This is a genomic window from Bradyrhizobium sp. USDA 4474, assembly GCF_054057515.1.
In genome coordinates, this window is sequence record NZ_JBSRZJ010000002.1 from 55,614 (window position 1) to 284,430 (window position 228,817).

Consider the following 228,817-nt stretch of genomic DNA (forward strand, 5'->3'; position numbering starts at 1 on the left):
GAGGACGAACAGACCAGGTTTAGTTGCCGATGTCGCCTTGCCACAGGCGCTCATTGGCAGGGATGGAACGCCAATTCTTCATCATGGTGATGGAGCGATCGTCGGCAAGATCGATCCAGGGAATCCCGAACTTGTCGAGGATGTCCTTGGATCCCTCGAAGGTGACGGATTCCCCGATCACCACGAGCTTGACCTTGAACAAAGCGAGCGCGCCGGCACACATCGAGCATGGCGACAGCGTGGTGTACATGACGGTGTCATGGAACGAGATCGCGCCGGCTTCGCGCAGGCAGCTCATCTCGCCATGAAGGATCGGATTGTTTTCCTGCACGCGATTGTTGTGACCGCGCGCGATGACCTTGTTGTCGCGCGTCAACACGGCGCCGATCGGCAGGCCGCCCTGCGCGATCGAGGCCTCCGCTTCGCGGATCGCTTCCAGCATCAAATCGTAATGGTGGGCTGCGACTGCCACGGTCAGTGTCCCTTGCCCCGCGGCGTCGTGGTGCCGGTGTCAGTGGGACGCTCGATCTCCGCCTGGAACATGTCGAGGATTCGGCCGAGCGCATCCTGTTCGGTGTAATCGCTCTCGCGCGCATAGGCGCGTGCGGCGTGGCGGGCGAGATCGACGAGCAGGAGGCCCCACATGTCGGGCTCCTCGAAGGCGCGCTGAAACGCCATCGACAGCCCGCCGTCCAGCACGAACACGCGCAGGATCTCGACCGCATCGTCGCGGGCGATGACGTCGGGCGGCAATGGCTGCTCCTTCGGGCCCGCCATGGCCTACCTGTAGCAGACGGCTTTGGCGGCCTCGACCACTTCCGCTGCCGAAGGCAGCGCGAGCTTCTCCAGGTTCGCGGCATAAGGCATCGGCACGTCCTTGCCGGAGACGCGTGCGACCGGCGCATCCAGATAGTCGAAAGCGTTCTCCATGATGCGCGCGGCGATCTCGGCGCCGACGCCGCTCTGGGCCCAGCCCTCTTCCACCGTGACGGCACGCCCCGTTTTCTTGACCGAGTTGACAATGGTCTCCGTGTCCATCGGACGCAGCGTGCGCAGATCGATCACCTCGGCCTCGATGCCATCCTTGGCGAGTTCGTCGGCAGCCTTCAGCGCGTAGCTCATGCCGTTCGACCACGAGATGATGGAGACATGGCTGCCGGAGCGCACGATGCGCGCCTTGCCGATCGGGATCACGAAATCGTCGAGCTTCGGGACCTCGCCGGTGTGGCCGTAGAGCATCTCGTTCTCGAGGAAGATCACCGGATTGGGATCGCGGATCGCGGCCTTGAGCAGGCCCTTGTAGTCGGCAGCCGAGTACGGCGCGATGACCTTGAGCCCCGGGACGTTCGAATACCAGGCCGAGTAGTCCTGGCTGTGCTGGGCGGCGACGCGCGCGGCCGCGCCGTTGGGGCCGCGGAACACGATCGAGCAGCCCATCTGGCCGCCGGACATGTAGAGCGTCTTGGCCGCGGAGTTGATGATCTGGTCGATCGCCTGCATGGCGAAGTTGAAGGTCATGAACTCGACCACCGGCTTGAGGCCGGTCATCGCCGCGCCGACGCCGACGCCGGCAAAGCCGTGCTCGGTGATCGGGGTGTCGATGACGCGCCTCGCACCGAACTCCTGGAGCAACCCTTGCGTCACCTTGTAGGCGCCCTGATATTCGGCCACCTCTTCGCCCATCACGAAGACATCAGGGTCGCGGCGCATCTCTTCGGCCATGGCGTCGCGGAGCGCTTCGCGGATGGTCTGCGTGATCATCTCGGTGCCGGCGGGCACTTCCGGATCGGGCTCGGCGACGGCCTGCGGCGCGGGTGCGGCCTTGGGCGCAGGCGCTTCAGCCTTGGCGGCGGCGGGCGGCGCCGACTCGGCAGCCTTCGCAGCCGGTGCGGGCGCCTTGGCAAGATCGGCCGCGCTTTCGCCGTCGGCCAGGATCGTCGCGATCGGCGTGTTCACGGCAACGTCGGCGGTGCCCTCGGGGATCAGGATCTTGCCGAGCGTGCCCTCGTCGGTCGCCTCGACCTCCATGGTGGCCTTGTCGGTCTCGATCTCGGCGATGACGTCGCCGGATTTGATCGTCTCACCCTCTTTTTTAAGCCATTTGGCGAGGTTGCCCTTTTCCATCGTGGGCGACAACGCGGGCATCAGCACTTGAATTGGCATATCGACTCCAAGGAAAGCTTGCGCGCGTTTAGCGGTAAACGTCGGTCCAGAGCTCGGCGGCATCCGGCTCGGGATCATGCTGGGCAAAGTCAGCGGAGGCATTGACGATGTCACGCACCTCGGCGTCGATCGCCTTGAGATCGGCCTCGCTGACCTTGGCGGCGAGCAGACGGTTGCGCACCTGCTCGATCGGATCCTGGTCGTGACGGATTTTCTCGACCTCCTCGCGCGTACGGTATTTGGCCGGGTCGGACATCGAGTGGCCGCGGTAGCGATAGGTCTGCATCTCCAGGATGAAGGGGCCTTTGCCGGCGCGACACCAGGCCGCCGCCTCATCGCCCGCAGCCTTGACCGCACGGACGTCCATACCGTCCACCTGCTTGCCCGGAATGTTGAAGGACACACCGCGCTTGGAGAAATCCTGCTGCGCCGAGGCGCGCGACACCGAGGTGCCCATGGCGTAGCGGTTGTTCTCGATGACGTAGATCACCGGCAGCTTCCAGAGCTCCGCCATGTTGAAGCTCTCATAGACCTGGCCCTGGTTTGCCGCGCCGTCGCCGAAATAGGTGACGCTGACATTGCCGTTGCTGCGATAATTGTTGGCGAAAGCGAGACCGGTGCCGAGTGAGACCTGCGCACCGACGATGCCATGGCCGCCGTAGAAGTGCTTCTCCTTGCTGAACATGTGCATGGAGCCGCCCTTGCCCCTGGAATAGCCGCCGCGCCGTCCCGTGAGCTCGGCCATCACACCATTGGCTTCCATGCCGGTGGCGAGCATGTGACCGTGATCGCGATAGCCGGTGATGACCTGATCGCCCTCTTTCAGGGCCATCTGCATACCAACTACCACGGCCTCCTGGCCAATATAGAGATGGCAGAAGCCGCCGATCGCACCCATGCCGTAAAGCTGGCCGGCCTTCTCCTCGAAGCGCCTGATGAGGAGCATGTCGCGGAGCGCCTTCAACTCCTGCTCCCTGGTGAATTCCGGAGGCGAACCGCCGTTGGTCTTGTCGTGCTCAGCGCTTGCGGCGGCTTTCTTGGGTGCGGCCATGGGAATTCCGGGTCAGAGAAATCTAGGTCCTCTCTAACCCAACTCAATCGCGTGTGAAAGCACCGCAGCGGCATGGCGCGACTTTCATTATGCCGCACTGCAATGTGGCCGAAATTTTGCAAGACAATTGGTGCCGATCAGGCAACATTTGCTCAGGGCCGAAGGAAGCTCTGCATGCAGATGAGGCAACGAGATCGGACACGCATATCTCGGGGCGCCGTGCCCCGCGCGATGTCCGATTCGTATTGCCGGATTTACCAGCCCAACTCGCGCTGATACGCCGCGCGGGCGGCAACGCCAGTGGGCGTGAAATCAGTGAAGACGCCGTCGACACCGAGACGGAAGAATCTGAGATATTCCAGGGCCGGATCGGCGTGATAATCGGCCGCCAGATATTTCTTCTCGTTTCGGAACGTGAAGACATGCACGAACAGGCCGAGCTTGTGCGCGTCGGCGATCAGGCTGGTTGCCTCCTGCGTCGAAGCGTCCGGCGTCGATCCCCTATAGGGCGTGCCGTCGGCATTGGTATCCTTCCACGGCGCGACCTTGAGCGGAACGATATAGGCCTTCCACGGGCCGATGCCGTCGGCATAGGTCTTGATCTCGGCAAGCCCCTCGGGCGTCAGCATCGCATCGTAAAGGCGCGCGTCGCCTGAAACCGTCCAGTCGAACGGACGCGAATTGGTGATGTTGTCGAGCAGCACCTTGCCGGTTTTGAAATCGATGCCGTTACCGTCGATGAGCTGGACCTGCCGGGTCTGAAGACCATGGCTGCGCATATACTTCAGGCTGCCGGGCTCGAAGCTCTGGACCAGGATCGGAGCATCCTTGCTGTTGAGGCCGTTATCCCCAATGATCTTGATCAGCGCATCCTCGAGCGGATGGCTGCCCGGTGCGCCGCAGCCGTTTGCGATGGCCTGGGCATTATTCCAGGTCGGGTTCTTGGTTTCCGGATAGACCAGGATGGAGCGCCCGGTCTCCTTGCTCCTGGCCTTCGCGATGTCCAGAATGTCCTGGAAGCTGATCACGGGGAATTTGCCGTTGAAGACCTTGGGCCGCTCGTTGGCGGCATCATAAGTGGTACCGCCGATCCATTGCTTCAGCTCGGCCATGGTGAAGTCGGTGATCGACCAGTCGTCGGTGTGATCTTCGCCATCGACGATCAATGACTTCAGCACCGATTTGGGATCAGCGGGATCGGTGAGATCGACGAGGTAGTCGGCCGGTGTGCCTGTAGCCGCAGGCGCCTTGACACGCACACCGGGGACCGTGCGCTTGCGCGCCGCGACCGCCGGATTGGTCTTCGCCACTTCGGCAATGTTGGTGTTATCGCTCAGCCATGGATTGTGGCGCGCAACCAGGACGCAATCCTTGGTGAGGTGCAAATCCTCCTCGAGCGCGTCGGTCCCGAGCGCGGCTGCGAGGTCATACGACGGCTCGGTTTCTTCCGGCACCAGGCCGGGCACGCCACGATGACCGAGGATCAGCGGTGCCTTGCCATCGACGGTCAGGAAGGGTTTTGCACCTGAAGGCGCCGCCTGCGCCAAGGCCATCGACGGCAAAAGCAAGGCCAGCGCCACAGCGCCGAGGCGCGCTCCGACATGGATCTTCCGCTGCAAGGGATTGTTCGTCATGGCCGCGTCTCCGTCTGTGCCTGGCATCGCGTCGTCGCGATCGGGGCTGTCGTCTTGTCGCATTTCTCTAACAGACGGATGACGGCGGCCCATTCGACACAAGCAATGCACAAAGCGAATGCGCCGACCTTCGTCGCGCCGTCGTGACGTTGGTGTCGCAGCGCTCAGTTCTGCGGGATCATCCGAACGAGATCATGCGGATTGACGTAGTCGAGCTGGAACCGGGCCCGCTCGTCCAGCATGTCGGGGTCGATCTTTTCCGTGCGCAACAGCGAGACGCGCTGCTCGTTGCGGGCGCGCTCGCGCTTGAGCTGGGCAAGCTCGCTGGTCAACGCGATGATCTCCTGGTCGAGTTCCTGGCGGGCATTGAGGCCGTATTTGCCGGTATAGGCGTTGACGCCGAAATAGCCGACGATCGCGGCCGCCATCGCGTAGAGGGCGAGACCGGTCAGGATCGATTTGAGGCGCGCGCGGGAGACCATTTTGGCAAGATGGGCCAGCTTGGTTAAGGCAGTGCTAATTTGCCCCTGCCCGCGCCGCCAATCGTCATGCCCGGGGGCTTGTCGGGCATGACGCAGGCTCGAGCGGCCTCAGCCGTGGTGTTTGGCCACGTGCGCCGCAAAAGCGTCGACGTACGCCTGGAGCACGCCCTTCAGCGAATCCTTGGTCAGGTTGCCTTCGGCGTCAAAGGCGTCGCCGACCGCGTTCAGGTAGGTCTCGGGCTGCTGCATGATCGGGCCGGCGATCCCAGGCAGGATGTTCTGGAGCGTCTTGGCGGCGCTGACGCCACCGAGCGGGCCCGGCGAGTTGGAGACGATGCCGACCGGCTTGCCGTTGAATGAGCTCTTGCCATAGGGGCGCGAGGCGACATCGATGGCATTCTTCAGCACACCCGGGATGGCGCGGTTGTATTCCGGCGTGACGAAGATGACGCCGTCGGACTTCTGGAGCTTTTCGCGGAAGGCCAGCCAGTCGGCGGGCGGCGCGCCCTCGAGGTCCTGGTTGAAGAACGAGATGCCGGCGGGAGTGACGACCTCGAGCTTGAGTGAATCAGGCGCAAGCTTTGCGAGCGCGTTGGCGATCTTCAGCGAGAAGCTGTCCTTGCGCAGGCTGCCGGCGATCACGACGATGTTGTAGGCCATCAGATTATCCTTGGTTTTCCTTGAACCCTCGAGGGGGAAGTGCCGCGCGGCACTTAAGCGATCCGCACCATTGGATGCAAGTGCATGAACCGCTCCGATTTGGAAACGCTGCGTTTCGCGAAAGCAGATCGTCGGCCAACACAATGGGCCGCCACGCGGCGGCCCTCTCACTGCAAACGGATGAGGGCTTTCTTGTCAGCCCGAAGCGACCGCGAACGATGTGTGGCCGGCCGTATGGCCGGGCGTCCACCTGCGGCTGCAGATCACGACGATTTATTTGGATTGATGAGAAATTTCTCGCCGGTGGCACGTTTGGCGTACACTGCGATGTTGGCGGGATCGAGCGCCTCCTGAAGCGACACCACCTTGGTGTAGTGGCTGGCAAATGTCGTCTTCAGTTCGCTCACGACGCGCTGGCGCAGCCGCCCGATGTCGGCGGGTCCGATCTTCTGCAGGAACGGAGTGAGCAGCCAGCCGCCGACACCCCAGGCCATGCCGAAGCCGCGCGGCAGTTCGATGGGGTGCGTATCGAGCGCGCCATAGACATAGACCTGCTTGTGCACGCTGGAGCCGTAACGGCTGTATTCCTTCGCGGTCTTGTTGATCGCGACTTCCATGCAGTTGAGGATGTCGCCGGCGAGCTTGCCGCCGCCGATGGCATCGAAGGCGATGGTGGCGCCGGTCTCGACCAAGGCATTGGTGAGATCGTCGAGGAAATCAGGCTTGCTGGAATCGACGACATGCTTCGCGCCGATCCTCTTCAGGATCTCCGCCTGCTCCTGGCTGCGCACGATGTTCACGAGCCCGATGCCGTCCTTGATGCAGATCTTGTTCAGCATCTGGCCGAGATTGGACGCGGCCGCGGTGTGCACGAGCGCCTTGTGGCCTTCGCGCCGCATCGTCTCGGTCATGCCGAGCGCGGTGAGCGGGTTGACGAACCAGGACGCGCCCTCCGCCGCCGTCGTGCCCTCGGGCAGCGGCTGGCAGTCCCGCGCCTTCAGGGTGCGGTACTGCGCGTACATGGCGCCGCCGATCATCGCGACCGTCTTGCCCATCAGCGCCTTCGCGGCATCCGACGCGCCGGTCTTGATGACGACGCCCGCGCCCTCATTGCCGACGGGCAAGGACTGATCGATCCGCGCCCCCATGGCGCGCATCGCACCGTCAGGCACCTTCGCGGTGATGATGGGCGCCTCCTTGGTGCCCGAGGCCTTGGCCGTGCTCATGTCGGCCGCGCCGACGAGCAGGCCGAGGTCGGACGGGTTGATCGGGGCCGCCTCGATGCGGACGACGACCTCGTCGTCGGCAGGCTCGGGGGTCGACACGTCGACCAGCGAGATCTCGAGCTCTCCGCTCGTCTTGATCAGCGAACGCAGTTGCAGTCCGGTCTTGCCGTCGCTCATGTCGACCCTCCCCTGTCCTGGTTGAAGCGCTGGCTTATGCCAGCGCCTTCAGTGCCGCCTTGCCCCCATAGAGCGCCTGCTTGCCGAGCTGCTGCTCGATGCGGAGGAGCTGGTTGTATTTGGCGGTGCGATCCGAGCGCGCAAGGGAGCCGGTCTTGATCTGACCGCAGTTCGTGGCGACCGCGAGGTCGGCGATGGTGGAATCCTCGGTCTCGCCCGAGCGATGTGACATGACCGAGGTGTAGCCGGCCTTGTGCGCCATTTCGACGGCGGCGAGCGTCTCGGTCAGCGTGCCGATCTGGTTGACTTTGATCAGGATCGAATTGGCGCGGCCGGCCTTGATGCCCTCGGCGAGGCGCTTGACGTTGGTGACGAAGAGATCGTCGCCGACCAGCTGACACTTGTTGCCGATGAGGTCGGTGAGCTCCTTCCAGCCGTCCATGTCGTCTTCCGACATGCCGTCTTCGATGGTCGCGATCGGATAGCGGCCGACGAGATCGGCGAGGTATTTGGCCTGCTCGGAGATCGAGCGGGTCTTGCCCTCGCCTTCATAGACGTACTTGCCGCCCTTGAAGAACTCGGTCGAGGCGCAATCGAGACCGAGCACGATGTCGCTGCCCGCCTTGAAGCCGGCCTTGCCGATCGCGTTCATGACGAACTCCAGCGCGGCGTCCGCCGAGGGCAGGTTCGGCGCGAAGCCGCCTTCGTCGCCGACATTGGTATTGTGGCCGGCCTTCTTCAGCTCGGACTTCAGCGTGTGGAAGACCTCCGCGCCATAGCGCAGGCCCTCGGCGAAGGACGAGGCGCCCACCGGCAGGATCATGAACTCCTGGAAGTCGATCGGGTTGTCGGCATGCACGCCGCCGTTGATGATGTTCATCATCGGCACCGGCAGCAGCCGCGCCGAGGTGCCGCCGACGTAACGGTAGAGCGGCATGTCGAGCGAGTTCGCGGCCGCCTTGGCGCAGGCGAGCGAGACACCGAGGATGGCGTTGGCGCCCAGCCGGCTCTTGTTCGGCGTGCCGTCGAGGTCGATCATGACCTGGTCGATCTGGGCCTGCTGCTCGACGTCGAGACCGCTCAGCGCCTCTGATATCTCGCCATTGACGGCGCCGACCGCCTTGGTGACGCCCTTGCCGAGATAGCGGGCCTTGTCGCCGTCGCGCAGCTCGACCGCCTCATGGGCACCGGTCGAGGCGCCTGACGGCACGGCAGCGCGGCCGAGCGCGCCATCTTCCAACACGACGTCGACCTCGACGGTGGGATTGCCGCGGCTATCGAGGATTTCGCGTCCGATGATATCGATGATGGCGGTCATGAGGGCCTCTTTTCGGGGAACAAAGGGGGCAGTTCGCGGCTGCTTCTACCGCAATGCATTGAAGCGGAAAAGGCCGGGTGACGGCCGCGCCATGATTGGCTAAGAGGGCCGCATGTCGAAAAAGCCCAGCAAGTCGAACACCTCACCCAACCTGCAACTCGGCCGTGCCGTGGAATGGCCTGATGCGCCTGAGAAGGCCAAGCTCGACCGCGTGCCGAATCCGCAAGCCGGGACCGACTATCTCGTCCGCTTCACCGTGCCGGAATTCACCTCGCTCTGCCCGGTCACGGGACAACCCGATTTCGCCCATCTGATGATCGACTATGCGCCCGGCCAGTGGCTGCTGGAGTCGAAATCGCTGAAGCTCTACATTGCGAGCTTCCGTAATCACGGCGCCTTCCACGAGGATTGCACCGTCATGATCGGCAAGCGCATCGCGAGCGAGATCAAGCCGAAATTCTTGCGGATCGGCGGCTATTGGTATCCGCGCGGCGGCATTCCGATCGACGTGTTCTGGCAGACCGGAAGCGTGCCCAAGGGCCTCTGGGTGCCGGAGCAAGGCGTTGCGCCCTACCGTGGCCGGGGCTAGCTGGAGATCCATGACGATGACAACGACATCTGGGAAAGTCCGTGGACTCGCGCTCGGCGTTCTCGGACTTCTGTGGCTTGCCGGCCCGTCCAACGCGGCCGAAATCCGCGTGATGATCTCGGGCGGATTCACGGCCGCCTATCAGGCGCTCGTGCCGGAATTCGAAAAAGCCACGGGCAACAAGGTCCTGACCGCCTACGGACCATCGATGGGCACCACCACCAATGCGATCCCGGTCCGGCTCGAGCGCGGCGAACCCGCCGACGTTCTGATCATGGTGGGCTATGCGCTGGCCGATCTCGCGAGCAAGGGCAAGGTCGTTGCCGGCAGTCAGGTCGACCTGACGCGCTCGCCCATCGGCGTCGCCGTGAAATCGGGAGCGCCGAAGCCGGACATCAGTTCGGTGGATGCCGTCAAGACCGCGTTGCTGGCGGCAAAGACGATCGCCTATTCCGACAGCGCCAGCGGCGTCTACATCTCGACCGAGATGTTTGGCAAGCTCGGCATCGCCGAAGCCATGAAAGACAAGGCGCGCAAGATCCCGGCAACGCCGGTCGGCGAAATCGTCGCGCGCGGCGAAGCCGAGCTCGGCTTCCAGCAGATCAGCGAATTGAAGCCCGTGAAGGGGATCGACATCGTCGGTCCGCTGCCGAAGGAGTTGCAGCAGATCACGATCTTCTCGGCCGGGATCGCGACCGTCGCCAAAGAGCAAGAAGCCGGTCGCGCTCTGATCAAGTTCCTGGCCTCACCCGCGGCGCGCGACGCGATCATCGCCAGTGGAATGGAGCCGATCGTGGCTGACGGAACGAAATAATCGGGTTTGACGGCGGCTAGGGCACGACCAACACCGGCACGCTACCGTTCACGAGAACCTCGGATGTCTGGCTTCCCAAAAACAGCTTCCTGAGGCCCCGACGCCCATGAGAGGCCATGACGATCAAGTCGCAGCGTCTGGACTTGGCCGTTTCGACAATCGCCGTGGCCGGATGCGAATTCGGAACATGCAAGAGTTCGACCGAGATCCCGATCTGCTCGGCCATGGCACGTGCCTGCTCGAGCACCTTGCCTGCCCGCTCCCGGCAAGCGGCGTCAAAACGATCAATCTCGTCCCGTGAAGGAACCCATCCAGAGTCAAATCCGCCGCCATAATCGATCGGCAGCGCTTCAGTCACGGTGACGATGGTCGCTTTGGCATTCAAGGCTTTTGCCAGGGCAATTCCATGCTCGACGCCTTTCCTGGCGACCTCCGAGCCATCGGTGCTCATGAGAATGTTGCCGTACATTCGGTGGCCCCTTCGCTTGCCCCCGCATGCCCCCCGCAAGTGACCCCAACGACTATGATCCGATCCTCGCCCCCGGTCTATTCGCTTTTATTTCAATCTCGATATCATCCTAAGCCACCTCGCGCACCCTGGTGATGAAGCTGTCCACCTCGCCGGTCAGCGAGGCCGACTGGCTCGACAGATCGGCGGCCGCTTTCAGCACGCCGGAGGCCGCGCGGCCGGTTTCGTTGGCCGCCGACGAGACGGTCGCGATATTGCGCGTCACGGTCGAGGTCGCTTCCGCCGTGTGCTGCACCGTGTCGGCGATCTCGGCCGTTGCCTTGTTCTGTTCCTCGATGGCGGCGGCGATGACGCGGTTAATGCTCGATACCTCCTCGATGGTCTTGACGATGCCGTCGATGGCGGAGACCGCCTTCTGCGTCGCGGCCTGGATCTCCGTGATCTGGGCGCTGATCTCTTCGGTTGCCTTCGCCGTCTGCGACGCCAGGTTCTTCACCTCGCTCGCCACGACCGCAAAGCCGCGCCCGGATTCGCCGGCGCGCGCGGCCTCGATCGTCGCGTTCAATGCCAGCAGATTGGTCTGGCCCGCGATCGAGGTGATGAGGCCTATGACCTCACCGATGCGGTCAGCGCCGTCGGCGAGCGCGCGCATGGTGCTGTCGGTCTCCTTCACCGTGACAACGGCATGCTCGGTGGCGCGGCTTGCCTGCTCGACCTGGCGGTTGATCTCGCGGATCGAGGCATTGAGCTCCTCGGCCGCGGCGGCCACCGTCTGCACGCCGCCGCCGACCTGATCGGCCAGTGTCGAGGCCGAACCGGCCTGGGCCTGGGCTTCCGCCGCCGTCCCCGACATCGAGCGCGCCGTCGTCTCCAGCTCGCCTGACGCGCTCGACAGCGTCTGCACCATCTGGCCGATCCGGCTTTCGAACTGCCGCACCAGCCCTGAGAGCGCGCTGGCGCGCTTCTCCTTGTCGGCGCGTTCGGCCGCCTGATCGCCGGAGAGACGTTCGGCCTTGATCATGGCGTCCTTGAACACCTGCAAGGCCACGGCCATGCGGCCGATCTCGTCGTTGCGGTCGAGGCCCGGCACGTCGCTGACGAAATCATGATCGGCAAAGCGGGTCATGACGCCGGTGATCGCGGTCAGCGGCCGGGTGACGCGGTTGCGCATCAGGACCAGGCCGCCGATCATCAGCGCCAGCGAGGCCGGCACCAAGAGGCCGAACAGGATCAGGCTGGAGCGGGCCTGGGCAACGCCCTCCTCCGCGCGCGAAATCATGTCGGCCAACGCGGACTGCGTCACACCGACGAGCTTGTCAGCGCCTTCGAGCTGACGATTGCGGTAGTCGAGACCGGTGATGCCGGCCGGCTCGCCCTTCAGCAGATGAGCCGCAACCGAGTTACGCACGTCGTAGAGCTCGCCGGACATCTCAGGCTCGGCGTCGCGGATCGCCTGCAACAGCGCGGGCGAGGCGGCATTCACGCTCAGAGCTCGCACGATGCTCCAGGTCGCCTGCGAGCGTCCGCGCAGGTCGGCGAAATCGATGCCATCGGTCGCGGTCCAGGGTTTGTTGGCCAGAATCGTGCTGAACTGCGAGAGAATGATCTGGCCGGCGGTCGCACGCGTCAGCCAGGCCGACTGCTTGACCAGCAGCAGGCGGTCGACCACCGGGTCGATCAAGGTCATGCTGTTGTCCAGATGCGCGGTCACCTCGCCGATCGCATCCATATAAGCGTCGGACGCCTTGGCCCAAGCGGGCGCCAGGGCCGCGTCGCGCGCCGCCTTCTCCTGGCGTAGCGCTGCCGTGGAGCGTGACCGCAGTCCATCCACCTCCTGCCAGGTGCCACGCAGCCTCTGCACGCGCTCGGCGAGGCCGGGCAGATCGAGCTGCTCTAGGGTCTGGAGCGCCTGCGCATAGTTCTTGATGGCGGCCGCGCGCATGTCGGCGATGGAAGTGAGCGTGTTCTCGGGGGTCGGCGCCGCGGCCGCCAGATTGCTCAACGTATCTCCGCGCTCGAGCCGGAAGACCACCAGCGCATTGGTCATGTCGCGGCTCGCCATCGCGAGCGACACGATGCGGTTGCTGTCGGCATAGCGGCTGACCGCGTGCATCACGCTGTAGGCGCAAATGAGAACGAGGACGATACCGAGAGAGCCGACCACTGCCCCGAGAATACGGGCGACCGAGCGTTGCTTTTGCATCTGGCGATCCGATGGAATGACGCCGCAACCGACGGCTTGTCGGCAATCTACGGAGCCAACCGTGAGATTTGATTTAAGATCGAAAGGATTTGGCTACCGTCCCCCTACGGGAAAATACGGAGATCGGTAGTTTCCATCAGGCCAGTGCGTCCGACGGTGCCCGCGGCCTGAGCATCCGGGCGCAAACCAGCCCCAGCACCATCATGATCCCGGCGCTTGCAAACAACGTCGGCACCTTGCCGCCGTGCTGGAGCCCGAGCCCATAGGCAATCGGGCCGACCGTCTGCCCCATGAAGAAAAAGAAAGAGTGCAGCGACATCGCGGTCGCCCGCGCCCCGATCGACAGCTCGCTGGCAAACACCTGCAAGCAGCCATGGATCATGTAGAAGCCCCACCCCATCGCCAGCATGCTGGCGAATTGCAGCTTCCACTGCGGACCGAAGGCGAGCACGCCAAGCTGCAAGGCGACGAGCCCCGCGCCTGCGATCATCATGCCCTTGACGCCGAGCCAGGGCAGGAAGCGCGAGACGGTGAACGTGTAGAACAGTCCGCCGACCGCAAATCCGGCGATGACGATGCCGGCGATCGACGGCGACTTTTCGCCGAGATCGAACAGCAGCGCCGCGATGAACGGAAACAGGCCGAACACGCAGCAGCCTTCGACGAACACTGCCGAGTAACAATAGCGCGTATTGGGATTGGCGAAGATGGTGCGATAGCCCTGCCGCAAGGCCCTCAGATCGGTCTTCGGCGCCGCGGCCAGCGCGGCACCGCGAAAGCCCGCCGCCACTGCAATCGCCGCGATCAGGCCGAGCGCACCAAGCATCATCAGCACTCCGCGCCAGCCGATCAGTTCGCCGATGATTCCGGAAGCGGTCGCGCCTAACAGATTGCCGGTCATCGAGCCCGCCAGCGTACGGCCGATGGCGACCTGCCGCTTGGCGGGAGCAACGAGGTCGGCGGTTAGACCAAGAGCAACCGGGAACACGCCACCCGAGGCGATGCCGGCCAGGATGCGGCTTGCGAACAGGCCCGAGAACGTGGTCGCGACGGCGCCGAGAATGGAGGCGACACCGAGCAGGGCCAGGCACAGTGTCATCAACCGCGCCTTGCCGAACATGTCGGCGGCCGCGCCGATCACGGGCTGGACCAGCGCGTAGATCAAGGCATAGCCGGCCGCGATGCTCGCAGCCGTCGTGATGCTGATCGAAAAATCCTCGGCGACGTGCGGCAGGATGGGATCGAGCGCGCGCGTGGACAAGGCCGCCGAGAAGCTTGCCAGTGCGATGATGTTGATCGCGGGCGGAAATTTCTGGCCGGACGACAGCCCAGTCGCAGGCTGGGACATCAGTGCGTTGCGCTTTTCGTCACCGCGTCGAACGCCATCAACGTGCGGATCAGCCCTTCGAACTCGCGCAGCGGCACCATGTTGGGACCGTCCGAAGGCGCGCGATCGGGATCGGGATGGGTCTCGACGAACACGCCGGCGACACCGACCGCGACGGCCGCGCGCGCCAGCACCGGCACGAATTCGCGCTCGCCGCCGGAGGAGGCGCCCTTCCCGCCCGGTTGCTGCACCGAATGGGTGGCGTCGAAGATCACGGGCGCGCCGGTCGTGCGCGCCATGATTGGCAACGCGCGCATGTCGGAGACCAGCGTGTTGTAGCCGAAGGAGGCGCCGCGCTCGGTGACGAGGACGTTGGGATTGTTGGCGCCGGTGATCTTGCTCACGACGTTCGTCATGTCCCAGGGCGCGAGGAACTGCCCCTTCTTGACGTTGATGACCTTGCCGGTCGCGGCCGCGGCGAGCAGCAGATCGGTCTGCCGGCACAGGAAGGCCGGGATCTGCAGGACGTCGACGGCTTCCGCCGCACCGGCGCATTGCGCGGCATCGTGCACATCGGTCAGCACCGGCAGGCCCAAGGAGGAGCGGATCTCGGCGAAGATCGGCAGCGACTGCGCAAGGCCCAGCCCGCGCGCAGCCGACGCGCTGGTGCGGTTGGCCTTGTCGAACGAGGTCTTGTAGACGAGGCCGATCTTCAGACGCGTTGCGATCTCCTTCAGCGCGGAGGCGACCTCCAGCGCATGCTGACGACTTTCGAGCTGGCAGGGTCCTGCAATGATCGAGATCGGCAGATCATTGCCGAATTTGACCGTGCCGACGCTGACCACCGGTGCCGCGGAAGATGAAGAGCTCAAGGCCAAGTCCCTCGTTTCGCGGCGACCATAGCGGTGATGAGAGGCCGATCAACCCCATTCGTCACAGGCTATCAGAATATCAGGGTTGCGCGGCGGCTCCCGCGGCAACCCCCGACCTGCCAGCCGCTACTTGACGGACGAGAAAGCAGTCGGCGCCAGGATCTGGCTGAGGATGTTGGCAACGATCTGGCCGTCCGCTTCGGACTTGGCGCGTGCCTCGAGCCATTCCGGATCAGTCATGAACGCGCCCCACTTCTGCTCGCGCTCGGCCAGCGACTCCCAGGCCAGAAAGTAGGTCAGCTCCTGGTTGGATTCGCCGACCAGCGTGGTGAAGAACCCGGCCTGCTTGATGCCAAGCCTCTCCCAGATTTTCAGTGTCGCCGTCTCGAACCGCCTCAGCAGTGCCGGCAGTCGGCCGGGCACGCAGCGATAGACGCGCATTTCGTAGATCATTGTTGTTTTCCTCCCGAACGGGTGCGGCGGTTATAACGTGCGGCCCCGAGGTTGTCTTGAGGCCCGCTCGACCGCCCCGGCGGCGTTCCGCGCATGGCTGGTTTTGTTCCCGCAATGCTGCCGCAATGATGGGGCGCTAGAATGGCTCAGTTGCGGTTCAGGTGCCTGTTACATGCGGATATTGCTCGTCGAGGATGAGATGGAGATGGCCGCAGCGCTTTCGTCCGCGTTGAGGCGCTACGACATGGTGGTGGATCACGTCCCCACGCTCGCGGACGCCGAGGAAGCGATTTCCGCCGACGTCCATGCCGCCGTCCTGCTCGACCGTCAGCTTCCGGACGGCGACGGCCTGAAGCTGATCCCGAAGCTGCGGGCGCGTGCCGGCGGCGTGCCGATCATCGTCCTGACCGCGCGCGGCGAGCTGGCCGACCGCGTCGCCGGGCTCGACAGCGGCGCCGACGACTATCTCGCCAAGCCGTTCGCGGTCGAGGAGTTATTGGCGCGGCTTCGTGCCGTGCTGCGGCGGCCTGCGGGCCTGTCCCCGGACATCATCCGCGCCGGCCGCATCGCATTCGACCTCAGTCATCGCGAGGCCAGCATCGACGGCCAGCCGTTCGAGCTGCCGCGCCGCGAGCTGCTGGTGCTCGAAGCTCTGATCCGCCGGATGGGCCGCACGGTGCTGCGCTCGGCGCTGGAAGAGGCCGTCTACAATTTCGATGACGAAATCCAGTCGAACGCGTTGGACACCCATGTCTCGCGCCTGCGGCGCAAGCTCGCTGAGGCCGATGCCGGCGTGGAGATTCACGGCATTCGCGGCGTCGGCTATCTCCTGAAGAAGCTTTCATGAGCCGGCATGACGATCCCTATTGCCTGCGCTCGCGACTGAGCTGGCGCCTCCTCGCGCTTCAGGCCGCCTTGCTTCTGGCGCTGGTTGGCGTGGTCGTCGGTGCGCTCTGCGCCTCGGGCTTCGTGCTCGCCGAGCGCGACGAGGACCGCGTGATCGATGTCGTACAGCGCGCGCTCACACGGGACGCCGAAGGCGATCTGACCCTGCGGTCGACGTCCGAACTGAAAGAGTTGCGCGCCGAGACACCCGATCTCTGGTTCCTGGTGCGCGACCGGCACGGACCTTCGCTCACCGAAGGCGCCGTGCCGGCCGAATTCGCGGCGATCGGCGGCGGCCTCGACCAGATCAGCCAGGCGCGGCTCGGCTGGCAAATGTTGGAGGATGATCCGCGCAAGCCTGCCGCGCGGCTGAAGCGCGTCGACACCGACGCCGGGAATGTGCAGATCATCACCGCGACGCAGGGCCGGATGACCGGCGCCAAGGCGCTCTTGATGACTTCCCTGGCGTTTCTCGGCATCGCCCTGCCCGGCCTTCTGGTGATGGGCACCGCGACCTTCGTCGCGACGCCGATGATCGTGCAACGCGCCTTCAGGGGGCTCGACACGACCGCCGAACAGGCGCGGCGCATCGACATCCATCAGCGCGGCGCGCGGTTGTCGGTGGAGCGCATTCCGCTGGAGGTCGTGCCGCTGGTCACCGCAATCAACGATGCGCTGGCGCGGCTCGATCAGGGCTATATCAGGCACGAGCGCTTTGTCGCCGATGCCGCGCACGAATTGCGCACGCCGATCGCGATTCTCAACACGCGGCTGGAATCCTTGCCCTCCGGTCCGGACAAGACCCGGCTCTTGGAGGACGCCGCCCGGCTGGCGACGCTCGCCGAGCAACTGCTCGACATCCAGCGGCTCGATCGTTCCGGCAACCCCTTCACGCGTGTCGATCTCGTCGCGATCGCGCAAAGCGCGGCCGCCGACCTCGCACCCCTGGCCATTGCCGCAGGTTACGACCTGGCGCTCGATGCACCCGCGATGCCGGTCGAGACGATGGGCGACGCCGCCGCGCTGGAGCGCGCGCTGACCAATCTCGTGCAGAACGCGATCCAGCACGGCCCCCGCCGCGGCACAATCGGGATTCGCGTCAGCAATCCTGCCTGCATCGAAGTCATCGACGAAGGCGACGCCATTCCGCCCGATCAACGCGAGCAGATTTTCGAGCCGTTCTATCGGCTGTCGCCGCTCGATCGCGGCGCCGGCCTTGGTCTCAACATGGTGCGCGAAATCGTGCTCCTGCACGGCGGACAGGTCTCGGTCACCGACGGCGCGGACGGTGGCACCTGCTTCAGAATGACGCTGCGGCCAACCCCGAACAGTTGATTCGAATCTGCAATCTCTGCGCGCAGCGCAATGCTGTCGCAATCCACCGCCGCGACAGTGCCTCCGCGTCACCTCTGATCCCCGAGGTGCAATCGAAATGCCGGAGTGCGCATGCCCAACGATTTTCTCTCCTTCTTCCTGTCCTGGATGTCTTCACCGCGCCAGGTCGGCGCCATCGCACCATCGGGGGCGGCGCTCGCCGATCTCATCACCCGCGAGATCACCGAAAAGACCGGCCCGATCCTCGAGCTCGGTCCCGGCACCGGCGCATTTACTTACATGCTGTTGAAACGCGGCGTCAGGCCACAGGATCTCACGCTGATCGAATACGGCTCGGACTTCATGAAGCTCCTGCAAATAAGGTTTCCCGGCGCGCGGGTGCTGTGGATGGATGCGGCACGGCTGGCGACGGAGCGGCTCTATGTCGGTGCGCCAGTCGGCGCGGTCGTGAGCGGACTGCCGCTGCTCAACATGTCGACGCGCAAGGTCGTCTCGATCCTGGGTGGCGCATTCAGCTATGTCCGCCCCGGCGGCGCGTTCTACCAATTCACCTACGGCGTGAGCTGCCCGATTCCGCGGCCGGTGCTCGACCGTCTCGGCCTGCGCGCAACGCTGGTCGACCGGGCCTTCCTGAACGTGCCGCCGGCCGCCGTGTACAAGCTGACGCGCCGGCCGCAAATGACGCTGATCGCGGGATCGGTTGCGCCGGAGCACTCGACGCGAGCGCCTTTAGAGCCGTTGCACATCGAGCCCGACTACGCCCTTACGCCACAAGGTAGAGCGGCAGTGGGCTGCAGCCAAGTAGCGCCGCGATTGAATCGCAACTGCCCCGGTGACGCTCAAATCGTATATACGAAAAATGGCTGATTTCCATCCTGCCAAAAATAAGGCCAATATGCAAAGCACGGATCCCGGCCGCTGTTCTTGATACTGTTGCGGGCTCCATCTTTCGTGTCAGCCGCCGCTGACGCCCACGAGCGGCGACGCGGCCGCAGCGATCAAGGGAGGCAGAAACAATGACCTATTTTGATCTCGGACCGTACAGCCGCACAATCACCACGTCGTCGCCGGATGCGCAGCTCTGGTTCGACCGAGGGCTCAACTGGGTATTCGGATTCAACCACGCTGAAGCGATCAAGTGTTTTCGCAAAGCGCTCGCCCACGACGCAAGCTGTGCGATGGCGCATTGGGGCATCGGCTACGCCGCGGGCCCCAACTACAACCTGCCCTGGGTTCGCTATGACGCGCAGGGCCGCCAACTGGCGCTCGCGGCATCTTACGATGCGACGCAGGACGCCCTCGCGCATGCGGGCAACGCAAGTCCGGTCGAGCATGCGCTGATCCGGGCCTTGTCTGCGCGCTATCCGCAGCGTGAGGCAATCGAGGACATGGCGCCATGGGATAAGGCCTTCACGCAGGAGATGCGCAAGGTCTTCGCCACATACTCCGATGACCTCGACGTCCGAGCCATTCTTGCCGAAGCGATCATGAACGAGACGCCATGGCTGATGTGGGACCTGGCGTCCGGAAAACCCACCACCGGAGCCGGCACCGAAGAATGCAGGGCGGTTCTGGAACAGGCTTTCGACAGGATGCCGGCCGCCTGGGATCACCCGGGGCTGCTGCATCTCTACGTTCATCTCATGGAGATGTCGCCTTTCCCGCAACGGGCGATGCGAGCCGGCGACCGGCTTCGCGCGATCATGCCCGACAGCGGACATCTGATCCACATGCCGACACATCTCGATGTGCTGTGCGGGCAGTACAATGACGTTCTGCTCTACAACCAAAAAGCGCTCGCGACCGACCGAAGGTTCCTCGCTTATTCGGACGATCCAGGTGTCTACCTGATCTACGTCATTCACAACTTTCACTTCGCAATCTACGGCGCGATGTTCCTGGGCCAATACGCTCCCGCCATCGCCGCGGCCGAGGAACTCATTGCGACCGTGCCCGATCAGGTGCTGCGCATTCAATCGCCGCCCATGGCGGACTTCCTGGAAGGCTACCTGACGATGAAGCAGCACGTTCTCGTGCGCTTCGGCAAATGGAACGACATCATTGCCCAAGCGCTGCCCGAGGATCGCGGGCTGTACTGCTCGGTGAGCGCCATGATCCACTATGCCAAGGCGGTGGCTCACTCGGCGCTTGGCCATCTCACTGAGGCCGAAACTGAAAAGGCGCTGTTCGGACAGGCGAAGGCGCGCGTCCCGGAGAGCCGGCTCGTTCACAACAACAAGGTCGTCAACCTGCTCGGCGTGGCCGAAGCCATGCTGAATGGCGAGCTCGAATATCGCAAAGGCAACTACGACACGGCGTTTGCCGAGCTGCGCAGATCGGTCGCGCTGAGCGACGCCCTGCCCTATGACGAGCCCTGGGGATGGATGCAGCCACCGCGTCACGCGCTCGGTGCGCTGCTTCTGGAGCAGGGACGCATCGGGGAAGCCGAAGCCGTGTACCGTTCCGATCTCGGCCTCGACGGAAAGTTAAGCCGGGCCTGTCAACATCCCGACAATCTGTGGTCGCTTCACGGATTGCACGAATGCCTTGTGCGGCGGGGCGACAGGGCCGAGACGCCGCTGATCAAGCAGCGGCTTGATCTCGCTCAGGCGAGGGCGGAGGTCCCGATCAAGGCGTCCTGCTTCTGTCGCAGGATGGACATCGCCGCGGCGTAGGCCGCGCAAGCCGGGATCACGCCCTACACCAGCCGGCTCTGCACCATCGCCGCCTGGATGAACGAGGCGAACAGCGGGTGCGGCTCGAACGGCCGCGACTTCAGCTCGGGGTGGAACTGGACGCCGATGAACCAGGGGTGATCCTCGTACTCGACGATCTCGGGCAGCACGCCGTCGGGCGAGAGGCCGGAGAATTTCAGGCCGTGCTGCTCGAGGCGATCCTTGTAGGCGGTGTTGACCTCGTAGCGGTGACGGTGGCGCTCCGAAATCTCGGTGGCGCCGCCATAGACCTGCGAGACGCGGCTGCCGCGGTTGAGCGCGGCGGGATAGGCGCCAAGGCGCATCGTGCCGCCGAGATCGCCGGCCTGCGAGCGCTTCTCGAGCTCGTTGCCGCGCAGCCATTCCGTCATCAGGCCGACGAGCGGCTCCTTGGTCGGGCCGAACTCGGTGGAGTTGGCATCCTCGATGCCGACGAGGTTTCGCGCCGCCTCGATCACCGCCATCTGCATGCCGAAGCAGATGCCGAAATACGGCACGTCGCGCTCGCGCGCGAACTGAGCCGCCTTGATCTTGCCCTCCGCACCACGCTGGCCGAAGCCGCCGGGCACCAGGATGCCGTTGACGTGCTCGAGGAACGGCGCCGGATCTTCCTTCTCGAAGATCTCGCTCTCGATCCAGTCGAGATTGACCTTCACCTTGTTGGCGATACCGCCATGCGAGAGGGCCTCGATCAGCGACTTGTAGGCATCCTTCATGCCCGTGTACTTGCCGACGATGGCGATGGTGACATCACCTTCGGGATTACGGATACGCTCGTTGATCTCTTGCCAGCTCTGGAGCACCGGCGGAATCCGCGAACCGATGCCGAAGGCCGCGAGCACTTCGTCGTCCAGCCCGGCCGCATGATAGGCTTCGGGCACCGCGTAGATGCTGTCGGCGTCGCGCGCCTCGATCACGGCGCTTTCGCGCACGTTGCAGAACAGGCCGAGCTTGCGCCGCTCTTCCTTCGGAATCTCGCGATCGGTCCGGCAGAGCAGGATGTCCGGCTGGATACCGATCGAGCGCAACTCCTTCACCGAATGCTGCGTCGGCTTGGTCTTCAACTCTCCGGCGCTGGGAATGTAGGGCAGCAGCGTGAGGTGAATGTAGATGGCGTGATCGCGCGGCAGCTCGTTCTTGAGCTGGCGGATCGCCTCGAAGAACGGCAGGCCCTCGATGTCGCCGACCGTGCCGCCGATCTCGACCAGGACGAAGTCGTAGTCATCATTGCCTGACAGCACGAAGTCCTTGATGGCGTTCGTGACGTGCGGCACCACCTGGATGGTCGCGCCAAGATAATCGCCGCGGCGCTCCTTCGAGATGATGTCCTGGTAGATGCGTCCCGTCGTGATGTTGTCCTGCTTGGTCGCGGGACGTCCGGTGAAACGTTCGTAGTGACCGAGATCGAGATCGGTCTCCGCGCCGTCATCGGTCACGAACACTTCGCCGTGCTGATACGGCGACATCGTTCCGGGATCGAGGTTGAGATAGGGGTCGAGCTTGCGGAGGCGGACCTTGTAGCCCCGGGCCTGCAGCAGGGCACCGAGCGCCGCTGAAGCCAGACCCTTGCCGAGCGAAGAAACCACGCCGCCGGTGATGAAGATGTACCGCGCCATGGGACCTAACCTCTAATCCCTCGAATCCGATTCGCCAAAGCGATTCGTATTCCGCCCCAAAGAATCTGCGGGCCTGTGGGTGAGCCAAAACTAAGTGTGGTAACAGAGCCTTGATGGGGGTTGTTGATGCAGGACGGTAGCCATCGTCCTGCATGGCCCCCCTGCTTTATTGCGAGCGAGGCACCTGCGGGCCGCTCGGCGCTGCCGGGGCCTGCTGCTCATCCGCCTTCTTCAGCGTATCGAGAATACCGCCCGAGGTCGGCGCGGTGATCGGGTTGACGCCGGCCGGCTGGGTCTGCGACGCCGGCTGGCCAATGATCGAGGTCGGCGCGCGGTTGTAACCGGCATACCAGGACAGGAAGAGGCTGGTCAGGAAAAAGCCGGCTGCGAGGACCGCCGTGGTGCGCGACAGCAGATTCGCCGTGCCGCGGCTCGACATGAAGCCGGCGCCGCCGCCCATGCCGAGGCCGCCGCCTTCCGACTTCTGGAGCAGCACGGCGCCGATCATGACGGCAACGATCATGAGATGGATGACGACGACAACAGTCTGCATGGTATCCTTCCGTCACAAGCCGACGGCGCCGGTGCCGGCAGCCGATCGCGCTTCGCGGGTTTTCCTGAAGTTGCGCGGTGTTACACGATCGGAAGAGGCATTGCCACCCCCGATCGGCCATGGCCCCCGCTTTACGCGGGGCAGTCTCTACTTAGGACAGCCTTGCGCGATCGCAAGGAAATCGGCCGCTTTCAGGCTGGCGCCGCCGACCAGCGCGCCATTGACGTTGTTCACCGCCATCAGCTCGGCCGCGTTCGAAGGCTTGACCGAGCCGCCGTAAAGGATCCGCATCCTGGCCCCATCTGCCTTGAACCTGGAGGTCAGGAGTTCCCGGATAAAGCCATGAATCTGCTCGACATCGGCGGAAGTGGGGGTCAGCCCCGTCCCGATGGCCCAGACCGGTTCATAGGCCACGACCAGGTTAGCGGCCGTGGAGCCATCCGGCAGCGAGCCAGCGAGTTGGCTGCGCACGATTTCGAGGGTCTGGCCGGCATCGCGCTGGGCCTGCGTCTCGCCGATGCAGACGATCGCGGCCGCGCCGGCCCGCCAGGCGGCCTCGGCCTTCTGCCGGATCAGTCCATCGCCCTCGCCATGGTCGGCGCGGCGCTCGGAATGGCCGACGATGATGGCGGTTGCGCCCGCGTCAACAAGCATTTCAGCCGCGATATCGCCAGTATGGGCGCCGGAGGCCTTGGCATGGCAATCCTGGGCCCCGACGGCGACGGCCGTGCCGCGCGCCTTGTCGGCAAAGGCCGCGATCAGGGTTGCCGGCGGGCAGACCAGCAGATCGGCCTTGCCAGCCACCTCTGCCGCCCCATTGAGCATGGCATCGAATTCGGCGGCCTGGGCCTTCAGGCCGTTCATTTTCCAGTTGCCGGCGATCAGCGGTCGGATGGCATTGGTCATGTCATTTTCCAGCAGAATGAGGTTTCTGCATGCGCTAGCAGAGCTATCGCGGCAGTTCCAGATTCTTGTTTTGACGCGTTTTCCTGACGCGAACCGGTCCCCACTTCGCTTGAAAACGCTTTCGGGCCTTTTAACCGCAGCTTGGAGCGGTCTGAGGCGAGGTTGCGGGGCGAAAGCCGCCACTTTATGATGGCATATCAATTTGGTGACGCGCTTTTGCGGAATCTGCATTAAGACGCGCTCCCGTTCCCCTCCTGCCAAACAAGTTGGACCAAATGCTTCGAGGAATGCGCAAGGCCTCATCAAACTGGGTCGGCAAGACCATTATGGCCGTCGTGATGGGCGTGTTGATTATCAGCTTCGGCATTTGGGGCATTGCGGACATTTTCCGGGGCTTCGGACAGTCCACGGTGGCCAAGGTCGGGCACACCGAGATTTCGCTCAACGAGTTCCGCCAGATCTACACCGACCGCCTCCAGCAGATCGGCCGCCAGTTCGGCCGCCCGCTGACGCCCGACCAGGCGCGCGCGTTCGGCCTTGACCGCCAGGTGCTGCAGCAAACGATTGCGGAAGCCGCTCTCGACGAAAACGCCCGCCGGCTCGGGCTCGGCGAGTCCGACGAGCAGATCCGCCAGCTCATCATGAATGATCCGAACTTCAAGGGCGTCGACGGCAAGTTCGATGCGAACCGCTTCCAGGGCTTGATCCGCAATTTCGGCTACACCGAGCAGCGTTACGTCGCCGAGCAGCGGAAGGTGGCGCTGCGCCGGCAGATTACCGGCACGATCGGCGCCGGTCTCGAGGCGCCGAAAACCATGCTTGACGTGGCAACCCGCTTCCAGAACGAGCAGCGCTCGATCGAGTTCGTCAGGCTCGACACGGCGCAGGCCGGCACCATCGAGGCGCCCTCGCCCGAGGCGCTCGCCGCCTATTTCGCGGATCACAAGGTCCAGTTCCGGGCGCCCGAATACCGCAAGATCGTGTTCGCCGTGATCTCGCCGGAGGAGATCGCCAAGTGGAGCGACGTCTCCGATGACGACGCGAAGAAGCTGTTCGATCAGCGCAAGGAGCAGCTCTCCACTCCGGAGAAGCGGCAGATCCAGCAGATCGTGTTCCCGAACGCGGCGGAGGCACAGGCCGCGCGCGAGCGCCTCGTCGGCGGGCTGTCTTTCGAAGATCTCGGCAAGGAGCGCGGGCTTAGTCCCTCCGATGTCGACCTCGGGCTCGTGACCAAGTCCTCACTCGAACCCGCTGTCGGCAATGTCGCCTTCGCGCTTCCTGTTGGCGAAATCAGCCAACCGATCCAGGGGCCCATCGGGGTCTCGATCGTCAAGGTCAACAAGATCGAGCCGGGCGTCGAGGCCGACTACGCCAAATTTGCCGGCGAGCTGAAGCGCCAGATCGCCACCGAGCGCGCGCGCACCAAGGTCGGCGAGCTCCGCGACAAGATGGAGGACGAACGCGGTGCCGGCACCAGCGTCGCCGATGCCGCAAAGAAGCTCGGGCTCACCGCCGTGACCATCGATGCCGTCGACCGCTCCGGCCGCGCACCGAACGGGCAGCCGGTCGCCGAGATCCCGCAGGGCCTCGACGTGGTCTCGCAAGCCTTCAACAGCGACGTCGGGGTCGACAACGACCCGATCTCCTACAAGGGCGGCTATGTCTGGTACGACGTGCTCGCCATCACGCCGTCGCGCGACCGCAGTCTCGACGAGGTCCGCGATCAGGTCGAGGCGCGATGGCGCCAGGACCAGATCGCGGCCAAGCTCAAGATCAAGGCGACCGAAATGGTGCAGAAGCTCGAACAGGGCGGCAAGCTCGCCGACGAGGCGGCTGCGATCAACGCCAAGGTCGAGACCGCCAGCGGCTTCAAGCGCAACGATCAGCCCGCCGGCGTGCCCGCAAGCATCGTGGCCGCCGCCTTCCGCACCGCCAAGGACGGCGTCGGACAGGCGCCCGTGACCGGCGGCACCGAGGTCATCGTCTATCGCGTCACCGACATCGTCGATCCCCCGATCGATATCGCCTCCGACGAGGTCAAGAAGCTGAAGGAGAGCATCGACAAGTCGCTGACCGACGAGCAGGTTGCCTCCTACGTCAACAAGCTTGAAGCAGACATCGGGATTAGCATTAATCAGGCCGCCTTCGCGCAAGTGACCGGCGCGAACCAGCAGTGAGTTGAAGCACGCGATGGACGACCTGAAATCGATTATTGGAAAAGTGGCGACCGGCGCCAGCCTGTCGCGCGACGAGGCCGCTTCCGCTTTCGACGCCGTGATGTCCGGCGAGGCCACGCCCTCGCAGATGGGCGGCCTGCTGATGGCGCTCAGGGTCCGCGGCGAGACCGTGGACGAGATCACCGGCGCGGTCACGGCGATGCGCTCGAAGATGCTCACGGTCGACGCGCCCGCGGAGGCTGTCGACATCGTCGGCACCGGCGGCGACGGCTCCGGTTCGGTCAATGTCTCGACCTGTGCCGCCTTCATCGTTTCTGGAACCGGGCTGCCCGTCGCCAAGCACGGCAACCGCGCGCTGTCGTCGCGCTCGGGCGCCGCGGACGTGCTGACTTCGCTCGGCGTGAAGATCGACCTCAAGCCCGAGCAGGTCGGACGCTGCGTAAGCGAGTGCGGCATCGGCTTCATGTTCGCCCCCGCTCATCATCCCGCCATGAAGAACGTCGGCCCGACCCGGGTCGAGCTCGCCACCCGCACGATCTTCAACCTGCTCGGACCGCTCTCCAACCCGGCCGGCGTGAAGCGGCAGATGGTCGGCGTGTTCTCCAGGCAATGGGTGCAGCCGCTGGCGCAGGTGCTGAAGAATCTGGGCTCAGAATCCGCCTGGGTCGTGCACGGCTCCGATGGGCTGGACGAGATCACCCTCACCGGCCCGACCTTCGTCTCCGCGCTCCACAATGGCGAGATCACCAGTTTCGAGGTTTCGCCCGAAGACGCCGGCCTGCCGCGCTGCGAGCCCGGCGCTCTCAGGGGCGGTGACGCGGATGCCAACGCGATCGCACTGCAAAGCGTCCTCGACGGCAAGCCAAGCCCTTATCGCGACGTCGCGCTCCTCAATGCCGGCGCCGCGCTCATCGTCGCCGGCCGCGCGAGGGACCTCAAGGAGGGTGTCGCGCTCGGCGCGAAATCGCTCGACAGCGGCGCGGCGAGCGCGCGGCTGAAGCATCTGATCGCGGTCTCGAACAGCTGAGCCTGTCATGTCCGATATCCTGACCAAGATCGAAGCCTACAAGCGCGAGGAGATCGCGGCGGCCAAGCGTGCCCAGCCGCTCTCGGCCGTCGAAGCGCAGGCCAAGGCGCAGGGAGCCGCGCGTGGCTTCGCACGTGCCATCAGGACCAAGCATGCCAACGGCGACTACGCGCTGATTGCCGAGGTGAAGAAGGCCTCGCCGTCCAAGGGGCTGATCCGCGAAGATTTCGATCCGCCCGATCTGGCCAGGGCCTATGAGGCAGGCGGAGCGGCTTGCCTGTCGGTGCTGACCGACACGCCCTCGTTCCAGGGCCATCTCGACTTCATGGTCGCGGCGCGCGCAGCGACCTCGCTGCCGGTGCTGCGCAAAGACTTCCTGTTCGACACCTATCAGGTCGCCGAGGCGCGCGCGCACGGCGCCGATTGCATTCTCATCATCATGGCCGCGCTCGATGACGCCACCGCCAAGGACCTCGAAGACGCCGCGATTGCCCATGGCATGGACGTGCTGATCGAGATTCACGATCGCGCCGAGCTAGAGCGCGCGCTCAAGCTGCGCTCGCCGATGATCGGGGTCAACAACCGCAATCTGCGCACCTTCGAGACCACGCTGGCGACCAGCGAGACGCTGGCGCCGCTGATCCCGAAGGACCGCTTGATGGTGGGCGAGAGCGGCATCTTCACGCCGGCGGACCTTGCCCGGCTCGAGCGCGTCGGCATGTCGACCTTCCTGGTCGGCGAGAGCCTGATGCGGCAGGCCGATGTCACGGCGGCAACACGCACCCTGCTTGCGCGCGAGACCAAGGCCCGCGCCACGGGCACGCGCTGACATGGCGCGCAAGGACATCGCGCGCAAGGACATGGCGCGCAAAGCTGCGAAGACCAACCCATCGAAAACGGCGGGCCCTGCCCTGACCCATATCGGCGCCTCCGGCGAGGCCCGGATGGTCGACGTCTCGGACAAGGCTGCAACCGAGCGGCTCGCCGTCGCCGAAGGCCGCGTCGTCATGGCGAAAGCGACCCTCGACCTGATCAGATCAGGCAATGCCAAGAAGGGCGATGTGCTCGGCACCGCGCGCATCGCCGGCATCATGGCGGCGAAGCGGACATCGGAGCTGATTCCGCTCTGTCATCCGCTGGCACTGTCGAAGGTCACGGTCGAGATTGAACCCGACGCAAAGCTGCCGGGCTGCGTGGTGCGCGCCAGCGTCAAGGTGACTGGCCAGACCGGTGTCGAGATGGAAGCGCTGACGGCGGTTTCGGTCGCCTGCCTCACCATCTACGACATGATCAAGGCGGTCGAGCGCGGCGTGCGCATCGAGGGCATCCATCTCGTCGAGAAGCTGGGCGGCAAGTCGGGCCACTACCGCGCCTGATCTCGTGATCATTCGGCGACGTGCGGATCCTGTCCTGCGCCGTTGCGAACCTCGCTTGCAGAACGCGCGGCATCGAGCGGGGCCAACACGTTAGATGGTTAAGCGCTGGTTGACGTCGCAGTCACCGGCAAGAACTGACCGGATGGCGACCGTCTCCGGCAATACTCTGCCACGCATCTTGGCCCGCCCATCGATCGGATTTGTGAGTCGCGGTTCATGTCGCATTAACCGCGCTTGCTAACGTCGCCTCCACATCGATCCCGTAAACCGACGGATGTTACGTGGATCATGAGCTGATCTTGGCGTGTGCACGGCAACGATCGATGTGATGACCAAATACGGCAGCCGCCTTCTCGACCAGGCCTTCGTGCGCGGTGGACCCATCCGCTGGCTCGTGGTGGGCGGCACACTGCTGATCGCGGCGATCGCCCTCGGCGCGATCCTGATGGCACAGAATTTCCGCGAACGCGCGCTGCGCAACTCCGGCCGCGAGCTCGAAAACACCGCGCTGCTGCTCGCTCACCATTTCGATCAGCAATTCCAGGATTTCGCAGTCATCCAGCGGGATTTCGTCGATCACGTCCGCGCCACCGGTATCGCCGGGGCAGAGGACTATCGAAAGCGCCTCTCCGGCGAGGACGTTCACCGGATGCTGCGTTCAAAAATCGAGGCCTTGCCCTACATGGGCGCCGTCAACGTCATCGATGCCGACGGCAACTTGATCAATTCGTCGATGGCGTGGCCGGTCCCGAGCGTGAACGTTGCCGATCGCGCCTATTTTCGGACCTTCAAATACACTCCCTCCTCGCCCGACGTCCTCATCGCGCCGCTTTACAGCCGGGTCTCCGGCCAATGGACGATCCTGATCGTGCGCAAGATCGTTGGACCCGACGGCGAATTCATGGGCCTCATCGCGCGCGGCATCGAACCGGCCAATTTCGAGAAGTTCTTCGAGACCGTCGTGCTCGGCGAGGGCGCGACGATCTCGATGCTGCATCGGGACGGCACCTTGCTGGCCCGCTACCCGCATTCGAGCGAAATGCTGGGACGTAATTTCAGGAACGGCTCGTTCGAGCAGCAGAGGATCTTCGCGCTCGACCATTTTGCCGGCCGCGTCGCGAGTCCTGTCGACGGCGAAGACCGGCTGGTTTCGTCGCGCGCGCTGCCCCATTTCCCGATCCTGGTGATGGCGACGACCACGCGCGCCGCGGCGCTCGCCGACTGGCGCGAGCAGATCGGCATCCTGATCTCGGTCGCCGCCGCCTCTGTGCTCGCAATTGCCGGCGTGCTGGTCGCGATCGTGCGCAAGTTGCTGTGGCAGCATCGCCTGTCCCGGGAGCGGCTGACGCTGGAGAAGCAGCGCCTCGACCGCGCCGTCAATAACATGACCCAGGGCCTGCTGCTGTTCGACGCTTCGCGGCGGCTCGTGGTCTGCAACCAGCGCTATATCGAGATGTACGGGTTGTCGCCCGCAATCGTCAAACCCGGCTGCAGCTTTCTCGACGTCATCATGCATCGGAAGGCTACCGGCTCGTTGACCGGCGATGTGGACCAGTATGTCGCACGCGTGCTGCGCGACGTCCACGTGCGCAATTCCATGGTGGTCGAGACCAGCGATGGTCGATCGATCCAGGTCCTCAACGAGCCTCTCGACGATGGCGGCTGGGTCGCGACCCATGAGGACATCACGGAGCGGCGCCGTACCGAGGAGCGCATCACCCACCTCGCCCACTACGACGCGCTGACCGACTTGCCGAACCGCGCCATGTTCCACGAACATCTTCGCGGCGAACTGGCGACCATCGTTCACGGTGAACAACTCGCCGTGCACTACATCGACATCGACGAATTCAAGGGCGTCAACGACGCGCTCGGCCATCTCGTCGGCGACGAGCTGTTGAAGTCCGTGGCGCAGAGCCTGCGCGCCTGCGCCGGCCCGAGCGATTTCGTGGCGCGGCTCGGCGGCGACGAATTTGCGATTGTGCAAATCGCCGTCACCTCGCAGGACCAGGTCAGCGAGCTCGTCGCACGGGTCTTCGCCGCGATCCGCACGCCGTTCGACTGCATGGGCCATCACCTCACCACCGATGCCAGCATCGGCATTGCGTTGGCGCCGGACCACGGCACGGCGCTGGACCAGATCCTGAAGAACGCGGATATGGCGATGTATGCAGCCAAAACCGCCGGGCGCCGCACCTACCGCTTCTTCGAACCTGAGATGGATGCCAAGGTGCGGGAGCGCCGCCAGCTCGAGATCGACCTGCGCCACGCCATTGCCCAAAGGGGGCTCGAAGGCGGCCTGGAGGTCTACTACCAGCCCTGCCTCAGCCTCAAGGACGACAGTATCGCCGGCTGCGAAGCCCTGGTGCGCTGGCGCCATCCCGAGCGCGGCATGGTTTCGCCTGCCGAGTTCATCCCGATCGCGGAAGACACCGGACTGATCAACGAGATCGGCGAATGGGTGCTGGCGACCGCCTGCCGCGACGCCGCCACCTGGCCCGACGACATCCGCCTCGCCGTCAACGTCTCGCCGGTGCAGTTCAAGAACGACACGCTGGCGCTGAAGATCATGGCGGCGCTGGCCGCGTCCAATCTGGCGGCCACCCGGCTCGAGCTCGAGATCACCGAGGCCGTGCTGATCCGCGACGACGACACCGCGCTTGCGATCCTGCATCAGCTCCGCGCCATCGGCATCCGCATCGCGCTCGACGATTTCGGTACCGGCTATTCGTCACTGAGCTATCTCCACCGCTTCCCGTTCGACAAGATCAAGATCGATCGCTGCTTCGTCAGCGACATCGCAGGTCCTGACGGCTCCGCCAGCATCGTGCAGGCCGTGGTCAATCTCGCCAGCGCCCGCCGCATGGCGACCACGGCCGAAGGCGTCGAGACCGAGGAGCAGCGGCGGCTGTTGCGCACGCTCGGCTGCACCGAGATGCAGGGCTATTTGTTCAGCGCCGCCAAACCGGCCGACAAGATCGTGGAGCTGTTTGCGCTGCATCGCAGCCGTCTCGCCCAGCGCCACGGCAATGGAGCGCGCCGCCGCGAAGCCAGCTAGGGCTTCGCAAGAGACGACCGCGCTCGCCAAACGAATTTGCCCGGAAGCGGTGATCCACTCCCGGGCGATATCGAAGGTCAAGATGACCGCTGGAAACTAGTTCGGCACCGTCGTCTTCGGCGCGGGCTTTGCGGCTGCCGCATTCACGGTGACGCCGTGCAGGAAGTCGAAGGCCGCGTGCAGTGCCTTGTCGTCCTTCTCTTCCGGTGGGACATAGGACTGCGATCCGGTCTGCTCCTTGCCGTCGGCGGCCTGCAGATGGCCGCGCATCTGGGACTCCGCGATGGTGTCGACGCGGCCCTTCAGCTCCGGCGGCACGTCCTGGAGGATCTCGATGTCGGGCGCGATGCCCTGGGCCTGGATCGAGCGGCCGGACGGCGTGTAATAGCGCGCCGTGGTCAGTGCCAGCGCACCGTTGCCGGCACCGAGCGGAATGATGGTCTGCACCGAGCCCTTGCCGAACGAGCGCGTGCCGATCAGCGTCGCGCGCTTGTGGTCATGCAGCGCGCCGGACACGATCTCCGAGGCCGAAGCAGAGCCGCCGTTGATCAGGACCACCAGCGGCTTGCCTTTGGTGAGGTCGCCGCCTTGCGCCGTGAAACGCTGGGTCTCTTCCGGATTGCGGCCGCGGGTCGAAACGACCTCGCCGCGCTGCAAGAACGCGCTCGACACCGATACCGCCTGGTCGAGCAGGCCGCCCGGGTTGTTGCGCAGGTCCATCACATAGCCGACAAGCTTGTGCTGCGGCACGTCCCTGGAAATCGACGCAATCGCTTTCTTCAGGCCGTCGGTGGTCTGCTCGTTGAACGAGGTGACGCGGATGTAGCCGATGTCGCCGTTCTCGACGTGGAAGCGCACCGGGCGCACATGGATGATCTCGCGCTTGATTGCGACGTCGAGCGGCGCGTCGGCGCCCTTGCGCACGATGGTGAGCTTGGTCTGGGTGTCGACGGGACCCTTCATCCGGTTGACGGCCTGCTCGAGCGTCATACCCTGCACGTTTTCGCCGTCGATCTTGCTGATGAGGTCGCCGGACATGATGCCGGCCTTGGACGCCGGCGTGTCGTCGATCGGCGAGACGACCTTGACGAGGCCCTCCTCCATGGTCACCTCGATGCCGAGGCCACCGAACTCACCGGAGGTGGTCTCCTGCATCTCGGTCCAGGCCTTGGCGTTCATGTAGCGCGAATGCGGATCGAGCGAGGTCACCATGCCCGTGATCGCACCTTCGATCAGCTTGGCATTGTCGGGCTTCTCGACATAGCTCGCCTTCACCCGCTCAAAGACCTCCCCGAACAGGTTGAGCTGGGAATAGGCGTCATCCGTGCCCGCGCCGACCGCCGCCCGTGCCGCCCACAGTCCGCCCTGCGGACCGGATACGAGGAGGGTCAGGCATGCGCCGGTGAGCGCGCCCAGGGGGAACAGCAGGGTTTTCCGCATGGAATGGGTGGCCTTTTCGCTTAGCGGTTCTTTTGAGGCTTGGCAGCCGCCATCCAAATGGCGATCCAGCCCGGTTCTCACAATATCATTCTGGTTTCTTCAAGGCCGGCCTGCCACGCCGGCGGGCACGCGATGAAAATCCCTTCGCCTGGACCTAAACATTTGGCAACGTTCGGAGACCAGCCCTCCCGGACAGCGGGAATCGGTCGGCCGACGACGCTTCGCAGCTATGCGAGTTTAGGATGGTTTTGGAAGGCCGAACGGGATAGGCGATGGCGTAAGACTTCAAATTCTCGGGAGGACAACAATGAACGACGCGCCCCGGCCGGAACGGAATGTCGAACTCGGCGCCAGTAACGAGCCATTCCAGAACCTGCACGAATTCATCCGGAAGGCGCGCTCCAACCTCAACCAGAACGCCTGGGACTACATCGTCGGTGCGGCCGAGACCGAGACCACCATGCGTCGCAACCGCATGGCGCTGGACGAGATCGCTTTTCGCCCCCGAGTGCTGCGCGACGTGCGCAAGGTCGATGGCTCCGTCGAGCAGTTCGGCCGCAACATGCGCCTGCCTGTCGTGCTCGCGCCTGTCGGCGCGCTGGAAATCTTCGATCCGCTTGGAGCCGCCAGCGTTGCCCGCGCCGCCGGCAGATTCGGCGCCGCCCATATGCTGAGCTCGGTTTCCGAACCCGGCCTCGAAAAGACCGCCGAAGCCGCCCCCGACGCGTTGCGCATGTACCAGCTCTATGTTCGCGGCGATGACGCGTTCGTGGCCGATGTCGTCAGCCGCGCCGAGAAGGCCAGATATGCCGCCTTCTGCCTGACCGTCGACACCGCCCATTACAGCCGTCGCGAGCGTGACATCGCCAAGCGCTACGTTCGCGAGAGCCGTCTGCGCGCTACCGGAGGCGACTACCAGAAGGGCCTGGAATGGCGGACCGTGAAAATGGTCAAGGACAAGTTCCGGATACCGTTGATCCTCAAGGGCATCGCCACTGCCGAGGACGCGCAGATCGCGGTCGATCACGGCGTCGAGTGGATCTACGTCTCCAACCATGGCGGCCGTCAGCTCGATCACGGCCGCGGTGCCATGCATGTGCTGCCCGAGATCGTCGAAGCGGTGAAGGGCCGCGCCAAGATCATGGTCGATGGCGGCATCTGCCGCGGCACCGACATCGTCAAGGCGATCGCGGCGGGCGCAGACCTCGTCGGCATCGGCCGGCTGCAATGCTGGGCACTGGCTGCGGCGGGCGAGACCGGCGTGGCGCGGATGCTCGAGCTGCTCGAGGACGAGGTGCTGCGCTGCCTCGGTCTCCTGGGCGCCACCTCCTTCGCCGAGGTCGACAAATCCTGTCTGCACCCGGCCACCGCAACCAACGCGCCGAGCGTGTTCAGCGCATTCCCGCTGTTCGACCACGAACCCTACCGATACTGATGGAAAGGACGCAAGTGACCTCGCTCTCGCCTGGTAGCGCCGATGCGCTTCTGTTCGATCTCGGACGCGTCGTGCTCGACATCGATTTCTCCAAGGCGATCACCTGCTGGGCGCGACATGCCGACTGCGAGCCGGAAGCCATCGTCGCGCGCTATATGCGCGACAGCGAGGCCTACCGGCTGCACGAGGTCGGCAAGATCAGCGACGAGGACTATTTTGCCTCGCTGCGCGCATCGCTCGGCATCGGCATCTCGGATGCGCAGTTCCTCGAAGGATGGAACGCGATCTTCGCCGGCGAGATGCCTGATATTGCGGAGCTGCTGCCGCGTGCGGCGAAGCAGATGCCGGTCTATGCCTTCTCCAACACCAACCGCCCCCATGTGGACTTTTTTTCGAAGGAATATGCCGACCTGCTCGGGCATTTCCGCGAGCTCTACCTGTCCTCGAGCATCGGGCTGCGCAAACCCGATGCGGAGGCCTTCGACCATGTCGTCGCCGCGATGGGGGTGCCCGCGAACCGCATCGTGTTCTTCGATGATCTCGCCGAGAACGTCGAAGGTGCACGGGCGCGCGGCCTGACCGCGGTGCATGTGACCTCGCCGACCGACGTCGGAAATGCCCTGAAGGCGCTGGGGATCTGACTTGGCAACCCGGCTCTGATTCCGGAGGCAATTTCACTGGAACTCGGGAACCAAAACCCTTTGTGCATTTTTGTACAGAGTTCCGGGAACGGAATCCCCGGCTCCGGACTCTATAGTCCGTTGGGAATTCTACATCGGACTTATCATCGTGTTGGGCAAAACCTACCTCACCAAGCAGGCCTCCCTGCTGATGAAATACGCCAGGACCACCTCGAATTCTGAGCTCTCCGCAAAACTGATCAGCAAGGCCGCCGACCTGAAGGCCCAGGCCGATCCAATGCCCGACAAGAATCCCAAAGCGCCTGATGTCAGTCCGAGCGAGCCGCCGGGGACCTGACCGATGCTGGCCACGGCTCTTGTCTTTGCCTTGGCCGTCGTTGTGCCGGTATGCGTCGCTCTCCTGATCATGCCGCGGCTGAACCGCCAGCTTCGTCCCACGGCTCCAGGGGTGGGATAAATCATCTTGTGCGGCTGCTTTGCCTGGACGCTCCCGCTCGGCTAGAACTCTCGCGGCTGATTTGCCCGAATGGGCGTAGCTGGAGTTTTCACCGTGGCCCTCATGCCGGTATCCGATGCGCTTGCTGCCGTGCTCGCGGGAGCGGAGCCGCTGGCCGAGGAAACAGTTGCGCTCGATCGGGCCTTTCATCGCGTGCTTGCGCGCGATGTCGCGGCGCGGCGGACGCAGCCGCCTGAGGCGATGTCGGCGATGGATGGCTATGCCGTGCGTGCGGCCGATGCGGCCAAGGTCGACACACGGCTCACGGTGATCGGCGAAGTCGCGGCCGGCCGGCCGTTTGCTGGAAGGGTCGGCGCCGGCGAAGCCGTGCGGATCTTCACCGGTGGCGTCGTTCCCGATAACGCGGATGCCGTGGTGATCCAGGAGGACACCGTCGCCGACGGCGAGTGCATCACGATCAAGGAAGCCGCCATCACCGGACGACACATCCGCCCGGCCGGCATCGACTTCCGCGAGGGCGACGTGCTCCTGCGCAGCGGCACGCGGCTCACGGAGCGCGACCTCGCACTCGCCGCCGGGATGAACCATCCGCAACTCGCGGTCCGCCGCCGGCCGACGGTCGCAATCCTCGCCACCGGCGATGAGCTGGTGATGCCGGGCTCGACGCCCGGCCACGGCCAGATCGTCTATTCCAATGGCTATGCCCTTCATGCTCTGGCTCGCAGCGAAGGTGCCGACACGATCGATCTCGGGGTCGCGGCCGATACGCTTGCCGCCACCACATCGGGCATCCGCCGCGCGCGCGAGAGCGGCGCCGACATCCTGATCACGACCGGCGGTGCCTCGGTGGGCGACCACGATCTGGTGCAACAGGCACTGAGGGACGAAGGTATCTCGATGGCGTTCTGGAAGATCGCGATGCGACCGGGCAAGCCCATGATGAACGGGCAACTGGGATCGATGCGCGTGATCGGCCTGCCCGGCAATCCCGTATCATCCTACGTTTGCGCTTTCCTGTTTCTGGTCCCGCTGATTCGCGCGCTGTCGGGGCGTTCGGTGGTTCATCATCGCCGCGAGCGCGCCGTGCTCGGCCGCGATGTCGGCGCCAACGATCAGCGCGAAGATTATCTGCGCGCGCGGCTGGCAGAGCGTGACGACGGCACGCTGGTCGCCGTTCCCGTCGATCATCAGGACTCCTCGTTGCTTTCGAATCTGGCTGCGGCACAGGCACTTCTCGTGCGCGCACCGTTCGCGCCGAAGGCCGAAGCAGGCACCGCTTGCGAGGTGCTGCGGCTGCCCGTCTGACCGCTTCGTTCGCGTGCGTTCCGCGAACTTCGTCGCGTTCACGGTAAATTAAGCAGTTGCGGAACATGTATCGAACATATAGTGTCCGTTCATGATTTGTTTCGAGCATGTAGCGGCTTATGGCTGAATTCAGCGTCTCGGAATTGAATGACATCACCAGGGGGATTTTGGTCGAGATGTTAACGCGCAAACAATACGAGCTCCTGCGGTTCATCAGCGAGCGGCTGAAGGAAAGCGGCGTGCCGCCCTCCTTCGACGAGATGAAGGACGCGCTCGATCTGCGCTCGAAATCGGGCATCCACCGCCTGATCACTGCGCTCGAGGAGCGCGGCTTCATCCGCCGTCTGCCCAACCGCGCCCGCGCGATCGAGGTGATCAAGCTGCCCGAGCTCCAGGCCGCCGCCGGCAGTCGCCGCGGCTTCACCCCGAGCGTCATCGAGGGCAACCTCGGCAAGGTGCGCATGACGTCGAGCCCGCCGGCGGATGAGGGCGAGCGTCCCGTCGCGGTGCCCGTCATGGGCCGGATCGCGGCCGGTACGCCGATCGAAGCCTTGCAGACCCGCAGCCACACTATCAGCGTTCCGCCCGACATGCTCGGCGCGGGCGAGCACTATGCGCTCGAAGTGCGCGGCGATTCCATGGTGGACGCCGGCATCCTCGACGGCGACATGGCCCTCATCCAGCGCAACGAGAGCTGCGACACTGGCGACATCGTCGTCGCCCTGATCGACGACGAGGAAGCCACCTTGAAGCGCTTCCGTCGCCGCGGCGCCTCGATCGCGCTCGAGCCAGCGAATGCCGCCTATGAGGTCCGCATCCTGCCCCCCAACCGGGTCAAGATCCAGGGCAAGCTGATCGGTCTCTATCGCAAGTACTGAGCGCCACGTTCTCGCGCGATCGGTGACTGCGATCAACGATTGGAGCGGACGATTGTCCGCTCCGGCTGGATAGACTTTCTGGTTCTGCACAGATTATCCCGCCACCTCTCCAGCCCTACATCCCCGGCATGCCGCAACGAAGCACACTCGCTTCGATGGGCCTCCAGGGAGACTGAGGAGAGAATGATGGGCAAGATCATCCTGAGCACCGTCACGATGACGCTGATCACAGCGTCCGGATCGCACGCCTTTGCTGCGCATGCGCAGCATCGCCTCGGCAAGGTGCCGCAGGCGACGAGCGCGCAGATCCGCGATGCCCGCAACGCCATCGAGCAACAGGCGCAGCCCGGCTGGCAATATTCCGGCTGGTCCGCGCCGGCCGGACGCTGAGCGCGAAGCCTCCCAAATGCACGGAGGCAAGCTTTGTTCCCAGCCGTTCGGGAAAGATAATGTGATTGCGGCTCGCGGATCGGAGCCGCAGATTTGCCTACAACCAAGCAGAGTCTTGCAGGCTTCAACTCTGATAGAGGCCGGCGCCTCCAGGACAGAGGCGCGGGTTGCTATCCCCGATGAGGAGCACCCGATGTGTGACTATAGCTTGCATGCCGTCGCGACGCGTCCCGCAGAAGTCGGCGAGACGATCGTCACGACAACGTTCCGCGGCACCTCGACGCGCGGCTTCGCCTCTGAAGCCGACATGTCGGTCGCGGTCTGCCTGCTTCCGGGAACGGAGCTCGCCTTCGCCGACAACGTCCGCTACGACAACAGGTGGATCTGGACCCGCACCATCAATTCCCGCGTAGGCAAGTTCGGCAAGGTTGATCCGCACATTCCCGATCGCCATCACGACGCGATCGAATTCCCCGATGGCAAATACGTGCTGGTGACGCAGCTCGTCGAAGGCCAGCGCGCAACCGTGCTGCAACTGCCCGTGACCCAGCCGCTCGGCGAGCGCGAGCACAAGCCGCAAGTGGCCGCCGACAGTCGCACGACGCCGCCACGCCTGCCGATCGGCTGAAGCGTCGATTCTAGTCCTCGGCCTGAAGGTCGGCCTCCGACGGCGTTGCGTCTTTGGTCCGCGGAGCTGCCGACCGTGGCTTGAGGGTTTGGCCGAAATCTGCATCGCCGGGCGCCACCGGCGACCAGGAGCGGTTTGCGCCCCTCGCTCTCACCGGCTGAACCGCAAAACCGTCACCGCGCTGTGTCAGCGCAAGCGCGCCCTGGCTCGCCAGACGCGGCCGATCGATCACCATTGCAGCGCAATCGGGCGGCGCAGGCCTCGCCGTCACCACCAGCGCTGCGCGGCTGCAATCGTCGGCCAGCGCGTCGATGCGCAGCGCCAGCGCAATCATGCGGCCGTCGGCAAGCGGCGTCACGCAGCCGGCATCGTCGCACGACACGCCGTCGCCGAGCGAAGCGCTGGCGGCATCGCGCGGGTCGGCGTCCGCCGCGAGCCACTCCTTGAGAAGGAAATTGTCCTTCTTCGTCCTGATCAGATGCAGCTGCCCATCCTTGCCGCGCACCGCGACGTTCTGGCCGTCGGCGGCAATGAGAATGTCGGGTTGCCGCACCGACAAGGCCCAGATCGTTGCGACCGCAAGCACGATCGCACCCGACCAGCGCAGCGGCGTGCGCAACAGCCCCATCAGGACAAGCCCCAGGCTCGCCGTCACCAGCGGCGCGGTGCCGAAGGCGCCGACATGGCCGATAGCCCCTGGCAATGCCGCCACCCAGCGGGTGACCACAATCATCCAGTCGATGCCGATCCCCATCAGCCACCAGAACACGCCGTCCAGCCCGAACGGAGCCGCGAGCAGTCCCAACAGCCCGGCCGGCATCACCAGCGCCGAGACGACGGGCATCGCACCGAGATTGGCGAGCACGCCGTAGGGCGTGACGCGGTGAAAATGGAAGGCGGCATAGGGCGTGGTCGCAAGCCCCGCGATCATGGAAGCCATGAACAGCATCGCGATCTCGCGGCCGCCCCACAGCGCAATCCGCGCCGTCGTCGAATGATCGGGCGAGGCAAGCAGGTTCGGCATCCCGATCTGCACCATTGCCACCAGCCCGAGCGTCGCCGCAAACGACATTTGGAAGCTCGGATGCACCAGCGCTTCCGGCGCAACCGCGAGCACGATCAGCGCCGCCACCGCCAGCGTGCGGAACGTGATCGCGCGACGGTCGACGATCACGGCAATCAGCACCACCGCGGTCATGAAGAACGATCGCTGGGTTGCGACCTCCGCGCCCGAGAGCAGCAGATAGAATGCGGAGGCCACCAGCGCCGCGGCCGCCGACCATTTCTTGATTGCGAATCCGGCCGCCAGCCCGGGGATCAGCGCCAACAGCGCGCGGACCGCGAAGAAGACGACTCCAGCGACGACCGCCATGTGGTAGCCGGAGATCGACAGCACGTGGCCAAGCCCCGAGACGAACATCGCATCGTTGACGGGCGTGGTGATCGCATCGCGGCGGCCGGTCAAAAGCGCGGTCGCGATTGCGCGGTTGTCGCCGTCGAGCACGGCGCGGATCCGCGCGTCGATCGCATCGCGCAGGCCCTGCATGAGCGCAGCATAGCGCAACTGCAATCCGCCTGACACCGGCGGCGTCACCGTCGTGATCGCCCCCATCGCGAAACCGGACGCGCCGATGCCCTGGAAGAACATGTCGCGCGAGAAATCGTAGCTGCCCGGCCGCAACGGCGACAGCGGCGGCATCAACCGGGCCTTCAACTGCACGAAGCTGCCGACATCGGGCGCCGTCCCCTTGCGCACGGAGAGGCGGACGCGCTCGAGCTTGACGTCGCCGCGCTGCGCCTCCATCGCGGTGACGCGCAGCACGAACCGGTCGGTGCGTTCGCGAATGTCGCGGGTCTCGACGAAGCCCGACAGCGACACGGAATAAAGCGGCTTTGCGAGCACGGCGTGGGCGATGCTTGCTGTCCTCCACGTCGCCGCAGCAAGACCGGCCGCAACCGCCGCGATCATGATCGCGGGTGCAAACCACCGGCTCCGCCGCAACAGAACCGCGCCAAGCGTCGACGCGCCCGCCGTCGCGACCGTCACCCAGAGCACCGGCTCATGGTCGGCGGCGAAGTACAGCGCGATGCCGCAGCCGAAGGCGATGGGGACCCATGGGAACAGTCGTCCAGCGCCGGCCTCGGCCTTCGCCCAATCACCCAGCTTTCCGGCGATCGACGACCAGACGCCGAAGCCTGCCGGCACAAAGCCGCCGGCCGACGCTGTTCGGCCGCTGCCGGGCCAGGTCCCGGCCATACCTTGCGAGGCACGTTGTGGCCGGCCCGGCTCCGCCATCCCTCAGCAACCCTGCGCTACGCTACTGCACGGAAGCTACCGGAACGTGCGGCGGCACGGATAGCGGCACAAATCGGGAACGAAGAGGCTTCCGCCCTACTTTTCCTCTTCCATCGTCACGGCGACATCGGCCTTGGCGGACAGCCGAACCTTGTTGCCCTCGACATCGGCAACCAGGCCCTTGTCGATGAAATGGTGGTGGCCCTTGTGGCTGCCCTCGCCGCTGTCCTTTTTGGTCAGCTTGATGCGATTGCCTTCGACCTTGTCGACCGTGCCGATATGGACACCGTCGGCGCCGATGACTTCCATATGCTCAGCGATGTTCTGCATGGTGGGATGCTCCTGTGGATCCACCTCAACCCGGCGCCCGCGCATTCGTTTCCAGCGCCGGAATGACGATGCCGTGCGCGGCGCGCCTGTCAGATCAACGGCGCCTTCGCCGAGGCGTGGTGATTGACGATCTTCCAGTCGCCGTCTTCGCGAATGATGACCCAGCTCATCTTGACGACGAGGTCAGGCCGTTCGCCCGCCAGGTCGAACGTGATGGTCGCGCCCATGTTGATCGTATCGGGCCCTGCCTGCGCCGCCTGCACCTCGGAGAACGCCGCGCTCGGCCTGCGCCAGCGCGGCAGGCCGTTGAAGTAATCGGCCACGCCATTCCTGCCCCGATAGAGCTTCGGGTTGGAGCCGAAGAAGAATGCGTTCTTTGAATAAAGCGACGACAGCGCAACCGCATCGAGGGTCGCGAAGCCGGCGCACCATTTCGCGATGATCGCGGAAACGGCGGCGTCGGCTGCACTGCACATCTTGCGTCCCTCAGCCCTTTGCCTCAGCCATTTGCCTCAGCCCTTGCCGACTTCCTTGGCGAACGTATCGCGCAAGCCAATGGTGCGTGAGAACACCGGCTTGCCGGGCGTGGAGTCCTTGTCGCGCACGAAATAGCCCTGGCGCTCGAACTGCATCGGTTCGATCGAATTGCTTTCCGCGACCGATGCCTCGATCCGGGCGTCGGAGAGGATCTCCAGCGATTGCGGGTTGAGGTCAGCGGCGAAGTTCGAGGCATCCGGGCTCGGGTTGGCGAAGAGCTGGTTGTAGATGCGGATCTCCGCAGGGACAGACGTTGCGGCCGGCAGCCAGTGCATGGTCGCCTTGACCTTGCGGCCGTCAGGCGCGTTGCCGCCCTTGGTCGCGGGATCGTAGGTGCAGCGCAGCTCCACCACCTCGCCCTTGTCGTTCTTGATCACGCCGGTGCACTTGACGAAATAGGCATAGCGCAGCCGCACCTCGTTGCCCGGCGACAAGCGGAAGAACTTCTTCGGCGGGTTCTCCATGAAGTCGTCCTGCTCGATATAGAGCTCGCGGCCGAACGTGATCTTGCGCGTGCCGGCGCTGGGATCGTCCGGGTGGTTGATCGCCTCGAGTTCCTCGCTCTGCCCTTCCGGATAGTTCTCGATGACGACCTTCAGCGGCCGCAGCACGCCCATGCGGCGCTGCGCGGTGCGGTTCAGCTCCTCGCGGATGCAGAATTCCAGCATGCCGACGTCGACCACGCTGTTGGCCTTGGCCACACCGATGCGCTTGACGAATTCACGCAACGCCGCCGGCGGCACGCCGCGGCGGCGCATGCCCGCGATGGTCGGCATCCGCGGATCGTCCCAGCCCGCGACATGGCCGTCGCGGACAAGCTGGGTCAGCACCCGCTTCGACAGCAGCGTGTAGGTCAGATTGAGCCGCGCCATTTCGTACTGATGCGGCCTGGACGGCACCGGCAATCTCTCAATGAACCAGTCATAGAGCGGCCGGTGGTCCTCGAACTCCAGGGTGCAGATCGAGTGCGTGATGCCCTCGATCGCATCCGACTGGCCGTGCGCGTAGTCGTAGCTCGGATAGATGTGCCATTTGGTGCCGGTGCGCGGATGGTGCGCATGCAGGATGCGGTAGAGCACGGGGTCGCGCAGGTTGATGTTGCCGGCGGACATGTCGATCTTGGCCCGGAGCACGCGCGCGCCGTTCGGGAATTCGCCCGCCTTCATGCGACGGAACAGGTCGAGGTTCTCCTCCACGCCGCGGTCGCGAAACGGCGAGTTCTTGCCGGGTTCGGTCAGCGTGCCGCGCGACAGCCGGATCTCTTCCTGGGACTGATCGTCGACATAGGCGAGCCCGTCGCGGATCAGCTGCTCCGCCCATTCGTACAGGCGGTCGAAATAATCAGAGGCATAGAACAGGTTCTTGCCCCAGTCGTAGCCCAGCCAGTGCACGTCGGCCTGGATGGAATCGATATATTCCTGCTCTTCCTTGACCGGATTGGTGTCGTCGAAGCGCAGATGACAGCGGCCTGGAAATTCCTGGGCGATGCCGAAATTGAGGGCGATCGACTTGGCGTGGCCGATATGCAGGTAGCCATTCGGCTCCGGCGGGAACCGGGTCACGATCTCCTTGTACTTGGCCTGATCGAGGTCGGCCTGGATGATGTCACGAATGAAATCGCGCCCAATCTCAGTCGTCACCGGTTCTGTGCTCATCCTGCAATCCTGTCGGGAAGTCAGCGGCCCTTCTGCCAAATTCGCGTGGCTGAGCCAAGGCCTCAGGGGATCCGCCGTTGGGCTTTAGTTATGCTCCGGTCCTGATATATACCACCGCTTCAATGCATAGGCCCTGCCAAGAATGACCGATTCCGTCGTCACGCGCTTTGCGCCCTCTCCAACCGGCTTCCTCCATATCGGAGGCGCTCGCACGGCGCTGTTCAACTGGCTCTATGCGAAGAAGCACGGCGGCAAGATGCTGCTCCGGATCGAGGATACCGACCGGGAGCGCTCTACCGAGGCCGCGATCGGCGCGATCCTGGACGGGCTGAAATGGCTGGAGCTCGGCTGGGATGGCGACGTCATCTATCAGTTCAGCCGCGCCGCCCGTCACCGCGAGGTGGCCGAGCAGCTGCTCGCCGACGGCAAGGCCTACCGCTGCTACGCCACTGCCGAGGAGCTCACCGCCATGCGCGAGAAGGCGCGCAGCGAGGGCCGCACTCGCCTCTATGACGGCATGTGGCGCGACCGCGATCCGGCAACCGCCCCTGTTGACGTCAAGCCGACCATCCGCCTCCGGGCGCCGCAGACCGGCGAGACCGTGATCGAGGATCAGGTCCAGGGCCGCGTGGTCTGGCAGAACGAGAACCTCGATGACCTCGTCCTGCTGCGCGGCGATGGCAACCCGACCTACATGCTCGCGGTGGTCGTGGACGACCACGACATGGGCGTCACCCACGTCATCCGCGGCGACGACCATCTGATCAACGCCGCCCGCCAGAAGCAGATCTATGACGCAATGGGCTGGGCACTGCCGAACATGTCGCATATCCCGCTCATCCACGGTCCTGACGGCTCGAAGCTGTCCAAGCGCCACGGCGCGCTCGGCGTCGATGCCTACCGCGCCATGGGTTACCTTCCGGCCGCGCTGCGCAACTATCTCGTTCGGCTCGGCTGGAGCCATGGCGACCAGGAGATCTTCTCGACGGAGGAGATGATCGCGGCCTTCGATCTCGCCAGCGTCGGCCGCGCCGCCGCCCGCTTCGACTTCGCCAAGCTGGAAAACCTCAACGGCCATTATATCCGCCACTCCGACGATCAATCACTCGTGAAGATGTTCGAGGACGTGCTCGATCACGTCGTGCCCGCCCGCACCGAGATCAAGGCCAAGTTGAACGACACCACGCGCGCCCAGCTGCTGAAGGCCATGCCGGCCCTGAAGGAGCGCGCCAAGACGCTGATCGAGCTGATCGATGCCGCCTATTTCATCTTCGCCGACCGGCCGCTGCAGCTCGATCCCAAAGCGGCGGCCCTGCTGACGCCCGAGAACCGCAAGCTGCTCGGGCAGCTTCATTCCGCGCTGGAGAATGTGGAGACGTGGAGCGGCACCAGCACGGAAGCTGCGCTGCGCGCTTTTGCCGAGGAAAATAGTCTCAAGCTCGGCGCAGTCGCCCAGCCCTTGCGGGCGGCACTGACCGGCCGCACCACGTCGCCTGGCATATTTGAGGTTTTGGACGTGCTGGGACGCCAGGAAAGCCTGGGCCGGCTCGAGGATCAGTCCAAAGCCCCGACTACGACGTAAGTAGGCCATGGCTGCCATGATCTTGCAGCGCACACAGCAATAATATACCCATCTTCCCGTACATTCTGGAACATCCGGCCTGCCCCATCTTCGCCTGGGGCCTCCGGGACTGGCCCGTTTCACCACACATCGGGGACCTCTGATGGACGCAAAACCAAGCAACAAGACCGCCACGCTGACGGTCGGAAACAAGAATTACGATCTTCCGATCTATAGCGGCAGCGTCGGACCTGATGTCGTCGATATCGGCAAGCTGTACGGCCAGTCCGGCCTGTTCACCTACGATCCGGGCTTCACCTCGACCGCGAGCTGCCAGTCCAAGATCACCTATATCGACGGTGACGCGGGCGTTCTGGAATATCGCGGCTACCCGATCGAACAACTCGCCGAAAACGGCGACTTCCTCGAGACCTGCTATCTCCTGCTGTTCGGGGAGCTGCCGACCGCCGAGCAGAAGAAGGACTTCGACTATCGCGTCATCCATCACACGATGGTGCACGAGCAGATGGCCCGCTTCTTCCAGGGCTTCCGGCGCGATGCTCATCCGATGGCCGTTATGGTGGCCTCCGTCGGCGCGCTCGCCGCCTTCTACCACGACAGCACCGACATCAATGATCCCAACCAGCGCATGATCGCTTCCATGCGCATGATCGCGAAGATCCCCACGCTGGCCGCGATGGCCTACAAATACACGGTCGGCCAGCCCTTCGTGTATCCGAAGAACTCGCTCAGTTTTGCCGAGAACTTCCTCAACATGTGCTTCGCCGTGCCGTGCGAGGAGTACAAGATCAACCCGGTGCTCGCCGATGCGCTGGACAAGATCTTCATCCTGCATGCCGACCACGAGCAGAACGCCTCGACCTCGACGGTGCGTATCGCCGGCTCCTCCGGCGCCAACCCGTTCGCCTGCATCGCCGCCGGCATCGCCTGCCTCTGGGGCCCGGCGCATGGCGGCGCCAACGAAGCTGCGCTGGCGATGCTCGCCGAGATCGGCACCGTGGACAAGATCCCCGAGTTCATCGCCAAGGTGAAGGACAAGAACTCCGAAGTCCGCCTGATGGGCTTCGGTCACCGCGTCTACAAGAATTACGACCCGCGCGCCAAGATCATGCAGAAGATGTGTCACGCCGTGCTCAAGGAGACCGGCCATGGCGACGATCCGATGCTTAAGGTGGCGCTCGAGCTCGAGAAGATCGCGCTCAGCGATCAGTACTTCATCGACCGCAAGCTCTACCCGAACGTCGACTTCTATTCGGGCATCACGCTGAAGGCGATGGGCTTCCCGGTCTCGATGTTCACCGTCCTGTTCGCGGTCGCCCGCACCGTCGGCTGGATCAGCCAGTGGAGCGAGATGATCGAGGACCCGCAGCAGAAGATCGGCCGTCCGCGCCAGCTCTACACCGGCGTCACCAAGCGCGACTACGTTGCGATGAAGGATCGCAAGTAAGTTTGGACTCAAGTCCCGATGCAGCGGCGCCATCGCAAGATGGCGCCGTTTTTGTTTGGGCACGCACTTGACAGTGGAAGCGCTCCGCGCGCAAATTCTTACACTAAGTAAGAATGACGACAGGGATGGAAATGCCGGAGCAGCCGAGAAGTCGGCGGCAGACGCGCGCTGCCATTTTAACGCATTTGCTTCAGTCCGGCGGTTCGTTCCGGCCGCCGCTGGCGAAGGCCGCACGCCTGTCCGAAGCGAGCCTGTCGCGCATCCTGTTTGACCTGAAGGCCGAAGGCCTGATCGAGGAAGTGCGTCGCCCTGCCCCCTATGTCGGCGGCCCGACGGGTCTGGTGTCGCTCGATCGCACGGTGGCGCTCGCGGCCCTCGAGCTCACCGAACGCTGGCTCAGCGTCGGGGTTGGCGACCTGTCAGGCAGGCTGCAGTACAGCGAGCGTGTGCCGCTGCCGAACAAGCCCACCGCCGAATCCGTCGGCCGGGTCTATCGCGAGGCGTTGACCTTGCTGCGCGACTGGACGCGACGGCACCGCATCGAACTCGCACAGATCGGCGTCACCGTTCCCGGCCTTGGCCGGCTCAGTGAGTTCGGCAACCCCATCATTCCCTGCGACATCGAACAGATCGGCGGCATGTTCGACGAATTGTTCGCAGGCGTGCCTGTCACCTTCACCAATTCGGTGGTGGCGCACGCCACCTTTCATCGTTATCGCACGGAAAATTATCCGTTCGGCGATGCGCATCTGTTCGTCTTCGTCGGTCAGGGCGTCGCGGGCGCCTGGGGTGGATGATCCGATCGAGGACGACGCGCTCGATCCGATCGAGCTCGGCCACATGGTCTTCGGAACCGATGGACCGCTTTGCCGCTGCGGACATCACGGCTGCGTCGAAGCCTACACGTCGCTGCCGGCGCTGGCCGAGCTGCTCGGCCTGACTGAAGCCGAACTGCTCGCGCTCGGCAACGACTGGATGACCGAGATTCCACTTTCGCCGCGCGTGCGCCAGGAGCTGCGCCGAAGGCTGTTCCGGCTGGGGCTTGCGATCGGCAACACGCTCAACGTCAAACCCTGTCGCGGCGTCGCGATCAGCGGATGGCCCTCTCTGCTCGACGAGGACGATCGCAAGGCCGTGGTCGACGGGATCGATGCCTGCCTGCTCGGCGGCCGGAAACTGGCGCAGGTTTCGCTCGCCTTCGTCCCGCCCTCGAACGGCAACGATCCGCAGGCAGCGCTCGCCTTCGCCGCCTTCTGCCTCGCGAGATCTGGCGGCATGCCGAGCGCATCGACGGAGGCTGCCTGACATGACCTGAGCCGCGTGCGGCTCGCGCACGCCAAGACCAGCGCAAAAAGGCGCAAAAACCTCACACCCGGGAGAAACTGCCATGCCGATCACAACAACAAGGCGTCGTCTGCTCGCTGGATCCGCTGCCGCCCTCGCGCTGCCGGCCTTTGCCCGCGCACAAGGCGCGGTCAAGCCTCGCCTCACCGCAATCTCGCAATGGTCCGCAGGCAGCGACGGTGCTGCGATCACGGCGCTCGGCAAGAAATTCGAGGAAAAAGGCGGCATTTGGCAGCACTCGCCGGTCCCCGGTTTCACCACGGACATGATGAACAAGCTGCGTGCGCAGATCATCGCCGGCGATCCACCGGCCTGCTCGCAGCTCAAGGGCCCCGAGATCGCCGCCTGGTCGAAGATTGCTCCGACCGTCGATCTTGACGCCGTGGTCGCGGCTGCCGGCTACGAGAAGGTCGTCGCGCCGGATCTTGCCAAACTGCACAAGCCGGCAGGCAAATGGATCGCGCTGCCGTTGCAGATCTACAGCACCAACATGCTGTTTCTCTCCAAGCGCGGGATGGACAAGGCCAAGGCCGACAAGGTCCCCGTCACCTGGGCTGACTTCAACGACCTCGCCGAGAAAATGAAATCGGCCGGAATGACCTACCCCATCGCCAACGGCGGTACCCGCGCCGACGATGGGCAGAAATTCGAGGCGTCACTGGCCGGCATCAGCCCGACCGCATACCGCGCCGCCTGCATGAATCTCGACAAGAAGGCGCTGGAGGGCCCTGAGATGAAGGCGGCGTTCGCGCAGACGCGCAAGATCTCCGACTGGTGTGACCCCAACGTCGGGGTCCAACCCTATGCCAACAATTTGAAGCGCTTCGTCGACGGCGACATGGGCATGCTGATCATGGGCGGCTGGGCGCAGGGCGTGTTGAAAAACGCCGGCTTCAAGTTCGACGACTACGTCATCACCCCCGGCCCCAGCGACAACGGCAAGCCCGTCTTCCTCTTGAATGCCGATGCCTTCATCTTCTGGCAACGCAAGGAGGCCGATCTCCAGGCCGGGCAGATGTTGATGGCACAGCTCGTGATGGATCCGGCCATCCAGACCATGTATTCGCAGATCACGGGATCGATCCCCGTGCGCACCGATGTCGACCTGTCCGGCGAAGGCTGGTCGGATGGTCAACGGACAACCGCGGCCGCACTGAAGAATGCCATGGGCAACAACCAGGCCGTCCTGAGTCTCGCGCACAACATGGCCCAGGAAAACGGCCTGACCGCCGCGATGATCGACGTCATCACCGAATATGTGAAGAACAAGACGATCAAGCCGGACGAGGCCGTCAGCCGCCTCGCCGATGCCGTCGAGGGCGCACGTTGAGCGACGCCGTCTCGACAGCAACACGGCCGGGCCGGCCGGCGACCTCCGAGATGGTGCGCTGGCTGCCCGAATTTCTGATGATCTGGGTGCCGCTGCTGTTATCGGCAGCGCACCTCATCTCGTTTTCGATCTGGACCATCTGGATTTCGTTCACGCCCTCCACCCTTGTTCCCGTTACGGGCTGGGTCGGTCTGCGCAACTACAATTCGGTCCTGGCGTCGCGAAACTGGCAGATCGCCTTCGACAATCTGCTGCTGTTCGGCATCGCTTTCGTGCTGCTCAGTTTGACGACCGGCCTCCTGCTCGCGATCCTGCTCGATCAGCGCATTCGCGGCGAGAACGTGCTGCGGACCATCTTCCTGTATCCGCTGGCCGTGTCCTTCGTCGTGACAGGCACGGTATGGAGCTGGCTGCTCAATCCCGGCATCGGCATCGAGAAGCTTGCCCATGATCTCGGCTGGAGCTCCTTCCACTTTGACTGGCTGGTCAACCGCGACATGGCGATCTGGACCATTGTCATCGCGGCGGTCTGGCAATCCTCGGGCTTTGCCATGGCCCTCTTCCTGGCCGGCCTCCGCTCCGTCGATTCCGATATCATCAAGGCGGCACAGATCGACGGTGCCGGGCCTGTCAGAACCTATTGGCGCGTCATTCTGCCGACGCTTTGGCCGATCACCGTCACGGTCATTGTGGTCCAGCTGCAGTTTGCGATCTCGGCCTTCGACCTCGTGCGCGCACTCACCAATGGCGGACCGGGAATCGCGACCCAGCTGCCGGCCCTCGTCGTCTACGATTTGATGTTCCAACGCAGCCAGCTCGGCCGCGGTGCGGCAGCGGCGGTGCTGATGTTGCTCATCCTTCTTGCAGTGCTGCTGCCCTATGCGGCGTGGCGCTACCTCCGGCAACGGCGGGCTGCCCATGCGTGACCGAAGCTTCGCCCCAAGCCGGGCTCTGATCTATCTCGTCGTGACCTTGTTCGCGGCCGCCTATCTCGCGCCGCTGGTCGTCGTCGTCCTGAACTCGCTGCGGACCAACGAGGAGATTGCGCAGAGCTCGATGATTGGCTGGCCGCAACACTGGGCCTTTGGCAATTATGCCATGGCCTGGAGCGGCTTTTGCGTCGCAGAGACCTGCGCCGGCATCCGGCCGTACATGTTGAACTCGGCGCTCATAACGATCCCGGCGACGATCTTCTCGACCCTGCTCGGTGCTGTCGCCGGCTACGCGGTGTCGCTCTGGCGTTTTCGCGGCGATGCCTGGATCTACGGCATCGTCACCCTCGGCCTCTTCCTGCCCCAGCAGATGCGCCTGTTGCCCTGGACCATCGTGTTACGGGACATCGGGCTCATCAACACACTGTCGGGTCTCGTGCTGATCCACACGATCCAGGGGCTCTCCTTCACGGTGCTGTTCTGTCGAAACTATTATGTGGCGATCCCGCACGAGTTGATCAGGGCCGCACGCATCGATGGCGCCGGCTTCTTCCGCATCTTCTGGCGTATCATCCTGCCGCTCTCGGCACCCATCCTGATCGTCACCGTGATCTGGCAGTTCACCCATATCTGGAACGAATTCCTCTATGGCGTGACCTTCACGACCGGCCAACAGCAACCTGTGACGGCCGCGCTCATCGCACTGTCTACCCCAGTCGCAGATATCCCCAAGCAAGGTGTGCAGAGCGCCGCGGTGATCATCGCAGCCCTGCCGACTTTGCTGATCTATCTCTTCGGCGGCAGGTATTTCGTACGCGGCCTCACTGCCGGGGCCGTGAAATGATGGATGTGTCATGGCAGCACTGAGCATTCGCGCCCTGTCCAAGCGCTACGCCAATCTCGAGGTGCTCAAAGGCATCGACCTCGACATCGAGAGCGGCGAATTCACCGTGCTGGTCGGACCGTCCGGCTGCGGAAAATCCACGCTGCTCAACATCGTCGCCGGGCTCGATAACGCGAGCGACGGCACGATCGAGATTGGCGGGCGCGTGGTCAATGATGTCCCGCCCAAGGACCGCGATATCGCCATGGTGTTCCAGTCCTATGCGCTCTATCCGTCAATGACGGTGCGCCAGAACATCACTTTCGGCATGGAATGCCGAGGGGTCGCCAAGGCGGAGCAGGAAAAGGCGCTGGCGAGCGTGGCGAAGCTGCTCCAGATCGAACCGCTACTTGGCCGCAAGCCGTCGCAACTGTCCGGCGGCCAGCGCCAGCGCGTCGCGATGGGTCGCGCGCTGGTGCGAGATCCCCTGCTCTTCCTGTTCGACGAGCCGCTCTCCAACCTGGATGCCAAGTTGCGCGTCGAGATGCGCATGGAGATCAAGCGGCTGCACCAGCGCATCGGCGCCACCATCATCTATGTCACCCACGACCAGATCGAGGCAATGACGATGGCGACACGCATCGCCGTGATGCATCGCGGCGTGGTGCAGCAATTCGCCGATCCCGATACCGTGTACCGCTATCCGGCCAATCTGTTCGTCGCGCGTTTCATGGGCTCCCCGCCGATGAACACGATGCCGGCCCGGCTCGAGGCAGATAGCGGCGGGCCGGTGGTGGTGATCGGCGCCGGTCGGCCGGACGAGGTCCGTCTCCGCCTGCAAGGCTACGACGCGGCGCTGTCCTATGTCGGCCGCGAGGTGGTGCTCGGAATCAGGCCGGAATGCATCGCCGAAGGCGACCGGGTGTTCTCCGGCGCCGCCGGCGCGCCCGTCGTCCTCACCGCGCCGGTCGAGATGATCGAACCTACTGGTGCCGAGACCATCGTCCTGCTGCGGCTCGGCGGCGAGCCCGCGCAGGCGCGCATCTCGCCGGACATCCGCCCGACGCCGGGCGCTACGGCTTCCTTTGCGCTGGACACCCGCCGCATTTGCCTGTTCGACCCAGAGACGGAGCGACTGATCGCATGACCAAGACGAACTATGCCGACCTCGCGGAGCGCGTGGTGGTGATCACCGGAGGCGCCAGCGGCATTGGCGCTGCCTTCGTGCGCGCTTTCGCCGGCCAGGGTTCCCGCGTCGCCTTCCTCGACATCGACGCGCAGGCAGGCGAAGCATTGGCGCAGGAGGTGGCAAAGGATTCCGGTACGGCACCGCTGTTCGTGCCGTGCGACCTCATGGACATCGAAGCCTTGCGCGAGGCGTTGACGAAAGTCCACGCATCGCTCGGCGATGCCGCGATCCTCGTCAACAACGCCGCCAATGACCAGCGCCAGGTGTTGGCGGACGTGACACCGGCGGACTTCGACTGGATGATCGGCGTCAACCTCAAGCACGTGTTCTTTGCAGCACAGGCCGTGGTGCCGCAGATGCAGGCGCGCGGCGGCGGTTCGATCATCAACATGTCGTCGATCGCGTGGATGCGCGGTGCACCGGCGCTGCCGGTCTACGCGGCCGCCAAGGCGGCAATCGTCGGCTTCACCAATTCGCTCGGACGCCGCTTCGGCGCCGACCGCATCCGCGTCAACGCGATCGCGCCGGGGATGGTGATCACCGAGCGGCAGCGGAAGCTGTGGTATCCGGACGAGCGGCAGATCGTCGAGATGCGCGCACGCCAGGCCATTCCCGATGCGGTGACGCCAGAGGACATCGCAGACATGGCGCTGTACCTCGCCTCCGACGCGAGCCGACGCATCACGTGTCAATGTTTCCGGGTCGACGGCGGCCTCGCCTAGCGCCCTTTCCGCATCGTCGCGAGCACGATGTCGGCGGCGAGCACGCTCGGCGATTTGTTGCCCGTCGACATGATGGTGTCGAGTTGCGCGAACGCCTCGACCTGCTGCCTGCGCAACGGCGTATCCGTCAGCACCTCGGACAACGCGGCTGCGAGCTTCTCCGGCGTGCAGTCTTCCTGCAAATATTCGGGGATCACGTCCTTGCCGATCACGAGGTTGGCGAGGATCACCGACGAGACCTGGATTGCGCGGCGCAGGATGAAGGCCTCCATGGCGCCGACGCGATAGGCCGTCACCATTGGAATGCCTGACAGCGCGAGCTCCAGCGTCACGGTGCCTGACTTCGCCAGCGCGGCGCGCGCGATCCGGAATGCAGCACGCTTCTCGGTTTCGCCGACCGCGATCTGCGGCTTGACCGGCCAGTTCGCCACACCCTCGCGGATCGTGGCTTCGAGATGCGGCATGGTCGGCAACATCAATTCGAACGCAACGCCCGCGGCCTGCAGCCGGCCGAGTGCCCCGCCGAACACGTCGAGATGATGCCGGATCTCGCTGCGACGGCTGCCGGGCAGCACCAAAAGAACCGGCGGCTCGCTGTCACGGCGGCGCCGCTCCTCGGCGTCGGGCCGCAGCGACGGCAATTGCTCGATCAGGGGATGGCCGACATAGCTGCACGGCGGCCCCTTCAGCTTGCGGTACTCCTCCGGCTCGAACGGCAGCAGACCGAGCACGTGATCGACATAGCCGAGCATCGTGCGCGCCCGACCCGGCCGCCAGGCCCAGACTGAGGGCGAGACGTAATCGATCACAGGGATCGACGGGTTCTTTGCGCGCACGCGACGGGCAACACGATGGGTGAAGTCGGGACTGTCGATGATGACGAGGGCGTCGGGTGCGGCGTCCGTCACGGCATCCGTGGTCTCGCGGATCAGCCGCAGGATTTTCGGCAGCTGCTGCACGACCGCGGCGAGGCCGACGATCGAGAGCTCCTCGATGGGAAACAGCGTCTGGAGCCCTTCGCGCGCCATGGTGTGGCCGCCGACGCCTTCGAACTGGATTCCGTCGCCGAGGCGCTGACGCAGCACTTTCATCAGCGCCGAGCCGAGCCGGTCGCCGGATTCCTCCGTCGCGATGAGAAAGATCTTCCTGATGGGATCACGCGTCTGCATCACGCGGGCAGCCCGACGACGAAGAGATATTTGGCGTCGGCAAGCCCGATCATCGCCTGCGGCTCGGCGGCGATGGTGTTGCCGGCAATGACGGCGACACCGGCAAGGCCGGCCTTGGCGACCCCCTCGATCGTGCGCGGACCGATCGTCGGCAGATCGAAGCGCAGATCCTGCCCGCTCTTCGGCGCCTTCACCAGCACGCCGCGCCCCGCAGCCGCGCGGATGCGGCCCTCCTCGCGGAGCCGCGCCACGCGCACCAGCAGCGCATCGGTGCCCTCGATGTCCTCGACCGCCACCACATGGCCATCGATCACGACGGCGGCCTGGCCGATGTCGAACGGCCCAAGGGCGGTCAGCACCGCGCGCCCGCGTTCGATGTCGGCCTTGACGTTATCGGCCGGCCAGGCGCGCGTGATGCAGCCCTCGGGCATCAAGAGGTCGGGCGCAACGTCCTTGATGCCGACCATGCGAAAACCGTCCTGCTCGAGGATCCGCCCGACACCGGACAGCAGGTGATCGTCGCCGCCGCGGAAGGCGCGGATGACGTTGCCGAGCAATCGCAGCGTCTTGATGTCGAAGCGGATCTCGGAGAGCGAGGGGCGCACCAGCGTACCGATGAAGATCAGGTCGCGGCAGCCCTCCTCGCGGAACAACCGCATGGCGCGGCCGAGCTGGCCGACCGAAATCCAGCGGTGACGAAATTTCTCGACCTGCCTCGGGTCACAGGCGCCACGCAGGGGAAACAGGACCGGCGTGATGCCACGCGCGGCGAGCGACTCGGCGACTGCGAATGGCATGGCGCCACCGCCCGCGACCACGCCGACCGGTGAAGAAGTCTGTGAAGCCGCCGATTTCATGTCCGCGGCCATGCCGGCATCACTTCGCGATGGCCGGAAGGCAGAGCGGGCGCTTGCCCTTGCCGATGAAGCCGAGGATCTCGGCGATCGCGGGATCATCGCTCCCAAGGGGCAGCACCGCCTCCAGGCGCTCGGCGAACGTGCCGGAGCCATGGAAGAGCTTTTGATAGAATGCGCGCACCGCCGCAAGCCGCTGCCTGGTGAACTTGCGCCGCTTCATGCCGATGAGATTGAGGCTCTCCAGCACCGCGTATTGTCCATTGGCGAGCCCGTACGGGATGACGTCATCGCGCACGCCCGAGAGGCCGCCGACCATCACATAGGAGCCGATTCGCGTGAACTGGTGTACTGCCGACAGCCCGCCGATATAAACGCTGTCGCCGATCTCGCAATGGCCGCCGAGCGTTGCCGATGTCGCGAAGATGGCGTTGTCGCCGACGATGCAGTCATGGCCGACATGGCTGTTGTTCATGAAGTAGCCGTGATTGCCGACGCGCGTCTTGCCGCCGCCCTTGACGGTGCCGACATTCATCGTCGCGCCTTCACGGATGATGTTGCCGGAACCGATCTCGAGTGTGGTCGGTTCGCCCCTGTAGCTGAGATCCTGCGGCGCGCCGCCGAGCACGGCGAACGGCGAGATCACGCAGGCATCGCCAACCGTGGTATGGCCGATGATTGTGACCTGTCCGATCAGCTTGCAATTGGCCCCGATCCGGACGTTGCGGCCGATGATGCAGAAGGGCCCGATCTCGGTGCCTTCGCCGATCACGGCGCCGTCTTCCACCCGCGCGGTGGGGTCGATCTTACTCATCAAGAAGGTCTGGCTATGTGTTGAAGTTACTCGGCTTTCCGGTGGTTAGCGCGACTGCGCCCGATCTGTCCAGTGGAAGCGAATGGGTGAGTGGCGAATGGCGAGCCGCGCAGGGAGGAAAGACATAGTCTCGTCGTCGCTACTCACTATTGGCTGCGCACCACTCCCCCCTCAGTCGGTCAGCATCGCCCCGACATCGGCCTCGGCGACGACCTGGCCGTTGACCTTGGCGTCACCGTGAAACCACCACATCGTCTTGCGGCGGCCGAGCGAGCGCATGTGATACTCGATGGTGTCGCCCGGCAGTACCGGCTTGCGGAACTTGCACTTGTCGATGGTGAGGAAATACACCGCCCGCGGCTTCTCGGTGCCCTCGACCGATTTGATGCCGATCACGCCGGCGGTCTGCGCCATCGCCTCGATCATCATCACGCCCGGATAGACCGGACGCTCGGGGAAATGCCCTTGGAAGGCCGGCTCGTTGAACGTGACGTTCTTGATGCCGATGCCGCTGTAATCGGCGCGGATGTTGATCACCCGGTCGATCAGCAGCATCGGAAAGCGATGCGGCAGGGTCTGGAGGATCGCATTGATGTCCACCAGCTCGAATTTTACAGGTGATTCCGCCGTCATTCCCGCCCCTCGTCCTTCGGATCGGCCTTGCTGTCGCGTACCAGGCGCTCCACCGCGATAATTTCCTTGAACCATTGTTTGGTCGGCTTGGCAAAAAAGCCGCCCCAACGTCCGTTCGGCGGGATGTCGTCCTTGACGCCGCTCATGGCGGTGACCTGGGCCCCGTCGCCGATCTTGAGGTGATTGTTGATGCCGACCTTGGCACCCAACGCCACGTTGTCGCCGATCGTCAGACTGCCCGCGAGCCCGATCTGGGCTGCCAGCAGGCAATTCCGGCCGATCGTCACATTGTGGCCGATCTGGACCTGATTGTCGATTTTGGTGCCCTCCCCGATCACGGTGTCACGCAGGGAGCCGCGGTCGATGGTGGTCCCGGCGCCGACTTCGACATTGTTCTGGATCAGCACACGGCCGGTCTGGGGCACTTTCAGATGACCCTCCGGGCCGAAGAAGATGAAGCCGTAGCCGTCCTGACCGATCGAGCAGCCGGGGTGGATCAGCACGTTGTTGCCGATGAGCGCACACTGGATCGCGGTGCGGGCACCGACGTTGCAGTCCCGGCCGATCTTGACGCCCGGACCAAGGACCACGCCCGCGCCGATCACGGTGCCGCTGCCGATCTCGACATCAGGACCGATGACCGTCAATGGCTCGACGATGACATCGTCCTCCAGCCGCGCCGACGGATCGATGATCGCCGATGGCGCGATGCCGTCAATGCCGGACCAGGATTGCGGCCTCAGCGCATCGCCGTGCCATTGCCGGGCGATCCCGACAAAGGCGCGAAACGGCTGCGCCGCCCGCAGCACCGCGACATGCGCCGGCACCTGGCCCTCGAAGCGGGGGCTGACCAGGCAGGCGCCTGCCTTGGTCGCCTTGAGCTCGTCGGCATATTTGAGGTTGTCGAAGAATGCCAGATGCATCGGGCCTGCCCCGTCGAGCGAAGCAAGGCCCGTGATCACATGGCCACCCCTGGAGGGATCGACCAGTTGCGCCTTGGTCAGCGCGGCAATGTCAGCCAGCGTTGAAGCCGGCGGCTTTTTGAAGAAGGTCGGCTGCGCCATTCCACCCCGCCGCGGTCCGGCTCCGGCATGAAGCGGTCAGGCCGCATCATGCCTCATCTCACGGATTGAGCACGATCTTTCTGGCCGCCGGCCCCAGGGAATTCGAGGACGGAATTCCCAAATGGCCGGCTCATGCCCTGCTGATCGAACTAGAACGAGGTGCCGCCGCCGAACCGGAATTCCTGCGTGTGGTCATATTTGCCCTTGGTGAGCGGCACTGCGTAGTCGAAGCGCAGCGGACCGAACGGCGAGGCCCAGATCAGGCCGACACCAACCGATGACCGGACGACCTTGCTGTCGTCGTAGACCAGACCGGTACAGGTCCCCGTGCTGTTCGGATTGATGGTCGATCCCACGCAATTCGAGTTCCTGGTCGTCGTGTTTTCGCCGGTCAGCGACCACGTCGTCGGCCCCTGGTAGTCGTATAGACCGCCGGCGTCGGCGTAGACCGCACCCTTCAGACCCACTTCCTTCGGCAGGAACCAGAACGGCATCTGCACTTCGAGCGAGGCGCCCCAGTACTTCGTGCCGCCAAGCGCATCCTGGGTGCCGTAGGGGTTGAGGTCGCGCGGGCCGATGCCGTTCGGCGCGAAGCCGCGGACGAGGTTCGGACCCATCTGGAAGTGATCCAGCATGCGCAGATCGTTGTTGCCGATCTTGTTCAGGATACCGCCCTGGAGATGGACGACGCCGACGAGGTCGGACACCAGCGACTGGTAGTACTTCGCATCGGCCGCGGTCTTCAGGTAGGAGACGTCGCCGCCGACGCCGGCGAAGTCCTGCCGGAAGTCGATGAGCAGACCGTCGCTGGGGTTCTTGTTGTTGTCGAGCGTGTTGTAGGTCAGCGTGTAGCCCAGCGCCGAGGTCAGCGTCTTGCCGTTCGCAAGCTCCTTGCGGACCGGCAGAGAGGCCTCGCCGTTGGCGTAGCAACCGAGATTGTTTGACAATGCCGGATCGACGCCGGTCGTCGCGTTGATAAAGGCCGGGCTCGGGTTGAATCCCGGCCCAACGACGTTGTTACAATCCGCCAGGTTGGACGGCAGCGTGATTTCCTGCCGGTAGATCGAATAGCGCAACTGGAGCGACAGATCCTCACGCAAGGAGAAGCCGAGGCGCGGCGAGAAGCCGAGGGTCTTGGTGCCGTAGGAAATGAAGCTGTTGGCCAGCTGCTGGCGCTGATAAACGTCGAGGCCCAGCGCGACGCGATAGTCGAGCAGATACGGCTCGACGAACGACAGCGAATAGCCGCGCGCGTATTGGCCGTAGGTGACCGACGCCTTGGCGAACAGGCCGCGTCCGAGCAGGTTGCGCTCGGATACCGAGACTTCGGCCAGCGCACCGTCGGTCGTGGAGTAACCGCCCGAGATCGAGAAGTCGCCGGTCGATTTTTCTTCGAGATCGACGATCAGGACCACGCGATCGCTGGAAGAGCCCGGCTCCGTCGTGATCTTCACGCTCTTGAAGTAGTCGAGGTTCTTCAGGCGGCGCTCGGCGCGGTCGACCAGCGCACGGTTGTAGGCATCGCCCTCGGAGATGTCGAACTCGCGGCGGATCACGTAGTCCCGGGTACGGGTGTTGCCGCGGATATTGATGCGCTCGATATAGGTGCGCGGACCCTCGTCGACGTTGAACACGACGGAGACGGTGTGCGCATCGAAATTGCGGTCGCCGCCCGGACGCACCACCGCAAAGGCGTAGCCGCGGCGCGAAGCCTCGATCTGCATATCCTCGACCGACTTCTCGACCGATTCGACGTTGTAGACCGAGCCGACGCTGACGCGCGAGAAGTAGCGCAGCGAGCTTGGGTCGAAGTTCGGGATGCTGGTGCGGAAATCGACGTTGCCGACGCGGTACTGCTGCCCTTCCTCGATCTTGAAGGTGACGTTGAAGCCCTTCTTCTCCGGATCGTATTCGGTCAGCGCGGCCACGACCTGAACGTCGGCGAAGCCGTTCTTCAGGTAGAAGCGGCGAATCAGGTCGCGGTCAGCCTCGACGCGGTCAGGGTCGTAGACGTCGCCGCTGCCCAGGAAGCTCAGCAGATTGGTTTCGTGGGTCTTGATGATGTCCCGCAAGCGGTAGGACGAGAATGAATTGTTGCCGATAAACTCGATCGATTTGACCGAGGTCTTGGCGCCTTCGTTGATCGTGAAGACGAGATCAACGCGGTTATTCGGCTGTTCGATGATCTCCGGCGTGACGGTGACGTCGTAGCGGCCGGAGTGACGATAGATTTCAGCGATTCGGAGCGTGTCCGACTGCACCATGGCGCGGGAGAACGTGCCGCGGGCCTTGGATTGCACTTCGGCGGTGAGCTGCTCGTCCTTGATCTTCTTGTTGCCCTCGAAAGCGACGCGCCCTATCACCGGGTTTTCCACGACGGAGACGATGATCTGGCCGCCTGCGCCGCGGTTGATCCTCACGTCCTGGAACAGGCCGGTCTCGATCAGTGCCTTGAGGCCGTCATCGATGGCGCCTTGATCGAGGCGGCCGCCCGGGCCAGGCTTGAAATAGGAGCGGATCGTCTCCAGTTCGACGCGGCGATTTCCTTCGACGGAAATCGACTGCACTGTCTGGGCGAGCGCAGGCGAAGACACCAAAACAGCCCCAACCGGGGCAACCACCGGCGCGCCGAACATGATCAGGGTTGCGAGCAAGCCCCCCCGGAGTCGCAGTCCAAACTTCATTGCGCAACGCGCCCTTATCAGTACCAGACCCAACCCCAACGCCGGTCTGGGAGATTCCCCAAGTTCAAGCCGCTTGTAGCCAATTTCACCGACGCCGCAAACGGCAGAACGCGCCGCAATTTCAATTTCATACCAAGACGTTGCCCAACAGCAACGCCACAAAAAAGCCCTTATCAGGAACCCGGCAATCGCAGGATGTCGTTGTAGGCTGAGAACACCATCAGCATCAGCACCAGCGCGAGTCCGATTCGGAACCCGATCTCCTGCGTCCGCTCGGACAGCGGACGACCGCGGACCACTTCCGCCGAGTAGAACATAAGGTGCCCGCCATCGAGCAGTGGAATCGGGAACAGGTTCAACAGGCCGATCGAGACCGACAGGACGGCGCAGAGGTTGATGAGGAACTGCAACCCGGCATTGGCCGCCTGCCCAGACATTTTTGCGATGCCGATGACACCGCTGACCTCGCTGGGATTGCCGGCGCCCGTGAACAGCGAGCCCAGGAACTTGAAGGTGCTGGTGATGATGAACCAGACCTGCTCAACCCCGATCTTGAGCGCCTCGCCGATGCCGACCGGCGTCGTCGAAACCTCACCTGGCTGGGACTTGTGCTCGACCCCAAGCACTCCGACCTGGTGACGATTGCCGAACGGATCCTTGCGCTCGAGCAGCGCCGGCGTGGCGGTCAGCGACACGACCCCGCCGTCGCGCTTCACCTGGAAGACCAGCGGCGAACCCGCGCTCGTCGCGACGATCCGCTGCATGTCCGCAAAACTCTCGATCGGCTTGCCGTCAATCTGGACGACGACGTCGCCGACCTTGAAGCCCGCGGCGGCTGCCGCACCGTCAGCGACGACGCCGTCCACGCGCGCGATGGTGCTCGGCTTGCCGTAATACAGGGCCATGCCTGCGAAAATCAGGGCGCCCAGAATGAAATTGGCGACCGGGCCGGCGGCAACGATAGCTGCGCGTGGGCCGACCTTCTTGTGGTGGAAGCTGCCGGCGCGCTCCTCCGCCGACATGGCCTCAAGCGTCGCGGCCGACGGGGTGGACGCCTCGCTCTCGTCACCGAAGAACTTCACGTAGCCGCCGAGCGGGATCGCCGAGATCTTCCAGCGGGTACCGTGGCGGTCGTTGAAGCCGAACAGTTCGGGCCCGAAGCCGAGCGAGAACGTCAAAACGCGAACGCCGGCCCAACGCGCGACCAGAAAATGGCCGAGCTCGTGGAAGAACACGACGATGGTCAGGACGAAGAGGAAGGGAACGACGTAGCCGAGGAGCCCATGGCTCAAGGTGTTGAAACTATGGACAAAAAAGTCGATCATCGAATTCCCTCGTCCAGCGCCGCAAGGCCCTGGCCCCAACTGTCTAGGATGCCTTTAAGGCAATTTGAGGCAATAGGGCGGCAGCTTTATTTCGCGCAACATGGTCAACGGATATTGCATCATCCGCTGAGGTCATGGGCCCTTGGTTCCCGCCGCGGACCCAGTCCTCCAGCGTCGCCTCGACCAGCCTGGCAATGGCGCCAAACCGGATCTTGCCGGCGATGAAGGCCGCCACCGCGACCTCGTTGGCGGCGTTGTAGACGGTGGTCGCCCCCTTCCCGGTCCGCAGCGAATCAAAGGCCAGCCGAAGCCCGGGGAACCGCTCGAAGTCAGGCGCCTCGAAGGTCAGCTGGCCGATCTTGGCCAGATCGAGCTTGGCCGCTGGTCCCTTGATCCGGTCGGGCCAGCCCAGGCAATGGGCGATCGGCGTGCGCATGTCGGGCGAGCCCAGCTGGGCCATCACCGAGCGGTCGGAGAACTCGACCATGCCGTGGATGATCGACTGCGGATGCACCAGAACGTCGATCTCATCGGGCGCCAGCGCGAACAGATAGGACGCCTCGATCACCTCGAGGCCCTTGTTCATCATCGAGGCGGAATCGATCGTGATCTTCTGGCCCATGCTCCAGTTGGGATGCTTCAGGGCCTGCTCGAGCGTGGCCTGCTCGATGTCTGCAGGCTTCCAGGTGCGGAACGGACCGCCCGACGCCGTGATGATGACGCGGACCAGCTCGTCACGATTGCCCGATGCCAGCGCCTGAAACAGCGCGTTGTGCTCGGAATCCGCCGGGAGGATGCAGGCGCCAGCTTTCGCCGCGCGCTGCATGAAGAAATCGCCGGCACAGACCAGACACTCCTTGTTGGCGAGCGCGACATGCGCGCCGCGATCGACGGCGGCCAAGGCCGGCTTCAGTCCGGCAGCACCGCTGACCGCGGCCATCACCCAATCGGCAGGACGCGCGCCGGCCTCGATGACAGCGCTTTCGCCCGCGCCGCATTCGGTGGCTGTGCCCGCAAGTGCGGCCTTGAGGTCGGCAAGCCTGGAGCCATCTGCGATCGCGACGAAGCGTGCGGAAAACTCTTTCGCGAGCTTGGCCAGCGCCTCGACATTGCTGTTCGCCGTCAAGGCCTCGACGCGATAGCGCTCGGGCGAAGCGCGCAGCAGATCCATCGTGCTGTCGCCGATCGAGCCGGTGGCACCGAGGACCGTGACGCTGCGAATATCGGTCGCAGCAAGCTTGTTATTACGCAAAGGGACTGCGCTCATATCCTCACCAAACCATAAGACCGCTTCCGGCGCTATGCACACCGTGGCGGAGAAAGCCGATAATCCATGCCACCAGGATGGCGGCGACAAAGCCGTCCAGGCGATCCAGAAGCCCGCCATGACCGGGTATTAAGTGACTGGAATCCTTGACGCCGAACCGCCTTTTCACCGCGGATTCGAACAGATCGCCGGCCTGCGACACCACCGACAGGACGGCGCTCACCAGCAGCAGGGGAATCGCCTTGCCGATGCCGAATCCGGCAAATCCAGATGCGACCGCAAGGCTCGCCACAAAGCCGCCGAACGCACCGGCCCAGGTCTTCTTCGGGCTGACGCGCGGCCACAGCTTCGGCCCGCCGATGCCGCGGCCAGCGAAATAGCCGCCGATATCGGTCGCCCACACCACCAGCAGCACGAACATCAGCGCGGCGAAACCGTTGACAAGATCCTTGCGCAAAAGGATCGAGGCCAGCAGCGCCGCCGCCGCATAGGCAAAGCCCGTCGCAGCCCACATGAACTTGCCACGCGCGATCAGCGTGATGATCGCGCCGCCGACGCAACCAACGACGACAGCGGTCTTGAGCGCGCCGGCGGCAACGCACAAACCCATCATCGCGATGACGAGCGTCCCTGCCCCGGTCAGCGCGGTCGAACCTGCGCCCACCACCATCAGCCATTCCGCGAACAGGCCGATCGATATCAGCGTGACGAGCAGCGCCCACAGCCAGCCGCCGGCATAAGCCAGCGCGATCGTCACCGGCGCCAGCACCAGTCCGGCGAGGACTCGCATCACCAGATTGCTCGGAGCGGGCTTCGTGCCCGCAGGTGCGGCGTCGGATTCGCTCACGAGGCGGATTTCGCGACCAGGCCGCCGAAACGACGTTCGCGCCTGGCAAATTCGGCGATCGCGCTTTCGAGCGCCGCCTTGTCGAAATCAGGCCAGTGGACCGGCACGAACACGAGCTCGCTATAGGCGGCCTGCCACATCAGGAAATTGGACAGGCGCTGCTCGCCGCTGGTGCGGATGATGAGGTCGGGGTCGGGAATGTCGGGCGCGTCGAGATGGGCCCCGACGGTCTCGGCGTCGATCGTATCGGCATCCCGCTTGCCGTCGGCGACCTCGCGCGCGAGCTTCTGCGCCGCTTTCGCGATCTCCTGCCGCGAGCCGTAATTGAACGCGACGACGAGCGTGAGACGCGTGTTGTCGCGCGTCAGCTCCTCGGCTTCGTTCAGCAGCGCGCAGATGTCGCCATCGAGCCCGTCGCGTTCGCCAATGATTCGCACCTTGACCCCATCGCGGTGCAGGCTTGCGAGATCATTGCGGATGAAGCGGCGTAGCAGACCGAAGAGATCGCCGATCTCGCTGGCCGGGCGCGACCAGTTTTCCGAGCTGAAGGAGAAGATGGTGAGATAGCGGATGCCGAGCTCGTGCGAGGCACGCACGACGCGGCGCAGCGCCTCGACACCACGGCGATGCCCCTCCGCCCGCGGCAGACCGCGCGCGGCCGCCCAACGCCCGTTGCCATCCATGATGATGGCGACATGCGCAGGCGCGTCGGACCGATCGGGTCCTTCAGTTGCGGGCGCGGCGGCGTTGGGCATCGAAAAGCGGCCTTAGACGGTGAGGATTTCTTTTTCCTTGGCGGCCAGCAGCTGGTCGATCTCGGTGATGGTGCCGTCGGTCGCCTTCTGCACCTCGTCGGCGTGACGCTTCTGATCGTCCTCCGACATCTCGTGATTCTTCTCGAGCTTCTTCAGCACGTCGAGACCGTCGCGGCGGACGTGACGCGCAGCAACCTTGGCGGCCTCCGCGTATTTATGCGCGACCTTGACCAGCTCCTTGCGGCGCTCCTCGTTGAGCTCGGGAATGCGCAGGCGCAGCACCTGGCCTTCGGTCGCAGGCGACAGGCCGAGATTGGAATCGACGATTGCCTTTTCCACCGGCTTCACCATCGTCTTGTCCCAGACCTGCACCGAGATCAGGCGCGGCTCGGGCACGCTGACGGTCGCGAGCTGATTGAGCGGCATGTGACTGCCGTAAGCCTCGACCTGCACCGGATCGAGCATCGAGGCCGACGCTCGGCCCGTCCGCAAACCGCCAAGCTCGTGCTTGAGCGCGGCGACAGCGCCCTGCATGCGGCGCTTCACTTCGTTGAGGTCGAAACTACCCGTGGCCATCACGTCTCTCCTTTAATAACCCGGCGACCTCACCGCACCCCTTGCTCGGGGCGCGCCAGATGAGCGGTCAGCCGGCGACGACAGTCCCGTTGCCGGCGCCGCGCAGAATCGCGCCGATCGACCCGGGCTCCGCGATCGAAAACACGATGATAGGCAGTGACGTCTCGCGGGCAAGGGCGAAGGCGGTCGCATCCATCACCTTATAGCCGCCCTCGATCGCCTGCGAATGGGTCAGCCGGTCGAACCGCGTCGCGGACGGATCCTTCTTCGGATCGGCGGAGTAGACGCCGTCGACATTGGTTGCCTTCAGCACCGCCTCGGCGCCGATCTCGGCCGCGCGCAGCACGGCGGTCGTATCGGTGGTGAAGAACGGATTGCCGGTTCCACCGCCGAGCAGCAGGATCCGGCCGTCGGCCAGGTATTTGTGCGCCGCGGCGCGGGTGAACAGCTCGGAAATCTCGGGCATGACGAAGGCCGACAGCGCCCTCGCCGGTGTTCCCTTGCGCTCGATCGTGGCTTCGAGCGCGAGGCAGTTCATCATGGTGGCAAGCATGCCCATGGTGTCGCCAGTCGGGCGCGACACGCCGCGCGAGGAGACCTCGACGCCGCGAAAGATGTTGCCGCCGCCGATCACGACCGCAACCTCGCATCCCAGCTGGCGGGCCGCGATCAGATCGTCAGCAACCCGGTCCATGGTCGGCTGATCGATGCCGAAGCCCTGCTGTCCCGCGAGATACTCGCCGGACAGCTTGATCACGACGCGACGATAGACCGGATCAGTCATGAGCACTTTCCTCGTCCGGGCGCCGCTTCCGGCGACCCGCCGGAAGGAGGTGTTCCAGCGCTTACTTCTTGCCGCTGGCCGCTGCGACCTCGGCCGCGAAGTCCGATTCCTGCTTCTCGATGCCCTCGCCGAGAGCATAGCGCACGAAGCCCGCGATCTTCACGGCGCCGCCGACCTTGCCTTCGGCTTCCTTCACCGCCTGCGCCACCGACTTGCCGGTATCGTGGATGAAGGCCTGCTCGAGCAGGCAGACTTCCTTGTAGTAGGTCTTCAGGCCGGACTCGACGATCTTCTCGATCACGTTCTCCGGCTTGCCCTGCTGGCGATATTTGTCGGCCAGCACGTCCTTCTCGCGCTTCACGACGGCCGGATCGAGACCGGAGGGATCGAGCGCGAGCGGGTTGGCGGCGGCGACATGCATGGCGATCTGGCGGCCGAGCGCTGCGAGCTCGTCGGCCTTACCGGGCGATTCCAGAGCGACGATCACGCCCATCTTGCCGGCGCCGTCGACGACCGCACCGTGGACGTAGCTCGACACCACGCCCTGGCTCACTTCGAGGGAAGCTGCGCGGCGCAGCGTCATGTTCTCGCCGATGGTGGCGATCGCGTCGTTGATCGCAGCTTCCACCGTGACGTCGCCGACCTTGGCGGCCTTGATCTTCTCGACGTCGGCGCCGGCGTCGAAAGCGACCTGGGCGACCATCTTGACCAGACCCTGGAACTGGCCGTTGCGCGCCACGAAGTCGGTCTCGGAGTTGACCTCGACCACGACACCCTTGTTGCCCCTGGTGAGCGCGCCGATGAGGCCCTCGGCCGCGACGCGGCCCGACTTCTTGGCGGCCTTCGACAGGCCCTTCTTGCGCAGCCAGTCCTGAGCCGCTTCCATGTTGCCGTCGTTTTCGGTCAGCGCGGCCTTGCAGTCCATCATGCCTGCGCCGGTGGACTCGCGCAGATCCTTGACCATCGCAGCTGTGATCGTTGCCATTCTGGAAAATCCTTCTTGCCTGCCGGTTCGCCGCGGCGTGGCTCCAATTGCCCCGCCGCGGTCCATCTCAGGAATTCGCGTCAACTGAATGAAATGGTGGCCGGACTTGCCCGGCCAACCCATCGCCCGTTTTGACTATTCCGCTTCCGCGGTCAGCGCCTTGGCCTTGGCCACCCAGGCGTCCGCACGGCTCGGCAGACCGACTTCTTCGCCGATCTTGTGTGCGGTGTCGTGATCGAGCTCGGCGAGCTGCCAGTAGTGGAAGATGCCGAGGTCGTTGAACTTCTTCTCGATCGCGCCCGACACGCCCGGGAGCTTCTTGAGGTCGTCGGCGGTGCCGCGCGGACCCGCAAGGCCCTGGAAACCGGCGGTCGAGGGCAGATCTTCGGCCATCGGACGAGCCGACGCACCGATGTCGATGCCCGAATCGCCCTGGGCGCGCGAGATGCCGTCGATCGCCGCACGCGCGACCAGATCGCAATAGAGCGAGATCGCGCGACCGGCGTCGTCATTGCCCGGCACCACATAGGTGATGCCCTTCGGATCGGAATTGGTGTCGACGATCGCAGCCACCGGGATGTTGAGCCGCTGGGCTTCCTGGATCGCGATGTCTTCCTTGTTGGTGTCGATCACGAAGATCAGGTCGGGAAGACCGCCCATATCCTTGATGCCGCCCAGCGAGCGATCGAGCTTGTCGCGCTCGCGCTGGAGCGTCAGACGCTCCTTCTTGGTGTAGGAATTGGCTTCGCCACCGGCCAGCACCTCGTCGAGGTGACGCAGGCGCTTGATCGAGGCCGAGATCGTCTTCCAGTTGGTCAGCGTGCCGCCGAGCCAGCGCGAATTGACGAAATATTGCGCGCAGCGCTTGGCCGCGTCGGCGACGCCGTCCTGCGCCTGGCGCTTGGTGCCGACGAACAGGATGCGGCCGCCCTTGGCCACCGTGTCGCTGACGGCCTGGAGCGCCGCGTGCAGCATCGGCACGGTCTGGGCGAGGTCGACGATGTGGATGTTGTTGCGAGCGCCGAAAATGAACGGAGCCATTTTCGGATTCCAGCGGTGAGACTGGTGACCAAAATGCACGCCAGCTTCGAGGAGCTGACGCATGGTGAAATCGGGTAGTGCCATCGTTCTAATTCTCCGGTTGGTTCCTCCGGAAGCGTGTGAGCAAAACGGAGCGTTGTCGCCCCGGCTGCCACCGGACGGCCTTGTGAGCCATGCTTCCGTGTGAGATGGCGCGCTATATAGCGCCATTTCGGCCAGAAGCAAGGAAATAAGGGCCTTTCGGGGCGTTTACTGCCCGCGAAAGGCCCATTCCCGGATTTCCGTCCTGCCCGCTAGCATTTGGGCTGGTTCGGAGCGCACTTTTTCGGGGCCGGAGCCGCGGGGCGCGGCGGCGGCGGGGCCGGATGCGGCGGCGGAGCTACAGCCATCCGGGGCGGCGGCGGAGGTGCCGGCCGGGCTACGGGGGGCGGCGGCGCGGGCCGAGCGGCTGCAACCGGCGGGCGCGGCGGCGGAGGCGGTGCGGCCACCCGCGGCGGCGGGGCTGCCACCCGCGGCGGAGGCGGAGGAGTCGGCCTTGCGAGCGCCTGCGGGTGCGGCGCTGGCGGCGGCGGCCTTGTGACCTGCGCGGGCGATGGTGTTGCAGGCCGCTGCCCCTGCGGCTTGATCTGCTCGCGCGCGGTGACCGGCGGCGAAGGCTGCGTCGGCTTCCCGTTGGTCACATTGGTCGTGGTCACGCCCGGCTTGCCCGCCGGGGTCAGCTTGGTCTCGCCGGGCTTCACCGGCGCATTGGCCGTATTGCCGGGATTGACCGTATTGGCATGCTCCTGGACGTTCGGCCGCGCTCCTCCGCTAGGCGGCGCATTTGAAGGCGGCGTCTGCGGCGTGAGCTTGGCGTTGGCGGGCTGCGAGTTGCTACCCGGTTTGGCGGTTGCGCCAGAGCCGCCGATGGGGTTCGTCGTCGATGAAGACGTGCCCGTGGCCGCCGTTCCCGTCTGCGGCGCGCCCTTGATGGCGGGCGCGGTCTGGCCGGGCACGGGCAAGGAGTGGCCGGCCGGCTGACCGGCCTTGGTATCCGCCGTGCTCGGCGCGGTCGCCGTCAGCGGATTGGCCTTGCCTCCGGCCGTGGGAGCGGTTGCGTTGCCGGTCGCCGGAGCGCCGGGGGCACCCGCCTTCGTCGTGGCATTGCCGGTGCCGGGCGCGCCCGCCGGACTTCCCGCAGCAGCGTTGCCGGTCTGCGTCGTGACTTGGCTCCTTGTCTTGAAGGCTGCCCCGCCCGCCTTCGTCGTCGGATCGACCGCAACAGTCTTGGGGAGCGGAGCCTTATTTTCCTGAATCAAGGTTGCCTTTTGAACCACGGTCGGCGGCACAGCCGTCATTGCCCCGAGAGGCTTTCCCGATGCCGCCACCGTCGTGGTGATGGCTGGATCGCCTGCTGCCGTTGCCGCTGCCGGTGCCGCGGGCTGGTTGATCACGGTGTTGATGACCGTGGTATTATGAATGTTGTTGACGATGATGTTGTTCGGCGGCGGCGCGACATAGGCCGGCGGGTTGTAGAACGCCGGGATCGGCACGAACACCGGCTGCGGCAGCACGAACAGGCCGACCACGGGCAGCGGGGGCGGCAGCACGACGAAATCCTCCGGCGGCGGCGGGCAGAAATAGACCGGCGGCGGTGGAGGCGGTGCAAAACCGAAATCGGGATCGCTGAAATACAACACGGGACGGTCCACATAGACCACCTCGGCCGGCGGCGGCGGCGGCACGTCATAGTCCATCATCGCGAAACTCGGCGGCGGCTCGAGCGGCGCGGTCAGGATCGCGAGCCGGCGCCGTGCATCACCCGCATGCGGCCCGCGCGGATAGCGGCGCAGGTACGACCAGTAGGCGTCCGGTGTATCGGCGCGATAGCTTCGCCGCCAGGTGATCGCCTCGCGGCGCGCCGCCACGATGGCCATGACGCGCTTCGCCATGGGGTCGCCGGGATAGGCTGCGAGAAAATCCTCATAGGCCGGCAGCGTGTCGCGCTCGAGCGCGGCCGCATAGGCGTCCTGGGCGCCGAGATCGCGGATCGGCTTGTTGCGGATCGCAGCGACCTGGTCGGGCGCGGCCTGCGGCGGCGGGGCGTCGGGCGCGCGATCGAAGAAGCTGAACGGCGCGGAGATCTTCTGGTCGTCCCAAGGTACTTGCGCGCCCTTGGAGTTCTCATTGACGCGCAGGCGGACGCGGTCGAACACCTCCGGCAGCGACAGCCCGCCGGTGCGGATCATCTCCGCCAGCGACTGCGCATAGATGCCGTATGGTCCCGGCTCCTCGGGTGCCACCGTGCCCGGCGCCGCATTGAAGGCGATCAGCATGTTCGGATCGGGCTCGACCAGCGCCAGCCCGCTGGCGATCGGCTGCTGGCCGCCTTCCACGAAGGGCTGCGCGCGCGCGGCATCGAGCACGATGATGTTGGCCTTGAGCGGAATCGCGGCCAGCTGGCGGGCATAGTCGCTGATGCGCAGCGCCTCGGTCGGAATGTCGGTGTCGCGCGTGATGTTGGAATCAACAGGGATGAAATAGTTCTCACCGGCCAGCTGCACGCCATAGCCGGACAGATAGACCATCGCGACGGTGCCGGGCCCCGAGGCCTGTGCCTTCTGGATGAAGTCGTGAAGACTCTTGCGCAGCGTGTCGCCGTCGAGATCGCGGGCGCCCACCACGTCGAAGCCGGCCGCTTGCAGCGTCTGCGCGATCAGCCCTGCATCGTTGGCGGTGGTCGCCAGCGGCGACTTCGAATAGGCGCCGTTGCCGACGACCAGCGCGATCCGCTTTTCCTGCTGTTGCGCGCGCGCCGGACCAAGCGCGCCGGCAACGAGGAGGATCGGCAGAAGGAAGCAGATGAAGACCTTGTTGTATGTCCCGCGCATGGCTCGCTTGCCCGTTATTGTTGTCGAGATATCACCACGCATGAGACGCGCGACCGGCTGAACGGCGCTTGAACGAAAGGCTCGGATTGAGGCGGCGGCATGGCGCAGCTCCACGTGCGGCGGCTCGTGTCAGCTCCTGGTAAGCATCGACGTCGGCTCGAGCTTCAGGCCTGCGCAATCGGCTCCACTGTTCCCGTCCTCAGCCGGTAGACGCCGCCTGATATCTTCAGCTTGCCCTGCTCGACCGCCGCGTTGAGGATCGGCGCAGCCGATTTCAGCCTTGCGACATTGTCGATCACGTTCTGCCGGATCGCCTTGTCGAGCACCTGCCCGCCCTGCTGCATCGCGGCCTTGGCGGCCGGCGCGATCGCATCGACCAGCGAGGGAATGTGTCCCGGCGGCGGCTTGTCGTCCTTGATCGCCTTCAGCGTCGCATCGACCGCGCCGCAAGCATCATGGCCCAGCACGAGGATCAGCGGCGTGCTGAGCACGGCGACGGCGTATTCCATGCTGGCGATCGTCTCGGCGCCGGCAAAATTGCCCGCGACGCGGCAAACGAAGAGATCGCCGCGGCCGGTGTCGAAGGCATATTCCGGCGCGATGCGCGAGTCGGCGCAGCTCAGCACCGCCGCGAACGGATTCTGCCCGCCCGCCAGCGCCTCGCGCTCATGCCTGAAATCATGGCGCCTCGTTACGCCCTCGACATAGCGCGCGTTGCCCTCCATCAGTCGCTTCAACGCCGCGTCGGGCGACAGCACGTTCTGCGGTTTCGGCGGCGCCTTGTTGTCCTTGGCGAAGGCGCGGCCGGCGAAGGCCATACTCAGCGCCGAGGCGGCCAACAGCATCGCGGACCGACGTGACGGGCCCACCTGGTTGAAGCGATCTTGAGAGCATCGGTCGCACATTGTCGGCTCCTCCGCCGTTGCAGAGACATCAGCGCAGACCCGTTGTTTTACATCCGAACATCATTGCCCGGAGCCATGCTAGCCGGAAACATCGTCCGGTTGCAACGGCACGATCGCACCGACCGCGCCGCGTTCGCGACGAAACGCCTAGATCTGCTGCACGTCCACCACGCCGGCCACCGCCTTGATGGCGCCGGCGATCTGCGGCGAGACCTTGAAGCGGCCGGGCAGCCTCATCTCGACCTCGGTCTCGAGGTCGAGCATCATCACCAGCGTGACCTCGCCGTCGCCGTTGGAGCGCGGCGCGATGGCGGGACTGCCGATCTTCGGCGCCGCGCCATTCGCGCCCGCAGCTTCCGGTCCGGCCAAACGCTTGGCGATCGAATCGAGCGGCTTGGTATCGCGCAGGAAGATGCGCAGGCCCTTTTGCGTCTTGGCTGCAGCATCATCCAGCGGCTCGGCATGCAGCACGCGGGCGCGGACGTCTTCACCCTGCAATTCGGCGCCGAGCTGGAGCAGCACGGCGGCGCCCGGCTCGAGCACGTCGCGATATTGCGCCAGGCCCTCGGAGAACAGCACGGCCTCAAAGTGGCCCGTGGGATCAGACAGCCCCATGATACCCATCTTGTTGCCGGTCTTGGTGCGGCGCTCCATGCGCGACACCACTGTGGCCGCGACCTTGCCGGCGGTGGCGCCGGTCTTCACCGCGCGCGAAAACTCGGCCCAGCTCTGCACGCGCAGCCGCTTCAGCACGGTGGCGTAATCATCGAGCGGATGGCCCGACAGGAAGAAGCCGACGGCGTCGTATTCGCGACGAAGCTTTTCGGCCGGCAGCCACGGCTCGATCTGCGGCAGCATGATGGTCGGCGCATCCGCCGACATGCCGAACATGTCGTTCTGGCCGATGGTCTCGGCCTGATGCGCGCGCTGGCAGGCAGCCAGAATCGAGTCCGCGCCGGCGAATACGCGGGCGCGGTTCGGCTCCAGCGTGTCGAACGCCCCGGCGGCCGCAAGACTTTCGATGATGCGCTTGTTGATCGCACGCGGATTGACGCGCGCGGCGAAGTCGGCGAGCGAGGTGAACAGCCCCCGCTTGGTCCGCTCCTCGATGATCTGCTCGATCGCCTGGATGCCGACGCCCTTCAGCGCGGCCAGCGCGTAATAGATGACCTTGTCGCCGACCTCGAAGGTCGCGCCGGAACGATTGATGTTCGGCGGCTCGACCTTGATGCCGAGGCGCTGCGCCTCGGAGCGGAATTCCGAAAGCTTGTCCGTGTTGTTGAGGTCGAGCGTCATCGAGGCTGCGATGAACTCCACCGGATAATGCGCCTTCATGTAGGCGGTGTGGTAGGACACCAGCGCGTAAGCCGCCGCGTGGCTCTTGTTGAAGCCGTAGTCGGCGAACTTGGCGAGCAGTTCGAAGATGGTCTCGGCCTGCCCTTTCGGCACGCCGTTCTTCACCGCACCCGCAACGAAGATGTCGCGCTGCTTGTCCATCTCGGCGCGGATCTTCTTGCCCATGGCGCGGCGCAGCAGGTCGGCGTCGCCGAGCGAATAGCCCGACATCACCTGCGCGATCTGCATCACCTGTTCCTGGTAGATGATGACGCCGAAGGTCTCCTTGAGGATCGGCTCGAGCACCGGGTGGAGATATTCCGGCTCCTCATCGCCATGCTTGCGCGCGCAATAGGTCGGAATGTTCGCCATCGGGCCCGGGCGATACAGCGCCACCAGCGCGATGATGTCCTCGAAACGGTCGGGACGCATGTCGACCAGCGCGCGCCGCATGCCCTGGCTTTCAACCTGGAACACGCCGACCACCTCGCCGCGCGCCAGCATCTGGTAGCTCTCGGCATCGTCGATCGGCAGCGTCGCGAGATCGACATGGATGTTGCGCGGCTTGAGCAGCTTCACCGCGACGTCGAGCACGGTCAGCGTCTTCAGGCCGAGGAAGTCGAACTTCACGAGACCGGCCGGCTCCACCCATTTCATGTTGAACTGGGTCACCGGCATGTCCGACTTCGGATCGCGGTACATCGGCACGAGTTCGCTCAAGGGGCGATCGCCGATCACGATACCGGCTGCGTGGGTCGAGGCGTGACGCGTCAGGCCTTCGAGGCGCTGCGCGATGTCGAAGGCGCGCGCCACCACGGGATCTTCGTCGCGGAACGCCTGAAGTTTCGGTTCGCTCTCGATTGCGGCCGCCAACGTCACGGGAGCCGCCGGATTCTGCGGCACGAGCTTCGTCAGCTTGTCGACCTGCCCATAAGGCATTTGCAGCACGCGGCCGACGTCGCGCAGCACGCCGCGCGCCTGCAGCGTACCGAAGGTGATGATCTGCGCAACCTGGTCGCGGCCATAGCGCTCCTGGACGTACTTGATCACCTCGCCACGGCGGTCCTGGCAGAAGTCGATGTCGAAGTCCGGCATCGAGACGCGTTCCGGATTGAGAAAGCGCTCGAACAGCAGGCCGAACTTGATCGGATCGAGGTCGGTGATGGTCAGCGCCCACGCCACCAGCGAGCCTGCGCCGGAACCGCGGCCCGGCCCGACCGGGATGCCCTGCGACTTCGCCCATTTGATGAAGTCGGACACGATCAGGAAGTAGCCCGCGTACTTCATGCGCATGATGACGTCGAGTTCGAACGCCAGGCGCTTGCTGTAGTCCTCCTCCGTCGTGCCCTGCGACAGGCCGTGCACGCGCAGACGATTGGCGAGCCCCTCCTCCGCCTGCCGCTTCAATTCGGCCGCCTCGACCGCGGCGGCGTCCGTGCTCGCAGCGGCACCAACCGTGAAGAACGGCAGGATCGGCTTGCGCGTCATCGGGCGGAATGAGCAGCGCTCGGCGATCTCCACGGTGGAGGCCAGAGCCTCCGGAATGTCGGCAAACAGCACCGCCATCTCGGCGCGCGTCTTGAAGCGGTGATCGGGCGTGAGCTGCTCGCGCTCGGTCTCCGCGATCAGCCGGCCGCCCGCGATGCAAAGCAGCGCATCATGCGCCTCGTAATCGTCGGTCGTCGCGAAATACGGCTCGTTGGTCGCGACCAGCGGCAGACCTTTCGAATAGGCGATATCGATCAGCCCGCTCTCGACCCGCCGTTCCTTGTCGATGTTGTGCCGTTGCAGTTCGACATACAGGCGATCGCCGAACAGGCCGGCGAGACGTTCACAGCGCGCCGCCGCGATTTCGGCCTGCCCCGCAGCCAGCGCGAGCGAGATCGGCCCCTCGGGGCCGCCGGTCAGCGCGATCAGGCCTTCGGTCTCGCCGTCGAACCAATCAAACTTGATGAACGGGGCGTGGCTGTCAGGCGATTCGAGGAAGGCGCGCGAATTCAGCCGCATCAGGCTGCGATAGCCGCGCTCTTGCGCGGCCAGCAGCACCACGCGCGAAGGCGGCAGTGCGTTGCGCGCGTTCGGTTCCTGGTCGCCGAAATCGATCGCGAGCTCCAGGCCGACGATCGGCTGGATGCCGTACCCCGCCATCTTGTCGGAGAATTCGAGCGCCCCGAACAGATTATCCGTGTCGGTCAGCGCCAGCGCTGGCTGGTGATCCTTCTTGGCGAGTTCACCGAGCTTGGCGATCTTGATCGAGCCCTTGAGCAGCGAATAGGCCGAGTGAACGTGAAGGTGGACAAATCCGGCGCTCGGCATGGTCGCGTGATGGCCTCTTGTGAGATCTGGGAACGGTCGCCAGCGTCAGGAGCGTGATGTACCCGCCGGCCGACTCGCCTCCCAATCGTGGGGGCTTGCCCCGCCAGAGTCCACGCCAGAGCCGCCGATCGGCCGTCTCATCCCGCTTTTCCCCAAGGGCCATGTGAGGGAGTTCCCCGACCACCGGTTTGCAAAACCGCTGCTCCAGCGTGGCGGCATCAGAGCTGCGGTATGACCTGGGCCCAGATCGCGATCATTCCGACAAACAGCGCGATCGACGTCAGTGCAGCGGCTTCTTCCACGAAAATCCTGAACATGGCTTGCTCCATCACCAGAACGTATGAAGAACATTGTTCTCATTTTGTTCTTTGGAGTCAAGCCGTCTCGGTCGCGCCCCAATGGAATGGTTAACTCGCTGAATTTACGCAATAAAAAAGCCCCGGCGCAAGGCCGGGGCTTTCGACATCAGCTTCTTGCGAAGCGATCAGTCTCAGTCGGTTGCTCAGTACCTGGCGATCGCCGGGCCGCCGAACTTGTAGTTCAGGCGGACGAGGCCCATGTCGACGTCCTGACGGATGTGATCGGTCTGAATGCCGGCGAAGGTGACGTCCTTGTCCGACAGGAAGATGTGATTGTACTCGACACCAACCGACCAGTTCGGAGCGAAGCCGACCTCGAGGCCTGCACCGACGGTGCCGCCCCAACGGGTGTCGCTGACGGAAGCAGCGGTCACGCCGCCGAAGCGGAGTTCATTCTTGGTGCCAACAACAGCCGCACCACCCTTGGCGTAGAGCAGGACGTTGTTCCAGGCGTAGCCGATCTGACCGGTGATCAGGCCGAACGAATCGATCTTGGAGCGATCGGTGAAGCCGGTGAGCCCGCTGACATTGTCGCCGGAGAAGTCGGCCCAGTTGCCCTGGCCTTCCACACCGAACACCCACTGCGCCGACTGCACGCGGTAGCCAACCTGGCCACCGACGGTGCCGCCCGTGGCGTTGTGGGAACCTTCGCCGCCAACCAGCGGAGCGCGCTGATCCCAGGTCGTGTGAGCCGAAGCGCCGCCGCCGTTGATACCGATGTAGAAGCCGCTCCAGTCATAGACCGTGGCGATCATCGCGGGCGCCTTGGTGTAAGGCCGCGCAGCGAGGTCAGCAGCCAGCGCCGGTGCAGTCGCGGTGATCGCGACAAGGCTCACAGCTGCGAGCAACAAATTCTTGTTCATTTGATTCCCGTTCCAAGTTTCGTCGTTAGGCCCCCGGGCCGTGGCGACGTCATAACAGCGATCGACGGAATTGCTGTAACCTGACCGCAACAGTTCGCTCCAAAGGGCCGGGCTTCATTAACGAAGGTTTAGCGGCGCAGCCGCGGAACCCTGTGAAACAAGCCTCTTCAGCAGTTCCAACCTCATCCGCGCGACGTGCACTGCGTGCACGCCTAACAGCGTCGCGCGCACGATTCTGTGATGGGGAAAGTCTTGGTTTCCACTCCCCATTGTCGCCACATTTTCGCTCTTCTTCGCCACATTCGCGTTCACCTCGAACGTGACCACGCGACGCGCGCAGCTTTCTGCACGATTGCACTCTCGCCGCTCGCTGCGCGTCGAGGAGCAAAGCGCATGGCGTGCCGCCCCTCTTATTGCCAGGGCGGAGTGCGCAACGATGACGCGATCTCGACGGCGCCCTCCTCGCCGCGCTGCGCCAGACCATCGCAGAGCAGCAGCTCCGTTTCGCTCAGCGTCAGGTGCGGTTCGCATGCCGAGCGCCAGCTATCCCAAGCCGAGGTCTCGCGCTTGGCGAGCGCGAGCAGATCACGCACCAGGTTGACGCGCACAAAAAACAAGCCTGCCGTCGTTCCGTGACCCAGCTGCTCCGGATCGATCGCGCCGGTTCGGCATCGTTGCCACGCTTCGATACCGGTGATGAACGCCGAGCGTGGCACGTCGGTCGGCTCAAAATCGAATTTCAGAAAGGTGCGATGGGGCTCGTCGAGTTCGGCATCGACCAGGACCCAGCGTTGCTCGGCTTTCGCCCAGTACTCGCACACCCAATGATCATGATAGGCATGCCCGGTGAAGTACCTGCCGAAACCGCAGCGGACGCGGGCTGGCACACGGTGATGCCGCAAAACCGCGCATAGCATCAATGAAAAGTCCCGGCACGTTGCCAAAGCTCTCAACTCGCCTGGCCGCGCGATCGTCAACGGTCGCGGGTCGATCGCCAGCAACTGATCCAGACGATCGGACACAGGCAGCGTGGTACGGCTTTGACCGATGAACGCAGCGGGGTTGAAGCCCTGCCTCTCGATCCACGCCTCGTGGACGAGCAGGCCGTGCAACATGCGACACAACGCCGGGATATCCGGCGGCAGGCCGCTGATCACAGTCGCATGAGCGCCCGGATCGGTCAGCGCGCTGTGGCCGGTGTAATAGTCGGGAGACGTTTCACTCATTCAGGACCTGTCCAGCCAGGGTCAGCTGTTCATATCGGTTCTCGCTTAGTCCGCCGCCGCGATCTTCGCGCGGAAAGCCTCCTGTCCCTCCACGATCTTGTCGATCAGTGCATCGAGCGCCCAGAAGCGTTCTCTGATATCGAAATCGACCGCCCGGGTCTCGATGCGGGCAAAGGTGCCGAGACGCTGGTGATAGAGTTTTGCAAGTTTCGGATAACCCATGGGCTCCGCCATCGCAGCGAGCGCCAGGTAAACCGAAAGCTCGTTCGCGAGCACCGGATGCTTGTGGTGTTGCGTCAGCAGCCATTTGTAGAGATCAGGGTGGAAGTTCGTGAACACGCCGGTGAACCCGGGAGCCCCCGACTTCATCGCGTCAAAGGCGATCGCGGCATTGGCGTTGACGATCGTGAGCGGGGAGCCGTTCGCCAGCTTGACCCGGCGCTGCACGGTCGGCAGGTCGCACGAGACGTCCTTGAGAATGGCAAAGCGGCCGCTGTCGGCGCAAAAGGCCAGCTCGTCGTCGGAGAGAAGCCGGCGGAACGGAGCCGGGCATTCATAAAGGCCGAGCGTGATGTCCTTGGGCAGCCGGTCGAGCAGCCAGCTCAGATTGTCGGTGAAGTCCGTCTTTGCCGGATCGTGCGAGGCCAGACGGTTCGTCACCAGCACCAAGCCGTCGACATCGGTCTTCGCGATCGACGAGAGCTCCGTGAGCTGGTCTTCCCTGGACTCGCTGATATGGCCAGAGGCGATGACCGGAAGCCGGCCGGCCGCGGTCTTGGCCACGAACCGCGCCAGCGCGACGCGCTCCTCCAGTGTCAAGAACTGCATCTCGCTCGACTGCGCGACCGCGAACAGCGCGTCGGCACCGTTAGCGATGTACCATTCGATCAGCCGTTCGAGGCCGGAATAGTCGATCGTGTTCGCTTCGGTGAATGGCGTCAGCATCACGGGAATGATGCCCTTGAGAGCGATGGTCACAGGCGAGCTCCAAATGGCGAATCTGGCAGCGGCTGCGCTGCCGGTTCGCGAGTATAGATCAAACGGTCAGTGGGGTCCGCAGCGGCAACGCAGCGCCGCTGCGGACGCCAGTTATTCGCCGACGATTTTCAACCTACTCCGAAAGCTGGTCGTTTCGCAAAGAGGTTACGGCCTGCAAGCCTGCGCTTCGCGTTCAGGCCGGAGGCGAGATCGCCTGCAAGACATCCCTGAACACGCCGAACTGCACTTTGGCAGCTTCAGGGCTATAGTCCTGATAATATCCCGCGGTCACCGCGACCACGAGGTCGAGCTCCGGGACGATGCGGATCGACTGGCCACCTCTGCCCTGCGCGGCAATCGATTGGACGACCCGCCCATTGAGCCGGGAGCTCCGCAGCCACCACAAATATCCATAGGACTGACCGTCGGTCGCCCTCAGCTTCATTGTGGTCGACGCCTCGATCCATGCCCTGGACACGATTTGCCGATCGTTCCAGCGACCGCCCTGAAGGACGAGCTGGCCGATCTTCGCCATGTCGCGCGGCCGCAGGCGCAATCCGCCTCCGGCATCGCTGTCTCCTTTGAACCTGCTCCACTCGAATTCGGTGATGCCTAGGGGATCGAACAGCACGCGACGCGCGAATTCATCGAGCGGACGGCCGGTGGCTTTGCGGACGATCGCGGAGACCAGCGCAAGTGCGCCGGTGTTGTAGAAGAACTCCTGGCCGGCCAGTGCGGTCACGGGAAGGCCGAGGACGTAGCGACAGGCATCCGGCGCCATGTGCATGCGCACCTCGTCGTTGTCGTCGCCCGTCGCCGGAGTTGCCTCCACCCATTTCAGACCCATCGACATCGTGAGCAAATGTGAGAGCAGGATGCGATCCCTGTCCGGGGACCGCAGGTCGGACAATTCGGGGAAGAAGCTGAAGACCGGCTCCTCGATGCTGCGAATGAGCCCCTGGTCGAGCGCGATCCCGACGACCAGCGACGCCACGCTCTTTGAGCACGATTTCAGATTATGCAGCGTATCGGCATCAAAGCTGACATCAGTGACGCGGACGCCGAAGAAGCGACTGGGGACCTCATCGGCCCCCCTGAAGTACCGCTCGAACAGCAATCTGCCACGCCGAGCGACCAGCACGGCATGGATGTTGGCGCCCGAGCGTTCGAGCCGACCGGCGATCCTGCACAGCGCGGCCTGATCGACATCGTCGTCTTCACTGGCAGAGGGAACAGACCAGCCGTCGTCACGCTTGGCGGGAGCCGGACAATTGGCCTCGGCAAAGACCGGCACCGCCGCGATCGGCGTCAGGGCTGCCCCGCCGAGCAGCGACATGAATCGCCGACGCTTCATCCCGTCCTCTTGACCTTGTCTTTGATGGCCGTGTCGGCGCGTCATTCCCTGAGAGGGAGCACTTATGCGGCAGGTTGTGCCATCAATCTGCCTCAACTGCAATGGGCTGACCCGCCATCAAGCGCTGCACAGGGCGGCTCTCGCTGTCGCCAACCTTCCACGGGGAACTCCGAGATCGAAATAAGCTTGGTTGGGAGCGCGATGACCCGTCGCGCCGTTTCGTCCCTCCTGCGTCGTCATTCGTCACGGCCCTCTCATCTTCGTCCCATTGCCCCCTCCGTTCATCCCTCCCGGCTCGCTTTCCGGCGCAGATTCGCGGAGACATCCGTCGAGCACCGCCTGGAGAACCGGAATGAACCGTCGCGACTTTCTAGCCACGGCCCTCGCACTTGCCGCAGCCCCGGCACTCGGCAACCAGCCGACGGGCATAGCCGCTGCCAGCCGCCCGCGGCCGGGACAGGCTGGCTGGCCTTCCGATGCGGACTGGTCGGCGCTGAATCAAGCCACCGCGGGACGCCTCACCCGTGTGACCCCTCCGAACCTCGCCCCGGCTGAAGCAAAACAGCTCCTGGCCAATCCGTTCTACATCGGTGATCAACCCGGTCTGACGGAAAGTTCCGGCTGGTTCGAGGCCTGGCGCTCCGAGCCCAGCGCCTACATGGTCGCGGCCGAGAGCGCGGCAGACGTCGTCGCGGCCGTGCGCTTCGCCAAAGCGCACAATTTGCGCCTGGTCGTGAAGGGCCGCGGCCACAGCTATCTCGGCGGCTCCTCTGCGCCGGATTCGCTTTTGTTATGGACCCGCAAAATGGACGCCATCACCGTTCACGACGGTTTCGTTCCGCAAGGCTCAAGCTCCAAGCCGATTCCGGCTATCACGACGGGCGCGGGCTGCATGTGGCTCCGCGCCTACCAGGCGGCCGCCGGCGCCGGGCGCTACGTTCAAGGTGGCGGCTGCACCACCGTGGGTGTCGCTGGGCTGGTGCAGGGCGGCGGGTTCGGGAACTTTTCCAAGGGATTTGGAACGGCGGCGGCGAGCCTGCTCGAGGCCGAGATCGTGACAGCCGACGGCGAAATTCGTGTGGTCAATGAAACGCGCGAGCCGGAGCTGTTTTGGGCGCTCAAGGGCGGAGGCGGCGGCACTTTCGGGGTCACCACACGGCTGACGCTCGCAACGCATCCGCTCCCCACATCCGTCGGTGCGGTCAACGCCACGCTGCGCGCCCGCTCCGACGAAGCCTACCGCAAGCTGCTGGCCCGCTTCGCCGCGTTTTGCGCGACGAGCCTGTGCAATCCCCACTGGGGCGAACAGGTCCGGGCGTATCCCGACAACCGCCTCGACATTCGCATGGTCTTCCAAGGCCTGACTACGGACGAAGCGCGGGCAAATTTCAAGCCCCTGCTCGATTTTGTTGCAGCCAATCCTGACGATTACGCCGGCAAGGAATCGCTTGAAGTCGTGGGCGTGCCTGCCCGCTATTTCTGGAACGGTTGGCTTTATCGCCTGTTCGCCCGCTCCGCGGCCAATTTCGATGAACGTTCTGGAGCGCCATGGACCGATTATTGGTGGAAGGGCGATGGCGAGCAGGTCGGCGCCTTCTGGCACGCGTACACATCGGCCTGGTTGCCGAGCTCGCTCCTTGATCAGCAGAACCGCAACCTCCTCGTCGATGCGTTATTCGCCGCAAGCCGCCACTGGGCGGTCGGGCTGCATTTCAACAAGGGCTTGTTCGGCGCATCGCCTGATGTGATCGCAAAAGCAGGAAACACGGCGACGCATCCGGACGCATTCGAGGCCTTCGCTCTTGCGATCATCGCAGCCTCCGGCCCCACCATCTTCGGTGGTCTTGCTACGCCCGATCCTGTTCTCGCCAAAGCGCATCGAGACCGCGTGAACGCCGCGATGGAGGCGCTGCGCGCGGCGGCGCCGAACAGCGGCGCGTATGTCAACGAGTGCGATTATTTTCAGTCGGACTGGCAGAATGCGTTGTGGGGCCCGAACTATCGACGGCTCCTCGACGTCAAACGACGCTACGATCCGGATGGACTGTTCTTTGTGCATCATGGTGTCGGCAGCGAAGGCTGGAGCGCGGACGGATTTGCCCGCCTGCCCTCGTAGCGAACCCAAATCTCTTCAGGGACGGCACGCCTACACCGGCGTGTAGATCACGAGCTTCAGCGCGGGATCGTCGTTGGCCTGAAAGCTGGTGTGCTCGAAATGCAGCACGCCCTTGGTGGGATGCGTCATGGTCTTGCGGCCCGACAAGGTGCCGTGCACCTCGTGCGCACCCCACCATTTGACAAATTCGGGGCTACCTTCGCGCAGGCGCGTCAGCAATTCAGCAAAGGCGGGATCGCCGGCCCAGACGTCGTGGGTGGCGCGAAACATCGCGACCATCCGCTTGGCCACCTCAGCCCAGCCCGCGCCATAGGATTTCCGGGTCTTCTTGTTGGTCATCATCAAGAGCAGGGTGTTGCGATCCTCTTCCGGCAGCCGCCCGAACGCGAAGATCTCTTCGGCGGCTGCGTTCCACGCCAGCACGTCCCAGCGCCGGCCGGTGATGTAGGCCGGGTGCGGCAGGCTTTCGACCAGGCGCCGAATGGCCGGCGGCACCACCTCGCGGGTGAAGGGGCCCCTCGCGCCGTCCCGCGCGAGATCCCTGAGATGCGCGTGCTCGGTCTTGCTGAGCCGCAGCGCGCGCGCCAGCGCATCGACTGTCGTGACCGACGGGCTGACGGTGCGGCCCTGCTCGAGACGGATGTACCAGTCGACCCCGATGCCCGCGAGCTGCGCGACCTCCTCGCGGCGGAGCCCTGCGGTACGCCGCCGCTGGCCCGCGGGTAGGCCCACTGACTTCGGCGACAGCTTTTCACGACGGGAGCGCAGGAAATCGCCGAATTCGACGCGGCGTGGGTCGGCCATGGACGGACTCGCGTGAAGGAGGGTCGGACAATACTAGGATAATACCAGGCCTTCCTGCCGCGCAACAGCCCTCGCATAATCCCTGCACCTCACAATGAGGTACGAACGAAGGTCAACATCATGAAGGCTGCCGTACTCAAATCTTTCGGATCCCCGCTTGATATCGAGGACGTCCCCGACCCCGTGCTCGGTACCGGCGAGGTGATCGTCGAAATCGTCGCGACCCGTGTGCTGTCCTACTCCAAGGAAGTGTTCAGCGGCGAGCGCAAATACGCGCTGGATCTGCCCGCCATTCCAGGAGCCGGCGGGGTCGGACGCGTGCGCGCGATCGGCCCGGACGCAACCAAATTGTCCGTCGGCGACTGGGTCGTCTGCGATCCGACGGTCCGCTCGCGCGACGACGCGATCGCTCCCGACATTCATCTGCAGGGCGTCAGCGCGCGCGGCGAAGGCGGCATGCGGTTGCAGAAATATTTTCACGACGGTTCCTTCGCCGAGCGGATGAGGGTGCCGACCGAGAACGTGACGCGGCTCGGCGAGGTCAGCGAGGAAAAGGCCGCGCAATGGTGTGCGCTTGGAACCTTGCTGGTGCCCTATGGTGGTTTCCTTGCCGCCAGGCTGCAGCCCGGCGAGACTGTGCTGGTGAGCGGCGCGACCGGCAATTTCGGCAGCGCTGCCGTGGCGGTGGCGCTCGCGATGGGAGCGGCTTGCGTCGTTGCGCCGGGCCGCAACGAGAAGATGCTCGGCGAGCTCGTGCGTCGCCATGGCGCGCGTGTCAGGCCGGTGAAGCTGACGGGCAACGAGAACGACGACCGCGAGCTGATGAAGCGCGCCGCACCCGGCCCGATCGATTGCGCGTTCGACATCATGCCGCCCTCCGTCTCGACGACGGTGGTCCGCGCCGCGATCATGACGGTGCGGCCCAATGGCCGTGTCGTGCTGATGGGCGGCGTCAACATGCAGGGCGGCCCCGGCCTGGAGCTGCCCTACAACTGGATCATGCGCGAGTGCATCACGATTCACGGCGTCTGGATGTATCCGCCTGAAGCCGCGGTTCGCCTGATCGCGCTGGTCCGCGCCGGCCTCTTGCGCCTCGATCACTTCGAGACGACGGCATTCGATCTCGACCATGCCAACGAGGCCGTGGACCATGCGGCCGCCAATGCGGGCGCGTTCAACATGACGGTGATCCGGCCGTAATTGTCGCAGCAGCTGCGGCGATGCGTCGCCGCAGCTGCTATGCCTGCGCTGTCAGATGGCTGGGAGACGTCACCCCCGATGCAGCCAGCCGCGGCCGTCTACTGTGCATGGGGTTGTTTTCGCGGTTTGTTATTCGAGCTCGACCACCTGGCCGTTGGAAAGCGACACCCGCCGATCCATGCGGCCGGCGAGTTCCATGTTGTGGGTCGCGATGAGCATCGAGACCTTGGTCGCCTTGACCAGCTGCATCAGGGCCTGGAACACGTGGTCGGCGGTGTGCGGATCGAGATTGCCGGTCGGCTCGTCCGCGAGCAGCACGCGGGGCGCATTGGCCACGGCACGCGCGATCGCGACGCGCTGCTGCTCGCCCCCCGACAGCTCTGCGGGACGATGGGTGATGCGGTCGCCGAGGCCGAGATAGCCCAGGATCTCCTTGGCGCGCTTGACGCTCTCGGACTTCTTCAGGCCGCGGATCATCTGCGGCAACATGACGTTCTCGAGCGCCGAGAATTCCGGCAGCAGCCGGTGCGACTGGTAGACGAAGCCGATATCGCTGCGGCGAAGCTGGGTGCGCTCGATGTCGGGCAGTTGCGAGGTCGGCGCGCCGTTGACATAGACCTCGCCGGAATCGGGGGCCTCGAGCAGGCCCGCGATGTGCAGCAGCGTCGACTTGCCCGACCCCGAGGGCGCAACCAGCGCCACGGACTGTCCCGCCCACAGCGCGAGCTTGGCGTTGTCCAGGATCGTCAGCGCCGCCTCGCCCTGCAAGTACTGCCGTTTTATCTCGTGGAGATAAATGACCGGTACATCCTCAGCCCCCTGCTGCTGCTCCATCAGCCCCTCACTCGTACCGCAGCGCTTCGACAGGATCGAGGCGCGCGGCGCGCCAGGACGGGTACAGCGTCGCCAGGAACGACAGCGTCAGCGCCATGATGACGACGGCCGTGGTCTCGCCGACGTCGATCTCGGCGGGCAGCTTCGACAGGAAGTAGAGCTCGGGCGAGAACAACTCCGTGCTGGTCAGCCAGGACAGGAATTGCCTGATCGATTCGATGTTGAGGCAGATCACGAGGCCGACGAAGAAACCGACCAGCGTGCCGACCACGCCGATCGAGGCGCCCGTGATCAGGAAGATCCGCATGATCGATCCTTGCGAGGCGCCCATCGTCCTGAGGATCGCGATGTCGCTGCCCTTGTCCTTCACCAGCATGATCAGGCCGGAGACGATGTTGAGCGCCGCGACCAGTACGATCATGGTCAGGATCAGAAACATGACATTGCGCTCGACCTGGAGCGCGTTGAAGAAGGTCGAGTTGCGCTGACGCCAGTCGACCAGGAACACCGGCCGGCCCGCCGCCTCCGTCACGGCCTTACGGAAGGAGTCGATCTTGTCCGGATTGGTGGTGAACACCTCGATCGAGGTGACGTCGTTGCTGCGATTGAAATAGGCCTGGGCCTCGGCGAGCGGCATGAACACGAAGCCGAGATCATACTCGGACATGCCGATCTCGAACACGGCGACGATCTTGTAGGGCTTTATGCGCGGCGTCGTGCCCATCGGCGTCACCGCGCCCTTCGGCGCCACCAGCGTGATGCTGTCGCCGGCATGCAGCGACAATTGGTCGGCGAGCCGCCGGCCGATCGCGACGCCCTGCCCGTCGTCAAAGCCCTCGAGCGAGCCCTGCTTGATGTTCTTGGCAATCGAGGTGAGATTGTTGAGGTCGTCAGAACGGATGCCGCGCACCAGCACACCCGAGGCGTTCCAGGGCGATGACGCCAGCGCCTGGCCATCGACCACGGGCGCAGCGAGCCGGATGCCCTGCACCTGGCTGATGCGCTCGGCGACGTCCTTCCAGTCGGTCAGCGGCGATTCCAGCGGCTGGACCAGGATATGGCCGTTCAGCCCCAGGATCTTGTCGAGCAACTCCTTGCGGAAGCCGTTCATCACGGCCATCACGATGATCAGCGTGGCGACGCCGAGCATGATGCCGAGGAAGGAGAACCCGGCGATGACCGAGATGAATCCCTCCTTCCGCCGAGCCCGCAGGTAGCGGGCCGACAACATCCACTCGAACGGTGCGAAAGGCGCAGTTTGGACGGCTTCTGTCATGGTTTCATCCATCGCTCGATAATCCCATGATTCGGGGTCAATTGTGGCCGGATTGGCGGCCGCGATCTCGGGCGATGAACAATATTCAGCCGACCAGACTTATCAGCCCACAAGTCTTGCGACCGCGTCCGCTGGCGACATGGTCTCGCGGGAGCCGTCGCTGCGCTTCTTGATCTCGATCTTGCCCTCGGCGAGCCCCTTCGGCCCGATCATGATCTGCCAGGGGATGCCGATCAGGTCGGCGGCGGCGAATTTCGCCCCTGCACGTTGGTCGGTGTCGTCATAGAGCACGTCGACGCCCTTGGCGGTGAGCTCGGCGTAGAGCTTCTCGGAGGCGCCATCGACGGCGGCATCGCCCTGCTTGAGGTTGAGGATCGAGACGCGGAACGGCGCCACCGCCTCCGGCCATTTGATGCCGGCATCGTCATGGCAGGCCTCGATGATGGCGCCGAGCAGGCGCGAGACGCCGACGCCGTAGGAACCGCCATGGATCGGCACGTCGACGCCATCAGGGCCGGTCACCAGGGCCTTCATCGCGTCGGAATACTTCGTGCCGAAATAGAAGATCTGGCCGACCTCGATGCCGCGGGTATTCACGCGCTTCTCTGCCGGCACTTCCTGCTCGAACCGGGCGGCGTCATGAACATCTTCGGTCGCGGCATAGAGCGAGGTCCATTGCTTGATGATCGGCGTCAGGTCGCTGTCATAGTCGACGTCCTCGCCCGGCACCGGCAGGTCCAGCACGTCGCGATTGATGAAAACGCCGGATTCGCCGGTCTCAGCCAGCACGATGAACTCGTGGCTGAGATCGCCGCCGATCGGGCCGGTCTCGGCGCGCATCGGGATCGCCTTCAGGCCCATCCGCGCAAAGGTGCGCAGGTATGCGACGAACATCTTGTTGTAGGCGACGCGCGCGGCGGCCTCGTTGAGGTCGAAGGAATAGGCATCCTTCATCAGGAACTCGCGGCCGCGCATCACGCCGAAACGCGGACGCTGCTCGTCGCGGAATTTCCATTGGATATGATAGAGATTCAGCGGCAGGTTCTTGTAGGACTTCACGTAGGCGCGGAAGATCTCGGTGATCATTTCCTCGTTGGTCGGCCCGTACAGGAGCTCGCGCTTGTGGCGGTCGGCGATGCGTAGCATCTCCGGGCCGTACGCGTCATAGCGGCCGCTCTCGCGCCAGAGGTCGGCGAGCTGGAGCGTCGGCATCAACAGTTCCAGCGCACCGGACCGGTCCTGCTCTTCGCGCACGATCTGCTCGATCTTCTTCAGCACGCGGAACCCGAGCGGCAGCCAGGCGTAGATGCCGGCCGCCTCCTGCCGGATCATGCCGGCACGCAGCATCAGCCGATGCGAGACGATCTCCGCCTCTTTCGGATTTTCCTTCAAAATGGGCAGAAAGAACCGCGACAACCGCATGGTAATACTCTGGGAATCAGTGGTGGCCTGCAGTGAAACCGGATTGGGAGCGAAAAGACAAGGCCGGGAATGAGGAAAAGCCGCTAACGCGGCGGAATTCCTGTCATTTTTACCTCGACTTCAGGTTGGACCTGGTCCGTGTCGAAGCTAGGGCGTTGCGATCTCGAGTTCGTCCTCGAGCGTGACCTTCTCGAAATCGGTAATGAGCGCGTCGATCCGCACATGCCAGCGCCCGGCGAACGGCAGCTCGACCTTGTGCACATGCCAATAGCCGTCAGGCCCGAGCTCGGCGTCGCGTTCCATCGGCTCGATGCCGCGCTCGGGCAGGCTCAGCGTCAGCGTCGCCTCCTTGGCGTTCAGAGGCGTCGCCTCGCTGGTCATGAGCTGGAGCACGAAATCGTCCACGCCGGCCTTGCCCGGCGACACCAGCACCTGGAACATCGCGTTGTCGGTGTGGATGTGGATCGCCAGCGGTGTCTCAGGCACGATGGTCCGTGGCGGCGGCGTGAAGCGCCAGCCGGCGACGACCGCGAAAATGCCGAGCGCGGTCCCGCACTCAAGCAGGATCGATCGCTTCAGCGCCGGCGCGGCCACCTGATCCTTTGCTAACGCGGGAGTCAACCGAAAGCGATTGATGGCTGCAAGGGCCAGAAGGAATAGGACCAGCGCCAGCTTCACCGAGAGAATAAGGCCATAGCTCGTGTCGACCAGCGCAGCCGGCTTCTCGAGCTGGATCATCGCAAGCATGAGGCCACTCAGCGCCAGACCCGCGACCACCGGCATGGCGATGCGCGAGAATCGGTTGAGGAGCGGCAGCACTGCCGCCGTCGGCTTCGACAGCAGCGCTGCAACCGGCGCCAGCGCGCCAATCCAGAAGGCTACGGCGAGGCCATGGACGAAGACCGCCGGCCGCGTCAGCACCTCGGGCGACGCCGTTGCGGCGTGCCCGGTCATGGCGAGCGACATGCCCACACCGACGAAGGCGATGACCGCGAGCGTACGCGCGTACCAAGCCCGGCCCAGCGCCATTTGCGCAAGCAGCATCGCCGCGATCGCGACGAGCAAAGCGGGACCGGCACTGGTCGCAAATGCAATTTTCCAGGGGGCCACAGTCACAAGCGCCGCCAGCGGCAGACCAAGGAGATCAAGACCCACCAGACCAAGTGAGACAATGGCACTCGAGAGACCAACAACGAGCCCCACGCGTGGCACGCCCATACCCATCATCGACCACGCAATCCAGCGCCCAAAGAACACGCCGCCCACGCCGACGAACAGCCCCAGATAGAGGCCGACCCGCGACAACCAGATCAGCGCGTTCAATCCACCATCCACATTTGCCGAAGGCTGCGTCCCCGTCGGCATGCCGATCGAGAAGATCACCGATCCGGCGACGGGATGACCGTCCTGCGAGACGACCCGATAGCTCACCACCGCGGTGCCCTTCGGCAAGTCCGGCGGCATCGCAACCGAAATGCTCTCGCCTGACGTCGTGACGCGCGCAGCATCGCGCACCCTGCCCGCGCCATCGATCAACTGGATCGCGCCCGGCGTCACCGCTTCGTTAAAGCGCAATTCCACCGCCTTCGGCGCGCTCGCCAGCATGCTGCCGCTCGCCGGCTCGACCGAAATCAGCGCCGCATGGGCCAATGCGCCGGTCGAGGTGCCAACAAGAAACAGCAGCGTCGCAACTGCAGCGAGAAAGCGCATTACGGCTTGGGCAGCAATTTTACGCCAGGCGCCGGCGACTTGTCCTCGCGCGAATGCGCTGCCCCTTCCACCGGGATTTCGATCCAGCGGCTGACACCCTTCTCGCATTCCTGCACCACAGGGAAGTACAGCGTGGTGTTCGGCTTCAGGCTGTCAGTGAGAAAGCTACTGACGACAAATTCATCATAATTGCGGTCCGGCAGATTGCCGCCGGACCAAACCACTTCCTTAACGCCCGAAGTCAGCTTGTTGCCGTGATAGTCGTAGGCACTGGCATACTGCCCCTCGACGATATCGACGTTCCAACCGGCCTTCGGCATCGGCTTCACCGCGATCACACCTTCCGGGATTTGCACACGGATCTTGATCGTCGGCGAGCCGGAACAGCCGTGCGGCACGGCGAAGACGGCCTTGTAGGACGCGCCGACCGTGGCCTGCTTGCCTTCCAGATAAACGTGGGCCGCCGCAGGCGATGCGACGAGTGCACCGACCAGGATTAGCAAGGGTGTCTTCGACATGCTCGATCTCCCGGAGGTTAGATCACATCAGTCACATTTTCATTCCCGAATGGTCCGGCATTTTCTTCATCATCGTGCCCCCGCCGCTGGGCGCCTGGGCGCCGAGGCCCTTGACGTCGAGCGACACCGCGACCTTGCCAGCCTTCTCGAACTCGAGCGTTACAGGCACTTTCTCGCCCTCTTTGAACGGCCCCTTCAGATCCTGAAGCATCAGATGGTTGCCGCCGGGCGCGAGCTTCACGGTCTTGCCCGGCTCGATAACGAGGCCCTTGTCCAGCGGACGCATCTTCATCACGCCATTGTCCATTGTCATCTCGTGGATCTCGGCCTTGCCGGCGATCTCTGCCGACACGGCGACGAGCTTGTCGGGCGCGGTGCCCTTGTTCTCGATGGTGAGGAACCCGCCGGCGACCTTGGCGCCGGCAGGCGTCGCCCGACTCCAGGCCTGGGAGATGACGAGATCGCCCGCCTTGACCTCGTCGGCTCGGACGGGGGCTGCGATCACAACGGCCGAGAACGCCGCGAGCGCGAAGAGAGTTGAGAGCTTGTTCATGTCGATTGCCTTTCTTGTCGCAGCCGAGAGCCCGACTCCAGTCAGAACGTGTACTTGCCGGCAAGAACAAAAGTTCGTCCCGAGAATGGATGGAACAGGAAATACTGCTCGTTGAAGAGATTATCGATGCCGAAGTCGAACGCGAAATTCTTCGTCGCGTTGTAGTGGATCTTCAAGTCCACGACGAAAAAATTATCGAAAGCGCCGTAGACGTGCGGGATGATATCCGAGTTGTCCAACGTCGAATATTGCTTGCCGCTGTAGCGCGCGGCGACGGTATAGGCCCAGCCATCATTCGGCCGGTAGGTGACGCCGAACTTGGCGCGCCAGTCTGGCACGAAGGGCACGCGCTTGCCAACGACGCTGGTCGGGCCTTTCCAGTTCGGATCGGAGATGATCCTGGAATCGACGTAAGTGAGGCTGCCGAAGATCTGCAGGCCGCTCACCAGCAAATTGTCCTTGTCGGCCGACAATTCCACGCCCTGCATGCGGATCGCAGCAACGTTGCTGACGGCGGTCTGCACCGATTGCGTTCCGGTTGCATCCGTCACGGTAGTCGATTGTGAGATCAATGCATTGTTGGTCCGCTCGCCGAACATCGTGAGCCGCACGCGGCCATCGGCCCAGCGCCGTTCAAGATTGAGTTCGCTGGTGAAGTCCTGCTCCGGTGACAGCAGCGGATTGGCGAGATAGGTGATGCCGCCCACGCTGATGTTCTGGTAGAGCTCAGTCACCGTCGGATAGCGGTACGCCTCGCCGAAATTGGCGGTGATGTTCCAGTCTTTGTTGGGATCGATCGACAGCGATGCCTTTGGCGAGAAATTGGTCGAGGACAACTCTGGCTGTCCCGTCGGCACGGCCGATGTGATGACGCCGGCGCTGGTCGGCGTGGTGTTGAGATTGAAGCCCTCGACTGCCTGCCAACTCTCCAGCCGCCCGCCTAGCGTCAACTTGACGATCGGCGTGATCTTCCAGGCGTCCTGCCCCCAGAGAGCTTCGGTCCGAGTCTCGCCGACACCGGTCGAATAGAGCTGGCCATTGCCGGTTAAGGGTGCATTGAACCAGAGCGTCGAAGCATAGACCGGATTTTCAAGCCGGTAGCGGTCGCCATGTATGCCGAAGCTGATCTCATGCGGACCATCCATGCCATCTGGGCGCCAGATGCCCTTAGCGTCCGTATTTTGCCAATTGGTGCCGTCCATTCGCGTCACCTTGCCGTTCAACGAATAGCCAAGGCCGGGCGATGGCACGACCGTAAATGGGTTGCTCAGATCGTCCTGGAGATAGTTGTAGCTTGAGGCCGCAAGGTCGAAGTCGAACACGCCCTTGGTGTCGCTCTTGAGCGAGACGGCATTGCTCACATGGAGCTGATCCCAATTGTACTTGCTGCTTGCAAAGCTGCTGATGCCGCCGAACGTCGGCAGGCCGGTTGCAATTGACTTGAGATAGGTCTGCGGGTCAGAGGTCTGATGATTGTTCCAGATGCCCAGCGAATAGGTTGCCTGCACCAGCGGCGTGATGTCGTAAGCAAGTCGCAGATTGCCGGAAGTCTGTTGCGAATGCGCCAGCACGCCGGTGCCCACCACGTTGGCGACGCCCCCGTTCTTGTTGAGGGCGGCAAAGCCACCGCTCGTACCGGCCGGGAACGAGGGGGTGGTGGTATAGGTCAGCGGCTGCTGATAGCTCTCGAGATAGTTGGCGCTGACGAGCCAGGAAAGCTTACCCTTGCGATTGCCCGCGGCGGCGCTGGTCTGGCTGGTTATGTAGGTATCCTTTGTGCCGTATTGATTCCACGGCATCACCGAGACGGTTTCCTTTGCGACCGCAAACGGTTTGTCCGGCATCCTGGATGTGATCAGCAGGACGCCGCCGATCGAATTGCCGGGATAGGCGGCCGCAAAGGGACCGTTGAGGAAATCCACCCGCCCGATCGCCTCGGGCGAGATCAAATTCCATTTTGGCGAGGCGCCGGAATTGTTGTTGCCGATCAGGGCCGAGATCAACAGATCGTCATAGTAGATCAACGAGCGCGCACTCGAATTCAAGCCCCAGCTTCGTGTCGCGAGCACGGCCTGATTGTCGCCGTCGTTGCGCTTCCGCACGAACAGGCTCGGCATGTATTTGACGGCGTCCTCGGGGTCCTTGAGGTTGATGGTTTCGTCGGCCTCCTGCGCCGTGATGCTGAAGGATCGTTGCGGCAGCCGGTAGCGCGCCACGGCCGCCGGCTGATCAAGCGAGGCGCGCCCGCCGCGCGTGACCTGCGCCTCGGCTGCGACAACCGACGCTGGCCGCTCAACCGCCGGCTTTGCCTGATTTGTCCTGGCGGCTGCCGCATGCACCGCGTGCTTGCCCGGCTTGGGCTTCACCGTCGCTGGCGCATCGACGGTCACCGCGGGCAGCTCTTTTGAGCTGCTCTGGGCGAAAGCGCCGCTCGACGAGGCAAGCAGCGCGGCCTGAACGGCAACGACGCTCACGCCGCAGCGGGCATGGCGAGGTAACATGGAGCATTCCTGACGCCGGCTTTATTTCCGGCCATTCGACAGCATCAATCGCCAGCGGATCAACCGAGGCGATCACGAGAGGTCGTCAGGAGAAATGGGGAGGTCCCCGCGCCTGGGCGCTTGAATTCTTGTGGGTGGCGGGAGCAGAGGCGTCCGCTTCACGCCACACTACGCGCTCGGCGTGGCGGAAGGGAGCGGGAAGCGCAGCATGCGGTGGCGAATCGAAGGACGCGGTGGCCTGCGCAAGACAACAGATCGCGCAGATCCCGGAATGCGAGGCCGGCGAACCGCCTTGATCGTTCGGAGCGCCCTGCTCACTAATACTGTGGCAAATGACACCGGCAGGCAGCTGATCGGCAACGGTCCGACCGGCCGCCCAGCAGGCGGCAATCGGCGCCAGGACCTGCATCGCGAGCGCGAGCAGGACGAGGGGTAGGAATTTCTGCAGCCGCGCGCGCATCCACCGAACCAGTCATTCGTCTACTAACTAATCACCGCACCAGCTCCGAGTCGAGATGACTTCATCGGCCGTGTTGGGCTGGCGCAAACTTCTCGAAAAATGAGTTCGGCCGCCTCCGACCGGGATCGGCCCTCAATATCTGAGCAAGCCCGCCACCCGGAAGATCAAAAAATTCATATATTTGTCATAGACTTAAGAGGAAGGCAGCGCGATCGTTTCGCCAATTGCTCGAATTTTGAACATTCGTTGCCGAAAATGATGACAAGTGAGAAAAGTTGATCTAGCATCCCTTTCGCTCAGGCTTGACCGTGAGGTCGACGTCTGGTGGTCCAAGTCTCGGGAGGAGCCCCTGGCGCGCAAAATGCAGCGTCGCCCCGCCAATCAAGATCAAATCTTAGAATCGGGGATAATAGGGTCGACACAATTTTTGAGCGGGGCTAGGGCCCCGCTCTTTTTTTATCTGCGTGGCTCATGCGCGCATGAACGCTTTCTCCAGTCCGATCGAAAACAGATCGAACTGGCGGCGTAGCCTGCGCGGACCCGCACTCTCGTCTACCGACAGCTCTTCAACGAGCGTCCCGAAGCTCGGGCGATACGCTACGCGATCTGCTTGGCGATGAATGGTCGATCGCGCAGGCACGTACGCGCTGCTCCTCCAGATCCTGCGTGCTGGCATCGCAGCGTAGCGCTTTGCGCTGCACCAACGCGATCACGATCTCGTCCTTGATTGCACGTTGAGTGGCATCAACTCTTGTGAGACACTTCGCGCATCGGTCGCGCAATCAATGACGCGCCGACGACAAAATTTATGGGAGCGAGCGATGTCCGGGACGAAAGATTTCTCGAAGACGAGGCGCGATCTTCTTCAGGCGGCTGCGACCGCCGGCGCCGCAACTGCCATCCTCGGCAGCATGGGCATAAACCCAGCACTTGCAGCTGAAGTCGGACGATCAGACAAGCCGCTGAAGGCGGCATTCTCCAACGCGGGCCTGCAGGCGACCTGGTGTGCGCAAGGCAAGCAGGCCGCGGAATTCTGGGGCAAGCTGTTCAATGTCGAGGTCACTTGGTTCGACGGACAACTCGACGCCGTGAAGCAGCGCGCAGCGATCGACAACATGGCCTCGCAGAAATGGGATTTCGTCGCGATCCAGGCCTTCGGCATCGGCACCCTTACCCAGCCCGTGCAGAAGATGATCGACGCCGGTACGCCGGTCATCGACATGGACACGCTGATTGCGCCGCTCGACCAGATCAACGTCCACTCCTTCCTCGCCCCCGACAACGAGTTCATGGGCGCTTCGGTGACCCAGGCGCTTTGCAATGCAATGGGCGGCAAGGGCAAGATCATCATGACCCAAGGCGCCCTCGGTCACACCGGCGCGCAGGGACGTGCCAAGGGCTTCGAGTCGGTCGTCAAGCAATTCCCAGGGATCGAGGTGCTCGACACGCAGCCGGCCGACTGGGACGTCTCCAAGACCGCACGCCTCTGGGAAACCTATTTGACCAAGTACCCGCAGATCGACGCGGCGTTCTTCCACAATGACGACATGGCGCTTGCCGCCGCCAACATCATGAAGGCGCACAACCGCACCAACATCCTCATTGGCGGTGTCGATGCGATGCCGCCGGCGATCCAGGCGGTGAGCGAAGGCCGGATGTTCGCAACCGTGCGCAATCCGTCCTGCCGCATCCATGGCGGCGCGATCATCGCAGGCGTCGCGGCCGTGGTCGGCGGCGAGAAGAGCGGCCAGGGCATCCCCAAGAACGTCGTCACCGACGGCCCTGTCGTGACCAAGGCCAATGCCGCCGGCATGCAGTGGATGGAAGATCACTTCCTGATCTGAAATCCTCCATGCCTGACGGTCGTCAGCCCATCCTGGAACTCCAGGGCATCACGAAGAGCTTCGGCGGCGTCGAAGCGCTTCGTGGTGTCGACTTCGCGCTTCTCCCTGGCGAGATCCATGGTCTCGTGGGAGAGAACGGCGCGGGAAAAAGCACGCTGATGAAGATCATCGCCGGCGTGCACACCGAGTTCTCCGGCCGCTTCCTGATCGACGGGGCCGAGACCCATTTCCGCTCGGCGCGCGATGCGCATGCGGCCGGCATCGCCATGGTGCATCAGGAGCTCTCGGTCGCGCCTGACCTGACGGTCGCGGAGAACGTGTTCCTCGGCAATCAGCCGACCAACGCCCTTGGCCTCGTGCAATGGCGACGGATGGCGCGTGAGGCGGGCGAGCAGCTCTCTCGCTTTGGCATCGACGTCGATCCGATGTCGCGGCTCGGCGATCTGCCGATCGGACTGCAGCAGCTGATCGAGATCGCACGCGTGCTGTTCTCCGGCGCGCGAATCGTCATCCTGGACGAGCCCACCTCCGCCCTCTCCCCGCCCGAGGTCGAGCGCCTGTTTGCGACGCTGCGACGCCTGCGCGAGCAAGGCACGGCCATCGTCTTCATCTCGCATTTCATCGAGGACATCCTGCGTGTCTCCGACACCGTCACGGTTTTCCGCAACGGACGGAAGGTCACGGAGACCGCGAGCGCCGCCACCACCAAGGGCGCCCTGATCGAGGCCATGATCGGTCGCGGCGGCGAGGCGCTCGAGCACAGCTATAGCGACGACCTGATGCTGCCGCGCCCTAGCGACAGCCTGGTCGTGCTGAAGGTGGAGCAGCTGTCGCTGACGCGCAGCCTCCAGGACGTCTCCTTCGAGGCCCGCGCGGGCGAAGTGCTCGGCATCTACGGCTTCATGGGGTGCGGCCAGCAGGAGCTGTCGCGCATCCTGTTCGGCAAGCTGAAGCCCGACGCGGGCACGCTGATCGTCGAGGGCAAGCCGAAGACCTTCGCCAGCACGGCGGCGGCGCGGCGCGCCGGCGTGGCGCTGGTGCCGGAAAGCCGGCGCGCCATGCTGTTTCACCAGGAGCCGGTCTTCAAGAACATCTCGATCAGCATTCTCGATCGGATCTCCTCGCTGCTGCTCAAGCCGGCGCAGGAGCGCGAGATCGCGAAGCGTCAGGTCGAGCAGTTGCAGATCCGCCCCCCCGTGGTCGGCCTCGATCTCGGCATGCTCTCGGGCGGCAACCAGCAGAAGGTTGCGCTGGCGAAATGGCTGACCTACCCGCCCAAGCTGCTGGTGCTGTGCGAGCCGACCCGGGGCATGGATGTCGGCGCCAAGAACGACGTCATCAACATCGTCCGCGACCTCCGCGCCAGGGGGCTCGCCATCATCGTGCTGTCGACCGAGCCGGAAACGGTGCTGTCGCTGGCCGACCGCATCCTCGTGCTCAAACGCGGAGCGGTGGTGCGGGAATTCAAGAACGAGCCGGTCAGCAAGGACCGCCTGCTGGAAGCGGCGTGACGGAGATGCACAATGGCGAGCAGTGAGACGGCAGCAGCGACAGGTCAGCGCGCCAAGGGCGTCGCGCCCTTCCTGCGCTCGCAGATGCGCAACATCGCGCCGTTCCTGACCCTGATCTTCCTCTCCGCCTTCTTCGCCTTCGCCAGCCCCTCCTTTGCGACGATCGACAATCTCGGCAACATCCTGACGCAGGTGTCGGTGACAGGCGTCATCGCCGTCGGCCTCACCTTCGTGATCCTCTGCGCCGAGATCGACCTCTCGATCGCCAGCATCGCCAACGTCACCGGGATCGCGGTCGCCTATTTCACGCTGCAGGAATCCTACGTCAACATTCCCAACGTCCCGCTGCCGGGCGCCGCCGCGATCCTGCTCGCCGTCTTGCTCTGCGCGGCTCTCGGCCTCGTCAACGCGCTGGGGCTGACCGTGATCGGCATCCCCTCCTTCATCATGACGCTGGCGATGATGCAGATCGCGGCGGGCATCTCGGCGCTCCTGGTGCGCGGGCAGATCGCCTACAAGGTGCCGAGCCTGATCTCGACGCTCGGCTCCGGCTCGATCGGCGGCATCCCCTGGATCGTCATCGTCGCGGCCATCATGCTGCTCGCCGGCCACCTGGTGCTGACCTACACGCGCTTCGGCCGCTACGTCTACATGGTCGGGGGAAACCGCGAGGCTGCCGAATATTCCGGCCTCAACGTCAAGCTCATCCTCGGTGCGGTCATGGTGATCTCGGCGGTGTGCTCCGGCATCGGCGGCATGCTGGGCGTTGCCCATTTCGGCAGCGCGCAGCAGAACGAGTTCGACACCTACCTGCTCGACTCCATCGCCGCCGTCGTCGTCGGCGGCACCAGCCTGTTCGGCGGCCGCGGCGGCATCGGCAACACCATCGTCGGGCTTTTCGTCCTCGGTGTCCTCAATAACGGCCTCGACCACGTCAACATCGACAGCTTCCTGAAGATCCTGATCCGCGGCGTGATCCTGCTGGCGGCGCTGATCATCAACGTCTACGCCCAGCGGCTGAGGGAACAAGCAGCGGAGTAGAAAGCCGCAAATCCAAAGCCGCGAAAACAACCCCATGCACAGTACAATTCATTGCGGAGTTTGACGCGGGGGGGCTTGCGCCGTTTCCGAAATCAAGTTTGACACGTCGGGCAAAACAGGAGCATGATGTCATCATGCCATCATGCCATCATGCCATCATGTCATCATGCCATCATGTCATCATGCCATCATGTCATCATGCCATCATGCCATCGTGCCGCAGCCGGAGATCGCGGGCGGCGCAAAGCCTCCCGGCATAGAACCAGGCGCAACATGGCGCCTGACCTACGAAGCGCTGCGACCGCAGCCCAAGCTTTGCACCACTTTGACAGGACGGAAGCTCACCAATTCGACGCGGTCGAGAACGCCCGTAATCGGCTCCCACAATGACAGGAGAACTTTGAGAGCCGGACCCGGGTCCGGCAAGACGCCGGACAACGTCACGTGAGGTACCCAGAATCCCGGTCTATAATGCGCATCAACCTTCAGATCAGGAAGAGCAGCTTGTATGGCCTGATGCCGGGCAAGCAACTCGGCCGTCACAACAGGCACCGCCCATAAAGCAGCGCCGCCTCCTGGAAAAGCGCCGAGTCCGCTCAGGCGAACAGGAAGGCTCTCCCAATCGCGGCAGGTGTTTTCAACCGCCGCGCGTAGTCCGTTGAGGGGCGTTTCGTCGGGGTAGATCGCCAGGGTGATATGCGGAGCGTAGCCAAGCTGGTCGCGATCGGAGTCGATCCCGTCGGCCGCAAGCTTGCGCCACATCGCTTCGATCGGGACAGAACTGTCGGGATCAAAGCAGAGGGTAATCGCAACCGGCATGGGTGTGATACTAACATCGCCAGCTCGCGCCCAGCAACTCGCTCGGTGCTCGCCCGGCGCCGGTATTTGCAACGACGATGCCGTTGCGTCGGGGGTGGACGGGTTAGCATACCGATCCCTGCATCAGCTCGGCGTGAACTGGCTGAGGTCGTGAATGCCCATCTGCTGCTCCAGCTGGGCGACGCGGGCCGCCATCTTCTCGAAGCCGTCATCTCCGAACAGTTGATGCTCTTTCTTTTCGAAATCCTCGGCCATCGCGTCGTACTCGTTCGGCGAGACCACGTCTTTGAGCTTCGGAAAAAGATCGGTGTCCTCGCGGGCCGCATGTGGCCGGTACATCGTGATGAAGGATTGCATCGCACTGACCAGCTGCTTGCGGTCGTCGGCATTGCTCCGGCCTGATGGCGCGAGCTTCAGGATAGTTTCCGTGACCTTCCGGCCCGCGTCGTGCTGGCGCAGCAGGGTGTTCACCAGATCGGTCATCTGGCCGGCTTTCCTGAAACGCGGAAAGACGTGCTCCTCCTCCGATTTTTCGTGATAGTTGTTGATGAAATCTCGGATGATGCCGGCGGATTGCGTGATCAGGCCGGGGTCGAAGTCCTCGTTCGACGAAAACTTTCGGATGCCGGCTTCGTAGAGCAATAGCACGCGATCGAGCACGCCATGCTCCCGCATCAGGTCTTCGGGCGGGGTGACCTCCTCCTCCTGCTTCTCCGCAGCCTTCTGCTTGCCGCCACCCTTCCGCCCGGCAAAAGCGGGCCTCGTGAGAACGGCCGGAGCCGCGACCGCGGCCAGCGCTCCCAGGTGCAAGAGCAGACGGCGCTTGCCTGGCACAAACGACGTTCATCGTAGCTCTCCCTGGATGCGCTCAACCATGCGGACCGCGTCGCCGAATCGATCAGCGCCAGGCCTTTTCGTTCTTCTGCTCGTAATCCCTGAAAGCCTTCTCGAGGCCACCCAAAACCTCGGCTGAGGTCTCGAACATCGCCTTCAGCTGCGGTTCGTCGACCTTCTGGATGTCCTCGCGCAGATGATTCCTGATATCCTGCAGCGCCTTCTGCATCTTGTGGGTATGGTGTCGGGGATCGCGGTCTACCGCACTTGCCATGGCCAGTCTCCTATGCCGCCAAGTTGGCTCCGCCAGACTTGGAATAAGGTCTGTCGCGACGGCGCATCAACGGATGGGTGGAGACGTCGTTCCAATCACTTCGACGAGACCGCATGAAGTTCAGGGATTTGCCGACCGGGTTGAATATCGTTGACCGAAGCCCGATAAACGCGTTCCGGAATCGGGTCGAACGTCCGTGAGCAACCTCCATCCGCCAACCGACATCTCCCTCAGCCAACGGTCGCCCGCCGGCTCGCCGCTGGAGGTTCTGCGCATCTTCCTGAAACTCGGGCTCACCTGTTTCGGCGGCCCGATCGCGCATATCGGTTATTTTCGTGACGAGTTCGTCGTGCGGCGGAAATGGATCGACGAGCACGCCTATGCCGATCTGGTCGGGCTGTGCCAGTTCCTGCCGGGTCCCGCCAGCAGTCAGGTCGGCTTCTCGATCGGCCTGATGCGCGCCGGCTATCCCGGCGCGCTTGCCGCGTGGGCCGGGTTTACCTTGCCGTCGGCCGCCATTCTCGTGCTGTTCGCCTACGGCGCGGGCGCGCTGGGCGGACCTGTCGGCGCCGGCCTGCTGCACGGATTGAAGCTCACGGCGGTCGCCATCGTGGCGCAGGCCGTCTGGGGCATGGCGCGCAACCTCTGCCCCGATCGCGAGCGCGCGTCGATCGCCGTCGTGGCAGCGCTCATCATCCTGTTCAGCACGGCATCGATCGCCCAGATCGGCGCGATCATCCTCGGTGGGCTCGCCGGCCTCTGGCTGTGCCGCAGCGATGCGCCGGTGCCGTCAGGGCATGTCGAGATGCCGGTCTCACGCACGGCGGGGCTGATCACCCTCGGGGCCTTCTTTGTCCTGCTGGCAGGCCTCCCCTTGCTGCACGTGCTGACCGGCTCAACGGGTGTTGCCCTGTTCGAGGCCTTCTACAGGTCCGGCGCCCTCGTGTTCGGCGGCGGCCACGTTGTGCTCCCGCTGCTCCGCGAAGCCTTCGTCGCCCCGGGCTGGCTGACCGACGATGCCTTCCTCGCCGGTTACGGCGCGGCGCAGGCGGTGCCCGGCCCACTCTTCACTTTTGCGGCCTACCTCGGCACGGTCGTCGCTCCGCAGCCGCATGGCGTGGCCGGGGCAGCGCTCGGGCTTGTCGGCATCTTCCTGCCGGGAATCCTGATCCTGCTCGGCGCGCTGCCTTTCTGGGACTCGTTTCGGAAGCGTGCCGGCGCCCAGGCCATGATGCGCGGCGTCAACGCCGCGGTGGTCGGCGTGCTCGGTGCTGCGCTTTACAATCCGGTCTGGACCACCACCGTGCACTCGCCGCAGGATTTCGGCATCGCGCTTGTCGGCTTCGTCCTGCTGATCGCATGGCGCGCGCCTCCGCTGGTGGTGGTTGCGTTCAGCGCGGCTGCGGGAACGGCGATGGCGCTGGTTTGAGGTTGGGGCCGGTCTACGGACAAGCGGCTATTCCATCGGCGAGCTTCGTGGTTCTGCTGGCGCCGCTTGGCATCGCTGCCGTCCACGTACCCAACCGATCTGCATCATCACAGGGATAGCAAAATCAGGCTCAGCAGTCGCAAAACCTACGATCACCGAACCTGAGCGCCAAGCGGACACATGAGCATGCGGCAGCAGTGCTAGAGTGGCGCTATATGGCAGAACCACGCAATTGCGTAAGCCCTTCTTCGATCGCGGCTGTGGCGGGTCATGTTCGCGCGGATCGGGATCATACGAGCGCCGGACCGGGGAGCGAGTCGGAAGGCAAATCAGACCCGGCAGTCGCAACACCCCTACGACCACCGGGCCTGAGCGCCAGCCATTACGATTACGGTATCAAAACAGCGGCAGTGTCACTGATATGCGGGCGCCGTTCCGTTCGTTTTCCGACCCTAGCCGATCCGGAAGACTACCTGTTCCAGTAGCGGAACGCTCGCGTTCGCAACATGTTCGGTGATTGCGCCGTCAAAGGCCCGGGATCCAAGCCGGGCGGCCATGTCTGCGGGGATCAAGAGCGGCCGTCGGAGCGAGCAGGCTCCCGTGTCCGCCGTCGAAAGCCGACAGGACGATGGGATCAGCGTGGTTCGGCCAAGGGCACACAATCGGACTCATCCGCATGGCTAGTCGATAATCTCATCGGCGCGCGCAACCAATGTGAACGGCGGCTCCAACCCCAGAGCTTTGGCAGTCTTCAGGTTTAGGATGAACTCCACCCGTGTCGAGAGTTGCACGGCGAGATTGGCCGGTATCTCGCCCTTGAGTATTCGCCCGGCGTAGATGCCCGCATGATAATAGGAATCGCTGATGTCGCCGCCATAGCTCATTGCGCCGCCAGCCAACACAAAGTCGCGATACTGATAGATAGCCGGAAGCTTGTATTCGAGAGACCTCGCACCGAGTGCAGCGGCGCGGCTCGTAAACAGCGGGTCGGTGCCGATGACCATTCCAGCGACAGCACCGGCAACGTTTCTGAAGGTCTCGTTGATCTCCTCATCGGTGCTCGCGTGAAACATCATCAGCCCAATGCCCAAAGCTCCGGCCGCCGTTTTTACTCCGCTCTCAACCGCCGGTGTCAGGGGATTAGCCGGATTCGTTAGCAGCCCAAGCGAATGCCTGTCCGGCAAAAGTTCATGCAACAGTTCCAAACGTTTCGGCGCCGTATCGACGTTGATGTGGGCCGCGCCCGTGACATTACCGCCCGGGCTGTTGAGGCTGGTCACCAATCCGGTCCTGACGGGGTCGCCGCCGATCGCAAATACGACGGGAATGGTTGCGGTCGCCGACTTTGCGGCCAGCGCCGACGGCGTCGCAGCCGCCAAAATCAGGTTAACTCGTCGCTCAGTTAACTTGGCCGCAAGCGCAGGCAGCCGATCATAGTGGTCGTCTGCCCACGCGTACTCGAAGCCGACATTCTGTCCTTCGAAATAGCCCGTTTCGCTCAACCCTTTTCGAAAGGCCGCTATCATCGGACCATAGTCTCGAGCTGTTGAGCTTCCGAGGATGCCGATAACGGGGGGCGACTGCTGTGTCCGTGCGTCCATCTGCCACAATGTGGCGCCGCTCGATACCAATAGCCCAACGAACTCCCGCCGCCGCATGTATCCACCTTTGAGGACCACGCCAATGGCTGGCCAGACTAGCACCATGCGGGGGCTCGTGGGAGCAATAAGGAACCCTTTGCGTTCCAACCGCAATGCCGGCCAAGCCAAAGCGCATGCGTCGCCGCCAGAAGCCAAAGCAATGAAAGAAAATCAGGTCTAGCAGACGAGCTGTTTGCTACCCCCTTTGGACGCGAACACGCGCGATGCTACCTCACGATCATTTTGCTGATCGTTGGCGGATTGTCTTAACCGTCACCGGCCTATCATTCGCGGTTTGAACCATCGGTGTGTTCGAGTGCGCCCATGAACCGAATGATTCTCGGCTTTGCAGTCCTCGCGATCGGCGCTCTTTCGATCGTGACCTCCATTGTCAAAAAGCAGGTCTTTGCGGAGTCGCACCGTCGAAGCCGGCAAAACATCCTTTATTACACGCTGAGCCGGACCGATAATCCCATCATCGTTCTCGGTGACAGCATTGTCGAAGCGTCGACCCTGCCGCGCGAGCTCTGCGGACATGCGATCATCAACGCCGGCCTCGAGGGCGCCTCGACGACAAGCGATTTGGGCGGCTGGCTGATGGATGTGCTCGACGGCAAGCCCGCGGCCGCTATCGTGATCGCGCTGGGGATCAACGACGCGTTGGGGGCGGCACGGGACCTGCAGCAGTTCGAGGCCAACTACAGCTCGCTCGTAGCCACGCTTTCGAAGGCTACGGCCCATGTGATCGCGCTGGGAATTACGCCACTCGATGCCTCACCTCGTCTCTCCGCCGAGACGCAAACGAAAGCGGCGCCGCTCATCGATAGCTACAATGCCGCTCTGCCGGCACTCGCCGTCCGCCGCGGCGCGACCTTTGCTGCCTTGCCCCCGCTGCCGACGCCGCACACGATTGACGGAGTACACCTGAACGCCGCCGGGTATCAGCTTTGGAATAAGGCCGTTGTGAAGGGAGCATCGGTCTCATGCGACTCGAAATGAAACCAGCGGCTGCCGCAATTGGATCAAACAAGCTTACGGAATTGGAGCTGTTACGCTTTTCGTTTAGGCGGGCGCCAGTTCCCATCTATGTCAACGCCCTCTTCTGCGCCCGCCGGCGCGAGCTGTTCCAAACGGCGATGGTCGGACGCGCCGTCAGTCTTTCACGAGAGCGCCAGAGCTGCTCGGCAGTCGAGCCAGCGACCTGGATGGTTCGATGCGTCAGAACGGATACGCCGCCAATTCTTTCCAATGCTGCCCCGACATCTCGATCCGTCTGCTCGTAAATTCCGTAACGAGCGCGGAAAATTCAGTTGACGACCTGATCGCCAGAAGCCTCAGACCGAATTCGAAAGCAAATCGCACGTTGGCCTGGCTTATCTCAAGAAGCTTGGCTTGATACCCCGGCAGGTTTGAAATCGCTGAAGCGGCGGCTTTCGTTGGAGCGCGATCCCTCATCTTCTGACTGATGTCATCTGGTAAGGCATCCACCGATGCCTCGATGATGGGAGCTTCGCCTTTCGGATCGTCATGAAGCCTGCGAGGCGGTTCAGCCGATACTTTCGCAGAGCGGAGAACATTCTCTTTCGGGCTTTTAACACTGGCCTGCTTGTTCCGTTGAGCCCGCGCGGCGGTTTTCGGATTGGGCACGTGCTTCGACGCCGTCGTCTTCTTGCGTTTGCTCATCTGACGCTCCAAAACACGGGTGAGGCGACCACGATGGTCATTTCGGACGAGACAACCGGCTTTGTGAGGCGGCGTTCCAATCCACGGATGGCAGGAGTCCGTATGAACCGAGATCAAACAAGCCTGCAGTACTCGGAGCGCACCTTCGAAAGCGACCTCCCCTGCCGCGATTGATGGTTCATAGCGCTGGAGCCAAGGGCTCCGACGTCGAAGCTCATCTTTTTGTAGCTACTTTCGTCGACGTCGGTTCCGCTTGATGGCTGGACGTGAGCTCAGCTTGCTCAATCTATTCGCATTCGCTGCCACGCGCCGCCTATATCGTCGAACTATGTCTTCGCTCGAAGCGCCAGCCATGAGGTCCGCGGCGGACCCGATTGCTTCCGCTACCTTTTCACGGACCATTAGCCTGGCTTCCCGGCGTGCGCGTTTTCCGCCAGCCATCAGCTTCAACATTCGCAGCCCAATGACCTCGTTGGCCTCAAGGGCCAGCATCATCCAGGACTGGAGCAGCCTATGTTTTCCAGCTCGCCGCAATATGGTTGCTCCTCTGGTCCTCTCCTTTAGCGCCGGCATTCACCTCGCCGTTCGCGAAGTCGCATCGCGAGTTGGTCGGCTCGCCGGAAGAGCGGATCGTCATCCATCTGCCCACAAGAGTGCGTTGCTGCACTTGGTTCCTATTCACTTCGGGAATCAAGCCGACTGTGCTGTCGGCATTGGGGCAACATGCGAAAGAACTCAGAGCGAGCAAATCCAATCCGCTTAGCAGCAAGGCGCGGCCTTCGCCAGACGGCATCCTTGGCCAGCCTGCCGATCTGCATGCAGATCACTGAGGCAGCGCCACCCCGTCTATCTGCATGACACCAAGCTGGTCGAACAACTCGATCCGTTGACCATTCATCACCGGAATGTAGCAGCGACGACTGGCGCCCGAGTTCAGGATACAGAGCTTATCCTCCGCGACCGTCCATGTCCCGGCTGCAGGTCCAAGAAACTCTTTCCAGTGCGGATAGGTCATCCGGCCGTCGGGCTCGAATCGCATTGTGAACGGACCATCCCTGAGCTTGGGACCGAAGCTGATCGTCTTGCCCTGCAATCTTGCAGCCAGGGTCTCTCCTGTCGGTCGTTCGCCGATCGCTGCCGTGAGCGAGGCATCGGGCCCCGGATCATAGCCCTCGGCCTTCAGGATCAGCCAGAAGAGCCTGGCAAAACTGCGCATGGAAGGTTCGGTGTAGGGCGTGTCGTGGTCGACACGATGCACCACGACGAGGTCGAGTGCGGGCACGACCAAGGCGTATTGGCCGCCTTGACCTTGGGCCCAAAAGCTGCCCTCGGGCAAAGTCACCGTCGGCGCAACGGCACCGCCCAAAAAACCGGTCCACCAGAGATAGCCATAGCCCGGCCCGAACGCCGCTCTCGAATAGGCACGCGTGCTCTCTTCCACCCACTCCCGCGGCACGATCTGGTGTCCGGCCCAATTGCCCCTGTGCAGATAGAGAAGTGCAAAACGCGCCAGGTCCCGTGCGCTCATGCGGATCTCATAGGCGGGGTGGATCGACGCTTCGCCGCGGACGTAGCTGCCGTCCTGTGGCCGGTAGTCCTGCATGCCGATTGGCTTTGCGATCTTCCGGTCGAGCGCCTGGAAGATGCCGGTGCCGGTTGCGTGCTCGTAGATCGTGCCGAGCGCGTTGAAATCCCAATTGTTGTAATACCAGAAGGTGCCGTGCGGGTGGCTGCCGCGCGGCGGTCGCATCTTCGCCATGTCCGGCGTCTCATAGAGCGCCGCGTGGTAGACCCCGGAACGCGCTTCGAGGAGTTCGCGCACCGTCGCGCCCTTCTCACTCCCGGTCAGGCCAGGCGGGTTATCGTCGATGCCGAGTTCGCCAAGCGTGCTGTCGAGGTTGATCAGGTGATCCGACACGGCGATGCCGATCAGGGCGCTGAGCAGGCTCTTGCGAACTGAAGCGACTTCCATTGGCTTCGTCGTGTTGCCCCACTCGGCCACCACCTTTCCGTGCTGAACGATTACAACCGCGCTCGAGCGAATCCGATCCGAAAAGGATCGCGCTTGCGCCAATACGGATTCCGACCAGCCCAATTCTGCAGGAGTGAGGCGCTCCCACTCCGCTGCCGGGAAGCCATCTTCAGCCGTGGCAGGCCCGAACCGAACCAAAGCGCCGAGCATCACGACGGCGAAAACAATCTGGCGAATATGCATTGGATTCCCACCCGCTGCGAGCTTGACCTGATCGCTGCCACAATACTCATCAACGGAGCTACACAACGCCTGATGAAATATCTTCTTCGGATTCCACTTAACGCATTCCCGCAGCGACGCAACCGGCGCGATGTCCGCAACGAATGTCGAAGCCGGCGTTGGCCGGCCAGCTTCGCACAATTTCATTTCATGGAGATCTTGCGCTGAAATCTAGCGCACGCCGTAGCGTGCGAACTGCTCGACGACGTCCGGCCTTGCGAGCTTCGCGGCTGCGACGTCGGCGTCACCGGATGCGGACTTGCCGCGCCTGATCTTCGCGAGCCCGCGGCCGTACAGCGCGAGGGCGAGCTTCGGATCGATGCGCAGGGCCGCGTCGTAGTCGGCGATCGCGGCCTCCAGGCGCCCTGACCTCAGATAGGCCAGCGCGCGAGAATCGTAGGTCGCCGCCGTGTGGGCGCCGCCTGCGAGGGCCCTGTCGCATGCGGTCACCGCGGCTTGAGGATCACCCGTGCTCGCCCGGATCCAGCAAAGTCCGCTCCAGGCTCCCTCCAGGTCGGCGTTCAGACGCACCGCCTCGGCGTAGTCGCGCTCCGCGCGCCCCGGGTCGTCCTTCTTCAGCCAGGCCTCAGCGCGGTTGGCGAGCGCCCTGGCGTAGTCCGGCCGCAGGCCGATGGCCCGGTCGAGGTCCTCGATCGCGGCGTCGTAGTCGCCCCTTCTAAGTCTGGCCGCGCCGCGGTTGTTGAGGGACCTGGCGGAGCGCGGGTCGATGGCGACGGCGCTCTCGAAGTCGGCGATGGCGCGGTCGTAGTCGGCCTTCTCGACATAGGCGCTGCCGCGGTTGTCGTAGGCCGTGGCCAGCGAGGCCGATCCGCCGCGGCCGGCCTCAATGAAGGCCGAGCAGGCCTCGATCCTGGTCTGCGGCGCAGCGGCGCTGTTGCACAGCTCAACGTTCCGGAACTGCGACTCGTTCGGCTTCTGCGCCGCGGCCGGCGTCAGCGCCAGGATCAGGAAGGACGCGGTCGCAAGGCGCGCGCTCAGCATCCCCGGCAGACGCCTGTGCCGCGGTCGGCCCTGCGCTCCCAGCCCAGGGCCGGCGGGACCGCCGCACGCCGCTTCGGCACGCCGCTCTTGTCGAGCACGCGCTCCTTGCCCTCCTCGATGAGCGTGGAGAACCTGACGCTGCCGTCGTCAGCGATCTCGATATGCGGCGTGGTGCCTCGGATTCCCATGGTCGCCACGGGGGTATCGACCTTCATGTCGCCGTTCTTGGCCACGGCGCCGGCGACGAAGGTGGCGGTCCCCCTGGTCAGGTTGAAGAGGCTCGCGTTCGATTTCGCATCAGGGTCGTAGACGAATTCGTTCAGCTCCATGCTGGCGTTGCTGGACAGGTTGAACGAGCTGCCGTCGGCGAAATTAATGCCGAGCTTGCCGTCGGCCCCGGTCTTGACCACGTCGCCCCGGTAGACGGGATCGCCGACCTTCGCGCCAGCCTTGTCGTCGGAGAGGACGACCTGCGCGACCGTCGCGGAGACATGTTCGACCGTCACCTTGCCGGTTGCGGTCACGATCTTGCCGATCGGCTTGAGGTCGGTGGATCTGTTCTGCGCCAGCACGGATTGAGACCCCGCGAGGGCGATCCACAGGCCCGCGAGTCCCGCCATCGTCCGCCGTCCGTTCATGCATCCGCTCCCCTTGCGAGAGAGCCCCATCGAATGATGGCAGAGCTCCGGACGGCGGACCAGCGCAGTCCCTCGGAGTACCCCTTAATAGTCACGATGGGCTTGGCCTTCGGTGCGATTGACGTTGCCTAAATGGGGTATTCCCGGGCGCGGTATCGGGGGCGAATGCCGCGGCGTCGAAACGATCAAGACGACAACATGCGAGGCCTCGGAATGTTGCCCGCTCGGATCTTTGACGATCTCCGCCGCCGGCCCGACCGGCACACGGCTCCGCCCGCTGGCCGATCTGGCGTCGCCGTGCTGACCGGCGGCGTGTCGTTCGTCGCACTGATCCTGTCGGGGCTGAAGGAGGTCTGGGGCGCCGACCCCGATCTCGCGCTGTTCGAACGCGGCGACATCACCTACAAGGACTTCGCGCACGGCTCCTTCGAGCTCGTCACGAAGGAGGCCGTGCCACGCCACATCATCGTCGACGACCCCGGGCAGACGGTTGTGCTCGAAAGACACGGGTCGTCGGTCGGCCTCACCCAGGTTGCCAACACCGCCTCGCGGATGGAGGATCTGCAGAGCCAGCAGCAGGATGTGCTCGCGAACTATTCGAAGGAGCATGGGCCGCCCGGATCCAGCACGCCGCCGGGCGAGACGGGCGATCAGTCGCCGCAGCCGATCAATCTGATCGGGCCGGACGGCCCGACGTTGCAGCACGCGCTGCCCCCGCTCGTGATCCCGGCGAGCTTCGTTCCGGACGCACCGCTCATCCATTCGCCGCCGACGCTGACGCTCGGCGCGGGGGTGGTGGAGGTGGACACCTTCAGATTCGACGAGTTCTCCGCGAGCAGCGGCAGCTTCTCGGCCACGAGCTTCAGCTCCGGTTCCGCGCCGACCTTCGGCATCGCCGGCGGGATCACCGGTCCTTTCACGATTGCCGGCGCGAGCTTCGACGTCGAGAAACCCGGCTCCTTCGGCGTGCTCTACGTGAACAGCCATACCGGCGCTTACACCTACGTTCCGAACGACGGCGCCATCAACGCGCTGAAGGCACCGACCACCGACAACTTCACCATCACGGCCTCCGACGGCTTCGCATCCGCGGACCAGACCTTCAGCATCCACATCAACGGCGCGGACGACGCGTCCGTGATCGCCGGCGCCACAGCCGGATCGGTCGCTGCGGTCCCGACGACTTTCGCCGCGGCCTTCGCCGGTCACGATGCCCCGGCCGCGCCGACCGCGAGCGGTACGCTGACCGACACCGACGTCGACGATCCCGCCAACACGTTCACGGCGGTGAGCACGCCGCACGCCAGCGACCACGGCTACGGCACCTTCACCATGACGACCGACGGACACTGGACCTACACGCTGGACGACGCGAATCCGGCGGTGCTGGCGCTGAGGGCTTGCGACACGGCGACCGATACCTTCACCGTGACCACGATCGGCGGAACGCCGCAGACGATCACGGTGACGATCCAGGGCGCCGACGACCCGTCCGTCGTATCCGGAGACACGCATGGTTGCGTGGTCGAGGCCGGCGGAGTCGACAATTCGGAACACGGCGTCCCGGTCGCGGTCGGCGTGCTGACGGCCGTTGACGTCGATGGACCTCCGGATGACTTCAAAGCAGTACCGTGTCCCGAAAGGAGCGATCACGGCTACGGCAGTTTCACGATGACGGACGACGGCCACTGGACCTACGCGCTCGACAATGGCAATTGCGCGGTCCAGGCGCTCAACGTCGGCGACAGTCTTACCGACAGCTTCACGGTGAAGACCGCGGACGGGACCGCGCAATTGGTGACGGTCACGATCGAGGGCAGCAATGACGCCGCGACGATCTGCGGCCAGGCGTGCGGACACGTGATCGAGCCGAGCAACCCCTGTGCCCCGCCGCCGAGCGCCTCCGGCACCCTGACCGACAAAGACGTGGACAATCCGAACGACACCTTCACGGCGACGGCGTGCCCGCAGGCCAGCGAGCACGGCTACGGCAGTTTCACCATGACCGCCGGAGGCGTCTGGACCTATACGCTCGATCCGGCCAATCCGGCGGTCGAGGCCCTGCGATCCTGCGACACGTTGATCGACTGCTTCACAGTGACGACCATCGACGGCACGCCCAAGGTCGTGACGGTGGCGATCCAGGGCGCCGACGATCCGCACGACCAGTCCTTTCATTTCAAGGAGGACGCAGCCCCGCTCGCTCCAGCGAGCGCAGCCGCCGCGGCGGCGCCGGACCCGGTCCCGCCGGCCGTCCAGGCGGAGCCGCCCGCGCCGCATCCGACCGAACCCGGGTCGGACGTCTGGCATCTCGCCGGACAATTCGACGGCGCCGTCCACGGCGGCCTGCCTCTCCTGGCGCCGCATCACGAGTTTATCGTCTGAGAGGCCGGTTTGCCTCGGTGACCGTTTTGACTCCGCCCAAAGGTGGCCCAGGGGGCGCACCCACGAGTAAGCACCGTTGGCCTCTCAGCGAAACAGCCGCGGACATGCGGAGTAACCCTTTCGCCGTCTGGAATCAGACTCACGCGCTGATACCATTTTGCAATAGCTTGACCTTGGGACCCGCCTCCGTCGGGCATGAATGGATAGCGAAAGGGACCGCGGAGGAGCTTCGCCCCGTATCGCCTTGTCGGACCGCCCGTCCATTTGAGAGAGATCGATGGGGTAAATGAAAAGTTGTTTGGTCGCACTCTGATCGCCAGCACGTTCGCGGGCTGCACCGCGATTGCCGTGGGGCTTGCCGAAGCCCGCGACGACGGCCGGTATGCGAACTCGCTGCTGAAATCGTGGTTCGACAGCCTGCACAGCAAGCGCGGCGAGCAATGCTGTGCCGACGTGGACGGCATTGCAATCTCTGACGTGGATTGGGACACCACGGGCGGCCACTATCGCGTCCGCATCAGCGGCGAATGGGTCGATGTACCCGACGAGGCCGTCATCACCGAGCCGAACCGCGCCGGGCGCACCATGGTGTGGCCGTTTTACCTTGACGGCCATCCAATCGTACGCTGCTTCATGCCCGGAAGCATGACCTGAAATTCGCGGTCCCGACCATAACTTTGCTCAAGCGCGCCTTGCGTCAAGGGCATGCCTTCTCGTCGCTTGCCGCTTGGTCTAGGGACCGGCGCCTTGGGTCGAGGTCAAAGCCGGCTCCCTCGTCACCTCCTCACTCCGCCAGCACCTCACCGCATGCCCATCAGGCCGCGTCTCCAGCACCGGCCCCGGCTCTTGGCGACACACCTCCTGCGCGTAGCGGCAGCGCGGGCTGAAGGCGCAACCGTTCGGCGGATTGAGCGGGTTGGGCAGATCGCCGCCCGTGGTCGCGAGCGGCGCATGACGCAGCGGATCGGGGATCGCTGCGATCAGCGCTTGCGTATAGGGGTGCGCGGGCCGCTCGAAAATCTCGCGCCAGTCGCCGTTCTCGACGATACGGCCGAGATACATCACGGCGACGCGGTCACTCATGTGCTCGACGACGCCGAGGTCGTGGCTGATCATGATGTAGGAGAGACCGAGCGTGTCCTTCAATTCCAGCAGGAGGTTGATGATCTGGGCACGGATCGACACGTCGAGCGCCGAAACAGGCTCGTCGCAGATGACGATCTTGGGATTGAGGATCAACGCGCGCGCGATGCCGATGCGCTGGCGCTGGCCGCCGGAGAATTCATGGGGATAGCGGTCGGCCTGCTCGGGCCGAAGGCCGACATGCTTCAGCATGGTCGCGACGCGGTCCTCGATCTCGCTTCTGGCGGTCACGCCATGCACGCGCAGGGGATCCTCCAGCGTGCGACGAACGGTCTGACGCGGGTTGAGCGAGGCGTAGGGATCCTGGAACACGATCTGGACAGCGCGAGCCAGCGACTTGCGATCGCGTGAAGGTCTTGATGTCACCACCTGCCCGTCCAGCACGATGCGACCGCGCGTCGGCGCCAGCAGGCCGAGGATCGACAACGCCACCGTCGACTTGCCGGAACCGGACTCGCCGACGAGGCCGAGGCACTCGCCGCGTTTCAGCGCGAGATCGACACCATCCACGGCACGGAGCAGCCGCCGCTGGCGGCCCAGAATGCCTCCTCCAACAGGAAAATGAACCGCGAGATCCTCGACGCTGAGAAGGAGATCGTCGGCCAACCTCGCTCCACCCAAACTGTTTTGTGGCTCATGCATGGTGATGACACCTCACCAAGCCGCCAGCGTCCAGAAAATCCGGCGTCGGCGCGACGGTCCTGCAAATGTCCGTCGCATGGGCGCAGCGCGGGTTGAACCTGCAACCATCAGGGAAACTGGCGATCGCGGGGACCACGCCCGCGATCTCCTTGAGCCTGCTGCGGCCGAGGGCCGCGCGGCTGCCGAGCCGCGGCAGCGAGTCGACCAGACCTTGCGTATAGGGATGTGACGGTGTGCGAAAAATATCGCCCGAGCCGCGCTCCTCGACGATGCGGCCGGCATACATCACGGCGACGCGGCGGCAGACATTGGCGACCAGGCCGAGATCGTGGCTGATCATCAGGATCGCGGTGCCGCGCTCGGCGCAGAGATTGCGCATCAACTCGATGATCTCGGCTTGCACGGTGACGTCGAGCGCCGTCGTCGGTTCGTCGGCGATCAGGAGATCCGGGCCGCAGGCCAGCGCGATGGCGATCATCACGCGCTGACGCATGCCGCCGGAGAGCTGGTGCGGGTAGTCGTTCACGCGCCGCTCCGGCGCGGGAACGCGGACGCTCGCGAGTGCCTCGACCGCGAGCTGGTTGGCCTCGCGCCAGCTCTTGCCCTTGTGCAGCACGAACATTTCCGCGATCTGCCGTCCGACCGGCGAGACCGGATTGAGCGCCGTCATCGGCTCCTGGAAGATCATGGCGATGCGGTTGCCGCGCAGATCGCGCTGGGCGGCTGCGGACAGATGCTGGATCTCGCGTCCGTCAAAGCGGATGACGCCGCCGCCGATCGACAGCGGCTGTCGCAACAGGCCAATCATCGCAAGCGCGGTGATGCTCTTGCCGCAGCCGGATTCGCCGACCAGGCCGAACGTCTCGCCCCGATCGATGCGGAAGGAAATGCCCTCGGCCGCCGCAACGCGCCGCGATCCGTCGTCGAGATCGATGCGGAGGTCCTCGACTTCGATGAGCGGCGTGCTGGTCATGTCCGCCGGCTCCGCGATTGCGGATCGAGAATGTCGCGCAGGCCGTCTCCGAGCAGGTTGAGGCCGAGCACCGTCAGGAAGATGGCAAGGCCCGGAAATACCGAGAGCCATGGCGCCGTGGTGATCTGGTCGCGCGCATCCGACAGCATGCTGCCCCAGCTCGGAAACGGCGGACGGACGCCGAGGCCGAGGAACGACAAGGCGGCCTCGGAGAGGACCGCGCTGCCCATGCCGAGCGTGCCGATGACGACGATCGGGCCGAGCATGTTCGGCAACAGCTGCGTGACCATGATGCGCAGATCACCATAGCCGAGCACGGTGGCGGCCTGCACGTAGCCCTGACTCCGCAGCGACAGCGCCGAGGCACGCGCGATGCGGCAGGTGAAGGACCAGTTGGTGAGCCCGAGCGCGATCAGGAGGCTGGTGAGTCCCGGGCCGAGCACCGCCATGATCGCGAGCGCGAAGATCAGCGAGGGGATCGCGAGCATGACGTTGGTCAGGGCGTTGACGACATCGTCCCACCAGCCGCCCCAATAGCCGGCGCTCAGTCCCAAGGCGACGCCGATGACGCTGTTGATGAGCTGCGAGACGATGCCCACCGTCAGCGAGACGCGCGCGCCGTAGACGACGCGCGAGAAGATGTCGCGACCCTGGTCGTCGGTGCCGAACCACCAGGTCCAGCCCGGCGGCTCCTCCGCGTTCATGAGATTGGCGTCGAGGACGGGATCGGTGTGCGCCAGCCATGGCGCGAGCACACCGACGAGAATCGCGAGCGCGAACAACGTGCCGCCGATGATGAGATTGGCGCGGAGCTTCATGCGTATCTGATCCTGGGATCGATCACCCCGTAGAGCAGATCGATCAGCAGATTGATCGCGAGAAAGGCCAGGACCACCACGAGAATGGAGCCCTGGACGGCCGGAATGTCGCGCTGCAGGACGCTGTCCACAAGCAGCGAGCCGATGCCCGGCCAGGAGAACAGTTTCTCAACCACGACGGCCTGCCCCATCAACCCGCCGAACTGGAGGCCGACCGTGGTGAGAATGATGACGAGCGCGTTGCGCATGACGTGCCACTTCACCACGCGGGTCTCGCTCATGCCCTTGGAGCGCGCGGTGCGGACGAAATCGGCGGTCATGATCTCGAGCACGGCCGCGCGCGTCGTCCGGGCAAACAGCGCCATTGGCGAAACGCCGAGCGTCACGGCCGGCAGCAGCAAGTATTGGAGGCCGCCATCACCGTAGCCGAAACTCGGCAGCCAGCCGAGCTTCAACGCGAACGCATACATCAGCACCAGCCCGAGCCAGAATTTCGCAATGGACAGGCCCGAGACCGCGACGACCATCGCAAGCGTGTCGACAATTCCGCCGGGCCGTAATGCGGCGATGAAGCCGAGTGGCACGCCGAGCAGGACGGAAAACGCCATCGCCGTGACGATCAGCTCCAGCGTCGGCCAGGCTCGTTTGGCGAGCATGCTCGTCACGGGCTCCCGGGTCCGGAACGACGTCCCGAAGTCACCCACCGCGAGTTTGGCGATGTAATTGCCGAAGCGCGTGTAAACAGGATCGTTCAGGCCGAGCTGCTGCTTCAGGCGCAGCTCGACCTGGGGATCGACGTCGTCGCTCATGCTGGAGGCGATGGTGCCGGGCACCACGCTGAACAGCACGAAGACCAGCAGCACGACGGCGAGCACGGTCGGAATGGTTTGCAGGAGACGACGGACCAGGAAGGAGAGCATCGGCACTTTCTTCCCTCTCCCCATCGCTCACGGCGATCGAGGAAGCACGAGAACGCGTATCACTTCGCCGGCGAGGTCTCGTCGACCCAGAGGTCCTCGACGTTCTGATGGGTCATCTCCGTCGCATTGAGCTGAACACCGTGGAGCCAGGGCTGTACGGCCATGACGGCCTTGTTGTAGTTGAAGAACCAGACCGGCGCCTCGTCATACAGCAGAGCGTTGGCCTGCTTCAGCAGCTCGGTTCGCCTGGCGTCGTCGTCGGCCTGCCCTGCCTCATCCATAATCTTGTCGAACTCGGCGTTCTTGAAATTCATGTAGTTGCAGGCCGAGGGCGGCGTCGACGAGTGGAAGCATTTCAGCGCAGCCTGGGGGTCCGGGCCGGTCTGCTGGGAATAGATGAAGGCCTGGTAGTCACCGGTACGAACCACCTCAGCCAGCACCGCGACCTCGACCTGCTTGACCTTGGCCCTGATGCCGACCTTGTCCAGCATCGGGATGACGGCCGAGACGATCGGCAGGCCCCAGCTTTCATTCTGGCTCGTGGTCCATTCGAATTCGAAGCCGGAGGGATAACCGGCCTCGGCGAGCAGCTGCTTCGCCTTGGCGGGATCATACGGGTACGGCTTCATGGTCTTGTCGTAGGCGGACGAGGTCAGCGGCAGCCAGCTCGTGGCGCGATAGGCCTTGCCCTTGACCAGCTTGTTGATGATCAAATCAGAGTCGATCGCATAGTTGATCGCCTGCCGGACGCGCTTGTCGGCGAATGGCCGAACGCGGGATTCATCCCCATGTAACGCGTGAAGACCTCGGCGACTTCGGCGAGGGTGCCCTTGAGGTTGGGGTCGGCCTGATAGGCGACATATTGCGCCGGGCCGAGCACGGAGGTGTCGATCTCCTTGTTGCGGAATGCGACGTCGCGCGCCGCTGCCTCGCCCATGACCGACACGATGACCTTGTCGGCATAGGGCTTGCCAGGCTTGTAGAACTTGTCCCAGCGCTCCAGCACGATGCGCGAGCCCGGCACGTGCTCGACGAACTTGAACGGCCCGAGCCCGATCGGATGCTGGATGAAGCTGTCCTTGACGGCCTCGTCGGCGGGATAGATCGAGGTCAGCGCGGTGAAGAAGTAGAAGCCGGGATCCACCTTCTCGGTCAGCTTCATCTCGAGGGTGAAATCGTCGATCTTCTTCAGGCCCGAGATCTCCTTGGCCTGGCCCTTCTCGACTGCCGCGGCGCCCTCGGTGATGCGGACGTAGCGTGCGCCGGGATAGGCCTTGGTGCCGTCCATGATGCGGTTATAGGACCAGATGATGTCGTCGGCCGACATCTTGCGGCCGTTGTGGAAATAGGCGTCGTCGCGCAGCTTGAAGGTGTGAACGAGGCCTCCGCCCGAGACGACGTCCTCCTTGGCGAGTTCCAGCACCGGCTTTCCCAGCCCGGAATCCCAGATGTAAAGCGAGCGATGCAGGGCCTTGGCGTAGATCTCGTCCTGGGAACGCTGCGTGGTGTGAATGTCGAGGCTGGTGAAACTCGAGCCGTAAGGCGCGGTCATGCGGATGGTTCCGCCCTTGCGCGGCGTCTGGGCCTCCGCTGATCCGCCAAGCGCCAGCGCCAGCCCCGCGACGATCGCAATCATCCTGAACATCATGTGGTCCCCCAACAATGCAGGCACTCCCATCAGGGATTTGATCATTCACAGCCCATTGAATGCAAGCTTCGTTTTGCGGCCGACGGTTCCGAAATCCGCCGCGTCGTCGACCCTGCCCGCTGCCTCGCGTCAGCCTGACAGCTCCGGCTGCCAGTCCCGCAATTTCCGAGCGGCGCCAGTGACGTCGGCGATGGTCCGGAACGCAGCCGCCTCGACCATCATCGCGCGCGCGAGCCTGATGGCACGCGCCTCGCTCACCGCGCGCGTCTGCGGGTCTTCGATCAGCTCGAAATCGATGTTGTGGGCGAGACCGAAGATACGCCGGATGGTTTTTGCGGCGGCGAAGCCGACCGTGTCGGTGAAGAGGCGCTGGATGTAGGCTTGGCGCTCGGCCTCGAGGCGCATGGCGCCCTTCTCGCCTGCAAAGAGTGAGACCGGATAGGCATCGCCCGTCGCGTTGGCGCGCCAGAGATCGAGAAATTTTCGCGAAAACTCGTTCCAGACTTTCTCGACGGTCTCCAGCACCCAGCTCTCGAAGGCCTGCCGCTCGCCGGGCGTACGCTCATGGCCGGCGGAGGCGAAATAGGCCATCAGCAGATTGGCCAGCACAGCGCCGACGTCGAAACCCATCGGGCCGTAGAAGGCGAATTCGGGGTCGATCACCCGCGTCTCCGACGCCGTCACCATGATCGAGCCGGTGTGAAGATCGCCATGCAGCAACGCCTCCGGGCTCGCCATGAATTTCAACTTCAGCCTGCTAATCGCGACATGCAGCTCCATGTCCTCGCGCAAGGCCGCGGCGAGCGAGTCGAGATAGGGCGCGGTCCAGCGGTTCTGCTCGGCAATCCGGTAGGGATCGGTGAAGATCAGATCCTCGGTGATCTTGCACAAGGCGTGATTGCCGGCGAAGGCCGCTATGGCTTGCTTCTTTTCGGCAGCTGGGAGTGCGAGGTCGGAGGTGAAGAACAGCGTCCGCGCCATGAAGGTGGTGATGTCGTCGACGAAGCGCGGATAGCAGGTCCCGGCGACCAGCCCCTTGCGCATGATGATGTGAGGCTCGAGCAGCTCCATCACGGTGAGCGCCAGCCTCTCGTTGTGATGCAGCAAGGCCGGCACGAGGCCGGGCGCGAGCTGGGCCTGCCGGCACAGCGAAAGATATTCGTAATGGGCCCGCGACAGTGGCAGCGGCCAGCTCTCGCCGACGAGGCGGACATAGGGCAGCGCCTGTTTCACGGCGATGCCGCCGTGCGCGCCCTTCGCGATGAAGACGAGGTTCAGATTGCCGTCGCCGACCTCCGTGACGCCCCAGGAGGCCGGCGTGCCGCCGAGCAGCGCCGCGATGTCAGGCAGGCCCGCGAGGTAGTCCCGCAAGGCGGCCTCCTGAAGAATCCGATAATCCCCCGCCTGGCTTCCGGTCATGATCCCATCCCATAGGTTTGGGCCGGATCGTTACTCCCGCTCCAGGAAGCTCGAGCCGATCTCGGCCTTTCTTTTGATGGGATCGTAATCACAATAGACGTTGTCCGCCACCAGCGTGTAGCTGGCGCTGACGGTGTATTTATCAAGCTTGACCGAGTTCAGGCCGATCACCGAGGTGCTCTTGCCGCCGTTCCATTTGAACGGCGTCGAGCTCTTGGCCTGCTCGCAGGCCATCACCGCGTCGTTGAAAACGGAGCCCTCGACGAACGCTTTCAGCGTTCGCACCTGCACAGCCATCTTCCACTGGACATAACCGATGCCGCCAAGCCCGGCGATCACAAGCACCAGCAGCGCAACGACGATCCGTTGAAAAGTCATTTATCCCCCCGAAGCAATGAAACAGGTACAAAATTCTAGGCGAGTGGTGAGACCAGGCAAGGCCCGTTCGGGAGGCGTTCTCACTCTGGGCTGCGGCCCCTCACTTTGCCTGGACGATACTTCGCATCGCCAGGATCAATCCGACCTCTCGTCCCCGGGGAGAGGTGAACTAAAACGGCATTCCCATCAATTTCGTCAGCCGATCGAGCGAGAGATAGCCGGCGTGATAGGCGCTGACTCCAAGGCCATAGATGATCGCCGAGATGATCGTGGTCCAGATCAGCTTGCCCTTCATGCCTGTCAGAACAGGGGCGCCGGGGTCCGTGCCCGGGGCGCCGCCGCCGTCCTCGTGCTGGCTGCGGACGCCGAACGGCAGCGTCAGGAACAACGCGAGCCACCAGATGACAAAGTAGATCGCGAGCGCGGTTGAGATCTGCGCAGCCATGTCCGCTCCTACGCCTGCTCGATTTCGACCAGCGCGCCGGAAAAGTCCTTCGGGTGCAGGAACAGCACCGGCTTGCCATGCGCGCCGATCTTCGGCACGCCGTCGCCGAGCACCCGCGCTCCCTCCTTCACCAGCGTGTCGCGCGAAGCGATGATGTCGACGACCTCGTAGCAGATGTGATGGATCCCGCCGTCGGCATTGCGCTCGAGAAATTTTGCGATCGGCGAGGCCTCGCCGAGCGGCTCGATGAACTCGATCTTGGTGTTGGGGAGCGTCGCGAACACGGTGGTGACGCCGTGCTCGGGCAGCGGCACGGCTTCCGAAATCTGCGCCCCGAACGCCGCGCCGTAGATCCTGGCGGACTTGACGGCATCCCTGGTCGCGATCGCGACGTGGTTGAGGCGACCCAGCATGTTTCTCTCCCCGTTACACCGTCAGGACGTGGACCAGACAGGGGGGCTTTTTGCCCCAATGTTCGTTGATGACCGCCCGGACGGCGCGTCGCACCGATTCAGCCAGCGCATCCGGATCCCTGCGCCGCGCCCTCGGCAGGCCTTCGATGGTGGACATCACGGCATCGAAGACGATGTCGTCAAACGCCTCGCCCGCCCGGTTCTTCTCGGGAATGCCGACCAGATCGACCTCGGGCTCGTCGGCCAGCTCGCCCTGCGCGGTCATGGCCACGGCGACGAAGGCACAGCCGGAGAATGCCATGCGGCGGCGCTCGACCACCGCGCGGGATTTGGCGTCCTCGAGGATGTTGCCGTCCTTGTAGAGCCGGCCCGACGGCACCTCGCCGACCACGCCGGGATCGCCGGGGCCGAGCTTGACGAGGTCGCCGTTGCGAATGACCAGGACACGCGGCACACCGGCGGCGCGCGCGAGCTTGGCGTGCTCGCTCAGGTGCAGGGCTTCGCCGTGAACGGGGATCAGCAGCTGCGGCTTCACCCAGGAGATCATGTCGCGCAGCTCGTCGCGGCGCGGATGGCCTGACACGTGCACCAGATGATCGCGGTCGGTGAGGACCTCGACGCCCTGCAGCACGAGATTGTTGATGATCGAGCCGACCGCCTTCTCGTTGCCGGGAATCGTGCGCGAGGAGAAGATCACGCTGTCGCCGCGGTTGAGCGTGATTTCGGGATGGTCGTCATTGGCGATGCGCGCCAGCGCCGCGCGGGACTCGCCCTGGCTGCCGGTGCACAGCGCCAGCACCTTGTCCTGCGGCAGATGGCCGTAGACCTCGGGCGAGCGGAAGTTCTGGACGCCGTCGAGGTAGCCGGTCTCGCGCGCGACCTGCACCACGCGCTCCATGGCGCGGCCGACCACGACGACCTCGCGGTCGGCCGCCTTCGCTGCGTCGGCGACGGCCTTGATGCGCGCGACGTTGGAGGCGAAGGTCGTGACCGCGACGCGGCCTTTTGCAGCCTTCACCAGATCGATGATGGTGCGGGCGACCTCGGCTTCCGAGGGCGAGCGGCCGTCGCGGACGGCGTTGGTGGAATCGCCGATCAAGGCGAGCACCCCCTCCTCGCCGAGCTCGCGCAGACGCTTCTCGTCGGTCGGACGGCCGAGCGTCGGCGTCGGATCGATCTTCCAGTCGCCGGTGTGCAGCACCACTCCGGCCTCGGTGTGGATCGCCAGTGCATGCGCTTCCGGAATCGAATGCGCGACCGGAATGAACTCGACATTGAACGGGCCAACATCGATGCGGCCGCCAGAGGGGACGACGGTGACGGGGATGTTGGGGGCATTGCGCTCGGCGGCGCATTTGGCCTCGAACAGCGCCGCGCTGAATGGCGTCGCGTAGATCGGACATTTCAACCGTGGCCAGAGGTCGATGATGGCGCCGAAATGATCCTCATGGGCGTGGGTCAACACCAGCCCCATCAGGTTCTTGCGTTCCTTCTCCAGGAAGCTGATGTCGGGCATGATCAGGTCGATGCCGGGCAGATGCTCCTCGTCGCCGAAGGAGACGCCGAGATCGACCGCCAACCACGAACGCTGCTGGCGATTGCCGAGGCCATAGATCGACAAATTCATGCCGATCTCGCCGACACCGCCGAGCGGCGCAAATACCAGTTCGTCGGGCCTCGCCATCACGCAGCTCCTACCGAACGGACCGGGCCGAAGAACACCTCGCCCGCGGTCACAGGCACAAGCTGCCCTTCCACTGTGCGGACAATCAGGCAGCCGGTGTCGTCGATCGTGTCAAAAATGCCTTCCAGCACCATCGTTTCCGTGTGGATCGCGACCGGCTCACCTAGGCCGGCGGCGCGCTCCAGCCAGAGCTTGCGGATCTCGGCAAAGCCACGGCCGTTGTCCCAGATGCCGCGGAATTCGACCCAGGCGTCCGACAGCGCCGAGAACAACTCCTCCGCACTGATCTGGACCCCGAGGGCTGCGAGCGACACCGCCGGCGTGGGCGTGCCCTCGGGCGCCGCCACGATGTTGGTGCCGATGCCTGTAACGATGGCCAGGCGATCGCCGACCGCCTCGGCTTCCAGGCCGATGCCGACCAGCTTCTTGCCGTTGGCCAGGACGTCATTCGGCCATTTCAGGGCGTAGCGCGGTCTATCAGGGCCGAGCCGGAGCACGGCCTCGAGGCTGACTTTCTCCAGCGCCGCCTCTTCGGCCAGCCCAGCGGCGAAACCGATCGTGGCGGCCAGTGCAGGCGCGACGTCGAGGACTTCGAGAACGCTGGACGCCAGATTGCCCTTCGGAGCGATCCAGGGGCGCTGACGGCGGCCGCGGCCGGCCGTCTGCTCTGATGTGACGAACCACATCGGGCCGGGCTCGCCGGCCCGGGCCGCTTCGATGGCGTCGGCATTGGTCGAGCCGGTCCGCTCCATCGCAGCGAGCTTGTAGCCCGCCGCGACCGCGCGAGGACCGAGCGCGAACCCCATCCTAGAACAGCGACTTGGCGGCGGCGGAGGCGACGCTCACCACCGGCCCCGCGAACAATGCGAACAGGATGTTGAACAGGCCCGCGACCGCCAGCACCGTCTTGACCTCGACCCTGACGGGATCGACCTGGCCGGCCGGCTCGTCGAAATACATCGTCTTGACGATGGCGAGATAGTAGTAGGCGCCCACGACGCTGGAGAGCACGCCGATCACCGCGAGGGTGAACAGGTTCGCCTTGATGGCGGCAACGAACACGTACCATTTGGCGAAGAAGCCGGCGAGCGGCGGAATGCCGGCGAGCGAGAACAGCAGCATCGCAAACATGAAGGCCAGCAGCGGATTGGTGCGCGACAGACCTGCGAAGTCGCTGATCTGTTCGACAGCCTGGCCGTTGCGCTTCATCGCGAGGATGATCGAGAACGAGCCGAGCGTCATCGCGACATAGATCACGATGTACATCAGCACGCCCTGCGCACCCTCGACCGTGCCGGAGGCAAGGCCGACCAGGGCAAAGCCCATATGGCCGATCGAGGAATACGCCATCAGGCGCTTGATGTTGCTCTGGCCGATCGCGGCGAACGAGCCCAGCGCCATCGAGGCGATCGCCACGAACACCAGGATCTGCTGCCATTGCGAGACGATGCCGGGGAATGCGGTCAGCGTGACGCGGGTGAACACTGCCAGCGCGGCGACCTTCGGCGCCGAGGCGAAGAAGGCGGTGACCGGTGTCGGCGCGCCCTCGTACACGTCAGGCGTCCACATGTGGAACGGCACGGCCGAGACCTTGAAGCAGAGGCCGGCGAGCAGGAACACCAGGCCGAACACGAGGCCGGTATTCGAGATGGTCGCGGCCGCGGCGATGCCGGCGAAGCTGACCGTGCCGGTGAAGCCATACACCAGCGACGAGCCGTAGAGCAGCATGCCCGAAGACAGCGCGCCCAGCACGAAATATTTCAAGCCCGCCTCGGTCGATTTCGCGTTGTCGCGGTTCGAGGCCGCCACGACGTAGAGCGCGAGCGACATCAATTCGAGGCCGAGATAGAGCGAGATCAAATCGCCGGCCGAGATCAGCACCATCATGCCGAGCGTCGAGAGCAGCACCAGGATCGCGTACTCGAAGATGCGCCGCGACGGATCGGCCAGGAATTCGGTCGACAGGATCAGCGTCACCGCCGAACCGATCAGCGCCAGCATCTTCATGAAGCGGGCAAAATCATCGACGATGAAGCTGCCGCCGAAGGTGACCTGCTTGCCTGACGGCAGCATGTATTCGAGCGCGCCGACCACGATGAGCAGCAGCACCGCGAGCGCGGTGACCCCGCTGGTGGTGCCCTGCCCGCGATAAGCGCCGAGCATCAGAAGCGCCATGGCGCCGACCGCGAGCACGAGCTCGGGCAGCACCGGCGCCAGTTGATAACCTGCAGTCGTAAAGCTCATGGCGATATCCTGACCTGCCCGATCACTGGAGCAGTGCGGCGGCCTTCACGGCCGTCACAGCGGTGTTGTAGTTGGTGACGAGTTGCTGGACCGAGGCGGCCGACATGTCGAGCACCGGCTTCGGATAGACGCCGAACAGGATCGTCAGCGCGATCAGCGGAAACAGCGTCACGCACTCACGCAGCGTGAGATCCTTCATGCTCATCAGCGTCGGCTTGACCAGCGCTCCGAACACGACCTTGCGGTAGAGCCAGAGCGCGTAGCCGGCCGAGAGGATGACGCCAAAGGTCGCGAAGAACGCGGTCGGGATCGAGACCTTGAAGGTACCGAGCAACGTCATGAATTCGCCGACGAAGCCTGACGTGCCGGGCAGACCGACATTGGCCATGGTGAAGACCATGAAGGTCAGCGCGTAGAGCGGCATGCGGTTGACGAGGCCGCCATAGGCCGCGATCTCGCGGGTGTGCAGGCGGTCGTAGACGACGCCGACGCAGAGGAACAGCGCGCCCGAGACGATGCCGTGCGAGATCATCTGGAACACCCCGCCGGCGACGCCCTGCATGGTGCCGGCGAAGATGCCCATGGTGACAAATCCCATGTGAGCAACCGACGAGTATGCGATCAGCTTCTTCATGTCCTCCTGCATCAGCGCCACCAGCGAGGTGTAGATGATGGCAATCGCGGACATGGTGAAGATCAGCGGCGCGAAGTCGTGCGAGGCCAGCGGGAACATCGGCAACGAGAAGCGCAGGAAGCCGTAGCCGCCCATCTTCAAGAGGATTGCGGCGAGGACCACGGAGCCTGCCGTCGGCGCCTCGACGTGTGCGTCGGGAAGCCAGGTGTGCACCGGCCACATCGGCATCTTCACCGCGAACGAGGCGAAGAAGGCCAGCCAGGCCCAGGTCTGCAGCGACCGCGGCACGGCGGTGTGCATCAGGGTCGGGATGTCCGTGGTGCCGCCGTTCCAGTACAGCGCCATGATGGCGAGCAGCATCAGAACCGAGCCGAGCAGCGTGTAGAGGAAGAACTTGAACGATGCGTAGACCCGGCGCGGGCCGCCCCAGACACCGATGATCAGGAACATCGGGATCAGGCCGCCCTCGAAGAACAAGTAGAACAGCACGAGATCGAGCGCCGAGAAGGTGCCGATCATCAGCGTTTCCAGGATCAGGAACGCCATCATGTATTCGCGGACGCGGTTCGAAATCGCCTTCCAGCTCGCGATGATGCAGAACGGCATGATCGCGGTGGTCAGGATCACCAGCGGCAGCGAGATGCCGTCGACGCCCATGTGGTAAGTGATGCCGGTGGCGAGCCAGCTCGCCTTCTCGACGAACTGGAAGTCGGCATTCGAAGGGTCGAAGCGCATGACCAGGAGCACCGACACCGCGAAGGTGATCAGCGTGGTCCACAGCGCGATCCAGCGCGAATTGCGCTTGGCCGCCTCGTCATCGCCGCGGCTCAGGTAAACGATCAGCGCGCCGACCAGCGGCAGGAACGTGGTGACCGAAAGGATGGGCCAGGTTGTCATTTACTGGCCTCCAAAGCCGAACATGAACCAGGTGATCAGGCCGGCGGCGCCGATCAGCATGGCGAATGCGTAGTGATAGAGATACCCGGTCTGGATCTTGACGACGTTGCGGGTGACATCCAGCACGCGGGCCGAAATGCCGTCGGGCCCGAAGCCGTCGATGATGAAGCCGTCGCCCTTCTTCCAGAGCTGGTAGCCGATCCACTTCGCCGGACGGACGAAGATATAATCGTAGAGCTCGTCGAAGTACCATTTGTTGAGCAGGAACTTGTAGAGCATCGGCTGCGTGTTCGCGAGCTCAACCGGGAGGTAGGGCTTGCGGATGTAGAAGGTGTAGGAGACCAGGAAGCCGCCGACCATCATCAGGAAGGGCAGCCAGCCCAGCAGATGCGGCATGTTCTCCATATCCTCGAGGATGTGCGGGTTCATCTTCACGGACTCGCGGAAGAATTCCTCCACGCCGTGAGGACTGACGAAGATCTCCTTGAACGGGAAGCCGGCAAGGACCGAGCCGACGGCCAGCACGCCGATCGGGATCAGCATCCAGATCGGGCTCTCATGCGCGGCCTCGTAGTGCTCCTGGTCGTGGGGCTCGCCGAAGAAGGTCTTGAACACCAGACGCCAGGAATAGAACGAGGTCAGGCCGGCCGCCACGACCGTCAGCAGATAGGCATAGGTCGAGAACGGATTGTGCGAGGCGTAGGCCGCCTCGATGATGGCGTCCTTGGAGAAGTAGCCGGCGAACAGCGGGAAGCCGGTCAGCGCCAGCGTGCCGACGGTCATCACCGCGAAGGTGTACGGGATCTTCTTCCAGAGACCACCCATGTTGCGGATGTCCTGCTCGTGGTGCATCGCGTAGATCACCGAGCCGGAACCCAAGAACAGCAGCGCCTTGAAGAAGGCGTGCGTGAACAGGTGGAACATGCCGACTGAATAGGCCCCTGCGCCCATCGCCACGAACATGTAGCCGAGCTGCGAACAGGTCGAATACGCCACGATGCGCTTGATGTCGTTCTGGACCAGACCGATGGTCGCCGCGAAGAACGCGGTGGTCGCACCGAAGAACATCACGACGGCCTGGGCATTCGGGGCGAGCTCGAACAGCGGCGACAGCCGCGCCACCATGAACACGCCCGCGGTGACCATGGTCGCCGCGTGGATCAGCGCCGACACCGGGGTCGGGCCTTCCATCGCGTCCGGCAGCCAGGTGTGCAGCAGGAACTGCGCCGACTTGCCCATCGCGCCCATGAACAGCAGGAGGCAGGTCAGGGTCAGCGCATCGGCATGCCAGCCGAGGAAATCGATGGTCTTGCCGGTCAGGCCGGGCGCGGCATGGAAGATCGTCTCGAAATCGGTCGAGTTCGTCAGCATGAAGATCGAAAAGATGCCGAGCGCGAAACCGAAATCGCCGACGCGGTTGACCACGAAGGCCTTGATGGCGGCGGCGTTCGCCGACGGCTTCTGGTACCAGAAGCCGATCAGGAGATAGCTCGCCAGACCCACGCCTTCCCAACCGAAGAACAGCTGCACGAGATTGTCCGCCGTCACCAGCATCAGCATGGCGAAGGTGAACAGGCTCAGATAGCCGAAGAAGCGCGGCCGGTTCGGATCCTCGTCCATGTAGCCGATGGAATAGAGGTGCACCAGCGAGGACACGGTCGTCACCACGACCAGCATCACGGCGGTCAGCGTGTCGACGCGCAGCGTCCACCAGACCTCGAGATCGCCGGAAAAGATCCAGGGCAGGAGCTGGATCCTGAGGTCATGGCCGTTGAAGCCGACATCGACCAGCGTCATCCAGGACAGCGCGGCCGAGACGAACAGCAGCGCCGTGGTGATCAGCTCGGCGCCACGCGAGCCCGCAGCCGGGGGCTCGACCGGGCCGTGGCCGTGGTCGTCATGCCCGTCGCCGGGCTCATGGTGGGTCTCGTGGATGACGGACGCATCCTCGTTAATCTTGTGGGACGCGTGGGCGTCGGCGCCAAGGGCGTGATCATGACCGTGATCGCCATGATGCTCGACCTCGTCGCCCGAGGGGTTGCGGCCATGTGCGCCGACGAGCGAGATCAGGCCGGCCAGAATGGCGCCCAGCAGCGGCAGGAAAACGATTGCCTGAACCATTTGAGAGCTCAGCCCTTCATCAGATTGACGTCCTCAACCGCGATCGAGCCACGGTTGCGGAAATAGACCACCAGGATGGCAAGACCGATCGCGGCCTCGGCGGCCGCCACGGTCAAGACAAGCAGCGCGAAGACCTGACCGACGATGTCGCCGAGGAAGGTCGAGAATGCCACCAGGTTGACGTTGACCGAGAGCAGGATCAGCTCGATCGACATCAGGATGACGATGATGTTCTTGCGGTTGAGGAAGATGCCGAGGATCCCGAGCGTGAACAGGATCGCGCCGACCGCCAGATAATGCCCGAGCCCGATCGTCATTTTCACCCACTCCGCAGCGTCGGCATCCGAGAGCCCCTGCCCCGGCGCCACCTTGCGCATCGCCATCGCCATCTCGGGCGTGCGTGCGTTCTGAACGTTGATGTCCTGCCGCTTCACGCTGGCCTTATGACGCAGCGTCAGAACGATGGCGCCGATCATGGCGACCAGCAGGACCATGCCCGAAAGCTGGAAGTAGTGGACGTACCTCGTATAGAGCACGAGGCCCAGCGCCTCGGTGTTCGAGACGTTGGCCGGGATCGGCGCCGTGATGGTCTTGCTCACGGTCGGGTTGATGACCCAGGCACCGACGGTCAGAAGCAGCTCGAACAGGAAGATGCCGCCGATCACGACACCCACCGGCAGGTACTGGATGAAGCCTTCGCGCAGCTCGATGAAGTCGACATCCAGCATCATGATGACGAACAGGAACAGCACCGCGACCGCGCCGACATAGACGACGATCAGGATCATCGCGAGGAATTCGGCTCCCATCAGCACGAACAGGCCGGAGGCGTTGACGAAGGCCAGGATCAGGAACAGCACGGAGTGCACGGGATTGCGCGAGACAATCACCATCACCGCCGAGGCGACGCAGACGCCGGCGAAGAGATAGAAGAACAGCGCGGGAAGGATCATGTTCTCATCTCACCGGTAAGGCGCGTCGAGCTCGATCGCCTTCGCGATCTCGCGTTCCCAGCGGTCGCCGTTGGCGAGCAGCTTGGCCTTGTCATAGAACAGTTCCTCGCGGGTCTCGGTCGCGAACTCGAAGTTCGGACCTTCGACGATGGCGTCGACGGGACAGGCCTCCTGGCACAGGCCGCAATAGATGCATTTCACCATGTCGATGTCGTAGCGCACGGTGCGACGGGTACCGTCGTTGCGGCGCGGGCCGGCTTCGATGGTGATGGCCTGCGCGGGGCAGACCGCTTCGCACAGCTTGCAGGCGATGCAGCGCTCTTCGCCGTTCGGATAGCGGCGCAGCGCATGCTCGCCGCGGAAGCGCGGCGAGATCGGGCCCTTCTCGAACGGATAGTTCAGCGTCGGCTTCGGCTGGAAGAAATAGCGCATGGCGAGGAAGAACGCCGAGACGAATTCCGACAGCAGAAGCGAGCGTGCAGTGGCGTTGATGTTGATACCCATGACGGCCCTCACTTCGGCGCGATGCCGGCGAATTGCAGCACGCCTGCCACCACGACCACCATCACCAGCGACAGCGGCAGGAACACCTTCCAGCCGAGGCGCATCAGTTGGTCGTAGCGGTAGCGCGGCACGATCGCCTTTGCCATCGCGAACAGGAAGAACATGAAGAAGACTTTGAGCGAGAACCAGATGATCCCGGGCACCCAGTTGAAGGGCGGCAGGTCCACCGGCGGCAGCCAGCCTCCGAGGAACAGGATGGTCGCCATGGCGCACATCGTGACGATCGCGACGTATTCGCCGAGCATGAACAGCAGATACGGCGTCGAGCCGTATTCGACCATGAAGCCGGCGACGAGCTCGGATTCCGCTTCGACGAGGTCGAAGGGCGGACGGTTGGTTTCAGCGAGCGCCGAGACGTAGAACACCACGAACATCGGCAACAGCGGCCAGACGTACCAGTTCAGGATCGTCAGCTGCGGCAGCCCGATCAGGCCGGCGAGACCGCGCACGTGCTGGGCCTCGACCACGGCGGAGAGGTTCAGCGAGCCGGCGCAGAGCAGCACCGTGATGATGACGAAGCCGATCGAGACTTCATAGGACACCATCTGCGCCGCCGAACGCAGCGCGGCCAGGAACGGGTATTTCGAGTTCGACGACCAGCCGGCCATGATGATGCCGTAGATCGACAGCGACGAGATCGCGAAGATGAAGAGGATGCCGACATTGATGTCGGAGATCACCCAGCCGAGGTTGGTCGGGATCACCGCCCAGGCCGCGAGCGCGAGCACGCAGGAGACCAAGGGAGCAAGCAGGAAGACGCCCTTGTTGGCGCCGGCCGGAATGATCGGCTCCTTCAGCACGAATTTGAGCAGATCGGCGAAGGACTGGAACAGGCCCCAGGGGCCGACCACGTTCGGGCCGCGGCGTATCTGCACCGCCGCCCAGATCTTGCGGTCAGCGAGCAGGATGTAGGCGATCGCGACCAGCAGGACGACGAGCACCAGCAGGCTCTCAAGGACCATGAGGATCAGCGGCCAGAGGAAGCCGGTCCAGACTGCGCTTTCGAAGAATTCCATCGGCTTACTCCGCTGCGCTCAGCATCTGCCCGGAGGCAAGCCGCGAGCATTCCGCCATCACCGCCGACGCACGCGCGATTGGGTTGGTCAAATAGAAGTCCTCGATGAGGGCCTTGAACGGCGCCTTCTCCGGCGCGCCGCCCCTCCCTGCCAGCTTCTGGATCTGGTCGGCTGTGCCTGCCTCGATCTGGTCGAGACGGATCAGATGCGGCACGGTCTTGAAGATCACCTGGCGCAGCGCGGCAAGCGAGTCGTAGCCGAGCTTCTTGCCGAGTGCTTCCGACAGCGCGCGAACGATCGCCCAGTCCTCGCGGGCCTCGCCCGGCGGGAACGCGGCGCGGCCCGTCATCTGCACGCGGCCCTCGGTGTTGACGTAGATCGCGGACTTCTCGGTGTAGGCGGCCGCCGGCAGGATCACGTCGGCACGATGCGCGCCGCGGTCACCATGGGTGCCGATGTACACGACGAAGGTGCCATCAGGCGCCTTGATCTCGTCGGCGCCGAGCAGAAACAAGAGGTCGAGCGTGCCGAAGGTCGTCATCTGCGCGGCGTTCAGACCGCCCTGACCTGCGGCGAAGCCGATATCGAGCGCCCCCACGCGCGAGGCGGTCTCGTGCAGCACGCCGAAGCCGTTCCAGCCGTCCTTCACCGCGCCGACATCGAGCGCGAGCTTGGCGGCGGCGGCCAGAATGGCAGCGCCATCGTGACGCGAGGCCGCGCCTGCGCCGACCAGGATGATCGGATTCTTGGCGTTCTTCAGCACGTCCATGAAGGAGTGCTTGCCGGACGCGAGCTCACCGAGCGTCTCGGTGCCCGCGCCGAGATGGTCATAATCGTAGGTCAGATCGGCCTTGGCGCCGATCACGCCGACCTTGAAGCCGCCGGTGCGCCAGCGCTTGCGGATCCGGGCATTGAACACCGCCGCCTCTTTCCGCGGATTGGCGCCGACGATGAGCAGCGCATCGGCCTGCTCGACGCCTGCAAGCGTCGGATTGAAGATGTAGGAGCCGCGGCCGAGCGCGGGATCGAAGGCGTCGCCGCCCTGCACCGCCAGATTGGCCGAGCCGAACTTGGCGAGCAGATCCTTCAACGCGAACATCTCTTCGACGCCGGCGAGATCGCCCGCGATCGCGCCGATGCGCTTGCCATCGGTGCGCGCCGCCTTGGCCGCGATCGCAGCGAAGGCTTCGGGCCAGCTCGCCGCGCGCAGCTTGCCGGCTTGCCGGATATAGGGCCGGTCCAGGCGCTGGGTGCGCAGGCCATCGACGATATGGCGGGTCTTGTCGGAGATCCACTCCTCGTTCACGGCCTCGTTGATCCGCGGCAGCACGCGCATCACCTCACGGCCGCGGGTGTCGACGCGGATCGCCGATCCGACGCCGTCCATGACGTCGATCGACTGGGTCTTGCCGAGCTCCCACGGACGCGCCGCGAAAGCATAGGGTTTTGAGGTCAGCGCACCGACCGGGCAGATGTCGACGAGATTGCCCTGCAGCTCGGAGGTCAGCGCGTGCTCGAGATAGGTTGTGATCTCCATGTCCTCGCCGCGCCCCGTCGCGCCCATTTCGGGCGCGCCGGCGACTTCCGCCGAGAAGCGGACACAGCGCGTGCACTGGATGCAGCGATTCATCGAGGTCTTGACCAGCGCGCCGAGGTACTTGTCCTCGACCGCGCGCTTGTTCTCGGCGAAGCGGCTGGTGTCGACACCATAGCCCATCGCCTGGTCCTGCAGGTCGCACTCGCCGCCCTGGTCGCAGATCGGGCAGTCCAGCGGATGGTTGATCAGAAGGAATTCCATCACGCCTTCGCGTGCCTTCTTCACCATCGGTGAACGCGTGGAGATTTCCGGCGGCTCCCCCTTGGGGCCCGGACGGCAGTCGCGCACGCCCCAGGCGCAAGATGCGACCGGCTTCGGGCCACCCTTCACCTCGACGAGGCACATCCGGCAATTGCCGGCGATCGACAGCCGTTCGTGATAGCAGAAGCGCGGAATCTCGGCGCCGGCCGCCTCGCACGCCTGAAGCAGCGTGTACTCGGCGGGAACATCGATCTCTTTGCCGTCGATGATGAGCTTGGTCATTCTCTCTACTCCGCCGCGACCATGTTCACGGGATCGCGGACGCCGGCATCGTCGATGTCGGCCTTGTGCGAATATTCGTCGATGCGCGCTTCGATCTCATGACGGAAATGCGCGATCAGGCCCTGGATCGGCCAGGCCGCCGCGTCGCCGAGCGCGCAGATGGTGTGGCCTTCGACCTGCTTCGTCACCTCGAGCAGCATGTCGATTTCGCGCTTGTGCGCGCGGCCCTCGGCCATGCGGGTCAGCACGCGCCACATCCACCCCGTGCCCTCGCGGCAGGGCGTGCACTGGCCGCAGCTCTCGTGCTTGTAGAAATAGGAGATGCGGGCGATGGCGCGGATCAAATCGGTCGACTTGTCCATCACGATCACGGCCGCAGTGCCGAGGCCCGAACGCAGCTTGCTTAAGGAGTCGAAATCCATCGGCGTGTCGATGATCTGCTCGGCCGGCACCATGCGCACGGAGGAGCCGCCGGGAATCACGGCCTTCAGGTTGTCCCAGCCGCCGCGGATGCCGCCGCAATGCTTGTCGATCAGCTCACGGAACGGAATGCCCATGGCTTCCTCGACGTTGCAGGGCCGCTCGACATGGCCGGAGACGCAGAACAGCTTGGTGCCGACATTGTTCGGACGGCCGATGCCGGCGAACCAGGCGGCGCCACGGCGCAGGATGTCGGGTGCAACGGCGATCGACTCGACGTTGTTGACGGTGGTCGGGCAGCCGAACAGACCGACGTTCGCCGGGAACGGCGGCTTCAGGCGCGGCTGGCCCTTCTTGCCTTCGAGGCTTTCGAGCAGCGCGGTCTCTTCACCGCAGATGTAAGCGCCGGCGCCGTGCGCGACGTAGATGTCGAACGGCCAGCCGTTGACATTGTCCTTGCCGACCAGCTTGGCGTCATAGGCCTGGTCGATCGCGGCCTGAAGGTGCTCGCGCTCGCGGATGAACTCGCCGCGGACATAGATGTAGCAGGTGTGCGCGTTCATTGCGCAGCTCGCGATCAGGCAGCCCTCGATCAGCAGGTGCGGATCGTGCCGCATGATCTCGCGATCCTTGCAGGTGCCGGGCTCGGATTCGTCGGCGTTGACGACGAGATAGCTCGGTCTTCCGTCGGTCGATTCCTTCGGCATGAAGGACCATTTCAGGCCGGTCGGGAAGCCGGCGCCGCCGCGGCCGCGCAGGCCTGACGCCTTCATCTCGTTGATGATCCAGTCGCGACCCTTGTCGATGATGTTCTTGGTACCATCCCAGGCGCCACGGCGCCGCGCGCCCTCGAGCCCCCAATCATGGAGGCCGTAGAGGTTCTTGAAGATGCGATCCTTGTCCTCGAGCATATCAGCGCTTTCCGATCAACGGTTGGCTTGCTTGTAGGCAAGCCCGGCGGCGCAGACGGCGAAGGTCAGCGCCCAGAGCAGACTGGTTTCCTGCGTCGCGTTCATCACGAAGCGCTGCAGCAGGAACATGAAGGCGGCCGCAAGCGCGGCATGCATGGCGACGAAGCCCCATTTCTGCACGGCTTCGCTCCCCAGGTTCGCGTGAGACGGAAGACCCATCAGGAGGTCTCCTTCAGCGTGGTCGGCCCGCCCATCGGTGCGGAGAACTGGCGGCCGTTCTGCGGACCGGGCTTCGGCGGATTGCCCGAGGCGAAGCCGTCGAGCACCTTGCCGAAGGTCTCCTTGGTCAGGTCCTCATAGGTGTCCTTGCCGATCAGCACCATCGGCGCGTTCACGCAGGCGCCCAGGCACTCCACCTCTTCCCAGCTGAAATTGCCGTCCTTGGAGAGATGGAAAGGATCGTGATGGATCCGGCTCTCGCAGACGTGGATGAGGTCTTCGGCACCGCGCAGGCGGCACGGCGTTGTGCCGCAGACCTGGACGTGGGCCTTCTTGCCGACGGGGGCGAGCTGGAACATCGTGTAGAAGGTCGCGACCTCGAGCACGCGGATATAGGGCATGTCGAGCAAATCGGCGACGGCGCGGATCGCGGCTTCCGACACCCAGCCCGCGTGCTGCTCCTGGACGCGCCAGAGGATGGCGATGACGGCCGAGGCCTGGCGTCCGGCCGGGTATTTCGCGATCTGCTGCCTGGCGAAGGCAAGGTTCTCGTCCGTGAACGTAAAGCTCGCGGGCTGGACTTCCTTCGGTGCTAATCGGCGAACGGACATGTCTTATCTCTCACTGCATGCGGCGCGCGTTTTTCGCATTCAGGGCATTGATCCTGTCCTGCCAGAATGCGCTTGCGGTACCGAAAACGTTGTAGCCGACGTGGGTCGAGACCTTGATGCGGTCGAGGATCGACAGCTCGGTGACGGTCTCCAGCCGGTTGGTGCGCGGATCGAGCACGATCAGCTTCAGCGGCGTCTGCTCGAGAATGTAGCGCGACACCGCGTGAGAGCGGTCGCTGCCGTGCTCCTCGCACATGATGACGCTGTCGGTCTGCAGGAGCCGGGCGCCGCCCTTGATCGCCTCGATCTCGACGCCCTCGACGTCGAGCTTGATCAGGTACTTGCCGGTGCTTGCGACCTTGCCGTCGTCGATCAGATTGTCGAGCGCGAGGACGGTCACTTCCTCACCGCCGTCCGACGGAGCACCGGCGATGCTGAAGGCCTCGTGCTTGGTGCCCGAGAGACGCGCGGTGCCGCGCGAGGCACCAATCGCACACTTCATGGTCTCGAAGCGATTGCCGTTGACGCGGGCATTGTTGGCGAGCTTCGGATAGTTCTGGCCCGACGGCTCGATCGCGATCGCCTTGTGCGCGCCGAACGGCTCGCTCGACACCAGCACCGACCAGTAGCCATAATTGGCGCCGCAATCGAGCAGCGTGTAGTCGACGTCGATGGAGTCGGTGAACAGCAGCTCCAGCTCGTCCTCGTAGCAATAGGACCGGTTGAGCAGCTTGCTCCAGTAACCGTCGCCATAAGGAAATTCGAACACCGCGTCCGGATTGAGCTTGATCGCGATATTGCGCTCGGGCAGCGTTTTCCGCAGCAGATTGGCGCAGGCGATGTAGCCCATATGCGAGAAGTGCGAGGAGATCTTCGATCCCGTCACCAGCGCCAAGGCAGCCGTCCGCTCCCACAGGTTGGCCCCTTCAAGGGCCCCCGAGGCACGGTCAAACTGGATTGGCGCCTGCGCCGTCACCGGTCGACCTCTCCGAACACGATGTCGAGCGAGCCGAGAATGGCCGAGACGTCGGCGAGCAGATGACCGCGGCAGATGTGGTCCATCGCCTGGAGATGGGCAAAGCCCGGCGCGCGGATCTTGCATTTGTAGGGCTTGTTGGTGCCGTCGGAGATCAGATAGACGCCGAACTCGCCCTTGGGCGCCTCGACCGCGGCGTAGATTTCGCCTTCCGGCACGTGAACGCCTTCGGTGTAGAGCTTGAAGTGGTGGATGAGGGCTTCCATCGAGCGCTTCATCTCGCCACGGCGCGGCGGCGCCACCTTGTTGTCTTCGACGACGACGGGGCCCTTCCCGTCAGGCGCGTTCAGCTTCTGGATGCACTGCTTCATGATGCGCACGGACTGGCGCATCTCTTCCATGCGGATCAGATAGCGATCGTAGCAGTCGCCGTTCTTGCCGATCGGAATGTCGAAATCCATCTCGGCGTAGCACTCATAGGGCTGCGACTTGCGCAGGTCCCAGGCCGCGCCCGAACCGCGCACCATCACGCCGGAGAACCCCCACTCCCAGGCCTCCTTCAGCGACACCACGCCGATATCGACGTTGCGCTGCTTGAAGATGCGGTTGGCGGTGAGCAGGCGATCGAGGTCGTCGACGACCTTCAGGAATGGGTCGCACCAGGCGTCGATGTCATCGACCAGCTTCTGCGGAAGGTCCTGATGCACGCCGCCGACGCGGAAGAAGGCTGCGTGCATGCGGCTGCCCGAGGCGCGCTCGTAGAACACCATCAGCTTCTCGCGCTCCTCAAAGCCCCACAGCGGCGGGGTCAGCGCGCCGACGTCCATCGCCTGCGTGGTGACGTTGAGAAGATGCGACAGGATGCGGCCGATCTCGCAATAGAGCACGCGGATCAGCTGGCCGCGGCGCGGCACCTCGATTCCGAGCAGCTTCTCGGCGGCGAGGCAGAAGGCGTGCTCCTGGTTCATCGGCGCGACGTAGTCGAGCCGGTCGAAATAAGGGATCGCCTGGAGATAGGTCTTCTGCTCGATCAGCTTCTCGGTGCCGCGGTGAAGCAGGCCGATATGGGGGTCGACGCGGGCGACGACTTCGCCGTCAAGCTCCAGCACGAGGCGCAGCACGCCGTGCGCGGCCGGATGCTGCGGCCCGAAGTTGATGGTGAAATTGCGCAGGTTCTCGGGTTGCTCGTTCATGACGCAGCTCCTGCTGCGAGGCGAATGGCGAATAGCGAGTGGCGAATGGTCATTTCGTGGACTTGTCCTGCAGAGAACGTATCAACGCGCGAAGCATTTTGCCTAAGCTCTCGCATCGACCTAAGACGGGCTCCAGATCGGAAGCGGTCAAAATCCTGACACGCTCCGCCAAGAGCAGATGAGTTTCCAGCTCCTTGAGCGATCCCTGCGAAATTCGCAGCGATTGCACGAAACTGCCGGTGTTTTCGCGCCCATGTCCTTCCGCAACGTTTGCCGGAATGGACGCTGCCGCACGTCTGATTTGCGAAGTCAGCCCGAACAGTTCGGCGCGAGGGAATTGAGCGGTCAGTCGATGGCAGGATTCCGCCAGAGACATGGCATCCTGCCATGCTCTCAGGTCCCGATACGAATTGATCGACTGGTCGCTCAACTAACATCCCTATTCGCCACTCGCTATTCGCTACTCACTGCTTCGCCTTCTCGTCACCGGGAAGCGGATAGTCCGCCCCTTCCCATGGCGAGAGGAAATCGAACTTGCGGAATTCCTGGTTGAGCCGGACCGGCTCGTACACCACGCGCTTCTCCTGGTCGTCGTAGCGGACCTCGAGGAAGCCGGTCAGCGGGAAGTCCTTGCGCAGCGGATGCCCCTCGAAACCGTAATCGGTGAGGATGCGGCGCATGTCGGGATGACCGACGAAGAACACGCCGTAGAGATCGTAGGCCTCGCGCTCGAACCAGTCGGCGCCGGGGAACACCTCGATCAGCGACGGCACCTGGGTGGTCTCGTCGGCCTGGGCCTTGAGGCGGATGCGCGTGTTCAAGGTGGGTGACAGGAAGTGATAGATCACGTCGAAGCGCTTCTCGCGCGACGGATAGTCGGCGGCCGTGATGTCGGTGAAGTTGACGAAACGGCAGCTCGGATCGTCGCGGAGGTACTTGACCACCTCGACGATCTTGCTGACCTCGACATCAACCGTGAGCTGGTTGAAGGCCACCTGATAACCCGTGGCGGCGCCCGGAAGCGCGCTCACGATCGTCTGCCCCAGGGCGTCGAGCTTGGCGTCGTCCATGACGTAAAACCTTAGCGTTCGATGGTGCCGGTGCGGCGGATCTTCTTTTGCAGCAGCAGCACGCCGTAGAGCAGCGCTTCCGCCGTGGGCGGGCAGCCCGGCACGTAGATGTCGATCGGCACGATGCGGTCGCAGCCGCGCACGACCGAGTAGGAATAGTGGTAGTAGCCGCCGCCATTGGCGCATGAACCCATCGAGATGACGTAGCGCGGCTCGGGCATCTGGTCGTAGACCTTGCGCAGCGCGGGCGCCATCTTGTTGGTGAGCGTGCCGGCGACGATCATCACGTCGGACTGGCGCGGCGAGGCACGCGGCGCGAAGCCGAAGCGCTCGACGTCGTAGCGCGGCATCGACACCTGCATCATCTCGACCGCGCAGCAGGCGAGGCCGAAGGTCATCCACATCAGCGAGCCGGTACGGGCCCACGTGATGAGGTCGTCGGTCGCGGCCACGAAGAAGCCCTTGTCGGACAGTTCGTGATTGACCTCGAGGAAGAACGGATCATTGGCCCCGACCGGACGGCCGGTCGACGGATCCAGGATGCCCTTGGGGGCCGGCGCGACCACCGGACCGGCTGAGGGTGCAGGGTTCAATCCCATTCGAGTGCGCCTTTCTTCCATTCATAGGCGAAGCCCACCGTCAGCACGGCGAGGAACACCAGCATGGACCAGAAGCCCGTCGCGCCAAGCTTGCCGAACGCCACTGCCCACGGAAACAGGAACGCCACCTCCAGATCGAAGATGATGAAGAGGATGGCGACCAGATAGAAGCGGACGTCGAACTTCATACGGGCGTCGTCGAAGGCGTTGAAACCGCACTCATACGCCGACAGCTTTTCCGGGTCCGGCTGCTGGAACGCGACGATGAACGGAGCGATCAGCAGCACCAGGCCGATGAGGCCCGCTACCCCTATAAAGACGACGAGTGGAAGATAGTTCTGTAGAATGCCGCTCATTGACGAGCCCTTTTTCCCGCAGCCTCGGGACAGCCACGGATTCGTCCGATTTGGAATTATTCTGAGCCTTAGCGCAGTGCACCAATGGGCGCAAGACACGCTCTTTTCAGGCCCTTTGCTGCTCCCAGACCGGTGGAAATCCCGGAATCACCCCGCGGCTGATATGGAGCAGATCGCCTGACGCGACAAGGGCGGCCACCGTTTCGCAGGCCAGCGGCCCCGAGATCGCCGCGCACCGGCCGTGTCAGCTATTTGCCGGGATCGTCGGTGAAAAGGGCCCAGTTTTTTTCGCTGCGGCGGCTCACCCAGACCCGGCCAGCGACCGCAATCGGGCCCCCGACCGTCACCCAAGCGACATCCTGCCCGCTCCTACCCAGAGCAGCGCGGCCAGCAGGCCCATGACGGCCGCGGCGGCGAGCAGACGAGGCGCAGCAACGACAGCTATCCACAGGCGCGCTCGAAGGAGGAGCCATGCATCATGGCAGGACCGGGGCTCGTCTGGCGAATGCGTCGGCCTTGGCACGTAAGATGATTTCCGAAGATGCTTTCGGAAGACGTCCTGGCCATCAGCGCGAGATCTTCTCGGCTTCGAGCATGGCTTCCGCGGTCGCGGTGAGACGATCAATCTGTGCGAGCAACATCTCCACTTCGTCCTTGCTTAATTGCGCGAGCAGCATCCGGTTGCGTTCCTGCGCGCCTTCGACGATCGCGTCATGCGCTGCAAGCCCGGCAGGCGTCAGCGACACCAGCACCTCACGGCTGTCCTTTGGATTTTCCGACTTCGCGATCAGCTTGCGCGAGACGAGTTCGGCCAGCGCGCGGCTGATCTGGCCTTTATCCTGGCCGACAGCCTCGGCGAGCCGAGCCACGCTCATCGGCGCTCGCCGGCCGATGGAAGCGACCAAGCCGAACTCGACCGAGGACAATCCGGCAAGACGCTTGTAGCGAAGGATCGCACCGCGCTTGAGCAAATTGGCCAGCACCATCAGCCGTGACGACAGCATCACTGTGATCGGCGCCGGCGGATGATCGTCGTCCGTTTCGGACGACTCGCGCACGTCCCTGCTCGATGTCTGGCTCATGGTTCACCTCTGCCAAGAAAGCCAACACGTGCCAAGTGTTGGTAGCGCAACCTTCGCAACGTGATCCGAATGCGACCAGCAGGCACCACGAAATATCGTTGACAGTGTCATCGACATTATCTTTCATTCCGTCAACGCACAAGAACGGCCCGGCCATCCAAACGCCTGGGACGGGAGGAACAAGGATGACGATCACCCAGCTGGATCGCGATCTCGGCACGGCTTATGCGATGAAGCCGGCGAACACGCGCACCGAGCTCACCTCCGTCGTGCGCGGCACGCCGATGGGCGAACTCCTCCGCCGCTACTGGCATCCGGTCGGCCTCACCGATGACGCCACCGAGACGCCGAAGAAAGTGCGCGCACTGGCTGAGGATCTGGTGCTGTTCCGCGACAGGCATGGCCGAGCCGGCCTGCTGCACGCCCGCTGCTGCCACCGCGGCACCACGCTTTATTATGGCAAGGTCGAGGAGGACGGCATCCGCTGCTGCTATCACGGCTGGAAGTTCGACACCGAAGGTCATTGCCTCGAGCAGCCGTGCGAGCCCGACGGCGGCCAGTTCAAGGACAAGGTGCGCCAGCCCTGGTATCCGGTCGAGGAACGCTACGGCCTGATCTTCGCCTATATGGGGCCGGCCGAGAAACGCCCGGTGCTGCCGCGCTACGAGTGCCTTGAAAACATGGACCACGGCGAATTCGTCGAGGCCGACGATTCCTCGATCGGCGGCGGCGGCCCGGCCGTCATCCCCTGCAACTGGCTGCAGCATTTCGAGAACGTGGTCGATCCCTATCACGTGCCCGTGCTGCATGGCTCGTTCTCGGGTCCGCAATTCACTGACATGATGGCCTCGATGCCGGAGGTGAAGTTCGACAAGACGCCGCGCGGGGTTGCCGTGCGCTCGATCCGCAAGCAGGACGGCGGCCGCGCGTTTTACCGAGTCACCGAAGCGGCGCTGCCCACCTTGCGCGTCGTGCCGAACCCGCGCGTGGCGCAGTTCGCCCGGGTCGAATCGATCGGCTGGACGCTACCGATCGACGACACCTCGTTCCGCATCTACGTCGCCGGCCGCGTCAAGAATTCCGGCGACATCGGCCGCATGCGCTCGACGTTCAACGGCAAGTTCTGGTGGGACATGACGGAGCAAGAACACCAGAAATTCCCTGGAGATTACGAGGCCCAGGTCGGGCAAGGCGAGGTCACGGTGCATTCCGAGGAGCATTTCGGCCAGAGCGACCGCGGCATCTTGTTGATCCGGCGCATGCTGACGGAGCAGCTGGAAGCGATGGAAGCAGGTCGCGATCCAATCGGCGTTTCGTTCGACGCAAGCGCGCCGCCGGTGGAATTCGAAGCAGGGAACTACATCCGCGAAGGCTGATATGCCCAGCTCCGATCCGGGCTGGACCAACATCGGCCGCCCCCACGACCGCCGGCGATCACCTCAGGCATCGCCGGCCCGTCTTGTCGCGCTCACCGCGACCTGCTCCGGCCAGGGCGTCGGCGGCGCGGACATCCGCGGCGCCGGCATAAAACGCGCCAGCTAAGGGCTCATGAAGGCCAGCATGTCCGCAATCAGCCGCTCGCCATGGGTCAGCGGCAGCGGATGCGGCCCGCCTTCGTAGACAACGAGCTTGCTGCCCTTGATCAGCTTCGCGGTCTTGGCCCCGGTCAGGGGCAACGGCGCGCTGGCGTCCTTGTCGCCGTGCAGGATCAATGTCGGGCAATCGATGCCTGCGGCAGCCGCGCGCACATCCGCGAAGGAGTTGGAGTTGCGGCAGGCCAGCGCCACTGGCAGCGACACGCGCAGCATCATCTCGCGGATCCAGGTCCGCGTGATCTCCGGCGTCTCGGGCAGGAAGAACGGCGCTTCATTCGCCGCGATCCATTTGGCGAAATCGCGGGCGACGGCCGCGTTGTCGGCTTCGATCATCGCCTTCGGAACCGCATCCGGATTGTCCTCGGTCTGGACCAGGAACGGCGTCGTCGGCGCGACCAGCACCAGCCTTGCGATCCGGTCCGAGCCGTATCGTCCGAGATAGTTGACCGCCTCCACTGTCCCCATGGAGAAACCGACCAGGGTGACCTCGCGCAGATCGCGCGCCTCGATGATATCAGCGACGTCATCGGTCAGCGTCTCCAGGTCGTAGCCCGATGACGGCATCTCGGAGCGGCCGTGGCCGCGCCGGTCGGGGGCGATACAGCGGAAGCCTTTGTCGTTGAGCGCTGCAATGTGGCTGCCCCAGGTGCTGGAGTCGAACGTCCAGGCTGCCAGCAGCAGCACCGGCTTTCCGTTGCCCCAGTCCTGTACGAACAGCTTCGTGCCATCCCTGGCGGTCACATAGGGCGATCGCGCAGCCAGCTGGGCGGTTTCGAGTAACGAGGCTTGGATGGTTGGACGATTCATGGTGCTTCTCCCTTGCCGCGTTGTTCGCGGCCGATGGAAGCGATCATGGACGTCGGGATTGGGCCTGCGCGATTACGCAGCAGGTAAGACTGCGCAAGGTGAAGCGGCGAAATCGCGACAATGAAACCATTTTGCGGAACCCGCGAAACGATCCGGAAACAGATGCTCCTTAAGACGTCAGCCTACAGACGGCGCCAAAGCCCGTCGGGAGGCTTCGATGAACCACTCAATTCACTCTGCAGATCGGGGTACCCACCTGAAGATCGTGGTGGTGGCGCTGGTGGCCGGCATCGCAGTGGCCGCCTTCGGAATCGCAGCCCGCACCAACGCCGATTACAGCCAGACCGCCCAGTCCACCCACGTGATCAAGGCCGGAAAGCCGGTGGCGATCACCAGCTCCGGCACCTCTGCGATTCGCTAAGCGCGAAAAAAGGTCCGGTTTGAGACACAATGGCCGCCTTCGGGTGGCCTTTGGCTTTTGGCATCGACTGAGGATCAACGCCCAAGACTTTGACAGAACGAAGTAAATTCATCGCCCGACCGGCCATGACCGCGGCGGAGCGTGGTGTCGATTCTGAAGGGGATGTTGCCACGGAAGGGGGTGTTGCCAAAAATGACGCGAGAGACGGGCTCGAACCCGCGACCTCCGGCGTGACAGGCCGAATAGGGCTAACGATTTCAGGCCTCGCTGACACTCTGGCGCTCTTGAAGCTGCACGCCGACAGCAACAAGTGTCAGGATGCGCAGGAGTAGCCTTCTCGGCAGATTGTACTCTCTGTGGTACCCATCATTTGTGGTATTCCAGTCATCAGCGACCTGCTAATGCGCCCGTGATGATCGGGACCGCTCATGAAAGAAATCCTCGCCCACATTGAAACTCTTCGGGCGAACATCACCAAATGCGAGGAGCTTGAGCGGTCGGCCAAGAGCGCTGTCAAGCGAAGTGTCTTTTGCCGTACGGCGGCGCACTACAGGATTTTGGCTGGCGAGCTGGAGCGCGCATTAGCCGAAATGCAGGCCAAAGACGCCGCAGAGTAAAAGTGCACAGACGGAACAAGCCATCTTTGGTTAAACGCGGCCATTGCGTTAATAGTTCTTTACTTCCGATCAGCCCGGCTGCCCTGCGCGCCCGGGTTTTTCGTTGTCCTAATTCGATTTGGCAGGTGTTTGAATTAGGACAGCACCCGAATTAGAGGTGTGCTCGTTCGGCCCTGTGTATCCTTTGATACTTAGCAGGCGAACGAATCTTGCTACTATTTCCCGAACAGAGGGCGGGCAACGAAGGTATTTCCCGGACAGAGGGCGTGCAATGGAACGTCTAAGGGATTCACTGGCGGAACTCGAAGCGCCCGTCTGCCCCAATTGCCGCGTCGGCATGAAGTGGTTTCGATCCGAGCTGGTGCAAGACGACGTACAGCCGCTAATTGCCCACCTCTTCGTTTGTCCCAATTGCAAGAGCGCTCAGCGGCGGGACAGCAAGGTTGAGGCAGTTCGCATCCCTCCCAAAAAGCTGCTGAGCCCGCGCTTGCGTGTGGTTGGATGAACCCCGGTGCCTACGCTGAATTTGGAAGTATCCTAAATTCTTGTTTGGGAACGGTAACATGATTCGTTAATTGAGGCCCCGCAGAGACCCGTGTCGGGGCGGTCATGTGTGAAAAAGTGCGTCGAGCTGGATAGGAAAATTGAGCATTGCAAGACGATCCGCTCCCGCATCTCCGACCGAATGATGCTGGACGGCGTAGCCGCGCTAATTGCAAAGAAGTCCGAACTCCACCGGGAAGCCGAAGAGTAAGGCCGCCTCAGTTGGGGCCTTACTGCGCGAGTGCCACGTACAGGAAGGCTGCCGCTGTTGCGGCAGTCCAAGCAATGGAAACGCTCTAGGAGCAGATTATCGCGCTTCATGGAGGCAGCTTGCGTGCGCAAGCTTACGCGCACCTGACTGTCGGGCGCCCTTAATCATGCCAAATGCGTTCGCCGCATTGGCATGCGTAAAGCCTGACGATCTTACCCTTTCGGCCGTCCGCTCCCTGCGAGCCGGCGGCGCGATACGGGACTATTCCGGCTTTGGACGCCAACGTCCTTGACTTCACCATGTCCCCCCTTTAAGTCCCCCCTCGTTCCGCGCGGACAGGTACGCGTCACGCGGGAGTAGCTCAGTTGGTTAGAGCGCCGGCCTGTCACGCCGGAGGTCGCGGGTTCGAGCCCCGTCTCTCGCGCCATTTTTGGCGGAAGATCAATAGCTTAAAAATGGCCAAGTTGGACCTTTCGACATCGAAGTGTCAGGAAGGCCGGCGCCTTGACACTTTTTGTCCGGTTTCGTTGCCGTTTACCCTCTGTCCGCGGATGCTCTTCACTTTGGTTCTCAAGCTCGCTGTTGAGAGACTTGAGCAAGTGACGACGCATCACAAAGAACAGCTACCCCAAAACAGACGCAAGACGCCCGGCCTCGTTGTCCTGCCTCCGCTGCGTTCCCCCGCCTAACCCGATCCATCGCGCACAACCGTCATTCGGCAAAGCTGCTCGCCATGCCCGCCGCTCATCGACCGGTCACGGCGGCGCTCGGGCTCCTCCCCGTCCCGCGACGTAGTCAGTCCGGTCCCGAATCGTCTACGCCTTCTGCAACTTGAGGTTCCGCGGGTTCTCTCCCGCGGTCCGGCGGGAATCGAGGAGGCCAGACATGGCAAAGAAGGAATCGGCTAAGAAGGCAGCTGCTCCGGCCACGATCACGCTCAAGCACCTCGCCGCTGACATCGCCGAAAGCCAGGACCTCTCGAAGAAGCGCGCCGAGGCGGTCCTGACCGACATGGTCGACCTGATCACCAAGCACCTCAAGAAAGGCGACCGCGTCCGCATCGTCGGGCTTGGCATCCTCCAGGTCCGCAAGCGCGCTGCTCGCACCGGCCGCAATCCAGCGACCGGCGAGGCCATCCACATCAAGGCCAGCAAGAAGGTTGCGTTCCGACCGGTCAAGGAACTCAAAGAGGCAATCTAGCCGGTCATTTTTCGTTAGGCCTGATCGGCGGTCGGTCCGGCCGCAACGTGGCCCGCTTTTCTGATATATAGTCCCCGCTTCCCCCAAGAGACCCGGCGGTTTGAACAGACATGTCCCTGACCTTCGCGCATACCGTGACCGAGCGCTTCCTGCGCTACGTCACCATCGATACTCAGTCCGATCCGAATTCCCCGGCCTCGCCATCGACCGAGAAGCAGAAGGATCTCGGCCGCGTTCTCGTGGCCGAGTTGAAGGCCATGGGCGTCGCCGACGCCCATCTCGACGATTACGGCTATGTCTATGCGACCATCCCGGCCACTACGAGCAAGAAGGTGCCGGTGATCTGCTTCTGCTCGCACATGGATACCTCGCCCGACGTCACCGGCAAGGACGTGAAGCCGCAGGTCTGGGAAAACTATCGCGGTGTCGATATCACCCTGCCGGGCGACAAGACCCAGGTGATCCGCTTCGCAGAGCACCCCGCGCTGAAGAACCAGATCGGCAACGACATCATCACCTCTGACGGAAAGACGCTGCTGGGTGCCGACAACAAGGCCGGCGTCGCCGAGATCATGGATGCCGCACACTTCTTCATCAACAATCCCGATGTGAAGCACGGCACCATCAAGATCCTGTTCACGCCCGACGAGGAGATCGGCCGCGGCGTCGACAATGTCGACATCCAGAAGCTCGGCGCCGATTTCGGTTACACCATGGATGGCGAGAGCGCCGGCAGCGTCGAGGACGAGACGTTCTCGGCCGACGGTGTCAGCATCATCATCAACGGCGTCAGCGCCCACCCTGGTTATGCCAAGGGCAAGATGGAGCACGCGATCAAGATCGCGGCCGCCATCGTCGAGCGTCTGCCGAAAGAAGGCTGCTCGCCCGAGACCACGTCGGGCAAGCAGGGCTTCCTGCACCCGGTCGGCATCGAGGGCGCGCTGGAGCAGGCGACCCTCTCCTTCATCGTGCGCGACTTCACCGAGGAAGGGCTGAAGGAGAAGGAGGTCCTGCTCGAGACCATCGTCAAGGACGTGATGAAGGACTATCCGCGCTCGACCTACAAGTTCGAGGTGCGGGAGCAGTACCGCAACATGAAGCAGGTGATCGACCGGCACCCGCACGTCCTCGAATACGCCATCGAGGCGATCCGTCGTGCAGGCCTGCGTCCGATGCGTACCGCGATCCGCGGCGGCACCGACGGCTCGCGCCTCTCCTTCATGGGCCTGCCCTGCCCCAACATCTTTGCCGGCGAGCACGCGTTTCATTCGCGTCTGGAATGGGTCAGCCGACAGGACATGGAGAAGGCTGTGCAGACCATCGTGCATCTCGCGATGATCTGGGAGGAGAAGGCCTGAGCCGCCACACCTCGTCCCGCCGCGCCGCTTATTTTTGGCGAACCGCGGGAACGAATCGAAGAGACGCGAATTATCGGGGCAAGTCCCAACGGATGAAGATTGTGAGCACAAAAGGCCTCAGCCGGTAAGCCCCGGGCTGGGGCCTTTTCGTCTTTGCCTTTTCTTTGTCCTGCGACATCGAGTTCCCCGCACGTAATATTGTTGCGGATCGACACTGTTCCCGCCGCCATGCTACCGGAGGCGGATCAGGACCTGAGTGACCTCGTGACCGCGATCCGCCACCCTCATCGCTGTTCGTCCCTGCGCAACTGGCGCGGGCTCGTGGCTGTGCTGGTGGCTATCATGTACCTGCTCTCGGGCGTGCTCCATGGTGCGCACGACATCGAAGTCGCCAGCCCTTCAGGCGGCTCGGAGATCGCCTCGATCCTCAACGACGGCGCTGCCGGCCACGGCGATCACAAGGCGCTGGCCGGCCATCACTGCCACGGCTGCTTCTCCGTTGCCGTCGTGCAGCCAGTGCAATCCGAAATCGCGGCCGATATGCTGGCTGCACCGGTCGCGCAGCGCGCGTCTGCGCTCGCAGGCATCGCGCCCGAGACCGACTCCCGGCCCCCCAAATCCCTGACCTGAACTGATCCGCCGGGGCGCCGCGTGCGCCCACGATGCTCTCGTTCACAGTCACCTCCATGTCTTGCAGACAGACTGCCGCGCGCCTGGTCTGCGCGATGGTTATTCTCATCAGCCCATCCCCGGTCCACGCCCAGGCGCTGACGATGCGCGCGGCGCTCTCGCGCGCGCTGGCCGCGAGCCCGCGTTTGACGGCGGCGGAACGCGACGTCGGCATCGCCACGGGCCAGCGCATCCAGGCCGGCGCCCTCCTGAATCCGGAACTGTCCTACGAGCAGGACAATTCGTTCGGCTCGGGCATCTATCGCGGCACGAAATCAGCCGAGACCACCCTCCAGATCAGCCAAGCATTCGAGCTAAGAGCGCGCGATGAAGGCATCCTCCACCATCGTCGTTGCCATCATCACCGCCGCGCTCGGCGCTTACGGTTATTCCATGCTCGCGCCGACCAAGGTCGCGCCGATCGAACATGCCGCGGACGGGAAGCCGGAGAAGCGGAACGACCATGTCGGCTGGGGTGGCCAGTTCGAGCAGTTGGTCTCCGCGACCAAGCGCCTGACGATCGTCGTGCCGATGGCGCTCGCGCTGGCGTTCCTGCTGCTGTTCATGGGCATGGGATCGGCGGCGGATGCGGCGCTGGTGTTCTCCGGCGTGACGCTGGCCCTGACCGGCGGGGTCGCCGCGCTGCTCTTGCGCGGCATTCCGCTGTCGATCAGCGCGGGGGTTGGCTTCATCGCGCTGTCGGGCGTCGCCGTGCTCAACGGCCTCGTCATCATCGCCTTCATCGAGCGGCTGCGCAGCGACGGGCGATCCGTTGCCGACGCCGTGCATGAGGGCGCGCGGATGCGGCTGCGCCCGGTGCTGATGACGGCCCTGGTCGCCTCCCTCGGCTTCGTGCCGATGGCGCTCGCGACCGGCGCCGGCGCCGAGGTGCAGCGGCCGCTTGCGACCCTCGTCATCGGCGGCGGCGTCTCCTCGACAGTACTGACGTTGCCGGTCCTGCCGGCGCTCTACGTGTTGTTCCGGCGTGACGCAACGGGCGAAACGCCTACAATGAGGCCTGATCTGGCTGAAGCTGAGGAGCGCTAGGTTTGGGCGGCCACGACCACCACGGTCATCAGCACCATGACCACAACCACGCGCATGATCATGATCACGACCATTCGCACGGCCTCGGTCACGTACATGTCCACGCGCCCGCCAATTTCGGCAAGGCGTTCGCGATCGGCATTGCGCTCAATACCGCGCTGGTCGTTGCCGAGGCGATCTACGGCTATCTCGGCAACTCCACCGCCCTGCTCGCCGATGCCGGGCACAATCTATCGGACGTGCTCGGCCTGGTCGTGGCCTGGGGCGCTTCGATCGCGGCGAAGCGGGCGCCGAGCGGCCGCTTCACCTACGGCTTCCGTGCCTCCACGATACTGGCCGCGCTCGCCAATGCGGTGTTCCTGCTGGTGGCAACCGGCGCGATCGGCTGGGAGGCGATCCTGCGACTGCGCGAGCCGGAGCCGGTCGCGGGCGTGACCGTCATGGTGGTTGCCGGCGTCGGTATCCTCATCAACGGCTCCACCGCGATGCTGTTTGCGAGCGGCCGCAAGGACGACATCAACATCGAGGGCGCCTACCTGCACATGGCGGCCGATGCCGCGGTCTCGCTCGGAGTCGTGGTCTCGGCGGCGCTGATCATCTGGACCGGCTGGCTCTGGCTCGATCCCCTCACCAGCCTCGTCATCTGCGCCAGCATCTTGTGGGGCACGACGAGCCTGCTCCGCGGCTCCATCGACATGTCGATGGCGGCAGCGCCCAAGGGTACGGACCTCGTTGCGATCAGGGCATTCCTGCTCGCGCGCCCCGGGGTGTCAGCGATCCACGATCTCCACGTCTGGCCGATCTCGACGACCGAGACGGCGCTGACATGTCATCTGGTGATGCCCGCAGGCACCGTCGATGCGTTCCTGATGGAAACCGCGGAGATGCTCAAGGCGTCGTTTCGCATCGGGCACACCACGCTCCAGGTCGAAACGCATCCGGACAACGGCTGCGCGCTGGCGCCGGATGACGTCGTTTAGGACTTACACGTCCATCCCCGTTGCGAGCGCAGCGAATGTCGTGAACGGCGTCCGCCTAGCCATCGTACGCAGTGACGCGCATCGGCAGTCCGTACGCCGGACGCAAGGTGATTTTCTGCGACGGCCAGACCCGGGCATCCGGCAGCAACTCCATGTCGAAGCGATGTACCAGCGCGGCGAGCACGATCGTCGCTTCCTGCAATGCGAAAGCGGCACCGATGCAGGTGCGCGGCCCGCTGCCAAACGGAAGGTACGCAAAACGCGGAATCGCGCCGCGGACATCAGGAAGAAACCGCGTCGGATCGAACATGTCTGGCCGCTGCCACAGCAGGCGGTGGCGGTGCAGCACGTAAGGGGCAATCACGATCAGCGCGCGCGGCTTGATCGCGACGCCTGCGAGCGTATCGGGCCCCTGCGCCGCCCGGCTCAGCGCCGCGATCGGCGGATAGAGGCGCAACGCCTCCTCGACCACGGCACGGGTCACGACCAGCCGGTCGGCAAGACCCTCGACCGGCCCCGCAAGCTCGCGCCTCGCCTCCTCCCGCACCCGCGCGCGCCATTCCCGCGCTCGCGTCAGCAGGAACATCGACCAGGCGAGGGTGTTGGCGGTGGTTTCATGGCCGGCCGACAGGAAGGTCAGGACGTTCGACCTGACGTCTGCAAGCGACATTGCGCGTCCGGTCGCCGGATCGAGCGCGCGCAACAGCAGTGTCAGCAGATCGGAAGATCTCTCGTCCGCCGCCACGCCGGCCAACCGCCGTTGCCGTGTTGCGATGATCTGGTCGATGACCCCTTCGAAATAAGCCATCGTCCGGCGCAAGCGGCCACGCCCCAGCCGCGGCGCGGACTGAGGCAGGCCGAGCAGGTCGAACGCACCGATACGGCCGATCCCCGCGAAGTAGGCGCTCATGGCAGCGCGAAATTCATCGTAGTCGCCGCCGATGCCGTCCGAAAAAATGGTCAGGGCGAGCACATTCAGCGTGATCAGGGTCATCTCCGCCGCGACGTCGATGCTTGCCCGCGGTCCCAGGCTGCACCATCTCTGCGCCATTTGATCGGCCGCTTGCAGCATCGCGGAGGTGAAGGACGTCACCGTACGCTTCGCAAACAGCGGGGCCAGGGTCCGCCGCTGCACCTCCCAGCGCTCGCCCTCGACGCTCAACAGCCCATCGGCGAGACCGCTGGCGAGAATGCGGCGCTGGATCGGGTCCTTGCGGTAGTTGGCGGCATTGTCGACCAGCACATGCTTGATGGCCGTCGGGTCGTGGACGAGGATCGCGTCGGTGAATGGCAGCCTGACCCTGGCGATCGGTTCGCGAAAGAATTCGGCGCTCCAGCACTCCAGCGGATTGCGTTTCAGGGTGGCAAGCAGCTTGAACAGCCCAAGCCGCTGGTCCGGCGGACGCGGTGCCGGGGGGCAAAAACTCTCTGAAGGATCAACCTCAGGCAAATGCAGCATCGAACGCGCAATCAAAATCGCGGAACAATACCAGATAAGACAACAGTGTCGCCGGAGTTCCCTGCGGCGTCCAGCGCGTTGTTCAGGGCGCTGCTACTTCTCCGTGGTTCATGACGATTTGTACCGCCTCGTCGGCAACGGCAATCTAGCAGCCGCGCTTACGCCGCCTTCGCCGTCACGATCCAGATCGCGCCCTGCAGCGCCACGCTCTGCCCCTGCAGAAACGGCGCGAGCGTTTCGCGGATCGAGGCCTTGGCAGCCGTGACCGTCTCCGGCGGATGGCCCTGCAGTGCGCGGCTGGCGGGGCCGATCTGAAGCGAGCCGTCGACGGCCGCATCGAGGCCCCCGCCGATGGCGATGTCCATCGGCAGGTCATGCGGCTCCATCGCTATGTCCGCGAAGCCTGCCCCCTCGAGGATCCGCATCACGCGTTCCTGGGACGCAAACGCGAAAGGTCCCGGCTCCTCCGGTCCGACCGGCGGCATTTTCGGCACGTGCTTGTAGACCGCCATCAGCGGCGCCATCATCCACGGATTTTGCTTCGGCTCGCGCCAGCAGACGAACGCGAGCCGCCCGGATGGCTTCAGCGCGCGACGAAGGTTGCTGAAGGACGCGATGGGATCGGCGAAGAACATCACGCCAAAGCGCGAGGCCAGCAGATCAAAGCTGGCCGGCTCGAACGGATGCACCGTCGCGTCCGCCAGCACGAAATCGAGCGGCAGGCCCTTGGGCGCGAATGCACGCGCCTGCGACAGCATCGGATCGGAGACATCGAGGCCGAGCGCAAAGCCAGCAGGGGCCACTGCTTTCGCGAATGCGAAAGTCGTCGCTCCCGAGCCGCAGCCAACATCGAGCACGCGCTCGCCCGGCTTCGGCCTGGCGCGGTCGATCAGCACGTCGGCAATGGGCCCAAGCAGGCTTTCCTGCGCGCTGTGGCGGTCGGCCCAGCGCTGCCCGCTCGGGCCGTTCCAATAGGCGATCTGGTCGGCGTTCTGCTCGTGTCCGCTGGGCTGTTGCATGCAGGCCTCTTTCTCTCGATCTCGCCCGCCTTCGCTCGCTTCGCGCCACGACGGCTGAGGCCGGCCTGCCAAGCCGAAGCTCGCCAAGCGAGCGAAGGCTGGTGGGCGGTCACGGATTCGAACCGCGGACCCTCTCGGTGTAAACGAGATGCTCTAACCAGCTGAGCTAACCGCCCCACGGCGCTTCTTTATCCCTACCCGCCCGGTGGGGGCAAGTCCGGAGCGGGGGTCCTCAGGCTCTCAATCGCCCGGCCGGCCAGGCAGCAGCGGCACTGCGTCGATCCAGACCGCGGCCGACTGGCACCAGATCTGGCTGACCGGGCGCAATTTGTCGCGCTGGCGGATCGAACCCCAGCGAATGCCCCAATCGTCGGCCTGGTCGCCCTCGCCGCTGGTGAACAGCGGGGAGCCACAGTCGCCGCAAAAATGCTGGAAACGCATCCGGCCGTTGTCGCCGCGCTTGCCGTAGAGCTTGGGCGTCCCGCCGGTGAGCTTGACATCACCCGCGGTGCAGAGCGCCGTCACACGGAACGGCGAGCCCGTCAGGGCCTGACAGTCGCGGCAATGACAGACCGAGACCGCCTCGGGCTCGATGTCGGCCTTGAAGGTGATCTGTCCGCAATGGCATTGCCCGTCGACTTGCATCTCGTTCCTCCCAAACAAAAACGGCGCCCGAAGGCGCCGTTTTATCATCTTTCCGAGTTGCGATCTCAGTGAGCGGTCAGGCCGCCGGCGGCTTCGTCGCCGTCGGGCTTCACCGTCACCTTGGTGTCCTCTTCCCAGACGATCGGCACCGGCGTCTTCACCAGCGCCTTGGCGACGACGTCGTCCAGACGGGAGAGACCGGGATGATCTCCATACCGCCCTTGATCGCATCGGAAATCTCCGTGAGATCCTTGGCGTTGTCCTCGGGGATCAGCACCGTCTTGATGCCGCCGCGGGCCGCGGCCAGCAGCTTCTCCTTCAGACCGCCGATCGGCAGCACACGGCCGCGCAGCGTGATCTCACCGGTCATCGCGACGTCGTGGCGGACCGGAATGCCGGTCATGACCGAGATGATCGCGGTGGCCATCGCCACGCCGGCCGACGGTCCGTCCTTCGGCGTCGCGCCCTCAGGCACGTGCACGTGGATGTCGCGGCGGTCGAACAGCGGCGGCTCGATGCCGTAGGTGATCGCGCGCGAGCGGACGTAGGACGCCGCCGCCGAGATCGATTCCTTCATGACGTCGCGCAAGTTGCCGGTGACCGTCATCTTGCCCTTGCCGGGCATCATGACGCCTTCGATGGTCAAGAGCTCGCCGCCGACATCTGTCCAGGCCAGGCCGGTGACGATGCCGACCTGCGGCTCGCTCTCGATCTCGCCGAAGCGGTACTTCGGCACGCCGAGCAACTCTTCCAGAGTCTTCTCTGTGACCTTGACCGACTTCCTCTTCGAGATCATCAGCTCCTTCACCGCCTTGCGGGCGAGTGTGGAGAGCTCACGCTCCAGATTACGTACGCCCGCTTCGCGGGTGTAGCGGCGGATCAACAGCAGCAGCGCGTCATCATCGATCGAGAACTCCTTGGAGTCGAGGCCGTGCTTGGATACGGCGTTCGGGATCAGATGCTTGCGCGCGATCTCGACCTTCTCGTTCTCGGTGTAGCCCGCGATCCGGATGATCTCCATGCGGTCCATCAGCGGCCCCGGAATATTGAGCGTATTCGCGGTCGTGATGAACATGACGTTCGACAGATCGTAGTCGACCTCCAGATAGTGGTCGGCAAACGTCCCGTTCTGCTCGGGGTCGAGGACCTCGAGCAAGGCCGAGGACGGGTCGCCGCGGAAATCGGCGCCCATCTTGTCGATCTCGTCCAGCAGGAACAGCGGATTGGAGGACTTCGCCTTCCGCATCGACTGGATGATCTTGCCGGGCATCGAGCCGATATAGGTGCGGCGATGACCGCGGATCTCGGCCTCGTCGCGCACGCCGCCGAGCGACACGCGGACGAACTCGCGGCCGGTCGCCTTCGCGATCGACTTGCCGAGCGAGGTCTTGCCGACGCCGGGAGGACCGACGAGACACAGAATCGGACCCGTCAGCTTGTTGGCGCGCGACTGCACCGCGAGATACTCGACGATACGTTCCTTGACCTTTTCCAGTCCGTAGTGATCGGAGTCCAGGATGGCTTGCGCCTGCTCCAGATCCTTCTTCACCTTGGACTTCTTGTTCCACGGGATCGACAGCAGCCAGTCCAGATAGTTGCGCACGACGGTTGCTTCCGCGGACATCGGCGACATCTGGCGCAGCTTCTTCAATTCATGCTGCGCCTTGTCGCGCGCTTCCTTGGAGAGCTTGGTCTTGGAGATCTTCTCTTCCAGATCGGCGAGTTCGTCGCGACCGTCGTCGTCGCCGAGCTCCTTCTGGATCGCCTTCATCTGCTCGTTGAGATAATACTCGCGCTGGGTCTTCTCCATCTGGCGCTTGACGCGCGAGCGGATGCGCTTCTCGACTTGCAGCACCGAGATCTCGCTCTCCATCAGGCCCAGCACCTTCTCCAGGCGGCCGGTGACGGACAGCGTCTCCAGGATTCCCTGCCGATCCGCGATCTTGACGGCGAGATGCGAGGCAACGGTATCGGCGAGCTTGGCGAAATCGGTGATCGCCTGCACGACGCCGACCACCTCGGCCGAGATCTTCTTGTTGAGCTTCACATAGCTCTCGAAGTCGGACACGACCGAGCGCGACAGCGCCTCGGCCTCGACCGATTTCGCATCGGTGTCGGCGAGCGCAACTGCGGTCGCTTCATAATAGTCGGCGCGATCGGTGTACTTCTCCACGCGCGCACGCTCGAGCCCTTCGACCAGCACCTTCACGGTGCCGTCGGGGAGCTTCAAGAGCTGCAGGACGCTGGCAAGCGTACCGGTCTCGTAAATGGCACCGGGTGCCGGATCATCGTCCGACGCATTCTTCTGCGTCGCGAGCATGATCAGCGCGTCGTTCTTCATCACCTCTTCGAGGGCGCGGATCGACTTCTCGCGACCGACGAAGAGCGGAACGATCATGTGCGGGAAGACGACGATATCGCGCAGTGGCAACACGGGATAGGCGTGCGCCTCGCCATGAACGATGGTTGGCCTGGGTTTTGGACTAGTCATGGCCTTTTCCTTTTGCTTTGCCCCCTCGCACGCAGTCCGCTTCTCTCATGCGCAACCGCCACAAGGTGCCGACTTGATCCAAACATTCGGCCGACCATTCGGAGGTAGACCGGGCTTGCCGGATCGAACTGAGGCGAATCTTGAAGAGAATTCTTGCTCGCCGCCGACATTAGGTGGCTATCGACCCGGGGGGTGTCAAGTGATTGAAAAACACGCACCATCAGGCGCTTACGCACTGGGGTCAGCGAAGCAAATCCGGGCTGCGGAATACACATCCGCAGCCGCTACTATGACAGACGACTGGAGCGTTCCAGCGCCGCAAATCAGGCGCTGGCATTCTCGACGGCACGATCGGAGCGATCGGCATAGATGTAGAGCGGACGCGCCGTGCCTTCCACGACTTCGCGGGAAATCACGACCTCTTCCACACCCTCAAGTCCCGGCAGGTCGAACATGGTCTCGAGCAGGATTGCTTCGAGAATCGAACGCAGACCACGCGCGCCGGTCTTGCGCTCGATCGCCTTGCGGGCAACCGCGCCAAGCGCTTCGTCGGCGAAGGTCAGTTCGATGTTCTCCATCTCGAACAGCCGCTGGTACTGCTTCACCAGCGCGTTCTTCGGCTCGGTGAGAATCTTCTTCAGCGAGGTCTCGTCCAGATCCTCGAGCGTCGCGACGACAGGGAGACGGCCCACGAATTCGGGGATGAGGCCGTACTTCAGGAGATCCTCAGGCTCGACGTGACGGAAGATCTCGCCGGTGCGGCGGTCTTCCGGCGCCATCACCTGGGCGGCGAAACCGATCGAGGTGGAGCGGCCGCGCGCCGAGATGATCTTCTCGAGACCGGCGAAGGCACCGCCGCAGATGAACAGGATATTGGTGGTGTCCACCTGCAGGAATTCCTGCTGCGGATGCTTGCGGCCGCCCTGCGGCGGGACCGAAGCCACCGTGCCTTCCATGATCTTCAGCAGCGCCTGCTGCACGCCCTCGCCCGACACGTCGCGCGTGATCGAGGGATTGTCGGACTTGCGGCTGATCTTGTCGATTTCGTCGATATAGACGATGCCGCGCTGAGCGCGCTCGACGTTGTAGTCGGCGGCCTGGAGCAGCTTCAGGATGATGTTCTCCACGTCCTCACCGACATAGCCGGCTTCGGTCAGCGTGGTCGCATCCGCCATCGTGAACGGAACGTCCAGGATACGGGCGAGCGGTCTGCGCAAGCAGCGTCTTGCCCGAACCGGTCGGACCGATCAGCAGGATGTTCGACTTCGCGAGCTCGACGTCGTTGTGCTTGGTCTGGTGGTTGAGGCGCTTGTAGTGGTTGTGCACCGCCACCGACAGGACCTTCTTCGCATGGCTCTGGCCGATGACGTAGTCGTCCAGCACCTTGCAGATTTCCTTCGGCGTCGGAATTCCGTCGCGCGACTTGACCAGCGAGGACTTGTTCTCCTCGCGGATGATGTCCATGCAGAGCTCGACGCACTCGTCGCAGATGAAGACCGTGGGACCCGCGATCAGTTTGCGGACTTCGTGCTGGCTCTTGCCGCAGAACGAGCAATATAGCGTGTTCTTGGAGTCGCTCGTGCCGACCTTACTCATTCATGTCTCCGTCCGCGGTTCGATCCCGTCCGCTCGATCGTCCCATCCCGAAACGTTGGCGGGTAAGGGATTCAAATAGAGCAAATTCCGTACCAAAAAAGACCCTACGCGTTACATCCCGTGCGAATCACGGTCACTCGATACTCCGCGATCATAGCCCATCATTCGTAGCCAACCATGCTGTCACCCGACTATCAAGAATTCGCTAATCGGGGGCTCGCTGGCTACCCGTGACAATACCGTGATTTCACGTCTTGGCACGGGCGAAGTGACCGAAATCACCCCAGCGTTGCTGGATTACCACGAAAGAACCAGCACGAAAGCGGAACTTTCTGCCTGCCGCAGGGCGCAAAATGGGCTTTTTGCGCCCTCGCGAACGCGTCCCTGACAAGAAGACGCCATGCTGACGATCCCACGCAGTCGCTGGGATCGAGGCTGCAGTCCCGGCAAAACTACTGGGGCTTCGCTGGCGCAGCCTCTTCGGCGCGCTTGTCAATGACCTTGTCGACCAGGCCGAATTCCTTGGCGTCGTTGGCGGTCAGGAACTTGTCGCGTTCCAGCGCGTCCTCGATCGACTTGTAGGTCTGGCCGGTGTGCTTCACGTAGATCTCGTTGAGCCGCTTCTTCAGGTTCAGGATTTCCTGCGCGTGCAGCATGATGTCGGTGGCCTGGCCCTGGAAGCCGCCGGAGGGCTGGTGCACCATGATGCGCGCGTTCGGCAGCGAGAAGCGCATGTCCTTCTCGCCGGCGGCAAGCAGCAGCGAGCCCATCGAGGCCGCCTGACCGGTGCACAGCGTCGAGACCGGCGGGCGGATGAACTGCATGGTGTCGTAGATCGCAAGACCCGACGTCACCACGCCACCCGGCGAATTGATGTACATCGAGATTTCCTTCTTCGGATTTTCCGCCTCGAGGAACAACAGCTGCGCGACGATCAGCGTCGACATGCCGTCCTCGACCGGTCCGGTCACGAAGATGATGCGCTCTTTCAACAGGCGCGAGAAAATGTCGTAGGCGCGCTCGCCACGGTTGGTCTGTTCGACCACCATGGGCACGAGGTTCATGTAGGTTTCAACCGGATCGCGCATGAGTCACCTAGGGTTTTTGAGGCGGACATCGCCAGTCTTGGCTGCAGTTCTTGCCTGCAAGTCGGACTGGATGTGCCGGTAGGCCGATGGACGTCCCGTGATGCAGGAAGTTGGTAGAGGTAGAACGCGTAGGTACCGAGAGATATAGCGCAATTCGCGCCAGACAAGTGCGGGGCGAATTAAGGCTGAATCCACCTGGCCCTTTGGGCACTTGAAGCTGATTCTCGCAAAAGGCCCAGCCGGCCATCTGGCTAGCTGAGCCTGTTCGCTGATCATCCTTAACAGAGCACTTTCTCAAAGAGACCTGCTCAAAGCCCTCAGGCTGCAGTCTTTTCCTCGTCGTCCTTGTACAGGTCCTCGCGCGAGACCTTCTTCTCGGTCACGTTGGCGAGCTCGAGGATGAAGTCGACGACCTTGTCTTCGTATATCGGTGCACGAAGCTGGGCCAGCGCCTGGGCATTGTTGCGGTAAAAGTCCCAGACTTCCTTCTCGCGGCCCGGCATCTGGCGTGCACGCTCGATCACGGCGCGGCCGACTTCGTCGTCGGTCACGGTGATCTTGTTCTTCTCGCCGATCTCGGAGAGCACGAGACCGAGGCGCACGCGGCGGTCGGCGATCTTGCGATATTCTTCCTTCGCCTTGTCCTCGGTGGTGTCCTCGTCGGCGAAGGTCTTGCCGGCCGATTCCATCTCGGCCTTGACCGAGTTCCACATCAGATTGAACTCCTCGTCGACCAGCGAGGGCGGTGCCTCGAAGCGATGGGCCTCGTCGAGACGATCGAGCAGCGCGCGCTTGACGCGCTGGCGTGTCGCACCGGCGTACTCGGCCGTGAGCCGCTCGCGCGCCGCTTGCTTGAGCTTGTCGAGCGATTCCAGGCCAAGCGTCTTGGCGAACTCGTCGTCGATGACGAGATCCTGCGGCGCCTCGATCAGGGTCGCAGTGGTTTCGAACTCGGCCGGCTGGCCGGCGAGCTTCTCGCTCATGTAGTTCTTGGGGAACGTCACTTTCAGCGTGCGCGTCTCGTTCGCGCCGATGCCGATCAGCTGCTCCTCGAAGCCGGGGATGAAGGTATTGGAGCCGATCACGACCTGGATGCCGTCACCGGTGCCGCCCTCAAAAGCTTCACCGTTGATGGTGCCCTTGAAGTTGATGGTGACGCGATCGCCGGAAGCGGCCTTTTCGCCATCGGCCTTGGCGGCATAGCCGCGGTTGCTGTCGGCAATGCGCTTGATCGCCTCGTCGACATCCGAATCGGACACGTCGGCAACGGGCTTCTCGACCTGGAAGGTCTTGAAGTCGGCGAGCGCGATGGCCGGCACCACTTCAATCGCAACCGTGTAGGTCAGGTCGGTCTTGCCGTTCAGCAACTCCTCGACCTCGGCCTGCTCGGTCGGCATCGTGATCTTCGGCTCGGTCGCGAGCTTATAGCCGCGCTCGGAGAACAGCTGGGTGTTGGTGTCGCGGATGGTCTGGTCGATGGTCTCGGCCATTACCGACCGGCCATAGACCTTCTTGAGGTGAGTGACCGGCACCTTGCCGGGGCGAAAGCCGTTGAGGCGAACCTTGTCCTTGAGGTCGACGAGCTTGGCGCCAGCCTTGGCGTCGAGATCAGACGCGGGAACGCTGATCTTGAACTCGCGCTTCAAACCTTCCGAGAGGGTTTCTGTGACCTGCATGGCGTCCAATCTTCTTCCCGTTCGGTCCCGGCCCGCTACCCGCGTCGGGACGCTGTCATTAATCGATCCAGCGCGAGGCAAAACGCCTCAACGCCGGTGGTTCATCGAGCCCGGTCCCGGACGGAAAAACTTCCGCGCGGAGCAAGGCTCCTCAGTAATCCGTGCAAACGCTGAAAGCGCTTGGTGCGGGCGGAGGGACTCGAACCCCCACAACTTTCGTCACTGGAACCTAAATCCAGCGCGTCTACCAGTTCCGCCACGCCCGCGTGAAGTTGCATCTAGACCGGCCGCGATGCCGCGGGCGGCCGGGCTTATAACATGTGCCTGACTGTTCGCAGCAAAAAAATGGCCTGATAGAGACAGTCTCCAAGTAGGCACGATGGCTGGACTTATCCAGCGCCGCGTGGTCCGGATCGCTCCATGAAACCGCGGATTTTTGACCTGAACAGGCGCGAGCTATTGGCCGGCCTCGCCGGCTCGGCCGCAGGCCTGCTGGGCGGGGGCGCAACGCCGGTTACGACCACCCAGCTCGCCCTCCAGGCCCGTCCTGCGACACTTTCTTTGAGGCCGGATCAGCCCCCTGCACCGATCTGGGAACTGGCCGCCGTAAGCCATCTCGGCAACGTCCATCTCAGGCGCGGCGGCCGCTGCGAGCTGACTTTCCGGAACGCCCTGCCCGTGCCGCTTGCGCCCGCCTGGTACGGGCTCAATGGCGCAGCGATAGCCGATCCCTTGCGGGGCCGCGCGCCGACCGCGCCGGACGCGACGGAAATATCAATTATTTCAATACCCAACGCAGGAACCCTGGTAGCTGACTTCCGGCTGTTTGAGGACCGCCTGAAGCAGCCCGCGCGCCCGCTTCCGATCATCGCGGACGAAACCAGCCGCATCACCCTCGATCGTGACGAGGTCCTGCTGATCGAAGAGTGGCGCGTTGGGCCGGACGGCATCGCAATTCCACCGGGCCGCGATCCCAAAGACACCACCGCCGTTTACACGCTGAATGGGCAGACTTCATTCGAAGTCTCAGCCTCGGTCGGCGAGCGGTTGCGGCTGCGCTTCATCAATGGCTCGCAACGGTCTGTTCTGGCGATCAAATTGGAAGGCCACGAGGTCCAGGTCATGGCCCTGGACGGCCAGCCGGCCGAGCCCTTTCCGGCCCGCAACGGCGCTCTGGTGCTAGCTCCCGGTGCCCGCACCGATGCCTTTGTGGATGCCGCCACATCGGCCGCGTTTCTGTTGCATGACGGCAAAGAGGCGCGCCCGATCGGCCGCCTCGCAGTATCCGGCAAGCCGGGGCAGCGCGCTCCACTGCCGCCACCGCAACCGCTCCCCTCCAACGACCTTCCGGAGAAGCTCGATCTGAAGGGGGCCCTGCGGTTCGATGTCGTGCTCGGCGCGGCTGACGCAGGCTGGACCCGGACGGCCGATTTTTCCACCGCCTCCGCGCCCGCCTTCCGCGCCAAGACCGGCCGGAGCGTCGTGCTGGCTGTGAAAAACCCCGCTCCCGTCACCGGCGTCTTCCACCTGCACGGCCATCATTTCCGACTGCTCGACCGGCTCGACGATGGCTGGAAGCCCTATTGGCTTGACACGCTCGCCATCGAGCCCGGCCAGACCCAGCGCCTCGCCTTCGCCGCGACTTCACCGGGACGATGGCTGATCGAATCCGTCCTGACGGACTGGGCCGCGCCGCGGCTGGTGCGGTGGTACGAAGTGGAGTGAGGCTAAAGGCTCGTTCGCACCCAAACGTACCGCGCGTCGGGCTCCTTCTCCTCGTTCCGCGATCCGTCTGTCTGCTCGGCCAGCGTGAACCCGCGCGCCTCGTAGAAGCGCCGCGCAGGCTCGTTGCGCTGGAAGCTCCAGAGCTCGAGCCGCTCGCTGGCACTTTTGGCTATCTCGAGGAGCTCGGTGCCGATACCGCGGCCGTGTGCAGCCGGAAGCACGTAGAGCTGTTCGATCCATCCGTCGCGAAAAGCCATGATCCCGCAGAGCTCATCGCCGTCGAAACGTCCCCAGACGCGGCAGGTCGGAAAGACGCGCTCGCGGTAGAACCAGCGATCCTCGTCGGGCGTGTGCAGCCCGACGAGCCAGGGCATCGCCTGGTCGAACGCGAGCCGATGGACTTGCGCCGCCGCGCCCATCTCGGTGAGCGCGAGCGGCCGCAGCATCAGTACTCGATGCCGAGGCCGCCATAGATCCGCCGGTGCACGGCCGGCAGCGTCTCGGTCAGATCTTCGGCGATCAGGCCCGGCCCTGCTTCGCTTGCCGCCTCGCCATGCATCCAGACGCCGATGCTGGCGGCCTCGAACGCCGGCACGCCCTGCGCCAGGAGGCCTGCGATGATGCCGGCGAGCACGTCGCCGGCACCGGCGGTGGCGAGCCAGGGCGGCGCATTGGCAGCGATGGTGGCGCGCCCGTCGGGCGCGGCGATGGTCGTGTCAGGGCCCTTCAAAAGCACGATTGCACCGGAGCGCTCGGCGGCGGCCCGCACGCGCTCGAGCTTCGAGCGGCCCGGAGTCTTGTTGCTGAGATCGGAGAACAGACGCGGAAACTCGCCCTCATGCGGCGTCAGCACCACCTGGCCCCCTGACGACGACTTGATCGATTCAAACAGCCGCTCGGGATTGGCCGCAAAGCTCGTCAGCGCATCGGCATCGAGCACGACGTTACGCTGCGCCGTGATTGCGGTGTGAACCATATCGGACGTGCGCTCACCGACCCCGGTACCGGGGCCGATCACGCAGGTGTTGTAGCGAACGTCGTCGAGTAGCTCGCCGAACTCGACCACGGTGTCGACGGGACGCACCATTACTGCCGTGAGCGCGCTCGCATTGATGGCCAGCGCATCGCGCGGGCTCGCAAGTGTCACGAGACCCGCACCGGCGCGCAAGGCGGCCCGGGCGGCCAATCGCGCAGCGCCGGTTGCGGCTGCATCGCCCGAGAGGGCCAGCACATGGCCGCGGGCGTATTTGTGGCCGTCGATGCGCGGCACCGGAAAGGCGGCGCCCCAGAAGTCCGGATCGTTCTCAAATGTCTTCGGCGCAATCTCGTCCAGCACCTGCGCGTCGATGCCGATGTCGGCGACGCGCACGCGGCCGCAATGCATGCGGCCCGGCAGCAAGAGATGCGCGGGCTTCTTGCGGAAGAAGGTGACCGTCTCGGTGGCGTTCACGGCAGCGCCCAGCACGGCCGCGCTCGTGCCGTTGATGCCGCTCGGCAGATCGACGGCCAACACCGGCGCGCCATTGGCATTGATCGCCTCGATCATCGCGCGCGCCTCGTCGTGGACCGAACGGCTGAGGCCCGCGCCGAACAGCGCATCGATGATCAGCGCCGGTCGTCCGATCGCCTGCGGATTGAACGGCAGCACCGGATGTTTCCAGCCACGCGCGGCCGAGGCCGCATCGCCCTGGAGCTGGTCGCGCTCGCACATCAGGATGACCGAGACCTCACGGCCTTGCGCGGCGAGCTCGGCGGCTGCGACAAAACCGTCCCCGCCATTGTTGCCGGGGCCGGCGACGATCAGGATCGGCCCCTCCTCGACCAGCGCGTTGGCAGCTTCCGCGACCGCCTGGCCGGCGCTGAGCATCAGCTTGAAGCCGGGCGTGCCGGCGGCGATGCTGAGTTGGTCAGCCCGCTGCATCTCGGCGTTGGTTAGAACTTCCATGCCACTTCCCTGGTCCAAACGCCTTTTCAACAGGCACGCTCCGTGCCGATTCTGGCCTCCGGAACACCTGCTTGCACAGATATTGAACCGTTTGCCTATTTCGTAGTCTCAGGTATTTTGAGTCGACCGGCTCCACCTATCAGAGATGCTCGTTAAAAGGCTGATAACGCTCCAATAATCAGGGCATTTGCAACTTGGCATAGACCCTGCTTTCGAGGAAGTCGCTTCGGTTCGTCGTGCTCACTGACATCTCCTGGGTGTGGCCGGCCGGTGTTGCCGGGCTGGTCAGGCCCCGGCATAGCGAAGACAAGGTCGTGCGTTAAGAAAAGCGCATCCTGACGAAGACGTTGCTATTTGATCGAAAGGCCGGGAGGCGCGCAGTGAAGAAAATCGAAGCCATCATCAAGCCGTTCAAGCTCGACGAGGTGAAGGAAGCGCTTCAGGAAGTCGGCCTTCAGGGCATCACCGTGACCGAGGCCAAGGGATTTGGCCGTCAGAAGGGCCACGCCGAGCTGTACCGCGGCGCAGAATACATCGTCGACTTCCTGCCCAAGGTGAAGATCGAGATCGTGATCGGCGACGATTTGGTCGAGCGTGCGATCGACGCGATCCGCCGCGCCGCGCAAACGGGGCGCATCGGCGACGGCAAGATTTTCGTCTCCAACATCGAAGAGGCGATCCGCATCCGAACCGGCGAATCCGGGCTGGACGCTATCTGAGCCGGGTGCTATCCCGAATTTTGCGACACTCTGAAAGAAAAAAGGCTGCTTCGGCGGCCTGATTTCGTTTGTGCGGTTGCGCCAACTCGCCGAAAGCGAGAACGAATCTGCTCATCTGGAAACCGACCCGCAGAGCCAAAAGGGGTATGCATGAAGACCGCCAAAGACGTCCTGAAATCGATCAAGGACAACGACGTTAAGTACGTCGACCTGCGCTTCACCGATCCGCGCGGCAAGTGGCAGCACGTGACGTTCGACGTCAGCATGGTCGACGAGGACATTTTCGCCGAAGGAACCATGTTCGACGGCTCCTCGATCGCCGGCTGGAAGGCGATCAACGAGTCCGACATGTGCCTGATGCCCGATCCGGTGACCGCGACGATCGATCCGTTCTTTGCCGAAACCACCATGGTCATCACCTGCGACGTGCTCGAGCCGACCACCGGCGAACCTTACAACCGCGACCCTCGCGGCATCGCCAAAAAGGCCGAGGCCATGGTGAAGTCGATGGGCGTAGGCGACAGCGTGTTCGTCGGCCCCGAAGCCGAGTTCTTCGTGTTCGACGACGTCCGTTTCTCCTCCGGCCCCTACAACACCGGATTCCGCGTCGATTCCTCCGAGCTGCCGACCAACTCCGACACCGAATATGAAGGCGGCAATCTCGGCCACCGTATCCGCACCAAGGGCGGCTACTTCCCCGTCCCGCCGCAGGACTCGGTGCAGGACATGCGCTCCGAGATGCTCGGCGCCATGGCCAAGATGGGCGTCAAGGTCGAGAAGCATCACCACGAGGTTGCTTCCGCCCAGCACGAGCTCGGCATGAAGTTCGACACGCTGACGCTGATGGCCGACCACATGCAGATCTACAAATACTGCATCCATCAGGTCGCGCACATCTACGGCAAGACCGCCACCTTCATGCCGAAGCCCGTCTACGGGGACAACGGCTCGGGCATGCATGTGCACCAGTCGATCTGGAAGGACGGCAAGCCGGTGTTCGCCGGCAACAAGTACGCCGACCTTTCGGAGACCTGCCTCCATTACATCGGCGGCATCATCAAGCACGCCAAGGCGATCAACGCCTTCACCAACCCCTCGACCAACTCCTACAAGCGTCTGGTCCCGGGCTATGAGGCCCCCGTGCTGCTCGCCTACTCCGCGCGCAACCGCTCGGCCTCCTGCCGCATCCCCTACACCGCTTCGCCGAAGGCCAAGCGCGTCGAGGTGCGCTTCCCCGATCCGCTCGCCAATCCCTATCTCGGCTTCGCCGCGATGCTGATGGCGGGCCTCGACGGCATCAAGAACAAGATCGATCCGGGTCCGGCGATGGACAAGGACCTCTACGATCTGCCGAAGGAAGAGCTGAAGCAGATCCCGACCGTCTGCGGTAGCTTGCGCGAGGCGCTCGAAAATCTCGACAAGGACCGCGGCTTCCTCAAGGCCGGCGGCGTGTTCGATGATGACTTCATCGATGCTTACATCGAGCTGAAGATGACCGAAGTCGCCCGCTTCGAAATGACCCCGCACCCGGTCGAGTTCGACATGTACTATTCGGGCTGAGGGGCTCGAACTTTCGCAACAGGCAAAAGGCGCTCCGCGAGGGGCGCCTTTTCGTTTTAGCCGGCAAGACCCTGCGACTATTGTTGCTCCCGCCGCGAAATCAAATGATCGAGCAGGCCCGTCGGGAGCGGAAATACCACGGTCGAGGACCGCTCGCCCGCGATGTCGTGCAGAGCCGCGAAGTAACGCAGCTGCATCGCCTGCGGCTCCTGCGCGAGGATCCGGCCCGCCTCGACCAGCTTTTCGGCTGCCTGCTGCTCGCCCATGGCGTTGATGACCTTGGCACGCCGCAACCGCTCCGCCTCCGCCTGCTTCGCGATCGCGCGCACCATGGTTTCGTTGATGTCGACATCCTTGATCTCGATGCCCGTGACCTTGATCCCCCAGACGTCGGTCTGCTTGTCGAGAATCTCCTGGATGTCGGCGTTCAGCTTGTCGCGTTCGGCCAGCATCTCGTCGAGATCGTGCTTGCCGAGCACCGAGCGCAGCGTGGTCTGGGCGAGCTGGCTGGTCGCGGCCATGTAGTCGCCGACCTTGATGATGGCGCGTTCCGGATCGACGATGCGGAAGTAGAGAACGGCATTGACCTTGACCGAGACGTTGTCGCGCGAAATCACGTCCTGGGGCGGCACAACCTGCACCATCACCCTGAGATCGACCTTGACGAGTTGCTGCGCGATCGGAATGAGGATGACGAGGCCAGGCCCCTTCACCCCGGTGAAGCGGCCGAGCGTGAAGATGACGCCGCGCTCGTATTCCCTGAGGATGCGAATGGCCTGGGTGAGAAACATGACGACGAGCAACGCAAGCACCGCATAGATCGAATACTCAATCATCGGAGTTCACCTCCCTTGCCGCTGGCTGGGCCGGGACGCCGGACCACCAGCGTCAAATCGACGATGTTGGCGACCTCGACCCGCTCGCCGGGCCTGAAGGCGCCGGCGCCACGCGCCTGCCAGCGTTCGCCATGCGTAAAGACGTGGCCCTCGGTCTCATTCCAGTCGAGGACCTCGGCGGTCAGGCCGCGCATGGCCTGCGCTCCGACCCGTGCCGGGGCGTTGCGGGCGCGCCGAAGCGCGCCGAGCACGACCAGAACAAAGCCGGTGAACATCGCCGCGACGACGGCAATGACCGACCATGACAGCCGGTAGCCAGGCGCCTCGACCCGGACCAGCATGAGCGCTCCCAGCACGAAGGCGACGACACCGCCAAGTCCGATCACCACGGTCGGATTGAACGCCTCGACGGCCAGCAACGCGATCCCGACCAGCATCAAGCCGAGGCCGGCGTAATTGATCGGCAGGAGGTTGAGGGCATAGAGGCCGAGCAACAGGCAGATCGTCCCGATCACGCCGGGTGCAACCGCACCGGGCGACACGAACTCGAAGATCAGGCCGTAGATGCCGACCATCAGGAGAATGAAGGCGACATTGGGATCGGTGATGACCGCCAGAAATCGGGAGATCCATCCCGGATCGACGGCTTGGATGGCGACGTCGTTCGTTGCAAGCCGCAGCGTCTTGCCGCCGGCGACCTCGACCACGCGACCATCGATCTGCCTGAGCAATTCGGCCGGATCGCGCGCGACGAGATCGATGACCTTTTCCTGCAAGGCGCCATTGGCCGAGAGCGTGGCGGCTTCGCGGACGGCCTGCTCGGCCCAGTCGGCGTTGCCATTGCGCAACTCGGCCAGGCTGCGGATGAAGGCGACGGCATCGTTCGTCACCTTTGCCGTCATCGCGTCTTTCGGCTCAGCCGTCTTGTCCTTGCCGTCCTTGTCGGGTGTGCCGCTCGGCAGGCCCGGCAGCGAACCGCCAATCTGCACCGGCGTCGCGGCCCCGATGTTGGTACCGGGGGACATCGCCGCGATATGGGTTGCGTAAAGAATATAGGTCCCCGCGCTCGCCGCATGAGCGCCCGAGGGCGCGACGTACCCGATGACAGGAACGGACGAGCCAAGCACGTCTGCGATGATCTCGCGCATGCTCGAGTTGAGACCGCCGGGCGTGTTCATTTCCAGAATCACGACCTCGGCGTGCCGCACGGCTGCAATGGCCAAGGCCTCCCTCACGTAGCTCGCCGACGCCGGTCCGATGGCTCCGTCGATCGTGACGGTGAGTGCAAGACGGCCGTTCTCCTCCGCCGCACTGGGCAGGAGGCAGAGAGCAAGAGCGACGATGTCGATCGCCGCGATGAGGGCCGCCTTCATGATCCACACGGCAAGGGCTCCCTTGCCACACATATGGTGGTCGGTTCAGGAAGCTCAATGCAGCGCGGCCACCATTGCGATTGTGCAACGCAATGGATGGAATCGAAGCGTATCGGTCGCGCGCCATCAGCAATGCCGTCGCACCGCGATTAGGCGCCGTCGATTTTCGTTCTGCGTCTGACTCCACTTCGTTCTCAGAGAACGAATCGGAATCGCAAAAGTCAGCGCGCACCAATTCTTGCCGATTGGTTTATGCCGCCCGAGATATTGCGAGCGCAGCGAAGCGCGGCCAGAGGGTTCTCGCCGAACGCTCGGCCTACGCCGCAGCCCTCTGCTTCGCCACCATCGCTTCGCCGAAGGCCTCGAACAGCTTGCGATTGATTGGATTGCGCTGGGGATCGTATTCGGCGTGCCATTGCACGCCGAGCGCGAAGCTCGAGGCTTCCGCGATGCGGATGGCTTCGATGGTGCCGTCCTCGGCGACGCCTTCGATCAACACGCGCTTGCCGGGATCCAGGATGCCCTGCCCGTGCAGCGAATTGACCCGGATCTTCTCGCAACCGAGCAGCTTTGCGAAGGCGCCGCCCGGCGTCAGGTCGACGTCGTGACGGTCGGCGAACACCACGGTCGGATCGGGATGGATCTCGCCATTCTCGAGTCGGGGCATGCGGTGGTTCATGCGGCCGGGAATCTCGCGGATCTCGGGATGCAGCGAGCCGCCGAAGGCGACGTTCATCTCCTGCAGGCCCCGGCAGATGCCGAACAGCGGGATACCACGCGAGACGCAGGCGACCGAGAGCGCCAGCGCGACCTCGTCGCGGTGAATGTCGTAGGGCTCGTGCTTCTCGCAGGGGTCCATGTTGAAGCGGGTCGGATGGACGTTGGCGCGGGCGCCGGTCAGAACGATGCCGTCGACGGTATCGAGCAGTGCGCCGATATCGGTGATGTCAGGGGAGCCCGCGAACATCACCGGCAAGCCGCCGGAGACCTCGGCCACGGCGCGCAAATTGCGTTCGCCGACCATTTGCACCTGAAATCGATTTTCGACGCGATGGGCGTTCCCGATCACGCCGACGACCGGCTTTCTCATCTCCCGTTCCGACCTCCCCGCCGAAGAAGATTCTCCAAACATGCCCCCCGCATGGAACAAATTCAACAGAGCGGATCGCGGGACGGCAATGCTATTTTCGCGCAAATGCCCCCTCTCCCGGCCCCCCACGGCCCGCGGCGTTGAGTTTTGGCCCTCGCGGACTGTCCAAGCCGGGGTGCACGGCCAGGCTTGATCACGGCTCAGATTTCGCGAAAGAGTGCTTCCCGCGCGCTTCGCAGAGGACACGACGTGACCGCCTCCAGAGATGAACAGGCCAGAACCCGCTCTGATCTCGCCTGGGCCATTGCCGTCGGCGGCATCGCCGTGGTGCTGTTCACGGCGGCGCTGCTCTTCACTTGGTACTTTGCCGCCACCCTGCTGCTGATTTTCGCCGGCATGCTGCTCGGCGTCGGGCTCAACGCACTCACCAACGCGCTCGGCCGCCGTGTCCGGCTGCCGCATGCCGTGCGGCTCGCGATCGTCTGCGTCGCGCTGGCCGCCATGCTGTCCGGTGTGGCCTATCTCGGCGGTGCAACCATCGCCGAGCAGTCATCGCTGCTGAGCAACACCATCAAGTCGCAGATCGGCAATGCGAAATCCTTCCTGGACAATCACGGCATCGACACCAGCTTCTTCGAGTTCGGCAACGGTGCATCCGACACCGCGGCCAGTACGCCGGACTCGCCCCCTTCGCCGGCAGCGCCCTCGCGCGGCCCGTTATCCGGCGCCGGCGCGCTGGCCTCCAGCGGAGGAGCGATCGTGAGCCAGACTTTCAAGCTGCTGCTCGGCACCATCCACGGTGTTGGAAACATCTTCATCGTGCTGTTTCTGGGCCTGGCCTTCGCCGCGCAGCCCGGCGTCTATCACGATGGCCTGCTGTTTCTCGCCCCGGCCAGGCACCGCATGCGCGCGACCCTGATCATCGACCACATCGGCGAGACGCTGGAGCGCTGGCTGATCGCGCAGATCATCGTGATGCTCGCAGTCGGCGCGGTGACCTGGATCGGGCTTGCCCTCATCGGCATCCCCGGCTCGTTCATCCTGGGGATTCAGGCCGGCCTGCTCGCCTTCGTCCCGACCGTCGGCGCCATCATCGCGGGCGTCGTGGTGGTGCTGGCGAGCCTCGCCTCGGGTTGGATCCCCGCGTTATCGGCGTCGATCCTGTTCCTCGGCGTGCACGCGATGGAGAGCTACGTGCTGACCCCGATCCTCCAGCGCCAGGCGCTGGACATCCCGCCGGCCACGCTGTTCGCGTTCCAGATCCTGCTCGGCGTCGTCTTTGGAATCTGGGGCCTCGCGCTGGCGCTGCCACTGGTGGCCATCGCCAAGGTCGTGATCGACCATTTCAAGACGTATGAGGCGCCGCCCCTTGCGGAGGCGGCGTAGAGCACGATCCGGAAAAGTGTGCAGCGGTTGTCGGAAAAGATAATGCTGCCAAAATGAAGCGCCTCAGGTCGTCAGCACGGTCTCGGTGTGCTCGACCTCCGGAGGTGAAGCGAAATACTGGCCGACGAGGCCGCGCCATTCGGTGAAATTCTCGGAGCCGCGGAAGTCGACAGTGTGGTTCTCCAGCGTCGCCCACTTCACCATCAGCCGGTAGCGCTGCGGCTTCTCGATCGACTTGTGCAGTTCGAAACCGTGAAAACCCTTGGAGCGGCCAAAGGCGGCCTTGGCCTTGGCGACAGCGGCCTCAAAATCCTTCTCGCTGCCCGGCTTGACGTCGATTTGCGCGATCTCGGTGATCATTGGTTTCCACCCCGTTGTTTGGTGACTGGTGTCTAACGCACCCGCGACCAAAGAAAAAGGCGCCGAAATGGCGCCCTGCCCCACCGAAAATACGTCGCTCCTCAGGCAAACAGCAGCACGGTTCCGGCAACGACGAGCACACAACCAAGAAACAGCCCGATCGGCCAATAGCCGCGGGTCTGCGCGTAGCGCCCTTGGGCGCGCCGTTCGGCGATCAAGGCGCTCTCGTATTCGTCCGCGGTCGAGAACAGACAGGCAAAGCCGCCGCGTGCCGAGCTTGCGGCGGCTTCGAGCGACATCAGGGCAGCTTGCGGGTTCTGTCGACGGATCGATTCCATGACCGCAATGGTAGGAACCGAATGGTAAACGGAGGATTACCCGCACGCCTTAACCACGTCAGGCCGTCGCCGGCTGCATCTTTGGGACACTGGTCCGCGCCGCGCTCTGGCGGCGCCAGTTTTCCAGCGACAGCGGCAGCTCCTCAGCCGCCTCGACGCGGTTACGGCCGCCGCGCTTGGCCTGGTAGAGCGCGGTGTCGGCCGAAGCCAACAGCACCTCGAGCTCGGTCCCGGCGGGACCGCCCGCGACACCAATGCTGACGGTCGTATCGACCGCGCGCTCGTCGACCACGATGCCCGACGTCTCGAACGCCTCGCGCACACGCTCGGCGACCAGGACGCCCTCCTCCAGCGCGCAAGGCAGCAGCGCGGCGAATTCCTCGCCGCCGATGCGGCCCGACAGGTCCGAGATGCGCAGATTGTTGACGACCACGGCGGAGAACAGTTTCAGCATCTCGTCGCCGGCGGGATGGCCGAAGCGGTCATTGATCGACTTGAAATGGTCGATGTCGAAGATCATCACCGTCACCGGGCGGCCGCCCTTGGCCTCGCGCTCGATCATGCGCCCACAGGCTTCCGAGAAGCCGCGACGGTTGAGCATGCCGGTCAGCGGATCGGTCGACGCGGCGGTGCGGTGCGCGGTGACGGTGCGCTCGGACACCAGCATGAAGATCACGAACACGGTGCCGACGGCATAGAGCACGAGCTCGACCGCGAACACGGTGACCCAGATGCTGCCGGAGAAACCCGCGTCGTTCGGGCGCAGCAAGCCGCCGAGCAGGATCGGCAGCATCAGCACGCAGCCATGCATCACCGGCACGACGAAAGCCGGCCAGCGCCGTTGCAGGCTCTTGCGCCGTTCGACCCAGAGCTCGCTCGCGGTCAGCGCCGCATAGACCGAGACGATGCCGGCACCGATCGACATGCGCAGCATCGATGCGGCGGGATCGAGCAACGTCACGGCCGCGACCCAGGCAAGCGCGCCGAGCACGAGACCCGGCCAGTTCGGCTTGCGGCCGTGGAAGACGCGCGCCGCATTCCAAACCATGCCGCAGGCGACGAAGCCGACGGCGTTCAGCGCGAGATAGAGATGCGGGCCGAGCTTGTCGCCGGCCGCCGTCCACAGCGCCACCGAGGCCGCGCCGAGCAGATAGGCGGTGCCCCACCATTTCAGCGCGGGGCTGTTCTCTTGTCTGCCGAAAAACACCATCATGGCGCCGAGCAACGCGGCGATCATCGTGGCGACCAAATACAGCGTGATGCTATCGAGCGACATCATGTCGGCCCCCTGTTGAACATAGCAGTTACGCGATCGGCAAATCCGATTTGCGCGCCCTTCCAGATGCGACGCTATGTCCCGCGAGTTCCATTCAGGTTTTCACGCGAGGCCAAGTTTTCGGGAAACACGTCATCAATTTGCGTACAAACGAACAACAAAAAAGGCGCTGAAATCAGCGCCTTTTTGCATCTCATTGAAGCCGCTTTCGCGGCGAATGTGACCGAAGCGATTAACGCTTCGAGAACTGGAAGGACCGGCGGGCCTTGGCCTTGCCGTACTTCTTGCGCTCGACCACGCGGGGGTCGCGGGTGAGGAAGCCGCCCTTCTTGAGCACGCTGCGCAGCTCGGGCTCGAAATAGGTGAGAGCCTTGGAGATGCCATGGCGCACGGCACCCGCCTGACCGGACAGACCGCCGCCCGCGACGGTGCAGATCACATCATACTGGCCGGAACGCGCGGCCACGGAGAACGGCTGCTCGATCATCATGCGCAGCACGGGACGAGCAAAATAGACCTCGACCTCGCGCGAATTGACGGTGACCTTGCCGGCGCCGGGCTTGATCCAAACGCGGGCGACCGCGTCCTTGCGCTTGCCGGTGGCGTAGGCGCGGTTGAACTTGTCGACCTTCTTCTCGTGCTTGGGCGCGTCGGGCGCCGCGGCGGTCTTGAGCTGCGAGAGCTGATCGAGCGACTGAATGGATTCGGCCATGATTATGCGGCCCTCGTGTTCTTGCGGTTCAACTTGGCGATATCGATCTTCTCGGGCGTCTGGGCCTCGTGCGGATGATCGGCACCGCCGTAAACACGAAGGTTGCCCATCTGGACGCGGCCGAGCGGACCACGCGGGATCATGCGCTCGACGGCCTTCTCGAGCACGCGCTCGGGATGCTTCCCTTCAAGGATCTGGCGCGCGGTGCGCTCCTTGACGTGACCGACATAGCCGGTGTGCTTGTAGTAGGTCTTCTGCTCGCGCTTGCGACCGGTGAGGACCGCATGCTGCGCATTGATGATGATGACGTTGTCACCACAATCAACGTGAGGGGTGTAGGTCGGGAGGTGTTTGCCGCGCAGGCGCATGGCAACGATGGTGGCGAGGCGGCCGACGACCAGACCCTTGGCGTCGATCAGCACCCACTTCTTCGTCACCTCAGCCGGCTTTGCCGAAAAGGTTTTCATGTCAGAGTTTCCGTGGACGGGGAGCATCGGCGCGAACACCGCACCGGACTGGGCTGGTTTCTAGAGCAGAGACGCGCGACGGTCAACGCCCAACAGCCGGAATTACTTTAACCATTTCAATAACTTAAAAATATGGTGCGATATTACCTACGAAAAGATCAAACATTTGGAATGGAATAGGTCGAGGTGACGTGGGCGATCGGATCGGGCGACGTGCCGGACAGCAGGTTGACCTCCCCGACCGCGAGACGCTTGCCGAGCTTGAGCAGCCGCGCCTCCGCCAGCACGTCCTGCCCGGGCTGACCCTTGCGCAGGAAATTGATGTTGAGATTGGTGGTCACCGCGAGCCCGATCGGGCCGATGGCTGACAGGAGCACCACGTACATGGCGAAATCGGCCAACGCCATCAGCGTGGGGCCGGACACGGTTCCACCCGGCCGCAGCATCCGTTCGCTGAAGCGCTGGCGCAAAAGACAGGTCTGGCCGTCGGCGCTCTCGATCGTGATGTCGTCGCCGCCGAAGGCCTGGGGAAACTCGTCACGGAGAAACCGCTCGACCTCCGCCACGCTCATTTTCGCTGCCGCCATGCTGTTCCCCACCCTCGCTTCGCGTCGCCTGCTGCATTAGGTTATCTGCATCATCTCACTGTAATAATCCAACCGGAAACGCCGCAATGTCAGCCCAGGCCGCCCGCGCCCCCTCGCCGCATCAGCCAATTCTGCTGCGCGACATGGTCGGCTCCATCGCAGTGCTGACCCTCAACCGGCCGGCCGCGCGCAACTGCCTGTCGACCGCGATGATCGCCAGCCTGCATGCCGAGCTCGATGCGATCCGCGACGACAGGGCCGTCCGCGGCGTCGTGCTTGCGGCCAACGGCCCCGCCTTCTCAGCCGGTCACGACATCAAGGAGCTGACCGCGCGCCGAGCCGATCCCGATCGCGGCCGCGCCTTTTTCGCGGAAACCATGAACGCCTGCAGCGCGATGATGCAGGCCATCGTGCATCTGTCCAAGCCGGTGGTCGCCTCCGTCCAGGGCATCGCGACCGCGGCCGGCTGCCAGCTCGTGGCCAGCTGCGATCTCGCGATCGCCTCCGAAACCGCAAGCTTTGCCACGCCCGGCGTCGACATCGGCCTGTTCTGCTCGACGCCGATGGTGGCATTGTCGCGCAACGTGCCGCGCAAGCAGGCGATGGAGATGCTGCTGACGGGCGAGGCGGTCCCGGCCGCGCGCGCGCGCGAGATCGGCCTCGTCAATCGCGTCGTCGCTGCGGGCACCGAGCGCGACGCGGCGATTGCGCTGGCGCAGCAGGTCGCGCTGAAATCCGCCTACACCATCAAGCTTGGCAAGGAAGCGTTCTACCGCCAGGCCGAGATGAGCCTTGCGGATGCCTATCGCTATGCGGCAGCGGTGATGACCGAGAACATGATGGCCCGCGACGCCGAAGAAGGCATCGGCGCTTTCATCGAGAAGCGCACGCCGACATGGCGGGATGAGTGACGAGAAGAAAAGACGAGTGATGAACCACGACTCCTATCCCGACAACTACATCCGCAGCATCCTCAACAGCGTGAAGTCGATCGCGATGGTCGGCGCCTCACCGGTCAACGTGCGACCGAGCTATTTCGCATTCAAGTATCTGGCGCAGCGCGGCTACGACATGATTCCCGTCAACCCCGGCCATGTCGGCAAGGATCTGCTCGGCAAGCCGTTCGTCGCCACGCTGCGCGACATCGGCCGTCCCGTCGACATGATCGATATCTTCCGCAATTCCAGCCACATCATGCCGGTTGTCGAAGAAGCCCTCACGCTCGATCCGCTGCCCAAGGTGATCTGGATGCAGCTTGGCGCACGTGACGATGCGGCGGCGGAAAAGGCCGAGGCCGCGGGCATCAAGGTCGTGATGAATCGCTGCCCAAAGATCGAATATGGCCGGCTGTCGTCGGAGATTTCCTGGATGGGCGTCAATTCGCGCACGCTGAGCTCCAAGCGCGCACCAGCGCCGACGCAAGGCATGCGCCTGTCCCTAAATCGAATGAGTGTCGGCGGCGGCGACACTGCGGCTTCGGATCGCGCGGCCAAAAACAAGAGCGAGCAAAGCTGACGCAATCGCGAAGGATTCGTTTTGCGAACGCGTCAATGCGTAGCACGATCGTTGCAATGTGAAGCCGCGGCTTGACGCCGGGCGCGGCGCCGATCAGCATGCCGGGCGATTTCAGATCACAAGAACAGGACGCCCTCAATGAGCGATCGCCTTCCGGGATTTTCGACCCTCGCCGTGCATGCCGGTGCACAGCCCGATCCGACCACCGGTGCGCGCGCGACTCCGATCTATCAAACGACGTCGTTCGTCTTCAACGACGCCGACCACGCCGCCTCGCTGTTCGGCCTGCAGGCGTTCGGCAACATCTATACCCGCATCGGCAACCCGACGAATGCCGTGCTGGAAGAGCGCGTTGCTGCGCTCGAGGGCGGTACCGCCGCGCTTGCCGTGGCCTCGGGCCATGCCGCGCAGGTCGTGGTGTTGCAGCAATTGCTCCAGCCCGGCGACGAATTCATCGCCGCGCGAAAACTTTATGGCGGTTCGATCAACCAGTTCACGCATGCCTTCAAGAGCTTTGGCTGGAACGTCGTGTGGGCCGATCCCGATGATATCGCAAGCTTCGAGCGCGCGGTGACGCCGCGCACGAAAGCGATCTTCATCGAGTCCATCGCCAATCCCGCCGGCAGCATCACCGATATCGAGGCGATCTCGACGGTCGCACGCAAAGCGGGCGTGCCGCTGATCGTCGACAACACGCTGGCCTCGCCCTATCTGATCCGGCCGATCGACCACGGCGCCGACATTGTCGTGCACTCGCTGACCAAGTTCTTGGGCGGCCACGGCAATTCGCTCGGCGGCATCATCGTCGATGCCGGCACGTTCGATTGGTCGAGCGGCGGTAAATATCCGATGCTGTCGGAGCCGCGACCGGAATATCATGGCATCCGCCTGCAGGAGACATTTGGCAATTTCGCGTTCGCCATCGCCTGCCGCGTGCTGGGCCTGCGCGACCTCGGACCCGCGCTGTCGCCATTCAACGCGTTCATGATCCTCACCGGCATCGAGACGCTGCCGCTGCGGATGCAGAAGCACTGCGACAACGCCAAGGCGGTTGCCGAATTCCTCGCCGGCCATCCGGCGGTGGCCTCGGTGAACTATGCGGGCTTGGCAAGCGACAAGTACAACCAGCTCGCGCGCAAATACGCGCCGAAGGGTGCGGGCGCCGTGTTCACCTTCAGCCTGAAGGGCGGCTACGACGCCGGCGTCAGCCTGGTGTCGAAACTGCAGCTGTTCTCGCACCTGGCCAATGTCGGCGACACCCGCTCCCTGGTGATCCACCCGGCCTCGACCACCCATAGCCAGCTCGACGACGCCGCCAAGACCAAGTCCGGAGCGGGCCCCGACGTGGTCCGGCTCTCGATCGGCATCGAGGACAAGGAAGACCTGATCGCCGATCTGGAGCAGGCGCTCGGAGCTTGACTGCCCCGTTCCGGGGCGGTGCTCAAAACCGCCCCGGAACGACGGCCTCGTTAACAGTCATTAACCACACCTGCCCCATACATCGTCCTTGGATCGCCCCCTTGATTCGGAGCCGACGATGCTGCGCTGGACGGTGCCTGCCCTGGCAGTGATGCTGACGGTTTCAGTTGCAGATGCCGCCGACTTGTCGGCCCATCCGAAGCGGCGCGTCGCCGCGCCGCAGGAACCGCCGAAGGTCTACGTCGAGACCGATCCGGATGCGCTGATCTCGCCGGCCTATGGCATCGGCAGCTACATCCGCAATCTGCCAGGCACGCCGCTGTTGCCGGGCTCCCATACGCTGCCGGGCTATTACGGCCGCCCGTGGGACTACGACTATCAGGGTTCGTATTACGGCGGGAAGCAGGTCGATTATTTCTGGCGCCTGCCCTACGCGTGCGGCATCTACGGCTATTGCTGATCGCCGGGCTGATGGTGATCAGCCGGGCTGATGGTGATCAGCCGGGCTGATGGTGATCAGCCGGGCTGACCGAGCGGAACCGCACGCGGCTGCTCTTGCGCGCTCTGCCGCGACGCCAGCCGCTCCGCCTGCATCACCGCCAACGTCAACACGACGATCGCAACGGCCTGGTGCGACAGCGCGATGTCGATCGGCACCTGATTGAGCAGCGTGAGGATACCGAGCACCGCCTGCACGCTGACGGCTGCGAACAACCAGAGCGCGCCGCTTGCCGCTGAACCCGCACGTGAACGCACCGCGTCGAATGCGTGCAGCGCCGCCAGTGTGAACAGCAGGTAGGCCGTCATGCGGTGCTCGAACTGCACCGTCAGCACATTGTCGAACATGTTGCGCCACCACGGCGTCTCGAACCACAGCCGTTCCGTCGATGGAATGAACGCGCCGTCGATCAGCGGCCAGGTGTTGTAGGCGCGCCCTGCGCGCAAGCCCGCGACCAGCGCGCCGAAATAGATCTGGATGAAGGTCACGATCACCAGCACCGCGCCCGTGAACCGCAACCGCGCCGGGACCGAAATCTGCGGCCGATCGGCAAGCCGCCGCACGGTCCAGACGATGCCGGCAAAGATCAGCAGCGCCAGCACCAGATGGGTCGCCAGGCGATATTGCGACACCTCGACCCGTTCGGAGAGGCCAGACGCCACCATCCACCAGCCGACCGCCCCCTGGAGACCGCCGAGCGCGAACAGCAGCCACAGCCGCCGCTTCAACTCACCGGAGAGACCGCCGCGCCACAGGAAGAACAGGAACGGCAGCAGAAAAGCGACGCCGATGAAGCGGCCGAGCAATCGGTGGCTCCATTCCCACCAGAATATCTGCTTGAACTCGGACAGGCTCATGCCGGCATTGAGTTCGCGATATTGGGGAATCTTCTTGTAGGCCTCGAAGGCGTCGGTCCACTGCGCCTCGGACAGTGGTGGAACACTGCCGGTGACCGGCTTCCACTCGACGATCGACAGGCCGGATTCCGTCAGCCGCGTCGCGCCGCCGACCAGCACCATCAGCGCGATCAAGGCGGCCACCGAGATCAGCCACCAGCGCACGGCGCGATGCGGATGGGTCGGGGCGGAAACCATTGTCATTTCAGGGGTGAAACCAAGCCTTGAACCAAAGAGACTTGAACCGGACTGCGTGCCCCTTATAGTCCCCCGCTCCCGCAGCGCAAGTTACGCGAAAGCCGCATTTTTCCGCCATGACGATCCGCACCCGCAAGTTCCTCGGCGCCATCCTGCTCCTGGTGCTGGCCACGGTCTGGGCCCTGCTCGGCATGGCGGCAGCACAAATGCCGTGGATTGCCGAGTCCGGCTGGCGTCAGGCGATCTATTACGTGGTCGTCGGGATGGGCTGGGTGCTGCCGGCAATGCCGATCGTGAGCTGGATGCAGCGGCCCGATCGCGTCAAGTCTGGCTCGTAGCGCTGCCCGTCGGTTTCACAGGCGCAAAGGCGACGCCGGAGACCAGAACGCGCATGACCCGCAGCGAGCGCACCCGTCCGTCCCAGGAAATCCGCGGCAGCGCGCGCAGATTGGTGCGCCCTTCCGCGTCGACGATGCCAGGGATGGTCGAGACCGCGCTGGCAAAGCCCGCCTCCTCCGCCATCACGACGTGGTTGCGCCGGAACGAGGAGCGATCGCCGTACGGAAACGCCAGATGCCGGATCTCGCGGCCGAAGGATGCTTCCGCCACCGCCTTGCCCATCGTCATCTCGCGCAGCGCAGCCGCGTCTTTCATATTGGCCAGCACGGGATAGTTTACGGTCGCACTGCCGATCGTGACCAACGGATCGGCAGCTAACCTGGCCAGATCCTCCCAATCCATCGACGCCTCGCGCGAGAGCGCGGCGAGATCGATGCTGTAGCGCGCGCAGAGATCTGCGATCGCGTCCGACAAATTGGCCGGCGGCAGCGAGCGCAGCCAGCTCTCGAGATGCGAAAACAGCACCTGCTTTTCGGCATTGCTGGTGGCCGTGAAGCGCTGCTCCTGGTCGCCCATCATCAGGCTGATGCGGCTCTCGCGCGCGATCACCCGCTCGAGCCCGAGCCACCACGCTTGTCCGACACCGTCAGGAAAGGCGGTGGGAACATAGACCGTGAACGGCACTGCGTGGCGCGTCAGCACCGGATAGGCAAAGCTGATGAGGTCCTTGGGCGCGCCGTCGAAGGTGAGCGCCACGAAGCGCCGTTTCTCCGGCAGCGTCACTGCGCGCCGGCAGACCTCGTCCATGCCGAGAAAATCGTAACTCCATCGCTTCAGCGCGCGAATGGCGCGATCGAGGAATTGCGGCGTGATCTCGCTTTCGCGCCGTGGCTGGAATGCGCCGCTCCGCCGCGGCCGCACGTGCTCGAAGCGCAGGATTGCGCCTGCGCCGCGGCTGTGCAGCAAGGGCTGGCCGCTGAACCAGGCCAGTTCGAGCCGCAACCGCTCCAGCCATCTGTCGTCTGATGCCAAAACCCCACCTTCGCGTTCGCCGGCGGCCAGTTCCCTGGGCTATTGTCATTACCCTTTGTTGACATTTATTTGCAAAGGTCGGCCACAGGCCGAAATACGTATTTTTCGTTTTCTCGACAGGTTTCGCGAATGACCATGGCTGCGGCGATGCAAAGCCGGACGGCGGAATCGCCAGCGCGGTCGAAAGCGAGCCGAATCGCGCATGTCGACATCGTCCAAGATCTCGCCCAGGCTGAATTGGTCTGGCGCGCGTTCGAAGAGCCCGGTCATCTCTTCACGCCCTATCAGCGCTTCGATCTGCTGGGCTCATGGCAGCGATCGGTCGGAGAACGCGAGGGCGCCCGTCCCTTCATCGTGATCGCCCGTGACGCCGAGCACAAGCCGCTCGCATTGCTTCCGCTCGTGCTGCGCCGGGGCTACGGTGTGCGCACGGCCTGCTTCATGGGCGGCAAGCACACGACCTTCAACATGGGTCTGTGGAACGCCGAGTTCGCAGCACAGGCGATCGCCGCCGATCTCAACGCGCTGATCGCCGCCTTGCGTGACCGGGTCGACGTTCTCGCCCTGACGCAGCAGCCCAGACGCTGGCACGATCAACAGAATCCTTTCGTCCTCCTGAGCCAACAGAGCGCCATCAACGGCTGCCCGGTGCTGGTGATGGAGCCGGGCGGCCTGCCCGCGTCGCGGATCAGCAACTCCTTCCGCCGCCGGCTCAAGAGCAAGGAGAAGAAACTCCAGGTGCTCGCCGGTTATCGCTATCATCTTGCTACGGCGGACGCCGACGTCACTCGCCTGCTCGACTGGTTCTTCCGCGTCAAGCCGGCGCGGATGGCGGAGCAGAAGCTGCCCAACGTGTTCGCCGAGCCTGGCGTCGAGCAATTCATCCGCAGCGCCTGCCTTGCGCCGCGCGGCGAAGGCCGCGTCATCGACATCCATGCTCTCGAATGCGACGACGAGGTGATCGCGATCTTTGCCGGCGTCGCCGACGGCCAGCGTTTCTCGCTGATGTTCAACACCTACACGATGTCGGAACACGGCCGCTACAGCCCGGGGCTGATCCTGATGCGGTACATCATCGACCGTTACGGCGAGCGCGGCTACCACTCGCTCGACCTCGGCATCGGGTCGGATGACTACAAGCGCATGTTCTGCAAGGACGACGAGGACATCTTCGACAGCTTCTTGCCCTTGACCTCGCGCGGCAAGCTCGCGGCGATGGCGATGTCCTCACTCAACCACGGCAAGCGCCTGGTCAAACAGAACCAGATGCTGTTCGACCTGGCCCGCCGGCTGCGCCAAGCGTTCGGGTAGCAAATTCGCGTCGGCGGATACCTGTCTTGCAAGCCTTCTCCCGGGCCTATGCCGCGACCACGCGCGGCGTCTCACCGGCATCCGACGGCTGCACCGGCCGCTCCAGCATCTTCACGTCGCTGAACCCGACGGCCTTGAGCTGCTCGCACATCAGCGCGCGTGCATCCGCCTCCATCGAGACGTCAGGTACCACGACGGCGCGGGCGTTCGTCGTCAGGAGTTCTGCCGGCAATTCGGAGGCGGCGCCGGCATCAAGCAATACGTAGTCATAGGCGCGCAGCAATGCGTCGACTGCGAGCGTGACCCGGGGCGACTGGAGCAGGCTATGATCGAAGCCGGGGCGTCCGGCCATGACCAGATGGAGCCGCGAGAGCTTGTCGCGGGTGATGATCTGGGCAAACGAAGCCTGCCCCTGCATCAGTTCGGCAAGCCCCGGGGCCGCGGCGTCGACGGAGATCGCCGCGATCATCGGCGAAGAGGCGGCAAGATCAACCACGACGACGCGCGCGTCGCGAGCCAGATGCCGGGCGAGCGTCAACGCCGACAGCGTGATGGCGTCGCCCGGTGCGGTACCAAGCACGGTGACCTTCTTCGCGTTCACGCCGGCAGCCCTCAGGCCCTCGGCCAGCTGCGCGATCTCGGCAAATTCGTTGAGATCGGCATCGGCGGTCATGTCCGGCTGGAGCGGCGCCGGATCCAGCTCCACTTGATCCACTACCGGCTCGCGACGGCCCACGGCGGACGCCAGGGTGACGACGGCGCGCGGCGCCGTCTGGCGCAGGAGTTCACCGGTGACGACGAGACCCGACGAAAGCAGAAGGGTCGCCAGCGTCGCGATCAGCACGATCGGCAGCTTCTTCGGATAGGCCGGCGTGTTCGAGACGATGGCACGCGAGATGATGCGACCATCGCTAGGCGCCGTGTCGATGGTCTCGCGGGTGTTGGCCTCGCGGTATTTGGCCAGATACGATTCGAGCAGGTCGCGCTGCGCCTTGGCCTCGCGTTCGAGCGCGCGGAGCTGGACATCCTGGCCGTTGGTCGAGGTCGCCTGCTTCTTCAGCTGTTCCAGGCTCGCCGACAATTCCTGAACGCGCCCGCCAGCGACCCGCGCGTCGTTTTCGAGCGAACGGGCTATCTTGGCAGCCTCGTCGCGGATCTGGTTGTCGAGGTCAGCGAGCTGCGCCTTCAATTCCTTGATGCGCGGATGGTTGCCGAGCAACGTCGACGATTGTTCCGCCAATTGGGCTCGCAACGCCACGCGCTGCTGCGATGGCGTGCGCAACGCCTCCGAATTCAGCACCTCGGAGGCCTCGATCGGCTTGCCGCTCTGGAGCATTTCCTTGATCAGCCGCGCTTTGGCCTCCGCATCCGCCTTCAGCGCACGCGCATTGTTGAGCTGGGTGTTGACCTCGCCCATCTGCTGGTTGGACAGCGTCGTGTTGTTGGTGCCGACGAACAGCGACGATTTCGAACGGAAATCCTCGACCTTGGCCTCGGCATCGGAGACCTTCTTGCGCAAATTCTCGATCTCGCCGGCGAGCCACTGGCTGGCGTTCTTGGCCTGGTCCTGGCGTGCGTTCTGCTGGAGCACGAGATAGCCGTCCGCGATCGAGTTGGCGACGCGGGCAGCGAGATCCGGGTCAGCCGACTGGAATTCGACCACGATCACGCGCGACTTGTCGACGGCGTAAGCCTGAAGGCGATCGTAGTAGGCGTCCAACACGCGCTCTTCCGGCGTCATCGAGAACGGGTCGCGGACGAAGCCGAGCAGCGCGGCGAGCGATTTCAGCGGCGAGACGCCTTGCAGAACCGGATCGAACTCCGGCCGCTCGGCAAGCTTGTTCTTCTTGATGATCTCGCGCGCGAGATCGCGCGACAGGACGAGCTGCACCTGGCTGGTGACAGCCTCGGGGTCGAGCGCTTGCCGCTCCTCAGTGCTGCGATCGCTGCTTGGGCGCAGGAAGACATTCTCGCGACCGTCGATCAGGATGCGAGCTTCCGATTTGTAGCGCGCCGTGATGAGATTAACGATGGCGACGGATGCGACCAGCGCCAGCACCGTCGGCACGATGATCCAGCCGCGCTTGCGCGCAAGTGCGCCGCCGAGCGCGTGCAGATCGATGTCACCGGATTCGGCCGGCGCCTCTCTTGCGGCGATCGGCGCGGGCCTGGCTTCAACCTTGGGCTTCGTTTCGGGCTTGGCCTCGACCTTGGCCTTCGAAACCGCCCGCTCGATGACGGCCTTGTCCTTGCCGGCACGCCAGAACGCTAAACGCATCGAACACTCCCGAAGGGCAACGCCACTCATCCACCTCAACGGGACCGATTACACTCCATTAAGGTTGCCGCTGGGTTAATCACGCCGTCTCGCGGACAGCGCATACGCGCTCGTCACCCTTTGTTAACCACGAGCCCCCTTAATCCATTTCGATATTTCGAGAAATTGTTCGGCAGTCGCCGTCGAGCGCTGGTTGTGATCATGCCCCCTTCTCCCGACCGGTCGCTCCGAATCCTGCATGCCGTGCGCGCGCCGGTTGGCGGCATTTTTCGGCACATCCTCGACCTCGCCAACGGTCAGGTCGCTCGCGGCCACCATGTCGGGATCCTCGCCGACAGTCTCACCGGAGGCGAACGTGCGGACAAGGCGCTGGCCGAGCTTGCGCCGCGGCTGAAGCTCGGCGTGCACCGGCTTGCGATCCGCCGCGAACCCTCGCCGGAGGATTTCCTGGTATGGCTGCGCATGCAGCGTCTGATCGCCACGCTCAAGCCCGACGTCATGCACGGCCACGGCGCCAAGGCCGGCGCCTTCGTGCGGATGCGACGCCGCGCGAACGACACCATCCGCATCTACACGCCACATGGCGGCTCGCTGCACTACCCGCTCAACACCCTGAAGGGCGAGTTTTACGCGCGCCTCGAACGCACGCTGCTTCACGCGACGGACCTGTTCCTGTTCGAGAGCGCCTTTGCCCGTGACACCTACCAGCGCATCGTCGGCACGCCCGAAGGGGTGGTTCGCTGCGTCTTCAACGGCGTGACGCCGGAGGAGTTCGAGCCCGTCGTCACGGCCGACGACGCCACCGACCTCGCCTATGTCGGCGAATTCAGGCACATCAAGGGCGCTGATCTGCTGGTTGATGCGGTGGCGCTCCTGCACGAGCGCGGCAAGAAGGTCACGTTGACGCTCGGCGGTGACGGCGAGGAGACGGCGGCGTTGAAGGCGCAAGTCGAGCGCCTCCACCTGACGGAGGCAATCCGCTTCATCGGCCATGTCAAGGCGCGCTACGGCTTTTCCAAGGGGCGGCTGCTGGTGGTTCCCTCGCGCGGCGATTCCATGCCTTACGTCGTGATCGAGGCGGGTGCGGCCGGCATCCCCATGATCGCGGCGCGTGTCGGCGGCATCCCCGAGATTTTCGGTAGCGATAGCCCGTCCCTGTTCGCCGCCAGCAACGCCGAAGCCATGGCCGAGGCGATCGCGGCCGCGCTGGGGGATCTTCAGGCTACCGCGCAACGCGCATCCGCCTTGCGCGAGCGCATCTCGGCGCATTTCTCCCAGCAGGCCATGGTCGACGGCGTGCTCGCGGGCTACCGGGATGCATTTGCAAATCATTAACCATCCTTAATCCGGTTTTAGAGAATCTTCCGATTTGTCCGATAATCGAAGCGCCAGGGGATGCACGCCCGAAGGCGCAAAGCGGCGCCACGGGTTTTCGGAATGGACATGGACACGCGTGGAACCGCTCAACGCACGCTCGATGCTCGACGCCGCAACCAGTGCCGTGGCGGAGCCGGCTGAGTCAGCCTTCGTCGAACGCCGTCGTCGGCTCACTCCGGCGGCGCTCGATGTCGTCAACCAGAAGGTCGCCCGCGCCTATTCGCCGATCGTGATCGCCGGGTTTGCGCGCGTGATCGATTTCGTACTGCTGAGCCTCGTCGGCATCGCCTTGTATATCGGTTACGTCGTGCCGGTCGTCGGCTTCAGCTGGGTGTATCCCACGGAGATCGCCGCCGTTGCGATAGCCGCCGTGGTCTGCTTCCAGGCTGCGGACATCTATCAGGTACAGCTGTTCCGCGGGCAGCTCCGGCAGATGACACGGATGATCTCGTCCTGGTCGTTCGTCTTCCTGATGTTCATCGGAATCTCCTTCTTCGCCAAGTTCGGCAGCGAAATCTCGCGGCTGTGGCTCGCTGCGTTCTACTTCCTCGGCCTCGCCGCGCTGGTCGCCGAAAGACTGATCCTCCGCTCCCTGGTGCGGAGCTGGGCCCGGCAGGGCCGGCTCGACCGCCGCACCATCATCGTCGGCTCCGACAGCAACGGCGAGCAGCTGGTCGAGGCGCTGAACGCGCAAGAGGATTCCGACATTCACGTGCTCGGCGTATTCGACGACCGCAACGACAGCCGCGCGCTCGATACCTGCGCCGGCGCGCGCAAGCTGGGCAAGGTCGACGACATCGTCGAGTTCGCCCGCCGCACCCGCGTCGATCTGGTGCTGTTTGCACTGCCGATCTCGGCGGAGACGCGCATCCTGGAGATGCTGAAGAAGCTCTGGGTGCTGCCGGTCGATATTCGTCTCTCCGCACACACCAACAAGCTGCGCTTCCGCCCCCGCTCCTATTCCTATCTCGGCGAGGTGCCCACGCTCGACGTGTTCGAGGCGCCCATCACCGATTGGGACCTGGTGATGAAATGGCTGTTTGACCGTATCGTCGGCGGTCTCGCGCTGCTCGCAGCCCTCCCCGTGATGGCGCTGGTGGCGCTGGCGGTGAAGCTGGACAGCCCCGGTCCGGTACTGTTCCGCCAGAAGCGGTTCGGCTTCAACAACGAGCGTATTGACGTCTACAAATTCCGCTCGATGTATCATCACCAGGCCGACCCGACCGCCTCGAAGGTCGTGACCAAGAACGATCCACGCGTCACCCGCGTCGGCCGCTTCATCCGCAAGACCAGCCTCGACGAGCTGCCGCAGCTCTTCAACGTGGTGTTTTCAGGCAATCTCTCGCTGGTCGGCCCGCGTCCACACGCGGTACAGGGCAAGCTCCAGAGCCGCCTGTTCGACGAGGCCGTCGATGGCTATTTCGCGCGCCACCGCGTCAAGCCGGGCATCACTGGCTGGGCCCAGATCAACGGCTGGCGCGGCGAAATCGACAACGAAGAGAAGATCCAGAAGCGGGTCGAGTTCGACCTCTATTACATCGAGAACTGGTCGGTGCTGTTCGACCTCGTCATTCTCCTGAAGACGCCGATCTCGCTGCTGACCAAGAACGAGAACGCGTACTGAGTTTGCATCGCGCCGGCTCGGGCGCCGGGGCAATGACTGCGAGTTTTGTGGCGTACCAATAGCGTGAGCGCGTGATGGCGTATGCGGCAACAGCCGGTGGAATGAAACTAGCCGCACCGGCCGCGCCCGGCGTTCTGGCCCTTCAGCGCGCGCTGGTGTGGCTGGTCGGGGCCTCGGGCGCGATCGTCTTCATCGAGCCGAGCCCCTACGAGATGGCGACGCTGCTCGCCACCGTCGCCTTCTTCGCCACCGGCCTGCGCCTGCGGCTGGTGCTGATGCCGCTGGTGCTGGCGCTGGTCCTGCTCAATGTCGGCTACACCATGAGCGCGATCCCGCTGCTCGATCAGTCCGAGGTCGCAAGCTGGATCGCGACCTCCTGGTACATGGCAGTAACGGTGGTGTTCTTCGCCATGGTCACCTCCGAGGACACGGCGGCGCGGCTCGACATGCTGCGCCGTGGCCTCGTGGCCGGTGCGATGGTCGCCTCGCTGTCGGCGATCGCGGGCTATTTCAACCTCGTTCCCGGCGGCCACGATCTGCTGACACTCTACGAGCGTGCACGCGGCACGTTCAAGGACCCGAACGTGCTCGGCGCTTTTCTGATCCTGCCGGCGCTGTTTGCCCTCCAGAGCGTGGTTTCGGACAAGCTCGTCAAGGCCTTCCGCAATGTCATCGCCTTCGGCATCATGTCGCTGGCGATCCTGCTGGCCTTCTCGCGCGCCGCCTGGGGCGGACTGATCCTGACTTCGGCCTTCATGCTGGCGCTGATGGTGCTGACCAGCCGCACCAATGCGCAGCGTTCGCGCATCATCATCATGGCCATTGTCGCAGTGGTGCTGGGCCTGGCGCTGATCGCAGTGCTGCTGTCGTTCGACTCCGTCGCCGAGATGTTCAAGCAGCGCGCGAGCTTCGACCAGAGCTATGACGAAGGCCGTTTCGGCCGGTTCGGCCGGCACATCCTGGGCGCGCAGATGGCGCTCGACCTGCCATTCGGCATCGGCCCGCTGCAATTCCACCGCTTCTTTCCTGAAGACACCCACAATTCCTATCTGAACGCCTTCATGTCCGGCGGCTGGCTCTCCGGCGTATGCTATCCCGCGCTGGTCTTCACCACCGTCATCACGGGATTCCGCCACATCTTCGTCCGCGTGCCCTGGCAGCGCGCTTATCTTGCGATCTTCGCCGCCTTCGTCGGCACCGTCGGCGAAAGCTTCGTGATCGACACTGACCACTGGCGCCATTTCTGGATGATGCTGGGCGCGATGTGGGGCATGATCGCGGCCGCGCAAGCTTACAAGATCAGGTCTGACGAGGACGCTTCGTCCGCTTGAGTTTCAGCGCTGGCCTCTTCTCGGGCGCTGTGTCGATCAGCCCCTTCAGCGTCGCTGTCGCAGCAATGATGCTTTTGTAGCCCTCGTTGGCGAAGCGCAGCAGCAGCCGCAGTTCCTCGTCCGAATAGGCATTGAACATCTTCTCCATCGCCTGCTGCATCGGCACGTAGAGTTGGCCGATCTTCATCGCGGTCTCCGGCACGACGGCGATATAGACCTTGCGGCGGTCAGTCTCGTCCCGCTCGCGGCGCACCAGCCCCGCCTTCTCGAGCCGATCGACGACACCGGTGATGGCCCCGGTCGTCAGCCCCGTGACTTCGGCGAGCCGGCCCGCGGTCACGCGTCCCTCGAGATAGAGGATGTCCATGCATTCGAGATCGGAATTGGCAATCCCGGCCACGTTTGCCACGGCTTGTCCGTAGAGCACGCCCTGCGCAGAGGACCTGCGCATTGCCTCCTCCAGTTCAGCCAACAACGCCGCGCGCGCTTTCGTCCTTGACAAGGTCGGCCCCATATCTTAGTCGATATATATCTTAGCCACTAAGAGAATTAGCGACCGTAATTTCTCCTAACACCACGGAAACGTCGGGAGCAAGCCTATGTCATATCGTCCCCGCAAAGCCCTGATCATCGGTGCCGGCATCGCCGGACCCGTTGCCGCGATCCTGCTGCGCCGTGCCGGCATCGAATCGGCGATCTACGAAGCCTGGCCTTATTCCAAGGGCATCGGCGGCGGCCTGCAGATCGCGCCGAACGGCATGCATGTGATGGACGAGATCGGGCTCGCGGACGAGCTGATCAGCCGCGGCTCCATCGCGGAGTCCTTCGACTTCTACTCGCAAGAAGGCCGGCTGCTCGGCTCGATGAACCGCGACATGGCGCGGCGTTTCGGTCAGCCCGCCGTCAACATCTCCCGCGCCGCGCTGAACGAGATGCTGATCGACAAGGCCTGGTGTGCCTGTGTCTCGCTCTATTTCGACAAGCGCCTGATCAAGATCGCGGATCGCGGCGATCAGCCTGTCATCGCCTATTTCGCCGACGGCACGACGGCCGAGGGCGACTTCCTGATCGGTGCCGACGGCGTGCACTCGATCACGCGGCGTCAGGTGGTGCCTGATGGTCCCACACCGTTCAACACCGGCCTGATCGGCTTTGGCGGCTTCGTGCCGCATGCGGTCCTCCGCGGCCGGGAGATCGGCCGCCGTGTCGAGACCACTTTCGGCCAGAGCGGCTTCTTCGGCTACGGATATTGCAGCCCGGACCCGAAGGACGGCGCGATGTGGTGGAGCACGCAACCGGCGCACGGCATGGATGCCGCGATGTTCCGCGCATTGGACGCGCAGACCTTGAAGCAGCATCTGCGTGGTTTCCATCGCGGCTGGCACGATCCGATCCCTGATATCATCGACGCCGCCGAGAACATCGTGGTCACCGATACGCTCGACGTCGCGACCCTGCCGACCTGGTCGCGCAAGCGCTCGCTGCTGATCGGCGACGCCGCGCATGCAACCAGCCCGCATGCCGGCCAGGGCGCCTCGCTGGCGCTCGAAGATGCGATGCGGCTCGCCCGTCTGATGCAGGAGGGCCAGGAACTGAGCGCTACGTTCCAGGCCTTTGAGGCGGAGCGGCGCCCGCGCGCGGAAAAGATCGTGGCCATCGCCCGCCGCAACGGCAACAACAAGCGCGAGTTGAGCGCCGCCGGCGCGTTCATCCGCAATCAGATGATCAAGTTGCTGTTGCCGCTGGGATCGAAGACCATGGATTTCATGTACGCATATGATGCGCGGGCGGCGTAGCTTGTTATTCACCCTCTTCCCCTTACGGGAAGAGGGTTGGGGTGGGTTGCCTCAGCGCTGACAATAAGAATTGGACTCGCGGAGAGCCCCCTCACCCGCCACGCTTCGCGTGTCGGCCTCTCCCCGCAAGCGGGGCGAGGCGAAGAGCACTTACGCTTCCACCTCGAACGTCAGCCCTGCATTGTCCCGCAGCCGCTGGATCAATTTGTGCTGCATGGCTGCACCGGGCGTCCAGAATCCGGCAGCGACGTCCGTTGTGTCGCGCAGCATGCAGATCGCGCATTCCGAGATCATCTTCGAGGTCGAGCCGTAGCCGGGATCTCGGTCGCCGGTGACGCCCGCACGGACCATGCGGCCGTCGGGCGCAATTGCGACATAGAGCAAATTGAACAGCCCGTTCTCACGCTCTTCCTTCGACGGCCCCTCGCCCGGCTTCGGCGCGCTCGGGCCGGTTTTCTCGGCATTGGCCGCCATCACGCGCTTGGCGTTGGCCTCTCCCTTCTCGCCGGGACCGGTCAGAACCATCTCGTCGTACACGAAGTCCTGGCCGTAGGGAAAGCCCATCAGCATGTTGGAGCGGTGAACGTTGCGGGTGTTGATCAGCGCCATCATGAACGGCGCGGCCCAGGATTGCAGGTCGTCCTCGAGCAGCGGCTTGTTACCCCTCGGCTGCTTCGGTCCGGTGAAGCCGGGCGTCAGCGCGAACGGATCGTTCAGGATTGCGACGAGGCTGATGTCCTTGGCGACCGCATCGAAGGTCGCCTTTGCGCTTGCCGCGGTGCCGCCCGAGAGCGTGCCGCGCATATCGCGCACGCGGCCCTTCACGCGCGCGGCCGGAGCCCCGAACGCGCGTTTGGCCTCTTCCTGCACGAAAAACGTACCGAGTTCGAACGGCACGGAGTCAAAGCCGCAGGAGAACACGATGCGCGCGCCGCTGTCCTTCGCAGCCGCCTCGTATTTGTCGATCATCTGCCGCATCCAGATCGGCTCGCCGCAGAGATCGAAATAGTCCGTGCCTGTGGCGACGCAGGCAGCCAACAGTTCCTCGCCGTAGAGCTGATACGGACCGACCGTCGTGATGACGGACATCGTCCGCTCCGCCATCGCCTTCAGCGAGGCGGCATCCGACGCATCGGCCACGATCAGCGGCGTATCGGCGGGCGCGCCGATGGCGTCGCGCACGGATTTGAGCTTGTCGAGGCTGCGGCCCGCCATCGCCCATTTCAGGGAGACGTCGCCCTTGTAATGCGCCGCCAGATATTCGGCGACGAGCCGACCGGTGAAACCGGTCGCGCCATAGACAACGATGTCGTACTTCGCGGAGCTCATGACTGGCCTTTATTTCTTTGCGTAACTCACGCCCATGCCGGCGCGGACGTCGCTTTGAATTCCATAGGGCGGGATCGGATAGCGCAGGCCGTTCTTGGCCAGCGCCTTCATGCCCTCGATCGCCTTGGCGAGATGATGAGGCTTCAAGGCCATCAGCATCTCCTCGTCCGGCACGCCGCCATAGCGCCGTTCGGCATAGCATGGCAAGGACAGGCTGGGCTCGCCGGTCTTGAGCGCCCTGCCCCAGGAATCCGCGCAAGCGGTCTCGCCGACCACGCCCCATTCGAACTTCTTGTAGCCGGTATATTGCAGCCCGTTGATCAGGATGATCATCTGCCCGGGCGTGGCATAGACGAGGCAGATATCGGGCGGATTGAGCCGGCCACTGGCGAGCGGACTGACGGCGAGTGCCTGATATTGCCCGAACGGAACCACATCCAGCGCTTCCTGGCGCTTGCGCGCATCCTCCGCCGTGCCGTGCCAGACGCCGACATAGTTTTCGCCGGCGAGCCATTTGTCGTCCTGTGGCGCAAGACCGATCACCGCGCGGCACTGCGCGCCGACGAGATCGTCGCCGGTGATGCCGACTGTCCAGCCGAGCCGCGAGGCCATGCTGACGATCTGGTCGGTGGTGTGGATTGCATTCGGCCGCCGTATCTTCGGGATCGCCTCCATGTCGGCGGCGCGCGCGAACAGCTTCATGCCTATGACCGTCGTCTTCAGCCGCAACAGGCTGTTGAGATCGGCCACGAGGGCGGCAAGATCGATCGTACCGGTGGCTTGCTGCTGCATGGATTCCTCCCGACGCGGATCGTTGCACTTCTGCGGTCTGTTCTAGTCCTTGGCCGGCCCGGGAAGCAACTCGCCGGTCCTGCCCATCAGGCGGTAGGCCAGAAGGCCGATCCACTCGCGCACGGCCACATCGGTTCGACCAAGGCCGTCCGCGCCGATATTGGTGAAAGAGAACAGATCGTCACGACCGCCCATCCGCCAGTCGACGGGATAGGCTTGGACGTCGAAGCCCGCTTTGCGGAAAATGCCGATCGAACGTGGCATGTGGTAGGCCGACGTCACCAGCAACCAGTGTTCGCCCGGCTTCGGTGCCACCGAACGTTTCGTGAAGATCGCGTTCTCGTAGGTGTTGCGCGAGTCTCGTTCCACGATCAGGCGCTCTTTCGGGATGCCGATGCTTTCCAGGATCGGCACGGAATAATCGGCTTCCCTGGCGTCGGTCGAGACCAGGTTCGCAGAGCCTCCGGTGAAGACGATCCGTGCATTGGGATAGCGGCGCGCTAGATCGGCCGGCGCGAACAGGCGATCGGCTCCGTGTGAGACCACCGGCGTGTGATGCGCCGCCGACAGTTCGGTATCGACGGAGCCGCCCAGCACGATGATGCCGTCGGGCGCACCGCGCGCCGGATCCCACGCCGGAAAGCGCGATTCCAGCGGATAGAGCAAGAGATTGCCGAGCGGCGAAAATGCGGCGAGCGCGAGCAGAACGAGCGTCGTCGCAGCGAGTTTCCGCCCGAGCCCGGCAAAGCGCGTTGCCATCAGCACCACCGAGATGATCCCGAGCTCGACCAGAAGATTGATCGGCAGCACCGCAGCGCCAAGCGTCTTGGACAGAACGAAAAACAGGGGAGCCTCGCTGAAATGATCGTGCCGACGACACGCAGGCTTGACCCGCCCGCCTGTCTTCAGAAATCTTCTTGGAAGAGGATCGATTGCCGGGTCAAGCCCGGGCATGTCAGGTTCTCATGACGAGTTCTGATGAAACCGGATGGACGCGGCAAATGACCCATCACCACCTGCATTCGAGCCCCGAAACCTGCCATTGGGGCTTCTTCGAAGCCGCGCTCAAGCCCGTTCTCACAGTCGCCAGCGGTGATGAGGTGACCATCGATACCGTCAGCGGCGGTCCCGACGTTCTGCCCGACCGCAGCAAGTTTCACATCCCGCCTGAAATGTTCGAGGTTCACGCCAGAAACGAGCGCATGCTCCCCGGCCACATCCTCACCGGTCCCGTCGCGGTCGACGGCGCCGAACCCGGCGACGTGCTGGAAATCGACATCCTCGACGTCCAGCTGCGGCAGGATTGGGGCTGGAATCTCATCAAGCCATTGTCCGGCACCCTGCCCGACGAATTCCACGAGACGCGCATCCTCAACATCCCGCTGGACCGGTCGCGGATGGTCGGCCGCATGCCCTGGGGTCTCGAGCTGCCGCTGAAGCCGTTTTTCGGCGTGATGGGCGTGTCCCCGCCGCCCGCCTGGGGCCGCATCTCCTCGCTGATCCCGCGCGCGATGGGCGGTAATCTCGACAACAAGGAACTCGGCGCCGGCGGCAAACTGTATCTGCCGGTGTTCGTTCCGGGCGCGATGTTCTCCTGCGGCGACGGCCACGGCGTGCAGGGCGACGGCGAGGTCTGCGTCACCGCGATCGAGACCGCGCTGCAAGGCCGCTTCCGGCTGACGCTGCGCAAGGATTTGAGGTTCGATTATCCGCGCGCGGAAACCTCGACCCATTACATGACCATGGCGATGGACCCCGACCTCGACCAATGCGCGGTGCGGGCGCTGCGCGACATGATTGTGCTGCTCGGCGAGATCAGGGGCCTGTCGCGCGAGGACGCTTATACGCTGTGCAGTCTCGCGGCCGATTTGCGGGTGACCCAGACCGTCAACGGCTCCAAAGGCATCCATTGCATGATCGAAAAGACGATCGTGCACGGCTGAGCCCGGCTCGCACCTCCTGACCTGCCCACGCCACACCGCCGCGCGGCCTATCGCGCGGAGCGCGCGATTGCGTCCTTTTTTCCTAGCGATTCCAATGTGCTGAACCGCCGTCACAACCCGGATTTGACTTCCACCCCCGAACCTAAATAGACTCTTAATCGTTACTTTTATGTACCCGAGTAAGAGGCTAGCGTTCGGGCCATGGCCACCGAAAAAGCCGAGACTGACCGCATTCCCGTAACCCTGGCGCTCTCGACCATCACCTACCTGGAGAAGTTGGTGAGACAGGGCACCCACGGCACCAGCGTTCCCGGCGTCGCACGTACCTTGATCGAAGAAGGCATCCGTCTCGCCATCAAGGACGGGCTTTTGTCGATTCGCGACAATGGCAGGACGTGAACGCGCGCCGGACGTGAAGCGGACGATCTCAGCGACTTCTGGCCGGATGTCGCAACCTGGGACCGTCACAAATGCCTGTTCTCTCACCAACCTGGACCGTTGAACGAATTGAACTTCTGAAGCAGCATTTCGAGGCTGGCCTGTCCTGCCGCGAGATCGCCGCCGACATCGGCGTCAGCCGCAACGCCGTGATCGGCAAGCTGTCCCGGCTCAATCTCACGCGCGGCCGCACGGCCGACGAGCGCAGGCTCCAAGACGGAAATCGGGACAGGAGCAACGCCCACCGCGCGCCCAAAGCGGTGCCGCGGCTGCAATTCGAAATGCTCGCCACGATCTACGGCGAGCCGGACGCGCCTGTGGTGACCGGACCGATCGACGAAGCCAATCGCTGCTCGCTGATGGAGCTCGGAAAGTCCAGCTGCCGATGGCCGATCTCGACGCCGGGTGCGGAGGATTTCTGCTTCTGCGGCAATGCCGCGCACGACGGGCAGCCTTATTGCGTCGGCCACAGCCGCCTCGCCTACCGGCCGAATTCCCGGGCGCGTGTCATGCGCGGCTGAAGGGAGCCACGCCCTCTCCTCACAACGAAAAACCTCCGGCAGGGCACTACCGTAGGTTTCTGGAGGCTTAGCGTGAGCTAAGAGCCGTGACTTATCGAAACCGGCTAAGCACCATATAGCTGATCAACTCAGGTAAGTAAATAAATTAGTTCCGGTCAAATCGCATAGCTCGTCTTCGCTGCCCGCGCAGGAGACTTCCGACTTTGAGAATCGGGGTTTCTCCAAGAAAAAGCCCCGGCGGTGGCCCGCCGGGGTTCTCTGATGGAGATATCGCGATCGATGATCAGAAGTTGCGCTGAGCGCGCAGCATCATGGTGACCGAGTTCTGATCCTTCAGCTCATACACCGCGCCCGGCTTGGCGGCGGTCGCAGTCGCCGGAGCAGTGATGGCGCCGGAGTACTTCTGGTCCAGGCGCGACCAGCTCAGGTCCGCGGTGAACGCCAGGTTCTTCACCGGAGTCCAGACGGTGTTGACACCGACGACGCCGAAGTTGAAGTCAGGGTTACAGGTCGAACCGGCCACGGCGATCGTAGCGAAGTTGGCGCAGATCAGGCTCTTGCCCGTCGAGCCATACTTCAGCTGGGCATAGCCGCCATAGACGGCGCTCGTCCAGTTCGGACTCCAGTTGTGGGTATAGCCACCACGGACGCCCCAGGTCTTGACCGTATCGATGCCGGTACCCGTTCCGAAGACGCCGTCAGCAAGGCCGGCGAAACCGATGCTCTGATACGCGGAGCCGCTGCCGCCGAACATGAAGAAGCTCTGCGGGAACAGGCTCTGGAAGTTGTAACGAGTCGCACCGTCCGTGTAGACGGCCTGCAGGTTGATGTTGTCGCCCGCACCGGTCGGGATGTTCTTGATCGACAACGAACCCTGCACAGCCCAACCCCACTTGTCCTCCGGGTGACCGGTGGATTCCGTCGAGCCGTAGTAGGCCGTATGGAGATCATGCGCAGCGACCGAGATCTGGGCCAGACCCCAGGCCTGGTCGACACGGACGGCACCGATGATGTCGGGGGAGCGCGTTCCACCCCAATCGTTGGTGCCGTAATTGCCCTGGATGAGGGCGGCAGCAGCGTTGGCAGCCGCAGAATTCGTCACGACGACACCGGAGCCATTGACTGAGCTGGAGGCAGCGAAACCATTGGCGTTCCAGAGGTTCGACTGGCCGTTGTTCGCCGAGGTCTCATCTTGCAACGCGAGCGAAGCGGTGATGCCCTGGCCGAACTCAGCCGTGTACGCAACCTGGTTCACGCCGTTGACGTGGTTGGAGCCGCCCGGAATGCTATCGGGACCGCCAGCCGGATAGCTCTGCCACGGGGCATCGAAGATCGAGACCGTGCGGCCGAAGGTGAAGCCGGCGAACTGGATGAACGCATGGTAGAGGCCGAGCGAGGCCGAGTTGGACGAGATCGCCGACGGATTGCTGCCGGTGACGTTGGCCGAGTCGTAGCTGAAGACCATATCGGCGTAGGTGCGGACGACGCCGTATTCGGTCGCCGTGCGGGTGTCGACATTGAGGTCAAAACGAGCGCGGCTGTAATAGTAGTTGGTCAGACGGTTGTTCGACCCGCCGTTCGCACTGCTCGTGCTGTTGTTGAAACCATAGTCGCCTGCGCCGCCGAGAATTGCGTCGGCGCGGACGTAACCACCCAGCTTGATGCAGGTGTCGGTGCCCGGGATGTAGTAGAAACCCGCACCGTACAGCGAGCAGATCTTCACGTATTCGACGGCCTTGGCCTTCAACGGAAGATCAGCCGCATGCGCTCCACCGACGGCGATCAGACCCGCCGCAGTGCCGAGCAAAAGGCTCTTCGCCACTTTCATTTAAAACCTCCAAGTTGCTCATTTCACGGAGATCGGACCGTAAGGCCCCCCAGATCCCCGTCTCTTCATCAAATCCGCTCGGAGGCTTCGCGCTTTCGGACATCCCCGATCGAGACGCGAGGGACGTGAGCGGACCACCTGCAACGGGACGATCGAGAACCCCCACCGTCAGGGATCAATATGCCTGCGTCGTTCCATTAATCAAAATAGTTTATTAGATCAGCTTTGTGGTTTCACTAACCCTGTGTCTGCGGCGCAACACCGGACCTGGACCAAAATGCTGATCGGCTCATATTTGTAATTTCCGTGACAGAATTACCCTGCTCTGACACTTGCGTCGGGGCAGGCTTGCGTGGACTATGCCCAATGCGAAGACTGGCGAGAAAGAATCAGCTTGCGGGAGTGACGCTGTGTCAGCGACGAGGAAAGAAGGGGCGCGCCTCCGCCCCGCAGGCAATCTCGATATCATCAGGCGATTCACCTGGGAGATATCGTCGATCAACATGTATCTGGAGGAGCTGCGCCAGTTCTGGGCGAGGACGCTCGGCATCAGCGGACCGCAATGGCTGATCCTGATGGCGATTTCCGACCTCGACAAGGACGACGGCGTGCCCGTCAACGTGGTCTCCAAGCTGCTTCACGTCGACCCGTCCTTCGTCACCACCCAGTCCAAGCTGCTCGAGAAGAAGGGCCTGCTGCGCCGCCGCCCCTCGCCGACCGACGCCCGCGTGGTGCGGCTGTCGCTGCTCGAAAAGACGCAGAAGCACATCGCGAGCCTCAACGAGCAGTACAAGACCATTCGCGAATTCGTGTTCCAGGAGTTCGATGAGAACGAGCTGACGGAATTCACCGCCAAGCTCGCGACACTGAAGACCCGCCTCGAGAAGGCCTGCGTCAGGATCTCCCTCGACTTCTGAGGCGCAAATCCCTTTTCGATGCCGGCGCTGCGCTCAGGTCTGCCTGCCGGTGGCGCCGAGTTGCGATTCGAGCCAGTCAAAAATGTATTCGTTGGCAAGGGTCGGGTTGTCGGCATGGGCCTGCGCCGCGCCGGTCTCCGCCGCCGTGAACACCTTGAGTACGACGTCCGAACTGCCGAGCCGCGATGTCTGCACGATCTGACGCGCCCGGTCTGGCTCGAGCCAACCATCCTCGCCCAACGTGATCAGCACGGGACATTCGGCGCCCGAAGCCATCAGGGGCGCATGCGGCACCGGGACGATGCTGAGGTCCCTCATTGCAAAGCGACTGGCAAAGAACGATCGCTCGTGCAGATCCCAGAGACCTCCATCACACACGGCCGCTGCAAACCGCGGCTCCTGCAACACGGCGCGTGCAACGAACGAGGAGCCCCACCCGTCGGCCACGATCGCAACGCGATCGAAATCGACGTCGCTTCGCAGCTCCAGGTAATCCATCGCGCTGGCGATTGAGCTCTCGAGGTCCCGACGCTGCAGCAACACGTCGACATAGTCGTCGCGCTCCTCGCCGAGCAGATCGAGCGCCAGCATCGCGAATCCGCGATCGCGCGCATGCGGCGCGAGCTTGACCAGAAATTCCTCCTTGCGATGTCCGGGCTCGCCGATGCAGATCACGGTCGGAGCGCGACCGTTCGTCGCAGGCGCAGGCAGGAAATAGCCCTGCAGGGAATGGCCTTCGACCCATGGGATCGTCGCGACCTCGCCGGCTGGCCCGCGTGCCGTGAGGAAACGGCGGGCGCATTCCTGCATCGCAAGCACCGCGACCCAGCGGCGCTCGTCGGCGGGATCGAGCGGCATCGCAGCCGCGCTGTAGTAGTTCATTGCGCGCAGCCAGTTGCGCTGCGCGGTCACCATATGGCCTTCGGCAAACGCCGCTTCGGCACGATGCCTGTTGGCCCGCGCCAGCTTCTTCCACTCGCGATGCCAGGACTGTTCGTCGCCGCGGTTCAGCTGCCGCGCGATCATCAGGCATTCGGCGATGGTGGCGCCGCCCTCCTGGGCCGCAGTGAGCAGCCGTGTGAACTCAGCGGGAGATATCCTCCCTCTCCGGGCAGAGGACAAAATCGTCGGAGAGGCATGCGGGTATCATCGGGGCTACGCTTAATGATGGCGTTAGCCTGATTGAATAAACTATTTTAGTTCACCAACCAAGCTGGGTTGCGCCGAATGAGACCCGTTCGAGATCACCATCGCTTGAACAAATCACACATGGCACGCGTGACATCCCGTCCGACCATGAGGACGACGCGCGCGAGGCAGGTAAAATTCGCCGCGCAAATTTATCCGAGCAAAATGACCGCCGGACCTCTTGCGATGATAAGCGTCATACCTATATCCGCGCGCGCTCGTTGACAGTTCAGCCAAGCCGCCAGCCGACGTCCCGGGTAAAGGCGTCGAAGAATGCCCTGTCATAGGCCTGCTCGGGCGTCGCGCGTACGCGCTCGTCGAGGCGATTTGCGTCCTCGCCAACGAGAATACGCCATCGCTCCGTCTTCACGCCATCCAGAATGATCTTGGCCGCCTCCGCGGCCGTCGTCGGCGCGTCCTCGAGGAAGCTGCGGGCGCGCTCGGCGAATACCGCCTGAATGTCCTCGTCCGACATTTTGTCAGCATCTGGCACGCCTGCCGCAACCATGCGCTTGCGGGTCAAGACGACCTCGTCGGCATTGAGACGCGCCGAGCCGTCAGAGCTTTGCAGCTTGCGCGAATTGGAGACGATCGAGGTGCCGATATGGCCGGGCATCACCACCGAGCATTTGACATGCGGCGCGTGCAGGCGAAGGTCGTTGATCAGCGCCTCGGTGAAGCCCTTCACCGCGAACTTCGCCGCGCTGTAGGCGGTGTGCGCCTGGTTCATACCGACCGAGGCCCAGAAGCCGTTGACGCTGGCGGTGTTGACGATGTGGGCTTCGTCCGCCTTGACCAGCATCGGCAGGAAGGTGCGGACGCCGAGATAGACGCCCCCCCAACAGATGTTGAAGGTGCGCTCCCACTGCTCCCGCGTGTTGGTGAACAGGCTGCCGCCGCCGCCGATGCCGGCGTTGTTGAACAGCAGATGGATCTTGTCGGTCTCCTGCTGCTCGGTGAGCTCATCGCGAAAACGCTTGAGATGATCCTCGATCGAGACGTCGGCGAAGTGAGTCGTGACGCGCAGGCCCTGCGGCAGCTTGTCGGCCTCGCAGAGCCGCTTGGTCTCGGCCATCGCGGCTTCTGAGACGTCGCACATCGCGACATTGCATCCCTCGGCAACGAGCTGCCGGGCGAGCTCCCGCCCCATGCCTGTGCCCCCACCGGTGATGACGGCGATCTTTCCAGCGAACTCCTTCATGGGACTTCAGCCCCTCCCCTTCTCGGCATGTTTCTTCGTTGGCGCGCCGCGGCCGCGATGCCTGCAAAATGTAGCAGCGCCGCACCCGCAGGTAAAAGCGGATCGGCGCTGCGTCTGCACATCGATTATTTCGGCGCGGGGACTATTCGGCCGCCTCGATCTGCCTCCCGTCCAGCGCGCCGAGCGCCTCCAGCGCCTTGCGGGTCGCGGCCTGCTGCGCGGGCGAAGCCTCCGGCATCGGCGCACGCGGGTATGTCTTCGGCAGCCCCTGGAGCGTCTGCGCGTAACGCGTACAGGCCGGCAGGTTGTCGGCGATGACAGCGTTCCACAGCGTCAGCAGCTTCTTGTGCAGATCGAGCGCGCGTGGATGATCGCCCGCCTTCACCGCATCCCACAGCGCCACGGAGGCATGCGGCGCAGCGGTCAGGATCGCGGCGATCGAGCCATGGGCTCCCAGCGTGTAGGACGGATACATCAACGCATCGACCGCGCTGTAGATCAGCTTGTCCGGCGCCATCATCATGAGATCCGCGAACAGTTTGAGATCGCCCGCACTCTGCTTGACGCCGATCACCAGCGGCACCTCGGTCATGATTCGCGTCAGCAGCGCCGGCGACAGATACGACCACGGCACCACGTTGTAGATGATGATGGGCATGCCGGTCTCGTCGGCCATGGCGCGGAAATGCGCCACCATCGCCTCCTCGTCCGGCTTGAACAGATAGTGCACGGGCGTGACCTGGAGGGCGGCGACATCCATGTCGCGCACCAGCTTGCCGCGGCGAATCGCATCTCGCGTGGAGTCGACGATAATACCGGCGATGACGGGAATACGTCCCTTCACCGCTTCGACTGTCGCCGCCATCAGATCACGATATTCCTCGTGGTCGAGCGTGTGGCCTTCGCCGGTCGAGCCGCCCGCCGCCACGCCATGCGCGCCGGCACCGATCATCCAGTCGACCTGGCGTGCCACGAGTTTATGGTCGATCTCGCCGTCTTTCCGGAACGGCGTCGTCATCGGCGGAATCACGCCGGTCGGTCGTACCTTCATGGTCTACCCTCGCATTTCCTTTGTCCTGGCGGTCCCGCTCTCATGGCGAGTACTCCGCAACGTCGCGAAGCGTATCGGCTGGGCCGGTCTTGTGAAGCGCTGATGGCGCGGCGCTGCCCCCACAATCCATCATCGCTGCCTCGAGTCCTGTGGGTTCCCCGTCGTTGCCCGGCTTCGGTTTAGGATCATTTTTTGCAATCCGAATCGTCAAACCAGACGCCGGCTGAGTCGGCCCGGGCGGCGTCACGTGGCGCACAGGCTGTGGCACTCGGCTTGCATCCCCTCGTGCTCGAAGCTACCGATGAGGTGACTGGTATGTTCATGACCGTCGTTGCCGTGCTCTGCCGGCTTGGCGCCGCTGCTTCAGGCAGCTGTGTCGAGGAAATGGTGACCGACAGCAACATGACGCCCGATATGTCGATGATGGCGTGTGCAGTCGGCGCACAAGCCCCGCTCGCGAAATGGATGGGCGAGCATCCGATCTACCACGCCAATTGGCGCCTCGAGCGCTTCAAATGCGTGCCGGGTCACTACGAGATCAAGGGCCACGCCTAACGGCCTGCAAAACTACTCATAGCGAGGAGAGCCGTCTTGTCTTGCGGGCAGCGCGTAGCGTGAACACGATCACACCTTCGCTCTAAGCCACCGCACGCAAGATCATCGCTCGCGCGCGTCGCCCCTCCGGGGTCGGCATCAGTGCGTAATTATGCGGCTGGTCGCGCAGCAGATGCAACTCCACCAACACCCCCGCCGCCCTTGCCCGCTCCGAGAGTGCGACGCTGTCCGGATAGAGCAGATCGCGCGTCCCCGAAAAGATCGTCATGGTCGCGAGCGAACGGAAGGCACCGTTGAGCGGGCTGACGAAGGGATGGCCGACATCGAGCTCACCGGCATAGAGCCGTCCCGCCTCGATGATGCCCGGAATGTCCTGGATCGGATCGCGCGCCGCGATCTCCGTCTGCTCTGGGCGGCTGACCGTCGCGTCGACGCCCGGCGAGATCAGCACCAGCCGGCCCGGTTGCCGATGTCCGCGATCGCGCAGCCACTGGCACGCGGCAAGCGCGAGGCCCGCGCCAGCTGAATTGCCGACCACAGTGACCTTTGCAGCCCCGGCATCCTCCAGCAGCATCCGCAACAGCTCAGCCGTCGCCGGCACGACGTCCTTGGCTGTCGCGCGCGGCGCCAGCGGATAGATCGGCACGACGCAGACGACGCCCGCCTTGCGCGTCATCTGGCCGACGAAGCGCCAATGCGCCGGCGCGATCTCGTTGATATAGCCGCCGCCGTGCAGGAACATGACGTGGTTGCAGCCCTCGTGGCCCGAGGACGGTGCCGTGTAATAGACCGGCCATCCGCCCATCTTCGTCAGGGTCACCTCGACCCCGCGGCCAAGCCCCCTAGGCTCGTGCGAGGCCGGCTCCAGCGCGAGCCTCTGAACATGTGCCTGCACGGCCTCGGCCGAGGCAAGCTGCTTCTTGTAGGGAAGCAGCCCGAGGAGCCAATTGAAGACGCGGCTCTGCAAGCTCGGCGGAGGATCGTTTGAACGTGTCGCCCACGAGAAATTGCATTCGCAAAGCCGCCCGATCGACAGCATCTTCGCAACGCTCATGCTCCTGCCCTCATTTGCCGGGTCCGGCCGGCACCATTCTGCTTCTATCCTTGCATCGCCGACCTCCGCTATAATGCGAGCAATCGCTCGCTTTTCCTACTCGCATTCGAAACCGCAGGCCATGGCGCGCAAGGCAGCGACAAAACCCCGGAAAAAAGCCTCGCAGGAGCGATCCCGCGCCACGGTCGATGCGCTGGTCGAGGCAACTGCTCGCATTCTGGTTCGCGAAGGCTTTGAGAAGACGAGCACCAACCGGATCGCCGAAGTCGCCGGCGTCAGCGTCGGCTCGCTCTACCAGTATTTTCCGGGCAAAGAGGCGCTGGTGGCCGCCGTGATCGATCGTCACAACGAGGAGATCATGGCGCTGGTCCGCGCAGCGCTCGTCGAAGTCGCCGAGATGCCGATCGAAAAAGCCGTGCGCCGCCTCGTCACCGTCGCGATCGAGGCGCATCGCATCAAGCCCGAACTGCATCGCGTCCTCGCCGAGCAGATCCCGCGTGCGGGCAAGCTCGACGTCGAAGCCTACAACCGCGAGATCCACGCTCTCGTCCGCGCCTATCTCGACAGCCGCAAGGAGATGCGCAAGGTCGACCTCGATGTCGCAACCTTCATCTGCGTCAGCGCGATCGAGGCGGTCGCGCATAACGTGGTGCTGAACCGGGTCGAGATCCTGCCGGAGAAGATTGTGCGGACGCTGGTGGATGAAACGACGCAAATGGTGGTGGGGTATCTGCGGCGGTCCGCGTAGCGACGTCCGGCACAGAATGACTCCGGGCTGTCCTTCGACAGGGTTACGGCCGACATGTGCGAGGATCGGGCGCGCCCCGTTACAGAATCGTCGCTCTTCAAGAATACGTGCGTTGGTCGCTCCTGGGGTTGAACCGCGTACAGAAGCCCCATCTATGCGGGCGGCGAAATACCTGATAAAGTAAATTGATGCAGTCACAAGAATGGAAGGGAATTGTCGTTGGGTCAGCGATTGCGTTGCTGTCAGTGTCCCTTTTGGCAGCCGATGCCCTCATGGACCTGAGCGCCAGCGCACTGATCAAACGCCTGCAGAGTGCAGAAGCCTCCTTCGTCGACACGATGGGGCAGCCGTTCCGAAAGCAGGACCTCGCTTGCCGACCCGCGATCCCGCAAGATTTTGGTCAATCTCTGAAGAAAATGGTCGGAGCGAGAGGATTTGAACCTCCGACCCCTAGTCTCCCAGACTAGTGCGCTAACCGGGCTGCGCCACGCTCCGAACGTCGTTCCATTAGCTAGGATCGCTGCTTTGCGCAAGGCGAGGCACACCATTTTGGTGCCTTCGCCCAAAGCCAACGGGAACAGGCCGCCAAGAGAGAGAAAAGCGCCCTCAGGCGCCCTTGAGCGCCTGGTCCAGCATCTCCCTGCACGCGACGAGATCGCCGAGCACGCGTTCCAGCCGTTCCCGGTCCAGCGCACTGGGCCCTGCCGGCGCGGCCGCGGCGCCGCCCTTGCGGAAGGTGGTGAGGATGTCCTCGTCGTCGACCTCCGTGAAGCGGAAGTCGATGCCTTCCTCCTCATCGCCCTGGTAGTCGTCGTCGTCGGAATCTGCGCCATTGACGCCCTTGATGGGCGCCTCGTCGTCGGGCTCCATCAGGCTCGCCCCAATGGCGTCCTCGATGGCTCCGAACGAGACCGCGGCCGAGCCATCGGCCAGTCCCTGAACCGATTTGACGCCGTGCTCCTTGAGGATCCGCTGCACGCCGCGGATGGTGTAGCCCTCCCCATAGAGCAGACGACGGATGCCCTTGAGCAGATCGACGTCGTCGGGGCGGTAATAGCGGCGGCCGCCGCTGCGCTTCATCGGCTTGATCTGGGAAAAGCGGGTCTCCCAGAACCGCAGCACGTGCTGCGGAATGTCGAGTTCCTGCGCTACTTCGCTGATGGTTCGGAACGCATCCGGCGCCTTGTCCAAATGCCAAATCCTTCACGTAGGTGCGATTACGCCTCGGGTTGAGCCTTGCTGGCATCGCCATTGGTGCGGTGCTGGGCGTTGATCCGTTGCTTCAGGATCGCCGACGGCTTGAACACCATTACGCGGCGCGGCGAGATCGGTACCTCGGTGCCGGTCTTCGGATTACGGCCGATACGCTGGCCCTTCTTGCGAACCATGAAGGAGCCGAACGAGGACAGTTTCACCGTCTCGCCCTTTTCAAGGCAGTCGGTGATCTCCTTCAGCACGAGCTCCACGAAGGCGGACGATTCCGTGCGTGACAGACCCACCTTCTGGTAGACGGCCTCACAGAGATCAACACGCGTTACGGTTTTGCTTGTATCGGTCATCGCCCTGCCCCACATCACGGCGAACAATTGTTGTCTGAAATTAGGAGCTTACGTTACGGCGGTCAACACCGCTCATCAATGCAGACGCATTGATATCAGGCGCCGATTCGGGCAAAATTTTATCGATGTGGCTTTACCAGCGCACCAGGGCCGAGCCCCAGGTGAAGCCGCCGCCCATCGCCTCCAGCAAAACCAGGTCGCCGCGCTTGATGCGGCCGTCCTTCCGCGCCACTGACAGCGCCAGCGGGATCGAGGCAGCCGAGGTGTTGCCGTGACGGTCCACGGTCAGCACCACTTTCTCCGGCGCGATATGGAGCTTGTGGGCGGAGGCGTCGATGATTCGCTTGTTGGCCTGATGCGGCACGAACCAGTCGATGCTGTCGGCATTGAGCCCGGTCGCCTGGAACGCATCGACGATGACGTCGGTGATCATGCCGACCGCGTGCTTGAAGACCTCGCGGCCCTCCATGCGCAGATGGCCGACGGTCTGGGTCGAGGACGGCCCGCCGTCGACGAACAGCTTGCCCTTGTGGCGACCATCGGAGCGCAAATGCGCCGTCACCAGGCCTCGATCGGTGGCCGCGTTGCCCGGCTGCTCCTGGGCCTCGAGCACGACCGCACCGGCGCCGTCGCCGAACAGCACGCAGGTGCCGCGGTCGTTCCAGTCGAGAATCCGTGAGAAGGTCTCGGCACCGATCACCAGGGCGCGCTTGAACGCGCCGGTGCGCAGGAAATTGTCGGCGGTCGCAAGCGCAAACACGAAGCCCGAGCACACCGCCTGGAGGTCGAAGGCTGCGCCGTGATTGATGCCGAGCCCGTGCTGCACGGCGACCGCGGTCGCGGGAAACGTGTTGTCGGGCGTCGAGGTCGCGAGCACGATCAGCTCGATCGATTGCGCATCCACGCCGGCATCGCTGAGCGCCGCCTGCGCCGCCTCGAGCGCAAGATGCGAGGTGAACTCGCCGTCGGCCGCGATGTGCCGCTCGCGAATACCGGTGCGCTGGACGATCCACTCGTCGGATGTGTCGATGCGCGCCGCCAGTTGGGCATTGGTCAGCACCTGCTCCGGCAAATAGGAGCCGCAGCCCAGCACGACCGAACGAATCTTGGTCACGAAACATCCTCCGGCGCGGTTGGCACGGAACCGAGCGCACCCCCATCGCGGTTGAGCATCTGATTGATCTTGTTCAGAAGATCGAATTTGGCCATCTCATAACCAACATCGATCGCATAGGCAAAGCCTTCGGCGTTGATTCCGCCATGGCTCTTGACCACGAGCCCGTTCAGCCCGAGCAGCACGCCGCCATTTGACTTGTTCGGATCCATTTTGTCACGCAGCGCCTGGAAGGCATTGCGTGCAAAAAGATAACCGAGCCTGGACAGCCAGCTGCGCTGGATCTCGTTGCGGAGCAAGTCCGCCATCTGGCGTGCGGTTCCCTCGGCAGCCTTGAGCGCAATGTTGCCGCTGTACCCCTCGGTCACGATCACATCGGCCATTCCCTTGCCGATGCCATCGCCCTCGACGAAGCCGACATAGTCGAGCTCCGGCAGGTTCATCGTGCGCAGGATCTCTCCTGCCTCGCGAATCTCCTCGTGCCCTTTGATCTCTTCGGTCCCGATGTTGAGCAGGCCGACGGTCGGACGCTTCTTGTCGAACACCACGCTCGCCATGGCCGCCCCCATGACTGCGAGCGCCACCAGATGACGCGCATCGCCGCCGATTGTGGCGCCGAGATCGAGCACCACGGACGAGCCACGCGCGGTCGGCCATACGGCAGTGATCGCCGGGCGATCGATGCCGGGCAGCGTACGCAAATGGAAGCGCGCCATCGCCATCAGTGCGCCGGTATTGCCGGCGGATACGGCCACATCCGCCTCCCCCTTCTTCACCGCATCAATGGCAAGCCACATCGAGGAGGTCTTGCGGCCGCGGCGCAGCGCCTGGCTCGGCTTGTCCTCGCCGCTGACGGCGACGTCGGTATGGATGATCTTCGAGGCGGCCTTGAGCTTCGGATGGCGCCCGAGTTCGGGCTCGATCCTGGCGCGATCGCCGACCAGCAGGAATTCGGTCGCCGGGCGCCTGTCGAGCGAGATGGCGGCGCCTGGAATGACGACAGGGGCGCCGACGTCGCCCCCCATGGCGTCAAGCGCGATACGAACCTTGCTTGGCATCGAAATCCCGGAAACCTGGTCTGGCGCGGTCGTCAACGAGCGGGGCCGCGGAATGGGCTCGCCATGGACATGGCGACCGGCCAAGCGCCACGCCGCACCCGGACCGGGGCGGACAATAGCGTTTTGTTATCCCGAAACAACCTCTTGCCCCCAGTCTTTTGGATCGAGAGCGATCAGCTGGCGGGCCCGAAAATTCCCAAGAAACACTTGGGAATCAAGTAGATAAACCAGCCTTTGAAACCCCTGCCGCAAACACCTCACCCCTCAAAGCAAGGTGGTCTTACGGGAACGCGCTTCTATTTGCCTTTCTTCTTGCCCTGCTTGTTGTCCTGGAGCGCCTTCAGCGCCGCGAACGGATGGTCCTCGGGGTCGGGCGCGGTGATCTCGGCCTCGAACACGGCCCCCGGCTTGCGGGGATAAGGGTCGATCGCCAGGAACAGCGCGTCGGTCGCAATGCGGCCGAGGTCAATGATCCCGTTGACGATGGCTTCCGGCGGATCGACGACCTCCGGGGGATTATCGTCGTCCTCCCCTTCCTCGATCAAATCCTCCAGCCGCCGCGCTTCGGCCTCGGGCGCAAAAGTCAGATCGACCTCCTCATCGATCTCATTCTCGATCGGATCGAGCGTGACCACGCAGGTCTGGCCGACCTTAGCCCGCACACGGCCCGTAACCTGGACCCGGCCGCCGCTCTTCGGCGCGACGACGAAGTCGGCGTGAGCCGACAGGATCTCCCGGACTCGCGCGACACTGGCCATGGCCTGGCGTGCTGCCGCCGAGGCTTCGAGCTCACGGTGAAGTCCCGTATCGGGAATCTGCGCCACGATCACAGGCGAGCGCCAGGGATCGGGTTCGAATCCGGTCGACGAGCGGTTCATGATGTCTCATCCTCGCCAAGCGATGCGGGAAACCTGATAGATCCGAGCAGGACTGCGGGATCGCCGGTCTGTCCGAGCTCCGCATTCGCCGCCACCGCGTAAGCGGCGAGCCGTCGCGCCTGGTCCATCCCGCTACCGTTCAAGATATTCTTGCAGATCGCCTGCCCAAGCGCCTCGGCGCCTGCTTCGATCGCCTGGTCATACGCCTGAATGCGGCCGTAAAAAGCCTCCCCGAAAGCCCGCATCCGCTTCGGGACGGTCTGGTCGCCAACGCCCATCTCGCGCAGATTGTCATCCATGTCTTCGCAGAAGCGGTCGAACAGGGCCTGCGACAGTTCTACCCCGCCCTGGGCGACGTTTCGCAGCCGCCGCAGCACCAGCCAGAGGTGCAAGAGCAACAGGTCGAAACGGCCATTAACCGTGTCCGGCACGCCCAAGTCCCGGTAAAATATGGGTTCTCGCGCCTGCGTCACGATCATGCCATAGATGGTCTCAATGGTGCCGGCCGGGGCTAGCCGGGGTTTCCTGAAGTGATTGAACGGCCAAAGCATTGTGGTTTCCGCAAGCGGGCGCGCGCGAGTTGCATTCAGACGCCCTGCCCGGTACTTCAGCGCCTCGCGCGACGCAAGGGGACGGAATCAGTTCCGCTATGACGATAACGAACCAGACCAGCCTGCGCCGGGACAAGCGGCGCGGCCTTCATGCGTGCTGGCGTGGCCTGCGCATGCTCGCGGCCGTGACGCTCGTCGGCGCCGCACTCGCAGGCTGCACCGGTGAACAGTTCCAGAAGGGCTACATCCTGCCGCCGGGCGCACTCGAACAGATTCCGATCGGCGCGAGCCAGGATCAGGTGCTGATCGTGATGGGCACGCCCTCGACGGTCGCGACCCTTGACGGTGAAGTGTTCTACTACATCTCGCAGCGCTCGGAACGCATGGTCGCCTTCATGAACCAGAAGGTCGTCGACCAGCGTGTGATCGCGATCTATTTCGACAAGAACCGGCGCGTACGCCGGCTTGCGAATTACGGCCTCCAGGATGGCAAGATCTTCGACTCCATCAGCCGGACCACGCCGACGTCGGGTCAGGAGATGAGCTACCTCGCGCCGCTGTTCAAGCTGCTCAGCTTCAACTGAGATCGTGAACTGAGGCTATCTGCCTGCGGCTTCGTGACGCTCTCGGAACGACGCTGTCGGTCGCAGGCGACTTGTCGTTGTGCACCCCGTTTCCTACGCTCCCCGCAAACAAGAAGCTGGGAGTGGAATTGTGCCCAAGAACCGTCCGAACGGATTTTTGACCCGTCGCCGTCTGCTTGCGGGAGCCGCGGGCCTCTCCGCCGCCGCCATCCTGCCGCGATCGAGCCTTGCGGACTGGAGGCCGACAGAGAACATCCGCGTCATCGTGCCGGCTGCGGCGGGCGGCTCAACCGACGTGATGGGTCGGCTGCTCGCCGCCCATCTCCAATCCGCCTGGGGGCAGACAGCGGTTGTCGAAAATCGCTCCGGCGGCGGTGGCACGATCGGGACCGCCGAGGTGGTTCGCTCCAAGGCCAACGGCCACACCATCCTGATCGGCAACCCCGGTCCGAACGCGATCGCCTACAGCATCTTCAAGAACCTCAGCTACAAGCCCGACCAGCTCCAGCCTGTCAGCAACATGATCCGGATTCCGAATATCGTGTCGGCGCATCCGAAGACCGGCATCAAATCGGTCGCCGAGCTGATTGCGTTTCTCAAGGCCAATCCCGACAAGCTCAGCTACGCTTCATCGGGCGTCGGTCAAAGTCCTCACCTCACCGGCGCCTGGTTTCTTCAGCTCACCGGACTGAAGATGACTCACATCCCGTTCCGCGGCGCTGGCCCCGCGCTCCAGGCCGCCCTCGCCGGCGATATCCAGATCCTGTTCGACAATCTCTATCCGAGCCTGCCGCAGGTTCAGAACGGCACGCTCACCGGCCTCTGCGTCACCACGACCGCGCGCAGCGACCTCGCACCCGATCTGCCGACGATGCGCGAGAGCGCGCCGGAGCTTGCGAATTTCGACGTATCGTCCTGGTTCTCGGTCTTCCTGCCGAAGGGTGTGCCGCCGGCAGCTCTCGAAGCGCTCAACCTCCAGGTCAAGGCGATGCTGGAGCGCGACGACATCAGGAAGAACATCGCTGCCATGGGGGCGCGCGCCGACTACGGCACGCCCGAGCAGTTCGCCGCCTTCGTGGACGCCGAGACGAAGAAGTTCGCCGACATCATCCAGAAGGAAGGATTGCAGATGGACGTGCAGTAGCTCGCTCCACGGTCATTGCGAGCAATCCAGTATCTGTCCGCGGAAAGACCCTGGATTGCTTCGTCGCACCGGCGCAAAATTGCTTCGCAATTTTGTCGCGGGCTCCTCGCAATGACGTGGAGAGAGATTGCGCCCCACCAAACAAAAACCCCGCGGCTTTCGTCGCGGGATTTTGTCTTTTGTCGTTGATGCCGCTCAGTGCGCCAGGATCGCCAGCAGCAGCAAGGCCACGATGTTGGTGATCTTGATCATCGGGTTCACCGCAGGGCCGGCCGTGTCCTTGTAGGGATCGCCGACGGTGTCGCCGGTCACCGCCGACTTGTGGGCATCAGAACCCTTGCCGCCGAAATGACCGTCCTCGATGTACTTCTTGGCGTTGTCCCAGGCGCCGCCGCCCGAGGTCATGGAGATCGCGACGAACAGGCCCGTCACGATCACGCCGAGCAGCATCGCGCCGACGGCCGAGAACGCAGCCGACTTGCCGGCGGCGCCGCCGCCCGCGATCGCGTAGATCAGGAAGTAGACGACGATCGGCGACAGCACCGGGAGCAGCGAGGGGATGATCATTTCCTTGATCGCCGCGCGGGTGAGCAGGTCGACCGCCTTGCCGTAGTCGGGCTTGTCCGTGCCCTGCATGATGCCCGGCTTCTCGCGGAACTGACGGCGCACTTCCTCGACGATTGCGCCGGCCGCACGCCCGACCGCCGTCATGCCCATCGCGCCGAACAGATACGGCAGCAAACCGCCGAACAACAGGCCGACAACCACATACGGGTTGTTGAGCGAGAAATCCGGGTTGACGCCGGCGAAGTAGGGATGGTCGGCCGAGCCCGCAACGAAGAACTTGAGGTCCTGGTTGTAGGCTGCGAACAGCACAAGGGCACCGAGACCGGCGGAGCCGATCGCGTAACCTTTGGTGACCGCCTTCGTCGTGTTGCCGACCGCGTCGAGCGCGTCGGTCGACTTGCGCACTTCCTTCGGTAGCCCCGCCATTTCGGCGATGCCGCCGGCGTTGTCAGTCACCGGACCGAAGGCGTCCAGCGCGACGACCATGCCGGCCAAGGCCAGCATGGTGGCGGTCGCGATGGCGATGCCGAACAGGCCGGCCAGGCTGTAGGTGACCAGGATGCCGGCGATGATGACGATCGCGGGCAACGCCGTCGCTTCCATCGAGACGGCGAGGCCCTGGATCACGTTGGTGCCGTGACCCGTGACCGAAGCCTGGGCGATCGACTTCACCGGACGGTAGTCGGTGCCGGTGTAGTACTCGGTGATCCAGATGATCAGCGCGGTGACGACGAGGCCGATGACGCCGCATTCAAACAGCGACATGCCGGTATAGTCGACGCCGTCGAGCTTGCCGAAGCCGATCAAATAGTAGATCACGCCGGCGATGCCGATCAGCGACAGGATGCCGGTTGCGATCAGGCCCTTGTAGAGCGCGCCCATGATCGACTGGCTGGGCCCGAGCTTCACGAAGAACGTGCCGATGATCGAGGTGATGATGCAGATGCCGCCGATGGCGAGCGGCAGCGTCATCATGTTGGCGAGGATCGGCGTCTTGGCGAAGAAGATGGCAGCGAGAACCATGGTGGCGACCGCGGTCACCGCATAGGTCTCGAACAGGTCGGCGGCCATGCCGGCGCAGTCGCCGACGTTGTCACCGACGTTGTCGGCGATGGTGGCCGGATTGCGCGGATCATCCTCGGGGATGCCGGCCTCGACCTTGCCGACGAGATCGCCGCCGACGTCCGCCCCCTTGGTGAAGATGCCGCCGCCGAGACGGGCGAAGATCGAGATCAGCGAGGCGCCGAAGCCGAGCGCCACCATGGCGTCGATGACGGTGCGGCTGTCAGGTGCGAGCTTCAGCGAGTGCACCAGGAAGCCGAAATAGAGCGTCACGCCCAACAGCGCGAGACCCGCCACCAGAAGGCCGGTAATCGCGCCCGCCTTGAAGGCGAGTTCGAGGCCGCCGGCGAGCGACGTCGTCGCAGCCTGGGCGGTGCGCACATTGGCGCGCACTGAGACGTTCATGCCGATGAAGCCGGCCGCCCCCGACAGGACGGCGCCGATCAGGAAGCCGATCGCGACATAGAGCCCAAGGAAAAAGGCAAGCAGCACGAAGATGACGATGCCGACGATGCCGATCGTGGTGTACTGGCGCCGGAGATAGGCCTGTGCGCCTTCACGCACCGCTCCCGCGATCTCCTGCATGCGCGGTGACCCCGCATCCGCACTCAACACCGAAGACGTCGCCCAAATCGCGTAGACGACGGAAAGCACTCCGCAGAGCACTATCAACCATAATGCTGTCATTTGATTTCTGCCTCAGATCCTTGATGAACGTACCCCCGCCGCCTCTTGTTTTCCGTCATGCGGTGCGGCGCCCTTATGCTGAACAGGGCTGCCCCTTGCGCGAAGAGGTAGCCCTAGTCGGTCACAAGCTTGCCAAAATCAAATTGATGGTGCAACGCCGGAAGAGAGTGAAAAAGCCGATCTCGGCAGGTAATTAGACCTAATGCCGAGCGCGCGACGGCTGGCGTGGCGCAGTGCCTAGAAGTGGCTAAAAGACAACCGCTTCAAGGTCAGTTCCTGGCCCTGCCCATCCAGAAAGCGTGGCCGCTCGTAGCCGGCGACGATCGTGCCGATCGCCGTGACGGCAAGGCCGGCCACCCGCCCGGCGGCGATCAGCGCATCGCTCCGTGCCGGCGGGACCGTGCACAACACTTCGTAATCGTCGCCCCCGGCAAGCAGCGTCTCAACACAAATGGCATTGCGGTCGAGCAGGCCGGCCGCGGCGGCCGAGAGGGGCACGCTCGCCAGACCGACGGTGGCCGAAACGCCGGATGCTGCACAGAGTTTGGTCAGGTCGCCGGCAAGCCCGTCGGAGACGTCCATCGCCGCTGTCGCATGGTCACGCACAGCCTGCGCCAACACATTGCGGGGCTGGGGGATCCGATAGCGCGAAACGAGAGCTTCTCTTGCTGCGGGATCGGACGCGAGCGCGGTGGCGGCCGGGCCTCCGGTGAGCACGTCCAGCCCGAGCGCGGCATCGCCGATCGTGCCCGTCACCAGGATAATATCGCCCGGTCGCGCTCCGGTGCGGCCAACCATCCGCCCCGTCGGCACGCGGCCGAAGGCGGTGATCGAGATCATCTGCGGCCCTGGTGTCGACACCGTGTCGCCGCCGAGCAGCGGGCAGGCGAAAGTTTTCACGTCCTCGCCGAGCGCATCCGCAAAAGGCCTCAGCCAGGCGTCCTCCTTGCTGCGCAGCGCCAGCGTCAGCACGAAGCCGGCCGGGCTCGCGCCCTTGGCGGCGAGATCGGACAGGTTCACCCGCAGTGCCTTGCGCGCGATGGTGTCGGGGGGATCGGTGGCAAGATAATGCACGCCCTCGACCACGGCATCGGTGGTGACGACAATGTCGTCGCCTGACGAGGACAGCACCGCGGCGTCGTCCACCAGTGCGAACGCACCGGGATCAGTCGCCAACGGCTTGAAATAGCGAGCGATCAGGGAATCTTCGCCGGAGGGATCGTTCGGAGTGGTCATCGGTGTCAACTCCAACCGCCCGCGTCGCCCTACCCCCGCCCGAACTCGTCACCGCGAAACTGGCGGCCGATCTGGTCGAGCACGGCGTTGACCATTCCGGTCTCCTCGCGGTCGACGAAAGCATTCGCGACGTCGACATATTCGGAGATCACGACGCGGCCCGGCACATCCTTGCGGTGCTCCAGTTCGTAGGCCCCTGCCCGCAACACCGCGCGCAGGATGGCTTCGATCCGCTTCAAGGGCCAGCCCTTGGACAGCGCCTCGTCGATCAGCGGATCGAGCTTCTTCTGGTCGCGCACGACGCCGGAGACGACGTCGCGGAAAAATGCGGCTTCCGCAGGCAGGTAAGTGTCGCCCTCGACCTCGTTGCCGAGCCAGTGGCTTTCGAACTCCGCAAAGATGTCGTTGATGCCGGCGCCGGCGATATCCATTTGATAGAGCGCCTGGACGGCTGCGAGCCGCGCCGCACCGCGCCGGTTCGCTTTCTTCTCCGCAAGCCCCGCCGGTTTCCTGATGTCAGCCATGGCTCAGGCCCGCGCCAGGCGGCGCTTGATGCGAAGCATCGCCAGCGCCGCACGCGCGGCATCGCCGCCCTTGTTGAGCTCGCTGGCGCGCGCCCGCGCCCAGGCCTGGTCCTCGTTGTTGACGGTGAGGATGCCGTTGCCGAGCGGCAACTTGCGCGCCACAGCGAGGTCCATTAGCGCACGCGAGGATTCCTGCGAGACGATCTCGAAATGGATGGTGTCGCCGCGGATCACGCAACCGAGCGCAATCACCGCATCATAAGGCTTGCCGTTCGCCGCAGCCGCGTCGACTGCGATCGCCACCGCCGCCGGGATCTCCAACGCGCCGGGAACCGTGATGACGTCATGGGTCAGGCCGGCCGCCTTCAACTCGGTCACCGCGCCATCCAGAAGCGCGTCCTGGAGATCGTCATAGAACCGTGCCTCGACCACCAGCGCACGCGCGCCGGAAATATCGGTCTGGTCCTTCAGGGGTGCGCGCCGCGCGTCTGCCATCGTCTCAATCCGTTTCGTCTAGTCGTCTCTTGGGTCGGCGCGTTATGTAGTCGCCGCAGGCGTGTAAGCCAAGTTTTAAAGCAGGGCCGGCTTTACCGGTCACTTCATTTCCGTCAGCCGCGCCGCATAGCGGGCCATCAGATCGACCTCGATATTGACCTCACTGCCCGCCTTCCAGCCGCCGATCGTCGTGACGTCGAGTGTATGCGGAATGATCAGCACCGAAAAGGTCGCGTCATCAACCGTATTGACGGTCAGCGAGACGCCATCGAGCGTAATCGAGCCCTTGGTGGCGATGAAGCGCGCCAGCTCCCGCGTCGTCGAGAGCTCGAACCGCGCCATGTCGGGCAGGTCCTCGCGGCTGACGATGCTGGCGACGCCGTCGACGTGGCCGGCGACGATGTGACCGCCGAGCTCGTCGCCGATCTTGAGCGCACGCTCGAGATTGAGCATCGTGCCCACCTTCCAGCGCTTGGCCGTCGTCAGCGCCAGCGTCTCGGCGGCGGCATCGACGTCGAACCAGGTTTTGCCGTCAGCGACGCCGGAGGCGACCACGGTGAGGCAGACGCCGTTGTTGGCGATCGAAGCGCCGTCGGCAATGGTGGTCTGATCGTAGCTGCAGGCAATGCGCAGGCGGTGCAATTGCCCCTGCGCCACCGGCTTGACGCTGACGATCTCGCCGATATCGGTGACAATGCCAGTGAACATTAAGCGCGCTCGTAGATGGTGAGAGTATCGGGGCCGAATGTCTCGCTAGCATGAACCTTGTAGGCCTGCGACTGCGTGATTTTCGACAGGGGCAATGCATCGAGCGCATCGACCCCACCAGCCCCCACCTCTTCCGCCCCGCGGAACAGCCAGATCTCGTCGACGAGGTCGGCAGACACGAAGGATGCCGCGACCCGGCTGCCGCCCTCGACCATCAGCCGCGTGACGCCCTTCTCGGCGAGCGCGTGCAGCACGGCCGGAAGGTCGAGGCCGGCTGCACCGTTCGGCGGCATACGCATGATTTGCGCACCGGCGGCGCCGAGGCGGGTTGCTGCGGCTGCTTCCGCAAGCTCTGAACCCACGACCCAAAGCGGCGCCTCCCGCGCGGAGCGCACGAGTTGGCTGGAAGCCGGAATCCGCAAATTCCGGTCGAGGACAACACGCAACGGAGAACGCGCTTCCATGCCGGGCAGGCGGCAATTGAGCTGCGGATCATCGGCCAGCACCGTGCCGATGCCGACCAGGATCGCGTCGCTCGAGGCGCGCAGGAGATGCACCCGGTCGCGGACGGCATCGCCGGTGATCGCGAGCCGCTTGCCGCCTTCAGCGCCGATCTTGCCGTCGGGCGAGACGGCAAGCTTCAGGATCACGTGCGGACGCTTGTCACGGATGCGGCGGAAATGGCCGGCGTGGTCGAACGCGGCCTCCGCCGCGCACAGGCCCACATCCACAGTCATGCCTGCGGCGCGCACGCGCGCGTGCCCCTGCCCCGCGACCTCAGGATTTGGATCCTCGATCGCCGCGACGACGCGCTTGATGCCGGCGGCGATCACCGCATCGGCGCAGGGCGGCGACTTGCCAAAATGCGAGCATGGCTCGAGGGTGACGTAAAGCGTCGCACCGCGCGCGGCCTCGCCTGCCCGCCGTAGCGCTTCAACCTCGGCATGCGGCCGTCCACCGGGCTGCGTCCAGCCGCGGCCGACGATCACTCCGTCCCTGACGATGACGGCGCCGACGGCCGGATTGGGCCAGGTGCGCCCCTGCCCGCGCCGACCGAGCGCCAGCGCCAGCTGCATGTAACGGCGGTCGGCGTCCCTGGACTCGCGGATCTTCCGGGCGAACTGATCTTCCAGGATGCGGAAGATCATTTGCGCATCGCGGCGAGCCGCGCTTCCTCCTCACCGGAGAGCTCGCCGAGCACCTCGGCGAAATCCTTGGCCTCGCGGAAATTGCGGTAGACCGAGGCGAAGCGCACATAGGCGACGTCGTCGAGCGTGCGCAGATGCTCCATCACGGTCTCGCCGATCACCTCGGAGGAAATCTCGGCCTCACCGCCGGTCTCGAGCTCGCGCACGATGGTGGAGACCATCTTCTCCACCCTTTCAGGCTCGACCGGCCGCTTGCGCAACGAGATCGAGACCGAGCGCATCAGCTTGTCGCGGTCGAACGGTACGCGGCGGCCGTTGCGCTTGATCACCGTGAGCTCGCGCAGCTGCACGCGCTCGAAGGTGGTGAAGCGGAAATTGCAGGCGACGCACACGCGCCGCCTGCGGATGACGGAAGAATCCTCGGTCGGACGCGAGTCCTTTACCTGCGTGTCGAGACTGTTGCAGTTCGGGCAGCGCATCCGTTTGCCTTGATCCTTTGACTTCAGCCTTTATCTTGGCCTCTTACTGATAGATCGGGAAGCGGTCGGTGAGCGCCTTGACCCGTTCCTTGATCGCAGCTTCCACCAGCGGCGCCTTGCCGTCGTCGGATTGCGCGATCGCGTTGAGGACCTCGGCGATCATGCCGCCGACCTGCTGGAATTCAGCGACGCCGAAGCCGCGGGTCGTCGCCGCCGGGGTGCCCAGACGGATACCGGAGGTCACGAACGGCGACTCCGGGTCGAACGGAATGCCGTTCTTGTTGCAGGTGATGGCGGCGCGAACCAGCGCCTTCTCCGAGGCGTTGCCCTTCAGGCCCTTCGGCCTGAGGTCGACCAGCATCAGATGGTTATCGGTGCCGCCGGAGACAATATCGAAGCCATGGCTCTTCATCGCCTCGGCGAGCGCCTTGGCGTTCTCGACGACGTTCTTCGCATAGACCTTGAAGTCCGGACGCAGCGCCTCACCGAAGGCCACGGCCTTTGCCGCGATCACATGCATCAGCGGGCCGCCCTGCAGGCCCGGGAAGATCGCCGAATTGAATTTCTTGGTCAGCGCCTCGTCATTCCACAGCATGAGGCCGCCGCGCGGACCGCGCAGCGATTTGTGCGTCGTGGTGGTGGTGACGTGGGCATGCGGCACAGGCGAGGCATGCACGCCGCCGGCGACGAGGCCCGCGAAGTGCGCCATGTCGACCAGCAGATAGGCGCCGACCGAGTCCGCGATCTCACGGAAGCGCTTGAAATCCCAGGCGCGCGAATAAGCCGAGCCGCCGGCCACGATCAGCTTCGGCTTGACCTCTTCGGCCTGCTTGGCGACCGCGTCCATGTCGATGATCTGGTCCTCGCGGCGCACGGTGTAGTGCGCGGCCTTGAACCACTTGCCGCTCATGTTGACGGGTGAGCCGTGAGTGAGATGGCCGCCGGCCGCGAGGTCGAGGCCCATGAAGGTGTCGCCGGGCTGGAGCAGCGCCAGGAACACCGCCTGGTTCATCTGGCTGCCGGAGTTCGGCTGCACGTTGGCGAACTTGGCGCCGAACAGCTTCTTGGCGCGATCGATCGCGAGGTTCTCGGCGACGTCGACCCACTCACAACCGCCGTAGTAGCGCGCGCCCGGATAACCTTCCGCATATTTGTTGGTCATCACCGAACCCTGCGCCTCCAGCACGGCCCGGCTGACGATGTTCTCGGAGGCGATCAGCTCGACTTCATGGCGCTGCCGGCCGAGTTCGCCCTTGATGGCAGCGGCGATTTCCGGGTCGGCCTGATCGAGCGAGGCGGTGAAAAACGAATCGGGCGCAGAGGCGGTCTTGGCTGAGGTCATCTTGCGAATATCTCCACCGCCGCAGCCTTTTGGCAGGCTACGGGGGTCTTGGTGTGGCGATCGGAAGCGGCGAGCGCGATCTACCACATCGCCCGCAACAGGCCAAGCATTTGCGGGTCGGGCGTGACATTTATGCAAGATATGGTGGGGATTTATGGATTGGGGCGATCGGACGGCCGCAGAACCACCGGCTCGCCGGTCACCCGAAAAGGTCCGATCTGGACCTCAACAATCCAGTGGTCGCGGTGCTCCGTCTACAGCCCGGTATACCCCGCCTTCACCGGGTCCACGCTGCCGTCGAGCTGGCGCAGATAGGTCAGGCCGCAGACCGTCAACCTGTGGGTGTCCTTCTCGCCGGCTTCCATCAGGGTGTTGAGGTAGTTCGTCACCTTTTCCCGCGCCTCGTCGCTCGCCGCCGCCGTGCGATTGGCGAGCAGGTCATAGGTCTTCATGATGCGGTCGATGGCAGCTTCCATGGCACCCTCTGGTTCATCGATGTTTTGGGAATCTTGATCAGGCAACCGCTCTTGCCTCGGCCTGCGCCTCAAACCTCACGATCGCCTTGTTGGCGAGCCTGATCTTGTTGGATTCGCCGTGCTGGAGCAGCGTGACGATGATCTCGAGCAGACGTTCGTTGGTGGCGAGCGTGTCGGCGATCGCACCGGAGCGGCGGAGGTAATTCGCGGCGATCGCATAGGCATCGCTCACGAGTTCGACGTTCATTGCCTGCAACCCGCGCTCGACGAGCATCGCGTCCTCCGATCCGCAGGGACAACCGCGACGCGTAGAACCGGTTCCGCTGATCAGGCACTTTTTTTCGCGAGTGCGAAAAGCACAACGCGCACCGGTCCGGAACAAGCCGGGCCGGCGCGCTGGGGAAGCCAGGCACGTTGGGGAGGCCTGCCGGTCTTGAGGGCCGGCTTGGCCTTGATCCCGTTTTGAAACTCAGAGCCGATACAGGATCTGGTCGGTCCAGAACCGCTCGAGGCGGTGCAGCGACTTGTTGAGGGTCGAGAACTCCTCGCCGGAGATGCCGCCGACCTGTTCCACGGTCTTGACGTGCTTCTGGTACAGGCTGTCGACGATGCGGCGGACTTCCTGGCCCTGCGGCGTCAGGCGGATGCGCACCGAGCGGCGGTCAACGCGCGAGCGCTGATGATCGAGGAAACCGAGCTCCACGAGCTTCTTCAGATTGTAGGAGACGTTGGAGCCGAGATAGTAACCGCGCGTGCGCAGCTCGCCCGCGGTCAGCTCCTTGTCGCCGATGTTATAGAGCAGGAGCGCCTGCACGGAATTGATGTCGGCGCGGCCACGACGATCGAACTCGTCCTTGATCACATCGAGGAGCCGGCGATGCAGCCGCTCCACCAGAGTCAATGCTTCCAGATAGAGCGACTGCACCGAACCCTGCGGGCCCGAAACGCGCTCTGCGGTATCTGCCGCAGTTGCGACGGCTTTCATCATGACACTTCCCCTGTTGTCGTTTTTATCGACACTCATTCGACGAAACTTGTGTCCCGTCTGATAGGTGCAACTTAAGGGGGGCGTTTGAAGATCGGCTTAAATAAGAGAATAAAGAGATCATGAATTTAAGACAGTGAATTGCGGATTAAGCCTGTCCCACAAGCACTTTTCGCAACCGTCTGTTGACCGTGGCAAGGTCCTGTTCACCGTCCGTCCGCACCATCTGTCACATTCCAGAACAGCCCCGCCACGTTTCGAAACGCACGCGTAACGGCTGTGGCGGTTTGCGCTAGGTCAACGAAAACTTACCTCGAATTTTACGAAACCAGCGGTCAACCAAGCGCAGCACTCTCATCTCCCGGACCAGCGCCGCGAAGCGGCGCGCAGGGCCGGGAGCCAGAACGCCGCAAACGAGATCGGAGAGATTTCGGGCCCAGGCTCAGCAGCGCATCACCATTCAGCAGCGCATCACCATGGTGCGTCGAAGACACGCTTAAACACACTGTTGGTGCTGCGCCTGTCCGGGGCACAGAATGTGCGTGTTGGAAACGTCTGCGCTACGGCGGCCGTTCGCGCGCTGCCATCCAGGCGAGTGCGAGATAAGCGGCGAGCATGAAGGCTTCGACGCCGACCACGACCAGGCTGCCTCCATAGATCCCCGGGAACATCAGCTCGATCACTGCCATCGAGACCACGGTCGTGAGCCACACCACGGCTCCCCAGGGCGTGGCGAGCCACAGGCCGACGGCGGCGACGAGCTCGATGACGGCGAAATAGATGGTCGAGGCCTGCCAGGCCATCGACTGGTTTTCGAAGGCCTCCTCCTCGCCGCCGACAAAGCCGGTCACCTGTGCCCAGTGATACAGGCCCTTGAGGATCGACAGCAGCGCCATGACCCGCAGGAATAGCACCAGGCGGCGGGTCCAGACATTGTCGTCGGAGTCGGGCCGCTCCGAAGAGATCGCCGCCACAGACAATGCACTGTCGCGGGCGCCGTCCCTGACGGCATCCCTGGCATTGTCGCGGGCCGCATCACGGGTGGAAATCTCGGGCATCGCCCCTTCTGGCTGTTTCGCCACGCAAAATCAATCGGCTGCCATCGCCTTGCGGGAGGTCAAGCCGCGGTGACGGGAACTATGCGAGCTGGTATAAGAATAATTCCAGCCGGGAGAAGAGTAATGGCGATCAAATACGGACGTCCGATCGAACTGCGCGACGTCGCGCGCGGGACCGGTGCCGCAGTGCCCCATGCCCTCGATCTGACCGTCCGTCCGCGCCGCAACCGCAAGGCAGAATGGGCCCGGCGCATGGTGCGCGAGAACGTGCTCACCACCGACGATCTGATCTGGCCGCTGTTCCTGATCGAGGGCAACAACAAGCGCGAGGCCATCACTTCGATGCCCGGCGTCGAACGCCTCAGCGTCGACCAGGCCGTGCGCGAGGCCGAGCGCGCCATGAAGCTGACCATTCCCTGCCTCGCGCTGTTTCCCTACACCGATCCTTCCTTGCGGGACGAAGAAGGCTCGGAAGCCACCAACCCGGACAATCTGGTCTGCCAGGCGGTTCGCGCGATCAAGAAGGAATTCCCTGACATCGGCGTGCTCTGCGACGTCGCGCTCGATCCCTTCACCAGCCACGGCCATGACGGCTTGATTTCCGACGGCAAGATCTTGAATGACGAGACGGTTGCCGTACTGGTGCGCCAGGCGCTGGTGCAGGCCGAAGCCGGCTGCGACATCATCGCGCCCTCCGACATGATGGACGGCCGCGTCGCCGCGATCCGCCAGGCGCTGGATCGCACCGGCTTCCTTGACGTGCAGATCATGGCCTATGCCGCGAAATACGCCTCGGCTTTCTACGGTCCGTTCCGCGATGCCATCGGCTCGGCCAAGACGCTCACCGGCGACAAGCGCACCTACCAGATGGACAGCGCCAACACCGACGAAGCGCTGCGCGAGGTCGAGCTCGACATCTCCGAGGGCGCCGACATGGTGATGGTCAAGCCCGGCATGCCGTATCTCGACGTGGTCCGTCGCGTGAAGGACACCTTCGGGATGCCGACCTTCGCCTATCAGGTGTCCGGCGAATACGCGATGATCGCGGCCGCCGCCAACAACGGCTGGCTCGACGGCGACCGCGCCATGATGGAGAGCCTGCTCGCCTTCAAGCGCGCCGGCGCGGATGGCGTTTTGACTTATTTTGCGGCGCAGGCAGCAGAAAAACTGAAGTCGCAATCCTGAGGCGGCTCAATCCGCCGCTTACGCCCTCGGCTGCGGCCCACATAACGGACGTAGCGCGTCGCGCTGCTCGCGCGACAGCACGGTGATTGGATAGATTGCCTCGCGCGTCTCCCGCTTGAAGAACGGATGCGGCCATGTCTTCCCCCGCAGCTTCCATGCAAGCACCTTGGCGATAGCGCGCAGGAGGAGAGACAGATTAACTCCTGTTGAGCCCGCCGGCGGCTCGCCCACCGCGTGCTTGCCGAGAATGGCCCCGATCGGCGGCCCGGCGACATCGTCAACTGCGGGCGTGCCGCCCTCGAACGCCTGCGCAACAATGCCGACAAAGGGAACGCTCGGCGTGAGGGTGTTGCCGATCGGCGTGTTGCAGCAACTTGCATACCATCTGTAGAGGCCTTTCGGGGTTAGTCGGACCCCGGCGACCCGGTTCTGGCCCTCTGCAAACGAGAACGTCGATGGCGCGACCTGGACAATGTCGGTGCCACCTTTCGCATTCAGCAGATCGGCACGGCCGAGCTGATGTGCGAAGGCCTGGCAGTCGTCGCAGTAACAGACCACGCGGTTGACGGTCTGCGGCGACACGCCCGTGACCACGCCGCGGACCCCGCCACAGCGACAACGCAATTCGATGTCACCACGCATGAATATTCCTTTCCGGGCGCGGAATTAGGGACTTCGGCTGCGCCGAGCATGGTGCAAATCACGAACAGCGCAAGCGCACTCGGCCGCCGAATCGCCGGAATATTTTGCGGTGCTGATGCGCCAGCAGCCTTGGCGCGCGACCGGATGGCTCCCATGTGCTGCGGGTGAGACGTCCGAAAGTGGAAGGGAAGCTCATGTCTTATTCCGGTTCGCCAAACGACAGCGGCACCTGGCGTAGTGATGGCGCGGCGCACGCCTATGATCCCTATCTGCATCCGGAACTGTTCCGCGGTGTCGCGACGCGGCGGGTGTTTGCGTTCCTGATCGACATGGTCGTGATTTCCGTGCCTGTCATCCTCGGCTACCTCTTCATCGCGGTGTTCGGCGTCGTGACGCTCGGCATCGGTTGGGCCCTGTTCTGGCTGGCCTGGCCGGCCTCCGTGATCTGGGCCATCGTCTATTATGGCGCCTGCATCGGCGGTCCGTCGTCGGCGACGATCGGGATGCGGGTCATGGATCTGGAGTTGCGCACCTGGTACGGCGCGCCGGGCTACTTTGTCCTCGGCGCCACCCATGCCGTGCTGTTCTGGGTGACGGTCTCGTTCCTGTCGCCCTTCGTGGTGCTGGTCGGCCTGTTCAACGGCCGCCGGCGCCTGCTGCAGGATTTCGTGCTGGGAACGGTCGTGATCAACAATTCCGTTCGGGCCCCAGTCCCCCAGACGGCCAGGACGTATTGAGAACCGAGCGATCAATGACCTACTAACCAGGATCAGCTAAGCTGACTGGCCTGCCGACCTACCGAGCGGACCAATTGACCGGAGGCTTTCGTAGCGCGATGCTGATACTCACTTCGGAGGCCTACGACGTCCCTTGACCCAGCACTCGCGCGATACCCCTCAATTTTACCTGACGGCGCCGTCCCCCTGCCCGTATCTGCCGGGCCGGCATGAGCGCAAGGTGTTTACACACCTCGTGGGTGAGCGCGCCGGCGACCTCAACGACCTCCTGACCCATGGCGGGTTCCGCCGCAGCCAGTCGATCGCTTACCGGCCGGCTTGCGACCAGTGCCGGGCCTGCGTCTCGGTCCGGGTGGTCGCCAACGAGTTCCGCCTGTCCCGCAATTTCCGCAAGGTGATGGCCCGCAACGCCGACATCGTCGGCGAGCAGCGCAGCGCGGTGCCGACATCAGAGCAATATTCGGTATTCCGCGCCTATCTCGACGCCCGTCACCGCCACGGCGGCATGGCCGACATGACCGTGCTCGACTACGCCATGATGGTCGAGGACAGCCATGTCGAGACCCGCATCATCGAGTACCGCAAGCGCGGTCCCGACAGCGGCATCACCGGCCGTGGCGAGGAGCTGATCGCGGTCGCATTGACCGACGTGCTCAGCGACGGCCTGTCAATGGTCTATTCGTTCTTCGAGCCCAGCCAGGTCAGCCGCTCGATGGGCACCTTCATGATCCTCGACCATATCGCCCGCGCACGCAGGCAGGGCCTACCCTACGTCTATCTCGGATACTGGATCGAGGGTTCCAAGAAGATGGACTACAAGGCCCGCTTCCTGCCGCAGCAGCGCTTGGCCCCCTCAGGCTGGCTGCGCATCGACGCGCAGGGCGATGTGGCGTCCGAGCCGCAGGATTGATCATGTGAATGGGGAATGGGGAGGCGCGAATAGCGAAGCATCCACTCCCCGTTCGCCACTCGCTACTCACCCCACCAACGTATCCACCAGCAGCTTCAAATTCAAAACCACGATCACGCCCGCCACGATCCACGCGATCGCGGCGACGGACATGGGTATCGCGAACTGCCCCATCTTGCGGCGATCGGACACGAAACGCACCAGCGGGATTACCGCGAAGGGCAGCTGCATCGACAGCACGACCTGGCTGAGCACCAGCAGATCCGCGGTGCCGCGCTCGCCGTAGATCGCGGTGACGACGATCACCGGGATGATGGCAATGCCGCGCGTGACGAGACGCCGCGCCCAGGTGGGCAGCCGCAGATCGAGAAAGCCCTCCATGACGATCTGGCCGGCGAGCGTTGCGGTGACGGTCGAGTTCAGACCCGAGGCGAGCAGCGCCACCGCGAACAATGTCGAGGCAATGCCGAGGCCAAGCAGCGGCGAGAGCAGCTCGAAGGCCTGGCCGATCTCGGCAACCTCCGAGTGGCCGCTCTTGTGGAAGGTGGCGGCTGCGACAACGAGGATCGCGGCGTTGACGAACAACGCCAGCATCAGCGCGATGGTGGAATCCGTCGTCGCCCATTTGATCGCTTCGCGCCGGCCCTCGTCGTTGCGCGCGTAGGCGCGCGTCTGCACGATCGACGAATGCAGATAGAGATTATGCGGCATCACGGTCGCGCCGATGATGCCGATCGCGATGTAGAGCATCTCGGAATTGGTGAATATCTCGGTCTTCGGCGCAAAGCCGCGCAGCACCTCGGCGAACGGCGGCGCGGCGGCCACGATCTGCACCGCGAAGCAGACCGCGATCACCGCCAGCAGCGCCATGACGAACGCCTCGAGGAAACGGAAGCCGCGGTTCATCAGGACGAGCAGCAGGAATGCGTCGAGCACTGCAATCAGCGCGCCGACGATCAGGGGAATGCCGAACAGAAGTTTCAGCGCGATGGCGGTTCCGATCACCTCGGCAAGGTCGCAGGCGATGATCGCCGCTTCACAGCCCAGCCAGAGCAGGAGGTTGACCGCGGGCGAATAGGTGGCGCGGCAGGCCTGCGCGAGGTCGCGATCCGTGACGATGCCGAGCCGTGCCGCCAGGGATTGCAGCAGGATCGCCATCAAATTCGAGAGCAAGATGACCGAGAGCAGCGTGTAGCCGAACTTCGACCCGCCAGCGAGGTCGGTCGCCCAGTTGCCGGGGTCCATATAGCCGACCGAGACCAGGTAGCCCGGCCCGATGAAGGCGAGCAGCCGCCGCCACCACGCCGCCGTGGGGATGGTCACCGTGGCGTTGACCTCGGCCAGGCTCTTGGTGGCTGGCGCGTCAATGCGCCAGCCGGAGGCTGTATCCTGGGTGAGATCGGGCGATCGGGCATCCATGATGGCAACAATACCGATGTCGAGCCTTATTGCAACTCATTTGCAACTGCATCTAGCCGGATCGGTTCCCGCGGGTACCTCGTTTTGCCCCGCCCTGTCGGGAAGCGGGTGGGTTTGGCGGTCCCCGGACGCCGATACTGGCCTCATCACGACTTTGCAGGAACGAGCCATGTCAAATCCACAGCGCCTCCCCCAGACCTTCAACCGCCTCGCCTGGTCCAACCTCGCGGCGCAGTCGGCAGAGCAGATCGCGCTGGCCGCGGCGCCGATCGTCGCGGTGCTGACGCTGGGAGTGGCCGAAGGGCAAACCGGCCTGCTCCAGACCGCCCTCACCTTGCCCTTCGTGCTGTTTGCGATTCCGGCCGGCCTGCTCGCCGACCGCATCTCCCGCCGCTCGCTGATGGCGAGCGCCGAGGCGCTGCGGGCCGTGGCGCTTGGGACGATCGTGCTGCTGCTCGCGCTCGGCGCGCTCAATCTGGCGCTGCTGGCGCTGCTCGGCTTCGCCGCAGTCTGCGGCACCGTGGTCTACAGCGTCGCTGCGCCGGCGCTGGTGCCCTCGCTGGTCAGCGCGGAGCTGTTGCCGGCTGCGAATGCCCGGATCGAACTTGCGCGCACCATCGCCTTCGCCAGCGGGCCTGCGCTCGGCGGCGCAGTGGTCGGCTGGTGGGGCGCGAGCCCGGCTTTCGCTTTCGCGGCGGCGCTCTCCGCGATCGCCGTGGCCCTGCTCTCCGGCCTCTACGAGCCGGCGCGCACGCCGGTGCCGCGTCGCCATCCAATGCTGGAGATCCGCGAGGGCGCGGCCTTCGTCTTCCACCACCAGCTGCTGCGGCCGGTGTTCATCACCCAGTTCATCTTCAACACCGGCTGGTTCCTGCAGATCGCGGTGTTCGTGCCTTACGCGGTGCGCCATCTCGGCCTGACCGCCGCCGGTGTCGGCATCGTGCTGACGATGTACGGAATCGGCATGGTGATCGGCGCACTGTTCGCCACGCGCGTCATGAAGCGCATCGCGTTCGGCACCGTGATCGGCCTCGGCCCGGTGACCGGTTTCGTCGCGGCTGTCGTGATGGCACTGACTGTGCTGGTGCCCTCGCCGTGGCTCGCTGGCCTCAGCTTCTTCCTGCTCGGCGTCGGGCCGATCCTGTGGGTGATCTCGACCACAACCCTGCGGCAGTCCGTGACGCCGCCGCGTCTGCTCGGCCGCGTCTCCGCCATCAACATCATGAGCTACGGCGCCCGCCCGCTCGGCTCGGCGCTGGGCGCGATCGTCGGCGGCCTCTGGAGCGCGGAAGCGTGCCTCTATCTCGCCGCCGCCGTGTTCGGCTTGCAGGCCCTGGTGATCTGGCTGTCACCGGCGGTGGCGCTGGACCGGCAGCCGGCCATGGTCGAGGATGGCGCTGCGGCCCGGGCCTAATTCGCCAGATACCGCTCGTAGCTCCCGGCCACCGGCTCGCTCACGTCGACATCAGGGTCGAGCGTGTAGAGATCCTGCGCGCGGCCGATGCCGCGCAGCGCGTAGCGACCGGTGGAAACGAGGTAGCGGCGTCCGGCGGCATCCAGTCCCTTGTAGAACTCGGCTGACGCCAGCAACTCGCGATCGACCGAACGGCTCATCGAAGCGATGCGGCTGACCTCATTCACGGTCGGTCCGACCACGGTGAAATCGAGCCGGTCCTCGCTGCCGATATTGCCGTAGAAGACCTCGCCGACATGCAGGCCGATATAGGCCGACGTGGTCGGGCGGCCCTCCGCTGTGCGGCGTGCATTCAGCGTCGCGACGTTCCGGCGGAACAGGTGCTCGGCCCGCAGCGCAGCCCGGCGCGCATCGGCCATATCCTCGCCCCAGAACATCGCAAGCACGCCGTCGCCGATCAGCTTCAGCACATCGCCGCCGGCCTCGTGGATCGCATCGATCACGGCCTGCGCGTAGTCGTTGAGGAACGGGATGATCTCGTCCGGCCCGATGCTCTCGCTGATCCCGGTCGAGCCACGCAAATCCGAATACCAGAGCACGGCATTGATGCGCTCCGTGACGCCGCGCGAGATACGCCCGCGCAGGACCTGCTCGGAGGCATCGCGTCCGAGATAGACCCGCCCGAGCGTCCTGACAATGTCGACCTGCTGCGCCGACTTGATCGCCAGTCCCAGCACCGGCACGAGATCGCGCAGCGCGGCGAGCTCGGCTTCGGTGAAGCCATCCTCGCGCCGCGTCGTCCAATAGGAGTAGAGGCAATCCATCTGCCCGAGCGCTCCGGTCTCGCCGAAGCGGTGCACGAAAGCCAGGAAATGACGATGCCCGGTTTGTGCGAGGTCGCCGATCTGCGAGAAATCGAGCGAGGGCGCGTCGGCGAGGTCGAGCACCATCTCGTCGTGGCCATGCTCGAGCAGATGATAGAACACCGAGCGGCGCCAATTCGTGGCCGCATCGCCCTCCGCCGTCGAGCCGTATTCGACGACGTCGCTTTCGTTTGTCGGCGTATCGCTCCAGCGGAAGGCGCGGCCCTCGTAGATCGGGTGCAGCGTATCGATGACAACGAGCCCGCGCGAGAGTTCCAGCCCTTCGGCCCGGCAGCGCTCGCAGAATCCGCGCAGCAGTTCAGGTTCGGGAAGGCCGGTGAGCCCCTGGCCGGCCAGCCAGTTCATCAACGCGAGGCGGGAAGTGAGTTGCATACGCCATTATGGCGTGCATTCGTGACGAGCGAAAGGCCACGCGCGCTCCGTGCATAAAACCAAGGCTCATATGTCGCGGACGCTGTTGACGCGCTCTCGCCGCGGGCTGCAAATGCAAATGATGACACAGATCGCCGGAAATTCGGGCACATGAGCCAGCGCCAGCTTCCGATTATCCTCGCGCTCGGCACGACGCAGACGCTGGCCTGGGCCTCCAGCTATTATTTGCCGGCCCTGCTCGCTGATCCCATGGCGCACGACCTCGGCGTCTCCTCGAACTGGATCTTCGGGGCGTTCTCGGCCTCGCTCGTGATCTCTGCGATGCTGGGGCCGCGCATCGGCCGGCAGATCGATCTCGTCGGCGGCCGTCAGGTGTTGTCGGCCTCCAACCTCACCATTGCCGCCGGCCTCGTGCTGCTCGGCTTCTCGCAATCGGTTCCGGTGATGGCGTTCGCCTGGCTCGTGCTCGGGATGGGCATGGCGATGGGACTCTACGATGCCGCCTTCGCGGCACTCGGCCGCATCTACGGCACCGACGCCCGCGGACCCATCACCGGCATCACGTTGATGGCCGGCTTTGCCTCGACCGTCGGCTGGCCCCTCACCGCCTGGGGGCTTGCTCATTTCGGCTGGCGCGACACGTGTTTCGCCTGGGCCGCCGCCAATATCCTGATCGGTCTGCCCCTCAATTTCGTCATGCTGCCGGCGATCAAAGGTGCCAAGCAGGCTGCGGCCACAGCCGAGCAGCCGCACATCCCGCTCGACCGCACCATGGTGCTGCTCGCCTTCGTATTCGCTGCGGTCTGGACCGTGACCGGAGCCATGGCCGTGCATTTCCCGCGCATTCTCGAAGCCACGGGCGCGAGCCATGTCGAGGCGATCGCGGCCGGCGCGTTGATCGGCCCGGCGCAGGTGATCGCACGCATCCTCGAAGCCAGCGTTCTCAGCCGCTTCCATCCGCTGTGGTCGACGCGGCTTGCCTGCCTCACCCACCCGATCGGCGCCGCTGTCGTCGCCATCTTCGGCGCCCCCGCCGCGAGTGCCTTTGCGCTGCTGCACGGCTCGGGCAATGGCATCCTGACCATTGCCCGCGGAACGCTGCCGCTCGCGATCTTTGGCCCGAAGGATTTCGGCTATCGTCTCGGCATCATCGGAGCGCCGGCGCGGATGGCACAGGCCGTGGCTCCGCTGGCCTTCGGCGTGCTGATCGACGCGATGGGCGCCAGGGTGCTGCTGGTCTCGTCAGCGCTGAGCCTGTCGGCGCTGGCCGCGCTGTTCCTGATCCGCGTCAAGCCGCGGCCGGATTGACGGGCTTGCGGCTTTCGCGCACAAGCGCGTCATGATCGACGACAACCGCCCGCCCCGCACGTTCAAAGGATTGCTGCGTTGGGCCATGACGCCGCCGCAGGCCTGGGGCGTCTATCTCCTCGCAGTGCTGCTGGTGTGGCTGCTCTCGTTCTATGCCGGCACGCTGAAGCCGAAGACGACGCCTGGCGCGAGCCCGCCGGGAGTCGGCGCGCCGAAGAGCTAAGCCTCAGTCGTAAAACTCCGGTGACATTTTCTGAGTATCGCGCTGCGCCTTGTCGTGGTTGATCCAGAGCTGCGCCTCTTCCTTCGAAACGGTGTCGGCGATCTTCTGCATCGAGGCGATCGACTGCTCCTTGTTGACGTTGTTCACGGGCACGCGGCGATTGTCGTAATTGTCCCTGAAGTGGGCCGCATCGCCCGACAGCACCACCACGCCGGTCTTCGGCAGCCGCACCATCAGCGACTGGTGTCCCGGCGTGTGGCCGGGCGTCGAGAGGATGGTGATGCTGCCGTCGCCGAACACGTCCTTGTCGCCGGTGAGCAGCTCGACCGGATGCGACGGCTTGAACCGCGGCTCGTTGTTGGCACCGGGCCAGTCATATTCGGCCTTCTGCACGTAGAGCATCGCCTGCGGAAACATCTCGACATTGCCGATGTGATCGGGATGCGTGTGCGAGACACCCATCGC

The 228,817-nt window shown here is 64.1% G+C and carries 207 protein-coding genes, 4 tRNA genes and 8 pseudogenes (1 of these 219 running past the window's edge); 74 read left to right on the top strand and 145 right to left on the bottom strand.

The genetic code is table 11. The features are described 5' to 3' along the window. Positions 1-19 precede the first annotated feature (19 nt). The 9 genes from ACVW16_RS01935 to eno form a co-directional block, all read right to left on the bottom strand. A complete protein-coding gene (locus ACVW16_RS01935) occupies positions 20-442 on the bottom strand; it encodes a nucleoside deaminase (protein WP_456705294.1) in 423 nt (140 codons plus the stop codon). Positions 443-474: 32 nt separating this feature from the next. After that, positions 475-777: a DUF5076 domain-containing protein gene (locus ACVW16_RS01940; RefSeq protein ID WP_456703730.1), complete on the bottom strand. Its 303-nt coding sequence runs from the start codon at positions 775-777 to the stop codon at positions 475-477. Between the two features lie 3 nt (positions 778-780). Then, on the bottom strand, positions 781-2,163 hold the full coding sequence (locus ACVW16_RS01945; RefSeq protein ID WP_456703731.1) for a pyruvate dehydrogenase complex E1 component subunit beta: 1,383 nt from the start codon (positions 2,161-2,163) through the stop codon (positions 781-783). 28 nt (positions 2,164-2,191) lie between these two features. Then, the gene (gene pdhA / locus ACVW16_RS01950) at positions 2,192-3,214 is read right to left on the bottom strand and encodes a pyruvate dehydrogenase (acetyl-transferring) E1 component subunit alpha (RefSeq protein ID WP_456735247.1); all 1,023 of its coding nucleotides are present in this window, start codon (positions 3,212-3,214) and stop codon (positions 2,192-2,194) included. Positions 3,215-3,468: 254 nt separating this feature from the next. Further along, entirely contained in the window at positions 3,469-4,848 is a 1,380-nt protein-coding gene (locus ACVW16_RS01955; RefSeq protein WP_456735248.1) for a glycerophosphodiester phosphodiesterase family protein, read from the bottom strand. Positions 4,849-5,012: 164 nt separating this feature from the next. Further along, positions 5,013-5,330, bottom strand: a complete 318-nt coding sequence (locus ACVW16_RS01960) for an FtsB family cell division protein (protein ID WP_456703734.1) — start codon at positions 5,328-5,330, stop codon at positions 5,013-5,015. A 108-nt stretch (positions 5,331-5,438) separates the two neighbouring features. Next, positions 5,439-5,990: an NADPH-dependent FMN reductase gene (locus tag ACVW16_RS01965; protein ID WP_456703735.1), complete on the bottom strand. Its 552-nt coding sequence runs from the start codon at positions 5,988-5,990 to the stop codon at positions 5,439-5,441. 263 nt (positions 5,991-6,253) lie between these two features. Further along, complete coding sequence (locus tag ACVW16_RS01970; protein ID WP_456735249.1) at positions 6,254-7,393, bottom strand: zinc-binding dehydrogenase; 1,140 nt, start codon at positions 7,391-7,393, stop codon at positions 6,254-6,256. A 34-nt stretch (positions 7,394-7,427) separates the two neighbouring features. Further along, positions 7,428-8,711: a phosphopyruvate hydratase gene (eno, locus tag ACVW16_RS01975; protein WP_456703737.1), complete on the bottom strand. Its 1,284-nt coding sequence runs from the start codon at positions 8,709-8,711 to the stop codon at positions 7,428-7,430. Positions 8,712-8,823: 112 nt separating this feature from the next. Between eno and queF the strand changes: the two genes are divergently transcribed. Next, positions 8,824-9,300, top strand: a complete 477-nt coding sequence (gene queF, locus ACVW16_RS01980) for a preQ(1) synthase (RefSeq protein ID WP_456703738.1) — start codon at positions 8,824-8,826, stop codon at positions 9,298-9,300. A gap of 16 nt (positions 9,301-9,316) precedes the next feature. Beyond that, complete coding sequence (locus ACVW16_RS01985; protein WP_456703739.1) at positions 9,317-10,114, top strand: substrate-binding domain-containing protein; 798 nt, start codon at positions 9,317-9,319, stop codon at positions 10,112-10,114. Positions 10,115-10,130: 16 nt separating this feature from the next. On the opposite strand, the gene ACVW16_RS01990 is transcribed toward ACVW16_RS01985, so the two are convergent. The 5 genes from ACVW16_RS01990 to ACVW16_RS02010 form a co-directional block, all read right to left on the bottom strand. Further along, positions 10,131-10,583, bottom strand: a complete 453-nt coding sequence (locus ACVW16_RS01990; protein WP_456703740.1) for a universal stress protein — start codon at positions 10,581-10,583, stop codon at positions 10,131-10,133. 109 nt (positions 10,584-10,692) lie between these two features. Continuing rightward, complete coding sequence (locus tag ACVW16_RS01995; RefSeq protein WP_456735250.1) at positions 10,693-12,786, bottom strand: methyl-accepting chemotaxis protein; 2,094 nt, start codon at positions 12,784-12,786, stop codon at positions 10,693-10,695. Positions 12,787-12,922: 136 nt separating this feature from the next. After that, positions 12,923-14,134, bottom strand: coding sequence for an MFS transporter (locus ACVW16_RS02000; RefSeq protein ID WP_456735251.1), 1,212 nt, complete (start codon positions 14,132-14,134; stop codon positions 12,923-12,925). Further along, entirely contained in the window at positions 14,134-14,985 is an 852-nt protein-coding gene (gene kdsA / locus ACVW16_RS02005) for a 3-deoxy-8-phosphooctulonate synthase (RefSeq protein WP_456735252.1), read from the bottom strand. Before kdsA ends, ACVW16_RS02000 begins: the two co-directional genes overlap by 1 nt. 126 nt (positions 14,986-15,111) lie before the next feature. Beyond that, positions 15,112-15,438, bottom strand: a complete 327-nt coding sequence (locus tag ACVW16_RS02010; protein ID WP_456703744.1) for an NIPSNAP family protein — start codon at positions 15,436-15,438, stop codon at positions 15,112-15,114. 172 nt (positions 15,439-15,610) lie between these two features. Here ACVW16_RS02010 and ACVW16_RS02015 point away from each other — a divergent pair, with 172 nt between their 5' ends. The 4 genes from ACVW16_RS02015 to ACVW16_RS02030 all read left to right on the top strand — a co-directional run bounded on the left by ACVW16_RS02015 (position 15,611) and on the right by ACVW16_RS02030 (position 20,333). Next, positions 15,611-16,285 carry a response regulator gene (locus ACVW16_RS02015; protein WP_456703745.1) on the top strand — a complete coding sequence of 225 codons (675 nt, stop codon included), beginning with the start codon at positions 15,611-15,613 and terminating at the stop codon, positions 16,283-16,285. Next, complete coding sequence (locus ACVW16_RS02020) at positions 16,282-17,658, top strand: sensor histidine kinase (protein WP_456703746.1); 1,377 nt, start codon at positions 16,282-16,284, stop codon at positions 17,656-17,658. Before ACVW16_RS02015 ends, ACVW16_RS02020 begins: the two co-directional genes overlap by 4 nt. Positions 17,659-17,769: 111 nt before the next feature. Continuing rightward, positions 17,770-18,525 (top strand): class I SAM-dependent methyltransferase, encoded by a 756-nt coding sequence (locus tag ACVW16_RS02025; protein ID WP_456735253.1) that lies wholly within the window; start codon positions 17,770-17,772, stop codon positions 18,523-18,525. 149 nt (positions 18,526-18,674) lie between these two features. Beyond that, positions 18,675-20,333, top strand: coding sequence for a hypothetical protein (locus ACVW16_RS02030; RefSeq protein WP_456735254.1), 1,659 nt, complete (start codon positions 18,675-18,677; stop codon positions 20,331-20,333). Between the two features lie 23 nt (positions 20,334-20,356). Here ACVW16_RS02030 and ACVW16_RS02035 read toward each other — a convergent pair whose 3' ends face one another. From ACVW16_RS02035 to tpiA, 3 genes are all read right to left on the bottom strand, one after another. Continuing rightward, positions 20,357-21,988, bottom strand: a complete 1,632-nt coding sequence (locus ACVW16_RS02035; protein ID WP_456703749.1) for a CTP synthase — start codon at positions 21,986-21,988, stop codon at positions 20,357-20,359. 166 nt (positions 21,989-22,154) lie between these two features. Beyond that, positions 22,155-22,541 (bottom strand): preprotein translocase subunit SecG, encoded by a 387-nt coding sequence (gene secG / locus ACVW16_RS02040; protein ID WP_456735255.1) that lies wholly within the window; start codon positions 22,539-22,541, stop codon positions 22,155-22,157. 147 nt (positions 22,542-22,688) lie between these two features. Then, positions 22,689-23,447 (bottom strand): triose-phosphate isomerase, encoded by a 759-nt coding sequence (gene tpiA / locus ACVW16_RS02045; RefSeq protein WP_456735256.1) that lies wholly within the window; start codon positions 23,445-23,447, stop codon positions 22,689-22,691. A 275-nt stretch (positions 23,448-23,722) separates the two neighbouring features. On the opposite strand from tpiA, the gene ACVW16_RS02050 reads away from it, so the two are divergent. From ACVW16_RS02050 to ACVW16_RS02070, 5 genes are all read left to right on the top strand, one after another. Then, positions 23,723-25,624: a SurA N-terminal domain-containing protein gene (locus ACVW16_RS02050; protein WP_456735257.1), complete on the top strand. Its 1,902-nt coding sequence runs from the start codon at positions 23,723-23,725 to the stop codon at positions 25,622-25,624. Positions 25,625-25,637: 13 nt separating this feature from the next. Further along, on the top strand, positions 25,638-26,651 hold the full coding sequence (gene trpD, locus ACVW16_RS02055) for an anthranilate phosphoribosyltransferase (RefSeq protein ID WP_456703753.1): 1,014 nt from the start codon (positions 25,638-25,640) through the stop codon (positions 26,649-26,651). A 7-nt stretch (positions 26,652-26,658) separates the two neighbouring features. Beyond that, complete coding sequence (gene trpC / locus ACVW16_RS02060; protein WP_456735258.1) at positions 26,659-27,480, top strand: indole-3-glycerol phosphate synthase TrpC; 822 nt, start codon at positions 26,659-26,661, stop codon at positions 27,478-27,480. A gap of 31 nt (positions 27,481-27,511) precedes the next feature. Beyond that, complete coding sequence (moaC, locus tag ACVW16_RS02065; protein WP_456705295.1) at positions 27,512-28,027, top strand: cyclic pyranopterin monophosphate synthase MoaC; 516 nt, start codon at positions 27,512-27,514, stop codon at positions 28,025-28,027. A gap of 328 nt (positions 28,028-28,355) precedes the next feature. After that, on the top strand, positions 28,356-31,085 hold the full coding sequence (locus tag ACVW16_RS02070) for a bifunctional diguanylate cyclase/phosphodiesterase (protein WP_456703755.1): 2,730 nt from the start codon (positions 28,356-28,358) through the stop codon (positions 31,083-31,085). A gap of 96 nt (positions 31,086-31,181) precedes the next feature. Here the strand turns inward: ACVW16_RS02070 and ACVW16_RS02075 are convergent, their stop codons facing one another. Further along, a complete protein-coding gene (locus ACVW16_RS02075; RefSeq protein ID WP_456735259.1) occupies positions 31,182-32,525 on the bottom strand; it encodes a S41 family peptidase in 1,344 nt (447 codons plus the stop codon). A gap of 307 nt (positions 32,526-32,832) precedes the next feature. On the opposite strand from ACVW16_RS02075, the gene ACVW16_RS02080 reads away from it, so the two are divergent. From ACVW16_RS02080 to ACVW16_RS02110, 7 genes are all read left to right on the top strand, one after another. After that, positions 32,833-33,960: an alpha-hydroxy acid oxidase gene (locus ACVW16_RS02080; protein ID WP_456735260.1), complete on the top strand. Its 1,128-nt coding sequence runs from the start codon at positions 32,833-32,835 to the stop codon at positions 33,958-33,960. Continuing rightward, complete coding sequence (locus ACVW16_RS02085; protein WP_456735261.1) at positions 33,960-34,601, top strand: HAD family hydrolase; 642 nt, start codon at positions 33,960-33,962, stop codon at positions 34,599-34,601. Before ACVW16_RS02080 ends, ACVW16_RS02085 begins: the two co-directional genes overlap by 1 nt. 148 nt (positions 34,602-34,749) lie before the next feature. Then, complete coding sequence (locus ACVW16_RS02090; protein WP_456703758.1) at positions 34,750-34,938, top strand: hypothetical protein; 189 nt, start codon at positions 34,750-34,752, stop codon at positions 34,936-34,938. A gap of 213 nt (positions 34,939-35,151) precedes the next feature. After that, positions 35,152-36,363 carry a molybdopterin molybdotransferase MoeA gene (locus ACVW16_RS02095; RefSeq protein WP_456735262.1) on the top strand — a complete coding sequence of 404 codons (1,212 nt, stop codon included), beginning with the start codon at positions 35,152-35,154 and terminating at the stop codon, positions 36,361-36,363. A gap of 176 nt (positions 36,364-36,539) precedes the next feature. Then, the gene (lexA, locus tag ACVW16_RS02100; protein WP_456705296.1) at positions 36,540-37,241 is read left to right on the top strand and encodes a transcriptional repressor LexA; all 702 of its coding nucleotides are present in this window, start codon (positions 36,540-36,542) and stop codon (positions 37,239-37,241) included. A 186-nt stretch (positions 37,242-37,427) separates the two neighbouring features. Continuing rightward, a complete protein-coding gene (locus ACVW16_RS02105; RefSeq protein WP_456703760.1) occupies positions 37,428-37,631 on the top strand; it encodes a hypothetical protein in 204 nt (67 codons plus the stop codon). A gap of 193 nt (positions 37,632-37,824) precedes the next feature. After that, positions 37,825-38,259 carry a hypothetical protein gene (locus tag ACVW16_RS02110; protein WP_456703761.1) on the top strand — a complete coding sequence of 145 codons (435 nt, stop codon included), beginning with the start codon at positions 37,825-37,827 and terminating at the stop codon, positions 38,257-38,259. Between the two features lie 10 nt (positions 38,260-38,269). Here the strand turns inward: ACVW16_RS02110 and ACVW16_RS02115 are convergent, their stop codons facing one another. From ACVW16_RS02115 to ACVW16_RS02130, 4 genes are all read right to left on the bottom strand, one after another. Beyond that, positions 38,270-40,555 carry a ComEC/Rec2 family competence protein gene (locus tag ACVW16_RS02115; RefSeq protein WP_456735264.1) on the bottom strand — a complete coding sequence of 762 codons (2,286 nt, stop codon included), beginning with the start codon at positions 40,553-40,555 and terminating at the stop codon, positions 38,270-38,272. Positions 40,556-40,651: 96 nt separating this feature from the next. Next, positions 40,652-40,885: a DUF2171 domain-containing protein gene (locus ACVW16_RS02120; RefSeq protein WP_092229500.1), complete on the bottom strand. Its 234-nt coding sequence runs from the start codon at positions 40,883-40,885 to the stop codon at positions 40,652-40,654. Between the two features lie 89 nt (positions 40,886-40,974). Next, positions 40,975-41,361, bottom strand: a complete 387-nt coding sequence (locus ACVW16_RS02125; protein WP_456735265.1) for a nuclear transport factor 2 family protein — start codon at positions 41,359-41,361, stop codon at positions 40,975-40,977. A 36-nt stretch (positions 41,362-41,397) separates the two neighbouring features. Beyond that, positions 41,398-43,077: a glutamine--tRNA ligase/YqeY domain fusion protein gene (locus ACVW16_RS02130; RefSeq protein ID WP_456735266.1), complete on the bottom strand. Its 1,680-nt coding sequence runs from the start codon at positions 43,075-43,077 to the stop codon at positions 41,398-41,400. A gap of 142 nt (positions 43,078-43,219) precedes the next feature. Here ACVW16_RS02130 and gltX point away from each other — a divergent pair, with 142 nt between their 5' ends. From gltX to ACVW16_RS02170, 8 genes and pseudogenes are all read left to right on the top strand, one after another. Continuing rightward, a complete protein-coding gene (gene gltX / locus ACVW16_RS02135; RefSeq protein ID WP_456735267.1) occupies positions 43,220-44,659 on the top strand; it encodes a glutamate--tRNA ligase in 1,440 nt (479 codons plus the stop codon). 142 nt (positions 44,660-44,801) lie between these two features. Then, positions 44,802-46,106, top strand: coding sequence for a citrate synthase (gltA, locus tag ACVW16_RS02140; RefSeq protein ID WP_456703766.1), 1,305 nt, complete (start codon positions 44,802-44,804; stop codon positions 46,104-46,106). 125 nt (positions 46,107-46,231) lie between these two features. Next, a pseudogene (locus ACVW16_RS02145) lies at positions 46,232-47,411 on the top strand (ROK family transcriptional regulator). Between the two features lie 82 nt (positions 47,412-47,493). Continuing rightward, positions 47,494-48,780 (top strand): ABC transporter substrate-binding protein, encoded by a 1,287-nt coding sequence (locus ACVW16_RS02150; RefSeq protein WP_456703768.1) that lies wholly within the window; start codon positions 47,494-47,496, stop codon positions 48,778-48,780. Between the two features lie 50 nt (positions 48,781-48,830). After that, a complete protein-coding gene (locus tag ACVW16_RS02155) occupies positions 48,831-49,706 on the top strand; it encodes a carbohydrate ABC transporter permease (RefSeq protein ID WP_456738175.1) in 876 nt (291 codons plus the stop codon). Continuing rightward, positions 49,699-50,556: a carbohydrate ABC transporter permease gene (locus ACVW16_RS02160; protein WP_456735269.1), complete on the top strand. Its 858-nt coding sequence runs from the start codon at positions 49,699-49,701 to the stop codon at positions 50,554-50,556. The genes ACVW16_RS02155 and ACVW16_RS02160 overlap by 8 nt, the downstream gene beginning before the upstream one ends. A 10-nt stretch (positions 50,557-50,566) precedes the next feature. After that, complete coding sequence (locus ACVW16_RS02165) at positions 50,567-51,682, top strand: ABC transporter ATP-binding protein (protein ID WP_456735270.1); 1,116 nt, start codon at positions 50,567-50,569, stop codon at positions 51,680-51,682. Further along, positions 51,679-52,446, top strand: a complete 768-nt coding sequence (locus ACVW16_RS02170) for an SDR family NAD(P)-dependent oxidoreductase (RefSeq protein ID WP_456735271.1) — start codon at positions 51,679-51,681, stop codon at positions 52,444-52,446. Before ACVW16_RS02165 ends, ACVW16_RS02170 begins: the two co-directional genes overlap by 4 nt. Here the strand turns inward: ACVW16_RS02170 and lpxB are convergent. From lpxB to ACVW16_RS02275, 21 genes are all read right to left on the bottom strand, one after another. Continuing rightward, on the bottom strand, positions 52,443-53,618 hold the full coding sequence (lpxB, locus tag ACVW16_RS02175) for a lipid-A-disaccharide synthase (protein WP_456735272.1): 1,176 nt from the start codon (positions 53,616-53,618) through the stop codon (positions 52,443-52,445). The genes ACVW16_RS02170 and lpxB overlap by 4 nt on opposite strands. Beyond that, positions 53,615-54,472, bottom strand: a complete 858-nt coding sequence (locus ACVW16_RS02180; RefSeq protein WP_456738176.1) for an LpxI family protein — start codon at positions 54,470-54,472, stop codon at positions 53,615-53,617. The genes lpxB and ACVW16_RS02180 overlap by 4 nt, the downstream gene beginning before the upstream one ends. Positions 54,473-54,491: 19 nt before the next feature. Further along, on the bottom strand, positions 54,492-55,283 hold the full coding sequence (gene lpxA / locus ACVW16_RS02185; protein WP_456735273.1) for an acyl-ACP--UDP-N-acetylglucosamine O-acyltransferase: 792 nt from the start codon (positions 55,281-55,283) through the stop codon (positions 54,492-54,494). 171 nt (positions 55,284-55,454) lie between these two features. Then, complete coding sequence (gene fabZ, locus ACVW16_RS02190; protein WP_036010015.1) at positions 55,455-55,916, bottom strand: 3-hydroxyacyl-ACP dehydratase FabZ; 462 nt, start codon at positions 55,914-55,916, stop codon at positions 55,455-55,457. Further along, entirely contained in the window at positions 55,913-56,980 is a 1,068-nt protein-coding gene (gene lpxD, locus ACVW16_RS02195) for a UDP-3-O-(3-hydroxymyristoyl)glucosamine N-acyltransferase (protein WP_456703775.1), read from the bottom strand. The genes fabZ and lpxD overlap by 4 nt, the downstream gene beginning before the upstream one ends. 149 nt (positions 56,981-57,129) lie before the next feature. Further along, positions 57,130-59,664, bottom strand: a complete 2,535-nt coding sequence (gene bamA, locus ACVW16_RS02200) for an outer membrane protein assembly factor BamA (protein ID WP_456735274.1) — start codon at positions 59,662-59,664, stop codon at positions 57,130-57,132. Between the two features lie 173 nt (positions 59,665-59,837). Further along, positions 59,838-60,989, bottom strand: coding sequence for an RIP metalloprotease RseP (rseP, locus tag ACVW16_RS02205; protein ID WP_456703777.1), 1,152 nt, complete (start codon positions 60,987-60,989; stop codon positions 59,838-59,840). A 43-nt stretch (positions 60,990-61,032) separates the two neighbouring features. Next, the gene (gene dxr, locus ACVW16_RS02210) at positions 61,033-62,256 is read right to left on the bottom strand and encodes a 1-deoxy-D-xylulose-5-phosphate reductoisomerase (protein WP_456735275.1); all 1,224 of its coding nucleotides are present in this window, start codon (positions 62,254-62,256) and stop codon (positions 61,033-61,035) included. A gap of 4 nt (positions 62,257-62,260) precedes the next feature. Then, positions 62,261-63,103 (bottom strand): phosphatidate cytidylyltransferase, encoded by an 843-nt coding sequence (locus ACVW16_RS02215; protein ID WP_456703779.1) that lies wholly within the window; start codon positions 63,101-63,103, stop codon positions 62,261-62,263. After that, complete coding sequence (locus tag ACVW16_RS02220; RefSeq protein WP_456703780.1) at positions 63,100-63,858, bottom strand: isoprenyl transferase; 759 nt, start codon at positions 63,856-63,858, stop codon at positions 63,100-63,102. Before ACVW16_RS02220 ends, ACVW16_RS02215 begins: the two co-directional genes overlap by 4 nt. Positions 63,859-63,870: 12 nt before the next feature. Next, positions 63,871-64,434: a ribosome recycling factor gene (frr, locus tag ACVW16_RS02225; protein ID WP_456703781.1), complete on the bottom strand. Its 564-nt coding sequence runs from the start codon at positions 64,432-64,434 to the stop codon at positions 63,871-63,873. Positions 64,435-64,501: 67 nt separating this feature from the next. Beyond that, the gene (pyrH, locus tag ACVW16_RS02230) at positions 64,502-65,218 is read right to left on the bottom strand and encodes a UMP kinase (protein ID WP_456738597.1); all 717 of its coding nucleotides are present in this window, start codon (positions 65,216-65,218) and stop codon (positions 64,502-64,504) included. A 61-nt stretch (positions 65,219-65,279) separates the two neighbouring features. After that, positions 65,280-66,203: a translation elongation factor Ts gene (tsf, locus tag ACVW16_RS02235; RefSeq protein ID WP_456703782.1), complete on the bottom strand. Its 924-nt coding sequence runs from the start codon at positions 66,201-66,203 to the stop codon at positions 65,280-65,282. Positions 66,204-66,338: 135 nt separating this feature from the next. Continuing rightward, complete coding sequence (locus ACVW16_RS02240; RefSeq protein ID WP_456703783.1) at positions 66,339-67,328, bottom strand: 30S ribosomal protein S2; 990 nt, start codon at positions 67,326-67,328, stop codon at positions 66,339-66,341. A 209-nt stretch (positions 67,329-67,537) separates the two neighbouring features. Further along, a complete protein-coding gene (locus ACVW16_RS02245; RefSeq protein WP_456703784.1) occupies positions 67,538-70,114 on the bottom strand; it encodes a caspase family protein in 2,577 nt (858 codons plus the stop codon). Positions 70,115-70,278: 164 nt separating this feature from the next. Next, positions 70,279-71,019: a carbonic anhydrase gene (locus tag ACVW16_RS02250; protein WP_456735277.1), complete on the bottom strand. Its 741-nt coding sequence runs from the start codon at positions 71,017-71,019 to the stop codon at positions 70,279-70,281. Positions 71,020-71,166: 147 nt separating this feature from the next. Then, positions 71,167-74,670 carry a DNA polymerase III subunit alpha gene (gene dnaE, locus ACVW16_RS02255; RefSeq protein ID WP_456735278.1) on the bottom strand — a complete coding sequence of 1,168 codons (3,504 nt, stop codon included), beginning with the start codon at positions 74,668-74,670 and terminating at the stop codon, positions 71,167-71,169. 502 nt (positions 74,671-75,172) lie between these two features. Continuing rightward, positions 75,173-75,892 carry an outer membrane protein gene (locus tag ACVW16_RS02260; RefSeq protein WP_456703787.1) on the bottom strand — a complete coding sequence of 240 codons (720 nt, stop codon included), beginning with the start codon at positions 75,890-75,892 and terminating at the stop codon, positions 75,173-75,175. Between the two features lie 410 nt (positions 75,893-76,302). Further along, complete coding sequence (locus tag ACVW16_RS02265) at positions 76,303-77,118, bottom strand: transglutaminase domain-containing protein (RefSeq protein WP_456735279.1); 816 nt, start codon at positions 77,116-77,118, stop codon at positions 76,303-76,305. A gap of 45 nt (positions 77,119-77,163) precedes the next feature. After that, positions 77,164-78,096, bottom strand: coding sequence for a dihydrodipicolinate synthase family protein (locus tag ACVW16_RS02270; RefSeq protein WP_456703789.1), 933 nt, complete (start codon positions 78,094-78,096; stop codon positions 77,164-77,166). Positions 78,097-78,289: 193 nt separating this feature from the next. Then, on the bottom strand, positions 78,290-79,450 hold the full coding sequence (locus ACVW16_RS02275; RefSeq protein ID WP_456735280.1) for a serine hydrolase domain-containing protein: 1,161 nt from the start codon (positions 79,448-79,450) through the stop codon (positions 78,290-78,292). A 658-nt stretch (positions 79,451-80,108) separates the two neighbouring features. On the opposite strand from ACVW16_RS02275, the gene ACVW16_RS02280 reads away from it, so the two are divergent. After that, the gene (locus ACVW16_RS02280; protein WP_456735281.1) at positions 80,109-81,566 is read left to right on the top strand and encodes an FAD-binding oxidoreductase; all 1,458 of its coding nucleotides are present in this window, start codon (positions 80,109-80,111) and stop codon (positions 81,564-81,566) included. A gap of 30 nt (positions 81,567-81,596) precedes the next feature. Here ACVW16_RS02280 and ACVW16_RS02285 read toward each other — a convergent pair whose 3' ends face one another. After that, entirely contained in the window at positions 81,597-82,370 is a 774-nt protein-coding gene (locus ACVW16_RS02285; RefSeq protein WP_456703791.1) for a helix-turn-helix transcriptional regulator, read from the bottom strand. Positions 82,371-82,490: 120 nt separating this feature from the next. Between ACVW16_RS02285 and ACVW16_RS02290 the strand changes: the two genes are divergently transcribed. Next, positions 82,491-83,570 carry an alcohol dehydrogenase catalytic domain-containing protein gene (locus ACVW16_RS02290; RefSeq protein WP_456735282.1) on the top strand — a complete coding sequence of 360 codons (1,080 nt, stop codon included), beginning with the start codon at positions 82,491-82,493 and terminating at the stop codon, positions 83,568-83,570. Between the two features lie 129 nt (positions 83,571-83,699). Here ACVW16_RS02290 and ACVW16_RS02295 read toward each other — a convergent pair whose 3' ends face one another. The 8 genes from ACVW16_RS02295 to ACVW16_RS02330 form a co-directional block, all read right to left on the bottom strand. After that, entirely contained in the window at positions 83,700-84,404 is a 705-nt protein-coding gene (locus ACVW16_RS02295) for an ABC transporter ATP-binding protein (RefSeq protein WP_092229566.1), read from the bottom strand. 7 nt (positions 84,405-84,411) lie between these two features. Further along, complete coding sequence (locus ACVW16_RS02300) at positions 84,412-85,692, bottom strand: lipoprotein-releasing ABC transporter permease subunit (RefSeq protein WP_456703792.1); 1,281 nt, start codon at positions 85,690-85,692, stop codon at positions 84,412-84,414. 90 nt (positions 85,693-85,782) lie between these two features. Next, complete coding sequence (gene proS / locus ACVW16_RS02305; protein ID WP_456735283.1) at positions 85,783-87,102, bottom strand: proline--tRNA ligase; 1,320 nt, start codon at positions 87,100-87,102, stop codon at positions 85,783-85,785. A 147-nt stretch (positions 87,103-87,249) separates the two neighbouring features. Further along, on the bottom strand, positions 87,250-88,812 hold the full coding sequence (locus ACVW16_RS02310) for a copper resistance CopC/CopD family protein (RefSeq protein WP_456735284.1): 1,563 nt from the start codon (positions 88,810-88,812) through the stop codon (positions 87,250-87,252). Beyond that, positions 88,812-89,330, bottom strand: coding sequence for a YcnI family copper-binding membrane protein (locus tag ACVW16_RS02315; RefSeq protein ID WP_456738598.1), 519 nt, complete (start codon positions 89,328-89,330; stop codon positions 88,812-88,814). The genes ACVW16_RS02310 and ACVW16_RS02315 overlap by 1 nt, the downstream gene beginning before the upstream one ends. A gap of 31 nt (positions 89,331-89,361) precedes the next feature. Continuing rightward, the gene (locus ACVW16_RS02320; protein WP_456735286.1) at positions 89,362-89,883 is read right to left on the bottom strand and encodes a copper chaperone PCu(A)C; all 522 of its coding nucleotides are present in this window, start codon (positions 89,881-89,883) and stop codon (positions 89,362-89,364) included. A gap of 41 nt (positions 89,884-89,924) precedes the next feature. After that, positions 89,925-92,384, bottom strand: coding sequence for a TonB-dependent receptor (locus ACVW16_RS02325; protein ID WP_456738599.1), 2,460 nt, complete (start codon positions 92,382-92,384; stop codon positions 89,925-89,927). A gap of 85 nt (positions 92,385-92,469) precedes the next feature. Then, a complete protein-coding gene (locus tag ACVW16_RS02330) occupies positions 92,470-92,844 on the bottom strand; it encodes a DUF2946 family protein (protein ID WP_456703798.1) in 375 nt (124 codons plus the stop codon). A gap of 821 nt (positions 92,845-93,665) precedes the next feature. Here ACVW16_RS02330 and ACVW16_RS02335 point away from each other — a divergent pair. From ACVW16_RS02335 to ACVW16_RS02345, 3 genes are read left to right on the top strand one after another with little or no spacing between them, the layout of a single operon-like run. Next, entirely contained in the window at positions 93,666-94,688 is a 1,023-nt protein-coding gene (locus tag ACVW16_RS02335) for a sugar ABC transporter substrate-binding protein (protein ID WP_456703799.1), read from the top strand. Positions 94,689-94,696: 8 nt separating this feature from the next. Next, positions 94,697-96,199 carry a sugar ABC transporter ATP-binding protein gene (locus ACVW16_RS02340; RefSeq protein ID WP_456703800.1) on the top strand — a complete coding sequence of 501 codons (1,503 nt, stop codon included), beginning with the start codon at positions 94,697-94,699 and terminating at the stop codon, positions 96,197-96,199. 12 nt (positions 96,200-96,211) lie between these two features. Beyond that, on the top strand, positions 96,212-97,240 hold the full coding sequence (locus ACVW16_RS02345) for an ABC transporter permease (RefSeq protein WP_456735288.1): 1,029 nt from the start codon (positions 96,212-96,214) through the stop codon (positions 97,238-97,240). Between the two features lie 285 nt (positions 97,241-97,525). Here ACVW16_RS02345 and ACVW16_RS02350 read toward each other — a convergent pair whose 3' ends face one another. From ACVW16_RS02350 to ACVW16_RS02360, 3 genes are all read right to left on the bottom strand, one after another. Then, the gene (locus tag ACVW16_RS02350) at positions 97,526-98,059 is read right to left on the bottom strand and encodes a 2'-5' RNA ligase family protein (protein ID WP_456735289.1); all 534 of its coding nucleotides are present in this window, start codon (positions 98,057-98,059) and stop codon (positions 97,526-97,528) included. Between the two features lie 123 nt (positions 98,060-98,182). Beyond that, on the bottom strand, positions 98,183-98,893 hold the full coding sequence (locus ACVW16_RS02355; protein ID WP_456802227.1) for a hemerythrin domain-containing protein: 711 nt from the start codon (positions 98,891-98,893) through the stop codon (positions 98,183-98,185). Between the two features lie 64 nt (positions 98,894-98,957). Next, complete coding sequence (locus ACVW16_RS02360; protein ID WP_456735291.1) at positions 98,958-99,167, bottom strand: hypothetical protein; 210 nt, start codon at positions 99,165-99,167, stop codon at positions 98,958-98,960. 196 nt (positions 99,168-99,363) lie between these two features. Between ACVW16_RS02360 and chrA the strand changes: the two genes are divergently transcribed. Then, positions 99,364-100,596, top strand: a complete 1,233-nt coding sequence (gene chrA / locus ACVW16_RS02365; RefSeq protein WP_456735292.1) for a chromate efflux transporter — start codon at positions 99,364-99,366, stop codon at positions 100,594-100,596. Positions 100,597-101,276: 680 nt separating this feature from the next. Here chrA and ACVW16_RS02370 read toward each other — a convergent pair. Continuing rightward, entirely contained in the window at positions 101,277-102,302 is a 1,026-nt protein-coding gene (locus ACVW16_RS02370) for an ABC transporter substrate-binding protein (RefSeq protein ID WP_456735293.1), read from the bottom strand. Between the two features lie 258 nt (positions 102,303-102,560). On the opposite strand from ACVW16_RS02370, the gene ACVW16_RS02375 reads away from it, so the two are divergent. Then, entirely contained in the window at positions 102,561-103,235 is a 675-nt protein-coding gene (locus ACVW16_RS02375; RefSeq protein WP_456735294.1) for an SGNH/GDSL hydrolase family protein, read from the top strand. Positions 103,236-103,454: 219 nt separating this feature from the next. Here ACVW16_RS02375 and ACVW16_RS02380 read toward each other — a convergent pair whose 3' ends face one another. The 4 genes from ACVW16_RS02380 to ACVW16_RS02395 form a co-directional block, all read right to left on the bottom strand. Further along, a complete protein-coding gene (locus tag ACVW16_RS02380; protein ID WP_456735295.1) occupies positions 103,455-103,919 on the bottom strand; it encodes a Phasin protein in 465 nt (154 codons plus the stop codon). 823 nt (positions 103,920-104,742) lie between these two features. Beyond that, positions 104,743-106,320 (bottom strand): serine hydrolase domain-containing protein, encoded by a 1,578-nt coding sequence (locus ACVW16_RS02385; protein ID WP_456735296.1) that lies wholly within the window; start codon positions 106,318-106,320, stop codon positions 104,743-104,745. Positions 106,321-106,344: 24 nt separating this feature from the next. Beyond that, positions 106,345-107,175 carry a tetratricopeptide repeat protein gene (locus ACVW16_RS02390; protein ID WP_456703809.1) on the bottom strand — a complete coding sequence of 277 codons (831 nt, stop codon included), beginning with the start codon at positions 107,173-107,175 and terminating at the stop codon, positions 106,345-106,347. Next, entirely contained in the window at positions 107,169-107,813 is a 645-nt protein-coding gene (locus ACVW16_RS02395) for a FecR family protein (protein ID WP_456703810.1), read from the bottom strand. The genes ACVW16_RS02390 and ACVW16_RS02395 overlap by 7 nt, the downstream gene beginning before the upstream one ends. 213 nt (positions 107,814-108,026) lie before the next feature. Here ACVW16_RS02395 and ACVW16_RS02400 point away from each other — a divergent pair, with 213 nt between their 5' ends. Next, the gene (locus ACVW16_RS02400) at positions 108,027-110,198 is read left to right on the top strand and encodes a VCBS domain-containing protein (RefSeq protein ID WP_456735297.1); all 2,172 of its coding nucleotides are present in this window, start codon (positions 108,027-108,029) and stop codon (positions 110,196-110,198) included. Between the two features lie 309 nt (positions 110,199-110,507). Next, positions 110,508-110,852, top strand: a complete 345-nt coding sequence (locus ACVW16_RS02405; protein ID WP_456738177.1) for a hypothetical protein — start codon at positions 110,508-110,510, stop codon at positions 110,850-110,852. Between the two features lie 78 nt (positions 110,853-110,930). Here the strand turns inward: ACVW16_RS02405 and ACVW16_RS02410 are convergent, their stop codons facing one another. The 29 genes and pseudogenes from ACVW16_RS02410 to ACVW16_RS02550 form a co-directional block, all read right to left on the bottom strand. Beyond that, on the bottom strand, positions 110,931-111,983 hold the full coding sequence (locus tag ACVW16_RS02410) for an ABC transporter ATP-binding protein (RefSeq protein WP_456735298.1): 1,053 nt from the start codon (positions 111,981-111,983) through the stop codon (positions 110,931-110,933). Beyond that, entirely contained in the window at positions 111,976-112,956 is a 981-nt protein-coding gene (locus ACVW16_RS02415; protein WP_456735299.1) for an ABC transporter ATP-binding protein, read from the bottom strand. Before ACVW16_RS02415 ends, ACVW16_RS02410 begins: the two co-directional genes overlap by 8 nt. After that, positions 112,953-113,774 (bottom strand): ABC transporter permease, encoded by an 822-nt coding sequence (locus ACVW16_RS02420; protein ID WP_456735300.1) that lies wholly within the window; start codon positions 113,772-113,774, stop codon positions 112,953-112,955. The genes ACVW16_RS02415 and ACVW16_RS02420 overlap by 4 nt, the downstream gene beginning before the upstream one ends. Then, positions 113,771-114,694, bottom strand: coding sequence for an ABC transporter permease (locus ACVW16_RS02425; protein WP_456705300.1), 924 nt, complete (start codon positions 114,692-114,694; stop codon positions 113,771-113,773). Before ACVW16_RS02425 ends, ACVW16_RS02420 begins: the two co-directional genes overlap by 4 nt. A gap of 59 nt (positions 114,695-114,753) precedes the next feature. Continuing rightward, positions 114,754-116,342 (bottom strand): annotated as a pseudogene (locus tag ACVW16_RS02430) (ABC transporter substrate-binding protein). 129 nt (positions 116,343-116,471) lie between these two features. Continuing rightward, a complete protein-coding gene (mtnK, locus tag ACVW16_RS02435; protein WP_456735302.1) occupies positions 116,472-117,761 on the bottom strand; it encodes an S-methyl-5-thioribose kinase in 1,290 nt (429 codons plus the stop codon). A gap of 30 nt (positions 117,762-117,791) precedes the next feature. Beyond that, positions 117,792-118,139 carry a hypothetical protein gene (locus tag ACVW16_RS02440; RefSeq protein WP_456703817.1) on the bottom strand — a complete coding sequence of 116 codons (348 nt, stop codon included), beginning with the start codon at positions 118,137-118,139 and terminating at the stop codon, positions 117,792-117,794. A gap of 169 nt (positions 118,140-118,308) precedes the next feature. Beyond that, positions 118,309-118,584 (bottom strand): DUF1467 family protein, encoded by a 276-nt coding sequence (locus ACVW16_RS02445; RefSeq protein ID WP_456703818.1) that lies wholly within the window; start codon positions 118,582-118,584, stop codon positions 118,309-118,311. A gap of 8 nt (positions 118,585-118,592) precedes the next feature. Further along, a complete protein-coding gene (gene mce, locus ACVW16_RS02450) occupies positions 118,593-118,997 on the bottom strand; it encodes a methylmalonyl-CoA epimerase (RefSeq protein ID WP_456703819.1) in 405 nt (134 codons plus the stop codon). A gap of 13 nt (positions 118,998-119,010) precedes the next feature. Then, positions 119,011-120,681 carry a ribonuclease J gene (locus ACVW16_RS02455; protein WP_456703820.1) on the bottom strand — a complete coding sequence of 557 codons (1,671 nt, stop codon included), beginning with the start codon at positions 120,679-120,681 and terminating at the stop codon, positions 119,011-119,013. After that, positions 120,681-121,487: a biotin--[acetyl-CoA-carboxylase] ligase gene (locus ACVW16_RS02460; protein WP_456735304.1), complete on the bottom strand. Its 807-nt coding sequence runs from the start codon at positions 121,485-121,487 to the stop codon at positions 120,681-120,683. The genes ACVW16_RS02455 and ACVW16_RS02460 overlap by 1 nt, the downstream gene beginning before the upstream one ends. A 1-nt stretch (position 121,488) precedes the next feature. After that, positions 121,489-122,925, bottom strand: a complete 1,437-nt coding sequence (gene nuoN / locus ACVW16_RS02465; protein ID WP_456735305.1) for an NADH-quinone oxidoreductase subunit NuoN — start codon at positions 122,923-122,925, stop codon at positions 121,489-121,491. Between the two features lie 22 nt (positions 122,926-122,947). Then, entirely contained in the window at positions 122,948-124,456 is a 1,509-nt protein-coding gene (locus tag ACVW16_RS02470) for an NADH-quinone oxidoreductase subunit M (RefSeq protein WP_456703823.1), read from the bottom strand. Further along, positions 124,457-126,577: an NADH-quinone oxidoreductase subunit L gene (gene nuoL, locus ACVW16_RS02475; protein ID WP_456735307.1), complete on the bottom strand. Its 2,121-nt coding sequence runs from the start codon at positions 126,575-126,577 to the stop codon at positions 124,457-124,459. An 8-nt stretch (positions 126,578-126,585) separates the two neighbouring features. Next, positions 126,586-126,894 carry an NADH-quinone oxidoreductase subunit NuoK gene (gene nuoK, locus ACVW16_RS02480; protein WP_008136131.1) on the bottom strand — a complete coding sequence of 103 codons (309 nt, stop codon included), beginning with the start codon at positions 126,892-126,894 and terminating at the stop codon, positions 126,586-126,588. Beyond that, a pseudogene (locus ACVW16_RS02485) lies at positions 126,895-127,530 on the bottom strand (NADH-quinone oxidoreductase subunit J); the annotation flags it as partial. It abuts the gene before it with no gap. A 9-nt stretch (positions 127,531-127,539) separates the two neighbouring features. Further along, positions 127,540-128,028: an NADH-quinone oxidoreductase subunit NuoI gene (nuoI, locus tag ACVW16_RS02490; protein ID WP_026232873.1), complete on the bottom strand. Its 489-nt coding sequence runs from the start codon at positions 128,026-128,028 to the stop codon at positions 127,540-127,542. A gap of 14 nt (positions 128,029-128,042) precedes the next feature. Continuing rightward, on the bottom strand, positions 128,043-129,110 hold the full coding sequence (gene nuoH, locus ACVW16_RS02495) for an NADH-quinone oxidoreductase subunit NuoH (protein WP_456703826.1): 1,068 nt from the start codon (positions 129,108-129,110) through the stop codon (positions 128,043-128,045). A gap of 4 nt (positions 129,111-129,114) precedes the next feature. After that, positions 129,115-131,190 carry an NADH-quinone oxidoreductase subunit NuoG gene (gene nuoG / locus ACVW16_RS02500; protein WP_456735308.1) on the bottom strand — a complete coding sequence of 692 codons (2,076 nt, stop codon included), beginning with the start codon at positions 131,188-131,190 and terminating at the stop codon, positions 129,115-129,117. Positions 131,191-131,195: 5 nt separating this feature from the next. After that, complete coding sequence (gene nuoF / locus ACVW16_RS02505; protein ID WP_456735309.1) at positions 131,196-132,521, bottom strand: NADH-quinone oxidoreductase subunit NuoF; 1,326 nt, start codon at positions 132,519-132,521, stop codon at positions 131,196-131,198. 15 nt (positions 132,522-132,536) lie between these two features. Beyond that, positions 132,537-132,740, bottom strand: a complete 204-nt coding sequence (locus ACVW16_RS02510; protein ID WP_456703829.1) for a hypothetical protein — start codon at positions 132,738-132,740, stop codon at positions 132,537-132,539. Continuing rightward, complete coding sequence (gene nuoE / locus ACVW16_RS02515) at positions 132,740-133,351, bottom strand: NADH-quinone oxidoreductase subunit NuoE (RefSeq protein ID WP_456703830.1); 612 nt, start codon at positions 133,349-133,351, stop codon at positions 132,740-132,742. Before nuoE ends, ACVW16_RS02510 begins: the two co-directional genes overlap by 1 nt. A 10-nt stretch (positions 133,352-133,361) precedes the next feature. After that, a complete protein-coding gene (locus ACVW16_RS02520) occupies positions 133,362-134,327 on the bottom strand; it encodes an FkbM family methyltransferase (RefSeq protein WP_456703831.1) in 966 nt (321 codons plus the stop codon). Continuing rightward, a complete protein-coding gene (locus ACVW16_RS02525) occupies positions 134,324-135,520 on the bottom strand; it encodes an NADH-quinone oxidoreductase subunit D (RefSeq protein ID WP_456703832.1) in 1,197 nt (398 codons plus the stop codon). The genes ACVW16_RS02520 and ACVW16_RS02525 overlap by 4 nt, the downstream gene beginning before the upstream one ends. 49 nt (positions 135,521-135,569) lie before the next feature. After that, positions 135,570-135,950, bottom strand: a complete 381-nt coding sequence (locus ACVW16_RS02530; protein WP_456735310.1) for a four helix bundle protein — start codon at positions 135,948-135,950, stop codon at positions 135,570-135,572. Positions 135,951-135,984: 34 nt separating this feature from the next. Beyond that, on the bottom strand, positions 135,985-136,590 hold the full coding sequence (locus tag ACVW16_RS02535; RefSeq protein ID WP_456703833.1) for an NADH-quinone oxidoreductase subunit C: 606 nt from the start codon (positions 136,588-136,590) through the stop codon (positions 135,985-135,987). Positions 136,591-136,601: 11 nt separating this feature from the next. Further along, positions 136,602-137,183 (bottom strand): NuoB/complex I 20 kDa subunit family protein, encoded by a 582-nt coding sequence (locus tag ACVW16_RS02540; RefSeq protein ID WP_456705302.1) that lies wholly within the window; start codon positions 137,181-137,183, stop codon positions 136,602-136,604. Further along, complete coding sequence (locus ACVW16_RS02545) at positions 137,180-137,545, bottom strand: NADH-quinone oxidoreductase subunit A (protein WP_027550614.1); 366 nt, start codon at positions 137,543-137,545, stop codon at positions 137,180-137,182. The genes ACVW16_RS02540 and ACVW16_RS02545 overlap by 4 nt, the downstream gene beginning before the upstream one ends. A gap of 566 nt (positions 137,546-138,111) precedes the next feature. Then, positions 138,112-138,627 (bottom strand): MarR family winged helix-turn-helix transcriptional regulator, encoded by a 516-nt coding sequence (locus tag ACVW16_RS02550; RefSeq protein WP_456735311.1) that lies wholly within the window; start codon positions 138,625-138,627, stop codon positions 138,112-138,114. Between the two features lie 185 nt (positions 138,628-138,812). Here ACVW16_RS02550 and ACVW16_RS02555 point away from each other — a divergent pair, with 185 nt between their 5' ends. Both ACVW16_RS02555 and ACVW16_RS02560 read left to right on the top strand, forming a co-directional pair. Further along, positions 138,813-140,003 (top strand): Rieske 2Fe-2S domain-containing protein, encoded by a 1,191-nt coding sequence (locus ACVW16_RS02555; RefSeq protein WP_456735312.1) that lies wholly within the window; start codon positions 138,813-138,815, stop codon positions 140,001-140,003. A 1-nt stretch (position 140,004) separates the two neighbouring features. Then, on the top strand, positions 140,005-140,169 hold the full coding sequence (locus tag ACVW16_RS02560) for a hypothetical protein (RefSeq protein ID WP_456703836.1): 165 nt from the start codon (positions 140,005-140,007) through the stop codon (positions 140,167-140,169). On the opposite strand, the gene ACVW16_RS02565 is transcribed toward ACVW16_RS02560, so the two are convergent. After that, positions 140,166-141,029: an alpha/beta fold hydrolase gene (locus ACVW16_RS02565; RefSeq protein ID WP_456735313.1), complete on the bottom strand. Its 864-nt coding sequence runs from the start codon at positions 141,027-141,029 to the stop codon at positions 140,166-140,168. The genes ACVW16_RS02560 and ACVW16_RS02565 overlap by 4 nt on opposite strands. A gap of 217 nt (positions 141,030-141,246) precedes the next feature. Here ACVW16_RS02565 and ACVW16_RS02570 point away from each other — a divergent pair, with 217 nt between their 5' ends. The 9 genes and pseudogenes from ACVW16_RS02570 (at position 141,247) to ACVW16_RS02610 (ending at position 148,075) form a co-directional block, all read left to right on the top strand. Continuing rightward, positions 141,247-141,450, top strand: coding sequence for a hypothetical protein (locus ACVW16_RS02570; RefSeq protein ID WP_456703838.1), 204 nt, complete (start codon positions 141,247-141,249; stop codon positions 141,448-141,450). Between the two features lie 428 nt (positions 141,451-141,878). Then, positions 141,879-142,067: a hypothetical protein gene (locus ACVW16_RS02575; RefSeq protein WP_456703839.1), complete on the top strand. Its 189-nt coding sequence runs from the start codon at positions 141,879-141,881 to the stop codon at positions 142,065-142,067. Positions 142,068-143,171: 1,104 nt separating this feature from the next. Further along, positions 143,172-143,248 (top strand) — tRNA-Asp (locus tag ACVW16_RS02580). A gap of 458 nt (positions 143,249-143,706) precedes the next feature. Further along, positions 143,707-144,021: an HU family DNA-binding protein gene (locus tag ACVW16_RS02585; RefSeq protein ID WP_456703840.1), complete on the top strand. Its 315-nt coding sequence runs from the start codon at positions 143,707-143,709 to the stop codon at positions 144,019-144,021. Between the two features lie 110 nt (positions 144,022-144,131). Further along, positions 144,132-145,379 (top strand): peptidase T, encoded by a 1,248-nt coding sequence (pepT, locus tag ACVW16_RS02590; protein WP_456703841.1) that lies wholly within the window; start codon positions 144,132-144,134, stop codon positions 145,377-145,379. A 201-nt stretch (positions 145,380-145,580) separates the two neighbouring features. Continuing rightward, complete coding sequence (locus ACVW16_RS02595; protein WP_456802228.1) at positions 145,581-146,009, top strand: hypothetical protein; 429 nt, start codon at positions 145,581-145,583, stop codon at positions 146,007-146,009. A gap of 56 nt (positions 146,010-146,065) precedes the next feature. Then, positions 146,066-146,365, top strand: a pseudogene (locus tag ACVW16_RS02600) (TolC family protein); the annotation flags it as partial. 148 nt (positions 146,366-146,513) lie between these two features. Then, positions 146,514-147,095, top strand: a pseudogene (locus ACVW16_RS02605) (efflux RND transporter permease subunit); the annotation flags it as partial. Between the two features lie 2 nt (positions 147,096-147,097). Then, the gene (locus tag ACVW16_RS02610; RefSeq protein WP_456735315.1) at positions 147,098-148,075 is read left to right on the top strand and encodes a cation diffusion facilitator family transporter; all 978 of its coding nucleotides are present in this window, start codon (positions 147,098-147,100) and stop codon (positions 148,073-148,075) included. Positions 148,076-148,130: 55 nt separating this feature from the next. On the opposite strand, the gene ACVW16_RS02615 is transcribed toward ACVW16_RS02610, so the two are convergent. From ACVW16_RS02615 to ACVW16_RS02655, 9 genes and pseudogenes are all read right to left on the bottom strand, one after another. Then, positions 148,131-149,534, bottom strand: a complete 1,404-nt coding sequence (locus ACVW16_RS02615; RefSeq protein WP_456735316.1) for a cytochrome P450 — start codon at positions 149,532-149,534, stop codon at positions 148,131-148,133. A gap of 158 nt (positions 149,535-149,692) precedes the next feature. After that, positions 149,693-150,553, bottom strand: coding sequence for a methyltransferase domain-containing protein (locus ACVW16_RS02620; protein ID WP_456735317.1), 861 nt, complete (start codon positions 150,551-150,553; stop codon positions 149,693-149,695). A 99-nt stretch (positions 150,554-150,652) separates the two neighbouring features. Next, positions 150,653-150,729: transfer RNA gene (locus ACVW16_RS02625), tRNA-Val, on the bottom strand. A 64-nt stretch (positions 150,730-150,793) separates the two neighbouring features. Continuing rightward, complete coding sequence (locus ACVW16_RS02630; RefSeq protein WP_456735318.1) at positions 150,794-151,198, bottom strand: GFA family protein; 405 nt, start codon at positions 151,196-151,198, stop codon at positions 150,794-150,796. 65 nt (positions 151,199-151,263) lie between these two features. Then, positions 151,264-153,689 (bottom strand): annotated as a pseudogene (gene lon / locus ACVW16_RS02635) (endopeptidase La). Between the two features lie 323 nt (positions 153,690-154,012). Next, a pseudogene (gene clpX / locus ACVW16_RS02640) lies at positions 154,013-155,285 on the bottom strand (ATP-dependent Clp protease ATP-binding subunit ClpX). Positions 155,286-155,737: 452 nt separating this feature from the next. Then, entirely contained in the window at positions 155,738-156,373 is a 636-nt protein-coding gene (locus ACVW16_RS02645) for an ATP-dependent Clp protease proteolytic subunit (protein ID WP_456703848.1), read from the bottom strand. 317 nt (positions 156,374-156,690) lie between these two features. Then, a complete protein-coding gene (gene tig, locus ACVW16_RS02650; protein ID WP_456703849.1) occupies positions 156,691-158,049 on the bottom strand; it encodes a trigger factor in 1,359 nt (452 codons plus the stop codon). 181 nt (positions 158,050-158,230) lie between these two features. Further along, positions 158,231-158,315, bottom strand: a tRNA-Leu gene (locus ACVW16_RS02655). Positions 158,316-158,469: 154 nt separating this feature from the next. Between ACVW16_RS02655 and ACVW16_RS02660 the strand changes: the two genes are divergently transcribed. Then, positions 158,470-159,774 (top strand): multicopper oxidase domain-containing protein, encoded by a 1,305-nt coding sequence (locus ACVW16_RS02660; RefSeq protein WP_456735319.1) that lies wholly within the window; start codon positions 158,470-158,472, stop codon positions 159,772-159,774. 2 nt (positions 159,775-159,776) lie between these two features. On the opposite strand, the gene ACVW16_RS02665 is transcribed toward ACVW16_RS02660, so the two are convergent. Continuing rightward, the gene (locus ACVW16_RS02665; protein ID WP_456735320.1) at positions 159,777-160,220 is read right to left on the bottom strand and encodes a GNAT family N-acetyltransferase; all 444 of its coding nucleotides are present in this window, start codon (positions 160,218-160,220) and stop codon (positions 159,777-159,779) included. Continuing rightward, on the bottom strand, positions 160,220-161,719 hold the full coding sequence (locus tag ACVW16_RS02670; RefSeq protein WP_456735321.1) for an NAD(P)H-hydrate dehydratase: 1,500 nt from the start codon (positions 161,717-161,719) through the stop codon (positions 160,220-160,222). The genes ACVW16_RS02665 and ACVW16_RS02670 overlap by 1 nt, the downstream gene beginning before the upstream one ends. Before the next feature lie 380 nt (positions 161,720-162,099). Here ACVW16_RS02670 and ACVW16_RS02675 point away from each other — a divergent pair, with 380 nt between their 5' ends. After that, on the top strand, positions 162,100-162,438 hold the full coding sequence (locus ACVW16_RS02675) for a P-II family nitrogen regulator (RefSeq protein ID WP_007603495.1): 339 nt from the start codon (positions 162,100-162,102) through the stop codon (positions 162,436-162,438). Positions 162,439-162,588: 150 nt separating this feature from the next. Continuing rightward, positions 162,589-163,998: a type I glutamate--ammonia ligase gene (glnA, locus tag ACVW16_RS02680; protein ID WP_456738603.1), complete on the top strand. Its 1,410-nt coding sequence runs from the start codon at positions 162,589-162,591 to the stop codon at positions 163,996-163,998. A 77-nt stretch (positions 163,999-164,075) separates the two neighbouring features. On the opposite strand, the gene ACVW16_RS02685 is transcribed toward glnA, so the two are convergent. From ACVW16_RS02685 to ACVW16_RS02695, 3 genes are all read right to left on the bottom strand, one after another. After that, complete coding sequence (locus ACVW16_RS02685; RefSeq protein ID WP_456703853.1) at positions 164,076-164,834, bottom strand: slipin family protein; 759 nt, start codon at positions 164,832-164,834, stop codon at positions 164,076-164,078. Further along, entirely contained in the window at positions 164,831-166,207 is a 1,377-nt protein-coding gene (locus ACVW16_RS02690; RefSeq protein ID WP_456739066.1) for an NfeD family protein, read from the bottom strand. Before ACVW16_RS02690 ends, ACVW16_RS02685 begins: the two co-directional genes overlap by 4 nt. 316 nt (positions 166,208-166,523) lie before the next feature. Then, positions 166,524-167,297, bottom strand: a complete 774-nt coding sequence (locus ACVW16_RS02695; RefSeq protein ID WP_456703854.1) for a gamma-glutamyl-gamma-aminobutyrate hydrolase family protein — start codon at positions 167,295-167,297, stop codon at positions 166,524-166,526. Between the two features lie 249 nt (positions 167,298-167,546). Between ACVW16_RS02695 and ACVW16_RS02700 the strand changes: the two genes are divergently transcribed. Next, positions 167,547-168,683: an AI-2E family transporter gene (locus ACVW16_RS02700; RefSeq protein ID WP_456738605.1), complete on the top strand. Its 1,137-nt coding sequence runs from the start codon at positions 167,547-167,549 to the stop codon at positions 168,681-168,683. Between the two features lie 63 nt (positions 168,684-168,746). Here ACVW16_RS02700 and ACVW16_RS02705 read toward each other — a convergent pair whose 3' ends face one another. The 6 genes from ACVW16_RS02705 to ACVW16_RS02730 form a co-directional block, all read right to left on the bottom strand. Further along, complete coding sequence (locus tag ACVW16_RS02705; RefSeq protein WP_035673823.1) at positions 168,747-169,043, bottom strand: antibiotic biosynthesis monooxygenase family protein; 297 nt, start codon at positions 169,041-169,043, stop codon at positions 168,747-168,749. A gap of 101 nt (positions 169,044-169,144) precedes the next feature. Then, a complete protein-coding gene (locus tag ACVW16_RS02710; protein ID WP_456703856.1) occupies positions 169,145-169,381 on the bottom strand; it encodes a hypothetical protein in 237 nt (78 codons plus the stop codon). A 58-nt stretch (positions 169,382-169,439) separates the two neighbouring features. After that, a complete protein-coding gene (locus tag ACVW16_RS02715) occupies positions 169,440-170,660 on the bottom strand; it encodes a diguanylate cyclase (RefSeq protein ID WP_456703857.1) in 1,221 nt (406 codons plus the stop codon). A gap of 229 nt (positions 170,661-170,889) precedes the next feature. After that, entirely contained in the window at positions 170,890-171,369 is a 480-nt protein-coding gene (gene rpsI / locus ACVW16_RS02720) for a 30S ribosomal protein S9 (RefSeq protein WP_456735322.1), read from the bottom strand. A gap of 2 nt (positions 171,370-171,371) precedes the next feature. Further along, complete coding sequence (gene rplM, locus ACVW16_RS02725; RefSeq protein WP_008137961.1) at positions 171,372-171,836, bottom strand: 50S ribosomal protein L13; 465 nt, start codon at positions 171,834-171,836, stop codon at positions 171,372-171,374. Between the two features lie 158 nt (positions 171,837-171,994). Further along, complete coding sequence (locus tag ACVW16_RS02730; protein WP_456703858.1) at positions 171,995-172,423, bottom strand: PaaI family thioesterase; 429 nt, start codon at positions 172,421-172,423, stop codon at positions 171,995-171,997. Positions 172,424-172,509: 86 nt separating this feature from the next. Between ACVW16_RS02730 and ACVW16_RS02735 the strand changes: the two genes are divergently transcribed. The 4 genes from ACVW16_RS02735 (at position 172,510) to ACVW16_RS02750 (ending at position 175,817) form a co-directional block, all read left to right on the top strand. Then, on the top strand, positions 172,510-173,334 hold the full coding sequence (locus ACVW16_RS02735) for an enoyl-CoA hydratase (protein ID WP_456703859.1): 825 nt from the start codon (positions 172,510-172,512) through the stop codon (positions 173,332-173,334). A gap of 19 nt (positions 173,335-173,353) precedes the next feature. Next, on the top strand, positions 173,354-173,938 hold the full coding sequence (locus ACVW16_RS02740) for a CoA-binding protein (protein ID WP_456703860.1): 585 nt from the start codon (positions 173,354-173,356) through the stop codon (positions 173,936-173,938). 138 nt (positions 173,939-174,076) lie between these two features. Continuing rightward, positions 174,077-175,357, top strand: coding sequence for an O-acetylhomoserine aminocarboxypropyltransferase (locus ACVW16_RS02745; protein ID WP_456703861.1), 1,281 nt, complete (start codon positions 174,077-174,079; stop codon positions 175,355-175,357). A gap of 118 nt (positions 175,358-175,475) precedes the next feature. Then, positions 175,476-175,817, top strand: coding sequence for a hypothetical protein (locus ACVW16_RS02750; protein ID WP_456703862.1), 342 nt, complete (start codon positions 175,476-175,478; stop codon positions 175,815-175,817). Positions 175,818-175,873: 56 nt separating this feature from the next. On the opposite strand, the gene ACVW16_RS02755 is transcribed toward ACVW16_RS02750, so the two are convergent. Next, positions 175,874-176,956: a COX15/CtaA family protein gene (locus ACVW16_RS02755; protein WP_456703863.1), complete on the bottom strand. Its 1,083-nt coding sequence runs from the start codon at positions 176,954-176,956 to the stop codon at positions 175,874-175,876. A gap of 110 nt (positions 176,957-177,066) precedes the next feature. Here ACVW16_RS02755 and ACVW16_RS02760 point away from each other — a divergent pair, with 110 nt between their 5' ends. After that, a complete protein-coding gene (locus tag ACVW16_RS02760; RefSeq protein WP_018320088.1) occupies positions 177,067-177,288 on the top strand; it encodes a DUF2842 domain-containing protein in 222 nt (73 codons plus the stop codon). On the opposite strand, the gene ACVW16_RS02765 is transcribed toward ACVW16_RS02760, so the two are convergent. Next, positions 177,272-178,321, bottom strand: a complete 1,050-nt coding sequence (locus ACVW16_RS02765; RefSeq protein ID WP_456738607.1) for a polysaccharide deacetylase family protein — start codon at positions 178,319-178,321, stop codon at positions 177,272-177,274. The two genes, ACVW16_RS02760 and ACVW16_RS02765, sit on opposite strands and share 17 nt — an antisense overlap. A 129-nt stretch (positions 178,322-178,450) precedes the next feature. Here ACVW16_RS02765 and ACVW16_RS02770 point away from each other — a divergent pair, with 129 nt between their 5' ends. After that, positions 178,451-179,632 (top strand): GNAT family N-acetyltransferase, encoded by a 1,182-nt coding sequence (locus ACVW16_RS02770; protein ID WP_456735324.1) that lies wholly within the window; start codon positions 178,451-178,453, stop codon positions 179,630-179,632. 46 nt (positions 179,633-179,678) lie between these two features. On the opposite strand, the gene ACVW16_RS02775 is transcribed toward ACVW16_RS02770, so the two are convergent. Further along, the gene (locus ACVW16_RS02775; protein WP_456703866.1) at positions 179,679-181,910 is read right to left on the bottom strand and encodes a GumC family protein; all 2,232 of its coding nucleotides are present in this window, start codon (positions 181,908-181,910) and stop codon (positions 179,679-179,681) included. 201 nt (positions 181,911-182,111) lie between these two features. Between ACVW16_RS02775 and ACVW16_RS02780 the strand changes: the two genes are divergently transcribed. From ACVW16_RS02780 to ACVW16_RS02790, 3 genes are all read left to right on the top strand, one after another. Next, positions 182,112-183,245 carry a glycosyltransferase family 4 protein gene (locus tag ACVW16_RS02780; RefSeq protein WP_456735325.1) on the top strand — a complete coding sequence of 378 codons (1,134 nt, stop codon included), beginning with the start codon at positions 182,112-182,114 and terminating at the stop codon, positions 183,243-183,245. Positions 183,246-183,363: 118 nt separating this feature from the next. Then, positions 183,364-184,911: an undecaprenyl-phosphate glucose phosphotransferase gene (locus tag ACVW16_RS02785; protein ID WP_456703868.1), complete on the top strand. Its 1,548-nt coding sequence runs from the start codon at positions 183,364-183,366 to the stop codon at positions 184,909-184,911. 74 nt (positions 184,912-184,985) lie between these two features. Beyond that, the gene (locus ACVW16_RS02790; protein ID WP_456735326.1) at positions 184,986-186,242 is read left to right on the top strand and encodes an O-antigen ligase family protein; all 1,257 of its coding nucleotides are present in this window, start codon (positions 184,986-184,988) and stop codon (positions 186,240-186,242) included. Here the strand turns inward: ACVW16_RS02790 and ACVW16_RS02795 are convergent. Beyond that, positions 186,211-186,693: a MarR family transcriptional regulator gene (locus ACVW16_RS02795; RefSeq protein WP_456703870.1), complete on the bottom strand. Its 483-nt coding sequence runs from the start codon at positions 186,691-186,693 to the stop codon at positions 186,211-186,213. The genes ACVW16_RS02790 and ACVW16_RS02795 overlap by 32 nt on opposite strands. Before the next feature lie 148 nt (positions 186,694-186,841). Between ACVW16_RS02795 and ACVW16_RS02800 the strand changes: the two genes are divergently transcribed. After that, on the top strand, positions 186,842-188,038 hold the full coding sequence (locus ACVW16_RS02800; RefSeq protein ID WP_456735327.1) for an FAD-dependent monooxygenase: 1,197 nt from the start codon (positions 186,842-186,844) through the stop codon (positions 188,036-188,038). A 150-nt stretch (positions 188,039-188,188) separates the two neighbouring features. Here ACVW16_RS02800 and ACVW16_RS02805 read toward each other — a convergent pair whose 3' ends face one another. Genes ACVW16_RS02805 through ACVW16_RS02815 form a run of 3 tightly spaced genes read right to left on the bottom strand, consistent with a single transcriptional unit; the run spans position 188,189 to position 190,969 of the window. After that, positions 188,189-189,367, bottom strand: a complete 1,179-nt coding sequence (locus ACVW16_RS02805) for a saccharopine dehydrogenase family protein (RefSeq protein WP_456703872.1) — start codon at positions 189,365-189,367, stop codon at positions 188,189-188,191. A 9-nt stretch (positions 189,368-189,376) separates the two neighbouring features. Further along, a complete protein-coding gene (locus ACVW16_RS02810; RefSeq protein WP_456703873.1) occupies positions 189,377-190,159 on the bottom strand; it encodes a DUF169 domain-containing protein in 783 nt (260 codons plus the stop codon). 42 nt (positions 190,160-190,201) lie between these two features. Next, complete coding sequence (locus ACVW16_RS02815; protein ID WP_456705304.1) at positions 190,202-190,969, bottom strand: YdcF family protein; 768 nt, start codon at positions 190,967-190,969, stop codon at positions 190,202-190,204. Between the two features lie 191 nt (positions 190,970-191,160). Here ACVW16_RS02815 and ACVW16_RS02820 point away from each other — a divergent pair, with 191 nt between their 5' ends. The 3 genes from ACVW16_RS02820 to ACVW16_RS02830 all read left to right on the top strand — a co-directional run bounded on the left by ACVW16_RS02820 (position 191,161) and on the right by ACVW16_RS02830 (position 193,061). Beyond that, positions 191,161-192,102, top strand: a complete 942-nt coding sequence (locus ACVW16_RS02820) for an acetamidase/formamidase family protein (protein ID WP_456703874.1) — start codon at positions 191,161-191,163, stop codon at positions 192,100-192,102. Positions 192,103-192,303: 201 nt separating this feature from the next. Next, positions 192,304-192,501, top strand: a complete 198-nt coding sequence (locus tag ACVW16_RS02825; protein WP_007603456.1) for a hypothetical protein — start codon at positions 192,304-192,306, stop codon at positions 192,499-192,501. A gap of 71 nt (positions 192,502-192,572) precedes the next feature. After that, positions 192,573-193,061: a GcrA family cell cycle regulator gene (locus ACVW16_RS02830; RefSeq protein ID WP_456735328.1), complete on the top strand. Its 489-nt coding sequence runs from the start codon at positions 192,573-192,575 to the stop codon at positions 193,059-193,061. 283 nt (positions 193,062-193,344) lie between these two features. Here ACVW16_RS02830 and ACVW16_RS02835 read toward each other — a convergent pair whose 3' ends face one another. Further along, on the bottom strand, positions 193,345-194,889 hold the full coding sequence (locus tag ACVW16_RS02835; protein ID WP_456735329.1) for a porin: 1,545 nt from the start codon (positions 194,887-194,889) through the stop codon (positions 193,345-193,347). Between the two features lie 410 nt (positions 194,890-195,299). On the opposite strand from ACVW16_RS02835, the gene ACVW16_RS02840 reads away from it, so the two are divergent. Further along, positions 195,300-195,806, top strand: coding sequence for a MarR family winged helix-turn-helix transcriptional regulator (locus tag ACVW16_RS02840; protein WP_456703877.1), 507 nt, complete (start codon positions 195,300-195,302; stop codon positions 195,804-195,806). 33 nt (positions 195,807-195,839) lie between these two features. On the opposite strand, the pseudogene ACVW16_RS02845 reads toward ACVW16_RS02840, so the two are convergent. The 3 genes and pseudogenes from ACVW16_RS02845 to ACVW16_RS02855 all read right to left on the bottom strand — a co-directional run bounded on the left by ACVW16_RS02845 (position 195,840) and on the right by ACVW16_RS02855 (position 199,246). Next, a pseudogene (locus ACVW16_RS02845) lies at positions 195,840-196,956 on the bottom strand (alpha/beta hydrolase family protein). Positions 196,957-197,223: 267 nt separating this feature from the next. Beyond that, positions 197,224-198,195: an SDR family NAD(P)-dependent oxidoreductase gene (locus ACVW16_RS02850; protein WP_456735331.1), complete on the bottom strand. Its 972-nt coding sequence runs from the start codon at positions 198,193-198,195 to the stop codon at positions 197,224-197,226. A 142-nt stretch (positions 198,196-198,337) separates the two neighbouring features. Beyond that, positions 198,338-199,246, bottom strand: coding sequence for a dihydrodipicolinate synthase family protein (locus ACVW16_RS02855; protein ID WP_456735332.1), 909 nt, complete (start codon positions 199,244-199,246; stop codon positions 198,338-198,340). A 315-nt stretch (positions 199,247-199,561) separates the two neighbouring features. On the opposite strand from ACVW16_RS02855, the gene ACVW16_RS02860 reads away from it, so the two are divergent. Beyond that, entirely contained in the window at positions 199,562-199,801 is a 240-nt protein-coding gene (locus ACVW16_RS02860) for a hypothetical protein (protein ID WP_456735333.1), read from the top strand. Between the two features lie 82 nt (positions 199,802-199,883). Here the strand turns inward: ACVW16_RS02860 and ACVW16_RS02865 are convergent, their stop codons facing one another. Beyond that, positions 199,884-200,855, bottom strand: a complete 972-nt coding sequence (locus tag ACVW16_RS02865) for an alpha/beta fold hydrolase (RefSeq protein ID WP_456703882.1) — start codon at positions 200,853-200,855, stop codon at positions 199,884-199,886. 121 nt (positions 200,856-200,976) lie between these two features. Between ACVW16_RS02865 and ACVW16_RS02870 the strand changes: the two genes are divergently transcribed. Continuing rightward, the gene (locus ACVW16_RS02870; RefSeq protein ID WP_456703883.1) at positions 200,977-201,603 is read left to right on the top strand and encodes a TetR/AcrR family transcriptional regulator; all 627 of its coding nucleotides are present in this window, start codon (positions 200,977-200,979) and stop codon (positions 201,601-201,603) included. Positions 201,604-202,020: 417 nt separating this feature from the next. Here ACVW16_RS02870 and ACVW16_RS02875 read toward each other — a convergent pair. The 7 genes from ACVW16_RS02875 to ACVW16_RS02905 all read right to left on the bottom strand — a co-directional run bounded on the left by ACVW16_RS02875 (position 202,021) and on the right by ACVW16_RS02905 (position 206,763). Further along, positions 202,021-202,098, bottom strand: a tRNA-Pro gene (locus tag ACVW16_RS02875). Positions 202,099-202,209: 111 nt separating this feature from the next. Next, the gene (locus ACVW16_RS02880) at positions 202,210-202,794 is read right to left on the bottom strand and encodes a MerR family transcriptional regulator (RefSeq protein WP_456735334.1); all 585 of its coding nucleotides are present in this window, start codon (positions 202,792-202,794) and stop codon (positions 202,210-202,212) included. A 26-nt stretch (positions 202,795-202,820) separates the two neighbouring features. After that, positions 202,821-203,162 (bottom strand): integration host factor subunit alpha, encoded by a 342-nt coding sequence (locus tag ACVW16_RS02885; protein WP_177243187.1) that lies wholly within the window; start codon positions 203,160-203,162, stop codon positions 202,821-202,823. Positions 203,163-203,295: 133 nt separating this feature from the next. Continuing rightward, positions 203,296-204,276, bottom strand: a complete 981-nt coding sequence (locus tag ACVW16_RS02890) for a beta-ketoacyl-ACP synthase III (protein WP_456703885.1) — start codon at positions 204,274-204,276, stop codon at positions 203,296-203,298. Then, entirely contained in the window at positions 204,273-205,334 is a 1,062-nt protein-coding gene (plsX, locus tag ACVW16_RS02895) for a phosphate acyltransferase PlsX (RefSeq protein ID WP_456703886.1), read from the bottom strand. The genes ACVW16_RS02890 and plsX overlap by 4 nt, the downstream gene beginning before the upstream one ends. Positions 205,335-205,630: 296 nt before the next feature. Then, on the bottom strand, positions 205,631-206,212 hold the full coding sequence (locus ACVW16_RS02900) for a YceD family protein (RefSeq protein ID WP_456735335.1): 582 nt from the start codon (positions 206,210-206,212) through the stop codon (positions 205,631-205,633). Continuing rightward, positions 206,209-206,763, bottom strand: coding sequence for a ubiquinol-cytochrome C chaperone family protein (locus ACVW16_RS02905; RefSeq protein ID WP_456735336.1), 555 nt, complete (start codon positions 206,761-206,763; stop codon positions 206,209-206,211). The genes ACVW16_RS02900 and ACVW16_RS02905 overlap by 4 nt, the downstream gene beginning before the upstream one ends. 98 nt (positions 206,764-206,861) lie before the next feature. Here ACVW16_RS02905 and ACVW16_RS02910 point away from each other — a divergent pair, with 98 nt between their 5' ends. Together ACVW16_RS02910 and ACVW16_RS02915 are read left to right on the top strand one after the other, a co-directional pair. Continuing rightward, a complete protein-coding gene (locus ACVW16_RS02910) occupies positions 206,862-207,347 on the top strand; it encodes an outer membrane protein assembly factor BamE (RefSeq protein WP_456703889.1) in 486 nt (161 codons plus the stop codon). A 130-nt stretch (positions 207,348-207,477) separates the two neighbouring features. Then, a complete protein-coding gene (locus tag ACVW16_RS02915; protein ID WP_456735337.1) occupies positions 207,478-208,491 on the top strand; it encodes a Bug family tripartite tricarboxylate transporter substrate binding protein in 1,014 nt (337 codons plus the stop codon). A 195-nt stretch (positions 208,492-208,686) separates the two neighbouring features. Here ACVW16_RS02915 and ACVW16_RS02920 read toward each other — a convergent pair whose 3' ends face one another. The 12 genes from ACVW16_RS02920 to ACVW16_RS02975 form a co-directional block, all read right to left on the bottom strand. After that, positions 208,687-210,807 (bottom strand): sodium-translocating pyrophosphatase, encoded by a 2,121-nt coding sequence (locus tag ACVW16_RS02920; RefSeq protein ID WP_456703891.1) that lies wholly within the window; start codon positions 210,805-210,807, stop codon positions 208,687-208,689. 237 nt (positions 210,808-211,044) lie between these two features. Further along, positions 211,045-212,043, bottom strand: coding sequence for a thiamine-phosphate kinase (gene thiL / locus ACVW16_RS02925; protein WP_456735338.1), 999 nt, complete (start codon positions 212,041-212,043; stop codon positions 211,045-211,047). Positions 212,044-212,072: 29 nt separating this feature from the next. Then, entirely contained in the window at positions 212,073-212,567 is a 495-nt protein-coding gene (nusB, locus tag ACVW16_RS02930; RefSeq protein WP_092228693.1) for a transcription antitermination factor NusB, read from the bottom strand. A gap of 3 nt (positions 212,568-212,570) precedes the next feature. Further along, positions 212,571-213,062: a 6,7-dimethyl-8-ribityllumazine synthase gene (gene ribH, locus ACVW16_RS02935; protein ID WP_092228692.1), complete on the bottom strand. Its 492-nt coding sequence runs from the start codon at positions 213,060-213,062 to the stop codon at positions 212,571-212,573. A gap of 99 nt (positions 213,063-213,161) precedes the next feature. Beyond that, positions 213,162-213,770, bottom strand: a complete 609-nt coding sequence (locus ACVW16_RS02940; RefSeq protein WP_456735339.1) for a riboflavin synthase — start codon at positions 213,768-213,770, stop codon at positions 213,162-213,164. Further along, on the bottom strand, positions 213,770-214,918 hold the full coding sequence (ribD, locus tag ACVW16_RS02945; RefSeq protein ID WP_456735340.1) for a bifunctional diaminohydroxyphosphoribosylaminopyrimidine deaminase/5-amino-6-(5-phosphoribosylamino)uracil reductase RibD: 1,149 nt from the start codon (positions 214,916-214,918) through the stop codon (positions 213,770-213,772). Before ribD ends, ACVW16_RS02940 begins: the two co-directional genes overlap by 1 nt. Beyond that, the gene (gene nrdR, locus ACVW16_RS02950; protein ID WP_456735341.1) at positions 214,915-215,397 is read right to left on the bottom strand and encodes a transcriptional regulator NrdR; all 483 of its coding nucleotides are present in this window, start codon (positions 215,395-215,397) and stop codon (positions 214,915-214,917) included. Before nrdR ends, ribD begins: the two co-directional genes overlap by 4 nt. A gap of 43 nt (positions 215,398-215,440) precedes the next feature. Beyond that, positions 215,441-216,739 carry a serine hydroxymethyltransferase gene (gene glyA / locus ACVW16_RS02955; RefSeq protein WP_456703896.1) on the bottom strand — a complete coding sequence of 433 codons (1,299 nt, stop codon included), beginning with the start codon at positions 216,737-216,739 and terminating at the stop codon, positions 215,441-215,443. A 254-nt stretch (positions 216,740-216,993) separates the two neighbouring features. Then, the gene (locus tag ACVW16_RS02960) at positions 216,994-217,215 is read right to left on the bottom strand and encodes a hypothetical protein (protein ID WP_456735342.1); all 222 of its coding nucleotides are present in this window, start codon (positions 217,213-217,215) and stop codon (positions 216,994-216,996) included. A 37-nt stretch (positions 217,216-217,252) separates the two neighbouring features. Further along, entirely contained in the window at positions 217,253-217,489 is a 237-nt protein-coding gene (locus ACVW16_RS02965; protein ID WP_456703898.1) for a hypothetical protein, read from the bottom strand. A gap of 195 nt (positions 217,490-217,684) precedes the next feature. Further along, positions 217,685-218,203 (bottom strand): transcriptional regulator LdtR, encoded by a 519-nt coding sequence (gene ldtR, locus ACVW16_RS02970; protein ID WP_027529973.1) that lies wholly within the window; start codon positions 218,201-218,203, stop codon positions 217,685-217,687. Positions 218,204-218,760: 557 nt separating this feature from the next. Continuing rightward, complete coding sequence (locus ACVW16_RS02975; protein ID WP_456703899.1) at positions 218,761-219,258, bottom strand: DUF6163 family protein; 498 nt, start codon at positions 219,256-219,258, stop codon at positions 218,761-218,763. A gap of 123 nt (positions 219,259-219,381) precedes the next feature. On the opposite strand from ACVW16_RS02975, the gene hemB reads away from it, so the two are divergent. Further along, positions 219,382-220,443 carry a porphobilinogen synthase gene (hemB, locus tag ACVW16_RS02980; protein WP_456735343.1) on the top strand — a complete coding sequence of 354 codons (1,062 nt, stop codon included), beginning with the start codon at positions 219,382-219,384 and terminating at the stop codon, positions 220,441-220,443. 18 nt (positions 220,444-220,461) lie between these two features. On the opposite strand, the gene ACVW16_RS02985 is transcribed toward hemB, so the two are convergent. Further along, complete coding sequence (locus tag ACVW16_RS02985; RefSeq protein WP_456735344.1) at positions 220,462-221,085, bottom strand: DUF6151 family protein; 624 nt, start codon at positions 221,083-221,085, stop codon at positions 220,462-220,464. Positions 221,086-221,279: 194 nt separating this feature from the next. On the opposite strand from ACVW16_RS02985, the gene ACVW16_RS02990 reads away from it, so the two are divergent. Further along, positions 221,280-221,822, top strand: coding sequence for an RDD family protein (locus ACVW16_RS02990; protein ID WP_456703902.1), 543 nt, complete (start codon positions 221,280-221,282; stop codon positions 221,820-221,822). Between the two features lie 133 nt (positions 221,823-221,955). Then, positions 221,956-222,732, top strand: a complete 777-nt coding sequence (locus tag ACVW16_RS02995) for an arginyltransferase (protein ID WP_456735345.1) — start codon at positions 221,956-221,958, stop codon at positions 222,730-222,732. A gap of 66 nt (positions 222,733-222,798) precedes the next feature. Here the strand turns inward: ACVW16_RS02995 and ACVW16_RS03000 are convergent, their stop codons facing one another. After that, entirely contained in the window at positions 222,799-224,151 is a 1,353-nt protein-coding gene (locus ACVW16_RS03000) for an Nramp family divalent metal transporter (RefSeq protein WP_456735346.1), read from the bottom strand. A gap of 169 nt (positions 224,152-224,320) precedes the next feature. Between ACVW16_RS03000 and ACVW16_RS03005 the strand changes: the two genes are divergently transcribed. Next, the gene (locus ACVW16_RS03005; protein ID WP_456735347.1) at positions 224,321-225,565 is read left to right on the top strand and encodes an MFS transporter; all 1,245 of its coding nucleotides are present in this window, start codon (positions 224,321-224,323) and stop codon (positions 225,563-225,565) included. Here the strand turns inward: ACVW16_RS03005 and ACVW16_RS03010 are convergent. Next, on the bottom strand, positions 225,562-226,821 hold the full coding sequence (locus tag ACVW16_RS03010) for an adenylate/guanylate cyclase domain-containing protein (RefSeq protein ID WP_456703906.1): 1,260 nt from the start codon (positions 226,819-226,821) through the stop codon (positions 225,562-225,564). The two genes, ACVW16_RS03005 and ACVW16_RS03010, sit on opposite strands and share 4 nt — an antisense overlap. Before the next feature lie 150 nt (positions 226,822-226,971). On the opposite strand from ACVW16_RS03010, the gene ACVW16_RS03015 reads away from it, so the two are divergent. Both ACVW16_RS03015 and ACVW16_RS03020 read left to right on the top strand, forming a co-directional pair. Beyond that, positions 226,972-228,129 carry an MFS transporter gene (locus tag ACVW16_RS03015; protein WP_456703907.1) on the top strand — a complete coding sequence of 386 codons (1,158 nt, stop codon included), beginning with the start codon at positions 226,972-226,974 and terminating at the stop codon, positions 228,127-228,129. Between the two features lie 31 nt (positions 228,130-228,160). Next, on the top strand, positions 228,161-228,352 hold the full coding sequence (locus ACVW16_RS03020) for a hypothetical protein (protein ID WP_456703908.1): 192 nt from the start codon (positions 228,161-228,163) through the stop codon (positions 228,350-228,352). 3 nt (positions 228,353-228,355) lie between these two features. On the opposite strand, the gene ACVW16_RS03025 is transcribed toward ACVW16_RS03020, so the two are convergent. Continuing rightward, positions 228,356-228,817, bottom strand: partial view of an N-acyl homoserine lactonase family protein gene (locus tag ACVW16_RS03025; RefSeq protein ID WP_456738609.1) — the 3' portion only. The gene runs 363 nt beyond the window's last position; only the last 462 of its 825 coding nucleotides appear in the window; the start codon falls outside the window, past its right edge — the gene reads right to left on this strand; the stop codon is at positions 228,356-228,358.

Bases quoted from the DNA above. Each gene is read 5' to 3' on its own strand.
- ACVW16_RS01935 (WP_456705294.1), bottom strand. From the start codon at position 442: ATGCTGGAAGCGATCCGCGAAGCGGAGGCCTCGATCGCGCAGGGCGGC.
- ACVW16_RS01940 (WP_456703730.1), bottom strand. From the start codon at position 777: ATGGCGGGCCCGAAGGAGCAGCCATTGCCGCCCGACGTCATCGCCCGC.
- ACVW16_RS01945 (WP_456703731.1), bottom strand. From the start codon at position 2,163: ATGCCAATTCAAGTGCTGATGCCCGCGTTGTCGCCCACGATGGAAAAG.
- pdhA (WP_456735247.1), bottom strand. From the start codon at position 3,214: ATGGCCGCACCCAAGAAAGCCGCCGCAAGCGCTGAGCACGACAAGACC.
- ACVW16_RS01955 (WP_456735248.1), bottom strand. From the start codon at position 4,848: ATGACGAACAATCCCTTGCAGCGGAAGATCCATGTCGGAGCGCGCCTC.
- ACVW16_RS01960 (WP_456703734.1), bottom strand. From the start codon at position 5,330: ATGGTCTCCCGCGCGCGCCTCAAATCGATCCTGACCGGTCTCGCCCTC.
- ACVW16_RS01965 (WP_456703735.1), bottom strand. From the start codon at position 5,990: ATGGCCTACAACATCGTCGTGATCGCCGGCAGCCTGCGCAAGGACAGC.
- ACVW16_RS01970 (WP_456735249.1), bottom strand. From the start codon at position 7,393: ATGAGCGACGGCAAGACCGGACTGCAACTGCGTTCGCTGATCAAGACG.
- eno (WP_456703737.1), bottom strand. From the start codon at position 8,711: ATGACCGCCATCATCGATATCATCGGACGCGAAATCCTCGATAGCCGC.
- queF (WP_456703738.1), top strand. From the start codon at position 8,824: ATGTCGAAAAAGCCCAGCAAGTCGAACACCTCACCCAACCTGCAACTC.
- ACVW16_RS01985 (WP_456703739.1), top strand. From the start codon at position 9,317: ATGACAACGACATCTGGGAAAGTCCGTGGACTCGCGCTCGGCGTTCTC.
- ACVW16_RS01990 (WP_456703740.1), bottom strand. From the start codon at position 10,583: ATGTACGGCAACATTCTCATGAGCACCGATGGCTCGGAGGTCGCCAGG.
- ACVW16_RS01995 (WP_456735250.1), bottom strand. From the start codon at position 12,786: ATGCAAAAGCAACGCTCGGTCGCCCGTATTCTCGGGGCAGTGGTCGGC.
- ACVW16_RS02000 (WP_456735251.1), bottom strand. From the start codon at position 14,134: ATGTCCCAGCCTGCGACTGGGCTGTCGTCCGGCCAGAAATTTCCGCCC.
- ACVW16_RS02010 (WP_456703744.1), bottom strand. From the start codon at position 15,438: ATGATCTACGAAATGCGCGTCTATCGCTGCGTGCCCGGCCGACTGCCG.
- ACVW16_RS02015 (WP_456703745.1), top strand. From the start codon at position 15,611: ATGCGGATATTGCTCGTCGAGGATGAGATGGAGATGGCCGCAGCGCTT.
- ACVW16_RS02020 (WP_456703746.1), top strand. From the start codon at position 16,282: ATGAGCCGGCATGACGATCCCTATTGCCTGCGCTCGCGACTGAGCTGG.
- ACVW16_RS02025 (WP_456735253.1), top strand. From the start codon at position 17,770: ATGCCCAACGATTTTCTCTCCTTCTTCCTGTCCTGGATGTCTTCACCG.
- ACVW16_RS02030 (WP_456735254.1), top strand. From the start codon at position 18,675: ATGACCTATTTTGATCTCGGACCGTACAGCCGCACAATCACCACGTCG.
- ACVW16_RS02035 (WP_456703749.1), bottom strand. From the start codon at position 21,988: ATGGCGCGGTACATCTTCATCACCGGCGGCGTGGTTTCTTCGCTCGGC.
- secG (WP_456735255.1), bottom strand. From the start codon at position 22,541: ATGCAGACTGTTGTCGTCGTCATCCATCTCATGATCGTTGCCGTCATG.
- tpiA (WP_456735256.1), bottom strand. From the start codon at position 23,447: ATGACCAATGCCATCCGACCGCTGATCGCCGGCAACTGGAAAATGAAC.
- ACVW16_RS02050 (WP_456735257.1), top strand. From the start codon at position 23,723: ATGCTTCGAGGAATGCGCAAGGCCTCATCAAACTGGGTCGGCAAGACC.
- trpD (WP_456703753.1), top strand. From the start codon at position 25,638: ATGGACGACCTGAAATCGATTATTGGAAAAGTGGCGACCGGCGCCAGC.
- trpC (WP_456735258.1), top strand. From the start codon at position 26,659: ATGTCCGATATCCTGACCAAGATCGAAGCCTACAAGCGCGAGGAGATC.
- moaC (WP_456705295.1), top strand. From the start codon at position 27,512: ATGGCGCGCAAAGCTGCGAAGACCAACCCATCGAAAACGGCGGGCCCT.
- ACVW16_RS02070 (WP_456703755.1), top strand. From the start codon at position 28,356: ATGACCAAATACGGCAGCCGCCTTCTCGACCAGGCCTTCGTGCGCGGT.
- ACVW16_RS02075 (WP_456735259.1), bottom strand. From the start codon at position 32,525: ATGCGGAAAACCCTGCTGTTCCCCCTGGGCGCGCTCACCGGCGCATGC.
- ACVW16_RS02080 (WP_456735260.1), top strand. From the start codon at position 32,833: ATGAACGACGCGCCCCGGCCGGAACGGAATGTCGAACTCGGCGCCAGT.
- ACVW16_RS02085 (WP_456735261.1), top strand. From the start codon at position 33,960: ATGGAAAGGACGCAAGTGACCTCGCTCTCGCCTGGTAGCGCCGATGCG.
- lexA (WP_456705296.1), top strand. From the start codon at position 36,540: ATGTTAACGCGCAAACAATACGAGCTCCTGCGGTTCATCAGCGAGCGG.
- ACVW16_RS02105 (WP_456703760.1), top strand. From the start codon at position 37,428: ATGGGCAAGATCATCCTGAGCACCGTCACGATGACGCTGATCACAGCG.
- ACVW16_RS02110 (WP_456703761.1), top strand. From the start codon at position 37,825: ATGTGTGACTATAGCTTGCATGCCGTCGCGACGCGTCCCGCAGAAGTC.
- ACVW16_RS02115 (WP_456735264.1), bottom strand. From the start codon at position 40,555: ATGGCGGAGCCGGGCCGGCCACAACGTGCCTCGCAAGGTATGGCCGGG.
- ACVW16_RS02120 (WP_092229500.1), bottom strand. From the start codon at position 40,885: ATGCAGAACATCGCTGAGCATATGGAAGTCATCGGCGCCGACGGTGTC.
- ACVW16_RS02125 (WP_456735265.1), bottom strand. From the start codon at position 41,361: ATGTGCAGTGCAGCCGACGCCGCCGTTTCCGCGATCATCGCGAAATGG.
- ACVW16_RS02130 (WP_456735266.1), bottom strand. From the start codon at position 43,077: ATGAGCACAGAACCGGTGACGACTGAGATTGGGCGCGATTTCATTCGT.
- gltX (WP_456735267.1), top strand. From the start codon at position 43,220: ATGACCGATTCCGTCGTCACGCGCTTTGCGCCCTCTCCAACCGGCTTC.
- gltA (WP_456703766.1), top strand. From the start codon at position 44,802: ATGGACGCAAAACCAAGCAACAAGACCGCCACGCTGACGGTCGGAAAC.
- ACVW16_RS02150 (WP_456703768.1), top strand. From the start codon at position 47,494: ATGCCGATCACAACAACAAGGCGTCGTCTGCTCGCTGGATCCGCTGCC.
- ACVW16_RS02155 (WP_456738175.1), top strand. From the start codon at position 48,831: ATGGTGCGCTGGCTGCCCGAATTTCTGATGATCTGGGTGCCGCTGCTG.
- ACVW16_RS02160 (WP_456735269.1), top strand. From the start codon at position 49,699: ATGCGTGACCGAAGCTTCGCCCCAAGCCGGGCTCTGATCTATCTCGTC.
- ACVW16_RS02165 (WP_456735270.1), top strand. From the start codon at position 50,567: ATGGCAGCACTGAGCATTCGCGCCCTGTCCAAGCGCTACGCCAATCTC.
- ACVW16_RS02170 (WP_456735271.1), top strand. From the start codon at position 51,679: ATGACCAAGACGAACTATGCCGACCTCGCGGAGCGCGTGGTGGTGATC.
- ACVW16_RS02180 (WP_456738176.1), bottom strand. From the start codon at position 54,472: ATGAAATCGGCGGCTTCACAGACTTCTTCACCGGTCGGCGTGGTCGCG.
- lpxA (WP_456735273.1), bottom strand. From the start codon at position 55,283: ATGAGTAAGATCGACCCCACCGCGCGGGTGGAAGACGGCGCCGTGATC.
- fabZ (WP_036010015.1), bottom strand. From the start codon at position 55,916: ATGACGGCGGAATCACCTGTAAAATTCGAGCTGGTGGACATCAATGCG.
- lpxD (WP_456703775.1), bottom strand. From the start codon at position 56,980: ATGGCGCAGCCGACCTTCTTCAAAAAGCCGCCGGCTTCAACGCTGGCT.
- bamA (WP_456735274.1), bottom strand. From the start codon at position 59,664: ATGAAGTTTGGACTGCGACTCCGGGGGGGCTTGCTCGCAACCCTGATC.
- rseP (WP_456703777.1), bottom strand. From the start codon at position 60,989: ATGATCGACTTTTTTGTCCATAGTTTCAACACCTTGAGCCATGGGCTC.
- dxr (WP_456735275.1), bottom strand. From the start codon at position 62,256: ATGAGCGCAGTCCCTTTGCGTAATAACAAGCTTGCTGCGACCGATATT.
- ACVW16_RS02220 (WP_456703780.1), bottom strand. From the start codon at position 63,858: ATGCCCAACGCCGCCGCGCCCGCAACTGAAGGACCCGATCGGTCCGAC.
- frr (WP_456703781.1), bottom strand. From the start codon at position 64,434: ATGGCCACGGGTAGTTTCGACCTCAACGAAGTGAAGCGCCGCATGCAG.
- pyrH (WP_456738597.1), bottom strand. From the start codon at position 65,218: ATGACTGATCCGGTCTATCGTCGCGTCGTGATCAAGCTGTCCGGCGAG.
- tsf (WP_456703782.1), bottom strand. From the start codon at position 66,203: ATGGCAACGATCACAGCTGCGATGGTCAAGGATCTGCGCGAGTCCACC.
- ACVW16_RS02240 (WP_456703783.1), bottom strand. From the start codon at position 67,328: ATGGCACTACCCGATTTCACCATGCGTCAGCTCCTCGAAGCTGGCGTG.
- ACVW16_RS02245 (WP_456703784.1), bottom strand. From the start codon at position 70,114: ATGCGCGGGACATACAACAAGGTCTTCATCTGCTTCCTTCTGCCGATC.
- ACVW16_RS02250 (WP_456735277.1), bottom strand. From the start codon at position 71,019: ATGTGCGACCGATGCTCTCAAGATCGCTTCAACCAGGTGGGCCCGTCA.
- dnaE (WP_456735278.1), bottom strand. From the start codon at position 74,670: ATGCCGAGCGCCGGATTTGTCCACCTTCACGTTCACTCGGCCTATTCG.
- ACVW16_RS02260 (WP_456703787.1), bottom strand. From the start codon at position 75,892: ATGAACAAGAATTTGTTGCTCGCAGCTGTGAGCCTTGTCGCGATCACC.
- ACVW16_RS02265 (WP_456735279.1), bottom strand. From the start codon at position 77,118: ATGAGTGAAACGTCTCCCGACTATTACACCGGCCACAGCGCGCTGACC.
- ACVW16_RS02275 (WP_456735280.1), bottom strand. From the start codon at position 79,450: ATGAAGCGTCGGCGATTCATGTCGCTGCTCGGCGGGGCAGCCCTGACG.
- ACVW16_RS02280 (WP_456735281.1), top strand. From the start codon at position 80,109: ATGGTCGCGGCCGAGAGCGCGGCAGACGTCGTCGCGGCCGTGCGCTTC.
- ACVW16_RS02285 (WP_456703791.1), bottom strand. From the start codon at position 82,370: ATGGCCGACCCACGCCGCGTCGAATTCGGCGATTTCCTGCGCTCCCGT.
- ACVW16_RS02290 (WP_456735282.1), top strand. From the start codon at position 82,491: ATGAAGGCTGCCGTACTCAAATCTTTCGGATCCCCGCTTGATATCGAG.
- ACVW16_RS02295 (WP_092229566.1), bottom strand. From the start codon at position 84,404: ATGGAGCAGCAGCAGGGGGCTGAGGATGTACCGGTCATTTATCTCCAC.
- ACVW16_RS02300 (WP_456703792.1), bottom strand. From the start codon at position 85,692: ATGGATGAAACCATGACAGAAGCCGTCCAAACTGCGCCTTTCGCACCG.
- proS (WP_456735283.1), bottom strand. From the start codon at position 87,102: ATGCGGTTGTCGCGGTTCTTTCTGCCCATTTTGAAGGAAAATCCGAAA.
- ACVW16_RS02310 (WP_456735284.1), bottom strand. From the start codon at position 88,812: ATGCGCTTTCTCGCTGCAGTTGCGACGCTGCTGTTTCTTGTTGGCACC.
- ACVW16_RS02315 (WP_456738598.1), bottom strand. From the start codon at position 89,330: ATGTCGAAGACACCCTTGCTAATCCTGGTCGGTGCACTCGTCGCATCG.
- ACVW16_RS02320 (WP_456735286.1), bottom strand. From the start codon at position 89,883: ATGAACAAGCTCTCAACTCTCTTCGCGCTCGCGGCGTTCTCGGCCGTT.
- ACVW16_RS02325 (WP_456738599.1), bottom strand. From the start codon at position 92,384: ATGTTACCTCGCCATGCCCGCTGCGGCGTGAGCGTCGTTGCCGTTCAG.
- ACVW16_RS02330 (WP_456703798.1), bottom strand. From the start codon at position 92,844: ATGCGCGCGCGGCTGCAGAAATTCCTACCCCTCGTCCTGCTCGCGCTC.
- ACVW16_RS02335 (WP_456703799.1), top strand. From the start codon at position 93,666: ATGTCCGGGACGAAAGATTTCTCGAAGACGAGGCGCGATCTTCTTCAG.
- ACVW16_RS02340 (WP_456703800.1), top strand. From the start codon at position 94,697: ATGCCTGACGGTCGTCAGCCCATCCTGGAACTCCAGGGCATCACGAAG.
- ACVW16_RS02345 (WP_456735288.1), top strand. From the start codon at position 96,212: ATGGCGAGCAGTGAGACGGCAGCAGCGACAGGTCAGCGCGCCAAGGGC.
- ACVW16_RS02350 (WP_456735289.1), bottom strand. From the start codon at position 98,059: ATGCCGGTTGCGATTACCCTCTGCTTTGATCCCGACAGTTCTGTCCCG.
- ACVW16_RS02360 (WP_456735291.1), bottom strand. From the start codon at position 99,167: ATGGCAAGTGCGGTAGACCGCGATCCCCGACACCATACCCACAAGATG.
- ACVW16_RS02370 (WP_456735293.1), bottom strand. From the start codon at position 102,302: ATGGTGCTAGTCTGGCCAGCCATTGGCGTGGTCCTCAAAGGTGGATAC.
- ACVW16_RS02375 (WP_456735294.1), top strand. From the start codon at position 102,561: ATGAACCGAATGATTCTCGGCTTTGCAGTCCTCGCGATCGGCGCTCTT.
- ACVW16_RS02380 (WP_456735295.1), bottom strand. From the start codon at position 103,919: ATGAGCAAACGCAAGAAGACGACGGCGTCGAAGCACGTGCCCAATCCG.
- ACVW16_RS02385 (WP_456735296.1), bottom strand. From the start codon at position 106,320: ATGAAATTGTGCGAAGCTGGCCGGCCAACGCCGGCTTCGACATTCGTT.
- ACVW16_RS02390 (WP_456703809.1), bottom strand. From the start codon at position 107,175: ATGCTGAGCGCGCGCCTTGCGACCGCGTCCTTCCTGATCCTGGCGCTG.
- ACVW16_RS02395 (WP_456703810.1), bottom strand. From the start codon at position 107,813: ATGAACGGACGGCGGACGATGGCGGGACTCGCGGGCCTGTGGATCGCC.
- ACVW16_RS02400 (WP_456735297.1), top strand. From the start codon at position 108,027: ATGTTGCCCGCTCGGATCTTTGACGATCTCCGCCGCCGGCCCGACCGG.
- ACVW16_RS02410 (WP_456735298.1), bottom strand. From the start codon at position 111,983: ATGCATGAGCCACAAAACAGTTTGGGTGGAGCGAGGTTGGCCGACGAT.
- ACVW16_RS02415 (WP_456735299.1), bottom strand. From the start codon at position 112,956: ATGACCAGCACGCCGCTCATCGAAGTCGAGGACCTCCGCATCGATCTC.
- ACVW16_RS02420 (WP_456735300.1), bottom strand. From the start codon at position 113,774: ATGAAGCTCCGCGCCAATCTCATCATCGGCGGCACGTTGTTCGCGCTC.
- ACVW16_RS02425 (WP_456705300.1), bottom strand. From the start codon at position 114,694: ATGCTCTCCTTCCTGGTCCGTCGTCTCCTGCAAACCATTCCGACCGTG.
- mtnK (WP_456735302.1), bottom strand. From the start codon at position 117,761: ATGACCGGAAGCCAGGCGGGGGATTATCGGATTCTTCAGGAGGCCGCC.
- ACVW16_RS02440 (WP_456703817.1), bottom strand. From the start codon at position 118,139: ATGACTTTTCAACGGATCGTCGTTGCGCTGCTGGTGCTTGTGATCGCC.
- ACVW16_RS02445 (WP_456703818.1), bottom strand. From the start codon at position 118,584: ATGGCTGCGCAGATCTCAACCGCGCTCGCGATCTACTTTGTCATCTGG.
- mce (WP_456703819.1), bottom strand. From the start codon at position 118,997: ATGCTGGGTCGCCTCAACCACGTCGCGATCGCGACCAGGGATGCCGTC.
- ACVW16_RS02455 (WP_456703820.1), bottom strand. From the start codon at position 120,681: ATGGCGAGGCCCGACGAACTGGTATTTGCGCCGCTCGGCGGTGTCGGC.
- ACVW16_RS02460 (WP_456735304.1), bottom strand. From the start codon at position 121,487: ATGGGGTTCGCGCTCGGTCCTCGCGCGGTCGCGGCGGGCTACAAGCTC.
- nuoN (WP_456735305.1), bottom strand. From the start codon at position 122,925: ATGAGCTTTACGACTGCAGGTTATCAACTGGCGCCGGTGCTGCCCGAG.
- ACVW16_RS02470 (WP_456703823.1), bottom strand. From the start codon at position 124,456: ATGACAACCTGGCCCATCCTTTCGGTCACCACGTTCCTGCCGCTGGTC.
- nuoL (WP_456735307.1), bottom strand. From the start codon at position 126,577: ATGGTTCAGGCAATCGTTTTCCTGCCGCTGCTGGGCGCCATTCTGGCC.
- nuoK (WP_008136131.1), bottom strand. From the start codon at position 126,894: ATGACGATCGGGCTCGGGCATTATCTGGCGGTCGGCGCGATCCTGTTC.
- nuoH (WP_456703826.1), bottom strand. From the start codon at position 129,110: ATGGAATTCTTCGAAAGCGCAGTCTGGACCGGCTTCCTCTGGCCGCTG.
- nuoG (WP_456735308.1), bottom strand. From the start codon at position 131,190: ATGACCAAGCTCATCATCGACGGCAAAGAGATCGATGTTCCCGCCGAG.
- nuoF (WP_456735309.1), bottom strand. From the start codon at position 132,521: ATGCTCGAGGACAAGGATCGCATCTTCAAGAACCTCTACGGCCTCCAT.
- ACVW16_RS02510 (WP_456703829.1), bottom strand. From the start codon at position 132,740: ATGGGTCTTCCGTCTCACGCGAACCTGGGGAGCGAAGCCGTGCAGAAA.
- nuoE (WP_456703830.1), bottom strand. From the start codon at position 133,351: ATGTCCGTTCGCCGATTAGCACCGAAGGAAGTCCAGCCCGCGAGCTTT.
- ACVW16_RS02525 (WP_456703832.1), bottom strand. From the start codon at position 135,520: ATGAACGAGCAACCCGAGAACCTGCGCAATTTCACCATCAACTTCGGG.
- ACVW16_RS02535 (WP_456703833.1), bottom strand. From the start codon at position 136,590: ATGGACGACGCCAAGCTCGACGCCCTGGGGCAGACGATCGTGAGCGCG.
- ACVW16_RS02545 (WP_027550614.1), bottom strand. From the start codon at position 137,545: ATGAGCGGCATTCTACAGAACTATCTTCCACTCGTCGTCTTTATAGGG.
- ACVW16_RS02550 (WP_456735311.1), bottom strand. From the start codon at position 138,627: ATGAGCCAGACATCGAGCAGGGACGTGCGCGAGTCGTCCGAAACGGAC.
- ACVW16_RS02555 (WP_456735312.1), top strand. From the start codon at position 138,813: ATGACGATCACCCAGCTGGATCGCGATCTCGGCACGGCTTATGCGATG.
- ACVW16_RS02560 (WP_456703836.1), top strand. From the start codon at position 140,005: ATGCCCAGCTCCGATCCGGGCTGGACCAACATCGGCCGCCCCCACGAC.
- ACVW16_RS02565 (WP_456735313.1), bottom strand. From the start codon at position 141,029: ATGAATCGTCCAACCATCCAAGCCTCGTTACTCGAAACCGCCCAGCTG.
- ACVW16_RS02570 (WP_456703838.1), top strand. From the start codon at position 141,247: ATGAACCACTCAATTCACTCTGCAGATCGGGGTACCCACCTGAAGATC.
- ACVW16_RS02575 (WP_456703839.1), top strand. From the start codon at position 141,879: ATGAAAGAAATCCTCGCCCACATTGAAACTCTTCGGGCGAACATCACC.
- ACVW16_RS02585 (WP_456703840.1), top strand. From the start codon at position 143,707: ATGGCAAAGAAGGAATCGGCTAAGAAGGCAGCTGCTCCGGCCACGATC.
- pepT (WP_456703841.1), top strand. From the start codon at position 144,132: ATGTCCCTGACCTTCGCGCATACCGTGACCGAGCGCTTCCTGCGCTAC.
- ACVW16_RS02615 (WP_456735316.1), bottom strand. From the start codon at position 149,534: ATGCTGCATTTGCCTGAGGTTGATCCTTCAGAGAGTTTTTGCCCCCCG.
- ACVW16_RS02620 (WP_456735317.1), bottom strand. From the start codon at position 150,553: ATGCAACAGCCCAGCGGACACGAGCAGAACGCCGACCAGATCGCCTAT.
- ACVW16_RS02630 (WP_456735318.1), bottom strand. From the start codon at position 151,198: ATGCAAGTCGACGGGCAATGCCATTGCGGACAGATCACCTTCAAGGCC.
- ACVW16_RS02645 (WP_456703848.1), bottom strand. From the start codon at position 156,373: ATGCGCGATCCGGTTGAAACCTACATGAACCTCGTGCCCATGGTGGTC.
- tig (WP_456703849.1), bottom strand. From the start codon at position 158,049: ATGCAGGTCACAGAAACCCTCTCGGAAGGTTTGAAGCGCGAGTTCAAG.
- ACVW16_RS02660 (WP_456735319.1), top strand. From the start codon at position 158,470: ATGAAACCGCGGATTTTTGACCTGAACAGGCGCGAGCTATTGGCCGGC.
- ACVW16_RS02665 (WP_456735320.1), bottom strand. From the start codon at position 160,220: ATGCTGCGGCCGCTCGCGCTCACCGAGATGGGCGCGGCGGCGCAAGTC.
- ACVW16_RS02670 (WP_456735321.1), bottom strand. From the start codon at position 161,719: ATGGAAGTTCTAACCAACGCCGAGATGCAGCGGGCTGACCAACTCAGC.
- glnA (WP_456738603.1), top strand. From the start codon at position 162,589: ATGAAGACCGCCAAAGACGTCCTGAAATCGATCAAGGACAACGACGTT.
- ACVW16_RS02685 (WP_456703853.1), bottom strand. From the start codon at position 164,834: ATGATTGAGTATTCGATCTATGCGGTGCTTGCGTTGCTCGTCGTCATG.
- ACVW16_RS02690 (WP_456739066.1), bottom strand. From the start codon at position 166,207: ATGAAGGCGGCCCTCATCGCGGCGATCGACATCGTCGCTCTTGCTCTC.
- ACVW16_RS02695 (WP_456703854.1), bottom strand. From the start codon at position 167,297: ATGAGAAAGCCGGTCGTCGGCGTGATCGGGAACGCCCATCGCGTCGAA.
- ACVW16_RS02705 (WP_035673823.1), bottom strand. From the start codon at position 169,043: ATGATCACCGAGATCGCGCAAATCGACGTCAAGCCGGGCAGCGAGAAG.
- ACVW16_RS02710 (WP_456703856.1), bottom strand. From the start codon at position 169,381: ATGGAATCGATCCGTCGACAGAACCCGCAAGCTGCCCTGATGTCGCTC.
- ACVW16_RS02715 (WP_456703857.1), bottom strand. From the start codon at position 170,660: ATGATGTCGCTCGATAGCATCACGCTGTATTTGGTCGCCACGATGATC.
- rpsI (WP_456735322.1), bottom strand. From the start codon at position 171,369: ATGGCCGAATCCATTCAGTCGCTCGATCAGCTCTCGCAGCTCAAGACC.
- rplM (WP_008137961.1), bottom strand. From the start codon at position 171,836: ATGAAAACCTTTTCGGCAAAGCCGGCTGAGGTGACGAAGAAGTGGGTG.
- ACVW16_RS02730 (WP_456703858.1), bottom strand. From the start codon at position 172,423: ATGGCGGCAGCGAAAATGAGCGTGGCGGAGGTCGAGCGGTTTCTCCGT.
- ACVW16_RS02735 (WP_456703859.1), top strand. From the start codon at position 172,510: ATGTCAGCCCAGGCCGCCCGCGCCCCCTCGCCGCATCAGCCAATTCTG.
- ACVW16_RS02740 (WP_456703860.1), top strand. From the start codon at position 173,354: ATGAACCACGACTCCTATCCCGACAACTACATCCGCAGCATCCTCAAC.
- ACVW16_RS02745 (WP_456703861.1), top strand. From the start codon at position 174,077: ATGAGCGATCGCCTTCCGGGATTTTCGACCCTCGCCGTGCATGCCGGT.
- ACVW16_RS02750 (WP_456703862.1), top strand. From the start codon at position 175,476: ATGCTGCGCTGGACGGTGCCTGCCCTGGCAGTGATGCTGACGGTTTCA.
- ACVW16_RS02755 (WP_456703863.1), bottom strand. From the start codon at position 176,956: ATGACAATGGTTTCCGCCCCGACCCATCCGCATCGCGCCGTGCGCTGG.
- ACVW16_RS02760 (WP_018320088.1), top strand. From the start codon at position 177,067: ATGACGATCCGCACCCGCAAGTTCCTCGGCGCCATCCTGCTCCTGGTG.
- ACVW16_RS02770 (WP_456735324.1), top strand. From the start codon at position 178,451: ATGACCATGGCTGCGGCGATGCAAAGCCGGACGGCGGAATCGCCAGCG.
- ACVW16_RS02775 (WP_456703866.1), bottom strand. From the start codon at position 181,910: ATGCGTTTAGCGTTCTGGCGTGCCGGCAAGGACAAGGCCGTCATCGAG.
- ACVW16_RS02780 (WP_456735325.1), top strand. From the start codon at position 182,112: ATGCCCCCTTCTCCCGACCGGTCGCTCCGAATCCTGCATGCCGTGCGC.
- ACVW16_RS02790 (WP_456735326.1), top strand. From the start codon at position 184,986: ATGGCGTATGCGGCAACAGCCGGTGGAATGAAACTAGCCGCACCGGCC.
- ACVW16_RS02795 (WP_456703870.1), bottom strand. From the start codon at position 186,693: ATGCGCAGGTCCTCTGCGCAGGGCGTGCTCTACGGACAAGCCGTGGCA.
- ACVW16_RS02800 (WP_456735327.1), top strand. From the start codon at position 186,842: ATGTCATATCGTCCCCGCAAAGCCCTGATCATCGGTGCCGGCATCGCC.
- ACVW16_RS02805 (WP_456703872.1), bottom strand. From the start codon at position 189,367: ATGAGCTCCGCGAAGTACGACATCGTTGTCTATGGCGCGACCGGTTTC.
- ACVW16_RS02810 (WP_456703873.1), bottom strand. From the start codon at position 190,159: ATGCAGCAGCAAGCCACCGGTACGATCGATCTTGCCGCCCTCGTGGCC.
- ACVW16_RS02820 (WP_456703874.1), top strand. From the start codon at position 191,161: ATGACCCATCACCACCTGCATTCGAGCCCCGAAACCTGCCATTGGGGC.
- ACVW16_RS02825 (WP_007603456.1), top strand. From the start codon at position 192,304: ATGGCCACCGAAAAAGCCGAGACTGACCGCATTCCCGTAACCCTGGCG.
- ACVW16_RS02830 (WP_456735328.1), top strand. From the start codon at position 192,573: ATGCCTGTTCTCTCACCAACCTGGACCGTTGAACGAATTGAACTTCTG.
- ACVW16_RS02835 (WP_456735329.1), bottom strand. From the start codon at position 194,889: ATGAAAGTGGCGAAGAGCCTTTTGCTCGGCACTGCGGCGGGTCTGATC.
- ACVW16_RS02850 (WP_456735331.1), bottom strand. From the start codon at position 198,195: ATGAAGGAGTTCGCTGGAAAGATCGCCGTCATCACCGGTGGGGGCACA.
- ACVW16_RS02855 (WP_456735332.1), bottom strand. From the start codon at position 199,246: ATGAAGGTACGACCGACCGGCGTGATTCCGCCGATGACGACGCCGTTC.
- ACVW16_RS02860 (WP_456735333.1), top strand. From the start codon at position 199,562: ATGTTCATGACCGTCGTTGCCGTGCTCTGCCGGCTTGGCGCCGCTGCT.
- ACVW16_RS02865 (WP_456703882.1), bottom strand. From the start codon at position 200,855: ATGAGCGTTGCGAAGATGCTGTCGATCGGGCGGCTTTGCGAATGCAAT.
- ACVW16_RS02870 (WP_456703883.1), top strand. From the start codon at position 200,977: ATGGCGCGCAAGGCAGCGACAAAACCCCGGAAAAAAGCCTCGCAGGAG.
- ACVW16_RS02885 (WP_177243187.1), bottom strand. From the start codon at position 203,162: ATGACCGATACAAGCAAAACCGTAACGCGTGTTGATCTCTGTGAGGCC.
- plsX (WP_456703886.1), bottom strand. From the start codon at position 205,334: ATGCCAAGCAAGGTTCGTATCGCGCTTGACGCCATGGGGGGCGACGTC.
- ACVW16_RS02900 (WP_456735335.1), bottom strand. From the start codon at position 206,212: ATGAACCGCTCGTCGACCGGATTCGAACCCGATCCCTGGCGCTCGCCT.
- ACVW16_RS02905 (WP_456735336.1), bottom strand. From the start codon at position 206,763: ATGCTTTGGCCGTTCAATCACTTCAGGAAACCCCGGCTAGCCCCGGCC.
- ACVW16_RS02910 (WP_456703889.1), top strand. From the start codon at position 206,862: ATGACGATAACGAACCAGACCAGCCTGCGCCGGGACAAGCGGCGCGGC.
- ACVW16_RS02920 (WP_456703891.1), bottom strand. From the start codon at position 210,807: ATGACAGCATTATGGTTGATAGTGCTCTGCGGAGTGCTTTCCGTCGTC.
- thiL (WP_456735338.1), bottom strand. From the start codon at position 212,043: ATGACCACTCCGAACGATCCCTCCGGCGAAGATTCCCTGATCGCTCGC.
- nusB (WP_092228693.1), bottom strand. From the start codon at position 212,567: ATGGCTGACATCAGGAAACCGGCGGGGCTTGCGGAGAAGAAAGCGAAC.
- ribH (WP_092228692.1), bottom strand. From the start codon at position 213,062: ATGGCAGACGCGCGGCGCGCACCCCTGAAGGACCAGACCGATATTTCC.
- ACVW16_RS02940 (WP_456735339.1), bottom strand. From the start codon at position 213,770: ATGTTCACTGGCATTGTCACCGATATCGGCGAGATCGTCAGCGTCAAG.
- ribD (WP_456735340.1), bottom strand. From the start codon at position 214,918: ATGATCTTCCGCATCCTGGAAGATCAGTTCGCCCGGAAGATCCGCGAG.
- nrdR (WP_456735341.1), bottom strand. From the start codon at position 215,397: ATGCGCTGCCCGAACTGCAACAGTCTCGACACGCAGGTAAAGGACTCG.
- glyA (WP_456703896.1), bottom strand. From the start codon at position 216,739: ATGACCTCAGCCAAGACCGCCTCTGCGCCCGATTCGTTTTTCACCGCC.
- ACVW16_RS02960 (WP_456735342.1), bottom strand. From the start codon at position 217,215: ATGGAAGCTGCCATCGACCGCATCATGAAGACCTATGACCTGCTCGCC.
- ACVW16_RS02965 (WP_456703898.1), bottom strand. From the start codon at position 217,489: ATGCTCGTCGAGCGCGGGTTGCAGGCAATGAACGTCGAACTCGTGAGC.
- ldtR (WP_027529973.1), bottom strand. From the start codon at position 218,203: ATGATGAAAGCCGTCGCAACTGCGGCAGATACCGCAGAGCGCGTTTCG.
- ACVW16_RS02975 (WP_456703899.1), bottom strand. From the start codon at position 219,258: ATGCCCGAGATTTCCACCCGTGATGCGGCCCGCGACAATGCCAGGGAT.
- hemB (WP_456735343.1), top strand. From the start codon at position 219,382: ATGGCGATCAAATACGGACGTCCGATCGAACTGCGCGACGTCGCGCGC.
- ACVW16_RS02985 (WP_456735344.1), bottom strand. From the start codon at position 221,085: ATGCGTGGTGACATCGAATTGCGTTGTCGCTGTGGCGGGGTCCGCGGC.
- ACVW16_RS02990 (WP_456703902.1), top strand. From the start codon at position 221,280: ATGTCTTATTCCGGTTCGCCAAACGACAGCGGCACCTGGCGTAGTGAT.
- ACVW16_RS03000 (WP_456735346.1), bottom strand. From the start codon at position 224,151: ATGGATGCCCGATCGCCCGATCTCACCCAGGATACAGCCTCCGGCTGG.
- ACVW16_RS03005 (WP_456735347.1), top strand. From the start codon at position 224,321: ATGTCAAATCCACAGCGCCTCCCCCAGACCTTCAACCGCCTCGCCTGG.
- ACVW16_RS03010 (WP_456703906.1), bottom strand. From the start codon at position 226,821: ATGCAACTCACTTCCCGCCTCGCGTTGATGAACTGGCTGGCCGGCCAG.
- ACVW16_RS03015 (WP_456703907.1), top strand. From the start codon at position 226,972: ATGAGCCAGCGCCAGCTTCCGATTATCCTCGCGCTCGGCACGACGCAG.
- ACVW16_RS03020 (WP_456703908.1), top strand. From the start codon at position 228,161: ATGATCGACGACAACCGCCCGCCCCGCACGTTCAAAGGATTGCTGCGT.